A 230,686-nucleotide genomic window follows, 5' to 3' on the forward strand; every position below is an offset into this window, starting at 1 on the left:
GCGCGCTCGTCCCGGTCGTGGCCCGCTCGGTCGGTGAGGGTCGCCGGGGCACGGTGAACCGGCCCCGGCGCCTCCCTCCGAGCGCCGGGACCGGGCCGTCCCCCGTCCATCCGTGACGTTAGCCCCCGCGACTGACAACCGGTCAGCGACGGGGGCGCGGCAGGGAGCGGACGTCGGTGCGCCGGGCGGAAGCCGCCGCGACGGGCCGGCGCGGGCCGGTGCCGGCGTGCGAAGCATGAGACCCCGGGCGAGAGCGGGCTCCGCGGCTCCTTCGTCAACCGCTCCGAGGGCGAGGCCCGTCGGCCCGACCTGTCCCGGGGATGCGACCGACTCCCCCGGGGTGGGTGGGCTCGGCCCCGTCGGCCGGGGCCGGTGGGCCAGGGCGCACCCGGCCGCGCGCTACGACCGCCGCAGCTGGTCCAGTTCGCGGCGGTCCCGTTTGGTGGGGCGCCCGGCGCCCCGGTCCCGCACGCCGGCGGCCGGCGTCAGCTCGCGCGGCGGCCTCGGCGGGCTGTTGTCCACCAGGCACTCGGCGGCGACCCCGGCCCCGACCCGCTTGCGGATCAGCCGCTTCACCACGACGACCCGCTCGTAGCCCTCCTCGCGGACCCGGACCTCGTCCCCGGGCTTCAACGCCTGCGCGGGCTTGGCCCGCTCCCCGTTCACCCGAACGTGCCCGGCCCGGCAGGCGGCCGCGGCCAGTGCGCGCGTCTTGGTCAGCCGGACCGACCAGATCCAGCTGTCGACCCGGACGCTTCCCTCGTCTTCGACCATCCTCCGAGCCTACCGAGGCGGTGCCCGGCCCACCGAGCCCGGCGCGTACGGGCCACCCGGGCGCGCGTGCGACCCCGGCCCCCTAGCCGGGCGGCGACTCCTGGACCGCCCAGCCGTTGCCGTCCGGATCGTTGAAGAACACGAACGAGTTCCAGTCCCCGCCGCGCCCGTCCACCCGGGCGCCGGCCTCGAAGTGCTGCACCGGGCTCACCTCCACGCCCCGCGCGACCAGTTCGCCGTGTGCCTTGTCGATGTCCGGCACCACCAGCTGCAGCCCCTTCAGGGAGCCCGGCGGCGCCTCCGTGACCCCGGTCCCCACCACGATCGAGCACCCCGAGCCCGGCGGCGTCAGCTGCACCACCCGGACCCCGTCACGGATCCGGGTGTCGTGGTCCACCGTGAAACCGGCCTGTTCCTCGTAGAACAACTTGGCCCGCTCCACGTCCGAAACCGGCACCACCACGACTTCGAGCTTCCAGTCCATGCCCAAGCCCCTTCCGGTCGGTCCCTTCCGGTCGGGCCCCTCCAGTATCGGCCGCCCGGGCGGCCACCGCCCGGTGGTCGGCTAGCCTGAGACCACGATGAACCGCCTCAGCACGCCCGCCGACGCCACCCCCTTCACGACCCCGTGGGGCGTCTTCGACCTCACCCGCTACCCGGAGGACCCGCGCGAGCGGCTGCGCGCCTGGGACGCCGCAGACGAGTACCTGCTGCGCCACCTCGCCGGCGAGGCCGACAGCGCCGCGGGGTCCGCCACCGATCTCACCGGCCGTACCGTCGCCGTCCTCGGCGACCGCTGGGGCGCCCTCACCACGGCACTCGCCGCCCACGCGCCGATCCAGATCGGCGACTCGCACCTCGGCCGCCGGGCCACGCTGGCCAACCTGGCCCGGGCCGGCGCCGCCCCCGACGAGGCGCGGCTGCTCACCACCCGGGACACCCCGCCGGAGCGCATCGACGTCCTGCTGGTCCGGGTGCCCAAGAGCCTTGCCCTGCTGGAGGACCAGTTGCACCGGCTGGCCCCGGCGCTCCACCCGGGCGCCGTGGTGGTCGGCACCGGCATGGTCACCGAGATCCACACCTCCACGCTCCGGCTCTTCGAGCGCATCCTCGGACCGACCCGCACCTCACTCGCGGTCCGCAAGGCCCGGCTGATCTTCTGCACGCCCGACCCGGCGCTCGACCCCGGCCCCAACCCCTGGCCGCACACCTACGCCCTGCCCGGCGACATCGGCCCGGCCTCCGGGCGCACCGTGGTCAACCACGCCGGCACCTTCTGTGCCGAGCGCCTCGACATCGGCACCCGCTTCTTCCTCGGCCACCTGCCGACCGCCGCCCCCGGCGCCCGCGTGGTCGACCTCGGCTGCGGCAACGGCGTGGTCGGCACCGCCACGGCGCTGGCGAGCCCCGGCGCGGAGCTGGTCTTCGTCGACGAGTCCCACCAGGCGGTGGCCTCGGCCGAGGCCACCTTCCGGGCCAACCTCGGCCCGGACGCCCCGGCCGAGTTCCGCACCGCCGACGCGCTCGCCGAGGGCACCGTCGCCCCCGGCTCGGTGGACCTGGTGCTCAACAACCCGCCGTTCCACTCCCACCAGGCGACCACCGACGCCACGTCGTGGCGGATGTTCACCGGCGCCCGCCGCGCCCTGCGCCCCGGCGGAGAGCTCTGGGTGGTCGGCAACCGGCACCTCGGCTACCACGTCAAGCTGCGCCGGCTCTTCGGCAACTGCCAACTCGTGGCGGGCAACCCCAAGTTCGTCGTCCTCAAGGCCGTCAAGCGCTGAGGCCTCCTCCGGCGCCCCCGCTCGGGCGCCGGATCCCGTCCGGCCCGGGCCCGTGGGTTCGCCGCATACTCCTTGCATGAATGTTCCGTACTGCGTATATTCATGCCACGACCAAGGAGGAATGCCATGGCATTGCGAGTCGCCGTCGCCGGTGCGAGCGGTTACGCGGGCGGCGAGGTGCTGCGTCTGCTGCTCGGCCACCCGGAGGTGGAGATCGGGGCGCTCACGGGCGGCTCGAACGCGGGCACCAGGCTCGGTGCCCTGCAGCCGCACCTGATCCCGCTGGCCGACCGCGTCCTGGAGCCGACCACCCCCGAGGTGCTGGCCGACCACGACGTGGTGTTCCTCGCCCTGCCGCACGGCCAGTCCGCCGCAGTGGCCGAAGCCCTCGGCCAGAACGTGCTGATCGTCGACTGCGGTGCGGACTTCCGGCTCAGGGCCGCCGCCGACTGGGAGCAGTTCTACGGCTCGGCGCACGCCGGCACCTGGCCCTACGGTCTGCCCGAACTGCCCGGACACCGCAACGCGCTCAAGGGCGTCAACCGGATCGCCGTCCCCGGCTGCTACCCGACCGCCGTCTCGCTCGCCCTCTTCCCGGCCTACGCCGCGCAGCTCGCCGAGCCCGAGGCCGTGATCGTCGCCGCCTCCGGCACCTCCGGCGCCGGCAAGGCCGCCAAGACCCACCTGCTCGGCAGCGAGGTCATGGGCAGCGTCAGCGCGTACGGCGTCGGCGGCGTCCACCGGCACACCCCGGAGATGTCGCAGAACCTCACCCCGCTCGCCGGGGAGCCGGTCACCGTCTCCTTCACGCCGACCCTCGTCCCGATGCCGCGCGGCATCCTCGCCACGTGCTCCGCCAGGGCCCGGCCCGGCGTGACCGGCGAGAGCCTGCGCGCCGCCTACACCGAGGCGTTCGCCAACGAGCCCTTCGTCCACCTGCTGCCCGAGGGGCACTGGCCGCAGACCAGCAGTGTCTACGGCTCCAACGCCGCCCTCGTCCAGGTCGCCCTGGACGAGACCGCCGGGCGGATCGTCGCGATCAGCGCGATCGACAACCTGGTCAAGGGCACCGCCGGCGGCGCGGTGCAGAGCATGAACATCGCCCTCGGCCTCCCCGAGGAGATCGGCCTTCCCGTGAACGGAGTCGCACCGTGACCGACGATCAGAACCTCGGAGTGACGGCCGCCAAGGGCTTCCGCGCCGCCGGGATCACCGCAGGGATCAAGGCCTCCGGCACCCCGGACCTCGCGCTGGTCGTCAACGACGGCCCCTCGCTCGCCGCGGCCGGCGTCTTCACCGCCAACCGGGTCAAGGCCGCCCCCGTCCTCTGGTCCGAGCAGGTCCTCAAGGGCGGTCTGGTCTCCGCCGTCGTCCTCAACTCCGGTGGCGCCAACGCCTGCACCGGCCCGCTCGGGTTCCAGGACACCCACGCCACCGCCGAGAAGGTCGCCGAGGAGCTGAAGCTCAACGCCGGCGAGGTCGCCGTCGCCTCCACCGGCCTGATCGGCGTCCGCCTGCCGATGGACGTCCTCCTGCCCGGCGTCGCCACCGCCGCCGCCGAGCTCAGCAGCACCGGCGGCGAGGCCGCCGCGATCGCCATCAAGACCACCGACACCGTCCACAAGACCGCCCAGGTCACCAGCCCGGGCGGCTGGACGGTCGGCGGCATGGCCAAGGGCGCCGGCATGCTGGCGCCGAGTCTCGCCACCATGCTGGTCGTCCTCACCACCGACGCCGACCTCGACGCCGCGGCGCTGGACGAGGCGCTGCGCGGCGCCACCCGCACCACCTTCGACCGGATCGACTCCGACGGCTGCATGTCCACCAACGACACGGTGCTGCTGCTCGCCTCCGCCGCCTCCGGGATCGCCCCCGACCGGGCGGAGTTCGACGAGGCCGTCCGCACCGTCTGCGCCGACCTCGCCCGTCAGCTGATCGGCGACGCCGAGGGTGCGAGCAAGGAGATCCGGATCGACGTCACCGACGCCGCGACCGAGGAGGAGGCCGTCGACGTCGCCCGCGTCATCGGCCGCAACAACCTGCTCAAGTGCGCCCTCCACGGCGAGGACCCGAACTGGGGCCGGGTGCTGGCCGCCATCGGCACCACCGCCGCCGCGTTCGACCCGAACCGCCTCGACGTGGCCATCAACGGCGTCTGGGTCTGCCGGGACGGCGGCGTGGGGGAGGACCGCGACCTGGTGGACATGACCGGCCGCGAGATCGTCATCACCGCCCGGCTCAACGCCGGCGAGGCCACCGCCACGCTGTGGACCAACGACCTCACCGCCGACTACGTGCACGAGAACAGCGCCTACTCCACCTGAGCGCCCACTCCACCCGACCGTTCACTCCACCGAGCCGGATCCGACAAGGGACACCCGTGCAGATCGCACCCAAGGGCGAACAGGCCCGCAACAACACCGCGTTGCCCAAGGCCCTGACCCTCATCGAGGCGCTGCCCTGGCTGGAGCGCTTCCACGGCAAGACCGTCGTGATCAAGTTCGGCGGCAACGCCATGGTCGACGACAGCCTCAAGGCGGCCTTCGCCCAGGACGTGGTCTTCCTGCGCTACGCCGGCCTGCACCCCGTCGTCGTGCACGGCGGCGGCCCGCAGATCAGCGCCCAACTGGACAAGCTGGGCCTGGAGTCCAACTTCACCAACGGCCTGCGGGTCACCACGCCCGAGACCATGGACGTGGTCCGGATGGTGCTGGCCGGCCAGGTCCAGCGCGAGCTGGTCGGCCTGCTCAACGAGCACGGCCCGTTCGCCGTCGGCATGACCGGCGAGGACGCCCACACCATGACCGCGGTCAAGCGCTACGCAGTCGTCGACGGCGAACAGGTCGACATCGGCCTGGTCGGCGACATCGTCAACATCGAGGCCGGCGCGGTGAAGGCGCTCATCGCCGACGGCCGCATCCCGGTGATCTCCTCGATCGCCCGCGGCGCCGACGGCCACGTCTACAACATCAACGCCGACACCGCCGCCTCCGCCCTCGCGGTCGCGCTCGGCGCCGAGATGCTCGTGATCCTCACCGACGTCGAGGGCCTCTACAAGGACTGGCCGACCTCCGACGACGTGATCAGCCAGCTCAACGCAGGCGAGCTGGACGAACTGCTGCCGAGCCTCGCCAGCGGCATGCTCCCGAAGATGGAGGGCTGCCTGCGCGCCGTCCGCTCCGGCGTCGGCACCGCCCGCGTCCTGGACGGCCGGGTGCAGCACAGCCTCTTGCTGGAGATCTTCACCGACGAGGGCATCGGCACGATGGTCGTGCCGGACGACGAACCGACCGTGACCGGGGGACTCGCATGACGTCGAACGACCAGCTCACCGACCGGTGGCAGCACGCCTTCACCGACAACTACGGCACCCCGCGGATCCCGCTGGTCCGTGGTGAGGGCGCGAAGCTCTGGGACGCCGACGGCAGGGAGTACACCGACCTACTCGGCGGGATCGCCGTCAACGCCCTCGGCACGGCCCACCCGGCCGTCGTCGAGGCCGTCACCCGGCAGATCGCCAGCCTCGGCCACGTCTCCAACCTCTTCATGGCCGAGCCGACCATCGCGCTGGCCGAGCGGTTGATCGCGCTCTCCGGCCGCCCCGGCCGGGTGTTCTTCTGCAACTCCGGCGCCGAGGCCAACGAAGCCGCGTTCAAGATCAGCCGGCGGACCGGCCGCACCCACCTCGTGGCGCTGGAGGGCAGCTTCCACGGCAGGACCATGGGCGCCCTCGCGCTCACCGGCCAGCCCGCCAAGCAGGCCCCGTTCCTGCCGCTGCCCGGCGACGTCACGCACGTCCCCTTCGGCGACGTCGAGGCGCTGCGCGCCGCGGTCACCACCGAGACCGCGGCCGTCTTCCTGGAGCCGATCCAGGGCGAGAACGGCGCGGTCCCGCTGCCGGACGGGTACCTCCGGGCCGCCCGCGAGATCACCCGGGCCACCGGCACCCTGCTGATCCTGGACGAGATCCAGACCGGCATCGGCCGCACCGGCCACTGGTACGCCCACCAGGCCGTCGAGGGCGTCGACCCGGACGTGGTCACCCTCGCCAAGGCGCTCGGCGGCGGGCTGCCGATCGGCGCCGTCCTCGCCTTCGGCGAGGCGGCCGACCTGCTCACCCCGGGTCAGCACGGCACCACCTTCGGCGGCAACCCGGTCGTCGCCGCGGCGGCCCTGGCGGTGCTCGACACCATCGAGTCCGAGGGTCTGCTGGAGCACACCCGCAAGCTCGGCGAGCGGCTGCGCGAGGGCATCGAGTCGATCGGCGACCCGCTGGTCTCGCACGTGCGCGGCGCCGGGCTGCTGCTCGGCATCGTGCTCACCGAGCCGGTCTCGGCCGAGGTGCAGGCCGTCGCCCAGCAGGCCGGCTTCCTGGTGAACGCCGCCGTTCCGGACGCCGTGCGGCTGGCCCCGCCGCTGGTGCTCACCGAGCAGGAGGCGGACGCCTTCCTGGCCGCACTGCCGGAGATCCTCCGGACGGTGCGGGAGAACGCCCCGGCCGATGCGATTCGAGCGTAGTCCGGGAGAATAATCACATGACCGTTCCCAACTCCGGCCAGTCCTCCGCCGGCCCGACGCCGCAGGTCCCGCAGACCCGCACCGCGCGCCACCGGCGGATCGTGGACCTGCTCACCCGCCAGCCCGTGCGTTCGCAGAGCCAGCTCGCCAAGCTGCTCGCCGATGACGGACTGGTGGTCACCCAGGCCACCCTCTCCCGGGACCTGGACGAGCTGGGCGCGGTGAAGATCCGCAACCGGGACGGCGCACTGATCTACGCCGTCCCCGCCGAGGGCGGCGACCGCACGCCGCGGGCACCGATGGGGGAGTCGGCCACCGAGGGCCGGATGGCCCGGCTGGCCGGCGAGCTCATGGTCTCCGCCACCGCGTCCGGCAACCTCGTGGTGCTGCGCACCCCGCCGGGCGCGGCGCAGTTCCTCGCCTCGGCGATCGACCAGGCCGAGGTCTTCGAGATCATCGGCACCATCGCCGGCGACGACACCGTGCTGCTGATCAGCCGCGACCCGGTCGGCGGTCAGGCGCTCGCCGACCACCTGATGCAACTCGCCCAGGCGAAGGCGCAGTAGCGCCTTCGTCCCGGACGCTCGTGGCGCCGGGGCCGAAGGGTCAGCCCCGGCCGAGGCACAAGGAGCAGCAGACCGAACAGTCCGTCCCCGCGTGGGCCCGGAACCGGTCCCCTCGGGGGCCGGAGCCGGGCCCACGGCCGTTCCCGCGGCCGCGGCGGACCCGTTCCCGCGGCCGCCGCGGTTCGGGTTTTGAGATTCATACGGAGTAGTGCATACTTATGCCTATCGCCGTAAGCCTGTTCGCACAGTTGTGAAGGAGAAAGCCGTGACCGAGCGCGTCGTACTCGCCTACTCGGGCGGTCTGGACACGTCCGTCTGCATCGGCTGGATCGCCGAGGAGACGGGCGCCGAGGTCATCGCCGTCGCCGTCGACGTCGGCCAGGGCGGCGAGGACCTGGACGTCATCCGTCAGCGTGCGCTGGACTGCGGTGCCGTCGAGGCGGAGGTCGCGGACGCCCGCGAGGAGTTCGCCGACGAGTACTGCCTCCCGGCCCTCAAGGCCAACGCCCTCTACCAGGGCGAGTACCCCCTGGTGTCCGCCCTGTCCCGGCCGGTCATCGTGAAGCACCTGGTCGCCGCCGCGCAGAAGCACGGTGCCACCACGGTCGCCCACGGCTGCACCGGCAAGGGCAACGACCAGGTCCGCTTCGAGGTCGGCATCAACTCCCTCGCCCCCGGCCTGAAGTGCATCGCCCCGGTCCGCGACTACGCGATGACCCGGGACAAGGCGATCGCCTTCGCCGAGGCCAAGGGCCTGCCGATCGCCACCACCAAGAAGTCGCCGTACTCGATCGACCAGAACGTCTTCGGACGCGCCGTCGAGACCGGCTTCCTGGAGGACATCTGGAACGCCCCGATCGAGGACGTCTACGAGTACACCCAGGACCCGGCCGTCCCCCGCGAGGCCGACGAGGTGGTCATCACCTTCGAGGCCGGCGTCCCGGTCGCCGTCGACGGCCGCAAGGTCACCGTCCTGCAGGCCATCGAGGAGCTGAACCGGCGGGCCGGTGCCCAGGGCGTCGGCCGCCTCGACATGGTCGAGGACCGGCTGGTCGGCATCAAGTCCCGGGAGATCTACGAGGCCCCCGGCGCGATCGCCCTGATCACCGCCCACCAGGCCCTGGAGAACGTCACCGTCGAGCGCGAACTCGCCCGTTACAAGCGGCAGGTGGAGCAGCGCTGGGCCGAGCTGGTCTACGACGGCCTCTGGTTCTCCCCGCTCAAGCGCGCCCTGGACGGCTTCGTCGACGAGGCCAACCAGCACGTCTCCGGCGACATCCGGATGGTCCTGCACGGCGGCCGGGCCGTCGTCAACGGCCGCAAGTCGGACCGGTCGCTGTACGACTTCAACCTCGCCACCTACGACACGGGCGACACCTTCGACCAGTCGATGTCCAAGGGCTTCATCGAGATCTTCGGCCTCTCCTCGAAGATCGCCGCCCGGCGCGACCTGGCCTGATCGGTCCGTCCCGGGCCCCGGCCGAACCACCGAACGGCCGGGGCCCGCCCCCAACCAACCCCCTCACGTGCAAGGAGCCCCAGCGATGCCTGCCGACCGGACCGCCGCCAGTAACAGTCCTGAGCTGCGCCTCTGGGGCGCACGCTTCGCCGACGGCCCGTCCGAGGCGCTGGCCAGGCTCTCCGCGTCGGTGCACTTCGACTGGCGCCTGGCGCCGTACGACATCGCCGGCTCCAAGGCCCACGCCCGCGTCCTGCACCGGGCCGGCCTGCTCGGTGACGCCGAGCTCGACGCCATGCTCGCCGGGCTGGACCAGCTGCTCGCCGACGTCGAGGCCGGCACCTTCACCGGCACCGTCGCCGACGAGGACGTCCACACCGCGTTGGAGCGCGGCCTGCTGGAGCGGCTCGGCGCCGACCTCGGCGGCAAGCTCCGGGCCGGCCGCTCGCGCAACGACCAGATCGCCACCCTGTTCCGGATGTACCTGCGGGACCACGCCAGGATCATCGGCGCCCTGGTGCTCGACCTCCAGCACGCCCTGGTCGGCCTGGCCGAGGCGCACCCCGACACCGCCATGCCGGGTCGCACCCACCTCCAGCACGCCCAGCCGGTCCTGTTCGCCCACCACGTCCTCGCGCACGTGCAGGCCCTCGGCCGGGACGCCGAGCGGCTGCGCCAGTGGGACGCCCGCACCGCCGTCTCGCCGTACGGCTCCGGGGCCCTGGCCGGCTCCTCGCTCGGCCTCGACCCGCAGGCCGTCGCCGCCGACCTCGGCTTCGAGGGCGGTTCGGTCGGCAACTCGATCGACGGCACGGCCTCGCGCGACTTCGTCGCCGAGTTCGCCTTCGTCACCGCGATGATCGGGATCAACCTCTCCCGGATCGCGGAGGAGGTGATCATCTGGAACACCAAGGAGTTCGGCTTCATCACGCTGCACGACGCCTTCTCCACCGGCTCCTCGATCATGCCGCAGAAGAAGAACCCGGACATCGCCGAGCTGGCCCGGGGCAAGTCGGGCCGGCTGATCGGCAACCTGACCGGTCTGCTCGCCACCCTCAAGGCGCTGCCGCTCGCCTACAACCGGGACCTCCAGGAGGACAAGGAGCCGGTCTTCGACTCCTGCGACACGCTGGAGGTGCTGCTGCCCGCCTTCACCGGCATGATGGCCACCCTCACCGTGCACCGGGAGCGGCTGGAGGAGCTCGCCCCGGCCGGCTTCTCGCTCGCCACCGACATCGCCGAGTGGCTGGTCAAGCAGGGCGTCCCGTTCCGCGTCGCGCACGAGGTGGCCGGCGCCTGCGTCAAGGTCTGCGAACAGCAGGGCATCGAGCTGGGCGACCTGACGGACGAGCAGTTCGCCGCCATCTCCGAGCACCTCACGCCCGAGGTGCGCTCGGTGCTCAGCGTCCACGGCGCGATCGCCTCGCGCAACGGCCGCGGCGGCACCGCGCCCTCGGCGGTCGCCGTCCAGCTCGCCGAGGTCAAGGCCGACCTGGCCGTCCAGCAGGAGTGGGTCCGGGGCTGACCCGCCGGCGGCACCCGCGGAGGGGCGCGGCAGGCCGACCGCCGCGCCCCTCCCGCGTGCACGCCACCGCTCGTCCGTAACCGGTCCGGTCCGCGCCCGGTCATCCACGGTATGTGCACCAACGTTCCCTCCGTCCGCTCCGCCGAGGACGAGGTGTTCGCCGAGCTCCGGCGCCGCCTCGTCCGCGAGGCGGTGGCCGCGCTGCCCGGCCGCTGCCCCGAACTCGTCACGGCCCTCACCGAGGATCCGCCGCCCACCTACCGGGAGATCGCCGAACGCCTGGGCATGCCCCGCGGCTCCATCGGACCCACCCGCGCCCGTTGCCTCGCCTGTCTGAGGGTCCTCCTCCACGCCGAGCGCTACGCCTGATCCGCTGCACCGAAGGCCCCGCCGGCTTCCGGCCGGCAGGGCCGCGCCCCCGCCGCGCCCCCCTCCGGCCCGCCCGGCGAGGCGACGTGACTCCCGTCCGGCGGGGCGACGTGACCCTCGCCACGTCCGGCGGCCGGAAGGTTGAGAGCAGCTGACACGCGGGTAGAGCGCTGGCGAACGTAGCTCTTGACGGCGGGGCGAGCACTCGGATACCGAGCGTGAACGCGCTGTCGGCGCCGCCGGCCCCACCCGGGCCCCCGGCTGGTACGTTCGTGCGCCACCCCCGGCCAGGGCCGATCCCCGGCCGGGACACCTCCGGTAGGGCATCCGGTGCGACACCCTCACATCCGCGCGCCGGGCACGACGATGGGGAGGCCCCAGCACATGGGCATGAGCGTGATCATCTCGGCGGCCGCCGCCGAGGACGCCGAGCAGATCCTCAAGCTCCAGTACCTCGGCTACCAGGGCGAGGCCGAGCTGTACGGCGACTGGACCCTGGACCCGCTGACGCAGACGCTGGAGAGCCTGCGCGCCGAACTGGCCGACCAGCAGTTCCTCGTCGCCCGGCTCGGCGACGAGGTGGTCGGCACCGTCCGCGGCCGGATCGGCGCCGACGGCGTCGCCCGGATAGGGCGCCTGGTGGTCCACCCCCGGATGCAGCGGCACGGCCTCGGCGGCCGCCTGCTGGAGGCGCTGGAGCGCCGTCTCGCCGAGGACGGCCGCCCGGTGACCGCCTTCCACCTCTTCACCGGCCACCGCAGCCTCGGCAACCTGCGTCTCTACGCCCGCCAGGGCTACCGCCAGACCACTGTCGAGCAGATCAGCGGGCGGCTCACCCTGGTCCACCTGGAGAAGCCCGCCGCGGCCCCGCTCGCCGCCACCGCCTGACCCCCGCGCGGCCGTCCCACCCGGCCCGGCACCGCCACCATCCGGACGCTCCGGAGGCGGTGCCGGGCCATATCGTTGCAGGTGGTGGCACCGTGTGTCCGCATTTCGGACATCGGATGCCAAGAATTGGGCGCAAATCCGCCCATCTGATTTACTGGCTCACATGACTGCGACGACGAACTGCACCCCCACCGGCACCATGCCGGCAGGTGAGCGTGCCATGTGTCGTCGAATGTGTCACTGCTGAGGGCCACCGCCTCCCTCCTCGCGCCCCGAAGCGAGACCCCGCCGCCCGCGCCCCGCGTGAGCGCCGCGCCTGCCAGCAGCGCGACCCCCCTCCCCCCGCCTGCCCGCCCACGGGCCGGTGGCGCTCCCTGACGACCCGTCGGGGCCGCGCCGTCGCGCGGCCCGCCCGTCCGGCGGTGGCGAACGAGGGGTGGCAGGTCCGGATCCCCCCGGTACAACGCCGTCCTCCGGCACAACGCCGTCCCCGCCGTCGACCGCGACCCGGTCCGGCGACGGCACGCCGCCCGCCCCCGACCAACGGAAACAGCTGTGATCACCACCAAGGACCTCACCAAGGTCTACCGCTCCCGCGGCCGCGAGGTGACCGCCCTCGCCGGCGTCGACCTCCACGTCCGACCCGGCGAGGTCTACGGAGTCGTCGGCACCAGCGGTGCCGGCAAGTCCACCCTCATCCGCTGCGTCAACATGCTGGAGCGCCCCAGCTCCGGCACCGTCACGGTGGACGGCGTCGAACTCACCGCGCTCTCCGGCGGCGAGAACCGTGCCGGCCGCGAACTGCGCGAGGCCCGCCGCCGCATCGGCATGGTCTTCCAGCACTTCAACCTGCTGTCCTCCCGCACCGTGCAGGACAACGTCGAGCTCCCGCTGGAGATCATCGGCCTCGACCGCACCGAGCGCCGCCGCAAGGCAGCCGAACTGCTCGACCTGGTCGGCCTCGCCGACAAGGCGCGCAGCTACCCGAGCCAGCTCTCCGGTGGCCAGAAGCAGCGCGTCGGCATCGCCCGCGCCCTCGCCGGCGACCCCAAGGTGCTGCTCTCCGACGAGGCCACCTCCGCGCTCGACCCCGAGACCACCCGCTCCGTCCTGAAGCTGCTGCGCGACCTCAACCGCCAGCTCGGCCTCACCGTCCTGCTGATCACCCACGAGATGGACGTCATCAAGTCCGTCTGCGACTCCGCCGCACTGATGCGCGGCGGCAGGGTGGTCGAGTCCGGCGGGCTCACCGACCTGCTCACCAGGACCGACTCCGAACTGGCCCGCGAGCTCTTCCCGCTCGGCGAGTTCGGCACCGGCCACCCGGGCGCCACCGTGCTGGAGATCACCTTCCAGGGCGACACCTCCGCCCGGCCCTTCGTCTCCCAGCTCGCCCGCACCTACCAGATCGACATCAACATCCTCGGCGCAGCCGTCGAGACCATCGCCGGCCGGACGGTCGGCCGGATGCGGGTCGAACTGCCCGGCAGCCGCGCGGACAACGTGGTGCCGATCGGCTTCCTGCGAGAGCAGGGCCTTCAGGTGGACGTGATCGAGGCGAACGGAAACGACAAGGCGAGCGGAGCGGCGGCATGACCTGGGACCAGATGCAGGCACTGTTGTGGCCCGCCACCGGGGAGACCTTCCGGATGGTCGGCGTCTCCACCCTCGGCAGCGTGCTGTTCGGCCTCCCGCTCGGCATCCTGCTGGTGCTCACCGCGAAGGGCGGCGCACTGGAGAACGTCCTGGTCAACCGGGTGATCGGCGCCGTCGTGAACATCGCGCGCTCGCTGCCGTTCCTGGTCCTGATGGTCGCGCTGTTCTCCTTCACCAAGCTGATCGTCGGCACCTCGCTGGGCTGGCAGGCCGCCACCGTCCCGCTCACCATCGGCGCCATCCCGTTCTTCGCCCGCCTGGTCGAGACCTCCGTGCGCGAGGTGGACGGCGGCCTGGTCGAAGCGGTCCGCGCCATGGGCGGCAACACCTGGACCATCGTCCGCAAGACGATGATCCCGGAGGCCCTGCCCGGCCTCACCGCCTCGCTGACCACCACCGTCATCACGCTGGTCAGCTACTCCGCCATGGCCGGCACCGTCGGCGGCGGCGGCCTCGGCAACCTCGCCATCACCTACGGCTACCTGCGCTTCGAGACCACCTTCATGTGGGTCATCGTCGCCGAGCTGGCGATCATCGTCACCGCCGTCCAGCTGATCGGCGACTACGCCGTCCGCCGCCTCTCCCACCGCGGCCGCGGCGGCGGCCGCACCCGCCTGCTCCGCGGGCGCCGCACCCGCGCGACGGCGCCCGCCGAGGACCTGGTCACCCCCTAGGCCTCGGCACCCCAGACCTCCCGCGCCCGACCCGGGCCGCGGCTCCCCGCACCACGCAGAAAGGCACTTTTCGTGCGCAACGCCCTGAAGTTCACCAGCGTCCTCGCCACCGCCGGCATCGCCCTCTCCCTGGCCGCCTGCGGCAGCTCCGGCTCGTCCGGCTCCTCCGACCCGAACGCGCCGCTCACCGTCGCCGCCAGCCCCACCCCGCACGGCCAGATCCTCAAGTACGTCAAGGACAACCTGGCGGAGAAGGCCGGCCTCAAGCTCGACATCAAGGAGGTCACCGACTACGTGACCCCCAACACCGCGGTGCAGGACGGCTCGGCCGACGCCAACTACTTCCAGCACGTCCCGTACCTGGAGGACTTCAACAAGAAGCACGGCACCGACATCGTCTCCGTCGCGCCGGTGCACCTGGAGCCGCTGGGCGTCTACTCCAAGAAGGTCAAGTCCGTCACCGAGATCCCCGACGGCGCCACCATCGGCCTGCCCAACGACGCCACCAACGAGGGCCGCGCGCTCAAGCTGCTCGCCGACAACAACCTGATCACCCTCAAGGACGGCGCCGGCACCGCGGCCACCCCGGCCGACATCACCGCCAACCCGAAGAACCTCAAGTGGAAGGAGCTGGAGGCCGCCCAGCTGCCCCGCTCCGTCTCCGACCTCGACGCCGCGGTCGTCAACGGCAACTACGCGCTCGACTCCGGCCTCAAGCCGGCCACCGACGCGATCGTCCTGGAGAAGGCCGAGGGCAACCCGTACGCGAACATCCTCGCCGTCAAGAAGGGCAAGGAGAACGATCCGCGGGTCAAGAAGCTCGCCGAGCTGCTGCACTCCGCCGAGGTCAAGAAGTACATCGACGACACCTTCCAGGGCTCCGTCATCCCGGCCTTCTGACCGGACCCGCGGCCCCGAACCGCTCAGCCGCACCCCTCGACCGGGCCCCCCGCCGCACCTCGGCGGGGGCCCGGTCGGGCAGTATGCACGAGTGACGCCCTGACAGACCGCGTTCTGACGTACCGTCGTCCGGTCCGCGCACCGCGTGACACCGGGGGCACCGGCGAGGCGTACGGTGTGTCCACGACCCGGCGAGGAGAGACGGCATGGCAGCGAGCTTCCCCGAGACCGCCATCAGCACCGAGCGGCTGCTGCTGCGCCCCCTTGCGGAGCACGACGCCCCCGGCCTGGTCGCGATGATGGCCGACGACCTCGTCCTGGCCTGGACCGACCAGCCGGAGCCCTTCACCGAGGCGCACGCGCGCGAGCTCGCCCGCACCCTCGCCCCCGACCACCGCGCGGCCGGCCGCGGCATCGTCTTCGCCGTCGTCGAGCACCTGACCCAGCGTCTGGTCGGCCTCGTCGAACTGCGGAACACCGACTGGCGGCTGCGCTCCACCGAGATCGCCTACGTCACCGCAGCCTGGGCGCGTGGCGAGGGCTACGCACCGGAGGCCGTCCTCGGTGTCGCGCAGTGGCTCTTCGAGGACCGCGGCTTCCTGCGTCTGGAGATGCGCACCGCCGCCGGCAACACCGCGGCCCAGCAGGTCGCCCAGAAGATCGGCGGCATCAGCGAGGGCGTGCTGCGCAGCGCCTGGATAGTGCGCGGCGAGGCCGGGGAGGCGATGGGCGCACCGGCCGACCGCCGGGCCGTCGGAGAGAGCCGCAGCGACCTCATCCTGTGGAGCCTCCTGCCGGAGGACCTGGAGCAGCCGGCCGACCGGGCGGTCGGCTGGCGCGGCGACCACCACCGCTACGTCCTGCGCGACTGACCCGCCCGCCCCCGCGCGGCTGCGCCCGACGGGCCGCCGGTCCACCGCGCCACACCCGGGTCGCCGGCCCTGCGGAGCCGCCCGCACGCCGGCGTGCGCCGGACATGTGTGCGAGATGTCGGCGCAGCGGGGATCACACCCGGTAACCTCTCCACCGGCGCCGAACGCGGGCGCAGCATGTCGGCGCACCGAGGCGAGGGAGAACGGCCGCAGATGGCTGACCGGATCACGGTCATCGGGTGGGACGGCACCCCGCTGACCGAGGCCGCCGGCGCGGCCCTCGCCGCCGCGACCCTGGTGGCCGGCGCTCCCTACCAGCTCAACGCCCTGCCGGTCCCCGCGGCCGCCGAACGGCTCGTCCTCGGGAACGTCCAGCTCGCCGCCCGGCGGATCGCCGAACACCGCGGCGCCGCCGTCGTCGTCGCCGAGGGCGACCCCGGCTTCTTCGGCGTCGTCCGCACCCTGCGCCGCCCCGAGTACGGCCTCGAACTGGAGGTCCTGCCCGCGGTCTCCTCGGTCGCCGCCGCCTTCGCCCGTGCGGGCATGCCCTGGGAGGACGCCCAGGTGGTCAGCGCGCACGGCGGCCGGCTGCGCCGCGCGGCCAACATCTGCCGGGCCCACCAGAAGGTCGCCGTGCTCACCGCGCCCGGCGCCGGCCCGAGCGAGCTGGCGCTGATGCTCCGCGGGGTGCACCGCACGTTCGTGGTCTGCGAGGCGCTCGGCACCGACGACGAGGACGTCACCGTCCTCACCTCCGACCGGGTCGCCGACCACGACTGGCGCGACCCCAACGTGGTGCTGGTGATCGGCGGCAACAGCGGCGGCCCGCAGAACGGCGTGGTCTCCGAGGCGGCCGGCTGGCTGGCCGGGCGCCCGGTCGGGTACCCCGGTCCGGAGCGCGGTTGGGCGCTTCCGGCGGAGGCATACGCGGGCGCCGGGAGCACGGCGGACGCGCCGGGCGCATCCGACACGCTCCCGGCGCACGTCCGCGCCCTGGTGCTGGCCCGTCTGGGTGTCCGGCCCGGCGACCTGGTCTGGTCGGTCGGCGCCGGTAACGGGGCCCTCGCGGTCGAGGCGGCCCGGTTCGGCGCGGCCGTGGTCGCCGTCGAGGCCGACCGCTCGGCCTGCGCCCGGCTGGCCGTCAACGCCCGCCGCTACGGCGTCGAGGTGGAGACCGTCCACGGCGGCGGCCCCGAGGTGCTCGGCGGCCTGCCGGAGCCGGACGGCGTCGTCGTCGAGGCGGGCGGCCCGGCCGTGGTGCGTGCCGTCCTCGCCCGCCGCCCCGAGTGCTTCGTGGCGGTGGCCCGGACGTTCGCCGAGGCGGAGGACGTCCGCCGCGCCATCGCCGAGGCCGGCTACCGGGCGGACGGCGCGCTGCTGCAGTCCACGCCGCTGGAGCCCGTGCCGCCCGAGCAGGCGGGCGGCGCGGGCACGGGCGCGGGCCTGCGGCTCGGGGCGGGCGCAGGAGGCGTGCTGCTGCTCTGGGGTGAGCAGATCGTGTGAAGGCACGGTGCCGCAGGCGGTGGCCCGCTGGCGAATCCGGTGAGGGTTCCGCCGCCGGACCCGGGGGCGGCGAGGCGCTGGGCCCCGTCGGGCCGCGGGCACGCGCCGCCGCGAAGCGGTGATCCAGGTCGCATCCGGACACCGATTCGAGAGACGGCGCCGCCGGGCCGGTAGTGTGGCGTCCGGGACGCAGGCGGCGTCCGGCAGCCCGCCCGATCCGGTCGGTTTGTCGCCTTTCCTGACGCGACGCAACACCGGTCCGGCTCGGAGTGTGGGCGATTCGACGGGCCGCCCGCCGGACCGGGAGAATGCCGTAGGGTCCGGTGCGGTCGTGCCGGTTGCCCCGGCCTGTCGTTGTTTCAGTTGACGCGCCGCCCCCGTCGGGCGGTGTGCGGGCCGGGGTGCCGCAGCGCGCCGGAAGGACTTCGGCCGCAGCGCCTCGGCGCGGCGGCCGCGTGTGGTTGAGGGGCGGGCCGGTGCAGGCCCGGCCCGTGCGGATGGGCGCTGCGGTCGGTGATCGCGTCGCCGAGGGCGCGGCAGCGGCCTGGAAGGAGCTTTGACATGACCGATGGCGGCCACGTCCCGAACGAGGGACTCCCGGAGCACCTGCTCGCCGGGCCCGACCCGCTCGGCGGCCCCGGGGGCCTCGCGGCCGTCGCCCCCGCGCAGGGCGTCGTACCCGTACAGGGTGCCGCGGTGGACGGCGGCGTGGTCCCGAACCCGGCGATGCCCGATCCGGCGATGCAGAACCCCGTGATGCAGAACCCCGTGATGCAGAACCCGGGTGTGCCGGGCGGCGGCCTGATCGGCGGGGTGCCGCCGCAGGACTTCCAGAGCCACGGCCAGCCGATCGGCGTGCCCGGCCAGTTCGCCCCGGCCCCCGGCCTGCCCGGCGCGGGAGTGGCCGGCGTTCCCGGCGAGGGCTGGGCCGTCGACCCGGGTGCGTCTCGTCCCGCCTTCCACTTCCTCGACCAGCCCGACGACGACCAGCCGGACCCGCTGGACGACGAGGACGACGTCCTGCTGATGCCCGGCCCGCAGGGCTCCTGGGGCGAGCCCGCCGGAGCCCCCGCCGACCAGAGCGCCGAGCAGGGCCTGCCCGGCACCCCGGTCGAGCCGTCCTGGCCGCCGCTGGACCCGTCGGCGCTCGGCGCCGACCAGGCCGCCCAGCCGGTGCCGGGCCAGCCGATGCCCGGCCAGCCGGTGCCGGGCCAGCCGATGGTCCAGCCCCTCCAGACCCAGGGCCACGGCATCCAGGTCCCGGTCCAGCCGCAGGGCCAGGACCCGCTGACGGCGGCTCAGCCGCAGCGTCGCCCGCTGCACGCCGGTCCGCCGGTCCCCGACCCGTCGCTGATGACCGGCCAGGTCCCGGTCCGCTCGCTCGCCGACCGCGGTCCCTCGCTGGGCGGCACGCCGGCGCACGGCATCCCGGTCGTCGTCGGCCAGCCGGAGCAGCAGGCCGCTGTGCCCGTCCAGGCCCAGCCGGTCCCGGTCGCCCAGCCCGTCGCCGTCGAGCAGCCGGTCCAGGACGTTCCGCAGGCCCCCCAGCCTGTCGAGGGCGTGCAGGGTGTGCAGTCCGTGGCCACCGAGGCCGTGCCCGTCGCCGAGGCGCCGGTAACCGCGGAGGCCGTCGCCATGCAGGCCCAGCCGGTCCCGGTCGCCCAGCCCGTCGACGTCGAGCAGGTCGCGGTGGCCGCGGAGGCCGTCGCCATGCAGACCGAGCCGGTCGCCGTCGACGTGTCCGCCGCCCCCGTCGAGGCCGCCCCCGTCGAGGCCGTGCCGGTCGAGGCCGTGCCCGTCGACGTCCAGGGCGCCCCCGCCGCCGCGCAGGAGGCGCCGGCCGAGGCCGCCGCCCAGGCCGGCCAGCCCCGTCGGATCGCCGCCTTCCTGGCCGCGCCCACCCCGCACGGCCTCCCGCAGGTCGAGGCGACCGATCAGGTCAGGTCCGGTGAGGACGCGGTGGTGGAGCAGTCCGTCCCCATAGCGCCCGTCGCCCAGCCCGAGGGCGTGACCGCCGAGGCGGCCCAGCCGGCCGAGGCCGCACCGGACGATCCGTCCGCGCACCCGGCACCCGGCGCCGAGCCGGTGGACGCCGCGGTCGTGGAGCAGCCCGCGGGGCAGCCCGAGGCCCTTCCCGAGGCCGCCGCCGCGACGGCCGTCGGCACCGGCGAGATGCCGTCCGGCCAGGTCGTCGCCGGCGCGGAGGCGGAGCAGGCGCAGCCGGCTCCGGCCGACGCCGCCGTCCCGGCCCCGGTGACCGCGGAGACCGTCGAGACCACCGAGCCCGCGGGGCAGCCCGAGGCAGCAGCCGGCGATCCGGCCGTCGCGCCCGAGCCCGCGTCCGCCGCCGAGACCGGGGCCGAGCCCGCCGCCGAGACCGGGGCCGAGGCGCGGCCCGAGGCCGTCCCGGCGGACCAGGCCCCTGACACCGCCGCCCCCGTCGAGCCGTCCGCGACTGGGGCCGCCGCAGGCGAACCCGCGACCACCGTCGAGGAGGCCACCGCAGCCGAGGCCACCGCAGCCGAGGCCACCGGAGCCGAGGCCGGCTCCGACGCGCCCGCCGGGGAGCCCGCCGCCGAGGAGGCCCTGGCCGGGGACGCCGCGGCCGAGGAGCCCGCCGAGCCGCGCGGTCCCGCCGCCGTCGGCTTCGACGAGGCCGGCCGCGAGGCCGTCCACCAGGTCATCCGCGAGCGCCGCGACATCCGCAACGGCTTCCGCCCGGACCCGATCCCGCACGAGGTGCTGATCCGCGTCCTGGAGGCCGCCCACACCGCGCCCAGCGTCGGCTTCTCCCAGCCGTGGGACTTCGTGGTGATCCGCTCGGCCAAGACCCGCCGCAAGATGCACGAACTGGCCGAGCGCCAGCGCGAGGCGTACGCGGACACGCTCCCCAAGGGCCGGGCCAAGCAGTTCAAGGAAATCAAGATCGAGGCCATCCTTGAGACCCCGGTCAACATCGTGGTGACCGCCGACCGCACCCGCGGCGGCCGCCACACGCTGGGCCGCCACACCCAGCCCCAGATGGCCCCGTACTCGGCCGCCCTCGCGGTCGAGAACCTCTGGCTGGCCGCCCGCGCCGAGGGCCTCGGCGTCGGCTGGGTGAGCTTCTTCGACGAGGACGAGATGGTCCGCGAGCTCGGCCTGCCCGAGCACCTGGAGGTCGTCGCCTACCTGTGCGTCGGCTACGTCGACGCCTTCCCGGACGAGCCCGAGCTCCAGCAGCAGGGCTGGGCCAAGAAGCGCCCGCTCTCCTGGGTCGTCCACGAGGAGCAGTACGGCAACCGCGCGCTGCCCGGCGAGGAGCCGCACAGCCTGCTCGCCGAGACCCTGCGGGGCATCCGTCCGCTGGACGCCAAGGCGCTCGGCGAGGCCTGGGACCGCCAGAAGCGGATGACCAAGCCGGCCGGCTCGCTCGGCATGCTGGAGATCATCTCCGCCCAGCTGTCCGGCCTCTCCCGCAAGTGCCCGCCGCCGATCCCGGAGCCCGCCTGCGTCGCGATCTTCGCCGGCGACCACGGCGTGCACGCCCAGGGCGTCACGTCCTGGCCGCAGGAGGTCACCGCCCAGATGGTCGGCAACTTCCTGGCCGGGGGAGCGGTGGTCAACTCCTTCGCCAAGCAGATCGGCACCGAGGTCTGCGTCGTCGACGTCGGCGTGGCCGCCGAGCTGCCCGACGCGATCCAGCAGGGCCGCACCACCGGCCTGCTGCCCCGCAAGGTCCGCCCCGGCACCGGTGACATGACCCAGGGTCCGGCGATGACCCGCGAGGAGGCCCTCAAGGCCATCGAGGTCGGCATCGAGACCGCCCGCGACCTGGTCGCCGCCGGCAACAAGGCCCTGGTCACCGGCGACATGGGCATCGCCAACACCACCGCCTCCGCCGCGCTGATCTCCGTCTTCACCGGCCTGGACCCGGCCGAGGTCACCGGCCGCGGCACCGGCATCGACGACGAGACGCACGCCCGCAAGATCGAGGTGATCCGCGCCGCGCTCGCGCTGCACCAGCCGGACCCGGCCGACCCGATCGGCGTCCTCGCCGCCGTCGGCGGCCTGGAGCACGCCGCCATCGCCGGCTTCCTGCTCGGCGCCGCCTCGCTGCGCACCCCGGTCATCCTGGACGGCGTCATCGCCGGCTCGGCGGCCCTGGCCGCCAAGGCCATCGCCCCCGAGGTGCTGGCAGCCTGCATCGCCGGCCACCGCTCCGCCGAGCCCGGCCACCAGGCCGCGCTCGCCAAGCTCGGCCTGCGTCCGCTGATCGACCTCGACCTGCGGCTCGGCGAGGGCACCGGTGCCCTGCTGGCCCTGCCGCTGGTGCAGAGTGCGGCCCGCGCGATGCACGATGTAGCCACGTTCGACTCCGCCGGGGTCACCGAGAAGGCCTGACGCCCGCCCGCACCGCTCCGTGTACCGGCCCGAGGGCGCGCCGGCACGCGGAGCGGTGCCGCGCACCCCACCACCCTCACCCGACCCAGGAGCACCGCCCATGACCGCGCCCAACCCGCCCTCCGTGCCCGCCGACCGGCCGGACGGTCCCCACCCGCACCCCGGCACCGAGGGCCGCACGCCCTACCCGGTCGGGCTGCTGCTCGCCGGCCGCCGGGTGGTGGTGGTCGGCGGCGGCCAGGTCGCCCAGCGCCGGCTGCCCGCCCTGATCGCCACCGGTGCCGACCTGCACCTGATATCGCCGGCCACCACCCCCGCCGTCCAGGCCATGGCCGACGCCGGCGAGCTGACCTGGCACGAGCGCCGGTACCGGGACGGCGACCTCGCCGAGACCTGGTACGCCCTGGTCGCCACCGACGACCCGGCGGTCAACACCGCGGTCAGCGAGGAGGCCGAGCGCGAGCGGGTGTTCTGCGCCCGCAGCGACGACGCGGCCGCCGCCACCGCCTGGACCCCGGCCAGCGGGCGCGACGCCGGCGCCACCGTGGCGGTGCTCACCGGCGACCCGCGGTACTCGGCCGCGCTGCGCGACGCCATCGTGAACGGCCTGCGGGAAGGCTCGGTGGCGGCCCGCCGGCACCGAGCCGGAGACGCCTCCGGGGCGGCGGGCCCGGGGAGCGTCGCGCTGGTCGGCGGCGGTCCGGGGGATCCGGACCTGATCACCGTGCGGGGCCGCCGGCTGCTCGCCGACGCGGACGTCGTGGTCGCGGACCGGCTTGCCCCGCGGGAGCTGCTGGCCGAGCTGCCCGAGCACGTCGAGGTGATCGACGCGTCGAAGATCCCGTACGGGCGGTTCATGGCGCAGGAGGCGATCAACCGGACGCTGATCGAGCACGCCAAGGCCGGCAAGTTCGTGGTCCGGCTCAAGGGCGGCGACCCGTACGTGTTCGGGCGCGGCGGAGAGGAGCTGCTGGCCTGTGCCGAGGCCGGCCTGCCGGTGACCGTGGTTCCGGGGATCTCCAGCTCGATCAGCGTGCCGGCGGCGGTCGGCGTGCCGGTCACCCACCGGGGCATGACGCACGAGTTCACCGTGATCTCCGGCCACGTCGGGCCGGACGACGAGCGCTCGCTGACCAACTGGGAGGCCGCCGCCCGGATGAGCGGCACCCTGGTGCTGCTCATGGCCGTCGACAAGATCGGCGCGATCGCGGCGAAGCTGGTGGAGTGCGGTCGCCCGGCCGACACCCCGGTGGCGGTGGTCCAGGAGGGCACCACCGCGGCCCAGCGCCGGGTGGACGCCACCCTGGCGACCGTCGCGGCCACCGTCGAGGCCGAGCGGATCAAGCCCCCGGCCGTGATCGTCATCGGCGACGTCGTCAACGTGCTGGCCCCGGCCTTCAGCGGCTCCTGACCGGCCCGGGCCCCGAAGGCCCGGGAGTGGGAGGTCGGCCCGGCCGGCTTCCCACTCCCGCTGCCCGCTGCCGCGCTCACTCCAGCGGCTGCTCCGTCCAGATCACCTTCCCGGTCGCCGTGTACCGCGTCCCCCAGCGGTCCGCGAACTGCGCGACCAGGAAGAGCCCGCGTCCGCCCTCGTCCGTGGTGGCCGCGTACCTCAGGTGCGGCGAGGTACTGCTGGCATCGGACACCTCACAGATCAGCGCCCGGTCGCGGAGCAGCCGGACCCGGATCGGCTCCGACCCGTACCGGATCGCGTTGGTCACCAGCTCGCTCAGGATCAGCTCGGTGACGAACGCCGTCTCGTCCAGCCCCCACTGCGCCAGCCGCTGCGCCACCGCCGCCCGCACCGAACCCACCTCGGCCGGGTCGGACGGCACGGCCCATTCCGCCACCCGGTCCGGCGCGAGCACCCGGGTGCGCGCCACCAGCAGCGCGATGTCGTCCTGCGGATGCGCCGGCAGCATCGCGCCCAGGACGTCCGCGCAGGTCTGCTCCGGCGTCCGCGGCGGGCCGGTCAGCGCCGCCCGCAGCCGCTCCAGCCCCTCGTCGATGTCCCGCTCGCGGTCCTCCACCAGCCCGTCCGTGTAGAGCACCAGCTGGCTGTCCTCCGCCACCTCGAGCTCCACCGTCTCGAACGGCAGCACCGCCAGGCCCAGCGGCGGCCCCGTCGGCAGCTCCGGGAACACCACCTGCCCGTCCGGCGAGACCAGCGCCGGCGGCGGATGCCCCGCACTCGCCAGGGTGCAGCGCCGCGACACCGGGTCGTAGATCGCGTACAGGCAGGTCGCCCCGGTCACCGCCCCCGAGCCGCCGGTCGCGGACTCCTCCTGGTCGATCCGGTTCACCAGGTCGTCCAGGTGCCCGAGCAGCTCGTCCGGTGGCAGGTCCAGCGTCGAGAAGTTGTGGATCGCCGTCCGCAGCCGTCCCATGGTCGCCGCCGCGTGCAGCCCGTGACCGACCACGTCCCCGACCACCAGGGCCACCCGGGCACCCGGCAGCGGGATCACGTCGAACCAGTCCCCGCCGACCCCCGCCTGCGCCGGCAGGTACCGGTGCGCCACGTCCAGCGCGTTCTGCGCCGGCAGGTTCCGCGGCAGCAGGCTGTGCTGCAGCGTCACCGCCATCGCGTGCTCCCGGGTGTACCGGCGCGCGTTGTCGATGCAGACGGCCGCGTGCGAGACCAGTTCCTCGGCCAGCGCCAGGTCCTCGTCCTCGAACGGCTCCGCCCGGCCCGCCCGCCAGAACCGCGCCACCCCCAGCAGCACCCCGCGCGCCTTCAGCGGTACCCGCACCAGCGAGTGCACCCCGTACTCCAGCGCCTGCGCCGCCCCCTCCGGATCCTGGGCCCGCCACGCCGTGCTCTCCGCCAGCCGCGGCTCCACCCCGGGCAGCCCGGTGTCGAGCGCTCCCGCCAGCGGCGTCGACGGCACCACGTCCAGCACCGTGCCGACCGGATAGAACGGTGAGTCGTCCCGCACCCCGGCGAACGCCGCCCGGCGCACCCGGACCAGCGCCACGCCCGCCGGCGGCTCGTCGCCGTCCAGCACCTGCTCGGCCAGGTCGACGGTGACGAAGTCCGCGAACCGCGGCACCGCCACCTGGGCCAGCTCCTCCGCCGTGCGCGTCACGTCCAGGGTGCTGCCCACCGCGAGTCCCGCGTCGTAGAGCAGCCGCAGCCGCCGCTGCGCCACCTCGGCCCGGCCGGAGAGCGCCAGCAGCTCGGTGGAGTCACGCAGCGTGGCGACCAGGCCGGGTGGGCCGCCGTCGCGGTCGGTGAGCCGGATGTTCACCGCCAGCAGCCGCTCCCCGGACAGCACCACCTCGTCCGTGACCGGCCGGTCGGCCGTCAGCAGTTCCTCGGGCGCCTGGTCCAGGCCCAGCTCCGTCACCAGCCGGCCCTCGGCGTCGGCCGGCAGGTCCAGCAGCCGGCGGGCCTCGTCGTTGCAGAGCAGCAGCCGACCGTCGCCCTCGACGATCAGCACGCCCTCGCGCACGGCGTGCAGCACGGCCGCGTGGTGTTCGTACATCCGCGTCATCTCGGCCGGCCCGAGCCCGTGCGTCTGCCGCCGCAGCCGGCGGCTGATCAGCGCCGTCCCGCAGGTGGCCAGCCCCAGCGCCACCGCCGCGGCGCCGAGCACCACGGGCAGCTGCCGCTCGCTGGCGCTGCTCACGTTCTTGATCGTGATGCCGGACGACACCGCGCCGACCACCTGGCCGTCCGGCGCGCGCACCGGCACGGTCGCCTGGACCAACGGCCCGATTGTGCCGTTGATCTGCTCGGTCACCACCTGCCCGTCGAGGGCGGGCTCGTAGTTCCCTACGAACTTCTGGCCGATCCGGTCCGGATTGGGGTGGGTGTAGCGGATGCCGTCGGTGTTCAGGACCACGATGAAGTCCACGCCCGCGTTGATCCGTGCCGCCTGAGCCTTGGGCTGCAGGATCGCGGTCGGGTCGGGGGACTGCATGGCGGCGACGATGCCGGGCGAGTTGGCGAAGGTCTGCGCCACCGCCACCGACCGGTTGGTCGCCTCCTGCCGGGCGTCGTTGCGGGACTGCACCACCAGGGCCACCACGGCCGCGGCGACCAGGAGCAGCACCACCAGGACCTGGAGCGCGAAGAACTGACCAGCCACCGAGCGGCGCTTCACCGATTTCGGCCACGCCGCCCGCGGCTGCTGTAGCCGACCGCGTGGGCGCCCAACGGAGGAGCCGGCGGTTCCAGTGGCGATGGAGGAGGCGGTGGAGCCAGAAGCACCAGAGCCCGACGGAGCCCAGGATCGGCCCGGAAAACGGGCCATACGCCATATTTGCACTCTGCGTGCCGAGGGGCCAAGACCAGCCGCACCCGACAGTTCGGCCGTTTGGTCTTCTCCACCCCGACTTGGCAAGATCGCAGGGTGTCCGAGCCCAGCATCATCACCGATCCCGCCGACCCGCGCCTCGCCGACTACACCGGCCTGACCGACGTGGAACTGCGCCGCCGACGCGAGCCCGCGGAGGGCCTGTTCATCGCCGAGGGCGAGAAGGTGATCCGCCGCGCCCTCGCGGCCGGCTACCGCATGCGGTCGATGCTGCTGACGGCCAAGTGGCTCGATGTGATGGCCGACGTGATCGCCGGGGCCGAAGCCCCCGTCCACGTCGTGGAGCCCGCGCTGGCCGAGGCCGTCACCGGCTACCACGTCCACCGGGGCGCGCTGGCCTCGATGGAGCGCAAGCCGCTGCCGGACGCCGCCGAGGTGCTGGCCGGCGCCCGCCGGGTGGCCGTGCTGGAGGGCCTGGTCGACCACACGAACCTGGGTGCCATCTTCCGCAGTGCCGCCGCGCTCGGGATGGACGCCGTCCTGCTCTCGCCGGACTGCGCGGACCCGCTGTACCGGCGTGCGGTGAAGGTCTCGATGGGCGCCGTCTTCGCCGTCCCCTACGCCCGGCTGGACCCGTGGCCGGCCGCCCTGGACACGGTCCGCGAGGCGGGTTTCGGACTGCTCGCGCTCACCCCGTCCGAGGACGCCGTCGACCTGGCCGCCCTGGCCCCGCACCGGCTGCCCAAGGCCGCGCTCATGCTCGGCGCCGAGGGGGACGGCCTCACCCGGCGCGCCATCGACGCCGCCGATCACCCCGTGCGCATCCCCATGGCCCACGGCATCGACTCCCTGAACGTCGGCGCCGCCGCGGCCGTGGCCTTCTACGCCGTCACCGCCGCCACCTGAGCCGCCCCGAGGGGGCAGGAGGTCGGCCGGTCCGACTTCCCGCGCGGGCCGGTGAGGGCTGCCGGCGGCGTGTGCCGGGGCCTCCGGGCGAGGTGGGGGCGTGCGGAGTCGGCCGGTCCGACGTTCTGCACGGCGCGGCGTCCGGCGACTCCGGGGGGATCAGCCTGCCGGTGCCGCGGGTGGGGCGGGGGCCGCGGCGGCGGGCGGGGTCACGATCACCGTGGGGGCGCCGGGCCAGGACTCCTCGATGGTCCCGTCCGGTCGCACCGTGTAGCGGGTGGACGCGATCGCGCCCGTCCGGCTGCTGCGCTCCTCGCGGACCAACGCGCCGTTGTCCAGCCGCCAGGCGGCCGCCGCCTGCGGGTCCGCGGCCGAGGACCGCGACGCGAGCGGCACGGGCGTGTCCCCGTTGAAGCCGAAGAGCTGGACCAGGTCGGTCGGCACCGAGCCCTCCGTGCGGCGCAGCACCACCAGGCCGGCCGGTGCACCCTTGTAGCGGGCCGGGAGGACGGTGCTCAGTGCGACCTGCGGTCCCGCCCCGGCCGAGCGGCCGTCCCGCAGGGCGATCGGGGGGCCGCCGGCCGGGTCGGGGTAGCTGCGGTTGGGCCAGTCGACCGCCGGGTTCGCACCCTGGGCGGGCGCCAGCGCGCCCTCGCCGGCCGGGCCGCCCGCCCGGGCCGCCGCCGCGGGGGGTGCCGGGGACTGTGGCACGGCGGACGGCGGTGCGCCGTCCGCCGACTGCCCGTCCGCGCGGGGCGGCACGGCCGAGCCGTCCGTGCCCGGCCGGTCCGCGGACGTGGTGGTGACCGTCGTGGCGCTCACCGGGCCGAGGCCCTGGCTGCTCCGGTTCTCGCACCCCTGCGCGGCCGCGATCGCCAGGGCGACGCCGACCGTGACGGTGACGAAGACGATCAGGCGCTGCCGCAGCAGCCGCTGCCGGGCGCTGCCGGGACGGCCGCCGGGTGCGGGCGTGTGCTGCCGGTCCCGGCTCCGCCCGCGCGGGCGGACGGGCCGCTGCCCGCCCTCGCGCGGACCGGGCTGGGTCCCCGGCGCGCCGCCCCGGCCGGGGGCCGGCGTCTGCTGCCGCTCGCGCATCGGCCGGGTGGCCTGGGCGGCCTCGGCCCGGGGCATCGGTCTGGTGGTCGCTTGGGCACCCTGGTGCCCGCGCCGCTGAGCCGCACCGGCTCGGGCTCCGGGGTGTCCCGCCGGGTGGACGGCCGCGCGACCGCCCGCCGTCCCGTTCCCGGGGCCGTCCGCAGGGCCGCCCGGGACCCTGCCCGCAGCACCACTGCCGGGGGCGCCGTGCCCCACGGGAGGACCGCTGTGCTGCCCTGCGCCGGAACCGGCCGTGCCGGCGTGCCCACCTGCTCGGCCCGCGGCCGCCCGGGCCCGTGCCACGCCCGCCGGATCCGGCGCCCGCCCGGGCGCCGGGACCCCGCGGCCGGCGGCCGGTGGCACCGGCGCTGCCGCCGCACCGCGCCCGGGAACGCCCGGGCGCGCCCCGCCGGCCGGTCGTCGGCCCGCGGGACGGGCCGCGCGCTCCGCGGCCGCATCGTCGAACCCGACCCCGCCGGCGACGGCGCCGCCCGGTACTGCCTGACCGGACGCGGGACCGCCGGCCACCGCCCCGCCCGCACCGCGCGCCGCGAGCTCGCTGAGCCGCTCGTGCAGGGCGGCCGCGCCGGGCCGTTCGGCGGGTTCCTTCGCCAGGCAGGCCCGGATCAGCGGTGCCAGCTGCTGGGGCACCTCCGAGAGGTCGGGCTCCTCGTGCACGACCCGGTACAGCATCACCTCGGAGGAGGCCCCCGAGCCGAACGGCGTGTCCCCGGTGAGCGCGTACGCCAGCGTCGCCCCGAAGGCGAACACGTCCGTCGCGGGCGTCACGGCCACGCCGCGCACCTGCTCCGGCGCCAGGAACCCGGGCGAGCCGACGGCGGTGCCGACGTGGGTGAGCGTGCTGGCGCCGCGCGACCACGCGATGCCGAAGTCGATGATGCGCGGCCCGCGCGGCGACAACAGGATGTTGGAGGGCTTGAGGTCCCGGTGGACGACGCCCGCCTCGTGCACCTTGACCAGACCGTCGGCCAGCGCGGCACCGATCCGGGCGACCTCCGTCCATGCCAGCGGCCCCTCGTCGCCGACCCGCTTGTACAGCGAGGGCCCGGGGACGTACGCGGTGGCCAGCCAGGGACGGTCCGCCTCGATGTCGGAGCCCACCACTCGGGCCGTGCAGCCGCCGCGGATCCGGGAGGCGGCGGCGATCTCGCGGGCGAACCGGGTGCGGAACTCCACGTCCTCGGCCAGCTCGGCGCGGATCAGCTTGAGCGCCACCCGCTGCCCGCGGCGGTCGGAACCGAGGTAGACCACGCCCATGCCGCCCGCCCCCAGCCGCCGGTGCAGTCGGTACGGCCCGACGATGCGGGGGTCCTCACGCCTCAGCCGCATCATCGCCATGTCCGTTTCCCCGTCAGCCTGTGGGTGAGGCCCCGTCGGTTTGGGGCATCGTCAGTTCCTGTCCGGCACAGCTTACGGACTGGCCGCTGCGGTGTGCTGATACGCAACACCCGAACCCTCCGTGCGATTGTCCGATCTTGCGCTGACCTGCAGGTCACGGGGGGTGCCGAAGCGATTCTCGGGGTCGGCTCTCAGGGTTCCCCCGGGGACGCGGCGGAATCCGCCTCCCCCTCCGGTAGTACACCGCAAGTCGGAGGCTCATCCTCGCGGAGGCCCGCAGAACAGTACGACGGCATGACGTCCGTCCACCCCCTCCCGCCATAGCGTTGTCCTCGGCGGTGGACGGGGAGCTCGTCCCCCGAGGTAATCCGTCCACCGCGTCCGCGTCGACCGACCAGCAGGCACCGGCAGTACACGAATCAGGAGTAGGGGCATGGCACCGCAGCTCACGGGATCACCCCGCCGCCGTCGGCCGGCCTTCACCCAGCGCCACGCCGCCGAGCCGACCAGGCACCCGGCGGTCGCACTGGCCATGGCGCTGCCGTGCGCCGTGCTGCTGGTGGTGCTGTTCGGCGGCTGGGAGCAGATGGCGAACCAGGCCCAGGCCCTCGCCGAACTGATCAACCACTGACCCGAACGCCGGGCCCGGTCCTCCGGTCTCCGGCGCGGGGAGCGTTCCGGCTGACAGAGCCGGCCACTGAACGGGCACTGATCCCCTGGGGACGGGGAGCCGGTGCCGCCGGGGAAGCCGCGCCCGCGATGACACGCGGACGGGCGAGGAGCGGTGCGCAGGGCACCCCGGCAGGCGGAGACGCCGCGTGCGGACGTCGGTGAGGGCGACCGTACGCGGCTCTTCATCCTCCGTACGACCCCACGACCTTCCCGCGCAGTCCGAGCCGCTCCGCAGGACAGCGCAAAAGGCCGGGGACGTGACCCTCGCGGATCACGGCCCCGGCCGTCACTGTGCGCGATACTGGGATTGAACCAGTGACCCCTACCGTGTCAAGGTAGTGCTCTCCCGCTGAGCTAATCGCGCCTGGCGTGGCGTTCCTGCAGCAGACCCCGAAGGGCCCGACGTGCGCGATACTGGGATTGAACCAGTGACCCCTACCGTGTCAAGGTAGTGCTCTCCCGCTGAGCTAATCGCGCCTGGTGTGGCGTTCCTGCAGCAGACCCCGAAGGGCCCGACGTGCGCGATACTGGGATTGAACCAGTGACCCCTACCGTGTCAAGGTAGTGCTCTCCCGCTGAGCTAATCGCGCGGGGAGGTCTCCCGGTGGAACCGGGTGATCCTCTTGGAGGTGGAGACGGGATTTGAACCCGTGTACACGGCTTTGCAGGCCGTTGCCTCGCCTCTCGGCCACTCCACCAGGCAACACTCGAAGAACGATCTTACACTGTTCTCCATCGAGCGGACGACGAGATTCGAACTCGCGACCCTCACCTTGGCAAGGTGATGCTCTACCAACTGAGCCACGTCCGCCTGTCTCCCGGGATCTTCACCGCTTTTCTTCGGCTGCGCTCCCTGGCGACGTGTTGAACTCTAGCGGATTCCTGGGCCAGCTAAAAATCCGTTCCCGCAGCGTGCCGAGGGGATGGCCCCGGAGTGCCGTCCCGTCAGCGGTTCCGCGGGCCCACCGGCCCCCCACCAGCGGCGTCTCCGGATGATCATCCGCGGGCCGCCCCGTGCGCACCCGCCCGACGCTCCGGCGCCGCCAGGCCACCACCTGTGGACCGCTACCCGCGCGCCCCGCACGCCACCGCCGAGCCCCCTTCGCGCCCCCGACCTACACTTCAGGCACCGCAGCCCAGCCCCACCCCGTGCAGGAGAACCGTGTCCGGCCACCCCGACCCCCTCAGCCCGCTCGCCCGCTTCGGCGGCCGCGTCGCCACCGGGCTGCGCGACGTCACATCGGACCCGGCCGCACTCGACTCCTCCGGCTTCTGGGCCGTCGCCCACGACTTCGAGGGCCGGCTCACCTGCGCCCGCTTCGACGACGTCCGCCCCGCCCCGGCCGCCCCCTCCGGTGCCGGCTGGCTCGGACCGTCCCCCGACAGCTGGCACAGCTCCCTCGACCACGCCGCCTACACCGCCGGGGTCCGGCGGATCCGCGAGCACATCGCAGCCGGCGACGTCTACCAGGCCAACCTCTGCCGCGTCCTCAGCGCGCGGCTGCCCGACCCGGACCGCGCCGACGTCGACGCCCTCACCGGCCTGCTCGCCCACGGCAACCCCGCCCCCTACGCCGGCACCATCCGCCTGCCCGAGCACGGCGTCGAGATCGCCACCGCCTCGCCCGAGCTCTACCTGCGCCGCCACGGCCGCACCGTCTCCTCCGGCCCGATCAAGGGCACCGGCCGCACCGAGGCCGACCTGCTGGAGAAGGACTACGCGGAGAACGTGATGATCGTCGACCTGGTCCGCAACGACCTCGGTCGGGTCTGCGAGACCGGGACGGTCACCGTGCCCGACCTCTGCGCCGTCGAGAAGCACCCCGGCCTGGTCCACCTCGTCTCCACCGTCCAGGGCACCCTGCGCGCCGGGGCCGGCTGGCCCGAGCTGCTGGACGCCACCTTCCCGCCGGGCTCGGTCACCGGCGCCCCCAAGTCCAGTGCCCTGCGGATCATCGACGCCCTGGAGACCGCCCCGCGCGGCCCCTACTGCGGCGCCGTCGGCTGGGTCGACGCCGACCGCGGCGAGGGCGAACTCGCCGTCGGCATCCGCAGCTTCTGGATCGACCGGACGGCGCCCGGTGCGCCCGTGCTGCGCTTCGGCACCGGCGCCGGCATCACCTGGGGCTCCGACCCCGAAGGCGAATGGGCGGAAACCGAACTGAAGGCCGCCCGCCTGGTCGCGATAGCGTCGGGCGCCGAGACCGACTGACGGCCGGCACCGGCACCGGCACCGGCACCGGCACCGGCGCGAGGCCGGCCCGGCGGGCCACCCGCACCACGACCTCGCGGCCGTACGCCCGAGAGCCCGGCCGCCGGCCCGGCCGGCCACCCGCACCTTCTCACCGTCCGACCGTCCCCGCCCCAACGCCCAGAGGAGCAGCCCTCGATGCAGCACCCGACCAAGAGCTGGGTCAACGGCGCACTCGTCGACTCCGCCGACGCCGCGCTCTCCGTCCTCGACCACGGACTCACCACCGGCGACGGCGTCTTCGAGACCCTGAAGGCCGTCGACGGCAGGGCCTTCGCCGTCACCCGCCACCTCGACCGGCTCACCCGCTCCGCCCGTGGCCTCGGCCTGCCGGACCCCGACCACGACCTGGTCCGCGAGGCCTGCGCCCAGGTCCTCGCCGCCAACCCCATGCCGCTCGGCCGGCTGCGTCTCACCTACACCGGCGGCACCGCCCCGCTCGGCTCCGAGCGCGGCGACGGCTCCCCCACCCTGGTCGCCTCCATCGGCGCCGTGGCCCGCCGCCCCGACACCACCGCCGTCGCCACCGTCCCGTGGCGCCGCAACGAGCACAGCGCCGTCGCCGGCCTCAAGACCACCTCGTACGCCGAGAACGTGGTCGCCCTCGCCGCCGCGCACCGCGTCGGCGCGTCCGAGGCCCTGCTCGCCAACACCGCCGGACGGCTCTGCGAGGGCACCGGATCCAACGTCTTCGTCGTCCTCGGCGGCCGCCTGCTCACCCCCACCCTTGCTTCCGGCTGCCTGGCCGGCATCACCCGCCGACTGGTCCTCGACTGGTGCGACGCCGAGGAGGCCGACCTGCCGCTGGACGTGCTCGAGGAGGCCGACGAGCTCTTCCTGACCTCCACCCTGCGGGACGTCCAGGCCGTCACCCGTGTCGACGACCGCGAACTGCCCGGCCCCGGCCCGGTCACCGCCAAGGCGATGGCCGTCTTCGCCGAGCGCAGCGGGGACGACCTGGACCCGTGACCCCTCCGGCCGGGGGCGCCGGTGGCCGAACCAGGCCGGTGGACCGTCCGCACCGGTGCACCGGCGGATAGAACGCCCGCACGGAGGGGAAGGGACCTCGACATGACCACCACGCTGCGGCCCGAGGGCCCGGAGACACCCACCACCGCCGGCGGCCGCACCAGACGCTGGCAGATTCGCGCCAACGGCCGGCCGGTGGGCGCCCTGCGTACCACCAGTGTCCCGCGAGGAAGCCAAGTCTGGGGAGAGATCGCCGAGTTGGAGGTCCACGAGGGGCGCGGAAGGGGCCGCGGGACGATCGGCGCGCTGGCCGCCGAGGAGGTGCTGCGCGGCTGGGGATGCTCCCGGGTGGACGTGGACATCCCCGAAACGGCGCAGGCCGCCCGCGGCCTCGCCGCCGCCCTCGGCTACACCGAGCGGATGCGGAACATGGCCAAGCACCTCACGGCCCCGCCCGGGCTGCCCGCCGACGTGGCCGCCCGCCGGATCGGCCCGGAGGACTTCCCCGGCTGGCTCGCCCAGGCGAAGCAGGGCTACCTGCGGGACCTCTGCGCCTCGGGCCTGAGCGAGCAGCAGGCCCGCGCCAAGTCCGACGCGGACCACGTGCACCTGCTGCCGCAGGGCGCGGACACCCCCGGCGTCGCCCTGCGCCGGCTCTACGGGGACGGGCCGGACCCGCTGGGCGCCCTCTGGCTGGCCCTGCGGGTCCGGGACCTGCCCGACGGCTCCCCGCTCGCCTGGGTGATGGTCGTGGAGGTGGCCGAGGCCCACCGCGGCCGCGGCCACGGCCGCACCCTGATGCTGCTCGCCGAGCGCGAGTGCCTGGACGCCGGGGTGCGCGACCTCGGCCTGAACGTCTTCACCGGCAACGAGGTCGCGATCCGGCTCTACGACTCTCTCGGCTACCGCATCACCAACCGGGTCTACGGCAAGCCGTTGATCTGACAAGCATGCTGATGCTGCGTCAGGGGGTCTTGGCGGCCTCGATCAGCGCGGTGATCCGCTCCCGCAGCCCGTCCTGGCTCTGCCCGCCGTCCAGCCGCTGCCCGGCGATCACGTACGTCGGAGTGCCGGTGACCCCGATCGCCTTGCCCTCCGCCTGGTCGGCGTCCACGATCAGCGTGTGCCGGCCGTCGACCAGTGCGGTGTCGACCTCCTCGGCGTCCACGCCGACCTCGCGGGCGACCTCCAGCAGCACCGCCTCACCGCGCGCCTCCAGGTCCCCGACCCGGCCCAGCAGCGCCTCGACGTACGGCCACCCGAGGCCCTGCGCGAACGCCTCCTCGGTGGCCTGCGCCGCGGCGTACGCGTGCTTGTGCTTCTCCAGCGGGAAGTGCCGCAGCTCGATCGGGAGCGCATCGCCGTACTCGGCGCGCAGCGCCCGGACGTCGTCGAGTGCCGTGCGGCAGTCCGGGCACTGGAGCTCGCACCAGAACTCCAGGCGGGGGAGGGAACCTTCGATCATGCCCCCAGTGTTCCACTAGTGGGCGCCGCCCCGTCCCGGTGGTGCGCCCGACCGACGGCCGCAGCCACGGGAGGTCCGATGACCAGAGTGAGCACGAGCACCGGGCGCGGTACGCCGCGGCCCGCCGGGCCGGCCGGGGAGCGGCCGTGCTGACGGCGGCGGTCGCCTTCGCGCTCACCGCGGCCGGAGTGGCCGTGGCCGGTCTGCGCGCGTACCGTCGGCGGTTCCGCTCCGCGACCCGCTGGTTCGCCGCTGCGCTGCTCCCGGCCGGGCTCTACCTGTCCGGCCTGTTCCCGGTCGCGCGGACCATCGGCGACGAGCTGGCCGGCTGGGCGACCGACCTCGTCTTCAGCCCCCGGATCTGGACGGGCCTCGCGCTGCTCGCCGTCTCCGCCGCGCTGCTGGTCACCACCCGCGTGGTGGGTCGGCGCCGGGCCGTGGGCGGGTCCGGGTCAGGCCCGGCCGCAGCGGGTGCGGCCCCGGTCAGGCCCGCGGTGGCGGGCTCGCAGGCGGCACCGGCCGGCCTGACGAACGCCGCCGCCCCCGAGGCGGCCGCCCCGAAGGCGGCCTCCCCGAAGCGCGGCAAGGCGGGCAAGCGGGACGACGGCCTCGGCGACGAGTTCGACGACATCGAGGAGATCCTCCGCCGCCGCGGCATCTGACCCGAGGCGGGCGGGAAGCGGACCGCGGACGAAGCGGAGGCGGCGCCGAGCGGAGAAGCGCCGGCCGTCGCTCAGACGGAGGGCACGGCCTCCGCCGAACGCTGCCGCGCCCGGTAGGCGGCCACGTGCAGCCGGTTGCCGCAGGTTCGGCTGTCGCAGTAGCGCCGGGAGCGGTTGCGGGAGAGGTCCACGAAGACCCGCGCGCAGTCGGGCGCCTCGCACCGGCGCAGCCGGTCCCGCTCCGCGGCGGTCAGGATGAAGGCCAGCGCCATGCCCAGTTCCGCCGCCAGGTGGTCGTGCAGGGCGGCGTGCGGGGCGAAGTAGTGGATGTGCCACCCGTGGTGGTCGTGGTTGGTCAGGCGCGGCGTGGTGCCGGCGTCCGCGACCAGGGCGTTGATCAGCTCCGAGGCCTCCTCGGTGCCCTCGGTGACGAACACCTCCCGGAGCCGGGTGCGCAGCCGGTGCACGTTGCGCAGGTCGTCCTCGGTCAGCGAGTCGACCTCGCTGATCTCCTGGCGGACCACGAAGGCGTCGAGTGCGGCCACGTCGGGCAGCAGCTCGGTGCCGCACACCTCGGGTGCGGTGTTGAGCAGCTCGACGAGGATGCTCAGTGCGCACTCGGTGTCGTGGGTGATCAGCACGGTGGGGGCTCCTCGCCCGGAGGGGGCCGTCGGCACCCCGCGTCTACGGTCAACCTCAGACCTTACCGGGCCCCGTGGCGCACGGCGGTCGCTTCGCCCGAAGGGTTGTGCGGGAGCCCGGCGCCGGAAGGTGGCGGCGCTCCGCGGCGCGCGGAAAGACGACGGCGCCCGGCACCGAGGCCGGCCACCCGTGTGGGTGGCCGGCTCCGATGCCGGGCGCCTGCGGTGCTGGGGCCCGCTCCGGTGGGAGCGGACCGTGTCACCGGCCCCGAGACCGCGTCGTGCGCGGCTGAGTCTTGCTGCCGTGCCCCCGAGTAGGACGGCTGCGGTGACGGCAGGGGGTTCGGCCCCGCCGACTGCGGGGTGCGACCACCTCCCGGACGGGGTCAGCTTTCGGCGAGGATGTGGGACAGCTCCCGGTCGAGGTCGAAGTGACGGTGTTCGGTGCCGGGTGGCACGGCGGCGTCCGTCCGCTTGAGGAAAGACTCAAGCGCGCGGGCCGGGGCCTCCAGCAGGGCTTCTCCTTCCGGAGAGCTCAGCGCGATGCAGACCACCCCTTGCCCGTGGCTGCGCGAGGGCCACACCCGGACGTCGCCGGTGCCCGTGGGTCGGTGCAGCCCCTCCGCAAGGAGATCTCGGGCGAACACCCACTCCACGGTCTCGTCGGCGCCCGTGTGGAACGTCGCGTGCACGGCATAGGGGTCGGCGGTGTCGTAGCGCAGGCCCGCGGGGACGGGCAGTGAGGACTCGCTGGACACGATGAGGCGCAGGTGCAGCTCGCAGCTGACCGTGGTGTTCATAAGCGCCATGGCCTTTCGCTCAGTGTGCGCTCGGGGAATCGCACGTCGGCGAACGGACCATCCCACCTCCGCGACCGATGTAAACCCCTCTGTCCGGATTCGGGGCCGAGTCGTACCCCTTACGGCGCATTGCGGATTCGGCACGGAGTGCCCGGTGCCGCATTACCGGGCCACTTCTCGGTTAGTTTCCCGGCATGACTGTACGAAGCGACAAGGCGCGCGGGAACGCGGGCGGGAACACGAGAACGGGTGATGCGGCCGTGCCGGACGAATCGGGGGCCAGACCGGGCGACGGGAACGGCGGCGGGGCCGCCGGGCAGGGGCGGTCCGACGAGGTGACCGCGGACGGCGGGCGGGGGCTCGGCTCGCGGGCACCGCACTTCATCCGCCGCTCCCGGCCCCTGCACCTGAGCTGGCAGGTGGCGGTCTTCCTGGTCGGCCTGGCGGTGGTCGGGGCCGGCGTGATCATGCTGCCGTTGCCGGGGCCCGGCTGGGTGGTCATCTTCCTGGGCATGGGCATCTGGGCCACCGAGTTCGTCTGGGCCCAGCTGGCCCTGCGGTGGACCCGCCGCAAGGTGGCCGAGGCGGCCCAGAAGGCGCTGGACCCGAAGGTGCGGCGCCGCAACATCACCCTCACCGTGATCGGCCTGGTGGTGATCGCCGGCATCGGCGCCTGGTACCTGGCGAGGTACGGACTGGTCGTGCCGTGGAAGATCGGCGAGCGCTGACCCGCCCGGCCGCAACCGGTGGCGGCCCGTCCGTGGGAAGACGAACGAGGGCGGACCGGCGGGGGGCGGGTGCCGGGTGCGGGGGGCCCGAACGGGGGGTGTTCGGACCACCCCGACGGATGCGGTAATGTTTTCCCTGCACCCGGGCGATTAGCTCAGCGGGAGAGCACTTCGTTCACACCGAAGGGGTCACTGGTTCGATCCCAGTATCGCCCACCGGAATGCATTGTGATATGTGAGGCCCAGCCGATTATCGGCTGGGCCTCACATGTATTTCCGCAATGTGCTGAACGGCCGTCCGGAAGTTCCCGGGGAATCGGCTGAGGATCAGTCACCTTCCGCGCGGGGCGCGAGTTCTGCAGGTGCGCCAGGCGGTCCCGGCCGGTCCGGGTTGTACGACACCCCCCGAACGGTGCTACTGTTCTTCTCGTTGCCCGGGCGATTAGCTCAGCGGGAGAGCACTTCGTTCACACCGAAGGGGTCACTGGTTCGATCCCAGTATCGCCCACCGGACAGCACGCAGGCCCTGATCGGAAGACCGGTCAGGGCCTGTGGCGTTCGCGGGCCGACGGCTACGCCGCGACCTCGCAGCTGTGCTCCGGCGAGAGCCGCCGCCCGCAGCCGCACCGGGCCGGCCGCAGCGGCCAGGAGACGTCCACCCGCTCCGGAGTCCCCGAGCGGTCGAACCAGTTCTGCAGCCCCCGCGCCTGCGCCGCGTGCCAGACCGCCTGCCGCAGGTGCAGCTCCGCGACCGACAGCCCGCCCAGCGCCGCCGGGTAGCGCGAACCGATCGCCCGGACCAGCTCCAGCGAGGCCGTCGCGTCCGCCGTGGCGTCGTGCGCCCCGGCCAGCTCCACCCCGTAGTGCGCACAGAGGTCAGTCAGCGTGCGCCGGCCCTTCCGGTAGCGGTCCACGTGCTTGTCCAGCACCCGCGGGTCGAGTACCAGCAGCTCCTGCGGGCCGAGTGCCTCCGTCAGCGACACCGTCCGGTGCCGGCGCAGCTCCCGGTCCAGCAGCGTCAGGTCGTACGGGGCGTTCATCACCACCACCGGGCGCCCGGCCCGGGCCTGCTCGGCCAGCGCGCGGGCCAGCTCCGCCACCACCGTGCGGGCCGGGCGGCCGTGCGTGCGCACCCGCTCGTCGGAGATGCCGTGGATCGCACGGGCGCCCTCCGGTATCGGCACGCCCGGATCGGCCAGCCAGGTCGCGGTCCGCGCGGGTGCACCCGGGGTGAGCTGGACCACCAGGGCGGCGGAGACGATCCGGTCGGTCTCGACGTCCACGCCGGTGGTCTCGGTGTCGAAGGAGGCAAGCGGGCCGGTGTACCAGTGCTGCTGCATGACTGCCCCTCAGGTCCTGCGTTCACCGGAGGTGATACCGCTCCTGACGTCCGCTCAACCGTTTGGCCCCGGCCGGGTCGGGAACCCTGCGGTCAGGTGTCCTGTTCGAATCCGGACGGGCCCGGGGCCGGGGGAGGCAACGGGGCGATGGTGGTGACACAGCCGCAGCCCGAGGAGGCGGCGGAGGTCCTGCGGGGCGACCTGGCGGTGACGGCCTGCATGGAGACGCTGCAGGTCGGCTACCTGCACGCGGTCGCGGCCGCCGCCGGCTGCTCGCTCTCCCAGCCGTTCCCTGACAACGGCATCGACTGGCAGGTCAGCCACGGCTCCCGGGCGCACGAGGTGGACGACGAGGTCACCGTCAAGATCCAGCTCAAGGCCACCCAGCAGATCGCCCCCCGGCCGCGCGGTGCCCACTTCAGCTTCACCCTGGACAACGACCACCTGCGCAAGCTGGCCCGGGAACGGGTCGCGGTCCCGCGGATCCTGGTCGTGATGCTGCTGCCCAGCCGGGTCGACCGCTGGCTGGAGGCCCGGCCCGACGCGCTGGAGCTGCGGCACTGCTGCTACTGGGTCAACCTGGCCGGCCACCCGGTCACCGGGCAGCGTCGGACCAACGTCCGGGTGCCCACCGCGAAGGTCTTCGACGACCGTGCACTGTGCGACATCATGGCGCGGGTCGGCGCGGGCGGCAGCCCGTGACGGCGCCGCCCCCGGCGGGAGGAACAGGACCATGACGCTGCCACCCGGGCACCACGACGGCACCCGGCCCCTGCCCGATCCGGCCGCCGTCGACCCCGCCGTGCTCGCCACCCTCCTCGCCCGGCACGGCTGGACCCGCCGCGGCGGACCGACCGCCCGCTACGGGCGGTGGACGCCCCCGGACGACGCAGGCTCCGGCACCAGCCTGCTCGTCCCGGCCGACGACGGCTTCGACGACGCGGTCGAACTCCTCGCCGACGCCGTCACCGCGCTGTCGCAATCGCGCAGCCCCTCCGCCCGCGCCATCCTGCTGGCCCTCACCGTCCCCGGCGACGAGCTGCAGTGGCGGCGCGAGCTCCCCGGTCCGGCCGGCACCGCGCCGTGGGAGGACGCCGAGCGGCTCCGCCGCTCGGCCCGGGGGATGCTCGCGGCCGGTGCCAAGGCCGGCCGGACGAGGGCGGCCTACTTCGGCGCCCGGCTGGACGCCTGGGCCGGTGACTTCCTGGAGCGCGTCCTGGTGGTCGAGCACGGCCCGGCCGCTCAGGGCGGTGCCGGGCTCACCGCCCACACCCCGGCGCCCGAGGGCCGGGCGGCGGTCACCACCCTGGTCCGTGCCCTGGAGGCGCTGCGCGACGCGGTGGACTACCGGCGGGTCAGCGGCGGGCCGGAGGCCTTCGAGAACGCCGTCCAGGCCGGGGTCAGCCGCGAGCTGGTGGAGTCCGTCGCCGAGCTGGTGCGCGGCGCGACGGCGGCGCAGCTCTCGGTCGCCTGGTCCGCCGCCGTCGGGACCCCGGGCGGCTTCGGCGACCGGCGGATCGTGCTGGAGTTCTCCCCGGGGGACCTCCCGGCGCTGGCGGAGGCCGCCGCGCTGCTGGAGCGGATCGAGCCGGCCGTCGCCGTCACCGTGGTCGGTGTGGTCGTCCGGCTCAAGCGCACCGACCCCTCCGGGCCCGGCACCGTCCGGCTGCGGGTGCTCGGCGGTGCCGAGGTCGGCGAGGTGAAGCTGCGGCTCGCCGACCCGGCCTACCGGCTGGCCGCCGAGGCCCACCTGGCCGGCACGCCGGTACGGGTCAGCGGCAGGCTGGAGCGGCGCGGCGGCTTCCGCCGGCTCACCCACCCCCGCGGCCTGGAGCTGTGCGGAGTGGAGGACGGGGAGCACGAGCGGCTGCTGAAGAGCCTGGGCGAGCGGACCGAGCCGATCTAGGCGGGCGGCCGAGCGGATCCGGCCGGGAGGCCGAACGGATCTAGGTGACGGTGGGGCCACCGGTCTCGGTACCATCGGTCAGACGCAGCGCAGTGTTGCGTCCTCTGAATCCAGCACGTCAGGAGAGACCGGTGACGGACGTCCGGGTAATCATCAACCGCGAACCCGATCGGGAAGAGCGCGTGGTGACCACGGGCACTACGGCCGCCGAGCTCTTCGCCGACGACCGCTCGATCATCGCCGCCCGCGTCGGCGGCCAGCTCAAGGACCTCGCGTACGCCGTTCAGGACGGCGACGAGGTCGAGCCGGTCGCGATCGGCAGCAAGGACGGCCTGGACATCCTGCGCCACTCCACCGCGCACGTCATGGCGCAGGCCGTGCAGCAGCTCTTCCCGGAGGCCAAGCTCGGCATCGGCCCGCCGGTCAAGGACGGCTTCTACTACGACTTCGACGTCGAGAAGCCGTTCCACCCCGATGACCTCAAGGCCATCGAGAAGAAGATGCAGGAGATCATCAAGCGCGGGCAGAAGTTCTCCCGCCGGGTGGTCACCGACGAGTCCGCCCGCGAGGAGCTGGCCGCCGAGCCGTTCAAGCTGGAGCTGATCGGTCTCAAGGGCTCCGCCGCCACCGCAGGCGAGGGCGCGGACGTCGAGGTCGGCGCCGGCGAGCTGACCATCTACGACAACCTGGACGCCAAGACCGGCGAGCAGTGCTGGGGCGACCTCTGCCGTGGCCCGCACCTGCCCTCCACCCGGCACATCCCGGCGTTCAAGCTGATGCGCAACGCGGCCGCCTACTGGCGCGGCAGCGAGAAGAACCCCATGCTGCAGCGCATCTACGGCACCGCCTGGCCGAGCAAGGACGAGCTCAAGGCGCACCTCGACTTCCTGGTCGAGGCCGAGAAGCGCGACCACCGCAAGCTGGGCAACGAGCTCGACCTCTTCTCCATCCCGGAGGAGATCGGCTCCGGCCTCGCCGTCTTCCACCCCAAGGGCGGCATCATCCGTCGCGCCATGGAGGACTACTCGCGCCGCCGGCACGAGGAGGAGGGCTACGAGTTCGTCTACACCCCGCACGCCACCAAGGGGAAGCTCTTCGAGAAGAGCGGCCACCTGGACTGGTACGCCGACGGCATGTACCCGCCCATGCAGCTCGACGAGGGTGTGGACTACTACCTGAAGCCCATGAACTGCCCGATGCACAACCTGATCTTCGACGCGCGCGGCCGCTCGTACCGTGAACTGCCGCTGCGCCTCTTCGAGTTCGGGACGGTGTACCGGTACGAGAAGTCGGGTGTGGTGCACGGTCTGACCCGCGCCCGCGGCTTCACCCAGGACGACGCGCACATCTACTGCACCCGTGAGCAGATGGCGGACGAGCTCGACTCGACGCTGACCTTCGTGCTCGGCCTGCTGCGGGACTACGGCCTGACCGACTTCTACCTGGAGCTCTCCACCAAGGACCCGGAGAAGTACGTCGGCAGCGACGAGACCTGGGAGGAGGCCACCGCGGTCCTCGCCAAGGTGGCCGAGAAGCAGGGCCTGCCGCTGGTCCCGGACCCGGGCGGCGCGGCCTTCTACGGCCCGAAGATCTCGGTGCAGGCGAAGGACGCCATCGGCCGTACCTGGCAGATGAGCACCATCCAGCTCGACTTCAACCTGCCCGAGCGGTTCGACCTGGAGTACACCGGGGCGGACGGCTCGCGGCAGCGGCCGGTCATGATCCACCGCGCGCTGTTCGGCTCGATCGAGCGGTTCTTCGCGGTGCTGCTGGAGCACTACGCCGGCGCCATGCCGCCGTGGCTGGCCCCGGTCACCGTGACCGGCATCCCGATCACTGACGAGCACGTGCCCTACCTGCTGGAGGTCGCGGCCGAGCTGAAGAAGCGCGGGATCCGGGTCGAGGTGGACAGCTCGGACGACCGGATGCAGAAGAAGATCCGCAACGCCCAGAAGTCGAAGACCCCGTTCATGCTGATCGCGGGCAACGACGACGTCGAGGCGGGCGCGGTCTCCTTCCGCTACCGCAACGGCGAGCAGAAGAACGGCGTGCCGGTGGCCGACGCGATCGCCGAGATCGTCGACGCCGTGGAGCGCCGCATCCAGGTGTGACGCGGTAGCACGGTGTGCGGTGTGGGGCAGGCTCCGCAGGGAGTCTGCCCCACTCTGCTCTGCAAGCACCGCCGGGCGAATATGCTGATCAGCATGACGACTGAGCCGGAACTGCAGCGGGGCGTCGGCGAGCCGGACGGCTTCCGCCGCCTCTGGACCCCCCATCGGATGGCGTACATCCAGGGCGAGAACAAGCCCACCGGCCCGGCTCCGGACGACGGTTGCCCGTTCTGCTCGATCCCGTCGCTGAGCGACGAGGACGGGCTGGTCGTCGCGCGGGGGAGTGCCGTGTTCGCGGTGCTCAACCTGTACCCGTACAACGGCGGGCACCTGATGGTCGTCCCGTACCGGCACGTCGCCGACTACACCGAGCTGGACGAGGCGGAGACCGCCGAGCTGGCCGATTTCACCAAGAAGGCGATGACGGCACTGCGGGCGGCCTCGGGGGCGCACGGGTTCAACATCGGGATGAACCAGGGCGCAGCGGCCGGTGCCGGGATCGCGGCCCACCTGCACCAGCACGTGGTGCCGCGCTGGGGCGGGGACACCAACTTCATGCCGGTGGTCGGCCACACCAAGGTGCTGCCGCAGCTGCTGGCGGACACCCGCAAGATGCTGGCCGAGGCCTGGCCGCAGGACTGAGTGCCGGGCGGGCGGAAGGGCCCGCCGCCGAGAGGGCGGTCTCGGCGGCGGGCCCTTCCGTTGTGTCGGTGCCGGGCTCAGCCGGCGTCGTACTGGTCGACCCTGTACGGCCGGGTGCCCTGAGCCTCGGACTTGATGATCGACGCGCGGTTCTTGAAGAAGCGCTCGGCGTCGACGTCGTGCTCGGCCAGGAACTCCAGCGTGGCCTTGAGAACGGCCTGGGTCACCGGGTGGGAGACGTTCAGCGCGTTGTCCGCCATGGAGCGGGTGTTCCAGGGCGGTGCGGCCCAGGCGTGGCGCAGTCCGAACGGCTCGGGCAGGCCGAGCCCGCCGCCGAGCCAGCCGAGCAGGCCGGGGGCGCGGTAGAAGGGCGCGCGGACGGCCTGACGCACCACCTCGTCGTTGTCGATGAGGGGGAGCTTGAGGGTCTGTTCCTCCCAGAACTTCACCGTCTTCGCGACCGTCTTCTCCTTGTCCTTCGGCTTGTCGAAGAAGAGGCCGTTGACCGGTCCGAGGGCGAAGGCGGCCACCGTGACGTTGAGCGTGTTGGCCAGCAGGGTCACGGTGACGGTGAAGGTCAGGACCAGCTTGCCGTCGTGCGTGATGAACTGGGTGGCGAGGTAGTGCCGGGGGCCGCCGGAGAAGGTCTGCTTGTCGGCGATGGCCTGGACGGCGAAGTCGCGCATCCGGTCGCCGTCCATGTTGGCGTCGCCGGCGGGCGGGCGGCTGATCTCGTCGGCGCCCTCGCCGACCTCGAAGACGACCCACTGCTTGACGGCGACGTTCGGGATGCCGCTGTTGGCGACCTCGCTGATGCCGAGCGACTTGAGCTGGCTCGCGATCCGGCGGACGAGGTCCCAGGGGTGGAAGGCGCGGAAGTCGCCGTGGCCCTCGGCCGGGAGCAGCACGTCCGCCATCTTCCACTCGCCCCAGCGCCTCCCGGCGCCGAGGATGCCCTTGGCGCCGGCGTAGTGCTGGACGTTGGTCTCCTGCTCGGACTCCAGCCGGCCGAGTTTGGCCCGCAGGTCGGAGGCCTTCTTGTCCAGGTCGTCGCGGGGGACGGCCTTGGGGACGGTCGCGGCGACGGCGTTGCCCTCGACGAGGTCCTGCCAGCGGGCGCGCAGGTCGAGGGCGGAGCCGAGCACGATGCGCTTGGCGAGGTACCAGCCGACGACCGGGGCGAGCATCACCAGGCGGAGGTAGATGCCGAGCAGGCCGCCGGAGGGGGGCTTGATCGCCAGGAGCAGGGCGACGGCGGCCGCGGCGGCCAGCACGAGGGCACCGTAGAACGCGGCGTTCTTGGGGTTGTCGCGCTTGAGCCAGGCGCGGAGCTGGAAGGCGCCGAGCCAGAGCAGGGTGCCGGGGAGGAAGAGCACGCCGGTGACGACCGTGACGGTGGTGAGCCGGCGGTCGCGGGCGGTGCGGAGGTCCTCGGCGGCGAGGCAGTGCTCGACGATCTGGCGGGTGTCGACGCCGAAGGAGGGCACCAGCGGTTTGCGGTCGCCGCCGAGCGCACGGGAGATCACGGCGCGGCTGAACGCCTCGCCGAGGTTGGGGCGGAAGAGGGCGAAGCGGCCCTTCCTGGCGGTGGCGGCGGTGACGGCCGCGACGAAGTCGTGGACCTCGCTGTCGCGGTAGGCGGTCGAGGAGAGCGCCTGGGTGACGGCGGTCTGCGGGCCGGCGTCGGTCCGGGGTATCTGCGCACCCGGGGTCATGTCGAGTGTGGTCACGGTCGCGTCCCCTCCTCCCCTTGTCAGCGGCAGGTTACCGTGCCCCGGCACCGCTGCGCGGATGATCGTCTGAAGTACCGTCACGATCGGGCCACCCGGGGCCTGTGAGGCATGATGCCCACCTTCGGGGGCCGTGACGCACCTGGTGACGGGCGTGGGGGCGCAATGGTGCACGATGGGCGCAATGGGGTCGTGCCGAGGAGTCGGAGCGAGGGAGTCGCGGTGAAGGATCCGGTGCTGGTCTTCGACGGGGACTGTGCGTTCTGCTCGACCTGCGTGGTGTGGGCGGAGCGGTACCCGCGGCAGACGCTCGCCTCGGCGGGCTGGGCGGCGGTGCCGTTCCAGTTCGCGGACCTGGCCGGGCTGGACGCGCTGGCCGGGGGCCGCGGCGAGGTGTCGTGGGAGCGGGCCGAGCACGAGGTGCTCTGGGTGACGCCGGCCGGCCGGGTGTACGGAGGGGCGCAGGCGGTGGCGCGGCTGCTGATGCGCTCCGGCGGTGCCTGGGCGTACCTGGGCGGGGTGCTGGCGCTGCCGCCGGTGCGGCCGGTGGCGGGCGTCGTGTACCGGTGGGTGGCGAAGAACCGGCACCGGATGCCGGGCGGGACGCCGGCCTGTGCGCTGCGCCCGCGGACGGGTCCGGACCGGCCCTAGGCGGGTCCTGGTCCTAGGTGCGGTCCTCGGCGGTGTAGCGGTTGGCGAGGGCGGCGGGCATGGGTTCGTGGCGCAGGTAGGCGCGGGAGAACTCGGCGGTGCCGTGTGTGATCGAGCGCAGGTCGACGGGGTACCGGACGAGTTCGAGTTCGGGGACCTCGGCGCGCAGCAGGGTGAGGGCGGGGCCGCCGGTCTCGGTGCCGAGGACGCGGCCGCGGCGGGCGGAGAGGTCGGTCAGGACGGCGCCGAGGTAGTCGTCGGGCAGCAGCACGCTGACCGCGGCGACGGGTTCGAGGAGCCGGATGACCGCGTGCTCGGCGGCGTCGCGCAGGGCGAGGGCGGCGGCGGTCTGGAACGAGGAGTCGGAGGAGTCGACCGAGTGCGCCTTGCCGTCGGTGAGGGTGACGCGGACGTCGACGAGCGGGTATCCGGTGGAGACGCCCTTGGCGAGTTGGGCGCGCACGCCCTTCTCGACGGAGGGGATGAAGTGCTTGGGGACGGCGCCGCCGACGACGTGCTCGTCGAATTCGAAGCCGGCGCCGGCGGGGAGGGGTTCGACCTCCAGGTCGCAGATGGCGTACTGGCCGTGCCCGCCGGACTGCTTGACCAGGCGTCCGTGGCCGGCGGCCGCGGTGCCGAAGGTCTCGCGGAGGGCGACCCGGGGTTCGACGGTGTCGACGTGGACGCCGTGGCGGCTGCGGAGCCGGTCGAGGACGACGTCGGCGTGGGCCTCGCCGGTGCACCAGAGGACGAGCTGGTGGGTGTCGGGGTTCTGTTCGAGGCGCAGCGCCGGGTCCTCGGCGGCGAGCCGGGCCAGGGCCTGGGAGAGCTTGTCGTCGTCGGCCTTGCTGTGGGCCTCGATGGCGATCGGCAGGAGCGGCTCGGGCAGGGTCCAGGTGTCGAGTTTGACCGGGTGGCCGGGTTCGTGGGCGGTGTCGCCGGAGCGGGCGCCGGTGAGCTTGGCGGCGCAGACGAGGTCGCCGGCGACGGCGTGCGGGACGCTCCGCTGGAGCTTGCCGAACGGGCTGGTGAGGCCGGTGACGCGTTCGTCGCCGTCCTGGTCCCCGGGGTGTTCGGGGCCGGTGAGGTGGATGCGGGTGTCGGGGCGCAGTGTGCCGGCGTAGATGCGCAGCAGGCTGATCCGGCCGACGTAGGCGTCGCCGGTGACGCGGACGACCTGGGCGGCGAGGGGTGCGTCGGGGTCGCACTCGGGGGCGGGGCGGGTGCGTCGGGTGGGGTCGGGGAAGGCGGTGGTGATGAGGTCGAGGAGTTCGGCGGCGCCGAGACCGGCGTCGGTGGTGGGGATGGCGGGGTGGAGGGTGCAGGCGAGCACCTCGCGGCGCATGCCGTCTTCCAGCGATTCGGTGTCGAGGGTGTCGCCGGCGAGGTAGCGCTCCATGAGGGTGTCGTCCTGGCCGGAGATGGCCTCGACGAGGCTGTCGCGGGCGGGGGCGGTGTCGGGGAGCGGTTCGGTCTGCCCGTAGGTGTGGCCGGTGAGCAGGTCGACGCTGCCGTCGGGGTGGCCGTCGTGCTGCACGGGGAGGAAGAGCGGGCGCAGGGTGTCCGGGCCGAGGTTGAAGGCGTCGTGGCAGGCGGTGAGGATGTCGTCGAAGCTGCTGCGGGCGATGTCGAGCTTGGCGACGGCGATGGCGCGCGGGATGCCTTCGGCGGCGCACTCGCGCCAGAGCGCGCGGGTGGGGGCGGTGACCGGGTCGGTGGCGGAGACCACGAAGACGGCGGCGTCGGCGGCGTGCAGGGCGGCGCGCAGGTCGGCGGAGAAGTCGGGGTGGCCGGGCGGGTCGAGCAGGTTGACCTTGACACCGTTCCATTCGAGCGGGAGCAGCGAGAGCTGGACGGAGCGCTGCTGCTGGTGCTCGATCTCCTCGTGGTCGGAGACGGTGGTGCCGTCGGAGACGCGGCCGGTGCGGCCGATGGCGCCGGCGGCGAGGGCGAGGGACTCGGCGAGGGTGGTCTTCCCCGCGCCGCTGCAGCCGATGAGGACGACGTTGCGCAGGTGGGCAGGGTCGGTGACGGTGGGCGCCGCCTGGCCGGCTCGTGCGGTGCTGCGGTCGGGCATCGGGGTCTCCTCCCGTCGCGCCGAGGCTGTCGTGAAAAGTCTAGGGGTGATGCCTGCGGCACGGCGTCCCGTACGCGCGGGCGGTGACGGTGGGTGTGCGGACGTGTGCCGGGGGTGCGGGGCGGCGGGGTGCGGGGGCGGTGGGGCGGTGCGGTGCGCAGGAGCGTGTCGTCGGCGTGGCTACGATGGGTGCGCCGGACGGGCTGATCCGTTCGGCCGTCTGCCGCGTACGCCGCCGCAGGCGGGTACCAGGGAGATCGGAGCGGTCGGGAAGGCCATGCTGAACAAATACGCGCGTGCCTTCTTCACACGTGTCCTGACCCCGTTCGCCGCGTTCCTGATCCGGCTGGGTGTGAGCCCGGACGCCGTGACGCTGGTCGGTACGGCCGGTTCGGTGGCCGGCGCGCTGGTGTTCTTCCCGCGCGGGGAGTTCTTCTGGGGCACCGTCACGATCACGCTGTTCATCTTCTCGGACCTGGTGGACGGGAACATGGCGCGGCAGCTGGGCCGGTCCACGAAGTGGGGCGCGTTCCTGGACTCCACGCTCGACCGGGTGGCGGACGCGGCGATCTTCGGCGGCCTGGCCATGTGGTACGCGGGCAAGGGCGACAACAACCTGCTCTGCGCGGTGGCGATCTTCTGCCTGGCGAGCGGCCTGGTGGTGTCCTACACCAAGGCGCGGGCGGAGAGCCAGGGTCTGCCGTGCGACGTGTCGGGGCTGGTCGAGCGGGCCGAGCGGCTGGTGATCAGTCTGGTGGCGGCCGGCGTCGCGGGTCTGCACCAGTTCGGGGTTCCGTACGTGGAGTGGCTGCTGCCGGTCGCGCTGTGGCTGGTGGCCGCGGGCAGTCTGGTGACGGTGTTCCAGCGGATGCTGACGGTGCGCCGGGAGGCGTTCGAGGCCGATCGCGTGGCGGCCGGGAGCTGAAGGGGGCGGGCCTGCGGTGAAGGACCGATTGGTGTACTCGGCGTACGCGCTGGGCTGGGCGGTGCTGAAGCACCTGCCCGAGGCGGCCGCGCGGGGCCTGTTCGACGCGATCGCCGACTTCGCGTGGCGCAAGCGCGGCAAGCGGGTGCTGCAGCTGGAGGCCAATCTGCGGCGGGTGCGCCCGGAGGCGGACGAGGCCGCGCTGCGGGAGCTGTCGCGGGCCGGGATGCGCTCGTACATGCGGTACTGGATGGAGTCCTTCCGGCTGCCGGTGTGGAGCCGGAAGCGGGTGGCCCGGGACGTCCGGGTGGAGGGCTTCGAGGAGCTGCGGGCGGCGATGGAGTCGGGCCGTGGCGCGGTGATAGCGCTTCCGCACATGGGGAACTGGGACCTCGCGGGCGCCTGGGTGGCGCTGGAGGGGTACCCGTTCACCACGGTCGCTGAGCGGCTGAAGCCGGAGGAGCTGTTCGACCGGTTCGTGGCGTTCCGGGAGGGCCTGGGCATGGAGGTGCTGGCGCTCACGGGCGGCGGCGTCAACGTGGTCGGCACCCTGGCGCGGCGGCTGCGGGAGGGGCGGCTGGTCTGCCTGGTCGGCGACCGGGACCTCTCCGAGGCCGGCGTCGAGGTGTCGTTCTTCGGTGAGGCGACCAGGATGCCGGCCGGTCCGGCGGCGCTCTGCCAGCGGACCGGGGCGGCGCTGCTGCCGGTGACGCTCTGGTACGACGGCCCGGTGATGCGGGCGCGGATCCACCCGGAGGTGCCGGTACCGGCGGAGGGCGACCGCGCGGAGAAGACGCGGACGATGGTGCAGGCGATGGCGGAGGTCTGGCAGGCCGGGATCCGCGAGCACCCCGAGGACTGGCACATGCTGCAGCGGTTCTGGCTCGCCGACCTGCCGGCCCGTGCGACGGTGGAGGCACCGGCCGCGCCCCCGGCCGGCCGGCCGGCCGCGGAGACGGCGGGCGGGCCCGCGGTGGAGCCCGCCGCCGAGGCGTCCGGCTCCTGATCCCCGCCCGACCCCGCCCCCGACCTGTCCGAGAGGAACACGAGGAACCCGTGAAGATCGGCATCGTCTGCCCGTACGACTGGGACGTCCCCGGCGGGGTGCAGTTCCACATCCGGGACCTCGCCGAGCACCTGATCGGCCTCGGCCACGAGGTGTCGGTGCTGGCCCCCGCCGAGGACGACGAGGCGCTGCCGCCGTACGTGGTCTCGGCCGGGCGGGCGGTGGCGGTGCCGTACAACGGCTCGGTGGCGCGGCTGAGCTTCGGCATCCTGTCGGCGGCCCGGGTGCGGCGGTGGCTGAACGACGGGCGGTTCGACATCCTGCACGTGCACGAGCCGGCCTCGCCGAGCCTGTCGATGCTGGCGGCGTGGTCGGCGTCGGGACCGATGGTCGGCACCTTCCACACGTCCAACCCGCGCTCGCGGGCGATGATCGCGGCCTCGCCGATCCTCCAGCCCGGCCTGGAGAAGATGCGTGCGCGGATCGCGGTGAGCGAGTACGCGCGGCGGACCTTGGTGGAGCACCTGGGCGGGGACGCGGTGGTGATCCCCAACGGCGTGGACGTGGGCTTCTTCGCCGAGGCGGAGCCGGACGCGCGCTGGACCGGCGGCGCGGCCGCGGGCGAGCCCGGCACGATCGGCTTCATCGGGCGGATCAACGAGCCTCGCAAGGGCCTGCCGACGCTCCTGGCGGCGCTGCCGAGGATCCTGGCTGAGCGGCCGGGCGTGCGGCTGCTGGTGGCCGGCAAGGGCGACGAGGAGGAGGCGGTCGCCGGGCTGGCGCCGGAGGTGCGCCGGCAGGTGGAGTTCCTCGGCATGGTCAGCGACCGGGACAAGGCGCGGCTGCTGCGCAGCGTCGACCTCTACGTGGCGCCGAACACCGGCGGGGAGAGCTTCGGCATCATCCTGGTCGAGGCGATGTCGGCGGGCGCGCCGGTGCTGGCGAGCGACCTCGACGCGTTCAAGCAGGTGCTGGACGGCGGCGACGCCGGGGAGCTGTTCCCGGTGGAGGACGCGGACGCACTGGCGCGGTCGGCGCTGCGGTTGCTGGGGGATCCGGGGCGGCTGGAGGAGCTGCGCAAGGCGGCGTCCCGGCACGTGCGGCGGTTCGACTGGTCGACGGTCGGAGCGGACATCCTGGCGGTCTACGAGACGGTGACGGCGGGTGCGGCGGCGGTGGTCGAGGAGGACGAGCGGGGCAGCCGGCGCGGCCGGTTCGGGCTGGCCCGGGATTGACCGGCGGCCCGCGGCGGTTAGGGTCTCCCGGACCCGTTCCCGAGTGCTGGAGGCCCCGATGCCGCAGATCTCCGTCGACTACTCGCCCGAGCTGGCCGGCTCGTTCGACCGCCGTGAGCTGGGCCTGGCGATCAACCGGCTCGCGGTGAAGACGATCAACGCGAGCCCCGAGGCGTGCAAGACCGTCTTCCGCGAGGTGCAGGACTTCGTGGTGGGCGAGAGCGCGGGCCCGGACTCCCAGGTGTACGTGGAGTTCCAGATCTTCCCCGGCCGCACCGCGGAGGCGAAGGCGGCGCTCACCGAGGCGGTCATGGCGCTGCTGGCGGAGCGGGTCGTCCCCGCGCCCGGCACCCGGCTGTTCACCGCGGTGAACGTCCAGGACATCGACCGGGACAGCTACCGCAGCGCGACCCTCGGCGGCTGACCGGCGGGCACCCGGTAGCGTAGCGCCCCGTGACTACCTGGATCTGGGCCGGCGTGGCCGTGGTGCTGTTCGGCATGTACCTGAGTTGGACGGCCGGCCGGCTGGACCGGTTGCACGCCCGGATCGACGCCGCCCGCGCGGCGCTGGACGCGCAGCTGGTCCGTCGGGCCTCGGTGGCGATGGAGCTGGCGACCTCCTCGCTGCTGGACCCGGCGGCCTCGCTGCTGCTGCTGGACGCGGCGCACGCGGCCCGTCAGGCCGAGGACGACCAGCGCGAGGTGGCGGAGAGCCAGCTGAGCATGGCGCTGCGGGCGGTCTTCGCCGAGCCGGAGCAGGTGGCCGTGCTGACGGCCGAGCCGGGTGGCGAGGAGGCGGTGCGGGACCTCACGGCCGCGGTGCGGCGGGTGCCGATGGCACGCCGGTTCCACAACGACGCGGTGCGCGCGGCCCGGGCGGTGCGCGAGCACCGGCTGGTGCGGTACTTCCGGCTGGCGGGGCGGGCGCCGTTCCCGCTGGCGTTCGAGATGGACGACGCCCCGCCGCCGGCGCTCACGCCCGAGGGCGCCCCGGCCTGAGGCGGGCTTCCGGATGCGCCGGGACGTGTCGCGGCGCGAGTCGGGAAAGTGCGTCCGTATCCGGCCTGTTTGTCGTATCCCGTCGGTCAGCCTGGACTTGGTGGCGCATGGAACGGCCCTTTCTTCCGCCTACCATAGGGCGATAGCACTGGTTCATCTTCGAGTGAGGTCTCACGTGTCCACCACCCCCACCACCGCAGACCAGCCGCAGATCGGTACCGCCCGGGTGAAGCGCGGCATGGCCGAGCAGCTCAAGGGCGGTGTGATCATGGACGTGGTCAACGCCGAGCAGGCCAAGATCGCCGAGGACGCCGGCGCTGTGGCCGTCATGGCCCTGGAGCGGGTTCCGGCCGACATCCGCAAGGACGGCGGTGTCGCTCGCATGTCCGACCCGAACATGATCGAGGAGATCATCGCCGCGGTCTCGATCCCGGTCATGGCCAAGTCCCGGATCGGCCACTTCGTCGAGGCCCAGGTCCTCCAGTCGCTGGGTGTCGACTACATCGACGAGTCCGAGGTGCTGACCCCGGCCGACGAGGTCAACCACTCCGACAAGTGGGCGTTCACCACCCCCTTCGTCTGCGGCGCCACCAACCTGGGCGAGGCCCTGCGCCGCATCGCCGAGGGCGCGGCCATGATCCGCTCCAAGGGTGAGGCCGGCACCGGCAACGTCGTCGAGGCCGTCCGCCACCTGCGCCAGATCAAGAACGAGATCGGCCACCTGCGCGCGCTGGACCACAACGAGCTGTACGCCGCCGCCAAGGAGCTGCGTGCCCCGTACGAGCTGGTCAAGGAGGTAGCCGAGCTCGGCAAGCTGCCGGTCGTGCTGTTCTCCGCCGGTGGCGTGGCCACCCCGGCCGACGCCGCGCTGATGCGCCAGCTGGGTGCCGAGGGCGTCTTCGTCGGCTCCGGCATCTTCAAGTCGGGCGACCCGGCCAAGCGCGCCGCCGCGATCGTGAAGGCCACCACCTTCTTCGACGACCCGAAGATCATCGCGGACGCCTCCCGCAACCTGGGCGAGGCCATGGTCGGCATCAACTGCGACACCCTGCCGGAGACCGAGCGCTACGCCAACCGCGGCTGGTAGCCCCGGCCCGCGTCCGGCGTCGGCCCGCCGTAGCGCCTCGGCGCTCGGCGGGCCGCGCCGCGTACGCCCCCGGGCGGCGGTGCGCCGCCCGCGGCAACGATCACACGACGTACCGATCGAAGAAGGTTTGAGACCGTGAGCACTCCCGTCATCGGCGTTCTGGCCCTGCAGGGCGACGTCCGCGAGCACCTGGTCGCGCTGGCCGAGGCCGACGCGCTCGCCCGCCCGGTGCGCCGCGCCGAGGAACTGGCCGAGGTCGACGCGCTGGTGATCCCCGGCGGGGAGTCCACCACCATGTCCAAGCTGGCGCTGCTGTTCGGCGTGATGGACCCGCTGCGCGAGCGGGTCGCCGCCGGCATGCCGGTGTACGGCACCTGTGCGGGCATGATCATGCTGGCCGACAAGATCCTGGACGGCCGTGACGACCAGGAGACCGTCGGCGGCATCGACATGACCGTGCGCCGCAACGCGTTCGGCCGCCAGAACGAGTCCTTCGAGTCCGGGATCGCCTTCAAGGGCATGGACGACGCGCCGGTGCACGGCGTGTTCATCCGTGCGCCGTGGGTCGAGGCGGTCGGCGCCGGCGTCGAGGTGCTGGCCGAGCTGCCGGCCGCCGACGGTCCCGAGAGCCGGATCGTCGCGGTCCGCCAGGGCAACCTGCTGGCGACCTCGTTCCACCCCGAGCTGACCGGCGACCACCGGGTGCACGGCTACTTCGTGCGGATGGTGGAGGAGCACCTCGCGGCCGCCGCGCGGTAGCGCCTCGCCGCCGCACGCTGACCGTGTGCGCTCACCGGTGGCGACACCGGTAAGATCTCATCTGTTCATTTCCCTTTGGCGACGTAAAGGAGCTGGCGATGTCCGGCCACTCTAAGTGGGCTACCACCAAGCACAAGAAGGCCGTGATCGACGCCAAGCGCGGCAAGCTCTTCGCCAAGATGATCAAGAACATCGAGGTGGCGGCGCGGACCGGCGGACCCGACCCGGCCGGCAACCCGACGCTCTACGACGCCATCCAGAAGGCCAAGAAGAGCTCGGTCCCGATCGACAACATCAACCGCGCCGTCAAGCGCGGTGGCGGTCTGGAGGCCGGCGGCGCCGACTACCAGACCATCATGTACGAGGGCTACGGCCCGAACGGCGTCGCGGTGCTCATCGAGTGCCTCACCGACAACCGCAACCGCGCCGCCTCCGACGTGCGCGTCGCGATGACCCGCAACGGCGGCTCGATGGCCGACCCGGGCTCGGTGTCGTACCTGTTCACCCGCAAGGGTGTCGTGATCGTCCCCAAGGCCGACGGCGTGGACGAGGACAAGCTCTTCGAGGTCGTCCTCGACCAGGAGCCCGAGGAGATCAACGACCTCGGCGAGTCGTTCGAGATCGTCTCCGAGGCCTCCAAGATGGTCGCCGTGCGCACCGCCCTGGTGGACGCCGGCGTCGACTACGACTCGGCCGAGGCCAACTTCCTCCCGAGCATGCAGGTCGAGCTGGACGTCGACGGCGCCCGCAAGATCCTGAAGCTGATCGACGCCCTGGAGGACAGCGACGACGTGCAGAACGTCTTCGCCAACTTCGACATCAGCGACGAGGTCGGTGCCCAGCTCGACGCCGAGTGACCGTTCGCACTCCCCGGCCCGGTGGTCCCCTGGACCGCCGGGCCGGTGTCGTCGGCGGCCGTGTCGTACCCGGGGGGTAGCCTTCGCAGGTCGCCGGGCGTGCGGCGACCCGCCGCGAGCCGAAGGCGCCGGGAGCGGCCCGGGGGCGAGTGCGAGTGACAGAGAGGCGGGGCGTGACGTGCGGGTACTGGGCGTGGACCCGGGGCTGACCAGGTGCGGGGTCGGCGTCGTCGACGGTGCGCCGGGCCGGCCGCTGCGGATGGTCGGCGTCGGCGTGGTGCGCACCCCCGCCGGGGCGGAGATCGGGCAGCGGCTGCTCCTCGTCGAGCAGGGCATGGAGAGCTGGCTCGACGAGCACCGGCCGGACCTGGTCGCCGTCGAGCGGGTGTTCGCCCAGCACAACGTCCGCACCGTGATGGGCACCGCCCAGGCCAGCGCGGTGGCGATGCTCTGCGCCACCCGGCGCGGTATCCCGGTCACCCTGCACACCCCCAGCGAGGTCAAGGCCGCCGTCACCGGCTCGGGCCGGGCCGACAAGGCCCAGGTCACCGCCATGGTGCAGCGGCTGCTGCGGCTGGACGCGCCGCCCAAGCCGGCCGACGCCGCCGACGCGCTGGCGCTGGCCATCTGCCACATCTGGCGCGGGGGTGCGGCCGGCCGGATCGCCGCCGCGGTCGCGAAGGCCGCCCCCGCCGCCGGACCCGGCCGGGCCCCGGCCCGCGCCCCGTACTCCGCCCGAGCCCCCCGAGGAGCCGCCCGATGATCGCCTTCGTCCAGGGCCCGGTGGCCGCCATCGCCGCCGGCACCGTCGTCGTCGAGGTCGGCGGCGTCGGCATGGCCGTCCAGTGCACCCCGACCACCGCGGCCGGCCTGCGGCTCGGCGAGCCCGCCCGGCTGGCGACCTCGCTGGTCGTCCGGGAGGACTCGCTCACCCTGTACGGCTTCGCGGACGACGACGAGCGGGCCGTCTTCGAGATCCTGCAGGCCGCGCCCGGGGTCGGCCCCCGGCTCGCCCAGGCGATGCTCGGCGTGCACAGCCCGGACGAGCTGCGGGCGGCCGTGGCCGCGGGGAACGAGAAGGCCCTGATCGCCGTCCCCGGCATCGGCAAGGCGAAGGCCGCCAAGCTGCTGCTGGAGTACAAGGACAAGCTGGGCGCGCCGCACGGCGGCGTCCCCGCGCAGAAGCCGATCGCCGCCGGGCCCGCGCCGTGGAGCGAGCAGCTGCACTCCGCGCTGGTGGGCCTCGGCTACGCGCCGCGCGAGGCGGACGACGCCGTCGCGGCGGTGACGCCGGAGGCCGAGGCGCAGACCACGACCGACGTGGGCGCGCTGCTGCGGCTCGCCCTGCGCAGCCTCAACCGTTCCCGCTGAAGCCGTCTGGCGACCTGTCACTCTGCCGATATTGGAGCCCGAACCGATGAGCCCGTACGACTCCGACCCGGCCGACCGGCTGGTGACGGCCGCCGCCGACGGCGAGGACCAGGCGGTCGAAGCCGCGCTGCGCCCCAAGCTGCTGGACGAGTTCATCGGCCAGGAGCGGGTCCGCGAGCAGCTGTCCCTGGTGCTCCAGGCGGCCCGCAAGCGCGGCACAGCCCCCGACCACGTGCTGCTGAGCGGCCCGCCGGGGCTCGGCAAGACCACCCTCTCGATGATCATCGCGGCCGAGCTGAACGCGCCGATCCGGATCACCTCCGGCCCGGCGATCCAGCACGCGGGCGACCTCGCGGCGATCCTCTCCTCGCTCACCGAGGGCGAGGTGCTCTTCCTCGACGAGATCCACCGGATGTCCCGGCCCGCCGAGGAGATGCTCTACATGGCGATGGAGGACTTCCGGGTCGACGTGATCGTCGGCAAGGGCCCGGGTGCCACCGCCATCCCGCTGGAGCTGCCGCCGTTCACCCTGGTCGGCGCGACCACGCGGGCCGGCCTGCTGCCGCCGCCGCTGCGCGACCGCTTCGGCTTCACCGGCCACATGGAGTTCTACGCCCCCGCCGAGCTGAAGCGGGTCGTCCACCGCTCGGCCGCGCTGCTGGACGTCGAGATCGACCCGGCCGGGGCCGCGGAGATCGCCGGCCGCTCCCGGGGCACCCCGCGCATCGCCAACCGGCTGCTGCGCCGGGTTCGCGACTTCGCGCAGGTCCGGCACGACGGCGTGGTCACTCCGGAGATCGCCGCCCAGGCGCTGGACGTCTACGAGGTGGACGCGCGCGGGCTGGACCGGCTGGACCGCGCGGTGCTGGACGCGCTGCTGCGGCTGTTCGGCGGCGGCCCGGTCGGCTTGTCGACACTGGCGGTCGCGGTGGGGGAGGAGGCCGAGACCGTGGAGGAGGTCGCCGAGCCGTTCCTGGTCCGCGAGGGCCTGCTCGCCCGTACCCCGCGCGGCCGGATCGCCACCGCGGCGGCGTGGCGGCACCTCGGGCTCACTCCGCCGGTGCAGACCGCTCCGGTCCAGACCACGCGCGGTGCGGTGCCGGCCCAGCCCGACCTCTTCCAGGGCGGTGAGGGCTGAACGGGTGAGCCGGGGGTGAACCGGGCACCCGCCCGCCCCCGTGGAGCCCTCGCGGAGAAGCCGGGGGAGAAGTCCGTGGAGAAGTCCGTGGAGAAGTCCGGGAAAACCGTGCAGGCGGAGGGTCGCCACTTTCGGCGGCAGGATGCGATGCTTGGCGTTGTCCGATCAGTTCGGGGTCGCCTAGACTCCGCCGGACCGCCCCTCTCACCTGACGGGCCGACCAATACCACACAGGCCGCCGGCCCGGCGGCCCGTAAAGGACCCTGGCTGCAGTGAACCTCATCATCCTTCTCCTCCCGATCATCGCGATCGTGCTCATGTTCCGGTCGCAGAAGAAGCGCCAGCAGCAGATGCAGCAGATGCAGACGGCGCTGGAGCCCGGGGCGGGGGTGCGCACCATCGGCGGCCTGTACGCCCAGGTGAAGGCGGTCAACGAGGAGACCGTCGAGCTGGAGATCGCGCCGGGCGTGGTCTCCCACTTCACCAAGAGCGCGATCGCGGCGGTGCTGGACCCGCAGGAGTACGACGCGATCATCAACGGCCGCCCGGCCGACGACGAGCTGCCCGAGCCGGAGGCCGACGTCGAGGCCGAGCCGGCCGACGAGAAGCCGCTCTCGCTCGCCAAGGAAGGCGCCGAGAAGGGCGAGGCCGAGGGCGGCGCTCCCACGAGCAAGTAGTTACCGGCCGGGCACTCGCCCGGCTGCGCGGCGCAGTGCCGCGAGCCCACAGGATCTCATGGGCCCCAGATCCACCATGCCCCCGTCCAGCCACGAGCCGGACGGGGGTCCGGTAGGGGAGGTGGCATGGACAGGGAGAAACGAGCAAGGTGGCAACACCCAAGTCGCGCCCGCGCGACGGTTACCCAGGGCGGGCGCTGGCCCTCATCCTGGTGATCACCGTCGGACTGGTCGCCCTCATGTTCGGGACGGGCAACACCAAGCCCCGCCTCGGGATCGACCTCGCAGGCGGCACCAGTATCACGCTGAGTGCGAAGTCGACCGACCCCAAGGCGATCAACAAGTCCAACATGGACATCGCCACCGGGATCATCGAGCAGCGCGTCAACGGGATGGGTGTCTCCGAGGCGGAGGTCCAGACCCAGGGCGACCGGAACATCATCGTCAACATCCCCAAGGGTGGTGACAAGCAGAGCGCGGTCGACCAGGTCGGCACCACCGCGAAGCTGTACTTCCGCCCCGTCCTCGCCCTCGCCCCGAGTGGCATCCAGGCGCAGGCCCCGGCCCCCTCGGCGAGCGGCAGCGCCACCCCGGACGCGAGCCCCTCCGCGGGTGCCACCGGCTCGGCCTCCGCGAGCGCCTCGGCCCCGGCCGGTACGCCCAGCGCGAGCGCCACCAAGCAGGGCCGCGCGGTCGGCGAGGCCCTCGCCGCCACCCCGTCCGCCACCGCCACCGCCGCGGGCTCGGCCGCCGCCACCCCGTCCGCCACCGCCTCCGGCTCGGCCGCCGCCACCCCGAGTGCGGCCGCCACCCCGGGCGACGGCGCCACCGCGCCGACCGCGCCGGACGTGAGCGCCGCGATGACCTCCGGCACCGTGCCGCCGGAGCTGGCCGCCGCCTTCGCCGGTCTGGACTGCTCCAAGCCCGAGCAGCGCAACCAGAACTACCAGAAGGCCGAGGAGCAGCCGACCGTCGCCTGCACCCAGAAGGACGAGCGCGGCGTCTACTACAAGCTCGCCCTCGGCCCGGTCGCGGTGAAGGGCGCCGACGTCTCCAAGGCGCAGGCCAGCATCGACACCCAGCAGGGCGCCGGCTGGCAGGTCCAGCTCCAGTTCAACGGCAAGGGCACCGACGACTTCACCAAGGTCACCGGCCAGCTGGCCACCCAGGCGGACCCGACCAACCAGTTCGCCATCGTGCTGGACGGCAAGGTCGTCTCGCACCCGTACGTGCGCAGTGCCATCCCCGGCGGCTCGGCCGTGATCTCCGGCAGCTTCACCCAGACCGAGGCGCAGGACCTCGCCAACGTGCTGAGCTTCGGCGCCCTGCCGCTGGAGTTCACCACCGACGACGTCACCACGGTCTCCCCGCAGCTCGGCGGCGACCAGCTGGAGGCCGGTCTGATCGCGGGCGCCATCGGCATGCTGCTGGTGGTCCTCTACTCGCTGGTCTACTACCGCGGCCTCGGCCTGGTCTCGATCGCCGGTCTGATCGTTTCGGCGATCCTGACCTACTCGATCATGAGCCTGCTCGGCGCCGGCATCGGCTTCGCGCTGAACCTGCCGGCCGTCTGCGGCGCCATCGTTGCGATCGGTATCACCGCGGACTCCTTCATCGTGTACTTCGAGCGCATCCGCGACGAGGTCCGCGAGGGCGCTCCGCTGCGCCCGGCGGTCCAGCGGGCCTGGCCGCGGGCCCGGCGCACCATCCTGGTGTCGGACTTCGTGTCCTTCCTCTGTGCCGCGGTGCTCTACCTGGTCTCGGTCGGCAAGGTGCAGGGCTTCGCGTTCACGCTCGGTCTGACCACCGCGCTCGACGTCGTCGTGATCTTCCTGTTCACCAAGCCGCTGATCACGCTGCTGGCCCGGCGGAAGTTCTTCGCCGACGGCCACCCGTGGTCCGGCCTGGACCCGAAGCGCCTGGGCGCCCGCCCGCCGCTGCGCAGCAGCCGTCGCCGTCCCACCTCGTCCGCCGCCGCGAAGGGGGCCTGACACCGTGTCGCGCTTCTCCAATCTGGGCCACCGGCTCTACCAGGGCGAGGTCAGCTTCGACTTCGTCGGGCGCCGCAAGCTCTGGTACAGCATCTCCGGCGTGATCGTGCTGGTCGCGGCGATCGGCCTGGCCATGGGCCTGCACCTGGGCATCGAGTTCAAGGGCGGGCAGGTCTACACCGTCTCCAAGCCGGGGCTGTCCGTCTCCCAGGCACAGGACGCGGCCGACAAGATCGTCTCCTCGCACCCGCTGGTGCAGTCGGTGGACGACGGCAAGAAGATCCGCATCCAGGTCAGCTCCGAGGAGCAGGTCTCCTCCTCGACCTTCACCGACAAGCTGTCCAAGGAGATCGGCGTCCCGGTCGCCGAGATCGACACCCAGGTGATCGGTCCCAGCTGGGGTGAGCAGATCTCCAAGAAGGCACTCACCGGCCTGATCATCTTCATGGTCCTGGTGACGGCCTACCTGGCGATCGCCTTCGAGTGGCGGATGGCGGTGGCCGCCCTGGTCGCCCTCATCCACGACCTCCTGATCACCATCGGGGTCTACGCCCTGGTCGGATTCGAGGTCACCCCCGGTACGGTGATCGGCTTCCTGACCATCCTCGGGTACTCGCTCTACGACACGGTCGTCGTCTTCGACACCGTGAAGGAGAACACCAAGGGGCTCACCAAGCAGAACAAGCTCACCTACAGCGAGGCGGCCAACGCGGGCCTCAACCAGACCCTGGTGCGCTCGCTCAACACCACGGTGGTCGCCCTGCTCCCGGTGGCGGCGCTGCTGTTCATCGGTGGCGGCATCCTGGGTGCCGGCACCCTGAACGACATCTCGCTGGCGCTGTTCATCGGCCTCGCGGCCGGTGCCTACTCCTCGATCTGCGTCGCCACCCCTCTGCTGGCGCAGCTCAAGGAGGAGCAGCCGGACATGAAGGCCCTGGCCAAGCGGGTCGCCCAGCGGCGCGCCGCGGACGCCAAGGCGGCCGCCGAGGGCGGCTCCGGGGCTCCGGCGGGCGAGGAGTTCGCCGACGAGGACCTGCCGGCGGGTATGGTCGGTCAGCGCGGCCGGGCGTCCGGCGCCCGCGCCAAGGGCCGTCCGTCCACCAAGCGCTGAAGCGCGACCGACCCTAAGGACTCCTCGTGACCACCGCCGACATCGCACTGGCCGAGCTGTTGAACAGCCGCATCCGGGACGTCCCGGACTACCCGAAGCCGGGTGTGCTGTTCAAGGACATCGCGCCGCTGCTCGCCGACGCCGAGGCCTTCGCGGCGCTCACCCGGGCGCTCGCCGAGCGGGCGACGGCCCTCGGGGCGACCAAGGTGGTCGGCCTGGAGGCGCGCGGCTTCGTGCTGGCGGCCCCGGCGGCCTTCGCGGCCGGACTCGGCTTCGTGCCGATCCGCAAGCAGGGCAAGCTTCCCGGCGAGGTGTTCCGCCGCTCGTACGAGCTGGAGTACGGCGAGGCCGTGCTGGAGGTGCAGTGCGACGCCTTCGCGCCCGGTGAGCGGGTGCTGGTGGTGGACGACGTGCTGGCCACCGGCGGGACCATCGGGGCCTCGCTGGACCTGGTGAAGGAGGCCGGCGCCGAGCTGGCGGGCGTCGTGGTGCTGATGGAGCTGGGCTTCCTGGACGGGCGCACGCGGCTCTCCGAGCACCTGGGCGGCGCTCCGCTGGAGACGCTGGTCACCCTCTGAGGTCCGCGCAGGACCAGGGTCGAGGGCGGCGGTCGGATCATCCGACCGCCGCCCTCAGCGTGTCCGGGGCCGGGCGGCTGAACACCGGAGCGCCGGGCTCGGTACCATGAAGATTCATCCCCTCCCGGTCGTGCGAGGCAGAGCCGGCCGTGCGAGGGGCCCGGCCCAGGTGCCCCGAGGAGTGTCCTTGCCCGACGAGGTTGTGCCCACGGCCGCAGCGGCCGCCCCCGACAACCGTTCCACGCCCTCGGGGGCCACCCCGGCACGCCCGGCGCCGACCTCCTCGCGTCCGGCGGCTCCCGCGAGCCGGCCGTCCTCCTCCGGCGGTATGCGCGCCCGGCTGGCCCGCCTCGGCGGCCAGCGCTCCAGCGTGCTCAATCCGGTGCTGGAGCCGCTGTTCCGCTCCATCCGGGCCAACGACCCCAAGGCCGACCCGGCCCTGCTGCGGGACATCGAGCGGGCGTACGCGGTGGCCGAGAAGTGGCACCGCGGCCAGAAGCGCAAGAGCGGCGACCCGTACATCACCCACCCGCTGGCGGTCGCGACCATCCTGGCCGAGCTGGGCATGGACGCGCCGACCCTGATGGCCGGGCTGCTGCACGACACCGTCGAGGACACCGACTACGGCCTGGAGACCCTGCGCCGGGACTTCGGCGACTCGGTGGCCCTCCTGGTGGACGGCGTCACCAAGCTGGACCGGGTCAAGTTCGGCGAGGCCGCGCAGGCCGAGACCGTCCGCAAGATGGTCGTCGCGATGGCCAAGGACCCGCGGGTCCTGGTGATCAAGCTGGCCGACCGCCTGCACAACATGCGCACCATGCGCTACCTGAAGCGGGAGAAGCAGGAGAAGAAGGCCCGCGAGACGCTGGAGATCTACGCTCCGCTGGCGCACCGGCTGGGCATGAACACCATCAAGTGGGAGCTGGAGGACCTCGCCTTCGCGATCCTCTACCCCAAGATGTACGACGAGATCGTCCGGCTGGTCGCCGAGCGCGCCCCGAAGCGGGACGAGTACCTGGCGACCGTCATCGACCAGGTCCAGGGCGACCTGCGCGGCGCCCGGATCACGGCCTCCGTCACCGGCCGGCCGAAGCACTACTACTCGGTCTACCAGAAGATGATCGTCCGGGGCCGGGACTTCGCCGAGATCTACGACCTGGTGGGCATCCGGGTCCTGGTCGACACCGTCCGCGACTGCTACGCGGCGCTGGGCACCATCCACGCGCGGTGGAACCCGGTGCCGGGGCGGTTCAAGGACTACATCGCGATGCCCAAGTTCAACATGTACCAGTCGCTGCACACCACGGTGATCGGTCCCGGGGGCAAGCCCGTCGAGCTGCAGATCCGCACCTTCGACATGCACCGCCGTGCCGAGTACGGCATCGCCGCGCACTGGAAGTACAAGCAGCGCGCCGTCGCCGGCGCCTCCAAGGTCCGCACCGACACCCCGACCCAGACCCGCAAGGACGACAAGGCCGGCGCCGTCAACGAGATGGCCTGGCTGCGGCAACTGCTGGACTGGCAGAAGGAGACCGAGGACCCGAGCGAGTTCTTGGAGTCGCTGCGCTTCGACCTCTCCAACAACGAGGTCTTCGTCTTCACCCCCAAGGGTGACGTCATAGCGCTGCCGGCCGGCGCCACCCCGGTGGACTTCGCCTTCGCCGTCCACACCGAGGTCGGCTACCGCTGCATAGGGGCCCGGGTCAACGGGCGGCTGGTGCCGCTGGAGTCGACCCTGGAGAACGGCGACAGCGTCGAGGTCTTCACCTCCAAGGCGGAGAACGCCGGCCCGTCCCGGGACTGGCTGGGCTTCGTCAAGTCGCCGCGCGCCCGCAACAAGATCCGCGCCTGGTTCTCCAAGGAGCGCCGCGAGGAGGCCATCGAGCACGGCAAGGAGGCCATCGCGCGGGCGATGCGCAAGCAGGGCCTGCCGATCCAGCGGATCCTCACCGGCGACTCGCTGGTCACCCTGGCCCACGAGATGCGCTACCCGGACATCTCCTCGCTGTACGCCGCGATCGGCGAGGGCCACGTCGCCGCGCAGAACATCGTGCAGAAGCTGGTCCAGGCGCTCGGCGGCGAGGAGGGCGCCACCGAGGACCTCGCCGAGACCGCAACGCCGACCCACGACACCCGCCGGGCGGTCCGCCGCCGGGCCAAGGGCGATCCCGGCGTCATCGTCAAGGGCGTCGAGGACGTCTGGGTCAAGCTGTCCCGCTGCTGCACCCCGGTGCCGGGCGACCCGATCGTCGGTTTCATCACCCGCGGCAACGGCGTGTCGGTGCACCGCGCCGACTGCGTCAATGTCGAGGCGCTCAGCCAGCAGCCCGAGCGGATGATCGACGTCGAGTGGGCGGCCACCCAGTCCTCGGTCTTCCTGGTGGCCATCCAGGTCGAGGCGCTGGACCGCTCCCGGCTGCTCTCGGACGTCACCCGGGTCCTCTCCGACCAGCACGTCAACATCCTGTCGGCGGCGGTGCAGACCTCGCGCGACCGGGTGGCGATGAGCCGGTTCACCTTCGAGATGGGCGACCCGAAGCACCTCGGCCACGTGCTCAAGGCGGTCCGCGGCGTCGAGGGCGTCTACGACGTCTACCGCGTCACCTCGGCCCGCAAGTAACGGCGACGGCGAAAGGGCCCCGGGGAGATCCCCGGGGCCCTTTCGCCGTTCTGGTGCGGTTTCCCGCTCAGGCTCGGCGGCGGATCAGCCGCTGAACTCGTCCTGGCTCTTGTGTGCCTGCTCCAGCAGGGTCTGCACGCCGGCCAGCTCGGACTCCAGCTTGGCCACCTTGCCGGCGTTGCCGGCCGCACGGGCCTTGTCCAGGTCGGCCTGGAGCTTGTCCGCCTTGGCCTGGAAGAGGCCGACCATGCCGGCGGCGCGGGCCTTCGCCTCCGGGTTCGAGCGCTTCCACTCGGCGTCCTCGGCCTCGCGGATCGCCCGCTCGACCGCGTTCAGCCGGCCGTCCAGCTTCGGACGGGCGTCCCGCGGCACGTGCCCGATCGCCTCCCAGCGCTCGTTCACGTCGCGCAGCGCGGCCTTGGCGGCCTTCAGGTCGGTGATCGGCAGGATCGCCTCGGCCTCGGCCGCCAGTGCCTCCTTCAGCTTCTGGTTCGCCACCTGCTCGGCGTCCCGCTCGCTGAACACCGCGGACCGGGCCTGGAAGAAGACGTCCTGGGCGCCGCGGAACCGCGCCCACAGCTCGTCCTCGACGTCCCGCTGCGCGCGGCCCGCGGCCTTCCAGCGGGCCATGAGGTCGCGGTAGCGGGCCGCGGTGTCGCCCCACTCCGTGGAGGAGGAGAGCGCCTCCGCCTCGGAGACCAGGCGCTCCTTGGTCTGGCGGGCCTGCTCGCGCTCGGCGTCCAGGGTCGCGAAGTGCGCCTTGCGGTGCTTGGAGAAGACCGAGCGGGCGTGCGAGAAGCGGTGCCACAGCTCGTCGTCGCTCTTGCGGTCCAGCCGCGGCAGGCCCTTCCAGGTGTCCACCAGGGCGCGCAGCCGGTCGCCGGCCTCCCGCCACTGGGTCGACTCGGCGAGCTGCTCGGCCTCGGTGACCAGCGCCTCCTTGGCGGCCCGGGTCTCGTTCTGGGCCTTGGCACGAGCCGCCTTGCGCTCCTCGCGCCGGCTCTCGATCTCACCGGCGAGCGTGTCCAGCCGCTTGGCCAGTGCGTCCAGGTCGCCGACCGCGTGCCCCTCGGTGACCTGCGCGCGCAGGTGCTCCAGCGCGGTCAGGGCGTCCTTGGCGGCCAGGTCGGTGGTGCGCACCCGCTTCTCCAGCAGGCCGATCTCCACCTCGATGCCCTGGTACTTGCGCTCGAAGTAGGCGAGGGCCTCCTCGGGCGAGCCGGCCTGCCAGGAACCCACGACGCGTTCGCCGTCGGCCGTCCTGACGTAGACCGTGCCCTGTTCGTCGACACGGCCCCACGGGTCGCTGCTCATAGCGCGTCCTCCACATGACGTCGCGCCCGCGCCGGGGCGGCACGCGTCCGTCGTCCACAGTTGATGTGCGGCGGACCGATGAGTCCGCCGTCCCCGTCCGCCGTACTGGTGCTTGCCGAGGGTGACGGCTTGGCGGATCCGGGCACCCTATACAACGCCAACATAGGCGACCAGGCCCGGTGCTGTCCGCATCCGGGCCGGGCGATTTCGCTCCGGGGCCGGGCCGGGCCCGCTCGCGCGGCGGCCCGACCCGGCCCCGGCTCGGATCAACTCTTCGCGGTGGTCACCGAGTTGAAGGTGACGTCGGCCATCGGGTGGCCGTCCGTACCGCCTTCCAGGGTGCCCGCGGCGGCGATCTTCTGAACCACGTCCAGACCGCCGGTGATCTTCCCGAACGGGGTGTAGTTCGGGGGGAGCTGGGTGTCCTTGTAGACCAGGAAGAACTGGCTTCCGTTGGTGCCCGGACCGGCGTTGGCCATCGCCACGGTGCCGGCCGGGTAGGTGGCGCCGGTGAGGTTCTCGTCCGCGAACTTGTAGCCCGGGCCGCCGGTGCCGCCGGGGGCGGTCGCACTGGCGGTCGGGTCACCGCACTGCAGCACGTAGATGCCGCCCGTGGTCAGCCGGTGGCACTTGGTGTGGTCGAAGTAGTTCTCGCCGGCGAGGAAGGCGAAGGAGTTCACCGTGTGCGGAGCCTTGGCGGCGTCCAGCGACAGCGTCACCTTGCCGCAGTTGGTCTCCAGGGTCGCCGTGTAGGCGGCCGAGGTGTCGACGCTCATGGCCGGCTCGGCCTGCCACTGCTTGCCGTTGGGCGAGCCCGGCGCCGGGTCGCCGCAGCCCTCGACCGGCTTGCGGGTCGGGGCGGTCGGCTCGGCCGTCGGCTCGGCGGACGGCTGGGTGGGCGCGGCCTGCGCGCTCGACGAGGAGTCCTTCTTGTCGTCGGAGGCGAAGGCGCCGGTGCCGACCAGGACGCCGCCGCCGGCCAGCACCACGACGGCGAGCGACGCGCCGAGGATCGTGTTGCGCCGCTTGCGGGCGATCGCGGCCTCGGCCCGGCGCTGCGCCTGGCGCTCGTACTTCTCGCGGGCGAGCTGCCGCCGCCGCTGTTCGCTGCTGACCACCGGCCGTGTCTCCTGAGGATGTACTGGAAATGTGTGCGGATGCTGGAGCGGATCATCGCATCCATCGGCGGTCAAGTGTAGGTACCGCCGCCGTAAGAACGCGGTGAACCTGTCAGGGCGAAGTCGGCCCGTGCCCCCTATCTGGTTCGCAACCGGACCCGGACCGCCGGTAGGCTGCCCTTACATCACGTCTCGTAGCCGCATCTCGTAGCCGTCAGTGCCGACCGAACCACGAAGGACGCGCGTGTTCATCGCCGGATTCCCCGCTGGAGCCTGGGGCACCAACTGCTACCTGGTCGCGCCGGGGCCGGGCGAGGAGTGCGTGATCGTCGACCCCGGCCACCAGGCCGCCCGCGGCGTCGAGGAACTGGTCCGCGAGCACCGGCTGAAGCCCGTCGCCGTCGTGCTCACCCACGGCCACATCGACCACGTCGCCTCGGTCGTGCCGGTCTGCGGCGCCACGGGGATCCCGGCCTGGATCCACCCCGAGGACCGCTACATGATGGCGGACCCGGAGAAGGCGCTCGGCCGCTCGCTCGGCACCCAGCTGATGGGCGAACTGACCGTCGGCGAACCCGACGACGTGCGCGAGCTCACCGACGGCAGCGTGCTGGAGCTGGCCGGCCTCCGGCTCACCGTCGACCACGCGCCCGGCCATACCAAGGGGTCGGTGACGTTCCGGACGCCCGGTGCCGAGGACCTTCCCCCGGTGCTCTTCTCGGGCGACCTGCTCTTCGCCGGCTCCATCGGGCGCACGGACCTCCCGGGCGGCGACAGCGAGGCGATCATGAACTCGCTGGCCCGGGTGTGCCTGCCCCTCGACGACGCGACCGTGGTCCTCTCCGGCCACGGCGGACAGACCACCATCGGCCGTGAGCGCGCCACCAACCCCTACCTCCGGCAGGCGGCGGGAGCGCTCGGCGCTCCGGCCGTCCCGCGACGAGGAATGTGACGGAAGAGAAGTTGAGCACCTTCACCGCCCCCAAGGGCACCTACGACCTGCTGCCCCCCAGCTCCGCGACCTTCCTGGCGATCCGCGAGCGCATCGCCGCGCCCGCCCGCAGGGCCGGCTACGGCTACATCGAGACCCCGGTCTTCGAGGACGTGAAGCTGTTCTCCCGCGGTGTCGGCGAGTCCACCGACATCGTCACCAAGGAGATGTTCTCGCTCACCCAGCGGGGCAAGGAGGAGCTCGCGCTGCGCCCCGAGGGCACCGCCTCGGTGCTGCGCGCCGCCCTCCAGGCCAACCTGCACAAGCTGGGCAACCTGCCGGTCAAGCTCTGGTACTCGGGCTCCTACTACCGCTACGAGCGTCCGCAGGCCGGCCGCTACCGCCAGTTCTCCCAGGTCGGCGCCGAGGCGATCGGCGCCGAGGACCCGGCGCTGGACGCCGAGCTGATCATCCTGGCCGACGACGCCTTCCGCTCGCTGGGCCTGAGCGATTACACGCTGCTCCTCAACAGCCTCGGTGACAAGCAGTGCCGCCCGGTCTACCGCGCCGCGCTGATCGAGTTCCTCGCCGGCCTGGACCTGGACGAGGACACCCGCCGCCGCGCCGAGATCAACCCGCTGCGCGTCCTCGACGACAAGCGCGATTCGGTGCAGGCCCAGCTCACCGGCGCCCCGATGCTGCGCGACTTCCTGTGCGAGGCGTGCAAGGAGTACGACGAGAAGGTCCGCGAGCTGCTCACCGCCAACGGCGTGGCCTTCACCGACGACCCGAAGCTCGTCCGCGGCCTCGACTACTACACCCGCACCACCTTCGAGTTCGTGCACAACGGCCTCGGCGCGCAGTCCGCGATCGGCGGCGGCGGCCGCTACGACGGCCTCTCCGAGATGATCGGCGGCCCGGCGCTGCCGTCCGTCGGCTGGGCCCTCGGCGTGGACCGCACCTACCTGGCGCTGGAGGCCGAGGGCGTCGTCCTGGACCTGCCGGCCGCCACCTCCGTGTTCGCCGTCGCGCTCGGCGAGGAGGCCAAGAACGTCCTGTTCGCCAAGGTCGTCGAGCTGCGCCGGGCCGGCGTCGCCACCGACCTCACGTTCGGCGTCAAGACCATCAAGAACGCCATGAAGTCCGCGGACCGGTCCGGCGCCCGCTTCGCCCTGATCGCCGGGGACCGGGACCTCGCCGACGGCGTCGTCCAGCTCAAGGACATGACCACCGGCGAGCAGAACCCCGTCGCCCTCGACGCACTCGTCACCACCCTGAAGGAGAAGCAGCTGTGATCCGCACGCACGACGCGGGCACGCTCCGCCCGGAGCACGCAGGCACCACCGTCACCCTGGCCGGCTGGGTCGCCCGCCGCCGCGACCACGGCGGCGTCGCCTTCATCGACCTGCGCGACGCCTCCGGCACCGTGCAGATCGTGGTCCGCGACCTGGACTCGGTGCACGGCCTGCGCGCCGAGTACTGCGTCAAGGTCGTCGGTGACGTCCGCGTGCGCCCCGAGGGCAACGAGAACCCGGAGATCCCGACCGGCGCCGTCGAGGTCGTGGTCAGCGAGATCGAGGTGCTCTCCGAGGCCGCCCCGCTGCCGTTCCCGGTCGCCGAGTACGAGCCCGGCACGGTCAACGAGGAGGTCCGCCTCCGCTACCGCTACCTGGACCTGCGCCGCGAGGGCCCGGCCAAGGGCCTGCGCCTGCGCTCCAAGGTCAACAACATCATCCGCCGGGTGATGGAGGAGAACGACTACCTCGACATCGAGACGCCGTACCTCACCCGCTCCACCCCCGAGGGTGCCCGCGACTTCCTCGTCCCGGTCCGCCTGCAGCCCGGCCACTGGTACGCGCTGCCGCAGTCGCCCCAGCTGTTCAAGCAGCTGCTGATGGTGGCCGGCATGGAGCGCTACTACCAGATCGCCCGCTGCTTCCGCGACGAGGACTTCCGCGCCGACCGCCAGCCGGAGTTCACCCAGCTGGACATCGAGGCCTCCTTCGTCGACCAGGAGGACGTCCTGGCCCTCGGCGAGAAGATCATCGGTGCCGTCTGGCGCGACGTGCACGGCTACGAGATCCCCAGCCCGCTGCCGCGGATGAGCTACGCGGACGCCATGGGCCGCTACGGCTCCGACAAGCCGGACGTCCGCTTCGGTCAGGAACTCACCGACCTCACCGAGTACTTCAAGGGCACCTCGTTCCGCGTCTTCCAGGCCCCGTACGTCGGCGCCGTCGTGATGCCGGGCGGCGCCTCGCAGCCGCGCAAGCAGCTCGACGCCTGGCAGGACTGGGCCAAGGCCCGCGGCGCCAAGGGCCTCGCCTACGTCCTCATCGACGCCGAGACCGGCGAGCTGCGCGGCCCGGTCGCCAAGAACCTCTCCGAGGAGCACCTGGCCGGCCTCGCCGCCGCCGCGGGCGCCAAGAACGGCGACGCGATCTTCTTCGCGGCCGGCAAGGAGCGCCCCTCGCAGGAGCTGCTCGGCGCCGCCCGTCTGGAGATCGGCCGCCGCTGCGAGCTGATCGACGAGTCCCAGTGGGCCTTCCTCTGGGTCGTCGACTTCCCGATGTTCGAGCCGATCGAGGACGACAAGGGCGAGTTCCAGGGCTGGCACGCGGTGCACCACCCCTTCACCGCCCCGACCGCCGAGTCGCTCGCCACCTTCGACACCGACCCCGGCAGCGCGCTCTCCAACGCGTACGACCTGGTGCTCAACGGCTCGGAGCTGGGCGGCGGTTCGATCCGTATCCACCAGCGGGACGTGCAGAAGCGGGCGTTCGACGCGATCGGCCTCTCCGAGGAGGAGGCCGCCTCGCAGTTCGGCTTCCTGCTGGACGCCTTCAACTACGGCCCGCCGCCGCACGGTGGCGTCGCCTTCGGCCTGGACCGGATCGTCACCCTGCTCGGCGGATACGACACCATCCGGGACGTCATCGCCTTCCCGAAGACGTCCACCGGCGGCGACCCGCTGACCGGCGCCCCCACCCCGATCACCCCGGCGCAGCGACGTGAGGCCGGCGTCGACGCCCAGCCGAAGGTCCGCGAGGACGCGAAGCCCGAGGGTCAGCCCAAGGGCTGATCTCCCATCGGCTAGCCTTTCACGGCCCCGGACGGCCCACCGCCGTCCGGGGCCCGTCCACAACGGTGTGTGACAGAGGAGAGGGTTCCCCATGAAGGTGACCACCAGAGTCGAGTCTCCACAGGACGCCCCCGCCACCAGACGGGTCCACATGGCGGCCTTCCCCGGCCCCGACGAGGCCGACCTGGTGGACGCGCTGCGCCGCGACCCGGCCTGGCTGCCGGGCCTGTCGGTGGTCGCCGTGGACGAGTCCGGCCTGGTGGTCGGCCACGCGCTGCTCACCAGGCTGCGGATCGGCGACGGCGAGGGCCTCGCGCTCGCTCCGGTGGCGGTCGCCCCCGAGTGGCAGCGCAAGGGCGTCGGCGAGCTCGTCGTCCGGGCCGCGCTGTCCGCGGCCGAGGACGCGGGGGAGAAGCTCGTCGTGGTCCTCGGCGACCCGGGGTACTACGGCCGGTTCGGTTTCCTCCCGGCCCAGCGGCACGAGATCACCGGACCGTTCGAGGTGCCGGACGCGTACTTCCAGAGCCTGGCCCTGCCGGGCTACGACGGCGCCCCCCGCGGGGTCTGCCGCTACCCGGAGCCCTTCGAGGCCGTCTGAGACCCCGCGGGGACGCCCGGGTCCTCGCGACGGCCGACCCGCTCCGAACCCGCTCCGAACCCGTCCCGGGCCAGTTCCGAGCCTGCCCCGGCCCCACCGCTCGATCCACCCTAGACCGCCCGGACCGGTGGGAGGGCCCGGGCCGCGGGGGCGCTCTCCCGGGCCGTGACCTCCGGCTCGGCCCGGCCGGCGATCGTCGCCCGGCAGCTGCGCACGAACGCGGCCATGGCCGGCGTCAACTCCCGTCCCTTCAGCCAGTACAGCCCGACCTGGCTCGGGCTCAGCCCCCGCACCGGCCGGTACGCCACGTCCTCCCGCGGCGCCAGCCGGCTCATCGTCTCCGGGGCGAAGCCGATGCCCTGGCCGCACACCACCGCGGTCAGCCACTCGTCGGCGTTGTGCGCCACCGCGCCGATCCGCACCGGCCGCCCGCCCCGCTCGCGGACCGCCAACCAGTAGTCCCGCCAGTGCCCGGCCTCGTGCGGTATCGCCACGAACGGCTCGTCGAGAACGTCCGCGAAGTCGATCACCGACCGCCGGGCCAGCCGGTGCCCCGCGGGCAGCGCCGCGCAGCGCGGCTCCTCGCCCAGCACCGCGACGTTGTACTGCTCGGACAGCGACGGCGGGGCGTGCCAGAGCGTCAGGTCGATCTCGCCGGTGGCCAGGCCCGAGGTCGGGTCGAACCAGTTGTTCTGCCGCAGCTCCACCTGCCAGCCGGGCATCCGCCGGGTGAAGTCCGCCACGGTGCGGCGGCTCATCACGTTGATGATGCCGCCCTCGAATCCCACCCGCAGCGTCGAGACCTGCTCGGCCGCCGCCGCCCTGGTGGCCCGCAGCGCGTCCTCCCAGCCGGTCAGCAGCGCCCCGGTGTGCTCGGCCAGCGCCCGCCCGGCCGGAGTGGGCGACATGCCCTTGCGCGAGCGTTCGAACAGCTCCACCCCGAGCAGCGCCTCCAGCTGCCGGATCTGCTTGGTCAGGGTCGGCTGGGAGACGAACAGCCGCGCGGCGGCGGCCGTCAGCTGCCCCTCCTCGCAGACCGCGGCGAAGCTGCGCAGCAGCCGGGTGTCGACATCCATGCCCCAAGGTTATGGAACGGGATATTGGACCGGCCCGGCAGGTCTGGGCCAAGGTTGATCACTCGGCCTGCGGGCCGGTCCACGGGGGAGCCCGGCAGCGGCGGTTCAGGGGGCCGCCGCTGCCGCGCCGGACGTCCGCTGCCCGCGCGGGCCCGGTGCGGCGCCTACGGTGAGGGTTCGTCAGTTCCCCGCCGAACGGAGGCACCCGGTGGCAGCCAAGGAGAGCCGTGAGCGCGGCCGTCAGCACAGGCGCGAGCCCGACGGTGCGTCGGATCGGCTGGCGCGGAAGCCGTACGAGCGCGAGCTGCTGCGGCTCCAGCGCGAGCTCGTGGAGCTCCAGGAGTGGGTGCGTGCCGAGGGCGCCCGGCTGGTGGTCGTCTTCGAGGGGCGCGACGCGGCCGGCAAGGGCGGGGCGATCAAGCGGGTGACGGAGTTTCTGAACCCGCGCATCGCCCGGGTCGTCGCGCTCCCCAAGCCCACCGAACGCCAGCGCACCCAGTGGTACTTCCAGCGGTACGTGGAGCAGTTGCCGGCCGCCGGGGAGATCGTGCTGTTCGACCGCAGCTGGTACAACCGGGCCGGGGTCGAGAAGGTGATGGGCTTCTGCACCGACGAGGAGCACCGGCAGTTCCTGGACCAGTGCCCGACGTTCGAGCGGATGCTGATCGAGTCGGGCATCCTGCTGCGCAAGTACTGGTTCTCGGTCAGCGACACCGAGCAGCAGCGGCGGTTCCGTGACCGGTTGGAGGACCCGATGCGCCGGTGGAAGCTCTCGCCGATGGACCTGGAGTCGATCACCCGTTGGGAGGACTACTCGCGCGCCAAGGACGAGATGTTCGCCCGCACCGACACGCCGGAGTCGCCCTGGTACGTGGTGGAGAGCGACGACAAGCGGCGGGCCCGGATCAACATGATCGCCCACCTGCTGTCCGGCCTGCCGCACCGTGAGGTGGACCCGCCACGGATCGAGCTGCCGGAGCGCCCGCCCTCCCGGGGCTACCGGCGCCCGCCGCGGGAGGCGCAGACGTACGTGCCGGACCATGCGGCGCGGTTGGGCTGACGGCGAGTCGGAGGAGGGGCGCCGCCGGCGCCGGCGGCCCGGCTGCGGCTCCTCCGAACGGCTCCGTGGCGTTGCCGCGGCCGGTGCCAGGCCGTCGGATGGACGTGGCCCCGAAGGCAGCGGCGCCGCGGCGCCCGGACGACGTCAGGAGACCCGCCCCATGTACGTGCGCACCGGCTACTTCACAGGCGACCCCGGCCGCATCGACCGGACACTGGGGGCGCTGGACACCGAGTCCGTCGGGCTGCTCTCCGCCCAGCCCGGCTACCGCGGGTACGGGCTGTTCGCCAACCGTGAGCTCGGCGTGATCATGATGGGCTCCTGGTGGGACAGTGCGCAGCACGAGCGGGACAGCGCCGAGCGGCTGCGGCAGCGCCGCGACGAACTGCTGGCGCAGTTCGCGGGCTCTGCGGCCATCGAGGTGCTGGAGGCCGCGGCCGTCTCCCCGCCGGCCCCGGTCGCCCCGGGGGGCGGCTTCCGGCTGGTCCGGTTCGACTTCGACCCCGAGCGCGGTGACGAGCTGGTCGAGGGCTTCCGCGCCGGTGCGCTGCCCGCCCTGCAGCAGATGGACGGCTTCGTCAGCGCCGCCCTGCTGCTCAACCGGGCGGTGGCGCGGGGCTCGGTGGGTGCGGTCTTCGCCGACCGGGCGGCGCTCGCGGCCTCCCGGGCGCCGCAGGCCGCGGCCCGGGCGAAGGTGACCGCCGCGACCGGGGCGATCGTCCGGTCGCTGGAGGAGTTCGAGGTGGTCCGGCTGGAGCGCTCGTAGCCGCCGTCCGGCGAGCGCGGCAGGACCGGGCCCCCGTCGGACCGCGCGGGGGCTGTCGGCGCCCTCGCATAGGCTTCCGGTGTGGACGAACCGGACCTCTTCACCGCCGCCGCCGAGGAACGCCAGGCCAGGGAGCCCGGCCGGGCCCCACTCGCCGTGCGGATGCGCCCGCGGACCCTCGACGAGGTGGCCGGGCAGCGGCAGCTGCTGAAGCCGGGATCCCCGCTGCGCCGCCTGGTCGGCGGCTCTCGGGGCCCTGCGGCGACCAGTTCGGTGATCCTCTGGGGCCCGCCCGGCACCGGGAAGACCACGCTGGCCCACGTGATCAGCCAGGCGGTCGAGGGCCGGTTCGTCGAGCTGTCGGCCATCACCGCGGGCGTCAAGGAGGTCCGCGCGGTGATCGACGGGGCCCGCCGCGCGGTCGGCATGAGCGGCAAGGAGACGGTGCTCTTCCTGGACGAGATCCATCGCTTCTCCAAGGCCCAGCAGGACTCGCTGCTGCCCGCCGTGGAGAACCGCTGGGTCACCCTGATCGCCGCGACCACCGAGAACCCGTACTTCTCGGTGATCTCCCCGCTGCTGTCGCGCTCCCTGCTGCTCACCCTGGAGTCGCTGACCGACGAGGACGTCCGCGCGCTGCTGCGCCGTGCGGTGGCCGACGAACGCGGTCTGGAGGGCGCGCTGGAGCTGTCCGTGGACGCCGAGGACCACCTGGTCCGGCTGGCCGGCGGGGACGCCCGGCGGGCGCTCACCACGCTGGAGGCGGCGGCCGGAGCGGCGCTGGAGAAGGGCGAGGAGAGCATCACGCTGGCCACCACCGAGACGGCGGTGAACCACGCGGCGGTGCGCTACGACAAGGACGGGGACCAGCACTACGACGTCGCCAGCGCGTTGATCAAGTCGATCCGGGGCAGCGACGTGGACGCCACGCTGCACTACCTGGCCCGGATGATCGAGGCGGGGGAGGACCCGCGGTTCATCGCGCGCCGGCTGATGATCTCGGCCAGTGAGGACGTCGGCCTGGCCGATCCGACCGCGCTGCCCACGGCGGTGGCGGCGGCCCAGGCGGTGGCGCTGATCGGCTTCCCGGAGGCGCGGATCATCCTCTCCCAGGCGGCGATCGCGCTGGCCCTCGCACCCAAGTCCAACGCCGCCTACCTGGCGATCGACGCGGCGCTGGCGGACGTCCGGCAGGGTCTGGCGGGCGCGGTCCCGCCGCACCTGCGGGACGCGCACTACGGCGGCGCGGGCAAGCTGGGGCACGGGCAGGGCTACCAGTACCCGCACGACCTGCCGGAGGGCATCGCGGCGCAGCAGTACGCGCCGGACGCGGTGCACGGCAAGGAGTACTACCGGCCGACCCGGCGCGGCGGGGAGGCCCGTTACGCGGACGTCGTCGAGTGGACCAGGGGCCGGCTGAAGGGGGAGTGACCGCCCGGGCCGGTGCAAGGCGGGCGGTCCGAGCGGGCGAGCAGGAGCAGGTACACTGGCGGGAAGTGCCGTGTCCCGGGACGGCGGCAGGGGTGACCCTGACCGACCGGCCGCACCAGCGGGGCACCGGCGTCGGCCCCCTCGGGGGCCCAGGAGCGTCGCGCACCGGTTCGGTGTCGCGTGCAGCCCACCAGCCCAGGCTCGGTGGGCCACTCGTGTGCAAGCACTCATGTGCCCGGCTCCGGAGAGCGGCTGACCGCATCGCGCAGGCGACGTGGTTTTCTCCGGGTCGCGACGAGCGACCTCCGTCAACACCTGGTGAAGCCGTATTCGTAAGCAAGGAAGGTTTGGTTCATGGCGAACCAGAAGCGTCCCAAGGTCAAGATCGCGCGTGCGCTCGGCGTGCCGCTGACCCCGAAGTCCGTCAAGTACTTCGAGGCCCGCCCGTACCCGCCCGGCCAGCACGGCCGTGGCCGCAAGCAGAACTCGGACTACAAGGTCCGTCTGCTGGAGAAGCAGCGTCTTCGCGCCCAGTACGACCTGAGCGAGAAGCAGCTGTCGCGTGCGTTCGACCGCGCGAAGAAGGCCGAGGGCAAGACCGGTGAGGCGCTCGTCGCCGAGCTGGAGACCCGTCTGGACTCGCTGGTGCTGCGTTCGGGCATCGCCCGCACCATCTACCAGGCCCGCCAGATGGTCGTCCACGGCCACATCGAGGTCAACGGTGGCAAGGTCAACAAGCCGTCGTTCCAGATGAAGCCGGGCTACGTCGTGACCGTTCGCGACCGCAGCAAGGAGAAGGTCCCGTTCCAGGTCGCCCGTGAGGGTGGCTACGCGGGCGAGGGCCAGACCCCGAAGTACCTTGAGGTCAACCTGAAGGCCCTGGCCTTCCGCCTGGACCGCGCGCCGCAGCGCAAGGAGGTCCCGGTGATCTGCGACGAGCAGCTCGTCGTCGAGTACTACTCGCGCTGACCCGCGAGCGGTACGCCTGCCGTACCCAGTGAGCCCCGTCGCCTTCCCGGCGACGGGGCTCACGCCTTTCCGGCCGCGGACGGGGGTCCGCCCCGCTCGTGGTCAGAGCTCCCCGCCGGTCATCGCGGCGGCGAGCCGCAGGTGGGGGCGGGCCTCCTCGGCGCGGCCCTGGCGCTCGAGCGTCCGCCCCAGCATCAGGCGGGCGTAGTCCTCCGCCGGGTCGGCGTCCAGGATCCGGCGCAACTCGGCCTCGGCCCGGGAGAGCTGGGCCGAGTGGTAGTAGCTGCGCGCCAGGAGCATCCGGACCGAGAGGTTGGCAGGCTCCTCGGCGAGGACGCCCTCCAGCATGCGGGCCGCGTCGGCGAAGGCCTTGGACTCGAAGTGGAACTTCGCGAGGCGGTACTCGTCGGCGGTGGTGTGGACGGCCACGGCTGCTCCTTCCGGATCGGCCCGGCGCCGAGGGGGAGGGGTGGCGCCGGGTGGTGCTGCCCGCTCCAGCAACGGACAAGATTCAACTATTCCCGACCGGGGCCGGCTGCGGCGCCGGCGGGGCGGCCCGGGGCCCGGGCAGCGGCCCCGGCCCGTCCGGACGGCCGTCGCCGCCCAGCGCGCGGTGCACGGCCGCATCCAGGTCGAGCCGGGTGCCGAGGGCGAAGCAGTCGGCGAACTCCTGCTCGGTCAGCCCGATCCGGGCCCGCTCCTCGCAGTCCCGGTGCGGCCCGTTGAAGGTGCGCGAGCCGAAGAACGGCTTGCCCACCGCCTGCCAGATCCGGTGCGCCGCGCCCTGCAGGACCCGGGCCTCACGCAGGTCGCCCGGCGTGCCCGGTCCGGTCGGCTCGGTCTCCAGCAGGGCGAGCAGGTCGATCGCCAGCACGATGCCGAGCAGGTCGTGGAAGAGGTGGTTCAGCCGCACGCTCTCCCGGGCCTGCGCCCGCGCCAGCCGGACCTCGCCGTTCATCCAGTGCGAGTACGCCAGTGCGTAGAGCCCGTACGCGTACGCCCACTGCTCGCCGTGTTCCTCGCAGAGCTCGCGGACCCGGGCCAGCCAGAGCTCGCCGCTCTCCCGGTCGCCCTGGAAGAGGTAGGCGATGCCCAGCTCGAACATGGCCATCAGGACGTTGCTGTTGAGCTCGCCGATGGTCCGGTAGTGCCAGAGCGCCTCCTCGAACAGTTCGGCGGCCCGGACCGGCTCGTCACCGATCAGCGCCGCACAGCCCTGTCGGTGGACGGCGTAGGCGAGGGCCCGGTCGTCCCCGGTGTCCAGCGCCTGACGGCGGCACTCCTCCAGTGCCGGGCGGGCGGCCGGCAGGTCGCCCTGGAGGGTGGCCATGTACCCGGTGACCCAGAGCGCCTTGGCCCGCGCCTCGGTCGGCTCGGGGGCGAGCGCCAGCGCGCGGTCGAGCCAGTGCCGGCCCTCCCCGAGGTGGCCGCAGCCGACCCAGTAGAACCAGAGCGTGCCGGCCAGCAGCAGGGCCAGCTGCTCCTCGCCCGGTTCGGCGAGGCAGAACTCCAGCGCCGCCCGGAGGTTGGCGTGGGCCAGACCGGTGCGCTCGGCGGTCTCCGCCTGCCGGGGCCCGAACCACTCGACCTCGCCCCAGGTGGCCACCCCGAGGTACCAGTCCCGGTGGCGGCGCAGCAGCTGCCGCTCCTCGCCGGCGGCGCGCAGCCAGTGCAGGCCGTACTCGCGCAGCGTGTCGAGCAGCCGGAAGCGGACGCCGAAGGGGCTCTCCTCGCGCAGCACGACGGACTTGCCGACGAGTTCGGACACCAGGTCGAGCAGGTCGTCCGGCTCCAGGCCCCCGCCGGCGCAGACGTACTCGGCGGCCTCCAGGTCGAAGACGCCTGCGAAGACCGAGAGGCGCGCCCAGAGTAAACGTTCCTGCACCGTGCAGAGCTCGTGACTCCAGCCGATCGTCGTTCGAAGCGTCTGGTGGCGCGGCAGCGCCGTTCTGCTGCCACCGGTGAGAAGCCGGAACCGGTCGTCCAGCCGGGCGGTGATCTGCTCCACCGAGAGCGCGCGCAGCCGCCCGGCCGCCAGTTCCACCGCCAGCGGGATGCCGTCGAGCCGGCGGCAGAGCTGGGCGATCCCCCCTGCGTTCGCAGGGGTGACCTCGAAGCCCGGCACCGCCGCGCGCGCCCGGTCGGCGAACAGCCGCACCGCGTCCGGCAGCGGGCCCGGCAGCACCGGGCCGACCGGCAGCGGTGCCAGGGTGTACAGGTGCTCGCCCGCCGCCCGCAGCTCCGCCCGGCTGGTGGCCAGCACCCGCAGGCCCGGCAGCGCCCGCAGCAGCGCCTCGGTCAGCTCCGCGCAGGCCGGCACCAGGTGCTCGCAACCGTCCAGCACGATCAGCAGCCGCTGCCCGGCCAACTGCTCGGTGAGCACGTCCAGTGGCGGCCGGGCGGTGCCGTCGGTCAGTCGCAGTGCCTCCAGCACGGCGTGCCCGAGCAGCAGCGGGTCCTGCACCGCGGAGAGCTCGACCAGCCGGGTGCCGTCCGGGAAGGCGCCCGCCGCGCGGGCCGCGGCGCGCAGCGCCAGCCGGCTCTTGCCGACCCCGCCCGGGCCGGTCACCGTCACCAGCCGGGCCGCGGCGAGCAGCCCGGCCAGCTCGGTCAGCTCCCGGTGCCGCCCGACGAAGCTGGTCACCTCCGCCGGGAGGCCGGCCGGCGCCGGCCCCTGTGCCGACGCCCTTCTCGGATCCGCTGTCGAGTCGCCGGCCAAGCGCTGCTCCCCGGGTCAGGGCCCGGACCCCGCTGGTCCGGGCGCGCGGCGGACCGCATCGGCGGCGGTCCGCCCGGTGGAACGAGGTGACCGAGCGGTGGGTTACGCGCGCCGATCGCACATCCGACCGGACGGGCCGCGCGGACCGGGGAAGGACCGGGGCGGACCCGGGCGGCGCGGGCGGCACAACCCGGTCCGGAAACCGGTCATGGTCGCGATAGGGTTCCTTCCGGAGAACAGCAAGGCGAGGGAGCGCACAAGGTGTCCGTGGGAGAGCTGGCCGGCTTGCTCGTAGCCGTCTTCTGGGCGGTCCTGGTCACCCTGCTCGCCGTGGTGCTGGTCCGCCTCTCGCGGGTGCTCAAGGAGGCCACCGTCCTGGTCTCCGCCGTCACCGAGCAGGCCGTGCCGCTGCTGACCGAGGCGGGCGCCGCGGTGCGCAGCGCGAACCAGCAGCTGGAGCGGGTGGACGAGATCACCGCCAACGTCCAGGACGCGGCTGCCAACGCCAACGCGCTCTCCTCCACCGTCGCGGCCACCCTGGGCGGGCCGCTGGTCAAGGTCGCGGCCTTCAGCTACGGCGTCCGCAAGGCGGTCGCCAAGCAGAACGGCACCCTGACGCTGCCCTCCCAGCCGGGCGAGCGCGAGGAGCTGGCCCGGCTGATCCGGGCCGAGGTGCGTGCGGCGACCGCGCCCAGGAGCGGTCTGCTCGCCCGGGTCCGGCGCGCGGTGAGGGGCTGACGGCATGGTTCGACGCATCTTCTGGATGGCGGTCGGCGCCGGCGCCACCGTCTGGGCCATGAACAAGGCCAACGAGGCCGTCCACCGGCTCACCCCGGACAGCCTCTCCGGCACCGCCGCGCGCGGTGCGCTGCACCTGGGCGACCTCGCCAAGCAGTTCGCCCAGGACGTGAAGGCCGGCATGGCCGAGCGCGAGGACCAGCTGCGCGAGGACCTCGGACTGGACGGCACCGCCGTCGTCGAGCCCCGCCGCCGGCGGGTGCTGCGCGGCGAGCCGCAGTACCGAGCTATCTCGGCGGCGCCCGGTAGCCCGGCCGCCGCCCTGCCTCCGTCCAGCAGTGCCCGCGCATCGTCGAACGGTGCCCGCCCCACCCCAGCCATCGAAAAGACGCCCCGCCGCGCGCTGCCGCAGCAGGGCGGTACCCCGAACCGGAAGGACCACTAATGGAGTCGGCAGAGATCCGCCGCCGCTGGCTGCGCTTCTTCGAGGAGCGCGGCCACACCGTCGTTCCGTCGGCGTCCCTGGTCGCCGACGACCCCACCCTGCTGCTCGTCAACGCCGGCATGGTGCCCTTCAAGCCGTACTTCCTGGGCGAGGTCAAGCCGCAGTTCTCGCGCGCCACCAGCGTCCAGAAGTGCGTGCGCACCCTGGACATCGAGGAGGTCGGGAAGACCACCCGGCACGGCTCCTTCTTCCAGATGTGCGGCAACTTCTCCTTCGGCGACTACTTCAAGGAAGGCGCCATCAAGTTCGCCTGGGAGCTGCTCACCACTCCCGTCGCGGACGGCGGCTACGGCCTGGAGCCGGAGAAGCTCTGGATCACCGTCTACAAGGACGACGACGAGGCCGAGCAGATCTGGCGGGACGTCATCGGCGTGCCCGCCGAGCGCATCCAGCGCCTCGGTATGAAGGACAACTTCTGGTCGATGGGCGTCCCCGGCCCGTGCGGCCCGTGCTCGGAGATCAACTACGACCGCGGCCCCGCGTACGGCGAGGAGGGCGGCCCGGCCGTCAACGGCGAGCGCTACCTGGAGATCTGGAACCTGGTCTTCATGCAGTACGAGCGCGGCCACGGCGACGGCAAGGACGGGTTCGAGATCCTCGGCGACCTGCCGAGCAAGAACATCGACACCGGCCTCGGCCTGGAGCGCCTCGCCGCCATCCTGCAGGGCGTCGACAACCTCTTCGAGATCGACACCAGTCGGATGATCCTCGACCGCGCCGCCGAGCTGACCGGCCACACCTACGGCGCCGACCACAAGTCGGACGTCTCGCTGCGCGTGGTCACCGACCACATCCGCACCGCCCTGATGCTGGTCGGCGACGGCGTCACCCCCGGCAACGAGGGCCGCGGCTACGTGCTGCGCCGCATCCTGCGCCGCGCGATCCGCAACATGCGCCTGCTGGGCGCCACCGAGCCGGTGGCCAAGGAGCTCATCGACATCGCCGTCAAGGCGATGGCCCCGCAGTACCCCGAGCTGGAGACCGACCGCAAGCGCATCGAGACGGTCGTCGTCGGCGAGGAGAACACCTTCCTGCAGACGCTGAAGGCCGGCACCAATCTGCTGGACACCGCGGTCACCGAGACCAAGCAGGCCGGCGGCGCGGTGCTCTCGGGCGAGCAGGCGTTCAAGCTGCACGACACCTACGGCTTCCCGATCGACCTCACCCTGGAGATGGCCGAGGAGCAGGGCCTCCAGGTGGACGAGGCCGGCTTCCGCCGCCTGATGCAGGAGCAGCGCGACCGCGCCAAGGCGGACGCGAAGGCCAAGAAGATGGGCCACGCCGACGTCGCCGCGTACCGCGAGGTCGCCGACAAGTCCGGCGCCAGCGTCTTCACCGGCTACTCCCTCACCGAGGGCGAGGCCACCGTGGTCGGCCTGCTGGTGGACGGCGTCCCGGCGCCGGCCGCCTCCGAGGGCGACGAGGTCGAGATCATCCTCGACCGCACCCCGTTCTACGCCGAGGGCGGCGGCCAGCTCGCCGACCACGGCCGGATCCGGCTGGAGTCCGGCGCGGTCGTCGAGATCCGCGACGTGCAGCAGCCCGTCCCGGGTGTCATCGTGCACTCCGGCGGCGTGCTCTTCGGTGAGGTCGTGCTCGGCGCTTCGGCGTACGCCACGATCGACACCGACCGCCGGCGGGCGATCGCCCGCGCGCACTCGGCCACCCACCTGACCCACCAGGCGCTGCGCGACGCGCTCGGCCCGACGGCCGCCCAGGCCGGCTCCGAGAACGCCCCCGGCCGCTTCCGCTTCGACTTCGGCTCGCCCGCCGCGGTGCCGGGCACCGTGCTGGTCGACGTCGAGCAGAAGATCAACGATGTGCTGGGCCGCGAACTCGACGTCACCGCCGAGGTCATGACGATGGATCAGGCTCGCAAGGCCGGCGCCATCGCGATGTTCGGCGAGAAGTACGGCGACGAGGTGCGGGTCGTCACCATCGGCGACTTCTCCAAGGAGCTCTGCGGTGGCACCCACGTCGGCAACACCGCCCAGCTGGGCCTGGTGAAGCTGCTCGGCGAGTCCTCGATCGGCTCCGGCGTGCGCCGCGTCGAAGCGCTGGTCGGCGTCGACGCGTACAAGTTCCTGGCCCGCGAGCACACCGTGGTCTCCCAGCTCACCGAGCTGGTCAAGGGCCGCCCGGAGGAGCTGCCGGAGAAGATCTCGGGCATGCTCGCCAAGCTCAAGGACGCCGAGAAGGAGATCGAGCGCTTCCGCGCCGAGAAGGTGCTGGCCGCTGCGGCGGGCCTGGCCGACTCGGCCGAGGACGTCCACGGCATCGCCGTGGTCGCCGCCCAGGTCGCCGACGGCACCGGCGCGGACGAGCTGCGCAAGCTGGTCCTGGACGTGCGCGGCCGCCTCGGCTCGCGCGCGGCCGTGGTCGCCGCCTTCACCGTGGCCAACGACCGCCCGCTGACCGTGATCGCCACCACCGAGGACGCCCGCGGCCGTGGCATCAAGGCCGGCGAGCTGGTCCGGGTCGCCGCCAAGACCCTCGGCGGCGGAGGTGGCGGCAAGGACGACGTCGCCCAGGGCGGCGGCTCCAACCCGGCCGCGGTCGGTGAGGCCATCGCCGCGGTGCGCGGCCTGGTCGCGGAGCGCGCCTCCTGATGGACGAGCCCCAGGTCGAGGAGCGGCCCTTCCGGCGTGGGCGCCGGATCGCCGTCGACGTCGGTGACGCCCGGATCGGGGTCGCGTCCTGCGACCCCGACGGGGTGCTCGCCACGCCGGTGGAGACCGTCCCCGCCGGGGTGAAGTCCCAGGCCAGGATCGGCGCGATCGTCGACGAGTACGGCGCGATCGAGGTGATCGTCGGCCTGCCGCGCTCGCTCAGCGGCAAGGAGGGGCCGGCGGCGGAGAAGGTCCGCGCCTACGCGGCCCGGCTCGCCAACCGGGTCTACCCGGTGCCGGTGCGGCTGGTGGACGAGCGGATGTCCACCGTCACCGCGACCCACGGCCTGCGGGCCTCCGGGGTCAAGGCGAAGAAGGGCCGCTCGGTGGTCGACCAGGCCGCCGCGGTGGTGATCCTCCAGTCGGCACTTGAAGCCGAACGGGTGAGCGGACGGCCCCCCGGTGAGAGCGTCGAGGCGGCCGGCTGACCGGCCTGCTCTAACGTCCCGGTGAGGGGCCCGTGCGGACGCGTCCGCACGGGCCCCTCGCTTTCCGCTTCCGGGACCGCCGAGGGGGCGCAGTGACCGACCAGGACTTCACGCCCGGACTGACCCCCGGCCACCTCGGTGCGCCGGTGCTGGAACCGGAGGGCAGGCCTCCGGGCGTGCCCCGTCCGCACCACGACCCGCCGGATCCGCACCGACGGCGCAACAGCCTGGCCTGCGGTCTGACCGCGCTGGCCCTGATCGCCGTCTTCGGAGGGATCGGCCTGGCCGGGTACAGCTGGCTGGACGGCCAGCGCAGGCCCCCGGCGGCCGCCGACTACGCGGGGCCCGGAAACGGGGAGGTGCAGGTCTCGGTGCCCGAGGGCGCGGGCCTCACCCAGATCGCCTCGGCGCTGGTGCGCAACGGCGTGGTGGCCAGTTCGCTGGCGTTCACCCGGGCGGCCAAGGGCAGCGCGGCCGCAGCCGGGCGCATCCAGCCAGGCACCTACACGCTCAAGCGGCGGATGTCGGCCGCGGCGGCGCTGGCGATCCTGGTCGACCCGGCCAACGCCAACGGCCTGACCATCCCCGAGGGGTGGCGCGGCAGCCAGATCTTCGCCGCGATCGACAAGAAGCTGAACCTTCCCGAGGGCACCGCGCAGCGCACCGCGCAGGAGCAGGCCGCGGAGCTGGGTCTGCCGGAGTTCGCCAAGGGCAGCGCGGAGGGGTACCTCTTCCCCGCGACGTACAGCGTCACCGACGGCACCACGGCGGTGGACCTGCTGAAGCAGATGGTGGAACGGGCGGGCAAGGAGTTCGCCCGGGACGACGCGGACGTGGTCGCGCAGAACCTCGGCCAGAACCTCTACGGGCTGGTGACCATCGCGAGCATGGTCCAGGGCGAGGCCGACAACACCGAGGACATGGCCAAGGTGGCCCGGGTCATCTACAACCGGCTGGCGAAGAACATGCCGCTGCAACTGGACTCCACCATCAACTACGCGCTCGGGCGCTCGACCCTGAACACCACGGTGACCGACACCAGGCTGGACTCCCCCTACAACACCTACCTGCACGCGGGGCTGCCGCCCACGCCGATCTCCAACCCGGGGCGCCAGGCGATCATGGCGGCCGTGGACCCGGCGCAGGGGGACTGGCTCTACTTCGTCACCGTGAAGCCGGGGGACACCCGCTTCACCGACAGCTTCGAGGTGCAGCAGCGCAACGTGGCGGAGTTCAACGCCAACCGGTCGGCATCGGCGCAGCCGAGCGCTTCGGCCGGGGCGTCGGCCGGGACGCCGTCGGGGTCGGGCGGGCACTGACGGCCGTCGGCTCGGCCCGGCGGCGGGTCTGCGGTACGGTAACGTCTCCCTCCAGGCGTGGCAGTAGCACGCCGGTTCGAGAAACAACCGGGACGCCGTCCCGGGACGGCCGGTCCGATCCTCCGGCCGTCTCCGTCGGTGTAAGGGGATCAATGACCGATCTGGGTCGGGGCTACGGCCCCCAGGGCTCCGAGCCGTGGCACCCCGGTGATCCCGGGTACGGCGGCCAGCAGCCGGTCCCCGGACAGCAGGACGGGCAGTGGCAGCAGCAGTCCCAGCAGCCGCAGCAGTACGGCGGCGGTCAGCAGGGGTACGCGCAGCAGGGCTACCAGCAGCCGCAGGGCTATCCCCAGCAGGGCTACCAGCAGCAGGGGTACCCGGGCGGCCAGCCTCAGCAGCCGCAGCAGTACGGCGGGCAGCAGTTCCCGCAGGGCCAGCAGCCGTACGGCGCCGGCCAGCAGGGCTACCCGCAGCAGGATCAGGGCTTCCCCGGCCAGCAGGGGTACCAGGGCCAGCAGCAGGGCTACGGTCAGCAGGGGTTCCAGCAGCCGGGCTACCAGCAGCCGGGCCAGCAGGGCTTCCAGCAGCAGGGGCAGGTCCAGCAAGGGCAGCCCCAGGCCCAGCCGGGCCAGCAGGGCTTCCAGCAGCAGGCGCCGCAGGAGGCGCCGCCGGCCGGTGCGCCGCAGCCGCGCGGGCGGCGGGCCGCGTCCGAGCCTGCGGCCGGGCCCGGTTCGGACGGGATCGACTGGGAGGCCGAGGCCGCGGCACTGGAGGCCGGGGCCGCCCCGGCCGAGGCGGCCGCCGAGGCCGAGGACGACTGGGACGGCCAGGAGGACGGCTACGGCGAGGACGAGCGGGGCGGCTTCCTCGGCGAGGAGGACGAGTCCCGCGAGGGCAAGAAGAAGCGCAAGGAGAAGGGCAAGAAGGCCGGCCGCCGCAACGGCGGCGCCTGCCTGCTGGTCGCGCTGGTCCTGACGGGCGCTGTGGCCGGCGCCGGCTGGTGGGGCTACGGCTTCTACCAGGACCACTTCGGCCCGCCGCCGGACTTCGTCGGCCAGGGCAGCGGCACGGTCAAGGTCGAGATCAAGCAGGGCGCCGTGGGCAGCCAGATGGGTGCGACGCTCAAGCAGGCCGGCGTGGTCAAGAGCGTCGAGGCCTTCACCCAGGCGTGCGACAAGAACCCGAAGTGCATCACCATCCAGTGGGGCACCTACACCATGCCCCGGGAGATGTCGGCCGAGGCCGCCGTGCAGAACCTGGTGGAGGCCAACGGCGGCGACAAGCTGATCCTCCAGGAGGGGCTGACCGCCGCCGCGACCTACGCCAAGATCGACGACAAGCTGAAGCTGCAGAAGGGCACCACGGCGGGCGTCGCCAAGGCCCAGGTCGGCAGCCTCGGCCTGCCCGCGTACGCCAACGGCAACATCGAGGGCTTCCTCTGGCCGACCCGCTACTCCATCTCGGAGGGCATGAAGCCCGAGGAGCTGCTCAAGGAGATGGTCAAGAACGCCACCGAGCGCTACGCGAACCTGGACGGCGAGGCCTCGAAGATCGGCCTGAAGAACGGCTACGAGGTGGTCATCGAGGCCAGCATCCTGCAGGCCGAGGGCAACAACTCGGCGGACTTCGCCAAGATGGCCCGGACCATCCAGAACCGTCTGGCGGACGACGGCATCGTCAAGCACCGGCTCGGCATGGACACCACGCTGCAGTACTCGCTCGGCCGCAAGCAGCTGGACAAGAAGGACATCGACGACGGGTCGAACAAGTACAACACCTACATCAACCAGGGCCTGCCGCCCGGGCCGATCTCCAACCCGGGCGAGGACGCCCTCAAGGCGGTGCTCAACCCCGCGGACGGCAAGTGGCTGTACTTCATCGCCATGTCCCCGACCGAGACCCGTTTCGCGGAGACGGACAAGGAGCACGCGGCCAACGTCGAGGAGTACTGCAAGGCGGCGGGCCAGGCCTACGACAAGGCACGCGGTCACTGCACCAGCGCCAAGTAGCCCTCGCGGCGAGTCGTTCACGGAGAACCAGCGTTGACCAGCAAGCACCGCGCGGCCGTCCTCGGCTCGCCGATCACCCACTCGCTCTCGCCGGACCTGCACCGGGCCGCCTTCGCGGCGCTCGGGCTGGACGGCTGGCGCTACGACCGCTTCGAGGTGGACGAGGCCGGGCTGCCCGGCTTCGTCGCCGGGCTGGACGAGGCACAGTGGGCCGGGCTCTCGCTCACCATGCCGCTCAAGCGGGCGGTGATCCCGCTGCTCGACGAGGTGAGCTCCACCGCGCGCGCGGTCGAGGCGGTGAACACGGTGGTGTTCACCGCCGACGGGCGGCGGGTCGGCGACAACACCGACGTCCCCGGGCTGGTGAACGCGCTGCGCGAGCGCGGGATCACCGAGGTCGGGGGCGCGGCGGTGCTCGGGGCCGGGGCCACCGCCTCCTCGGCGCTGGCGGCGCTGGCCCAGGTCTGCACCGGCGAGGTGACCGTCTACGTCCGCAGCCCGGAGCGGGCCCGCGAGATGGTCGAGCTGGGCGAACGGCTGGGCGTGGCCGTCCGTACCGCCGACTGGGAGCGCGGCGCCGAGGCGCTCGGCCGGCCGCTCACCGTCTCCACCACGCCGGCCGGCGCGACCGACGCCTTCGCCGAGCGGCTGCCGGCCGCCCCCGGCGCGCTGTTCGACGTGCTGTACCACCCGTGGCCGACGGCGCTGGCCACCGCCTGCTCGGAGCGCGGCGCCACCGTGCTGGGCGGGCTCGACCTGCTGGTGCACCAGGCCGTGTTGCAGAACGAGCTCTTCACCGGCCGGACGCCGGGCCCGCTGGCGGCGATCCGGGCCGCCGGTGAGGCCGCACTGGCCGCGCGCTGACCCGTTCCCCGGGCGGCCCGTGGGGCGCCCCGGCGCGCCGCGGCGGCTTGTCGTGACCGCCCCGGTGCGCGCCCGGGCGGCCCGGACCGCCCGGCGGCGGTGTCCGCAGGTCGGCAGGTTGCTGTCCGTCACCCGGACTGGGCGGCCCGGGGCGCCCGGAGCATGAAAGGATTCGGGGGACGACATGGCACGCCCGGGCGGGTCGCGGCTCCGGCCGCGCCGGTCCGCTGATGAAGGAGCTCCGTTGGGTACGTTGCGCTGGCTGACGGCGGGGGAGTCGCACGGCCCCGCACTCGTCGCGACGCTGGAGGGCCTGCCGGCCGGTGTCCCGGTCACCACCGCCGCGGTGGCGGACGCCCTGGCGCGCCGTCGGCTCGGCTACGGTCGCGGCGCGCGGATGAAGTTCGAACAGGACGAGGTCACCTTCCTCGGCGGTGTCCGGCACGGTGAGACCATGGGCAGCCCGGTGGCGATCATGGTCGGCAACACCGAGTGGCCGAAGTGGGAGCAGGTCATGTCGGCCGACCCGGTCGACCCCGAGGTGCTGGCCGGCCTGGCCCGCAACGAGGCGCTGACCCGTCCGCGCCCCGGCCACGCCGACCTGGCCGGCATGCAGAAGTACTCGATCGACGAGGCCCGCCCGATCCTGGAGCGCGCCAGCGCCCGCGAGACGGCCGCCCGGGTGGCGCTCGGCGCCGTCGCCCGCGCGTACCTCAAGGAGACCTGCGGCATCGAGATCGTCAGCCACGTGGTCGAGCTGGCCGCGGCCAAGGCCCCGGCCGGCGTGCTCCCGCTGCCCTCCGACGAGGCCCGGCTGGACGAGGACCCGGTGCGCTGCCTGGACGCCGACGCCTCGAAGGCGATGGTCGCCGAGATCGACCAGGCGCACAAGGACGGCGACACCCTCGGCGGCGTGGTCGAGGTGCTCGCCTACAACGTGCCGGTGGGCCTCGGCTCGCACGTCCACTGGGACCGCCGGCTTGACGCCCGCCTCGCCGCGGCGCTGATGGGCATCCAGGCGATCAAGGGCGTCGAGGTCGGCGACGGCTTCGAGCTGGCCCGCGTCCCCGGTTCCAAGGCCCACGACGAGATCGTCCCGACCCCCGAGGGCGTCAAGCGCACCTCCGGCCGCTCCGGCGGCACCGAGGGCGGCCTGTCCACCGGCGAGCTGCTGCGCGTGCGCGCCGCGATGAAGCCGATCGCGACCGTCCCGCGCGCCCTGCAGACCCTGGACGTGCGCACCGGCGAGCCCGCCAAGGCCCACCACCAGCGCTCCGACGTCTGCGCGGTGCCGGCGGCGGGCATCGTCGCGGAGGCGATGGTGGCCCTGGTGCTGGCCGACGCGGTGAGCGAGAAGTTCGGCGGCGACCACGTCTCCGAGACCCGCCGCAACGTCCAGGGCTACCTGGACAACCTGATCGTCCGATGACCGCACCCCTGGTCGTCCTGGTCGGCCCGCCCGGCAGTGGCAAGTCCACCGTCGGGCGGGCGCTGGCCGACCGCCTGGGCGTCGGCTTCCGGGACACCGACGCGGACATCGAGGAGACGGCGGGCAAGCCCATCCCCGACATCTTCGTGGACGAGGGCGAACCGCACTTCCGCGAGCTGGAGGTGCGGGCCGTCAGCGCCGCCGCCGCGGGCCACGCCGGGGTGCTCGCCCTCGGCGGCGGCGCGGTGATGGCCGAGGCCACCCGGGAACTGCTGCGCGAGCTGCCGGTGGTCTTCCTGGAGGTCCCGCTGGCCGACGCCGTCAAGCGGGTCGGTCTGGACGCGCCGCGCCCGCTGCTGGCCGTCAACCCCCGGGCCCGCTGGCGCGAGCTGATGGAGGCCCGCCGCCCCCTCTACCTGGAGGTGGCCACCGCCGTCGTCGACACCGCCGGCCGCACCCCCGAGCAGGTGGCGGACGCCGTACTGGAAGCACTGGAGCTGAAGACCCCCCATGACTGACATCGTCAGGATTCACGTCGGCGGCAGCGCCGGCCACGACCCGTACGACGTGCTGATCGGGCACCAGCTGCTCGGCGAGCTGGCGCCGATGATCGGCACCCGGGCCAAGCGGGTCGCCCTGATCCACCCGGAGGCGCTGGCCGCCACCGCCGACGCCGTCCGCGAGGACCTGCTCGGCGAGGGCTACGAGGCGATCGCCCTCCAGGTGCCCAACGCCGAGGACGCGAAGAGCGCCGAGGTCGCCGCGTACTGCTGGTCGGTGCTCGGCCAGACCGGCTTCACCCGCAGCGACGTGATCGTCGGCATCGGAGGCGGCGCCACCACCGACCTGGCCGGCTTCGTCGCCGCGACCTGGCTGCGCGGGGTCCGCTGGATCTCGATGCCCACCACGCTGCTCGGCATGGTCGACGCGGCCGTCGGCGGCAAGACCGGCATCAACATCGCCGAGGGCAAGAACATGGTCGGCGCCTTCCACCCGCCGGTGGGCGTGCTGGCGGACCTCGGCACCCTGGAGACCGTGCCCAGGCACGACTACGTGTCCGGACTCGCCGAGGTGATCAAGTGCGGCTTCATCGCCGACCCGGTCATTCTCGACCTGATCGAGACCGACCCGGAGGGCGCCAAGACCCCGGCCGGCCCGCACACCGTGGAGCTGATCCGGCGGGCCGTCCAGGTCAAGGCCGACGTGGTCTCCGGGGACCTCAAGGAGTCCGGACAGCGCGAGATCCTCAACTACGGCCACACCCTCGGCCACGCCATCGAGCGCAACGAGCGGTACAAGTGGCGGCACGGCGCCGCGATCTCGATCGGCATGGTCTTCGCCGCAGAGCTGGGCCGGCTGGCCGGCCGGCTGGACGACGAGACGGCCGACCGGCACCGCAGCGTGCTGGCCTCGGTCGGCCTGCCGCTGACCTACCGTGCGGACGCCTGGCCGAAGCTGATGGACGCCATGAAGATCGACAAGAAGTCGCGCGGCGACCTGATCCGCTTCATCGTGCTGGACGGTCTCGGCAAGACCTCCGTGCTGGAGGGCCCGGACCCGTCGCTGCTGGTCGCCGCCTACGCGGAGGTCTCCGCATGACCCGGGTGATGGTGCTCAACGGCCCCAACCTCGGCCGGCTCGGCAGCCGGGAGCCGGACGTCTACGGCGCCACCTCGTACGCCGGGCTGGTCGAGCGCTGCACCGCACTCGGCAAGGAGTTCGGCTTCGAGGTCGAGGTCCACGAGACCAACTCCGAGCAGCGGATGGTGGAGTGGCTGCACGAGGCGGCCGACGGCCGGGTGCCCGTGGTGATCAACCCGGGAGCCTTCACCCACTACTCGTACGCGATGCGGGACGCCGCGGCCCAGCGGACCGCCCCGCTGATCGAGGTGCACATCTCCAACCCGTACGCCCGGGAGACCTTCCGGCACACCTCGGTGATCGCCGCGGTGGCCTCCGGCACGATCGCCGGATTCGGGCTCGGTTCGTACGAACTGGCCCTGCGCGCCCTCGCCGAGCAGCTCACCACGCGCTGACGCCTGCTCGGACGGCCCGGCGGCGGACTGTGCCCGCCGCCGGGCCGGCGTGTAGTGTCCCCGCTGAAAGAAGTCGGGAGGTGACCGTGGCGCAGTACACCGAGGGTGGACAGGTCCCCCCTCGTCCCGTCGCTCCGCCGGCCCCGCCGTATCCGGGCAGCGCGACCGCCGCTCCTCCGCCTCCGCCTCCGCCTCCGCCCTCGTCGGCGGCCGGGGTGCCGCAGACCGGACCGGTCGCGGTCCGGTCCGCACAGTCCCAGTCCGGGCAGTCCTCGTCCGCACAGTCCCAGTCCGGGCAGTCCTCGTCCGGGCAGTCCCCGTCGGGCCAGTCCTCGTCCGGGCAGTCCCCGTACGGCGGCCACCCGGCCGGACCCCGGCCGGTGCCCGCGCCCACGTCGGCCTCCGCTCCCGGGCACTCGCACGCCACCGCGGCATCCGTGCCGGCCGGTGGCACCGGGCACTTCCTGCTGCCCTCCGGCGCGCCCGTGCAGCTCCCCGCCCACCCGCCGCAGCCGCACGCGCCGACCGGACCACTGGCCGTGCTGCTGATCGGCCCGGCCGGCGCGGGCAAGACCACGGTCGCCCGGCACTGGGCCGAGCGGCGCCGGACGCCCACCGCGCACATCAGCCTGGACGACGTCCGGGAGTGGGTGCAGTCGGGTTTCGCCAACCCGCAGTCCGGCTGGAACAGCGCCTCCGAGGCGCAGTACCGGCTGGCCCGCCGCACCTGCGGCTTCGCCTGCCGCAACTACCTCGCCAACGGCATCTCCTGCATCATCGACGACGCCGTCTTCCCCGACCGCCCGGCCATCGGCCTCGGCGGCTGGAAGCGCCACATCGGGCCCGGCATGATCCCGGTCGTGCTGCTGCCCAGCCTGGACTCGGTGCTCAGCCGCAACGCCCGGCGCAGCGGCAACCGCCGGCTCGGCGACGAGGAGGTGGCCCGGATCCACGGGCGGATGGCCGGCTGGTACAACTCCGGGCTGCCGATCATCGACAACTCCCACCTGGACGTCGCCGCCACCGCGGCCGAGCTGGACCGGGCGATCCTGGCCCGACTGATGGGCATCCCGGTCCGCTGAGGCCTCCTGTGCGGGGCTGTCTCGGCGCCGGGGCCGTCCCGGGGCCGCGGCGGTGTCGGTGCCGGCTGCGATGATGGACGCGTCCTCATCGACCACCCCGGGGAGCTGACGCCCGTGCCGGAAGGCCACATCATCCACCGCCTCGCCGCCGAGAGCAGCACGGCCTTCGGCGGCCGCCCTGTCCGCGCCTCCAGCCCCCAGGGTCGGTTCGCCGACGGCGCCGCGCTGGTCGACGGGCAGGTGCTGACCGGGGCCGAGGCCACCGGCAAGCACCTCTTCCTCGGCTTCGAGGGCGGTGCCTGGGTGCACATCCACCTCGGCCTCTACGGCGGCCTCACCTTCGGCGAGGGCGCCGCGCCCGAGCCGGTCGGCCTGGTCCGGCTGCGGCTGGCGAACGGCGACGCCTACGCCGACCTGCGCGGCCCCAACACCTGCGCGTTGATCACCGGCGCCGAGAAGGCCGCCGTCGCCGCCCGGCTCGGGCCGGACCCGCTGCGCACCGACGCGGACCCGGACGCCGCCTGGCGGCGGATATCGGGTAGCCGGACGACGGTCGCGGCGCTGCTGATGGACCAGAAGGTGCTGGCCGGTGTCGGCAACGTCTACCGGGCCGAGGTGCTGTTCCGCCACGGCATCAACCCGCACCGGGCCGGCCGCGACCTCACCCGCGCCGAGTGGGACGCGGTCTGGGCCGACCTGGTCGCCCTGATGCACGAGGGCGTCGGTGCGGGCCGGATCGACACCGTCCGCCCCGAGCACACCCCCGAGGCGATGGGCCGCCCCCCGCGGGTGGACGACCACGGCGGCGAGGTCTACGTCTACCGCCGGGCCGCCATGCCCTGCCTGATCTGCGGCACCGACGTCCGCACCGAGGAACACGCGTCCCGCAACCTCTTCTGGTGCCCCCGCTGCCAGCAGACGTAGCAGGGCGTTCCCCGTTGTCATGATGCCGGCCCAGGATCCGCCGTACGCTGGGGGACGGCGTGGAGGGAGCAGCGGGGCGGATGGACGCGTACGAGACGGCCAACACCATGTCAGGCACGGTGCACGGATACGTGGTGCAGGGGCACAACGTCGAGCTGCACGTGCCGTCCGGCGCGCAGCCCGCGACGCCGCACCAGGTGCGCAAGCCACGCCCGGTCTTCGTCAACCGGGAAGGCGAGCTTTCCGCGCTCGTGGCGGCGCTGGGCAGGGCCGCGGACGGCGGGCCGGCCGTGGTGGCCTTCACCGGGCTCGGCGGCGTCGGGAAGACGGAGCTGATCGCCCAGTTCGTCCATCGGTACGGCGTGCACTTCCCGGACGGTGACCTCTACGCCGACCTCGCGGCCCACCGCCACGACGGCGAGGTCGATCTCGGGGCTGTGCTGGGCGGGTTCCTGCGGGCGTTCGCGGTGGAGCGGGTGCCGGACACCCTTGAGGAGCGGGCCGCGCTGTACCGGACGGTCACGGCCGAGCGTCACGTCCTGCTCTTCCTGGACAACGTCGAGCGGGCCGCCGAGGTACGGACCCTCTTCCCGTCCGCCGGGTTGGTGGTGGTCGCCGGCCGCCGGCGCCTCCCGGGTCTGCGCCTGGACGGGGCCGAGGTGCTGGATCTGGCGCCGCTGGGTACCACGGCCGGCGCCGCGTTGGTTCGGCGCTGGCTCGGGCCTGAGCGGGGCAGCGAGCAGGAGCTCAGGGAACTGGTCGAGCAGTGCGGCGGTCTGCCGCTGGCGCTTAACGCGGTCGGGTTCCAGCTACTCGACCGCGGCCGTCTGGGTGTGGGCCAGGTGTTGGCCGAACTGTCCGACCGGGAGCGTGGGTTGTCATCGTTCAGTAATGAGGAGGGCGGTGTCGACGGCGTCCTGGACTCGGTCTACCGGCGGCTGCCCCGGACCACCCGGGAGCTCTACCACCTGATCGGGGTGAATCCCGGCCCGCTGGTCTCGGCCGAACTTGCCGCAGCCGCGGGGATCGAGCAGGTGGACCAAGGCCTGGCCGAGCTGCGCTCCGCGCACCTCCTGGACGATGTGGTGGACGAGGGCCCGGACGAGCACTACCGCGCCCACGACCTGGTCCGGCGCCACGCGTATGAGCGGGTCCGAGAGCTTCCGGAGCGTTCCGGGTTGTTCGCCCGCGTGGTCGAGTACTACCGGGGCCGGGCGTTCCTGGCGGACGTCGCGGTACTCGGATCGCGGCTGCGGCTGCAGGAGCCGGCCGGGGAAGGGCTGCCGGCGTTCACGTCCGGCGCGGCGGCGCTGGACTGGCTGCGAACCGAGCGGGCCAACCTGCGTGAGGTGGTCCGGGCGGCCGGTGAGCAGGGCAGGCACGGCGACGTCTGGCGGCTCTGCGAGTCGCTCTGGCCGCTCTACCACGGTGGTAAGCACTACGACGACTGGGTCGAGACCCACCGGCTCGGCGTCGACTCGGCCCAGCGGGACGAACGTCCGGACGCCGTGGTCCGGATGCGCAACCAGCTCGCTCGGGCCCACTACGAGCTTCGGGACTTCCCGCGGGCGATCGAGCAGCTGGTGGCCGCGTCGGAGCTGGTGCCGCTGGTGGTCGACCCCCGCCTGGTGGGCGTGCTTCACGAGACGGAGGGCCTGCTCTGCCTGGCCGACGGGCGCCCGGAGCGGGCCGTCGAGCTGTTCACCCTGGCCCGGGCGGAGAACGAGGGCGACGCGCACGGTGTGGTCGTACAGGGCTACAACCTCGCACAGGCGTTGATCGCGGTCGGCCGCCCTGAGCAGGCGGTGGCCGTCCTGGACGAGGCGACCGAGCTGGCCGAGGCGGAGGACGACGGCCCGATGCTGATGCGGCTCGCGCTGGTGGGGGCGTGTGCCCGCCGGGCGCTGGGGCTGCTGGACGAGGCCGCCGCCCTGGCGGCGGAGGCCGGTCGGCGGGCGCTTGCCCTCGGCCAGCGACTGAAGGAGGCCGAGGCGTTGAGGCTGCTCGTGACCCTGGCCGAGGAATCGGGCGACAGCGGCCTGGCCGAGCGCAGCCGCTCCCGACTCGGCGAGCTCGGAGACGAGGAAGCGCATATCGGGAGGGGCGGAACGTGATGAGGGTGGTGTTCGCCGGTGCGGACGGGGGAGTGTGCGCTGAGGCCGACCGCACGACGCCCTCGGTGGGTCTGCGCTCAGTTCGCTGGTCGACCTGGTCGGCGCGGTAGCGGGTCGCCGAGCTCACGGGCGCGCGACGGCGCCCGGGGAAACCCTCAGCCGGCTGCGGTGGCGGTGGGGGTGTCGTGGGCGGCGGCGCAGGTGTTGAGGAGGGGGCGCATGGCGTCGTCCACGAGCCGGTAGCGCACGACGCGTCCGTCCTTGTCTCCGGTGACGACGCCGGCCGTCCTCAGGAGCCGCAGTGCCTGGGAGACGGCGGGGTCGCGCATGCCGGTGGCAACCGCGAGGTCGGTGACGGCGAGTGGCCCGGCGCGGTGGAGAGCGAGCAGCAGGGCGAGCCGTCCGGGGTCGGCGAGCAGCGAGAACCGCTCGGCCCAGGACCGGACGTGCCCGGTGTCGCCGATCGCGGCGATGGCCTCGCAGACCCGGTGTCCGTCGATGGTGCGGTGGCCCGCGCGGTCGGCCGGTACGAGATGCATACGGACATTCTTGCAGCCCCGGCCCTGTGATCCTTGACACCTGCGCAGGTGCGCAGCCTTGCAAGGATGTGCGCGGGCCCCCTACGGTGTTGCCCGCCGTGGTGCTCGGGAAGACCGGTGACGGACCCTCAGGGGTCCGGAGTCCGGAGCGGCCCTCGCCACTGTGATCGGGGGGAATCGTCCGTACCCCATGACGCCACTGGGTGCCTCGCGCGCCTGGGAAGGCGGGTACGGAAGCCCCGTCAGCCAGGAGACCGGCCACGGCATCTCACGAACGTCATTCCACGAGGTGCTGGAGCGTGATCCCAGGATGACCCTGCCCGAAACCGCCGCTGCTCCGGCGGCGCCGTCCGTCCTGCCGACCTTCCGGTGGCGCCGCGAGGACACCGTCCGCACGGCCGGGCTGATGGGGGTGATCCTGGCCATGCACGTGGTGGCCTTCGGGACGCTCGTCTTCCTGGTCGCCCCCGAGAAGTACGAGGTCGGCACCCAGGTCTTCGGGGTGGGCCTGGGCATCACCGCCTACACCCTCGGCATGCGGCACGCCTTCGACGCCGACCACATCGCGGTCATCGACAACACCACCCGCAAGCTGATGGCGGACGGCAAGCGGCCGGTCTCGGTCGGCTTCTGGTTCGCCCTCGGGCACTCCTCGATGGTGGTCCTGATGGCCGCCCTGGTGGCGGGCGGCGCGCAGCTGGCCGACACGCTGATGGACGACGATTCCACCACCCACCAGTGGCTGGGCATGGTCGGCACCTCCGCCTCCGGCGCCTTCCTCTACCTGATCGGTGCGCTCAACCTGGTCGCGCTGTTCGGCATCCTCAAGGTGTTCCGCTCGATGCGGGCCGGTCGGTTCGACGAGGCGGAGCTGGAGGAGCACCTCAACGCGCGTGGCTTCCTGGCCCGCATCCTGAACCGCGCGACCCGCTCGATCACCCGGCCGGGCCAGATGTTCCCGGTCGGCATGGTGCTCGGTCTCGGCTTCGACACCGCGACCGAGGTGACCCTGATGGTGATGGCCGGCTCGGGTGCGGCCTCCGGGCTTCCCTGGTACGCGATCGCCTGTCTGCCACTGCTCTTCGCGGCGGGGATGAGCCTGTTCGACACGCTGGACGGGACGTTCATGAACTTCGCGTACCAGTGGGCGTTCTCCAACCCGGTGCGCAAGGTGTACTACAACCTGACCATCACCGGCCTGTCGATCGCGGTCGCCTTCATCATCGGCACCATCGAGCTGGTCGGGGTGCTCCACGAGAAGCTGGACCTCACAGACCCGGTGAGCGGCTGGATCGCGGACATCTCGCTGGACAACGTCGGCTACGCGATCGTCGGGCTGTTCGTGGTGGTCTGGGCGGCGGCGATCGGGTACTGGCGGATCGCCGGGGTCGAGCAGAAGTGGAGCCCGCAGCCGGTGAAGCCGGGTGCCGGGCCGGCCGAGGACGCCCCCGCCGCCCCGGAGGCGGCGCGGTAGGCGGCCGGCGCCCGAATGTGACGGAGCCTCCCCGGGACCCCGGGGAGGCTCCGTCACGCTCAGCGGGTCAGCGCTCCTCGCGGAAGTCGACGTGCCGGCGCACGACGGGGTCGTACTTGCGCAGCACCAGCCGGTCCGGGTCGTTGCGGCTGCTCTTGCGGGCCACGTAGGTGTAGCCGGTCCCGGCCGTGGACCTGAGCTTGATGATCGGGCGCAGTTCGCTGCGGGCCATGGGTGGTCCTCCTGGGGTCGGCCGGTTCGGCGGGTCGCCGCTCCGGGGTGGCCGCTTCGGCGCCGGCCGGAGGCCGCACACCGAAATGGGAGTCGTTTTCATGCGTCGCATCACAACGCGAGCTCCGGCCCGCCCATTCCCGGGAGCGAGGTGGGAGCGCGGTGGGGGAGCGCCGCGGGCCGGGCCTCGGGTGGGGGCGCTCGGCGGGCGGATCGGGGTGGGCCTCCGTAGGCTCGACCCATGTCTGATGCGTACGCGGGCCGGCGGGAGCGGCTGAGGGAGCACTGCAGTGCGACCGGGGCCGACGCGGCGCTGATCACCCGCGCGGCGAACGTGCGGTACCTGACCGGGTGCCCGCCGTGCGGCGCGACGCTGCTGCTCACCCGGGAGCGGGCGCTGCTGGCGCTGCCGGACGACCTGCCGCCCGACGACGCCGGTGAGCACCTGATCGTGGAGGACGTGACCCGGATGCCGGTGGCGGCCGGGGCGGACACCGTGCTGGCGGCCGCCGCCGCCGCGGCGAAGCTGCGGGTGACGGACCTCGCGGTGGAGGAGCACGACCTCACCGTCAGCCGGCACCGCGCGGTGGCCGGACTGGCCGAGGGGGTCCGGCTGGCCGACCTCGCGCAGGCGGTCGAACGGCTGCGGGTGGTGAAGGACGAGCACGAGATCGCCGACCTGCGGATCGCGGCCGAGATCGCCGACCAGGCGCTCGGCGAGCTGCTGGAGTCGATCCTGGTCGGCCGCACCGAGCGGCACCTGGCGATGGAGCTGGAGCGCCGGATGATCGACCACGGTGCGGACCGCGCGGCCTTCCCGGTGTCGGTCGGCACCGGCAGCCACTCCGGGCAGCAGGCCCACCAGCCCACCGACCGGCGGGTGGAGGAGGGTGACTTCCTGACCGTGGTGCTGGGCGCGCGGTACCGCGGGTACGGTGTCTCCACCGCCCGGACCTTCGTGATCGGCGCCGCCCCCGCACCCTGGCAGGTGGAGCTGCACCGGCTGGTGTTCCGCGCCCAGCGGGCCGGGCGGGAGGCGCTCGGGCCGGGCGTCGAGCAGTACGTACCCGACCAGGCCGCACGGGAGATCCTGCAGGCCGCCGGGCACACCGAGGGCTCGCCGCACCCCGTCGGCCACGGCATCGGGCTGGAGATCCGGGAGGCGCCGCGCCTCGGTCCCTCGGACATGGGTAAACTGGACAGCCGCGTACCGGTCACCGTCGGCCCGGGGGTCCATCTCCCAGGCAGGGGCGGCGTCCGGATCGAGGACACGCTCGTCGTCCGTCCCCTCGAAGAGGGCGGGCCCGAGCTGCTCACCATCACCACCAAGGAGCTCCTCGCCCTGTGACCCGCGGCAGCCCGGGAGGCTGCCGCAGGCGGCAGGACGCACCCCTTGGTTCCTTGACAGCTATATCCAGGAGTAAGTGCGCCCGTGGCTTCCACGAACGATCTCAAGAACGGCATGGTCCTCAAGCTGGAGGGCGGCAAGCTCTGGTCCGTCGTCGAGTTCCAGCACGTGAAGCCCGGCAAGGGCCCGGCCTTCGTGCGTACCAAGCTCAAGGAGGTCCTGACCGGCAAGGTCGTCGACAAGACCTTCAACGCGGGCACCAAGGTCGAGACCGCCAACGTCGACAAGCGCGGCATGCAGTTCTCGTACAAGGACGGCGAGAACTTCGTGTTCATGGACATGGACACCTACGACCAGCTGACCATCGAGCCGGCCGTCGTGGGTGACGCGGCCAAGTACCTCCTGGAGGGCTTCGAGGCCCTGGTCGCCACCAACGAGGGCGCGGTCCTGTACATCGAGCTCCCGGCCGCGGTCGAGCTGGTCATCGCCGAGACCGAGCCGGGCGTCCAGGGCGACCGCTCGACCGGTGGCACCAAGCCGGCCACCCTGGAGACCGGCGCCGAGATCCAGGTGCCGCTCTTCATCACCACCGGTGAGAAGGTCAAGGTCGACACCCGCGACGGCGGCTACCTCGGCCGGGTGAAGTAAGTCAGTGTCGGCCGCACGCAGCAAGGCCCGTACCCGGGCCTTCCAGATTCTCTTCGAGGCCGACCACCGCAACGTCGACCCGCTGACGGTGCTCGCCGACTGGGTGGCCCGCGCGCGGGAGCCCAAGCCGGACGAGGGTACGCCGCAGGTGGGTGAGTACACGATGGAGCTCGTCGAGGGCTACGTCGAGCACGCCCGCCGGATCGACGACCTGATCTCGCAGTACGCGGTGGGCTGGACCCTCGACCGGATGCCGATCGTGGACCGCAACGTCCTGCGGCTCGGTGCGTACGAGCTGATCTGGGAGGACGGCGTCCCGGACGCGGTCGTCCTGGACGAGGCCGTCGAGATCGCCAAGGAGTTCTCCACGGACGACTCGCCGGCCTTCGTGAACGGCCTGCTCGCCCGTTTCCTGGAGCTGAAGCCGAGCATCCGCCGGTAGCCGCTCCGCCGGCCACGGCCGCCGGATCCCGTCAGGGGTCCGGCGGCCGTCGCGCGTTCACCCGGGTGGATTAAGGTGGTCCCTACTCGCCAGTAACCCGGCGCGCCGACGGCCCAGCCCGTCGGCGATCCCGCAGCGAAGGGCAGGCCACCCCCCATGACCACGGCGATCCGCAGCGAGTTCGACCAGGGCATCGCCCTGACCCGCCACCTCGACGAGCCCGGCCGCTACGACGGCGAGCTCGGTGCCGGCTGGCAGATCGGCGGCGGCGTCAACGGCGGGCTGCTGCTCGCGATGGCCGGCCACGCGCTCTCGCTGGAGCACGGCGTGGCCGGCGGCGGCCACGCCGACCCGGTCTCGATCAGCGGCTACTACCTCTCGGCCTCCGCGCCCGGCCCGGCCACCGTCCGCACCGAGGTGCTCAGGGCCGGCCGCTCGCTCTCCACCGGCACCGCCTCGCTCAGTCAGGACGGCGTCGAGCGGCTGCGCGTGGTGGCGAGCCACGGCGACCTCGCCGCCGACGACGGGGAGGTCCGCACCACCGCGCAGGCTCCGCAGCTGCCCCCGCCGGACCAGTGCATCGGTGTCGAGCACGCCCCCAAGGAGCTGATCGCGCAGGCCGCCCTGCTGGAGCGGTTCGACCTGCGGCTCGACCCGGCCACCATCGGCTGGGCGCTCGGGCAGCCCTCCGGCAACGGCCGGATCCAGGGCTGGTTCCGGCTCGCCGACGGTCGCGAGCCCGACCCGCTGCTGCTCCTGCTGGTCGCCGACGCCCTGCCGCCGGTCACCTTCGACCTCGGCATGCCCGGCTGGGCGCCCACCATCGAGCTGACCGTCCACCTGCGGGCCCGGCCGGTGCCCGGCTGGTTGCGCGTCACCCATGCCACCCGCAACGTGGCGGGCGGCTACTTCGAGGAGGACGCCGAGGTCTGGGACGAGGCCGGCCGCCTGGTCGCGCAGTCCCGCCAGCTGGCCCGGGTGCCGCGCCGGGCGTGACGGCGCCCGCCGGCGGCGCCGCCGCACGACCGGGCGCCTCACGTTCGGTTACATTCCTGTGACACGCCGTACGTGTGCGCCGCGCGGGGCTGGGGAGGAGAACGGTCAGCGGCACCCCCGCCGCTGACCGCGACCCGCCCCAGGAGCCCCCGATGACCCGCAACGGCCGCGCCCGCCGGACCCCCGACTGCACCGCCGCCGGCTTCCGCCCCCGGGTGCGCACGCGGCACGAGCGGCGCCGGCCCGACGGCGGGCAGGCCTTCGTCATCGGCGTGCTGACCAGCGAGGCCGACTTCGAGCGGGCCCGCGCCTGGCACCTTTCCGACGCCCCCGACCACGAGACCTACCTGCGGGAGACCGCCGAGCTGCTCACCGAGGCGCGGCGCCGCTTCGACACCGTCCGGGCCCGGATGTTCCACCCGCAGGACTTCGAGGAGTTCTGCCTGCTGCACGGCCTCGACCCGGCCGAGCCCGCCGCCCGCGACCGTTACCTGGTCAACCCGCCGCTGCAGACCCAGCTGCTCGCCTACCAGGGCGAGGAGCTGGCCGGCGACTTCGCGCCCCGGCTGGTCCGGGCCCGGGACAACGGCCTGACGCTGCGCCACGCCGACCTGCTGCTGGACGGGGGGCTCACCGAGGAGGGGGGCCGGGAAGTCCGAGGGGCCTACCGGCGCGGGGCCGAGGTGTTCAGCCGGATGCTGGTCGGGGCCGGTGCGGGGGTGTACGAGCTGCGGCTCGCGGTCGACGCGCCGGGCGGGCGGCTGACGGCGGCGGCCCGTGTGCTGCAGTGGGAGGACGGAGTCGTCCGGATCAACGACGAGGACCTCGAACTCGTCTGCGCGGTGCTGTGTGCCGGGCTCGCCCGGGAGCTGCCGGGCCTGGCCGTGCTGCACGGGGCCCAGGGGGCGGCCGAGGACCGCGAGGCCCGCGGCGGGGGCGCCGACGGCGCCTTCCGGCAGGCGGCGTGGGCCTGGGCCAGCGCCGGTCAGGACTGGGCGCCGGCCGCGGGGCCGGTGCGGCTGGACGGTGTGGCGGCGCAGCCGGGCTACCCGCTGGGCACGGCGTCCTGAGCCCAGGGCCGGCCGGGGGCCGGGACGCCGCCGTTCGGCCGCGCCCGGTGTGCCGGGTCTCCGGCCTGCTCGGCCGTGGGCGCGCCCGCAGCCCGCGGAAGCGCCGCGGCGCGGCCCCCGGTCGGGATGCCGCGCCGTGACGTTTCTGCTCGAACCTGCAGTCGACGCAGGTGGGAGCCGCTGGAGCGAGCGGTCAGCTCGCCTCCTCCTCGCGCACCGCGCGGCGCGCGTCGGGGTTCAGCACGCCCCAGGAGATCAGCTGCTCGGTGAGGATCGACGGCGACTGGTCGTAGATCACGGCCAGCGTGCGCAGGTCGTCCTGGCGGATCGAGAGCACCTTGCCGTTGTAGTCGCCGCGCTGGCTCTGGATGGTGGCCGCGTAGCGCTGCAGCGGACCGGCCTTCTCGGACGGCACCTGGGTCAGTCTCTCCAGGTCCAGTACCAGGCGCGGCGGCGGCTCGGCCGCACCACCGGGCGTACCGCCGGGCAGCAGCTCCTGCACCGGGACGCCGTAGAACTCCGCCAGCTCGGCCAGCCGCTGCACGGTGACCGCACGGTCGCCGCGCTCGTACGAGCCGACGACGACTGCCTTCCAGCGCCCCTGGGACTTCTCCTCGACACCGTGCAGGGAGAGCCCCTGCTGAGTGCGGATCGCTCGGAGCTTGCCTCCGAGTTGCTTCGCGTAGTCGCTGGACATTGATCTCCCCGGACGAGATTGCTTCGCGTTCAGTGGTGGGTCACGGGCGATTGCCGACGCCGTTACCGGTGGGTTCGACGTCCGTCTCGTAACTCACTGTGAGGTTACGTAGAGTGAGGTAGTTGCGTCAAGCCGAATGGGGCACTCGTGCGAATGGTCCGCATCGGTGACGCGTCGAAGGCGTGAACCCGGCGAAGCGGAACGGTGGCGGTCCATTTGCGTGAACCCGCGCTGGTACGATGACCGCAAGCCCGCGCCCCGTCGGCGGGGCCGTCAATTCAGACATCCTTTAAGGCCCGTCCAGTGAGGCGGGGAAGGAGGTCCGCTTCGGCATGACCGCACACCTCGAAACCACGCCGCGGCCGCCGCACCAGGTGCTGGACGGCGCGGACATCGCCCGGGTCGTCACCCGGATAGCGCACGAGATCGTCGAGCGCGCCAAGGGCGCGGAGGACGTCGTGCTGCTCGGCATCCACACCAGGGGCGTCCACCTCGCCCGCCGGCTGCAGGCCCGACTGGGCCAGATCACCGGCCGCGAGATCCCGCTCGGCACCCTGGACATCACCATGTACCGGGACGACCTGCGGCTGAAGCCCGCCCGCGCCCTGGAGCACACCGAGATCCCGGCCGACGGCGTCGACGGCCGCCTGGTGATCCTCGTCGACGACGTGCTGTTCTCCGGCCGCACCATCCGGGCCGCGCTGGACGCCCTCAGCGACATCGGCCGCCCGCGCGCCGTCCAGCTGGCCGTCCTGGTCGACCGCGGCCACCGCGAGCTGCCGATCCGCGCGGACTACGTGGGCAAGAACCTCCCCACCTCCCTGCGTGAGGCCGTGCAGGTGCGCCTCTCCGACACCGACGGCGTGGACGCCGTCCTGGTCGGCGACCGCGACTACACCGCGCGCTCGTCGCAGGCCCTGGCCACGAAGCCTTCCGAACCGCACCTCCCGGAGTAACCCGCGTGAAGCGCCACCTCGTCTCCGCCGCCGACCTCACCCGCGACGATGCGCTGCTGATCCTGGACACCGCCGAGGAGCTGGCCCAGCTCTCCGGACGGGCCGTCAAGAAGCTGCCCACGCTCCGTGGGCGAACGGTCGTCAACCTCTTCTTCGAGGACTCCACCCGCACCAAGACCTCCTTCGAGGTCGCCGAGAAGCGGCTCTCCGCCGACGTCATCAACTTCTCCGCCAAGGGCTCCTCGGTCTCCAAGGGCGAGAGCCTCAAGGACACCGCCCTCACCCTGCAGGCCATGGGGGCCGACGCGGTCGTCATCCGGCACCACGCCTCCGGCGCGCCGGCCCGGCTGGCCCAGTCCGACTGGCTGCACGGCAGCGTCATCAACGCCGGTGACGGCACCCACGAGCACCCCACCCAGGCCCTGCTCGACGCCTTCACCATGCGCCGCCACCTCAATCCCGGTGCAGGGCACGACCTGGCCGGCCGCCGGGTGGCCATCGTCGGCGACATCCTGCACAGCCGTGTCGCCCGTTCCAACGTGCACCTGCTCACCACCCTCGGCGCCCAGGTCACCTTCGTCGCCCCGCCGACGCTGCTGCCCATCGGCATCGAGAACTGGCCCTGCGAGGTCAGCTACGACCTGGAGCGCGTGCTCCCCAAGACCGACGCGCTGATGATGCTCCGGGTGCAGCGCGAGCGGATGAACGCCGCCTTCTTCCCGACCGAGCGCGAGTACAGCCGCCGCTACGGACTGGACGGCAAGCGGATGGCGCAACTGCCCGAGCACGCCATCGTGATGCACCCCGGCCCGATGGTCCGCGGCATGGAGATCACCGCCGAGGTCGCCGACTCGCCGCGCTGCACCGTGGTCGAGCAGGTCGCCAACGGCGTCTCCATCCGGATGGCCGTCCTCTACCTCCTGCTCGGCGGAGCCACCCTCGCCGACGCCCGCACCGAATCCGTGGAGACCGCCCAGTGACCACCTACCTGATCCGCAACGCCCAGATCCTCGGCGGCGACCCGCAGGACCTCCACATCGCCGACGGCGTCATCAAGGAGATCGGCACCGGCCTGCAGGCCGAGGCGGACATCGACATCGACGCCACCGGCCTGGTGGTGCTGCCCGGCCTGGTCGACCTGCACACCCACCTGCGCGAGCCCGGCCGCGAGGACGCCGAGACCGTGCTGACCGGCACCCAGGCCGCCGCCAAGGGCGGCTTCACCGCCGTCCACGCGATGGCCAACACCTTCCCGGTGGCCGACACCGCCGGCGTGGTCGAGCAGGTCTGGCGGCTCGGCCAGGAGTCCGGCTACTGCGACGTGCAGCCGGTCGGCGCCGTCACGGTCGGCCTGGAGGGCAAGAAGCTCGCCGAACTGGGCGCCATGCACGAGTCCGCGGCCGGCGTCCGGGTCTTCTCCGACGACGGCAAGTGCGTCGACGACGCCGTCATCATGCGCCGCGCGCTGGAGTACGTGAAGGCCTTCGACGGCGTCGTCGCCCAGCACGCGCAGGAGCCGCGGCTCACCGAGTCCGCCCAGATGAACGAGGGCCAGGTCTCCGGCGAGCTCGGCCTCGGTGGCTGGCCGGCCGTCGCGGAGGAGGCGATCATCGCCCGTGACGTCCTGCTCGCCGCGCACGTCGGCTCCCGCCTGCACGTCTGCCACGTCTCCACGGCCGGCTCGGTGGAGATCATCCGCTGGGCCAAGGCCAAGGGCTGGGACGTCACCGCCGAGGTGACCCCGCACCACCTGCTGCTCACCGACGAGCTGGTCCGCAGCTACGACCCGGTGTACAAGGTGAACCCGCCGCTGCGCACCGCCGAGGACGTCCAGGCGCTGCGCAAGGCGCTGGCCGACGGCACGATCGACGCCGTCGCCACCGACCACGCGCCGCACCCGGCCGAGGACAAGGACTGCGAGTGGGCCGTGGCCGCGATGGGCATGGTCGGACTGGAGACCGCGCTGTCGGTGGTCCAGCAGACCATGGTCGAGACCGGCCTGCTGAACTGGGAGGGCGTCGCCGACCGGATGTCGCACCGCCCGGCGCGGATCGGCCGTCTCGCCGGCCACGGACGGCCGATCTCGGTGGGTGAGCCGGCGAACCTGGTGCTCTTCGATCCCGCGTACCGTGGTGCCGTGAACCCCGAGAGCTTCGCCACCCGCAGCCGCAACACCCCCTACAAGGGTCTCGACCTGCCCGGACGGGTGCACGCCACCTTCCTCCGCGGCACCGCCACCGTGCTCGCCGGCGAGCTGGTCGAGCAGGGCGGGCTGGCGTGACCGGGCTCGCCCGGCTCGCCCAGGAACAGGCCAGGGTCACCAACTGGCCCGGGTACATCGGCTGGGCCGTCGGCCTGCTGATCGTGATCGGCCTCGTCTACTGGCTGATGCGGCAGGGCTGGAACTGGCGGCGCACGCTGCAGTCCGGCATTCCGCCGCTGCCCGCCGTGCCGGAGCGCGCAGGCCGGACCATCCTGGAGACCAGCGGGCGGTACCACGGCAGCACCACGGCCGGGAACTGGCTGGACCGGGTCGTCGCGCACGGCCTGGGCACCCGCAGCCGCGCCGACCTGACCCTCGGCGAGGACGGCCTGCTGGTGCGGCGCCCCGGTGACGTCGACTTCTGGATCCCGGCGGATCACCTGACCGGTGCCCGGACGGACTCCGGGATCGCCGGCAAGGTCGTCCCGTCCGGACTGCTCGTCGTCACCTGGACGCACGAGGGCACCGCGCTGGACTCCGGTTTCCGGGCCGACCACCCCGATGAGCACGCCGCCTGGGTCGAGGCGGTCGCTCAGCTCGCAACACGTACGAAGACGAAGACGGAAGAGGCCACTCGATGACCGCACCTGCCCCCACCACGCAGCGCTTGAGGCGGGAGCGCGTGCCTGCCGTGCTCGTCCTGGAGGACGGCCGGACCTTCCGCGGCCAGGCCTACGGCGCGACCGGCGAGACCTTCGGCGAGGCGGTCTTCAACACCGGGATGTCCGGCTACCAGGAGACCCTCACCGACCCGTCGTACCACCGCCAGGTGGTCGTGATGACCGCCCCGCAGATCGGCAACACCGGCTGGAACGACGAGGACGACGAGTCCAAGCAGATCTGGGTCGCCGGCTACGTCGTCCGCGACCCCGCCCGCGTCCCGTCCAACTGGCGCTCGCGCCGGTCGCTGGACGAGGAGCTGGCCAACCAGGGCATCGTCGGCATCAGCGGCATCGACACCCGCGCGCTCACCCGGCACCTGCGTGAGCGCGGCGCCATGCGCTGCGGCATCTTCTCGGGCGGGGCGGTGGCGGACGACGCCGCGCTGCTGGCCCGGGTGCAGCAGTCGCCGGAGATGAAGGGCGCCGACCTCTGCGCCGAGGTCGCCACCACCGAGCCCTACGTCGTGCCCGCGATCGGTGAGAAGAGGTTCACCGTCGCCGCCCTCGACCTCGGCATCAAGGCGATGACCCCGCAGCGGATGGCCGAGCGCGGCATCGAGGTGCACGTGCTGCCGGCCGACGCCACCGTCGAGGACGTCTACGCGGTCAACCCGGACGGCGTCTTCTTCTCGAACGGCCCGGGCGACCCGGCCACCGCCGACCACCAGGTCGAGGTGGCGAAGGGCGTCCTGGGGCGCGGGACCCCGTTCTTCGGCATCTGCTTCGGCAACCAGATCCTCGGCCGTGCGCTGGGCTTCGGCACCTACAAGCTCAAGTACGGCCACCGCGGCATCAACCAGCCGGTGCAGGACCGCACCACCGGCAAGGTCGAGGTCACCGCGCACAATCACGGCTTCGCCGTGAACGCACCGCTGGACAAGGTGAGCGACACCCCGTTCGGGCGCGTCGAGGTCTCCCACGTCTGCCTCAACGACGACGTGGTCGAGGGCCTGCAGGCGCTCGACGTCCCCGCCTTCAGCGTGCAATACCACCCCGAAGCGGCCGCCGGCCCGCACGACGCCGCGTACCTGTTCGACCGCTTCGTGAAGCTCATGGAGGGCCAGCGTGCCTAAGCGCACTGACATCAAGTCCGTCCTGGTGATCGGCTCGGGCCCGATCGTCATCGGCCAGGCCGCCGAGTTCGACTACTCGGGCACGCAGGCCTGCCGGGTGCTCAAGGCCGAGGGCCTGCGGGTCATCCTGGTGAACTCCAACCCGGCCACGATCATGACCGACCCGGAGATCGCCGACGCCACCTACGTCGAGCCGATCACCCCGGAGTTCGTCGAGAAGATCATCGCCAAGGAGCGCCCGGACGCCCTGCTGCCGACCCTCGGCGGGCAGACCGCGCTCAACACCGCGATCTCCCTGCACAAGGCCGGGACGCTGGAGAAGTACGGCGTCGAGCTGATCGGCGCCGACGTCGTGGCGATCAACAAGGGCGAGGACCGCGACCTCTTCAAGGGCGTCGTCGAGGCCGTGAACGACAAGATCGGCCACGGCGAGTCCGCCCGCTCGGTGATCTGCCACACCATGGACGAGGTGCTGGCCGGCGTCGACACCCTCGGCGGCTACCCGGTCGTGGTCCGCCCCTCCTTCACCATGGGCGGTGCCGGCTCCGGCTTCGCCCACAACGAGGAGGACCTGCGCCGGATCGCCGGCCAGGGCCTGACCCTCTCGCCGACCACCGAGGTGCTCCTGGAGGAGTCCATCCTCGGCTGGAAGGAGTACGAGCTGGAGCTGATGCGCGACAAGAACGACAACGTCGTGGTCGTCTGCTCCATCGAGAACTTCGACCCGATGGGCGTGCACACCGGTGACTCGATCACCGTCGCCCCGGCGATGACGCTCACCGACCGCGAGTACCAGATCCTGCGCGACATCGGCATCGCCGTCATCCGCGAGGTCGGCGTCGACACCGGCGGCTGCAACATCCAGTTCGCCGTCAACCCGGCGGACGGCCGGGTCATCGTCATCGAGATGAACCCGCGCGTCTCCCGCTCCTCGGCGCTGGCGTCCAAGGCGACCGGCTTCCCGATCGCCAAGATCGCCGCGAAGCTCGCCGTCGGCTACACCCTGGACGAGATCCCCAACGACATCACCGAGGAGACCCCGGCCTCCTTCGAGCCGACCCTCGACTACGTCGTGGTGAAGGTGCCGCGGTTCGCGTTCGAGAAGTTCCCGAGCGCCGACGCGACGCTGACCACCACCATGAAGTCGGTCGGCGAGGCCATGGCGCTCGGCCGCAACTTCCCCGAGGCGCTCAACAAGGCGCTGCGCTCGCTGGAGAAGAAGGGCTCCCAGTTCACCTGGACCGGCCCGGTCGGCGACAAGGCCGCACTGCTGGAGAAGGCCGTCGTCCCGACCGACGGCCGGATCAACACCGTCATGGAGGCCATCCGGGCCGGCGCCACCCCGGAGGAGGTGTTCGAGGCCACCAAGATCGACCCGTGGTTCGTCGACCAGCTCTTCCTGCTGGACGAGATCGCCGGCGAGCTGGCCGTCGCCTCCGAGCTCACCCCCGAGCTGCTGCGCCACGCCAAGCGGCACGGCTTCTCCGACCAGCAGATCGGCGAGATCCGCGGCCTGCGGCCCGACGTGGTCCGCGAGGTCCGGCACGCTCTCGGCATCCGCCCGGTCTTCAAGACCGTCGACACCTGCGCCGCCGAGTTCGCCGCCAAGACCCCGTACTTCTACTCGTCCTACGACGAGGAGAGCGAGGTCGCCCCGCGCACCAAGCCCGCGGTGATCATCCTCGGCTCCGGCCCGAACCGCATCGGCCAGGGCATCGAGTTCGACTACTCCTGCGTGCACGCCTCCTTCGCGCTGGCCGACGCCGGGTACGAGACGGTGATGGTCAACTGCAACCCCGAGACCGTCTCCACCGACTACGACACCTCCGACCGGCTCTACTTCGAGCCGCTCACCCTGGAGGACGTGCTGGAGGTCGTCCACGCCGAGCAGCAGGCCGGACCGCTGGCCGGCGTCATCGTCCAGCTCGGCGGCCAGACCCCGCTCGGCCTGGCCCAGGCGCTCAAGGACAACGGAGTGCCGATCGTCGGCACCCAGCCCGAGGCGATCGACCTCGCCGAGGAGCGCGGCGCCTTCGGCCGCGTGCTGCGCGAGGCCGGCCTGCCCGCCCCCAAGCACGGCACCGCCTTCTCCTTCGAGGAGGCCAAGTCGATCGCCGACGAGATCGGCTACCCCGTCCTGGCCCGCCCGTCGTACGTACTGGGCGGCCGCGGCATGGAGATCGTCTACGACGAGGCCTCGCTCGCCTCCTACCTGGAGCGGCACGCCGGTCTGATCTCCGAGCACCCGGTGCTGATCGACCGCTTCCTCGACGACGCGGTGGAGATCGACGTCGACGCGCTCTACGACGGCACCGAGCTCTACCTCGGCGGCGTCATGGAGCACATCGAGGAGGCCGGCATCCACTCCGGCGACTCCGCCTGCGCCCTGCCCCCGATCACCCTCGGCGGCTACGACATCAAGCGGCTGCGCGCCTCCACCGAGGCGATCGCCCGCGGCGTCGGCGTCCGCGGCCTGATCAACATCCAGTTCGCCCTCTCCGGCGACATCCTCTACGTGCTGGAGGCCAACCCGCGCGCCTCCCGCACCGTGCCGTTCACCTCCAAGGCCACCGCGGTGCCGCTGGCCAAGGCGGCGGCCCGGGTCTCGCTCGGTACCACCATCGCCGAGCTGCGCGCCGAGGGCCTGCTCCCGGCCGAGGGCGACGGCGGCACGCTGCCCGCGGACTGCCCGATCTCCGTCAAGGAGGCCGTGATGCCGTGGAGCCGCTTCCGCGACGTCCACGGCCGCGGTGTGGACACCGTGCTCGGCCCGGAGATGCGCTCCACCGGCGAGGTCATGGGCATCGACAAGGTCTTCGGCACGGCGTACGCCAAGTCGCAGTCCGGTGCCTACGGTGCGCTGCCGACCAAGGGCAAGGTCTTCGTCTCGGTCGCCAACCGGGACAAGCGCAACCTGGTGTTCCCGGCCCGTGCGCTGGTCAGCCTCGGCTTCGAGCTGCTCGCCACCGCCGGCACCGCCGAGGTGCTGCAGCGCGGCGGCATCCCCGCCACCGTGGTGCGCAAGCACAGCGAGGGCGAGGGCCCGAACGGCGAGCGGACCATCGTCCAGCTGATCCACGACGGCGAGGTCGACCTGATCATCAACACGCCGTACGGCACCGGCGGCCGTCTCGACGGCTACGAGATCCGCACCGCCGCCGTCGCGCGCGCCGTGCCCTGCCTGACCACCGTCCAGGCCATGGGCGCCGCCGTCCAGGGCATCGACGCGCTGCTGCGCGACGAGGTCGGGGTGATGTCGCTCCAGGAGCACGCCGAGCTGATCAACGCCGGCCGCAAGTAGGACCGCCGCAGTGGGGGGCACCGAACCGCCGGGTGCCCCCCACTTCCATGCCCAGGGAGCAAAGCCTTGTACAAGCTGCTGTTCGACCTCGTCTTCAAGAAGATGGACCCCGAGAAGGCCCACCACCTGGCCTTCTTCTGGATCCGGCTGGCCTCCTCGGTGCCCGGCCTGCGCACCCTGGTCCGGCTGGTGCTCGCCCCGCGCGACCGCGCGCTGCGCACCAGCGCGCTCGGCCTCGACCTGCCCGGCCCGTTCGGCCTGGCGGCCGGCTTCGACAAGAACGGCGTCGGCATCGACGGCCTGGCGATGATCGGTTTCGACTACGTCGAGATCGGCACCATCACCGGCGAGCCCCAGCCGGGCAACCCGGCCCCGCGCCTCTTCCGGCTGGTCGAGGACCGCGCCCTGGTCAACCGGATGGGCTTCAACAACCAGGGCTCGGCCCGGGTGGCCGCCCGTCTCGCCCAGCGCCCGCACACCAGCTCCACCCCGGTGGTCGGCGTCAACATCGGCAAGACCAAGGTGGTCGAGGAGGCCGACGCGATCGGCGACTACGTGAAGTCCACCGAGCGGCTGGCCAAGTACGCCGACTACCTGGTGGTCAACGTCAGCTCGCCGAACACCCCCGGCCTGCGCAACCTCCAGGCCGTCTCGCACCTGGGCCCGCTGCTGGGCGCCGTCCGCGAGGCCGCCGACCGCTCCACCGCGCACCACGTGCCGCTGCTGGTCAAGATCGCTCCCGACCTGGCCGACGAGGACGTCGACGCGGTCGCCGACCTCGCCCTGGAGCTGGGCCTGGACGGCATCATCGCCACCAACACCACGATCGGCCGCGAAGGCCTGCGCACCTCCGCCGCCCGGATCGAGGAGATCGGCATGGGCGGTCTCTCGGGCGCCCCGCTCAAGGCCCGCGCCCTGGAGGTGCTGCAGCGCCTGCGCGCCCGCACCGAGGGCCGGCTGGTGCTGGTCTCGGTCGGCGGCATCGAGACGGCCGAGGACGCCTGGCAGCGGATCATCCACGGCGCCGACCTGGTCCAGGGCTACAGCGCCTTCATCTACCAGGGCCCGTTCTGGTGCCGCCGCATCCACAAGGGCCTCTCCGCGAAGGTCCGGGCCGGCGGCTTCCGCGACCTGGCGGCCGCCGTCGGCAGCGCCAAGGCCTCCTCCTGAACCCCCGCCCGACCCCCGGAAAGGACGTCATGACCCTCGCCCCCTTCGGCGCCAGGCTGCGCCAGGCCCTCGACACCCGCGGCCAGCTCTGCGTCGGCATCGACCCGCACGCCTCCCTGCTCGCCGCCTGGGGTCTGGAGGACTCCGTCGCGGGCCTGGAGTCCTTCAGCCGCACCGTGGTCGAGGCGCTGGCCGACCGGGTGGCCGTGCTCAAGCCGCAGGCCGCCTTCTTCGAGCGCTTCGGCTCCAAGGGCGTCGCGGTGCTGGAGAGGTCCGTCGAGGAGGCCCGTGCGGCCGGCGCGCTGGTCCTGATGGACGCCAAGCGCGGCGACATCGGCTCCACCATGGCCGCCTACGCCGAGGCCTTCCTGGCCCAGGGCAGCCCGCTGTTCTCCGACGCCGTCACCGTGAGCCCCTACCTCGGCTTCGGCTCGCTGCGCCCGGCGCTCGACCTTGCCACGGCCAACGGCGCGGGGGTCTTCGCGCTTGCGCTCACCTCCAACCCGGAGGGCGCCGAGGTGCAGCGCGCCGTCGGTGCGGACGGCGAGCCGGTGGCGGCCTCGGTGCTGCGCCAGCTGGCGGCCGAGAACGCCGGCGCCGAGCCGCTCGGCTCGTTCGGCGCGGTGGTCGGCGCGACCCTGGCGGACGCCGGGGTGGACCTGGCCATCAACGGCCCGCTGCTGGCCCCCGGGATCGGCGCCCAGGGCGCCACGATGGCGGACCTGCCGCGGGTCTTCGGCGCCTCGGTGCGCAACGTGGTGCCGAGCGTCAGCCGGGACGTGCTCAAGCACGGCCCCTCGGTGCCGGCCCTGCGGGCGGCGGCCGACCGGTTCGTCCAGGAGTACGCGGACGCGGTGAAGTGAGCCGGTGACCCTCCGGAGTGGCGTGACGGGGCGGCGCAGGTCGGGAAGCCCGACGTGAGCGCCGTCACACCACCCCCGCGAAAGGCCCCGAAACGGGGTCGTTTTGCCCGGTAAAGTCCTGGTCGGCCTTGGCTGACCAGGACTTTTCGTGTTCTTTTCCTGACGTGGCGCCGCAATCCGGGTAGTGTCCGGCGATAGGTCATCGAAGAGCGGCGATTCCCGCTGCTCTCGCAGGTCAGAGCCGTCGGCATCCCCTGCGACCGGTGGCCGAGGAACCAAACCAGTCATAGCTCAATCCCTTCCTTCCACACCCTGAGGTGAACGGCGTGGCTCTTCCGCCCCTTACCCCTGAACAGCGCACCGCCGCGCTGGCCAAGGCCGCCGAGGCTCGCCGGGAGCGCGCCGAGGTCAAGAACCGGCTCAAGCACTCCGGCGCCTCCCTGCACGAGGTGATCAAGGCCGGCAAGGCCGACAACGACGTCATCGGCAAGATGAAGGTCTCGGCCCTGCTGGAGTCCCTGCCCGGCGTCGGCAAGGTCCGGGCCAAGCAGATCATGGAGCGCCTCGGCATCAGCGAGAGCCGCCGCGTCCGTGGTCTCGGCACGAACCAGATCGCCTCCCTGGAGCGGGAGTTCGGCGGCGGTGCCGCCTGACCGTGCCCCCGTGGTCCCGGGATCGTCCGCGATCCGGGATAATCGGTGCATGAGTGAGCGTCCGCGGCTGACCGTGCTCTCCGGCCCCTCGGGGGTCGGCAAGAGCACGGTCGTCGCTCATATGAGGAAGAAGCACCCCGAAGTCTGGCTCTCGGTGTCGGCGACGACCCGCCACCCGAGGCCCGGCGAGCAGAACGGGGTCCAGTACCACTTCGTCGACAACGACGAGTTCGACAAGCTGATCGCCAACGGCGAACTGCTGGAGTGGGCCGTATTCGCCGGCAACCGCTACGGAACCCCCCGCTCGGCCGTGCTGGAGAAGCTGGAGCGCGGCGAGCCGGTCCTGCTGGAGATCGACCTGCAGGGTGCCCGCCAGGTGCGCGAGTCGATGCCCGACGCCCAGCTGGTCTTCCTGGCCCCGCCGAGCTGGGACGAGCTGGTCCGCCGGCTGACCGGCCGCGGCACCGAGCCGCAGGACGTGATCGAGAAGCGGCTGGAGGCGGCCAAGGTCGAGCTGGCCGCCGAGCCGGAGTTCGACACGACCCTGGTCAACACCTCCGTCGAGCAGGTGGCGGCCGAACTGCTAGCCTTGCTCGGTGTAGGCTGACCTGTCTGTGTTTTCCACCCTTTCGGAAGGTTTTCGCGTGTCCTCTTCCATGACCGCGCCCGAGGGCATCATCAACCCGCCGATCGACGAGCTGCTGGAGGCCACCGACTCCAAGTACAGCCTCGTGATCTACGCCGCCAAGCGCGCGCGTCAGATCAACGCCTACTACTCGCAGCTCGGTGAGGGTCTGCTGGAGTACGTCGGCCCGCTGGTCGACACCCACGTGCACGAGAAGCCGCTGTCGATCGCGCTGCGCGAGATCAACGCGGGCATGCTGACCGCCGAGGCGATCGAGGCGGCCTGAGCCGGTGCCTTCTGCGAAGGGCCCGTCGGACGTGTTCCGACGGGCCCTTCGGCGTTCCCGGGCCCGTTCGCGCGGGGGCTCCGGCGGGTGTGCGGGGCACCACGGTGCGGGCGCTCGCCGGGGGGCCGTAGGGTGAGCACGTCCCGAGCGAGGAGAGATGGGGAGCATGAGCGCGAGCACGGACTCGAGCCCTGACCGGGCGGACGCCCCGCGCGTCGTCCTCGGCGTCAGCGGCGGCATCGCCGCGTACAAGGCGTGCGAGGTGCTGCGGCGCTTCACCGAGTCCGGCCACCAGGTCACCGTGGTGCCCACCGATGCCGCGCTGCACTTCGTCGGCGAGGCCACCTGGGCCGCGCTGTCCGGCCGCCCGGCCGCCACCGAGACCTGGGACCGGGTGCACGAGGTGCCGCACGTGCGGATCGGGCAGAACGCCGACCTGGTCGTGGTCGCCCCCGCCACCGCCGACCTGATGGCCAAGGCCGCCCACGGGCTCGCCGACGACCTGCTCACCAACACCCTGCTCACCGCGCGCTGCCCGGTCGTCCTCGCGCCCGCGATGCACACCGAGATGTGGGAGCACCCGGCCACCCGGGAGAACGTCGCCACCCTGCGCCGCCGGGGCGTGATCGTGCTGGAGCCCGCCGTCGGCCGGCTGACCGGCAAGGACACCGGCAAGGGACGGCTGCCCGAGCCGTCCGCGATCTTCGACGCCTGCCGGGCGGTGCTGCGCCGCGGCGGGCCGGTGCCCACCGACCTGGCCGGCCGGAACGTCGTCGTCTCGGCGGGCGGCACCCGGGAGCCGCTGGACCCGGTGCGCTTCCTCGGCAACCGCTCCTCCGGAAAGCAGGGCTACGCGCTCGCCACGACCGCCGCCGCGCGCGGCGCCCGCGTGACGTTGATCTCGGCCAACGCCGAGCTGCCCGACCCGGCCGGGGTCGACGTGGTGCACGTCTCGACCGCGCTGGAGCTGCGCGAGGCGGCGCTGGAGGCCGCCGCGGGCGCGGACGCCGTGGTCATGGCCGCGGCGGTCGCCGACTTCCGGCCTGCCGAGTACGCCACCGGCAAGATCAAGAAGGTCGAGGGGGTCGAGCCGGCGCCGGTCGCGCTGGTGCGCAACCCCGACGTCCTGGCCGAGATCTCCGCCCACCGCCCCCGTTCGGCCCAACTCGTCGTCGGTTTCGCGGCGGAGACCGACGACGTGCTCGCCAACGGCCGCGCCAAGCTCGCCCGCAAGGGCTGCGACCTGCTGGTCGTCAACGAGGTCGGCAACGGCAAGGCGTTCGGCCGGGACGTCAACGAGGCCGTCGTGCTGGGTGCGGACGGCAGTGAGACGCCCGTTCCGGTGGGGCCCAAGGAGGCCCTCGCGGACGTCGTCTGGGACCTGGTCGCCGAACGGCTGAATCCGGTCGCGGACTGATCTCGTAGGGTGGATGTTCGGTCTCCAATTCCGGAATCGCGTGCCGATTGTCGGTAGCTGACCGTTACACTCCAGGAATCAAGTCTTTCCGGATGTCCCCGGTTCGCCGGGGGCCTTCAGTCAGCAGCCGCTGCAACCCCAGGGAGCGCTGTGTCTCGCCGCCTGTTCACCTCGGAGTCCGTGACCGAGGGACACCCCGACAAGATCGCTGACCAGATCAGCGACACCATCCTTGACGCGCTTCTGCGTGAGGACCCGACCTCCCGGGTCGCCGTGGAGACGCTCATCACCACCGGCCAGGTGCACGTGGCCGGCGAGGTGACCACCAAGGCGTACGCGCCGATCGCCCAGCTCGTCCGGGACAAGATCCTGGAGATCGGCTACGACAGCTCCAAGAAGGGCTTCGACGGCGCCTCCTGCGGCGTTTCGGTGTCCATCGGCGCGCAGTCGCCCGACATCGCCCAGGGCGTCGACACCGCGTACGAGGCGCGCGTCGAGGGCGACGAGGACCACCTGGATAAGCAGGGCGCCGGCGACCAGGGCCTGATGTTCGGCTACGCCTCGGACGAGACCCCCGAGCTAATGCCGCTGCCGATCACCCTGGCGCACCGGCTCTCGCACCGCCTCTCCGAGGTCCGCAAGAACGGGACCATCCCGTACCTGCGCCCCGACGGCAAGACCCAGGTCACCATCGAGTACGACGGCGACAAGGCCGTCCGTCTCGACACCGTGGTCGTGTCCTCGCAGCACGCCAGTGACATCGACCTGGACTCGCTGCTCACCCCGGACATCCGCGAGTTCGTCGTGGAGCCGGAGCTGAAGGCGCTCGCCGACCAGGGCATCAAGCTGGTGACCGAGGGCTACCGCCTGCTGGTCAACCCGACCGGCCGCTTCGAGATCGGCGGCCCGATGGGCGACGCCGGCCTCACCGGCCGCAAGATCATCATCGACACCTACGGCGGCATGGCCCGCCACGGCGGCGGCGCCTTCTCCGGCAAGGACCCGTCCAAGGTGGACCGCTCGGCCGCGTACGCGATGCGCTGGGTGGCGAAGAACATCGTCGCCGCCGGCCTCGCCCGCCGCGCCGAGGTCCAGGTCGCGTACGCGATCGGCAAGGCCGAGCCGGTCGGCCTCTTCGTGGAGACCTTCGGCACCGAGACCGTGCCGGTCCTCGCGATCCAGAAGGCCGTCTCCGAGGTGTTCGACCTCCGCCCGGCCGCGATCATCCGCGACCTCGACCTGCTGCGGCCGATCTACGCCCAGACCGCCGCGTACGGCCACTTCGGTCGTGAGCTGCCGGACTTCACCTGGGAGCGGACCGACCGCGTCGAGCAGCTGAAGAAGGCTGCGCAGGACTGATCACCCGGTCCGCCCGTCCGCAGGCGGCGGCCACCGCACCCGGTGGCCGCCGCCTGCGGCGTCTGCGCACGGTGTCGGTCCGACCTGGTAGTACTTGGGAACGATGAGCAGCACAGGGGAGAACGGGGCGGCCGAGCCGGAGCAGCTCGCGTTCATCCGGGAGACGGTCAAGCGCGCCAAGCCGCGGACGTGGCGCGGGGCCAAGCGGGCCGAGTACCTGCCGGTCGCCCGGGTCGTGGTCGACAAGGGCGTGCTGACCATCGACAAGTTCTTCGACTACGAGGTGCCCGCCGCGATGGCGGAGGAGGCGCAGCCCGGCGCCCGGGTCCGGGTCCGATTCGGCGCCCGCGTGGTGAAGGGCCAGCGCGAGGGCGGTGAGCTGCACGACGGCTTCATCGTCGCGAGGCTGGAGAAGAGCGACTTCCCCGGCCCGCTGGCGCCGCTGGCCCAGGTGCTCTCGCCCGAGCCGGTGCTCACCCCGCCGCTGCTGCGGCTCTGCCGCACCGTCGCCGACCGGTACGCCGGCACCCTCGCGGACGTGCTGCAGCTCGCCGTCCCGCCCCGGCACGCCAAGGCCGAGGCCGAGCCCTCTCCGCCGCCCCGGCCCCGGCCGCCGGAGCCGGCGCCCGGCGGCTGGTCGCGCTACCCGGCCGGCCCGGACTTCCTCGCCTCGCTCGCCGGCGGCGGCTCTCCGCGTGCGGTCTGGACGGCGCTGCCCGGGCCCGGCTGGCCGTACGAGATCGCACGTGCCGTCGCGGCCGCCCTGGCGGGCGGGCGCGGCGCGCTGGTGGTCCTGCCGGACGGCCGGTCGGTGGCCCGGGTCGACCGGGCGCTGACCGAGCTGCTGGGGGAGGGCATGCACGCCACCCTGGCGGCGGACCTCGGACCGCGGGAGCGCTACCGGCGCTGGCTGGCGGTCAGTCGAGGCTCGGTGCACGCCGCCGTCGGCACCCGGGCGGCGATGTTCGCGCCGGTGCGCGACCTCGGCCTGGTGGTGGTCTGGTCCGACGGCGACGGCAGCCACAGCGATCCGCGCGCCCCGCACCCGCACGTGCGCGAGGTGGCGCTGCTGCGTGCCGCCGAGGAGGGCGCCGGCGTCCTGCTGGGCGGGCACGCGGTGACGGTCGAGGGCGCGCAGCTGATCCGCACCGGGTGGGCGCGGCCGCTGGCCGCCGACCGGGAGACCGTGCGGCAGGTGGCGCCGCGGGTTCGCACCGTGACCGACCAGGACCAGCACCGGGACGCCGCGGCGCAGGCCGCCCGGCTGCCCTCGGTGGCCTGGGAGGCGGCTCGGGAGGCCCTGGCGGGCGGCGGCCCGGTGCTGATCCAGGTGCCGCGGCGCGGCTACGTGCCCAGGCTGGCCTGCGGGCGCTGCCGTACGCCGGCCCGCTGCCGGCGGTGCGAGGGCCCGCTGGAGGCGGCCGCCGCGGACGCGCCGCTGCACTGCGGGTGGTGCGGCGCGGCGGAGCCGGACTGGCACTGCCCGGAGTGCGGCTCGTTCCGGCTGCGGGCCCAGGTGATCGGCGCCCGGCGGACGGCGGAGGAGCTGGGCAAGGCGTTCCCGCGCGTGCCGGTCCGTACCTCGGGGCGGGACGCGGTGCTGGCGACCGTACCCGCGGAACCGGCGCTGGTGATCTCCACGCCGGGCGCGGAGCCGGTCGTCGAGGGCGGCGGCGGGTACGCGGCCGCCCTGCTGCTGGACGGCTGGGCGCTGCTGAGCCGCCCCGACCTGCGGGCCGGGGAGGAGACGCTGCGGCTGTGGCTGGCCGCCGCCGCGCTGGTGAAGCCGGCGACCGAGGGCGGCACCGTGGTGGTGGTCGCCGAGCCCACCGCGCGCCCGGTGCAGGCGCTGGTGCGGTGGGACCCGCTCGGCCACGCCGGGCTGGAGCTGGACGAACGGGCGCAGCTGCACTTCCCGCCGGTGTCGCGGATGGCCTCGGTCACCGGCAGTCCGGCGGCGGTGGCGGACCTGCTCGGGCTGATCCGGCTGCCCTCGGACGCGGACGTGCTGGGGCCGGTGCCGGCTCCGGCGCTGCGCGGGGAGGAGCAGGAGCGGGCGCTGCTGCGGGTGCCGCCCGGGCAGGGCGCCGCGCTGGCAGCGGCGCTCAAGGCGGCGCAGATCGCGCGGATCGCACTGCGGACGCCCGAGACCGTCCGGGTGCGGATCGACCCCACGGACATCGGGTGAGCCGACTGCGGACCTCGGGGCGGATCGGTGCGGCGGGCCGGAGCGAGGAGGGCGGACGGCGGGTGAGGAGCGGTCGGCTGCCCCGCTCCTCACCCGCCGTCCGCCGCAGCTGGGAGCCCGCCCTCACCCGCGCAGCGGGACGCTGGGGCGGTCGTGGGGAGCGCGGTCGTGGGGGGCGCGCTCCAAGGCGGCACGGTTCAGGCCGCCCTGCCGGGCCGCCGGGACGGTCGCGGCCAGCCCGGTCGGGGCGGGCGGTGCGGCTTCCAGCTCCTCGGAGCGGTCCGGCCGGCTCGGCCCCGGAACCCCCGGGACGGCCGTGCCGGCCGAGGCCGGAACCCCGCCCGCCGCCAGCAGCTCGCTGGTCGGCCGGCGCATCCCGTACCGGCGGTGCACCGCCTGCTTGGTGACGCCGAGCGCCGAGCCCACCGAGTCCCAGGAGAAGCCCAGCGCCCGGTCGAACTCGACCGCCGCCGCCACCAGCGTCTCCACGCTCTCGCGCAGCTCCTGCGCCAGGCGCACGGTCGGCGCCGGCGCCCGTCCGTACACCACGAACCCGGCCGAGGTACTCGGCCGGCGCGGTCGGTAGACGTTGCCCAGTTGGGCGGTGAGCGTCCGCAGCGCGTCGACCTGCCGCCTCACCCGCTCGATGTCCCGCACCAGCAGGTGCAGGCTCGCCCGCGCCCGGGCGTCGTGATTGATCTGCTCGGCCATGGCCTACGTGCCACCTTCCGTACGGTCAGCTCGGCCGGAACGCGGTGTCCCGCGCGCCCCGGCCCCGGTCAATCCCACTTGACCAACGCCGGACCGGGGGCCGGGGTCACGCAGCCGGGGCGGTCGGGATTCGCCAACTGCCCGGGCACGGCCGCAGCGGGCCGGGCACGATTGCATAGACTTGCCGGTGGCCGACCCGACGACCGGCGCAGCCACCCGGCCGACCGACCCCCCCCGACGACCCCGACGGACAGGAGCCCGACCCCCGTGGCGATCCAGCCGATCCGCATCTTCGGAGACCCGGTCCTGCGGGCCACCGCCCGACCGGTGACCACGTTCGACAAGGAGCTGCGCAACCTCGTCCGGGACCTCACCGACACCATGCTCGACGCCCCTGGTGCCGGCCTGGCTGCGCCCCAACTCGGCGTCTCCCTCAGGGTGTTCACCTACCACGTGGACGGCGTCACCGGGCACCTGATCAACCCCGACCTGTCGCTCACCGAGGAGGAGCAGGACGGCCCCGAGGGCTGCCTCTCACTGCCCGGGCTGCGCTACGACACCAAGCGGGCCCACGGCGTGGTCGCCAAGGGCTTCAACGTGTACGGCGACCCGGTCACCGTCGAGGGCACCCGACTGCTGGCCCGCTGCATCCAGCACGAGACCGACCACCTCGACGGCATCATCTTCATCGACCGCCTCGACCGCGAGCAGCGCAAGGCCGCACTGAGGGCGATCCGGGAGACCGACTGGGGCGGCGGGCCCGCGCCCGTGGTCAAGGTGTCGCCGCACAGCACCTTCGGCTCCGCCCGCTGATTCCACGCCAGTTCGCTGGCTGTTCTCCGAAGTCCCGTAACCTGAAAGGTACTTGATGCGCCTCGTGTTCGCCGGCACCCCCGAGGTCGCCGTTCCCGCCCTGGACGCCCTGCTCGCCTCCGACCGGCACGAGGTCGTCGCGGTGGTCACCCGCCCCGACGCCCCCGCCGGCCGCGGCCGCAAGCTGGTCGCCAGCCCCGTCGCCCAGCGCGCCGAGGAGGCCGGGATCGAGGTCCTCAAGCCGGCGAAGCCCAGCGACCCGGACTTCGTCGCCCGCCTCACCGAACTCGCCCCCGACTGCTGCCCCGTGGTCGCCTACGGCGCGCTGCTGCGCCCCGGCACCCTGGAGATCCCCAAGCACGGCTGGGTCAACCTGCACTTCTCGCTGCTCCCCGCCTGGCGCGGCGCCGCCCCGGTGCAGCACGCGGTGCTGGCCGGCGACGAGGTCACCGGGGCGTCCACCTTCCTGATCGAGCAGGGGCTGGACTCCGGCCCGGTCTACGGCGTCATCACCGAGGAGGTCCGCCCCGCTGACACCAGCGGCGAGCTCCTGGACCGTCTCGCGCACTCCGGCGCCCGCCTGCTCGCCGCCACCATGGACGGCATCGCCGACGGCTCCCTTCACGCCGTGCCGCAGCCCGCCGAGGGCGTCACCCTCGCGCCGAAGATCGCCGTCGAGGACGCCCGGATCGACTGGACCCACCCGGCCCTGCGGGTCGACCGCGTGGTGCGCGGCTGCGCCCCGGCGCCCGGCGCGTGGACGGTGTTCCGCGGTGAGCGGCTGAAGGTCACCGGCCCGGTGAAGCTGCTGCCGGACGCGGCCGAGCTCGCCCCCGGGGAGCTGGCCGTCGGCAAGAACAGCGTCCGCGTCGGCACCGGCAGCCACGAGGTCGAGCTGGGTGAGGTGCGACCGCAGGGCAAGAAGGCGATGCGTGCCGCGGACTGGGCGCGCGGGGCGCGGATCGAGTCCGGCGAGCTGTTCGGCGAGGGCTGACCGGCCACGGGCAGTCGGCCCGGCCGGGCCGGCTGCGGCATCCCCGGGCCGACCCGGGCCCGGGACGCCAGGGGCGACCGGCCGGGGGCCGGGTTTCGCGTTACTGTTCCCTTGATAACCACCGCAGCACTTTGAGGCACACAGGTATGAGCACGTCCGGCAGCACCACCGGCGCCAAGCGCGCACCCCGGCCGCACCGCCGTCCGAAGAAGGACCCGGCCCGGATCGTCGCGTTCCGCGCCCTGCGCGCCGTCGACGAGCGCGACGCCTACGCCAACCTCATCCTCCCCTCGCTGCTGCGTGAGGCCGAGCAGAAGGGCATGGACCGGCGCGACGCGGCCCTCGCCACCGAGCTGGTCTACGGCACCCTGCGCCTCCAGGGCACCTACGACGCGATCATCGCGGCCTGCATCGACCGCCCGCTCGGCAAGGTCGACCCGCCGGTGCTCGACGTGCTCTCGCTCGGCGCCCACCAGCTGCTCACCACCCGCATCCCCAGCCACGCCGCCGTCTCGGCCACCGTCGAGCTGGCCCGGGTGGTGCTCGGCGACGGCAAGGCCAAGTTCGTCAACGCCGTGCTGCGCCGGATCAGCGCCCACGACCTGGACGAGTGGATCGAGCGGGTCGCCCCGCCGTACGACCGGGATGCCGAGGACCACCTCGCCGTCGTCCACTCCCACCCCCGCTGGGTCGTCTCCGCGCTCTGGGACTCGCTCGGCCGCTGGCAGCCCGACGCCTCCGGCCGCACCGCGATGGAGGAGCTGCTGCGCGCCGACAACGAGCGGCCCGAGGTCACCCTCGTCGCCCGCCCCGGCCGGGCCACCGTCGGCGAGCTGGCCGACGCGCTGCCCGAGGCCGAGCCCGGCCGCTGGTCCCCGTACGCGCTCCGGCTCGCCGAGGGCGGCGACCCGGCCGGGGTGGAGGCGGTGCGGGAGAACCGGGCCGGCGTCCAGGACGAGGGCAGCCAGCTGGTCGCGCTCGCCCTCGCCGCGGCGCCGCTGGACGGGCCGGACCGGCTCTGGCTGGACGGCTGCGCCGGACCGGGCGGCAAGGCCGCCCTGCTCGGCGCCCTGGCCGCCGAGCGCGGCGCCGCACTGGTCGCCAGTGAGAGGCAGCCGCACCGGGCCCGGCTCGTCGCCCGCGCACTGCAGGGCAACCCCGGCCCCTACACCGTGATCGCCGCCGACGGCACCCGACCGGCATGGCGCTCCGGCGGCTTCGACCGGGTGCTGGTGGACGTCCCCTGCTCCGGCCTCGGCGCGCTGCGCCGCCGCCCGGAGGCGCGGTGGCGGCGCCGGCCGGCGGACATCGCGGCGTTCGGCCCGCTTCAGCGGGACCTGCTGCGCTCGGCCGTCGAGGCCACCCGGGTCGGCGGCGTCGTCGGCTACGCGACCTGCTCGCCGCACCTGGCCGAGACGCGCGCCGTCGTGGACGACGTCCTGCGCGCCGAGGGCGGCCGGGTCGAGTGGATCGACGCCCGCCCGCTGCTGCCGGGCGTCCCGGCCCTCGGCGACGGTCCGGACGTGCAGCTCTGGCCGCACCTGCACGGCACGGACGCGATGTACCTGGCCCTGCTTCGCCGGACGGCGTAGCGGCGGTCCGCGGGGTCTGTGCCGTGGGCGGTGCCGGGACCGGTGGTCAGCCGGTGCCGGCGGCGGCTGCGCGCCGCCGGCGCTTGCCGAGGGCGGCCTGGGAGAGGTCCTCGGCCTGGGACCGGAGGTTGCGGTAGCCGTAACCGCGCTCGGTCAGCCACGCGGAGGCGGCCGTCTCGGCGCGTTCGGTCGCCTCCAGGAGGTCCTCCTCCGCCTCGCCCGAGTCGAGGTAGCGGAAGGTGAAGGCGGCGCGCGCGGCGAGGTCGTAGCTGAGGTGGCCCTCGGGGGTGAACGCGGCGCTCAGGATGTCGTGTTCGCCGGCGCGGGCGAGGAGCTCGGCGCGCTGCTCGTCGGTGAGGCCGTCGAAGACGCCGCGGACCATGATGCGGAAGGTACGGGTGGACATCCTTCGACCCTAGCCGGGGGTTCGGGGCGGTTCCACCGGGTTTCGTGGGGCCGGCGCGGCCCCACGGGCCCCCGCCGCCGGTGTGGTTCGGTGGGGGCCCGGCCGTGTCCGGCCGTGCTCAGGCGTCGGTGGGGACGGCATCGGCCGCGGGGGCCGGGGCCGTGGGCCCGTCCGTCAGGGACGGCCAGCGGATCCGCGTCGCGCAGAGTGAGACGATCGCCGCCGAGGCCGCCACCGCACCCATGCCCCAGGTCAGGCCGCTGCCGTTGGCGATGAACCCGATCACCGCCGGGCCGGCCAGCAGACCCGTGGTGCCCGTCGCCGCGACCAGCGAGAGCGCCTCGGCCCCCTGCCGGGCCGCCGCCACGTAGACGCACGGGGTCACGGCCGCCACGCCCACGCCGACGCAGGCGAACCCGAGCAGCGTCGGCACCAGGCCGCCGGCCAGCAGGGCCAGCGCCAGCCCAGCCCCGGCCAGCAGGCTTCCGGCCCGGACGATCCGGCCGTCGCCGAAGCGGGTGCGCCAGCCGTCGGCGAAGAGCCGGGCCAGCACCATCATGACCGAGACGACCGCGATGCCCAGTGGTGCGAGCGAAGGCGCCGCGTGGACGACGTCCTTGAGGTAGAGCGCCGACCAGTCGTTCATCGCACCCTCGGTCACGGTGCCGAACACCATGGCGAGGCCCATCCAGACGGTCACCCGGGACGGCAGGGTGAGGCCTCGCCGCTTCTGCCCGGCGGGGCCGTCCGCGGGGGCGTCCGCCGGAGTGTCCGCGGCCGCCGGCTGCCGGTCGTCCGTCAGCAGCCCCGGCCGGGCGAGGCCGAGGACCAGCAGGAGCAGCGCGGCCGCCGCCCCGAAGTGGACCGGCAGGGACGTGGTGAACGCGTTGACGACCGAGGCGAGCAGCGCGGCCAGCAGCGAGCCGCCGCTGAACGTGGCGTGGAGTCTGGACATCGCGGTCCGCCCGTGGGCGACCTCCAGCGCGGCGCCCTGCGCGTTCATCGCGACGTTGAGGCAACCGACCGCGACGCCGTCGCAGAAGACCACCAGCAGGGTGACGGGGTAGGAGGGCGCCACCGAGAGCGCCACCAGCACTGCGGCCAGGGCGAGCGCGGAGAGCACCGACAGCAGCCGCGAGCCCAGCCGTTTCATCAGTACGGCGACCAACGGGAAGGAGACCGCGGCCCCGATCCCGCAGACCATCAGCAGCACGCCGATCTCGGCCTCGCCCAGGTCGAGCCTCGTCCGCAGCGCGGGCAGGCGCGAGACCCAGGTCGCGTACTGGAAGCCCAGGAAGAGGAAGAGTGCCGCGATGGCCAGGTGGGCCCGGCGGTAGTCGTCGCGAACGCGGAACATCTGCATCAGCCCACCTCGACTCTGGGCGCCGACCCGGCCAGCAGGCCGGAGGTGCGCGGGGTGGCGGTCGGGAGCGCCGAGGAGGCGGGGACCGCCGGACCGGCCGGGAGCGCCGGACCGGTGGCCAGGGACATCGACATGTAGACGGCGCGGTCGCCGTAGCTCGCCGGCAGCGCCACCGAGGGGTCGGCCCGGTAGCCCAGCGGCGCCCAGAGGACGTCGCTGCCCCGGACCGCGACCAGGGAGACGGTGGCGAAGCCGCGCGCCCGCGCCGTCGCGGCGAGGTGGTCGAGCATCAGGGGGGCCAGACCGCGGCCGCGCAGCTCCTCGGCGACGACCAGGTCGTGCGCGTGCATGTTGCTCGGCGGAGCCGCGGGGTCGCCGGGGCCGGTGGCCTCGGCCCGGCTCAGGTCCGGGCACCGGTGCAGCCGGTAGGGCAGCGCCAGCAGGTAGCCGCCGAACCGCCCCCGGTACTCCAGCGCGAAGCAGGTGTCGGGCGAGGCCCGGCCGCGGGACTCCAGCGCGGCCCGGCCTTCGGAGAGGCCGCTCGCGGCGTAGGCGCGCTCCTCCAGCGCCACCACGCCGTCCCAGTCGCCGGGGGCCAGCGGGCGGATGCGGATGCCGTCGGGTGTCTCGGCCATCTAGGAGGAACCTCCGGGGGAAGCGGCGCCGGCACGGACGCAGGTGTACGGGAGCGGCTGGAAGCCGTTGAAGCCCTGGGTCGTGTACGCAGTGGCGTACGCGCCGCAGGAGAAGACCCAGACCGGGTCGCCCGAGGCGGCGGCGGCCGGCACCCGGACCAGTCCGTCCTCGTGGGCGTAGGCGTCGTCGCTGTCGCAGGTGGGGCCGGCGACCACCGCCGGGACGGTCGCGGTGGGCGTGCCGGACGGTCGGGCGTCGGTGTGGGTGGGGAACTCCAGCCGGTACTGCAGTTCGTCCATCTCGTACAGGCCGTTGAACTTCCCGCAGCTCAGGTAGAGCCAGTGCCGGTGCTCCCCGGACGGTTCCCGGCGCGCCGTCAGCCGGGACACGTGGGCGCGGATGGCCCCGTGGTCGGCGACGAGGTGGCGCCCCGGCTCCAGCAGGAAGTCCAGCGGGGACGACGACACCTCGCGGAGCCGCTGCACGCCCTCCCGGATCACCGCGAACATCTTGTCCACCGGCGGGTCGAGCGGCCGGCCCCGCTTGTCGAGGACCCCGAGCGCCGGCAGACCGCCGCCGAGGTTGACGTGGTCCAGCAGGATGCCGCGCCCGTTCAGCGTCCCGACCACGGCGGCCAGCAGTTCCAGCGCGCTCCGCCAGGCCTCGGAGGTCATCTGCTGCGAGCCGACGTGGACCGAGAGCCCGGCCGGGGTCAGCCCCGCGGTCCGCGCCGCCTCCAGGACCAGGACGGCGTCCTCGGGCGAGCAGCCGAACTTCCGGCTGAGCCCCCAGAGCGCGCCCTCGCCGCTGGTGGCGAGCCGGCAGAAGACCCGGGAGCCCGGGGCGTGGACGGCGATCGCCGCCACGTCCGCCAGACTGTCGGTGGCGAAGTCCCGCACGCCGAGCCGGTACGCCTCGGCGATGTTCCGGTCGGACTTGACGGTGTTGCCGTAGTGGATCCGCCCGACCGGGACGCCGGCCCGCAGGGCCTGCTCGATCTCGTGCGGGCTGGCCGCGTCGCAGCCGGCGCCGAGCTGTGCCAGGCAGGCGAGCACCTCGTCCACCGGGCACGCCTTCAGGGCGAAGCGCACGCCGACCTCGGGAAGTTCGCGGCGCAGGGCCGCGTACTGGGCCTCGATGCCGTCCAGGTCGTAGATGATCCGGTCGTCGGTGGCGGCCGCCAGGGCGGCGCGCAGGGTGCTGTCCTGAGGAGACGTCGGCGGCCGCGTCGTCGGCGCCGGCGGCTGTCGGGGTGTCTCGTCGGCTACCTGGTCGGGCGTCTGGTCGGCCGTCTGGTCGGGTCCCTGCCGGGGCGGCCGGTCGGCCGTCTGCCGACAGGTGCGCAGTGCCGTCCCCGCGCGGCCCGTTCTCGTCCCGCTCATCGGGCCGTCCGGTCGAGTCCGGTGGCCCGGGCGGCCGCCACCAAGGGGGCCCAGGACTCGATCAGCCGCGCGAAGTCCTCGGTGTCCGCCTGCGCCTCGTCCAGCAGGCGCTGCCGCCGCGGCGCCAGGTGGTCGGCGAACTCGGCGTACTTGCCGCCCAGCCGGCGGTAGCGCCGGTCGAGGACGGCCAGCCGGCGGACGTTCTCGGCGCGGTCGGCGCCGGTGCTGCGCCGCACCGCGTCCGCGACGGCGTGCGCGCGGACGCGGTGCTCCTCGTCGAGGAGGGCCTCCGCCGCGTCCTCCATGAAGGAGTAGACGGGGTGGAGGTAGAGCATCGACAGCAGGAACTTGGTGAACCGCAGCTGGTAGGCGGTGAACCCGGGCCCGGTGCGGCGCTCGGGAGTGTAGTAGTTCACGATGTTGCGGTTGTGCACCACGCCGGGCAGCGTCGCGTCGCGGACCACGTGGAGCAGGAAGTAGTCGCTGCCGATGGTGTCGGTCGCCGGCGGCAGCGGGACGCGCTCGTACACCTGGTGGTCGAGGGCGATGTTGCACATGTCCACCCGCCAGATGTCCGGCAGGTCCAGGACCGACCGGTCCGCGCGGAAGGGCTCGGTGCCGGCACCGACGAAGGAGTCCTCCACCAGCTCCCGCCGCTCGTCGTCCGTCGCGCCCGCCGGGGCCCAGAGGCCCACCACCTCGTAGTAGGCGGCCTCGTCCAGGTCGCGGATCTCGCCGATGTCGACCGAGAGTTCACCCACGAAGGAGCTGCCGACCATGGCGACAGGCTTGTCGGCGTGCACCCGGGCCAGGGTGGTCTCGGTGACCGCGCCGGCGGCGTCGGCGGCGCGCCGGCCGATCGAGAGCAGCTCGTGGTGGATCGGGAACACCGGCCGGTGGCCGAGGAGCTGGTAGGCGCTGTCGGAGTCGCGGCGGTGCACGGAGGTGCAGCCGAGGGCGGCGGCGAACAGGAACGCCCGGTTGGTGCAGGCCCCGTAGGAGACGGCGTCCGGGAGCATGAGGTCCAGCAGCGCGTCCGGCTCGGCGGCGGCCGCGCGGTGGACCACCTCGCGCAGGAAGGCGCGTTGGCGGGCCTCGTCGAAGTGGTGCACGACCACGCCCGGTACGTCGGGCAGCGCGGCAACGGCCTTGGCGTGCACGGCGTACGTCGGCTCGTCGGAGGAGTCGAGGATCAGCAGGTGCACCTCGGCGCCGAAGTGTCCGGCGGCGTGCGCGGCCTCCTCGCCGATCGCCGCGACGGTGTCGGCGCAGGGTCGGTTGGTGGGCAGGGTGAGGCAGATCCGCGGTCCGGCGGTGGGGCTGGTGGTCACTGGTCGGCGTCCTGCGGTGCGGTGGCGGGCTCGGTACGGGGCTCGGTACGGGGCACGGTGGAGCTCACGGCCGGGATCGCGGTGGCGGCCGGGGCCGGGGCCGGTTCGGCGGCGACCTTCGGGTCCGGGCCGTGCCAGGAGCGGAGGCCGAGCAGCCTCTCGCCCAGCTCGTCCAGCTCCGCGCGGCCGTACCGCAGCGACTCGTGGCGGCGCGCGTCGCCGACCAGCGTCCGGTTCCAGGTCGGGGTGGAGAGGTCGCGCCAGGACGCGACCCGCGAGCGCCGGAGCTCCTCGTGCTCCTCCAGCGCCGGCATCATCGAGAGGTACTGCACGGCGCGGACGCCGTCCGCCGAGGTGTTGCGGGCGACCCCGTGGGCCAGCATGCCGTTCCAGATCAGCAGGTCACCGGCCTGCAACTCCGGCCGGACGACCGGGAATTCGGACCGGTCGATGGCCGGCCTGATCGGGTCGCGGTCGGTCGGCTGGGTGGCCTGCCATTGGTTGAAGCGCCGGAACAGCTCGGGGTTGCACTGGAAGCCGCCCTGGTCCGGGCGGGTGTCGTCGAGCGCGATGATGCCCTGGACGCGCTGCGGCAGCATGCCCTGGGTGGTGTCGACGTCCCAGTGCAGCTCGATGTCGAAGCCCGTGTCGGTCGGCTCGATCAGCGCGCGGTCGCGGGTGCGGACGTTCGGCGGGTTGAGGTTGAGCCGGTCCAGCGTCACCCACAGCTCCTCGCAGTCCCAGACGTCGACGAACGCGTCGTAGACGCGCTGCGACTGCCGGCTGTCCCAGAGCAGTTGGTGCTGGTAGGCCTCGACGAAGCCGTACACGTGCAGGTGGAGGTCCAGCTCGTCGCGGAACTCCTTCTCCTCGTACCAGGTTTCCGGATCGTGCCGGTCGAGTCCCTGGAACTCCCAGGCGAAGTCGAGGAGTTTGCGGGCCGCCTCGGCCGGGATCGCCTCCTTCACCACGACGTAGCCGAAGGTCTGCCAGAACGCGTAGTCCTCCGCGGAGAGGACGCGCAGCGGGTGCGTCTTCGCGATGTCCTTCAGCTGGGTGCGGGCGAGGTAGGACTCGCCGTCGTTGCTGAAGTACGGGCGGTCCGACGCGGCGCGATAGAGGTATCCGTCGGGGGCGGGCATGCGATCACTCCAAGGGCGTGCGGGATCCGCCCGCGTGCGGGCGTGGCGGCGTCGGGGCGGCGGCGTGCGGCGACGGGCACGGCGGTGCCGCGTGCGCGCCGGGGGCCGGCGTGAAGCGGTGGGCGGGTGAAGATGGTGCTGAAGGTGGTGCGTGAAGGTGGTGCGTGAAGGGGCGGGTCCGCCGCGGCGGACGGCTCGGGGTGTGGGCCGGTGCCGTCGGTCGAGGGCGCGGCGGGTGCGGTCGGCGCGGCCGTCCGTGCGGACGGGGCCGGGCCGGGGTTCCTTCCTCCTTCTGCACTGCTCCGGTCTGCACCGATCGGCGTGCTCGCCACGGGGCGTCGACGCCTCGGCGGACATGCGGCGGGGTCGGCCAACTCGCATGTCCGGCATGGCGTCCCGCCGGGGCTCTGCGCCGTGTCGAACGTTCTTGCCCCTACGTTGGACTAGACCAACTTGCGGTGTCAACCCTTGTCCGGAGGCGGCCGGATGACGGTGGCTCCGCCGCCCGCACCGGCGGTGACCTGCGGCGGTCCGGTGGTGCGGGATCGGCCGGCCGGGCGGCGGGCGGATTGCCCGAAGGGGCACCGCGCGGTGCCCCTTCGGGCTCGGCGGGGGTGCGGTGTGCGGCTCCTGTGGTGTGCGGGAGGGTGAACACGCGGGCGCCCCGGGTCGGCCGTGGATTCGGCCGGCCCGGGGCGCCCGGTGTGCGGTCCTTCGGCGCCCCAGGTGGATCCGGTGGATCCGGCGGGGCGGTGGCTCAGTAGCCCTGGACGGTCACCCAGTCGCCGGACTGGGACCTGGGCACGTTCACGGTGGTGTACCAGAGCCGAGTGTTGGACGAGCAGTCGGTCGAGGAGTAGGACTGCAGGTTGACGTCGTACTTCCACCACCAGCCGGCAGCCGCCTTGCTGGTCTCGTTGAAGTAGTAGAGGCGGAAGCAGCCCTCGTTCCACTCGTTGTCGTTGTTGTACCCGGAGATCTTGAACGACCGGGCGATGTTCGAGTTGTTGTGCCAGGCGATCTGCTGCCCGTTGGTGCCGGTGGTGCGGGCCGAGGCCGGGGTTGCGGTCGCGACCAGGGTGGCGGTGGCCATGGCGGCGACGGCCAGGGCGCCGACGCGCGCCGAGACGGACTTGCGCATGCTGAAGATCCCCCCGTGGAGATTGACGTGCTCGCCGCAAGATCGTGGCGGCCGCGGACGATGCTAGCCCGCGACGCGGTGCCCGGTCGGGATTTCCGGAACATCTGATCGGATCGCCGGCTGCCCCGCAGGTCAGGCCGGTGCCGGGCGGCCGGACGGGTCCTGGTCGGCGGGTGGCCGCGCCCCGCGGGGGCCGTTCGTCCGCCACCGGCGCGTCTCCGGCCCCGGTCCGCCGATCCGACCGGCGCCGAGCGGGTGTGTCAGGCTGGTGGGGGTGGGCTGGAGCGCGACCGAGGTCGGGAGGCTCGCGATGGCCGAGATCAGGGTGAACGGGGTGTCGCTGTACTACGAGGCCCGGGGTTCCGGGCCGGGCGTGGTGCTGGTCCACGGGTCCTGGAGCGACGCCGACAGCTGGGCCCGGGTGGTGCCCGGGCTGGCCGAACAGGCCGGTGTCGTCGCCTACGACCGGCGCGGGCACAGTCGCAGCGAGGACCTGCTCACCCAGGGGTCGGTGCACGAGGACGCCGCCGACCTGGCCGGGCTGATCGAGGGGCTGGGCCTCGCGCCCGCCTTCGTCTGCGGGGACTCCTACGGCTCGCTGATCACGCTCCGGCTGGCCGCCGCCCGGCCCGACCTGCTGCGGGGGATCGCCGTTCACGAGCCGCCCGGGACGTCCATGCTGCTCGCCGACCCGGACCTGCGGCCGATCGGTACCGCCTTCGCCGGCCGGATCGCCGCCGTGCGGGAGCTGTTGGAGCAGGCCGAGTCCGCCGCGGCGGCCGAGCTGTTCGTGGAGACATTGGCCTTCGGCCCGGGCGCGTGGGCCCAGCTGCCCGCTCCGATCCGGCACACGTACGTTCGCAACGCGCCGACCTACCTGGACGAGCTGCGCGACCCGGACGCGCTGGACCTCGACCTCGCCGCGCTGGCCCGCTACCCGGAGCCCGCGCTGCTCACGCAGAGCGACGACAGCGCGCCGATGTACGGGGAGGTGCTGGACCTGATCGACCTCGCACTGCCGAAGCCCGAGCGGCACCTGTACGAGGCCGCCGGTCACGCTCCGCACCTGTCGCAGCCGGAGGAGTGGGTGCGGGTCACCCTGCCGCGCATCCTGGGGTGAGGCGGGAGCCGGGGCGCGCGCCGGGGTACGCGCGCCCCGGCTCCGTGGGGCCCGTCAGGCGCCCGCCGGTGTCCGCGGGTACCGCGGTTGCCGTGCTCGGGCGGTTGCCGTGCTCGGGCGGTGCCCGGGGTCAGGCGGTGCCAGGGGTCTTGCGGGTGGTCACGTTCATCCGGTTCCAGGCGTTGGCGGTGAACACGAGCGCGATCAGCCTGGCCAGCTGCTGGTCGTCGAAGTGCTGCGCCGCCTCCGCGTACACCGCGTCCGAGACGCCCTGCGGCAGCAGCGTCACCGCCTCGGCCAGCGCGAGCGCCGCGCGCTCCCGGGCGGTGTAGAGGGAGGACTCCTCCCAGGCGCTCAGCTGGTGGACGCGCTCCTCGCTCTCGCCGGCCTTGCGGGCGTCGGCGACGTGGTAGTCGATGCAGTAGGCGCAGCGGTTGATCTGCGCGACGCGGATCTGCACCAGCTCGACGAGCACGGGGTCGAGGCCCTGCCGGGCGGCCGCGTCCAGGGCCAGGACGGCGCGGAAGACCTCGGGGGCGGCGGTGGCGAAGTTCATGCGCTGAGGGATCTGAACCGTTGTCATGTGAACGAGCCTAGGCGGGTCAGTGGCCCTCACCATGGTGCACTCCCGGTAGAGGTTCGTGGGTCAATCCGGCGCTGCCGCGGCAGCGGCCGTCAGGCGCCCAGGGCCTTCCGCACCGCGTCGACCAGACGGTCGGCGCGGGCGTCGCCGTGGCCGATCATGCGGTTGGCGACGTAGGCGAAGCCGACGCCGAACTCGTCGTCCCCGAAGGCGAACTGGCCGCCCGCGCCGTCGTTGCCGAAGCTGCGCGCGCCGAGCATAGGGCGGAAGGACGGGGAGCCGAGCAGCACGCCGGAGCCCCAGCGGGCGCCCATGTCGAAGCCCAGGAAGCCTGCGCCGGAGGAGAGTTCGCGCAGCGCGTCGGTCACCGTCTCGGCTGAGAGCAGGCGCTCCCGGCCGTCGACCCCGGTGACCGCCGCCGCGTACACGCCGGCCAGACCGGTGGCGGATGCGACGGCACCCGCGCCCGGCAGCTCGATCGCGTGCAGCGCCGGATCGTTCCAGCCGTGCGGCTGGTCCAGGCCGGGGAAGGCCAACGCGCCGTTCATCGTCACGATCCGGGTGAGCAGGTGCTCGGGGCCGGGCATCGGGCGGCGCCCATCGGCCTCCACCAGCCTTGCCAGGCGGCCGAGTTCGACCTCCGGTAGGCCGATCCAGGCATCCAGGCCGAGCGGCTCGCCGATCGCGGTGCGGAAGTACGCGCCCGGCGTCTGCCCGGTGATCCGGCGGACCACCTCACCGATCAGGAAGCCGAGCACGTGGCCGTGGTACTCGTAGGCGGTGCCGGGCTCCCAGAGCGGTCGCTGCTCCTCGATGGCGCGGACGACCGGCGTCCAGGCGGCGATCTCGTCGAAGGCGGGGGAGGCGTCCAGCGCGGGCAGGCCGGCCCGGTGGCCGAGGACCGTCCGGCAGGTGATCGCCTCCTTGCCGCCCTGCGCGAACTCGGGCCAGTAGCGGGCCACCGGGGCGTCGAGGTCGAGCCGGCCCTGCTGGGCGAGCAGGTGGGCGGTGACGGCGACCAGGCCCTTGGCGCAGGAGAACACGGGGACGAGCGTGTCCGCCGTCCACGGGCGCCCGGCCCGCTCGTCGGCGGTGCCGGCCCAGAGCTCGACCACCTTGCGACCGCCGGCGAACACCGTGACCGCGGAGCCGAGTTCGGGGAAGTCGGCCCAGTTGCGGGCGAAGGCGTCGGCCACCCCGCCGTAACCCTCGTCGGCCCAACCGTGCTGCTGCCGTTCCATTGCTGCCGTCCTGTTCCCGTTGGTCCGGTCGCTGCCGATCGGCAGCCTCTCCTGCGTCGTCCGAGGTGGTCGCGGTGGGACTCGGAGGTGACGAGTCCGACGGTGCGACCACGATCGAGGACCGGGACACGGTACGGGAACGGGCCAGGCGGACGGAACCGATTTCCGGCGGGGCGGCGGTGTGCCCGCGGCGCCGCAGGGCTGCGCGTCCGGCCCGTCGGTGGAGGGGCGTCGACTCCACCGTGTGGGAACCGCACGGGAGGTGACGCTAAGGTGCCAGGCGTGACAGCAGTGAGCGGGGCACTGATCGGGGGCCGGTACCAGCTTCTGGAGCTGATCGGCCGGGGCGGCATGGGTCGTGTGTGGCGGGGGCGGGACACGAGGCTCGGACGGGACGTCGCGGTCAAGGAGGTAATGCTTCCGCCCGGCGTCGGCGAGCGCGAGCGGGACGAGTCGGTCCAGCGCGTGCTGCGCGAGGCCAGGGCGGCGGCACGGCTCAACCATCCCGGCATCGTCACCGTGCACGACGTCGTCGAGTACGAGGGTGCCCCGGTGATCGTGATGGAGTACGTCACCGGCAGGTCGCTCGCCGCCGAGCTCGCCCGGGGCGGTGCACTGCCGGTGGAGCGGGTCGCCGAGCTCGGCGTGGCGATGGTGAAGGCCCTCCAGCGCGCCCACGCGGCCGGGATCGTCCACCGCGACCTCAAGCCGGACAACGTCCTGCTGACGGACGATCGGGTCGTCATCACGGACTTCGGCATCGCGCACGTGGCCGACGCGACCACGGCGCTCACCCGCACCGGTGCGGTCATCGGCACGCCCGCCTTCATGGCCCCCGAGCAGTTGGAGGGGCGGCCGCCCACCCCGGCCAACGACCTGTGGTCGCTGGGCGCGACGCTCTACGCGGCGGTCGAGGGGGAGGCGCTGTTCAGCGGCACGACCTTCGGCGCCCTCTGCGTCGCCGTGGTGACCAAGGAGCCGCGGCCGGCGGTCCGGGCGGGTGTCCTGGCGCCGGTGCTGGCCGCGCTGCTCGCCAAGGACCCGGCTCGCCGGGCCACGGCGGAGCAGGTGCGAGCGGCGCTGGAGACGGTGACGCGGACGGGTGCGCTGCCCGACGGTCTGCCGGTCGGGCCGGTGCCGACGCCCACGGCGCCGGGGACCGGGCCGGTGCCGGGCGGAGCGGTTCACGGTGGCGCGGCGTCGGGTGGCGCGGCTCGGGGCGGTGCGGTGCCGGGTGGGGCCGGGGCGGCCGAGCCGTTCCGGACGGGGCGGGTGCAGGCCGGGCCGACGGTCGGGAGCCCGGGCTTCGCCGGACCGGGCGCCCCCTCGGCGGACGCCGTGAACGCCGCGCCCCCCGTGCCGCCGTACCCGGGGGTGGCGTCCCCGTCGACGGCGCCCCCCGTGACGTGGCCCATCGCGCCCGTCCCCGCCGCGTCCGTGCCCGGGGCGCCCGTCCCCGCCACGTCCGTGCCCGGGGCTCGTCCCGGGCCGACCGCGGTCGGGGCTGCGGTGGTGCGGTTCCTCGGCTGCCTGGGCCTGCTCTGGGCCATCGGCTCCCTGATGCCCTGGAACAACCTGGGGGACGTGCCGGACGGCTACGTCTTCATCGCCCTCACGGTCACCGCGGTGCTCGCCCTCCTGCACGCCCTGCCCCGGCCCCGGTGGCACCCCGCCGCGGTGTGGGCGGCCACGGTCGCGGCCGACGTGGGCCTGTTCTTCCTCACCAAGGCCGTGCTCCTCGCCTGGCTCGGTGCGCGGAAGATCGGCTTCGGCGAGCTGCCGTGGCAGATCGTGGTGAACATGCTGATCCTGGGCACCGGCGCCTGGCTGCTCTGGATGGTCGTCCCAGGCAGTCGCCAACGCTTCTGAGATGACGGGAAGTTCGCCGTCGGGCAGGGTGGTTCGCGCTGCCCCACGGGCGACTTGGTCCGCCTGCTGGACCGCCGGCGGAATGTGCTGGACAGCGGAGCCGATGCGTCCGATGGTGGGCGGCATGGAGTTCACCCATCTCGGCCGCACCGGCCTGACCGTCTCCCGGCTCTGCCTGGGCACCATGAACTTCGGCCCGCACACCGAGGAGTCCGACGCCCACCTGATCATGGACACCGCCCACGAGCGGGGCATCAACTTCTTCGACACCGCGAACGCGTACGGGCGGGACGGCGAGGGTAACCTCAAAGGCCGCACCGAGGAGATCATCGGCAGATGGTTCGCCCGGGGCGGCGGCCGCCGCGAGCGGACCGTGCTGGCCACCAAGGCGTACGCGCCGATGGGGGAGTGGCCCAACCAGGGGCGCCTCTCCGCACTCGCGATCCGCCGCGCCGTGGAGGACAGCCTGCGCCGGCTGAACACCGACCACATCGACCTCTACCAGATGCACCACATCGACCGGGACACGCCCTGGGAGGAGATCTGGCAGGCGATGGAGGTCCTGGTCGCCCAGGGAAAGATCATCTACGTCGGCTCCAGCAACTTCGCCGGCTGGCACCTCGCCCAGGCGCAGGAGTCCGCCCGCGCTCGGCACTTCCTCGGCCTGGTCAGTGAGCAGTCCCTCTACAACCTGCTCGACCGCGCCATCGAGCTGGAGGTGATCCCCGCGCTCCAGCACTACGGCCTCGGGCTGCTGCCGTGGTCCCCGCTCCGCAGCGGCCTGCTCGGCGGCGTCCTGCGCAAGGAGCGGGAGGGTGCCGCCGTCCGCGGCGTCACGGGCCACGCCGCCGAGATCCTCGCCGCCAACCGCGACCGCATCCAGGCCTACGAGGAGTTCGCCGCCGGGCTTGGCGCCGACCCCGCCCACCTCGCGCTCGCCTGGCTCCTCGCCCGTCCGGCCGTCACCGCCCCGATCATCGGCCCGCGCACCCCGGACCACCTCGACGCCGCGATCGCCGCGCTCGACCTGAAGCTCGACCAGAAGACCCTCGACCGTCTCGACGAGATCTTCCCCGGTCACCGGCCCGCCCCGGAGGACTACGCCTGGTAGCCGGTGCCGGGGGCTGCATACCCGCCGGTGACCGGGGTCCGCTGTGGTAGCACTGCTGCCATGACGGAGAGGCCTGCCCGGCGTGGCAGTTATCACCATGGGGACCTGGCAGAGGCGCTGGTGACGGCGGCGTTCGAGCTGTTGGACGAGCAGGGGCAGGCCGGGGTCAGCGTCCGGGAGGTGGCGCGGCGGGCCGGTGTGTCGGCCGGGGCGCCGTTCCGCCACTTCGCCGACCGGCAGGCGCTGTTGACGGCGCTGGCGGACCGGGTGCTGGCGGACTTCGAGGCGTGGCAGCGGGACGCGGTCGCGGGCGACGAGGGGTCCGCGCTGCGCGCGACCGGGCTGGGCTTCGTCCGGTACGCGATCCGGTACCCGCACCGGTTCGAGCTGGTGCGGTCGCGGGTGTTCGCGCCATCCCGGCAGCCGGAACTGGAGCGCCGGCTGGAGGGGATCGACGAGGCCTACACCGAACTCATCGTCGCGGACCAGGAGTCGGGCCGGCTCCGGCCGGGGGACCCGGCGCTGGTGGGGCTGGCCGCCCAGGCGCTGGTCTGCGGGCTGGCGCAACTGATCATCGACGGGTACCTGCCGATCGGGGAGGCGGAGGAGCGGGCCGCGCAGGTGCTGGACACCTTCGGCCAAGGGATCGCCAATCCCCGGTGAGGGGAGGGGATTTGGGCTTGCGCGAAGCCTTGACCGGGTGGTCGGCCGCTGATGTAATCACCGCTTACATGGGTGGATGGAGACAGCTGGAGGCCGATGTGTCCGCCAAACCGAATCCCGGATACACCACCGCAGGCGCCACCGGGGACACGGTCGTGCTGCTGATCGGCATGCGCATCAACCGCTTCTGGGCCGTCCACCACTGGGTGCCGGTGATGACGGCGATGTTCCGGATGCTGTACGAGCTGGCCAGGGCCCCCGAGCGCGGGCTGCGCGGACGGATCCTGCTGACGGCCTCGCCGCGGACGTACTACGTCGTCCAGTACTGGGAGTCGAAGGAGAAGCTCTACCGGTACGCCGCCGCTCCGGACGCCTTCCACCGGAAGGCCTGGGGCATCGCCAACCGCAAGGTGAAGGCGGGGAGGACCCGGCAGCACGTCGGGCTCTGGCACGAGACCTACATCGTGCCGGAGGGGTCCTACGAGGCGATCTACTTCGACATGCCGCCGTTCGGCCTGGCGGCGGCCCACGGCGTGCTGCCGGTGGAGCGGCGCGGGCGCCGGGCGGCGGATCGCCTCGCGTACCGGAACAAGGCCGCGGAGGGCGCGGAGGCCGGGGTGGGCGCGGAGGTGACGGGGGAGGCGGAGAAGCCGCCCGCCGGGGGCCGTGCCGCTGAACGGGCCGCGGCGGACGGTGGTCGGGCGGCCAGCGGCGTGGCGGACACCGGCAGGGTGGAGGACGGCACCGCCGTCGCCGGGGGTGCCGGCGAGGCGCGCGGGGGTGCTGCGGCTCAGTAGAGCAGGCCGCCCATGTGGTCGTCGTCGGCGAGGAGCTGCCAGGAGTGGACCGGGGTCGCGAAGGCCTCGGGGTCGACGGCGGCCACCACGTGCTCGGCCACGTGGCCCAGCAGCGCCTGCGGGTCGAAGACCGCCCAGGCCGCGCCGGCCCGTCCGTCCTCCCAGCGCCGCCACTCTGCGCGCAGCCGCTCGCGCGTCCAGAGTGCGAACAGAAGTGCGGAGAGGTCCCGGTTGAGGTAGGCCGCGGGAACGCCGGGGTCGTGCCAGGCGGGCAGCTCCAGCCGGCCGGTGGCGCCGTCGAGGGCGATCACGAGGTCGTGCGGCCAGTGCGCGAGGGCGAGGTGGTCACGCTGGTACTCGCGCTCGGCGGCCGGTTCCGCCTCGCCGGCGGAGGCGAAGTCCTCCGGGTGCGCCTCGGCCATCGTGCGCAGCGGCCCGGTGGCGGCGACGTCGAGCACGGTGCCGCCGACCGGCAGACCGAGCTCGGTGAGCAGCCGGCGGGTGGGGCCGTGGGTGAGCACGTCCGGCAGCTCGTCGGGGTGGAAGCGGCGGATGCCCGCGACGGCGGTGCCGGTAGCGGTCGTATCTGTAGCGGACGTGCCGGTAGCGGCGGTGTCGGTCGTGGCGGTGTCGGTGCGGGCGCTGAGCTCGGCGAGGTCCGCGACGAGCTCGGGGGTTATCCCGTACGCGAGGGAGCCGGTCCCGTCCGGCGCGCCGGACAGGGCACCCCAGGCGAGGGAGCGGACCAGCAGGGCCGTGTCCCAGTGCGCGGGCGGGGCTCCGTCGTCCCGGAAGAGCGCCGGGTCGACCGTCCGCATCCGCTGCCGGACGACGTCGACCACCCCGGCGACGACCGCCGGTCCGCGCTGGCCGTCGATCGCCTCGGGCTCCTCGGCGGCGAGGGCCGCTGCGTCGACCTCGCGCAGCAGCTCGACCAGCTGCGGCAGGCCGGTCGCGAGCAGGTCGCGGCGGAGCGCGCCGCCGCGCCGGCCGGCCAGGAAGACCTCGCCGGTCACGCCGTCGAGGAGGACGGCGTCGCCCTCGTGGGCGGTGTGGGCGGTGTAGGTGGTCTCGCCGAGGACGAAGAGGTGCTCCTTGTCGCCCTCGTCCGCCGTGTCGCCGAAGGCCTCCAGCGGTGGCCCGCCGAGGGGGTGGAAGTCCAGGAAGGCGGCCGTCTCCGGCAGGCCCTCCGTGGTCAGGAAGTCCCGGCTGGGCTGGTGCGCGAGCCCGTCCGGAAGCTCCGCGGACTCCAGCCGCAGGCGCCCGCCCCAATCCTGCTCGATGCCCACGCCTGGCCACCCCCGGGTTGATGATCGTTGATCACTGCCGACCCTAGCGGGCCTCACCGACAGCGCCGCGGCCAGGGCGGCCCACGGCGTTCCGCGGTGGGTGGCCGGTGGCCGGTGGGCGGTGGCGGGTGCGGTCGGTGGCGCGGCTCGCGGGTGTCGTACGGCGGCGGAGCCCGTCCGCCGTGAGAGCGTCGGTGCATGGTGGTGGCGGAGGAAGGCGGACGCGGGGCGGCCGTGGTGCACGAGGTGCCGTACTACGCACAGTGGGAGTCGCCCGAGCTGGTGCGGGGGATCATCGCCGGCTCGGTGAGCGCGGCGGACGACCCGCGCTGGGGCGCGTCGGGGGCCGCCACGCCGGAGGAGTACGAGTACTGGTCCTGGCGGCTCTGCGGCGTCGCCTGCCTGCGGATGGCGCTCGACCACTGGTGGGGCGTCGCGCCGTCGGCGATGACACTGGCCGGCGAGTGCCTGACGGCCGGCGCCTACGAGCGTGACGGCGACCGGCTGCGCGGGCTGATCCACACGCCGTTCGCCGCCTACGTCCACGAGCGCTGGGGACTGACAGCGCAGGCAAGGGAGTTGACGCCCGAGGAGGTGTCGGCGGAGGTGGCCGCCGGGCGGCTGGTCATGCTGTCGGTGCACCCGGCGGTCCGCCACCCGGACGGCCCCGAGCCGCAGCGGCGCGGCGGGCACCTGGTGCTCGCCGTGGGTACGACGGGGACGGCGCTGGTGATCCACAACCCGTCCGGGTTCGCGGGCGAGTCGCAGGCGTACGCACACGTCCCGTGGCGGCACTTCGAGCGCTTCTACTCCGGTCGGGGGATCGTCCTCGGCCCGCCGGAGACCGTCGACGGCTGAGGCGGGCGTGCGGGCGTGCGGGAGTGCGGACGGGTGCGGGCGGGGTCCTCAGCCGTCGACGGTCTCCGGGGCGGCGTGCGGGTGGGCGGGGCGCGGGTGGGCGGCCGGTGGACGTCCGGCCGAGCTGGGCGTGACCCGTTCGGGTGACCCGCGCCGGGCGTGGCCCGCCTCGGCGGCGGTCGCGCGCGGCGCAGGGCACCGGCTCGGACGCGGGTCAGGCCGTGGTCTTCGGCAGGCCTATCGGATTGACCGGGGGCAGGGCGGCGCGGCAGAGCGCCGCGATCGGCTTGAGCGCGGCGGCGAGCCGGTCCGGCTCGGCGCTCGGCTGGTCCTGCCAGACCCGGGCGGCGGCCAGGTCGGTGGCCGCCTCCAGCGCCTGGTGGCGGAGCCGCCCGGACTCGGTGATCGTCCCGCGCTCGGTGAGCCAGCCGCGTTCCGCCAGCCGGGCGGTGGCCGCGTCCCATTCCTCGTCCGCCCAGCCGCGCATCGGCTGGATCGCCTCGCGCCGGGCGTCCAGGGCGCAGCGCACCACCAGCGCCTCGCAGCCGTCCAGCCCGGCCGCGACCAGGGCGCCGACGTGCCCGTCGCCCCGGTGCTCGCGCAGCACCGTGGCCGCCTGCCAGAGCCGCCCGTGCAGGCCCGTCGGGCGGGGTAGGGCGGCGTTCGCGGCGGCCAGCACCCGGCCCGCGCAGTCCAGCCGGGAGGCGGCCTGCTCCAGCCGGTCGGTGACCAGCTCGATCCGCTCCCGCTCGACGTGCTCCAGCAGCCGTTCGAGCGTCGCCGAGGCCCCCTCGACCCGGGCCGCCAGCGTGGTCGCCGGATCGGCGCGCTTCCAGACGTCCGGGAGCGCCCGCTCCACCATCCCCGGTGCGAAGCCGAAGAACGCGGCCACCACCGGCGGGGCGTCCACCGGGCCCAGCGGCGCCGCGCGGCCGGCGAAGTAGCCGCGCCAGCCGCCGCGCAGTCCGGCGGCCTCGAAGGCGGCGCGCGCCTCGGGCGCGAAGTAGGTGATGGCGTGCACCGGCTCGAAGAGCCACCAGAGAGCGCGGGCGGGGTGGACGGGACCGGTCAACGGAGGGCCTTCCTCTGCGGGGAGCGCCGGGGCGCGCGGACGGGGGGAGGTGCCGCACAGGGCTGATGGCCGGCCGCACAAGGCTGATGACCGTGGCGGTGGCCGCGATAACCCCGCGCGCGGTGTGACGAGGGTCACGGCGAGGTCTCGCGCCTCGGAACCCGCCCCCTTTCGGTCCCTCCGGCCCGCCGAGAGATGATGGGCCGAGGTGTCCACTCCCGGCACCGGAACCCTCGCACGAAGGCATTCGGTAATGGCGCAGATCAACCCCAGCATCCTGTCCGCGGACTTCGCGCGGCTCGCCGAGGAGGCCGAGGCCGTCAGGGGCTCGGACTGGCTGCACGTCGACGTGATGGACAACCACTTCGTGCCCAACCTGACGCTGGGCGTCCCGATCGTGGAGTCGCTGGCCCGGGCCACCGACACTCCGCTCGACTGCCACCTGATGATCGAGGACCCGGACCGCTGGGCCCCGCAGTACGTCGAGGCCGGCGCAGGATCGGTCACCTTCCACGTCGAGGCCGCGGCCGCGCCCGTCCGCCTCGCCCGCGAGATCCGGGCCAAGGGCGCCCGCGCGTCCATGGCGCTCAAGCCCGGCACGCCGATCGAGCCGTTCGAGGATCTGCTGCCCGAGCTGGACATGCTGCTGATCATGACCGTCGAGCCCGGCTTCGGAGGCCAGGCGTTCCTCGACATCATGCTGCCCAAGATCCGCCGCACCCGGGAGCTGATCGACAAGCACGGCCTGGAGCTGTGGCTGCAGGTCGACGGCGGGGTCTCGGCCGGCACCATCGAGCGCTGCGCCGAGGCGGGCGCGGACGTCTTCGTGGCCGGCTCCGCCGTCTACGGTGCGGAGGACCCGGCCGAGGCGGTCGCCAAGCTGCGCGCGCTCGCGGACGCGGCGACGGCCGACGCCTGGTGGGCCTGCGGGCACTGAGGCCGAGAGGCTCGGGCGCCGGTCGCGCCGCGTCCGCTCAGCGTTCTGCGCGCCGACCGGTCGCGATCGGTCGGCGAGCGCGCGGCGAGCGGAGGGTGAGCGGACGGCGCCCGGTTCGCCGGGTGGAGGAACCCGCCGGGGTGCTGGATGATCGTGCTCGACACCCCGGCCCCGGCCGGTCCCGACCGTACGGTGGAGGACCCGCGACATGAGCAACCTCGACCTCAAGCCCGCGCCGACCAGCTGCGGCGGCGAGGCCGGCGCAGGCCCGGTGACGGAATTGCTGACTGGCCGTCAGGTGCCGCTCGGCGAGAGCACGGTGGTGCGCCGCCTGCTGCCCAACCTCGGGCGCCGGATGGTCGGCGCCTGGTGCTTCGTCGACCACTACGGCCCGGACGACATCTCCGACGAACCCGGTATGCAGGTCCCGCCGCACCCGCACATGGGCCTGCAGACCGTGAGCTGGCTCCACCAGGGCGAGGTCCTGCACCGCGACAGCCTCGGCAGTCTGCAGACCGTCCGCCCCTACGAGCTGGGCCTGATGACCTCCGGCCGGGCGATCTCGCACTCCGAGGAGTCCCCGCGCCCGCATGTCCGCTACCTGCACGGCGCCCAGCTCTGGGTGGCCCTCCCGGACGCCCACCGGCACACGGACCCGGCCTTCGAGCACCACGCCGACCTGCCCGTCGTCACCGCCCCCGGCCTGCGCGCGACCGTCATCCTCGGCACCCTCGACTCGGCGGCCTCACCCGGTACCACCTACACCCCTCTGGTCGGCGCCGACCTCGCCCTCACCGCGGGCGCCGACCTCAAGCTCCCCGTCGAACCCGGCTTCGAGTACGCCGTCCTCTCGATGACCGGCAGCGTCGACGTCGACGGCGTCCGGGTAGAGCCGGGCTCCATGCTCTACCTCGGCACCGACCGCCGCGAACTCCCGCTCCTCGCCCGCACCGACGCCGCCGTCCTCCTCCTCGGCGGCCGGCCCTTCGAGGAGCGTCTCGTCATGTGGTGGAACTTCATCGGCCGATCCGGTGCTGAGATCGCACAGGCACGAAACGACTGGGAACAGGGCACACGGTTCGGCGAAGTTCACGGCTACGACGGTGCCCGCCTGCGGGCTCCGGAGATGCCGGCGACGCCACTGAAGGCGCGGGGTCGGGTGCGCTGACCTGCGCAGATGTCCTCGAAGTCATGCCTGCACACTCCGCTGCTCACCGGACTGCTGGCGAGTCTGGGGGCCTTACTGGAGGACGCGCGCTCCTAGGTTTCGACGCCTGACGGAGGCGAGGTCCCCGCTCCTCCTGATTCTCAGGTCTGGGTGTCTGTAGCAGGGTTCAGTCGACTCGATGCTGACCTTTTGCTGACCTTCCTGATGGAAAGTCAGATAGCGTGATCAGGCGAAAGCCCCTTGAGCAGTCGAGTCCGAGCGCCGCATGGAAGGTCCTCCGTGCCGCTCGTTCGCGGCCTGCCGGTCCGGGAGGTTCTGGATGGCGGCGCGTCTGCGATCCGTCGTCAGGCTGGTTAGGTCGGCGCCAGACGGGGGCCGTTCTTGCGATTCGTGAACGAGTAGCCGCGAAGGCGCGTCGGCGAGCGCTGGAGCTGCGGGCCGATCCGGTCGGTCGGCCATTGCCTGGGCGGACTCTGCTGGGACGCACTATCGGGGCGGGGCTTTCCATGGCCCGCTCATTCGCATTTCTGCTGATTTATGCCGTGAGGTGGATCACTCATTGATCAATAGATCTTTGTCGACCTACCGACAGTCAGATATACCTACCCACACTTTCTTTGCTGGGTCCTGACTGTCTGGTGGTTTCCCGCGTGCTCCGCCGTTTGCTGGCAATCGTCTTGTCCATGGCCATGGTCGTCCTCGGGGCGGCGGAGGGGGCGACGGCTGCCGAAGAGCTTGCCCGTCAGGCCTCCGACACCGCGCCTACCGACCCCGGGCCGCTTCCCAAGCAGCGGCAGGGAAGCGCGGACGGTCATGGCCACGACGCCACCGCGGACTCGACCAGTGCCGAGGCGGATGGCGGGAAGCCGGGTGCCGAGCCTGCGCCCGGCGAGCTGCCGGAGGCGAAGCCGTCGGCTCCCGTACCGAGTTCGGGCGTCATACCGCCGCCGGCCACGCTCCCCGCGACGGATGCCAAAACGGTCGATGCCCCGGCAAAGCCGCAAGGCAAGGCGGCCGAAACCCCCGGCCATGCCAAGGGCTTCGATCCGCAGAAGAGCAAGGAGTTGCCGCAGCAGCGTACTGCGCAGCAGCGGACCTTCCAGAACCCCGACGGCACCTTCACCTCTCGCAATTACCCCACGCCGGTGAACTTCCGTCACGCTGACGGATCGTGGGCGGCCGTTGACACCACCCTGATTCCCTCCGGCAAGGCCACGGCCGGGCGCGCGGCACCTGTACAGGACGGATGGACCACCACCTCGGGAGAACGCGAGCTCAGGCTCGCACTCGCCGCGAATGCCGACCCGCTGGTCCGACTCCAGCTCGGTGACGGCGTGTCGGTCGGCTACGCGCTCCAGGGCGCCAGCTCTTCGCAGGGCACGGCCCAGGGCTCCACGATCACGTACTGGGACGCGCGCCCCCAGGCTGACGTCACGTTCCTCGCGGGCAGTTCCTCGTTCAAGGAAACCCTCGTTCTCAAGGCTGCGACCGCGCCGACCGAGTGGGTGTTCCCGCTCCGCCTGCAGGGCGTGACGGCATCGCTGGACGCCAACGGCGCAGTGCTGTTCACCGATTCCGTAGGCGGGGTGCGTGGCCGGATGCCGGCCGGGTGGATGCAGGACTCGGCCTTCGCGCCGAACACCGAGGAGGGTGTGATCTCCGGCGGTGTCGGCTACGAGCTGGTCCAGCTCGACGGTGGTCAGGCACTCAAGGTCAAGCTGGACGAGGCTTGGTTGCACGCACCCGAGCGCGTCTACCCGATCAAGGTGGACCCGTCGCTCTCGTCGATCAAGGCCGTCGACGGCACCTACATCGAGTCCCCGTACAACCAGGACTTCTCCGGTGACACCGTGCTCAAGGTCGGCACGTATGACGGCGGCGGTCACCAGGCCGAGTCCTACGTCCGCTTCAACGGCATCGAGAACACGCTCAGCAACGCCAATGTGCTCGGTGTGAGCCTCTCCCTGTTCAACGGCTGGTCCAATAGCTGCCGGTCGCGAACGGTGAGCATCCACCAGATCACGTCCGACTGGTGGGAGGGGTCGCTTCGGTCGTTCCCCGGCCCCTCCACCGGCCCGGCCCTCGCGGCTCCTGCCTTCGCGCACGGCTGGCGGCCGAGCGCGTCGAGCGATTGGGTCTGCGGCCAGGCCTGGGAGGCGATCGACCTGGGCGCCGAGGGGCGGAACCTGGTCAACTCCTGGACACACCACTGGACGCCCAACTACGGTCTGGCGGTCAAGGCCGACATGTGGGACTCCGACGGCTGGAAGCAGTTCGGCAGCGATGACAACAACGGCGGCCAGCCGGTGCTGGACGTCACCTGGTCCAAGTACGGTGCGGACTACGAGCTCTGGGGTCTCCAGCAGCCGGTGACGATGACCCAGGAAGGCATCGTCCGCCTGCGGGCCTGGAACCGGGGGATGGACACCTGGACCCCGGGCAGCAACTACAAGATGTCGTACCTGCTGTTCGACCAGTGGGGCAACAACATCACCAATTACGGCACCAACATCGCGTGGACGTCGATGCCGAACGACGTTCCTCCCGGCGGCGGAGTGGTGATCGACGCGCACATCCGCACCCTCCCGCAGGGGCGGTACACCGTCGCGTTCACCATGGACGACTTCCAGACCAGCAACTTCTGGGCCGACGCGGGCGTTCAGCCGGTCGCGATCGAGATCTCGTCCGTCAACGTGCCGCCGCACCTCACCCGCCTCGCCCCGCCCTCGGGGACCGTGGTCTATCAGCTCCAGCCGACGCTGACCGCCGAGGGCCAGGACCCTGACCGCGCTCCGGCGAGCAACGTGGACTACCGGTTCGAGGTCTGCCGGGTGGTGGGCGGGGATGCCCGCGTGGACTGCAAGCAGAGCTCCTGGCACCAGCCTTCGCGCTTCGTCGTGCCCGCCGGATGGCTGACCTGGAACGAGCAGTACGCCTGGTACGCCGAGGTCGGCGACGGAGACCTCCCCAGTCCGAAGTCGGCGCCCTCGTACATCAGGACGGTGTTGCCGCAGCCCAACCAGTACACGGCGGGCCCGGACGCCGGGCGCAGCTTCAACACCGCCGTGGGCAACTACACCACCGCGGCCACCGACGCCGCCATGCCGACGGTGGGCCCCGAGCTGTCCGTGACCCGCAGCTACAACTCGCTCGACCCCCGCACCGACGGCGCGTTCGGCGCCGGCTGGACGACGCCGTGGGACATGCGCATCCAGGTCGAGACGAGCAGTTGGCTCTCCCTGCCCGGCAATGTGCTGCTCACCGCGGGCAACGGCTCGCGGGCCCGGTTCGGCTGGGACGCGGGGAAGAACGCCTACGTGGCCGGCAGCGGTATGGCGGCCGACCTGCGCAAGACGGATGACGGCGGCTGGACGCTGACCGAGCGGGGCGGCAAGGTGCACACCTTCGGACCCGACGGGAGGCTGACGAGGATCACGGACGTCGCGGGCCACTCCCAGGAACTGGTCTACTCCGGTGGCATCCTGGTCCAGGTCAAGGACACCGCTTCCGGCCGCTACCTCAACCTGGGGTGGACCGGCCGTCACGTCACCACGGTCACAGGCTCGGGCTCCACCGGCGGCTGGTCGTACCAGTACAGCGGAGACCAGCTCACGAAGGTGTGCCCGCCCGGCGTGACGCCTGCGGCGGACCAGGGCTGCACCGTGTACGAGTACGGCACCGGCTCGCGTTACCGCACGGCCGTCCAGGACGCCGGTGCGAGCGGCTACTGGCGCTTGGGCGACTCCGACGGCAGCACCGTCGCCAACGACGCCCGGGTGAGCGACCGGGCGCCGGGTGACGGCAAGGACGTCGTACGGAGCGCTCCGGGGGCACTGGGAGGCAGCGCGGACCATGCGATGACCTTCAAGGGCCAGTCCAGCTCCTACATCGAGCTGCCGAACCGGACCATCAGCGCCTCGACCAACCGCACGGTCGAACTGTGGTTCCGCACCAGCACGGCCGGTGTGATCCTCACGTACCAGAACCGTGCCATGAACGAGGACCCGTACAACGTCGTCCCGGCGCTCTACGTCGGCGAGGACGGCAAGCTGCGCGGCAAGTTCAACAGCCCCGGCGCGCCGGTCACCACGAGCGGCTCGGTTGCGGACAACGCCTGGCACCACGTGGTCCTCTCCGCAGCCAGGGACAACACGGCGCTCTTCCTGGACGGCGTGAAGGTGGGTACCACCGCGGGGGACATCGACCACCTGAACATGGACCGCGCCTACCTCGGCGGCGGCTACACCGGCAACTGGCAGGGCAACTGGCCCGGCAGTAACGGGGGCTGGTCGTGGTTCAACGGCCAGCTCGACGAGGTCGCGGTCTACGACTACCCGCTCACCGACCAGACCGTCGCAGACCACTACGCCCTGCGCAACGGCAGCTCGCAGCTCACCAAGACGGTGCTGCCCACCGGACGCACCAGCGCCCGGGTCGCCTACGACCAGACCACGGAGCGGGTCACCACGGTGACGGACTCCGCCGGCAGCGACTGGAAGATCTCCGAACCGACCTTCACCGGTGGCTCGTTCCTCTACAGCAATGCCGTCAAGGCCTCCGACCCGGCCGGCTACTGGCGCCTCGGCGAGCGCGACGGCGCGCTGGCTGCCAGCGAGGTGGGCACCGGGCTGGCCGGCACCTACGGTGACGGCGTCACCAAGAAGGCACCGGGCGTCTTCGCACCGACCGACGACACCGCCGCCCGTTACGACGGCGGCTCCTCCGCCCAGATGGAGGTCCCGCAGGACGTGCTCCACGCCAAGACCGACCTGGCCGTGGAACTCTGGTTCAACACCACCAAGCCCGGCGTGCTGGTCGGCGACCAGAGCCGGAAGATCGACGACCCCGCCGGCGTCGGCGGCACCTGGACCCCGGTCATGTACGTCGGCACGGACGGCAAGCTGCGCGGGCGCTTCTGCTGCACCGCACCGGAAGGCGTCACCTCCCCGACGAGCGTGACGGACGGCGCCTGGCACCACGCGGTGCTCTCGGTCCAGGGCACCGCGCAGACCCTCTACCTCGACGGCAAGGTCCTCGGCACCCAGACGGGCGCCATCGACTTCCAGTCGAACAGCCACACCTACATCGGCGCGGGCTTCGCCAAGATGTGGCCTGCCGGACCCGGCGACATCAGCCACTTCGACGGCACCGTCGACGAGGTCGCCCTCTATCAGCATCCGCTCACCGACACCGACGTCGTCGCCCACTACCGCGCCCGCAGCGCCCAGGTGGCCGGCCAAGGCGTCGGCTACCGCGGTGCCGTCGTGGCCGACTCGCCCGGGGGCTACTGGCGCCTGGACGAGACCAGCGGCACCACCGCCGCCAGCGAGGTCGGCGCGATCAAGGGCAACGGCACCTACACCTCCGGAGCCAAGCCCGGCACCACCGGCGTGTTCGGCCCGGGTGACGGTCGCGCCGTCGAGTTCAACGGCACCAACAGCTCCTACGTCGACCTGCCCGCGCAGATCCTCCAGGCCCAGACGGACCTCGCAGCCGAATCGTGGTTCCGTACCACCGGGCCGGGCGTGCTTCTGAACGAGAGCAACGCGACGAGCGGCAACACTGTGCCGGTGCTCTACGTCGGCACCGACGGACGCCTGCGCGGAGTGTTCTCGGGCATCAGCGGTGCCCCCGTCACCTCAGGCGGCGCCGTCACCGACGGCTCCTGGCACCACGCCGTGGTCAGCGCGGACCACGGCACGCAGTCGCTCTACCTGGACGGGACGCTCGTCGGCTCCGCCGCCGGCACCGTCAACCACCTCGACATGAACCGCATCACGCTCGGTGGCGGCTGGCTCGGCAACTGGCCCGGTGGCACCGGTGGCTGGTCCTGGCTGAACGGGCAGCTCGACGAGGTCGCGTTCTATCAGCATCCGCTCAGCGCCGAACGCGTCGCCGCGCACTACCAGGCCCGGTCGACCTCTTCGGCCACGGAGCTGGCCTCCCGGGTCACGCTCACCGACCCGGCCGGGAACGTCTCCACGGACATCCACGACGCGACCCGGGCCAACCGCCTGATCTCCCGCACCGACGAGGCGGGCGGCACCACCAGCTACTCCTACGACACGGGCGGCTTCGTCCACACCGTCACCGACCCCAACGGTCACTCCACCGTCAGCGGCCAGGACGGGCGCGGCAACACGGTCTCGCTCACCACCTGCCGTGACGTCAACTCCTGCTGGACGTCCTACACCAGCTACTTCTACGACAAGGACAACCCGCGCGATCCGCGCAACGACAAGCCGGTCGAGACCCGCGACGCGCGTTCCTCGGGACCGTCCGACAACACCTACCGCACCACCGTCTCCTACAACGCGCTCGGCCTGCCGGAGTCCACGACCCGGCCCGACGGCCGCACCACGCGCACCAGCTACACCACCGGCAGCGAAGCGGCCGTCGGCGGCGGCACCGTGCCGGCGGGGCTGCTCGCCAGCGAAACCACGGCCGGGGGCGCCGTCACCACCTACGCCTACCGAGCCTCCGGTGACCTCGCGGCCTCGACCATGCCCAGCGGTCTCACGTTCACCTACGGCTACGACAACGCCGGCCGCAAGACCTCGGCGACCGAGACCTCGGACTCCCAGCCGGCTGGGGTGACCACCACGTACGAGTACGACGATTTCGGCCATCTGGTGGCACAGACGGGCCCGAAGGTGGCGGACGCCGTCTCCGGGGCCGAGCACCAGACGAAGACCACCGTGGTCTTCGACGCAGACGGCCGCCTCACCAGCTCGACCACTGCCGACATCGTCGGCACCGACGGGTCCCGTACGGCCTCCACCACCTACGACGACGCAGGCCGCGTGGAGACCGACACCGATGCGCTCGGCGGAGTCACCCGCTACGGCTACGACGCCCTGAGTCGGCGCACCAGCGTCACCGACCCGCTCGGCCAGGTCACCCGCTACACGTACACCCCCCGCAGTCAGCTCGCGACGACTGTGGCCGAGGGCTGGAACGGGGACGGTAAGGGCACCCGCGACCTCACCCTCGATTCCCGCGCCTACGACCCGGCCGGTCGACTGGCCTCGATCGCTGACGCCATGGGTTCCGTGACCAGCTACACCTACTTCGACGACGGCCTCCCCGCCACGACGAAGGCCGAGAACGTCACGCAGGCCGACGGCACCAGCCACTCGATCGTCCTCTCGGCCAGCGAGTACGACGGCGCCGGCTACCTCGTCAAGCAGACAACGGGCGGCGGCCGCACCACCGTCGTCAGCACCATCGACGCCTCGGGCCGGGTCACCGGCAGCGTCGTCGACCCGGCGGGGCTCAAGCGCACCGCCAGCACCACTTACGACGCCGACGACCGTGTCACCTCCACGACACTGAAGATCAGCGACACCGAGAACAGCGTCCAGACCAACACCTACGACACCGCCGGCCGCCTCACCCGCAGCCAGCTCTCCTCCTCCACCGGCGGTCCGACCGCCGTGAGCACGTTCGGCTACGATCAGCGCGGCCTGCTCATCAGCAGCACCCCGCCCAACGGCAACGCGTCCGGTGCCGACCCCGCTGCCTACACCACCACCTACCAGTACGACGCGCTCGGCCGGAGCACCGCCACCGCAGCGCCGCAGGTCGCCGTGGAGAGCGCGGGCGGTACGGCCACCACGACCCGACCGACCAGCACCCTCGGGTACAACGCCTTCGGCGAGACCGTTTCGGCGAAGGATCCGCTCGGCAACACCATCCGCACCACAGTCGACAAGCTCGGCCGGACCACCGAGGTCCGCCTGCCCGACTACACCCCGCCGGGCGCCACCACACCGCTCACCCCTGTCAGCCGGGCCGAATACGACAAGCTCTCCCGCATCGTCGCCAGCACCGACCCGGCCGGCCGCAGGACCACCTTCGGCTACGACCGCCTCGACCACCAGATCCTGCGCGTCGAGCCGAACTCGCTCGGCGGCCTCCAGCCCCCGGTCGACGACAACCCGCCCACCTGGACGGCCACCTGGACGCCCACCGGCCTGCAACTCTCGGCCACCGACCCGATCGGTGCCCGCACCGAGGCCACCTACGACCAACTCGGCCGCACCCTCACCGCCACCCTGGTGGAACGCCAGCCGAGCGCGCAGAACCTGACCACCAAGTTCACCTGGGACGATGCCGGCAACCGTACCGCCGTCACCACCCCGGCCGGCAGCACCAGCACGGCCACGTTCAACGTCGCCGGGCAGCCCGTCACCGCCACTGACCCGCTCGGCCGGGTCAGCAAGGTCGAGTACGACGGCATCGGGCGTACCGTGCGGGCCGTCGCCCCGCTCGGCGAGTCCACCCGCACCCGCTACGACGGCCTCGGCAACGCCACCGCGACTGACGACCTCGACCCGGCCGGCACCGTGCTGCGCACCGTCACGGCCGGCTACGACCTCGAAGGGCGACTGCTCACCAGCACCAGCCCCACCACCGGAGCCGTCACCAGCACCGAGTACGACCCGCTCGGCCGTGCCGCGAAGCTGACCGAGCCGGTGGCTTCCGGGCAGTCGATCACCACCACGTTCGGCTACGACGCCGCCGGCAACCGGACCAGGCTGACCGACGGCAAGGGCAACCGCACCACCTACACCTTCACCCCGTGGGGCCTGCCCGAGTCCACCGTCGAGCCGGCCACCGCGGCACACCCCGCAGCCGCCGATCGCACGTGGACCACCGTGTACGACGTGGCCGGCCAGGCCGTGAAGGTCACCGAGCCGGGTGGCGTCACCCGTACCCGGTCCTTCGACCCGGCCGGTCGCCTGGTCCGCGAGACCGGCGCAGGGGCCGAAGCGGCCACCACCGACCGCGAGCTGACGTACGACAAGGCCGGCCGCCTGGTCAAGCACAACTCGACCGGCCTCAACGGTCAGTCGTACGCCTACAACGACCGTGGCCAGCTGATAGCGGCCGGCAGTGACCTGGCAGTCCCGAGCCAGACCTGGGAGTACGACGGCGACGGCCGCCTCACCAAGCGCCAAGACAAGGACACCGGCCTGACCGTCATGGGCTACAAGGCCGACGGCCAGCTGGACTGGGCACACAACCCCCAGACCCAGACCCAGAACTGGTACGGCTACGACGGCGACGGCCGCCTCAGCCGGCAGTGGTACGCCGCGCCCGACCCGGCCGACCCCACCACGTTCAAGTCGATGTCCGAGCGCCGCCTCGGCTACGACCCGCTCGGTCGGCTCGCGAGCGACCAGGTCCTTGTCGGCGGCAACACGAGCAACCAGCTCACCGGCACCTCTTACGAGTACGACCTCGACGACCAGCTGACCCGCAAGACCGTCAGCGGCGGTGCCACCGACCCGGTCAAGGACAACACCTACGGCTACGACCAGGCCGGACGCCTGACCTCCTGGACCGCCGGCGGCGTCACCACCCCCTACACCTGGGACGCGGCCGGCAACCGCACGGGCAACGGCACCGCCACCGCCGCCTACGACGAGCGCAACCGCCTGCTCTCCGACGGCACCAGCAGCTACCGCTACACCGCCCGCGGAACCCTGGCAGGGGTCACCACGGGGGGCACCGAGGACACCCTCAAGTACGACGCCTTCGGCCGCCTGATCGGCGAAGGCACCACCGCCTACACCTACGACGGCCTGGACCGGGTCACCACCCGTAACGCGGCCAAGTTCAGCTACGACGGAGGCTCCAACAACCTCACCAGCGACGGCACCTGGAGCTACGCCCGCGACGCCGCCGGCAACCTCCTCGGAGCCACCAACGGTGCGTCCAACGTGCGCATCCGCACGGACCAGCACACCGACGCCACCGCAACCCTCGACACCAATGGCACCGCCCTGGTCGGTGCCACCACCTACGACCCCTTCGGCAACCCCACCGCCACCAGCGGCACCCGCGCCAGCCTCGGCTACCAGAGCGGCTGGACCGACCCCACCACGGGCGACGTCAACATGCACGCCCGCTGGTACCGCCCCGGCACCGGCGGCTTCACGAGCCGCGACAGCTGGCAGCTCACCCCGTCCCCGTCCATCCAGGCCAACCGCTACACCTACGCCAACGGCAACCCGCTGGGCGGCACGGACCCGACTGGACACCATGCCATCATCGGCAATGACAACCCTGCCAACGGCCCGGTTGTCGTGCAGCCGCAAGGTGGGCCCGGTGGCGGCATCTCGTTCGGTGGTGGCGGCGGCAGGTTCAGTGGCTCCATCACGATTAAGCCAGGAGCCAATCCGGCGCCGGCAGCCAAGCCCGCCGCACCCGCCGAACCGTACGTCCCCAATGTCCAGGGCTACCGCGCGCCGGGTTCGTCGAGCGGCTTCACTAGGCCGGGCTTCTCCCTCGGCGGTGCAAACGCCGTGGGCTGGGGCGGATACGGCTACGGCTCCGTGCCGAGCGACTACGCAGGCAGCGACATCTACCAGGAGAAGAGGGAAGCCCGGGACCGGTGGAGGTCCAACTCCCCCACTTCCGCGCCCCAGAGCCCGACAGGCCTGCCCGCTGGGAGCCCCACCGGAACTCCCAACCGAGGCTCCGGACCCCAGCAGCCTCAGGCCTGCAAGTCCTGCTACCGGGCCAAGACATCGCCCCGCCCTGCCCCGCCCAAGGGCAAGGCACCCGCGCGCCCGGCTGCTCCCAAGGCCGAGCCCCCCAAGCCCCTGTGGGATCCGACCAAGACCTCGGTCGAGCGCCCGGTTCCCCAGCTCGATTGGTCTCCCAGGAACCCCCACGACATCCTCAACGTCATCTCCGCCTCCTACAACAGCGTCGACCTGTTGGCCATGGTGCTGCTCGTCCCGAACGTCACTCCCACCGCGGCCACCTCTGGTCCTCAGCCGGACCAGAGCGGACCCGACAAGGCTCCCAGCTGCCTGGACCGTCGCCCGGCAGGTGCGGAGACCGACAACGGTGGCAAGGGCGGCTGGATCGACTACTGGGACCTGGAGGATGTGGCCGACCCCAACGCGACTCCGGGTGCACCAGTCACGAAGCGCCCGACTGGCGCTCATGCATGCCTGGCGGGGGCTCCGAACGGCCGGCGGGGAACCCGTGCGACCACCAATATCATTACTGGCTGGCGGGAGGCTCAGACCATCGCGGCCAACGGTGGTTTTTCGCTGAATAAGGACCCATTGGCCCGCTGCCATTTCATTGCTCGGGAGTTGGGCGGAAGCGGGACGAACAGGAAGAACCTTGCGCCTTGCTTCCAGCAAGGTACGAACACGGGCGAAATGGATAGCTTCCGGGAGTTCGAGAAGCACGTGGGCGACGTCATGAGGGAGGGGCAAATCGTTGACTACACGGTCATCCCGCTCTATAACGCTCCCACCAGTACCATCCCCTTCGGCTTCTCCTTGGCGGCCTACAGTCAGCATCGGAACGGAGTACCTGACATGATGGAGTACACCTATGTGGACAATGCGCGCCTGAATGATGCGAATCAGGCGATATCTCTCGGCAACTGATAGGTTTAGATCACTGGATTAAGGATGAGTATGGAGCTCGAGCGCCTGGTTCGAATCCTCGGCGAGCCCTTGCGGTGGCCCACGGCTACACCCTGGGAGCACTCCCTCGCGGAGGTCGGGTTTGTCTTCCCTGCGGACTACAGGGAGTTCGTTGATCGGTACGGGTCGATCCGGGTCAACGGAGAACTATCTGTCTGGGTGCCGACCCTGCGACCAGACGGAGGTGGGGTAATCGCCGGGTTCCCAGGGTTCGTGCGCGCGACCACAGGCGGCATCGCCGCCGAGCTGGCTTCCGACTCGGACTGCCCGTATCCCGTACACCCTGAGCCTGGTGGGCTCCTCTCCTGGGGCTCCAATCTCAATGCGGACCAGTTCTTTTGGTTGACTGAGGGCAAGGATCCTGACGCTTGGCCGGTGGTCGCGTTCTATCGGAGCCTGGAGGAGTGGGACCGGTTCGACGGCGGGTTCGCTGCCTTCCTTCTTGCCGTCCTCGACGGCACGTACGCGTATGCCGATGAAGTGGCGCCGGCCAATCCCGACGAGCCGCTGTGTCGGTACCAGGGCGACTGGACCTGGGTGGAATAGCTGCGCTGCCGGGGCGCTGAGACCCTCCACCACTGGGGCTTAACCGGCGCCCCCACCAGAGCCGTTGGCAGGCGGCCGGGCAGGTAGGACTGATGATTTCTGCCGGAGCGCGGCGGTCCTAAGTTTTACTGAAGGTCGGCTTCAGGTAGGTCGGTGTGTGTCGCGACCTGCTGGTTCATGCGGTTCGGGCAAGGTGCGCATGTGGGCGACGGCCTGCATCGCGTGGTGCAGGCCGTCGCCCCTCTGCCGACCGTCCTGGAGGATCTAGCCTCGCGCTTTCATGAGGTGGGCTGTCCGGCAGGTGATCGGCAAAGCAGAAAGTGCCTCTGACCTGCAATGCCGGTGAGTTAGCCTCGATCTTTCGTGACGGTCCGTCGGTTCATCCGCCGGGCCGTTTCGGCTTCTCGGGCTGGTGATGGGCAGGGCGGTGGCCCGACTGTCGCGTCGGGTGGGCGCCGGGTTCCACGACTCCGGGGGTGTGGTTCTCGCTGGGACAGAGGCGTTGTCGCTGGTCAGCCCGGCTGCGGCAGAGCTTGGAGGCGGTCGAACGCGGTGGTGATCACGTCGGTCCAGGGCCAGTGGCGGGCGAGGCGGAGCCAGCGGCGGCGGCCGGTGGCGACGAGCTGGGCGGCGGCGGAGAACAGGCGAAGCCGCAGGCGCTTGGGCTCCCAGCGTCGGGTGTCGCCGGTCAGGGCGAGCATGGGCATCCAGGCGAGCAGGTCCAGGGCGATCTGAACGATCTCCAGCCAGACCTGGTTCTGGGCGGCGTCGTGCAGAGGCAGGTTGCGCAGGCCGGTGTCGCGGGCGGCGCGGATGCGGTCCTCGGCCCGGGCGCGCCGTCGGTGCCGCAGTTCCAGGACGGCGATCGGGGTGTGGGTGGTGTTGGTGGCGAAGCAGGTCAGCCGCATGCCGTCGGCGTCGGTGAAGCGCAACTGGGCGCCGGGGTGCGGGCGTTCTTTGCGGACGATCAGCCGCATGCCCTTCGGCCAGCCCTTGAGGACGTCGCCGGCGAGTTCGGCGACCCAGGCGCCGTCGCGGATCTTCCCGTCCGGCTCGACGGCCGCCGTCCAGGCAGAGGCGGGAACCAGCAGCACGGCCTGGTGGATCGCTTCCGTAATGGTCATCCCGATGGAGTAGGACAGCCATCGGCCGCGTGCGGTGAGCCAGTTGAGGAATTCGTGGGTGCCGCCGCCGGAGTCGGTGCGGATGAGGGTCCGCCGTCCGCGTCGGTGCTTCTTCGGCAACTGGGCCAGAGCCAGGCGGGTGGCGGCGATGTGGTCGGCTGCGGTGTTGCTGCCCGCGTTCCCCGGCCGCAGCAGGCCCGCGACCGGCTCGCCGGACCCTTCACAGCCGTGGTCGACGAACGCGAACAGCGGGTGGTGGCCGAAGGTCTTCTTCCAGGTCGCAGCCGCGTGCTCCTTCTCGGAGTGCGCCAGAACCAGCACTCCGTCGATGTCCACGATCACCTCGCTGCCGGTGTCCGGCGCGGCCTGACCGGCCAACTTCCATACCCGTTGCCGGACTTCGGACCGTGCCCGCCGGACGGCCGCGAGCGCGCGGGGACCGGCGGCGGCAAGGGCGTCGACCAGCCGGGACACCGTCGGATCCGAGGCCACCGGGCCGAACACGGCAGGCTCGGCCCGCAGCACGCCGATGTCGGACAGGCAGTCCCCGCCGAGTGCGACGGCCAGGGCGAGGTCGAGCAGGACCTTGCCGGGATCGTGTACCGCCCGGGGCTTGCGCCACGGCTCCAGCGCCGCCGACAACGCGGTGTCCAGGCCGATCCGGCGGGCGGTCTCCACCAGCAGAACCCCGCCGGCCTGTGAGACCGCCCCCTCACCGTCGCCCCGGACACGGACACGCGGATACAACCCACTACGCTTGTTCACCTGAGGAGTGCAGCTCTCTTGAGGATGATCAGGACCCTAGACAAGTCCCATCGTCCCAGGTCAGTGGCACTCCTCGTTCTCTTGATCAAGCCTCGGACAGCGCCGCTCGTGAAAGCGCGAGGCTAGACAAGTCCCATCGTCCCAGGTCAGTGGCACTCCTCGTTCTCTTGATCAAGCCTCGGACAGCGCCGCTCGTGAAAGCGCGAGGTTAGTCCGTTTCCGCAGGTGAGGGCGGGTGTCGGGGTTTCCATGTGACCCTGAGTAAGTAGCTGACGTTGCTCGGCGGGCGGGGCTGATCTCGTCGTTTGGCCTCGAAGGTGTTCCTCGGCGGCTTCTTCATTCGTTGGCAGCGGCGGTCCCGCCGGGAGGGCAGGAGGTCGTGCAGGAGTTCCTGGACCACCTCAGCCCGGGCCGTGCGCAGTTCGGTTGGGCTCGCCGCTGCCTGTCCGGTGGCCTTGAGCCGGGCGAGCTGCACGGTGGCGGTGAACGAGATGCGGTCGGGGTCGATCTCGCCCTGTTCTGCCGCGTGAGCCTTGAGCGCGCACAGGGACTGGTAGACGGTGAGGAGTGCGTAGACTTCCTGGCAGATGAGCTCGGGGGTCTTGGAGCGGAGGATGAAGCCGGCTCCCCGCAGGCGGTTCTTGAACTCGGCGAAGCCGTTCTCGATCTCCCAGCGCTGATGGTAGAGCTCGGCCAACTGCCGTGCGGGAGCGAGCCGGTGGTCCAGCAGGCTGGTCGTCAGGCGGAACTTCTCGACCTGGGCCGGGCCGCCGGCGGGCCGGACGGTGACGGTGTAGTCGATGACGCGCACGAGGTGTCCTTCGGGCACTCCCTTCAGGGTTCGGCCGTGGAAGCGGGCGTTGCCCAGGCGCTGGCCCTCGGCCGGGGTGGGCATGACGGACACGTAGGAGCCGTCGGGCAGGACCCACAGCGGCGGGAGGACGAGGTTCTTCTTGATCCGCCAGAGGAGGTGGCAGCCGGTGGCCTCGACCAGGCCCCACAGCTCGTGTCCCGCGAAGTTGCGGTCCGCCAGCAGCAGCATGCCCGGCCGCAGGGAGGCGAGCAGGCGGCGGGCGAGCTTGTGCTCGCTGAACCTGGCCACGGAGTCGAAGGCCGCGTCGATGACGGCGTGAGTGCCGCACTCGATCAAGGACATCAGCCGGACCTGGGGATTCCCGCTCTTGTTGGTGCCCTCTCGGCCTGTGAATCCGAACTCTGCGGCGTTCTCGGGCGTGTCCGGCACGTCGAGGGCACTGCCGTCCCAGGCCACGAGCCGCAGGCCGAAGGCGAACGCGCCCGGGCAGGCAGCCGTCGCCAGCACGCCGCACCGGCGCTCGAACAGTGCCTGGAGGGGCTTGGCGCCCAGCCGCTGGCGGGCCCTGGTGAGCGCCGAGCTGGTTGGCAGGTGCTGCACACGTCCGCCCGGCAGGTGCCGCAGCTTCTCGGTCAAGGCTCGCAAGACCAGCCGATAGCCCGGCGGGCCGGTGCTGTCCGAGCTGCTGAACAAGCACAGAGCCAGAACGAAGTACACCACCGCCCGGGCCGGCAGCAGTCGGCGCCGACGCTCGGCGCGTCCGGTCAACTCCAGTACTTCATCCACTACCTCAGGAGTGATCTCCTCGGTCAGCACCCCGAGCCGGATCCTGTCCGCGAACAGTGGTTCCGCCCGCCTCTCGGGACCTTGCCCGGGATCCGGACGCGCCGTCGTCGTGGCAGGCGTGGTGCAGGCAATGGCAGACTGAGCACCCAACGGAGCTCCCAAGCGGACACTCGGATCTTGGTCGATCTCATGTCCTACCGGGAGCTCCGTTGTCACGTCCCGAGATCAACTGGCGAATCATCAGATCGTGGCAGAACACCCGACCACGCCGAGGGACTTATCCGCCCGGAACGGGCATCAACATGCCACCTACCTGCGGAAACGGACTAACTCACCGGCATTGCTCTGACCTGCGAGAATGAGGATTGTCTAGGCCCTTGTTCCCACGCCCGTCGGAGGCACTTCCCAGGTGAGTAAGCGTATCGGGTCCTACCCACGTGTGCGGGTATCGGGTGGCGGCAGCGGGGTCGTCTCGCAGGCCGGCGGGGTCCTGCTGGTCGAGACGGCCCGAAGGGCAGGGCTGGCCGATGCACTGTCGGCGGCGCTCGCGCCATGGCGCAAGCCCAGGGCAGTGCACGACCCCGGCAAGATCCTGCTGGATCTCGCACTGACGGTGGCGCTGGGCGGTGACTGCCTGGCGGACGTGGCGATGCTGCGGTCGGAGCCCGGCGTGTTCGGGGCGGTGGCCTCGGACCCGACGGTCTCCCGGCTGGTCGACACCCTCGCCGCAGCCGGACCACGGGCACTGGCAGCCGTCCGGCGGGCACGGGCCGACGTCCGCGAGCGAGTCTGGCGGCTGGCCGGCCAGGCCGCACCGGATGCGAACGGCGACGTGGTCGTGGACATCGACGGCGTACTGGTCCTGGCCCACTCCGAGAAGCAGGACGCGGCCTCGACCTGGAAGAAGACCTTCGGCCACCACCCGCTGTTCGCGTTCGTCGACCACGGTCAGGAGGGCTCCGGTGAGCCGGTCGCGGGCCTGCTGCGGCCGGGCAACGCGGGCAGCAACACCGCCGCCGACCACATCGCCGCCGCCCATGTGGCCCTGGCCCAGCTGCCGAAGAAGTACCGGCGCGGACGGCGCACCCTGATCCGCACCGACTCCGCCGGTGGCACCCACGACTTCCTCAACTGGCTCGCCGCACGCGGCCGGTGGCTCTCGTATTCGGTGGGGATGACCATCACCGACGCCATCCACCAGGCTGTGCTGAAGATCCCGGCCTGGGCCTGGACGCCGGCCGTCGAACCCGGCGGAGAGATCCGTGACGGAGCCTGGGTCGCCGAACTCGCCGGCGATGTCCTCACCGGCTGGCCGAAGGGGATGCGGCTGATCGTCTGCAAGGAACGGCCCCACCCCGGAGCCCAGTTGCGCTTCACCGACGCCGACGGGATGCGGCTGACCTGCTTCGCCACCAACACCACCGACGTTCCGATCGCGGCCCTGGAGCTGCGGCACCGCCGGCGGGCCCGCGCCGAGGACCGCATCCGCGCCGCCCGCGACACCGGCCTGCGCAACCTGCCCCTGCGCGACGCCGCCCAGAACCAGGTCTGGCTGGAGATCGTCCAGATCGCGCTCGACCTACTGGCCTGGATGCCGATGCTCGCCCTGACCGGTACCGCTCGCCGGTGGGAGCCCAAGCGCATGCGGCTGCGGCTGTTCTCCGCCGCCGCCCAGCTCGTCACCACTGGCCGCCGCCGCTACCTCCGCCTCGCCGGCCACTGGCCCTGGACAGACGTGATCACCAGCGCACTCGAACGCCTCCACGCCCTGCCAAACCCAGGCTGACCAGCAACAACACCCCTGTCCCGACGAGCACTTCACCACCGGAACCGTGGAACCCGGCGCCCACCCGACGCGACAGCCGGGCCCTCGCCATACCCGCATGGCGCAAACACAGACCCCGCAAAGCAAGAACGGCCCGCCAGCCAAGCTGACGAACCGTCATGCAAGATCGAGGTTAGGCTTCAGTGAGGGGGGTCGATTGTGCGCGAGTTTGAGATCGGAAGACTCCTGGAACTCATGCCTCCGCATGTGGGGGCCGGTGAGTCCGGTGACTGGGCGGCTGTAGAGTCGGCGTGGGGGTTCCGGTTCCCGCGCGACTACGTTGAGTTCATCACGCGATACGGGGAAGGAAGTATCGAGGCGTGCATCTTCGTGGGGGCCCCCGACGAGCTGATGCCGCCGGACGCCCCGAAGCCGGGATTGCGCGATCTGACAGAGGAAGCGCGCTGGCTGTTCGAGGAGGACGGCGAGCCGACCGACGAGGTGCGCTCCGCCGATCAGATCGTCGCATGGGGCGGCTCCTCCACTGCTGACACCCTCGCCTGGCTGACGGTGGGTGACAATCCTGATGCATGGCCAGTCCTCGTTCTGAGCAGGAATGGCGGCGCGCCCCAGGTCTACGGCATGGGCATGGCTGAGTTCCTCCACGGCATGCTCACTGCCGAGATCAGCCCATGTCCTGTCGGCATCACCCTTGCTTGGGGCTGCGAGTCTCCCCGCTTTGTCCACTGGCGGCTCCGGCGGCAGAGGTCTCGCGAGAGGCTCGATCCGCTGACAGGTGGGCCGAGGAGCTGACGCGCCACCTTGTTTGGCGGCGGGCCTGCCCGGTCTCCGCAGCCGAGGGCCGCGGCCCTCGGCTACATCGGACTCGGTTCCGTCTGCTTCCACTGCCACCTTGCCAAGGACAACTGTTGGCGGCATGGCTGGGCGCTTCACGCCGTTCGTCGCACTGTCCAATGGACAATCCAGCGACGCCATGACGGCGGCCGACAGCGCCGGCCTGTCCATCCAGTCGGGTCCGACTGGAGCTGATCGCGTCGGGGGCTGATCGTTGGCGTCCTAGTGTCCTGAGTCTCGGAAGAGGTGCATATCTAGGGTTTGGGGTTCGGCAGGCGGTTCAGGTAGCCGGCGAGGCGTTCGAAGATCTCGTCGGCGGACTTGGTCCAGGTGAACGGCTTGGGGTCCTCGTTCCAGTGGGCGATCCAGTCGCGGATGTCCTTCTCGAGTGCCTGGACGTTCTTGTGGACCCCACGCCGTATCTGCTTGTCCGTCAGCAGGCCGAACCAGCGCTCGACCTGATTGAGCCAGGACGAGCTGGTCGGCGTGAAGTGCATATGGAAGCGCGGGTGCGCGAGCAGCCACTTCTGGATGGCAGGAGTCTTGTGGGTGGCGTAGTTGTCGCAGATCAGGTGGACGTCGAGCTCGGCGGGGACTTCCTTGTCCAGCTTCGCGAGGAACTTCTTGAACTCGGCGGCGCGGTGGCGGCGGTGCAGGGAGCCGATGACCTCGCCGGTGGCAGTGTTGAGCGCCGCGAACAAGGTGGTGACGCCTCCACGCAGGTAATCGTGGGTGCGGCGCTCGGGCATACCGGGCATCATCGGCAGCACCGGGGCCGATCGGTCCAGCGCCTGAATCTGCGACTTCTCATCGACGCAGAGCACAATGGCGCGCTCGGGCGGATCAAGGTAAAGACCCACCACGTCGCGGACCTTCTCGACGAACTGCGGGTCCTTGCTCAGCTTGAAGGTGTCGACCTGGTGCGGCTTGAGGCCGAAGGTGCGCCAGATCCGCGAGACCGTCGACTGGCTCAGCCCGCTCTGCTTTGCCATCTCACGAGTGGACCAGTGCGTGGCGCCCTTCGGCGTTGTCTCCAGAGTCCGCACGATCACGTCCTCGACCTGCTCGTCCGTCACCGTGCGGGCAGGACCCGGCCGCTTCTCGTCGGCCAGGCCCTCCAGCCGCTGGGCCGCGAACCGCTTGCGCCAAGTGGCCACCGTGGTCGGATGAATCCCAAGTTCCTTACCCACCTGCGTGTTCGACAGCCCGTCAGCACACGCCAGGACGATCCGACAACGCAGCGCCAGAGCCTGCGCGGACGTCGCCCGCCGCGACCAGCGCAGCAACGTCTCACGCTCGTCATCCGTCAGAACCACGTCGACCGTCGGTCGACCCATGCGTGCCATGAGCCCAGCATACTTCTATAGCTTTTCTAAGACTCAGGACACTAGGGACGTTCACAACGCTGTCCGTGGCTGTCTCGGCGGCCGCGGGTATTGGACTCGGTGGCTCGGGCTCGGGTTCCGGTCCCGGCGATTGGGGTTCGACCAGGTCGCGCAGCAGGGCGCGATGGCGCGAGACGAGGCGTTCGACGGCCTTGGCGAGGTTGCGCCAGGCGTGCCATTTGTCCGCGCAGTGCTGGGCGTTCGGGGCGCCTTCGCGGGCGCCGTCGGCGAAGACCGTCGCGCGGCCTCTGCAGATGATCTCGATGCCGGGGTGCTCGCGCAGCCATGCGGCGACACTGTCGGCATCCCGGTCGGGCAGCAGGTCAAGCAGCTGGTGCGTCTCGCAGTCGACCAGGATGGTGCCGTAGCGGCGGCCCTTCCTGGTCGCGAACTCGTCGACGCCCAGCACCCGAGGGGCCTCCCAGATCGGGTCCGGCAGTGCCATGGCCAGGCGTAGGACCGTCATCCGGCTGACGACGACACCGAGCAGGAGCATCAGACGCGCCATCGCACGGGTCGCCAGGACCACGCCCAGCGCCGCGAGCATCCGCTGCAGGACCGGCGTGCGCCGACCGTAGCGGCAGGTCAGTCCCTCAACCTGCTCGGCGAAGGTCACCCGGCGGCAGCCCGTGTTGTCGCAGAACCACCGGCGCCACTGACAGCTCGATCACCACGCCCCGCCCACCGCACGGTGCGTCCGCCAGGTGCCGGCCGCGTCGGCTGTGACCCGCTCGGACGGCACCCCGCAGTCAGGACACGGCACGAACCCGTCCTCCGGCGTGGAGGCTTCGATCACCACGAGGCCGTTCCGTACCACTATGCACTCGACCCGTACCCGTGCGAGATGCGGAAGCAGAAGGAAAGTGGGCCACACGCGGTCAGTATCCAAACGAAGTTGACAGATCGTCACCCGGCGCGCGGTAGCACGATCGTCCTCACGAAATCCGTGTCTGACCCGAATCCGCAGGTAGTGGCCGACGGTCCGTCAGTTGATCTCTGTGCTGGCCGTTGGCCCGGGTTCAGGGTTTCCGGGTAGGCCGACGGTCCGGCTGTCGTGCCGGGTGGACGGCTTTCCAGGGCGGGGATGGGTGGTTCGGGCCGGTAGGGGCGGTAGGTCAGGTGGCCGTCAGGTGCCGGTGGGCTCGAATCCGGGCCAGCGTGTTGGCGATCAGCTCGCGGGCTTCGGCGGTGAAGTGGAGTTCGTGGCGGCGGGCGGTCGTGGTCCAGCGGGCGGCGCGGCGGATCAGCAGCCGTCGCACGGTGGCGATGCGGCGGCGGGCCCGGCCGATCGGGGCGAGCGTCTGCAGCCAGGCGGTGAGGTTGTAGGCCAGCAGCGCGCCCCACATCCACATGCTGTTGACGGCGTGGGAGCCGGACGGCAGGTGGTTGAGTCCGGCTCCGTGCGCGGTGTCGCGGAACAGTTCCTCGATCCTGGTGCGGCGGCGGAACTCCCACTCCGCCACCGCGACCTCCTCGTCCAGGTCCAACGGCTCGTTGGTGGCGATGAACGAGTAGGCGTATGCCTGTTCCTCCAGGCCTTCCAGGACCAGGGCGAGCTGGTCCTTGCCGACGGTGCGCGAGCGGCGCGAGCGCGGGTCGGCGGACAGTTCGGCGGCGTCGTAGCGCACCCGTCGCGCGATCACCCGGGTGCCTTCGGGCCAGCCGGGTGGCGCGTAGTCCAACAGTGCGACCTGCGCGGCCGGGTAGTCCAGGGCGTCGATCCAGTCGTCGACGTGCACGGCGGCCACCGCCCGCCACAGCGGTCGGCTTCGCGGTACGGCAAGCCTGAACAGCGCCCGGCGGGCGACGATCTTCTCGGCGACCCTCCCCGCGTAGTAGCCCGTATCGCCCTGGATCAGGATCTGCCCGGTGGCTCCGGCCGTGCGCACGGCGTCCACGGCCCGGTCGATCTGGGCAGGGGCGACGGTGCGGCCGTCCGAGCGGCCGTCGAGGAGATCGGCGGCCAGGACGGTGCCGGCCTGGGCCCAGTGCGCGGCGTGCACCCGCCCCGAGACCTCGCCCTTGTAGGAGCGGACGACCCGTTCCTTGCGGGTGGAGAACACCTCGACGTCCTTGGCGTCCAGGTCGATAGTGACCGACCCGGACAGGATCGGGGCCCGATCCCTGGCCGGCAGCGCGGCGAGCGCGCGGGCGGTGACCTTGGCGCACGCGGTCTCGATGCCCTCGCGCTGCACCTGGCCGAAGCGTGCCGCCAAGGTGGCGGCGGTGGTCGCGGCCGGGAGTGGCGCGGGCAGCAGCCCCTCGCCCACCACGTCCGCGCGCAGCCGGTCGAAGCCGACCAGGTGGTCCTCGCCGGTCAGCTGAACCACCGCCGTTGCCAGCGCAAACTCCCCACCCGACAGGCCCCGATCACGTACCTTGACCGGCCCGATCCCGGCGTCAAGAGCGGCCGTGACCCCCAGCACCCGGTCCAGCTCGGCCACCAGCACCAGGCCGCCGTTCTCGGTCAGCGACCCGTCCACCCCACCCACCCGAGCGTCCAACCTGGTCCAGCGCCCGCCGGAGGTGCGGGAGGCGGTACGACGACGCGATATCTTCTTCACCAGACAGGTGTCCTTGCAGGTTGAGTGGTTAGGCGTAGAGAACCTCGATCATCTCAAACCAGCACGGGCACCTGTCGCCGTATCAGCCCGACGTACGCCGCACTACCTGCGGATTCGGGTCTGAACCAAATCCAGCCGCTGCCGACATGGGTGCTGATCAAGGACGTCGAGGCGGTGGCTGAGGCCATGAGCTCCGAACGTCGACCGGCCCAAGGCCCATCTGTCTCTGGGACAGTTGGCGTTCACGACACTGGAAGGCGCGGAAGTCACGGGTCGATGCCCGGCGCCCCGTCTATCGGACCCGGGGCCGTGATCGCTGCTCGTCGGCAGCCATCGCGGGAAAGCTTCGGTACCGCATGAGCCCTTTGAGTCGTAGCGCTGACTGAAATCGCCTGGCAGACGGAAGCTGCCGAGCTTCGCCCGGCGGCGGTGTCGGGGCCGGGACAGTTCGCGCAGTCTGCGCAGAACCTCCTCCGTCGGTTCGGCCTGTTGTGTCTGCACCTGGTCGGTCACCAAGTCGCCGGCCATGGCGCCGACCGGCAATCGGTGGCGCGGCGTGGACTTCTCCGGCCGTGTGGCACGGGCGGTCCGGGCACGTGGCGCCCGCTCGGGGCCGCGGCCGGGGCCCTCCGTGGTAGGGGAAACCCGACCGGAGGACTCGACTTGGCCGTCATGACCTCGCCGACCTGCGCCGCTGCAATGGACAGGTGCTGATTCCCCACCCCCGTCAGGGCCTGCCCCGCTCCTTCGATCGCCGCCGTCTCCCGGGCCGTCGCCACTTCCACGGCCGTCGCGGCCGGGGCCTTCCCGGCGGACCGCGCCTGTGGTGGGCCGGCGGGTGGCTGGCCGCGGCCGCTTGGGCGGGGGCGTCGGCGCTGTTCTCCTCGCTCGGGCCGCACCGGAGCTGGGGATCGATCGCGTGTGCGGCCTACCTGGCGGCGGCGGTCGCGCTCGTCCTGCCGGAGCGCCGGGCGAGCGCGCGGGCGGCAGCCGTGGCCCTGGGCGGAGCGGTCGTCCTGCCGCTGTTCGTCCTGATCGCGGCGGGACAGGGGCAGAGCGAGGTCGACGTCATCGAACGGTCCGGTGACCTGCTGCTCCGGCACGGCACCCCCTACCTTGCCGATCCGCAGAGCGTTGCCGAGTACAACCCCTACCTTCCGGGCATGGCGCTGTTCGGCCTGCCGCACGCACTCCTCGGGACGGACGGCTGGCCGGCCCGGCTGCTGGGCGACTCGCGGCTGTGGTGTGCGGCCGTGTTCCTCGGCTGTCTCCGCGCGGCGGCCGCCCGCACGACCCGGCCCCTCAGCAGCGGGTCGCGGCCCGGTGCACCACTGCTGATGGCCGCACTGGTCGCCTCGCCGCTGTTGCGCTGCCGCTGTGCGTCAGCGGGGTCGACCTGCCGATGACCGGTCTGTGCTGCCTGGCGCTCGTCCGGGCCGACCGGGGCCGGCCGTTCAGCGCCGGGCTGGCCCTCGCGCTGGCCTGCGCGTTCAAGTGGACGGCCTGGCCCGCGGTCGCGGTGACCGCCGCGCTGCTGGGGGCCACCTCGGGACGACGGGCCGCGGTGCGTGCCTCCGTCACCGCCGCGGCCGGTGCGGCCCTGCTCGTCCTGCCCGCCGCGCTGCGGTCACCGGAGGCGGTGTTCCAGCAGGTGTTCGCCTTCCCCGCCGGCCGCGCAGAACTCCCGAGCCCGGCGCGAAGTCCGTTGCCCGGGCGGCTGCTGGCGGAACTCGGCCCGACGGGCTGGCACCTCGCGTCCGCCCTGCTGCTCCTCGCAGGGCTCGCCGTCGGAGCCTCGCTCCGCCTTCGCCCGCCCCGCCACGCGGTCGCCGCCGCCGATCGCCTCGCGCTCGGACTCTCCCTGGCCTTCCTCCTCGCGCCGGCCTCACGGTTCGGCTACCTCGCGCTGCCCGTTCTCCTCGCCGTCCTCGCCCGGCTCAGGGCCCCGGTCTCCCGGCCCGCGCCTCCGGTCCCGGAGCAGGACCGCCCCGTCGGCGACCACCACCGCCCGTGCGTCCCGCCCACGGAGCCCGGCACAGCGGAGCCACCTGCCAGCCGTTCCTCGGCAACCGAGTCACCGCCACCGCCGCCACCGCCCGCCGCCCCGCCCGAGCCTGCACACGCCCACCGATTCGAGGTCGTACCCGCCCCATGACCGGCACGCTCATCATCACCAACGACTTCCCGCCCCGACAGGGCGGAATCGAGACCTTCGTCCAGGCCGTGGCCGCCCGGCTGCCGCTCCTGACCGGTGCAGAGGTCGTCGTCTACACCTCCCACGAGCCGGACGCCGCCCGCCACGACGCCGCCCAACCCTTCCGTGTGGTCCGCGACCCGGCCCGGATGCTGCTGCCCGCCGGAAGGGTCACCCGCCGGGCCGCCGAACTCGCCGAGGCGCACGGCTTGGACCGGGTCTGGTTCGGTGCCGCCGCGCCGCTCGCCGCGATGACTCCCCGGCTGCGCCGCCTCGCCCCCGGCGTCCGGCGGACCGTCGCCACCACGCACGGCCACGAGATCTGGTGGGCCCGCACCCCCGGTGCCCGCCGGCTGCTGCGGAGGATCGGCGACAGCGTCGACGTCGTCACGTACCTGGGCCCCTACACCCGCGACCGGATCGCTCCCGCACTCGGGCCCTCGGCCCGGCTGGAACGGTTGGTCCCCGGCGTCGACGCCGAACTCTTCCGGCCCGGGCCGCACGACAGCCCCCGCAGCGGCGGGTCCTGCGCCACCAGTCCGGTGATCCTCTGCGTCGCGCGACTGGTTCCGCGCAAGGGCCAGGACATCCTGATCCGCGCGCTCCCCCTGGTCCGGCGATCGGTGCCCGACGCGGTGCTCGTCCTGATCGGCCGGGGACCGGACGAAGGCCGGCTGCGCGCGCTGGCCCGACGGCACACGGAGCCTGACACAGTGGTGTTCGCCGGCGGACACGAGCACCTGCAGACGCCCGCCGCCTACGCCGCGGCCGACGTCTTCGCGATGCCCTGCCGCACCCGGCGGGCCGGCCTGGAAGCGGAAGGCCTCGGCATCGTCTTCCTGGAAGCCGCGGCCGCCGGCCTGCCCGTTGTCGCCGGCCGCTCCGGCGGCGCGCCGGACGCCGTCCTCGACACCGTGAACGGTTCCGTCGTCGACGGCCGCGACCCGGCCGCCGTCGCCGCGGCGATCACCCGCATACTCCGGCTCCCCGCGGCCGAGCGGGCACGGATGGGAGCGGCCGGCCGCCGGTGGGTACGCGACCGGTGGTCGTGGGACGCCACCGCGGACCGCCTCGCCCGCTTCCTCGACCCCGCCTCCGCGGAGCCGGCGGCCACCCGGCCGCCCGGCCCTCGCACCTGAACGGCGCGACCACGGAAGACGGCATCCTGACGACGCCCAGCCCGCAGGAACCGGGACCGGGCCGCCGTCTCGACGGCCTCCCGGCGGACCGGGCGCCTCCGGGAGCGGCTACTCGCCACGCAGGTGGGCGAGGACGGCGAGAACCCGCCGATTGCCCTCGGCCGGGTCGAGGTCCAGCTTCATGAAGATGTTCCCGCAATGCTTGACCACCGAGGCCTCGGTGATGCTCAGGCGGGCACCGATGGCCTGGTTGTTGAGACCCTCCGCCATCAGCCCCAGCACCTCCCGCTCGCGCGGGGTGAGACGGGCGAGCGGGCGATCGGGGGCCTGCTGATGGAGCAGGACCCGGACGACCTGCGGGTCGATCACGGTCTCCCCGGCCGCCACCCTGCGCAGTGCGTCCAGGAAATCGCCCACCTCGCCGACCCGGTCCTTCAGCAGGTAGCCGAGACCGGCCCGCTGCGCCCCGGCCGCACCGAGCAGCCTCGTCGCATAGGGGGTGGCCACGTACTGGGAGAGGACGAGCACGGGGAGGCCGGTGTGGCGCTCGCGGAGGTCGAGGGCGGCGTGCAGGCCCTCGTCGCGGAAGCCGGGCGGCATCCTCACGTCGGTGACGACGACGTCCGGCCGGTGAGCGTCGACGGCGGCGGTGAGCGCGGTTGCGTCACCGACGGCGGCGACCACCTGGTGGCCGCCGCGGGTGAGGAGTTCGACCAACCCGGCCCGCAGGAGCACGGCGTCCTCGGCGATGACTAGCCGGAGCACGGCACCTCCAGCCGGAGCTTGGTCGGCCCGCCGATCGGGCTGGTCAGCATCAGTCGTCCTCTCAGGATCGCCGCCCGGTCGGCCAGTCCCTGCAGCCCGGCCCCGGCAGCCGGGTCGGCCCCGCCGCGGCCGTCGTCGGTCACCTGGAGCTCCAGCCGGCCGCCCACGACCCGGCCGTGGACGGTGACAGTGCCGGCGCCGCTGTGCTTGGCGGTGTTGGTGAGCGCCTCGGTGACGGTGAAGTAGGCGGTGGTCTCGACCGGACCGGGCAGCCGGCCGGGCAGGTCGAGGTCGACCTCGACCGGGATGGGATGGCGCAACGCGACCTCGGCAACGGCAGCGGCCAGTCCGTGGTCGGTGAGCACCTGGGGATGGATCCCGCGGACCAGGTCGCGCAGCTGCTCCAGTGCGTGTCGGGCTTCCGCGCGTGCGCGCTCCACCAGTGCCGCCGCGGCCGGGACGCCGACCGTGCCGGCCGCGGGGATTCCGTCCGCCGCGGTCCCGCCCCGGCCGGCGCCGGCCGGGGCGGTGGTGGACTCGCGCAGCTCGTGGGCGGCGAGGCCGAGGGTCATGGTGAGCGCGACGAGCTGCTGCTGGGCGCCGTCGTGCAGGTCGCGTTCGATCCGGCGGCGCTCGGCCTCGAAGGCGTCGGCCAACCGGGCACGGGAGCGGGTCAGCTCAAGGACCTGCCGACCGAGGTCCTGCTCGCGGGGACCGAGCAGCAGCCGGGCAGCCCGTACGTGCAACGTGCTGAGCAACGCGCCCGCGTAGCAGGCGAGCAGGAGCCCGGCCAGGCCGACGGCGGTGGCCGGGAGCGCGTGGAACGGCCCGGGGACCGCGTGGCCGGGGATCAGCATCACGGTCTCGGGGGCGAGCAACCAGACGATCACCGGGCTGACCACCAGGGCGCCCGAGAACAGCAGCAGGGCGGTGAGGCCGAGCCCGGCGGCCGTGAGCGCGGGGACGACCAGAGCGGTGTGGGCGAGCTCGCGCCAGGTCGCACGTTCGCGCAACCGGGTCCGCAGCCAGGCCCGGCGGCCTGCCCCGGGCAGCGCGCGGTGCGGGTCGGGTACGGGACCGGGCTCGACCAGGCGCAGCCGACGGCGCTCCAGGGCGCCGGCCGGCACTCCGGCGAGAGCGGCCGCGAGCAGCATGGGCAGCCCGACACCGACCACGCAGAGTCCGAGGCCGACGAAGGCGAGCGCGACCAGCAGGACCGTCACCAGCAGGCCGAGCGCGGCGCCGCTCACCAGGTAGGCCCAGCAGTTCAGCGGATGGCGGGTGAACGGGAAGCGCAGCGGTCGGTCCCGCAGTGCGGCCCAGACCGCGACCGGCTGGTCCGCGGCCTCGGCCGAGGCCGGAAGACCGAGGCAGGCGTCCGCCCCGGCGCCCCGCCCCACCAGCCCCCCAGTCCATCCGTCCACGCACCCATCATAGGAGGTTCGCTGACGACCGATCAGGACGGGTGAGGTCCGGAGGGCTGCGTGATCCGTCACCGCGAACGGCGGCGCGGCTCGTTCGCCCGGTACGGCCCGGGCCGGGGCGCACCGGACCGGATCCAGCGGTGTTCGGTCTCGTGGCCGATCCGCTCCAGCGGGTGACGGGGCATCTCCGGTAGGCGGTCCCGAGCGTGACCTTCCGGACGGCCCTGGGACCGTGCTCTCCGGCTGCTTTCCGCGCCGTTTCCCGGCCGACGCTCCCGGCGGGTGCCGGGAGCGTCGGGGTGACCGTCGTGACGGGCGGACCTGCGCCTACGGGCAGTGCTCCTCGAAGGCGGCGGTGAGCTCGGCGGCCACCTGGAGGGCGTCGCGGCCCTCGATCCGGTGGCGCGGGATGAAGTAGACGATCTCGCCGTCCTTGAACAGGGCGAACGACGGGTGGGACGGCGGGATGTCGGGGAAGTAGCTGCGCATCTGCGAGGTGGCCTCCAGGTCCTGGTCGTCGAAGACGGTGAGCAGCCGGTCCGGGTGCTTCCCGTCGCCCTCCAGGGCGATTCGGACGCCGGGGCGGGCCATGCCCGCCGCGGCGCCGGTCACGCTGTTGACGGCCACCAGGGTCACGCCGGTGTCCGCCTCCCTCATGGCGGCGTCGACCTCGGCGGCGGTCAGCAGGTCCTTGAACCCGATCGACGTCAGTTCTTCCTTCATGGGCTTGATCAGCAGCGGCGAGTACGGCATCACGGCACCTCACTGAACGGAACGGTTCGGGTGCCAAACGTATCCGTCGTGGTGCGGTCGCCGCCGCATCCGCGGCCGGGGCGCGCCGGACCCGAGCACGGTCGTACCGGAGCATTCCCGGGAGGGGAGCCTCCGGGAGCTGGAGCGTCCGGCGCTCGTTCCCGCACCGCTTCCGACCTCCGGCCCCGACCCGGGCCCGGCGCGGGCCTGCGTGGGCCCGGTGGAGGCCTGGGCCTTTCCCGTACCCGTGTTCCCCACCCCGTCGGGCGACTTCGCGGTCGGCTCCCCGGGGCACACCGAGAGCCCGCGCATCGTGGCCGCAGCCACCCTGGCCTTCCCGGACGCGGTGCTGCGCGACGAGCCCGGCGACCCGGCCGGCGTGCTGCCGGCCTACGGCGACCTCAGCGTCCACCACCCGGACCGCAACCGCCGATCCGCCGGGGAGTGACGAGAACGCGGCCGGCCGGTGCGGCCGCACCGACCGGGCGGGCGGTACCGGGAGCCGGCCCGGGTCAGGCCTTCCGGAGGGTCCGGCGTGACGAGCGGGTCAGGCCGGAACGTCCTCCCTCTTCCAGGCGCCGACGCCGAGGCGTCCGGTGGTGCCGAGGTCGAGTTCCGGAGTGACCATGACGGGGGCCGCGTCCGGGAAGGCCCGGATCCGTACGTAGGGGGCGTTCACCGGGGTGCCGTCCTGCGTGGTGTTGCGCCACACGATGGCGGAACGGGCGCCCTCTCCCGGACGCAGCGCGATCTCCTGCGGCAGGTCGTCCGCGCCGGTGCCGGTGGCGATCTCGGCGCCACCCGGCAGGATGCGCACGCCGTCGATCGGCCGGTGCTCCAGGTCGAGCAGTTGCAGTTCCGGGTAGCCGTTGACGGTCACCGTGGTGCTGCCGCAGTTGCGCAGGTGGAGGCCGACCACGCGCAGCCCCATGGCGGCGTCGCCTCTGTCGGCGTACAGGCGAAGACCTGACGCCGGGCACGGGCCGGCGGGCTGCGGCGCCTCGGCGCTGGGCACCCGGCGGACCTGGAGGATCCTCACCCGCGGCCCGGCGCCGGCCTGCGGGGCCGCCCACCCGCCCAGGTCGACCCGTGCCGGCACGGTGGCGCCGGGAGCGATCGCCGGCACGGTCCGCGTCACGCTGTCCAGCGCGCCGCCGTCCGCGGAGAGCAGGCTGAAGACCACCGTGACGTCGGACGGCTCGCTGCCCGGATTGGTCACCTCGTACTCCGCGCAGCTCGGGCCGGCGGCGGTGATCCGCACGTCGCTCCGCCCGGCGGGCGCCGCCGACGCCGACCGAGTCCCGCACGGCCCGGCGCTCCCGGAAGCCCCCGGTGCCGCGGTCGTCGCCGCCACGGACCCGCAGCCCGCGACCAGGGCGACGGCGACCGCGGCCGCTGCGGCCGCCACGGGCCGGTGGATCGTCAGCATGCCGGTGATCTCTGGGAGTCGACGCATCCTCCGATGCGACCACGCGACGCGCCGAACGGCTGTGAGGGGCGCCACTTCCCGTGCAACAGTCCTGCAACGCGCGGCCGACCACCGTCGCGACCGTCCTGACCGCGCGCGGGGCGGCGCGCACCGGCGGGGTGCCGGTGCGCGCCGCCCCGCGGGTGGGGACGGGCGGACTACGGGTCGGGCCGCAGTCCGCGAGGTCACTTCGGGCCGCGGTCGAAGACGGTCTTCGACCAGTGACGGCCGAGGACGATGAGGCCGAGGCACCAGGCCAGGGCGATCCACCAGTTGTCGCCGATCCCGGTGCCGAGCAGCAGTCCGCGCAGGGTCTCGATGGCGGGGGTGAACGGCTGGTACTCGGCGATCGGCTGGAACCACCCCGGCATCGCGTCGACCGGGACGAAGGCGCTGGAGATCAGCGGCAGGAAGATCAGCGGCATCGCGTTGTTGCTCGCCGCCTCGGCGTTCGGGCTGACCAGGCCCATGCCGACCGCGATCCAGGTGAGCGCCAGGGCGAACAGCACCAGCAGGCCGAAGGCCGCGAGCCACTCCAACGGCGTGGCGTCCGTGGTGCGGAAGCCGATGGCCACGCCGACGGCGCCGACGAGGAGCACGCTCACGACCGCCTGCAGCACGCTGCCGACGACGTGTCCGACGAGCACGGAGCCGCGGTGGATCGCCATCGTGCGGAAGCGGGCGATGATGCCCTCGGTCATGTCGTTGGAGACGGAGACCGCCGTCCCGATCGTGGTGCTGCCGATGGTCATCAGCAGGAGGCCGGGGACGAGGTAGGCGATGTACCGGGAGCGGTCGGCGCCGCCGCCGATGCCCGCGCTCATCGTGTCGCCGAAGACGTAGACGAAGAGCAGCAGCAGCATGACCGGGGTCAGCAGCAGGTTCAGGGTCAGGGACGGGTAGCGCCGCGCGTGCAGCAGGTTGCGCCGCAGCATCGTGGACGAGTCCCGGACGGCGAGGGGGAGCGAGCTCATCGGACGTTCTCCTTGGGCTGGTCCGGAGGGGTGGAGCCGCCGGTCAGGGCGAAGAACACGTCGTCGAGGTCTGGCGTGTGCACGGTGAGCTCGTCCGCCTCGATCCCGGCGGAGTCCAACCGGTCGAGGACGGCGCGCAGTTCGCGCTGGCTGCCGTCGCTGGGGATCTGCAGCGCCAGCGCCTCGTCGTCGGCGGTGGCCTCCGGCAGGGCGGTGGCGGCCGACCGGTAGGCGGCCGGATCGGTGAAGCGGAGGCGGACGTGCCCGCCCGGGACCAGTCGCTTCAGCTCGTCGGCGGTGCCCTCGGCGACGATCCTGCCGTCGTTGAGGACGGCGATGCGGTCGGCGAGCTCGTCGGCCTCCTCCAGGTACTGGGTGGTGAGGAGGACGGTGACGCCACCGGCGACCAGCTCTCGGATGATCCGCCACATGTTGTGCCGGGAGCGGGGGTCGAGGCCGGTGGTCGGCTCGTCGAGGTAGATGATCCGCGGGTCGCCGATCAGGGTCATGGCGATGTCCAGGCGGCGTTTCATGCCGCCGGAGTAAGTCGAGGCGGGCTTCTTCGCGGCGTCGGTGAGGTCGAAGCGCTCCAGCAGTTCGGCGGCCGCCCGGCGCCCCTCGCGCCGGGGCAGGTGGTGCAGGTCCGCCATGAGGAGCATGTTCTCCTCGCCGGTGATCAGGCCGTCGACGGCGGAGAACTGCCCGGTGACGCCGATCGCGGCGCGCACGGCCTGGGGGGCGGCGGTGAGGTCGTGGCCCGCGACCTGGGCGTGCCCGCCGTCGGCGGTGATGAGGGTGGAGAGGATCTGCACCGTGGTGGTCTTGCCGGCGCCGTTCGGCCCGAGCAGTGCGAACACCGAGCCGGCGGGGATGCGCAGGTCGATCCCGTCGAGGACGGTCTTCTCCCCGTACGACTTGCGCAGGCCGACGGCGGAGACGGCGGCGGGCGACCGCGCCTCGCCGGGCTTCCTGGGCGTGGGCATGACAGGTGGGGCCATGGAACCCTCCGGTTCGAAGGCTGAAGTGGCGGGGGTGGCGGGGGCGGCGGTGCGGGAGCGGTCGATCCGCGGGTCCGGGCCTGGGTTCGGGTCCGGCTGTGGCTGTGGCTGTGGCCGTGGGCGCGGGTGCCGGGCCGGGCGCGGACCGTGGTGGGTGCGGCTCAGAGGCTGTGAGCGGTGATGTCGCCGTGAGAGGTGGTGGCGCGGATACCGAGTTCGGTGCTGCCGTTGTTCTTGAGGGCGTTGCTGATGCGGCCGTGGCCGGTGCCGGCGTCCAGGGTGGCGGAGACGCCGGCGGCGGCGCCGACGGTGATGTCGCCGGACCGGGTGGTGAGGACGACCGTGCCGCGGACGGCCTCGGCGATCCGGATGTCGCCCCGCTGGGTGCTGATCTCGGCGGGGCCGTTGAGCCGGCCGATCGCGACGTCGCCGTCGGTCGCGGTGAGGCGGACGCTCGCGGCTTCGTCGATCTTGATCTGGCGGTACGCGCTCTCGAAGACGACGTCGCCGAGGCGGCCGACGCCGCGGAGTTCGGAGGCGGCGCTCCTGGCCTCGACGCGGGAGTCGGAGGGCAGCCTGACGGTGATCTCCACGGATCCTGAAGGCCCGAACAACTGGTTCCCGGAGCCGGACGTGTGGATCCGCAGGACGCCGTCGGCGTAGGCGGCGGTGGTCTGCTCGGCCGCGCGGACGTCGCGCCGCTTGGCGGGGTCGGCGGGCAGGACCTCGACGACGGTGTCGGCGCGATCGGCGGCGATCAGCTGAATGCGCCCGGCCGGGACGTCCAGGACGGCCGCGATCGGTGCGGGGGTGTCGAACTTCTGCATCGTGCCCTCCTGGGCTCGCTCTTTCTTGTGCCGGAAACGCTACGTTGCTTTCTGTGTTGTGGCAACAAGCTCGTTGCGAGTAATCCACATAACTCCAGTTCGTTGACGGTAAATCGTTGCAACTGGTGGGAAGGTAACGCAATGGCGGGAGTCTGAATCATTGCAATGAGTGAGGAGTGAACGCTATGCTCTGCGAGCAGGGACCACCGATGGACGACCCACCGAGGAGATCGCGATGCCGGGAGGCAGGCTCACCCAGCAGGAACGCCAGCAGATCGCGCTGGGGCTGGCCGACAGCCTCCCCTACGCCGAGATCGGGCGTCGCCTCGAGCGTCCGACCTCGACGATCACGCGTGAGGTGATGCGCAACGGCGGACCCACCGCCTACCGCGCCGACCTGGCCCACCGCGCCACCGAACGCCGTGCCCACCGGCGCAGGCCCGCCTCCTCACGGGGGCCGGAGTCGGCCCCCCAGCTGAACGGGCGCGACGCCGACGCCGTGCGCGACTTCGAGGAGATGCTCACCACCATCCTCATGCAGTCGGGCCTGCCCAGGATGACGGCGCGGGTGATGGCCAGCCTCTACGCCACCGACGCCGGCAGCCTCACCGCGTCCGAACTCGCCCAGCACCTCCAGGTCAGCCCGGCGTCCGTCTCCAAGGCGATCACGTTCCTGGAGAGCCTGGACCTCGTCCGGAGGGAACGCGACGAGCGCCGCCGGGAGCGCTACATCGTCGATGACGACCTCTGGTACCAGTCGATGATCCGCAGCGCCCGGGACAACGCCAAGTTCGTCGAGGCCGCACGGCAGGGCGTCACCATCCTCGGCCCCGGCACCCCGGCCGCCACCCGCCTGGAGAACGTCGCCCGCTTCCTCGACTTCGTCTCCGAGGGCATCGTGCGCGCCGCGGAGCAGGCCCGCGAAGTCCTCTACACCCGAGCCGAACCGACCGCGTCCCCCACCGCCCCCCCACCTCCGGACCGCGGCTAGGCATCGCCGCGCCACCCCCTCCGCCCACCGGCCGGGGTGCCCAGGGGGTGGGGTCCGCTGCCTGTGGGGTCCGAGCGCCGCGCCGCGCCGCTCACGGCGCGGGGCGGGGGACCAGGCGGGGCGCGGCGGCCTTGCGGGCGTGCAGGACGCTGGCGTCCAGGGGCAGCGGCGAGCGGTCCACGAGGGTGAGCCCCGCGTCGGCGAGGAGCCGGGCGTAGTGGTCCTCGCGGCGTTCCCGGCCGCCGACGTTGCACATCATGTGCAGGTCCCAGGCGGTGGCCAGGGAGGCCGAGCCGTCGGCGGGCAGGATGCGCTCGACGACGAGCAGGTCGGCGTGGGCGGGCATCGCGCGGGCACAGTGGCGCAGGATCTCGCGGCAGCGTTCGTCGTCCCAGTCGTGCAGCACCCGGGAGAGGAGGTAGACGTCGCCGCCCGCGGGGACGTCCGCGAAGTCACCCGCCCGGTAGCCGCATCGGTCGCCGCAGCCGGCCGCGTCGAGCCGGCGGCGGGCGGCCTCGACGACGTGCGGGCGTTCGAGGAGGACGCCGCGCAGGCGGGGGTGCGCGTCGAGGATGCGGCCGAGCAGCTCGCCGTTGCCTCCGGCGACGTCGACGACGGTCGCGGGGGCCGGTGCCCGGCCCGCGGCCGTGAGGACGGGGTGGGCGGGCAACTGCTCGAACATGTGGGAGCTCGCGGCCATGGACCGGTCGAACAGCTCGGCGAGCTCGGGGTCGCGGGCGAAGTGGTCGAAGTGGTTCTCGCCGAAGAGGTGGTCGAAGGCGGTCTCCCCGGTCCGCACGGTGTGCGCGAGGCCGGCGAAGGAGCGGTAGAACGGGCCTCCGTACAGCAGGGCCAACGGGCGCAGCGACCCCGGGGTGTCGGTGCGCAGCAGGGCGCCGAGGCCGGTGAGCCGGAAGGCGGCCTCGCCCTCCCGGGCCACCACGCCGAGCATCGCGAGGTAGCGCAGCAGCGTGGCGAGGCTGCCCGGGTGGGCGCCGAGCCGCCGGGCCAGCGCCTCTCCGTCGGTGGCCACCTCGGTGTCCATGGCGTCGGGCACGCCGAGCTGGGCGCAGGCCGCGAGGGCCTGGGTCGTCCACGCGCCGGTGAGCCGGCGCAGGAGGGCCTCGGCGGGCCGCTGTGCGCGCTGCTCGTCCAGGTGGGCGGCGAGCACGTCGCGATGGTCGCCGTGCGCGTAGAGCTCCACCCGCCGGTAGCCCGTCCGGGAGCCGGCGGGCGCGGTGAAGTAGAGGACCGTGCCGTCCTCGTGGGGGTTGTACCCGCCGCCGTCGGCGGTCGCGCCGTGGCGCGTGAGGATCGCGCACAGGCCGCGCAGCACCAGCGGGTCCGGGTCGGCCACCTCGAAGGCGAGGTGCGCCTCGTGCTGGTGGGCCCGCTCGTGCTCGGCGAGGCCGTCCAGGTCCGAGCCCGGCGGCACGGTCAGGGCGAACACCTCGACCGTGCGGTGCGTCCCGTCGCTGCCGCGGACGGCGGGGCGCAGGATCCCGACGTCCAGCTCGCCCGGGTCGCGCCGGTGCCGCAGGGCGAGCCGCTGCCGGACGATGACGCTCGGGTGGGCCGGCGTGTCGGCGGCCAGCCCGCAGGCGGCCAGGTCCGCGCGCAGGGCCTGCGGCCCCGGCGGGAAGACGAGCAGCGCGGCGTGCGCGAACCGGGTGTGGCGTGCCAGGGCCCGCAGTTCGGGGCCGTCGAGGCCGGGCAGCAGGAGCGGGAGCAGGGCGGCGGTGTCCTGGCGCCGGACGAAGTCGGCCGTCGTGCGCAGCCGGGTCGCGTCGTCCGGGGAGGTCGCGGCGGCGGGCTCCGCAGGGGCGGGCGCGGCCGGGGGAGTGGTGGCGGTCGTGGTCATGGCGGGGCGTCCTCGTTCCGGTGCTCGGGGGTGGCGCTCAGACGCCGACGTAGTTCTCGGCGAACCAGTCCTGGTGGGTGCGCGAGGTGCGCAGCGACTCCAGGCGCGCGCGGCGCAGGGAGTCCTCGAACGGCGACCGGCCGTACGGGCCGGGCACGGCGTGCAGCAGGCGGACCATCCAGTGCGAGAACTCCTGGGCGCGCCAGATGTGGGCCAGGCAGCGGCGCGAGTACTGGTCCAGGGCCCGCGGGTAGCCGTGCGCGAGGTCGTCGACGAGGGCCTCGGCGAGGAGCTCCGCCTCCAGCACCGCGAGGTTGGCGCCCTTGGCGGCGGAGGGGCTGAGCACGCTCGCGGCGTCGCCGGCGAGCAGGAGGGCGCCGTGGCGCAGCGGCTCGACGACGTCGGAGTCGAGGTCGACGACGGTGCGGTGGATGACCGGGCCCCGGTGCAGCGGGCCGTGGTCGGCGGCGCGCATCCGCAGGTCCAGCTCGTGCCAGATGCGCTCCTCGGGCCAGGCGTCGGCCGGGGTGCCGCGGTCGCACTGCAGGTAGTAGCGGGTGACCTCGGCGGTGCGGGCCATGTGGCCGGCGAAGCCGCGCCGGTGCACGGCGTAACCGACGGCGTCGAGGCTGGGCGGGGCCTGGACCAGCAGGCCGAGCCAGGTGGCGCCGTGGTCGTGGTGGTGGCGCAGGGCGCCCGGGGGCAGCGACCGCCGCGCGGCGCCGTGGCGGCCGTCGCAGCCGGCGACGTACCGGCCCCGCCAGCGGGTGGGGCGCCCGTCCGGCTCGCGCGCCGTGACGGTCGGGTGCGGGCCGTCCGCGTCGTGCACGGCCAGGGCCTCGGTCTCGAACCGGATCCGCCCGCCGGCGTCGACGAACCGGTTCAGCAGGTCGGTGACCAGCTCCTGCTGGGGGTAGACGGTGTGCCGCTCGCCGCGGCCGAGGCGGCCGTAGTCCAGCCGGAAGCGGCCGTCCTCGGTGCGGAACTCGCAGGTGCCGTGGGTCCGGCCGGCCCGGTGCAGGCCGTCGGCGAGGCCGTGGCGCTCCAGGATCCGCACGGTGTCGGCGGCGAGGTAGCCGGCGCGGGCCCTGCTCCGGAGGTGTTCGCGGTCGGCGCGTTCGAGGACGACGCAGTCGATGCCGCTGTCGCGCAGGAGGTTGCCGAGGACCAGCCCGGCCGGCCCGGCACCGAGGATGACCACGTCGGCCGCTTCGTCGGCCGGTCGATTGTTCTGACGTTCCGTCACGAGAAGTGGATCATAGCCACCGGTAGATACACGGATCGGCCGAAATCACCCGGGGGTGTGAATAGCGTGATGATCTCCGTGTCGTCGGGCGGCCGGGCCCCCGTCGGGACGGCCGGACCCGCCCCGCGCGCGTGTCCACTGGCTGTCATAGCCGTCCGGGCAGGTCATCGCCATTTCCCCGAGGCGAGTTGGCAGGTTTCTGCAGCGGCCGTTGCCGGGCCGCTCGGGGGTGCCCTAGAAAGATCTCCGGAAGAAAACCGGGCAGTGGCCGCGAGGAGCCGCACCGAATAGGAAGGGTCCCCATTATGGCTTCGTACGACGAGAACGTGCAGAAGATCAAGGAGATCGTCTGCGACATTCTGGAGATCGAGGAGGACGAGGTCACCGAGACCAGCCTCTTCAAGGAGGACCACCAGGCGGACTCGCTGCGTTCCATCGAGATTCTCGCGGGTCTTGAGAAGGAATTCAGCGTGACCATCGACCAGTCCGAGCTCGCCCGCATGGTGAACCTCAAGGGCGTCTACGAGGTGGTCGCGGAGGCCGCCGGCTGGTAGTCGGCGGGTTCGTTCGGACAGGGCACGGGCCGGAACAGTGGACGGAGAGGTCGGGATGGCAGAGTCGGGGCAGGCTGGCCCGCGCAGGGTCGTGATCACCGGGCTGGGGGTGGTCTCCAGCATCGGGATGGGAGCCGGTGAGTTCCTGCGCGGCCTGCGCAGCGGGAGCAGCGGCGCCAAGCCGATCACCGTGTTCGACGTCGAGGGGTTCGACCACGCCAACGGGTGCGAGGTGGTCGGGTTCGAACCCGGGCGGTGGATCCGCCACCTGCCGGTCGAGACCCTCGGCCGTGCCACCCAGTACTCCGTCGCGGCCGCCCGGATGGCGATCGACGACGCCGGGCTGGACCTGGAGGTCTGGCGCTCGCGCCCCGGCGTCGTCACCGTCGGTACCACCGACGGCGAGTCCCGCGACCTCGACCACATGGTCGAGGCCGAGGTCCTGCACGGCCCCGAGCACATGGCGCCCGAGTCCGCGCGCCGGGTCGCGGCCGGCCGGCTCTCCGCGGCCATCGCCCAGGAACTGGAGCTGGCCGACGTCGAGGCGGTGACGATCCCGACCGCCTGCGCCGCCGGCAACTACGCGATCGGCTACGGTTTCGACGCGGTCCGCTCCGGCGAGGCCGAGTTCGCCCTGTGCGGCGGCGCGGACGCGATGTGCCGCAAGACCTTCTCCGGCTTCTACCGCCTGGGCACCATCGCCCCCGACCGCTGCCGGCCCTTCGACGTGGACCGCAAGGGCATCCTGACCGGTGAGGGCGCCGGCATCCTGGTGCTGGAGAGCCTGGACTCGGCGCTCGCCCGCGGCGCCCGGATCTACGCCGAGGTGCTCGGCTACGGCCTCAACTGCGACGCCTACCACCAGGTGGCGCCGAACCAGGACAGCGTGGGCCGCTGCATGGAGCTCGCGCTGGAGAACGCCGGGATCAAGCCGGAGCAGGTGGACCTGATCTCCGCGCACGGCACCGGCACCAAGGCCAACGACGTCACCGAGGCGCGGGCGATCCGCGAGGTGTTCGGAACGCAGCCGCCGAAGGTCATCTCGATGAAGTCGATGATCGGCCACACCATGGGCGCGGCGAGTGCGCTTTCCGCGATCGGCTGCGCCCTGGCCATCACCAACAATTTCATTCCGCCGACCATCAACCACACCACCACCGACCCCGAATGCGACGTCGACTGCGTGCCGAACACGGCCGTGGAAGCCGATTTGCGGATCGTCCAGAACAACGGCCTGGCATTCGGCGGGAACAATGCCGTGGTGCTGCTCGGGAAATACGGCGAGGTGGCCGCGTGAACTGGGCCATGACCGGCATGGGCGCGGTGGCCAGTGTCGGCCGCGACCCGGCCGAGCTGTTCGCCAACCTGTGCGCCGGCGTCTCCGGGGTGGGCGAGCTCAAGGGCTTCGACCTCACCCGCCACGACGCCCGCTTCGCCTACGAGGTGGACGACCGCCCCGAGCCCGGGGCCGACGTCCCGCGCCGGGCGACCGCCCTCCTGCTGGACGCCGTCCGCCAGGCCGCCCGCGACGCGGGCCTCGACGAGCACGACCTGAGCGGTGTGCCGATCCTGATCGGCACCGGTCTGCGCGAGCTGCGCTCGGTCGAGCTCTGGCAGCGCGACGGCATCGAGTTCCCCCCGCAGGACCTGCACTTCGGCACCGCGCTGCGCCGGGAATGCAACGCCGACGACACCCACACCTTCTCCAACGCGTGCTCGGCCGGGCTCTACGCGCTCGGCCTGGCCACCGACCTACTGGCGGCCGGCACGGCGGAGACCGTGATCGTGGCCGGCGTCGACGTGCTCACCGAGACCATGTACGGCCTGCTGGAGCGCGTCCAGCCGGTCCCGCCGGAGCGCGTGCGCCCGTTCGACCGCAACCGCGCGGGCGTCCTGATGGGCGAGGGCGCGGCGGCGGTCGTGCTGACCCGCACCCCGGCCGCCGGCCGGAAGGTGCACGGCCTGGTGCGCGGCGTCGCCGTCAACTGCGACGCGCACCACGTCACCGCGCCCGACCCGGTCGGCATCGCCGAGGCGATCCGGGAGGCCCACGCCCGGGCCGGCCTCGGGCCCGCCGACATCGACCTGGTGATGGTGCACGGCACCGGGACGCTGCTCAACGACGAGACCGAGGCGATCGCGCTCGGCGAGGCCTTCGGCGACGCCGCGGGCGGGCCGGTCATGACGGCCATCAAGTCCATGACGGGCCACACCTCCGGGGCGTCCGGCCTGCTGAACCTGGTGGTGACGCTGATCGCCCTGGCGGAGGGCCGAGTGCCCCCGACCATCGGCCTGGACGACCCGGTGAAGGAGGCCTCCGGCTTCCGGATCGTCACCGAAGAGGCCGCCGAACTACCGATGTCAGTGGCCCAGTTGAACGCATTCGGCTTCGGCGGCGTGAACGCCGTGGCGATCGTGGAGGCGGCCCGATGAACGTGCTGGTGAGCGGCGTCGGCGTGGTGCTGCCGCGGGCGGCCTCGGCCGCCGAGCTGATCGAGCCGGGGCCCGCCGACGCCCCGCCGGTCGAGCCGAAGGACCTGGTCGGCAAGAAGGGCCTGCGCTACAAGGACCGCGCGACCCAGCTGGCCTACTGCGCGGCCCGGGCGGCCCTGCAGGACGCCGCGCTGGTGGACGAGGAGGGCCCGACGGTCGCCGCCGGCAGCGTGGCGGTGGTGGTCAGCTCCAACTACGGCAACCTCGACACCGTCACCCGGGCGATGGACACCATCACCCGGGAGACCGCGGCCGCCGGCAGCCCGATGGACCTGCCGAACGCCTCCAGCAACGTGGTCGCCTCCTCGGTGGCCATCCGCTTCGGCCTGCGCGGCCCGAACCTGATGCTCTGCAACGGTGCCACCTCCGGGCTGGACGCGCTCCGTTGGGGCGCCGGCCTGATCCGGGCCGGCCGGGTCTCCCGCGCGCTGGTCCTCGGCGTCGAGCCGGACAACGCGGCGGTGCGCGCCTTCACCGGCGCCGACCGGCTGCTCGACGGCGCGGTGGGCGTGGTGCTGGAGAGCGAGGAGTCGGCGGCCGGGCGCGGCGTGCCCGGTCTGGCGGTCCTCGGCGCCGAGGTGCGCGGCGCCGGCCTGGCGGCCTCGCTGGCGCGGCTGGCGGGCCCGGCCGGGGAGCGGCCGGCCCTCTGGCAGGTGCCCGAGACGGACGCGGGGGCGGACGCCCTGCCCGCGGACCTGCTCGACGGTGTGCCCCGGGACGACCTCGGCGAGCGCTTCGGCACCGCCTCCGGCGCGCTCGGCGTGCTCCAGTGCGCCGCGGCCGTCGGCTGGTTCGGCCGCGGCGGCGCCGGGCCGGTGGTCGCCAGCGCCGGTACCGACGCCGACGACGCCAGCGCCGGTCTCGTCCTGCTCCGGCCGGCGGCCGTCTGATGTCCGGCGGCGGCACCGTGGTCGTCGAGGGCGCGGCGCAGACGGACCGGCCCGGCGCACTGCCGCCGGTGGCCGTGCACCGCCGCGCGGCCGGCGCCGCCGGAGGGGGCCGGATGCTGCTGCTCCACGGTCTGGCCAACAGCGCGAGCGTCTGGGACGCCTTCCTCGCCCACCGCGGGCACGGTGACGGCCCCGAGGTCTGGGCCGCCGACCTGCCCTGGCGCGGTGACTGCGTGGCCCACTGGAGCTCGCGGGGCGACGTCGTGCCGTACGTGGCCGAGGCGCTGCGCGGGGTGCCCGGCGGCGCCGGCGTGGTGGTCGGCCACTCGATGGGGGCCAACAGCCTGCTGGAGTTCCTCCACCGGCAACTGGAGTGCGGCGCCGACCCGTTCACCGAGTACGGCATCCGCGCCCTCGTCCTGGTGTCGCCGTTCTACCGCCGCGCGGCCGAGGACTTCGGCTGGCAGTCGGTGGAGACCGCCGTCCAGAACTTCGTCCGGACCATGACCGAGGGGGTGCGGGTGCACGCCGCCGGCCGGGTCCCGGACGACCTGGTCGAGGAGCTCGGCAGCCGGGTCCGCGACCGGGTCGGCGCCTACGGCTGGATCCGGTTCTTCGAGACATACCTGGCCACCCCGTGGCTGCGCACCGAACGCTTCCCCGTGCCCTGCCTCGTGATCGCGGGCGAGCACGACTCCATCGCGCTCCCGGAGGAGGGCCGCCTGCTGGCGGCCGACCTGCCGCAGGGGCGGTTCCACCTGCTGCCCGGCAGCGGGCACTTCCTGATGATCGAGCAGGCGGGCGACCTCGCCGCCGCGGTCGATCGCTTCGTCAGCACCTTGCCGGCCGCGTGACCGACAGGCGGCCCCGGACCCACACCTTCAGGGGAGCACCTCCGATGACCACCGTGACCGACAGCGCAGTCAAGGCGCTCCTCACCAGCGAGACGACGGTGCCGCTGCGCACACGCTTCGAGGGCGCCAACATCTGCACCTGGATCGGATTCAAGCACATCAACTACCTCGTCGAGGAAGCCATCCTGCTCCACTTCGCCGAAGCCGGCCTGGAGGCCCGCGCGCTCTACACGGAGCACGGCCTGGGCGTGGACCTCGTCGAGCTCGACACCCGCATCCTGAGCGCCCTCTTCATGGACGAGACGGTCGAGGCCCGGGTCGTCCCCAAGGCCGGGGACGAGGACACCGCCGTCTCCTTCACCGTCACCCTGAACGGCGATCGCGACGGCGAGGACACCAAGCTGGTCGCCGCCCGGGCCAAGGCCGTGCTGCGGCGCGAGAGCTACATCGAGGAGGCGAGCGAGCCGCCGGCCCCGATCGCCCGCTTCGTCACGGACCGCCTCGGCACGCCGGTGCGCGGCCTGCAGACGCCGCCCGACATCTCCGGGCTCGACCTCGCCGCGGCCACCACCTCGCTGTCCGCCGGCCGCGGCACCACCGGTCCCGACCCGGTGCTCGACCTGCTCACCGCCGGCACCAACTCCTTCGGCTGGAAGTGGCGCATCCCGTACCCGTACTGCCACTTCTCCGAGCGCCTGCAGATGTCCAGCTACCTGCGCCAGATGGAGGAGGTCGTCGACCTGTTCCTGGCCGACCGGGGCATCTCGGTGCGGACCCTGATGGACGAGCGCCGCTGGATCCCCGCCTGCCCGCACTCGAAGATCCAGATCGTCGACGAGGCGCTGATGGAGGAGGAGCTCTACACCGTCTACACGGTGGAGGACATCTTCAAGGACTTCACCTACACCTCGCGGATGGACTGCTACGTGGTCCGCGACGGCAAGCTCGTCCAGACCGCCACCGGCAAGGTCACCCACGGCTACGCCGTCGTCGACAACCGGCGCGAGTGGAACCTGGTCACCTTCGACGAGCGCGTCGCCAAGGCGCTCCGGGGCGAGGCCTGAGGGCCGTGCCGGATCCGGCAGGCGAAACCGCGGAGAGCAACGGAGCAGATATGAGTACCACCTCAACCCCTGTGAATCGCATGGTCATCACGGCCTGGTCGGCGGTGTCGCCGTTCGGCACCGGCCGCGAGGCGTTCGCCGAGGGGCTGCGCGAGCGCCGGTCGGCCGAGGCGCCGCTGGCCCGCGAGCCCTGGCAGGCGGCGGCCGAAACGGCCTGCCTGGTACCGGACTTCGACATCCGCGCGGTACTCGGCAAGAAGGGCACCCGGTCGATGGACCGGGCCACCGGCCTCGCCGTCACCACCGTGGGCCGGCTGCTCGACGACGCGCCGCGCAACCGGCGGGTCGCCACCGGCGAGAACTCCGCCCTCGTGCTCGGCACGACCACCGGCAGCGTGCAGAGCCAGATGGACTTCACCCGGGACTCGTTCACCGGCGAGAAGCCCTACTTCGTCGACCCGGCGCGGTTCCCGAACGCCGTGATGAACTGCGCCGCCGGGCAGAGCGCCATCTGGCACCAGCTCAAGGGCCCCAACACGACCATCGCCGGCGGCCACGCGGCCGGGCTCTACGCCCTCAACTACGCGCGCCGGCTGCTCAACTTCGGCCGCGCCCGGACCGTCCTCTGCGGCGCGGTCGAGGAGTTCTCGCACGCCCGCTCCTGGCTGGACCGGCACTCCCACGACCCGCAGGCCGACGGCGCGGCGCAGCCGGCCGGCGAGGGCTGCGGCCTGCTGCTGATCGAGCGCGCCGACCCGGACGACCCGGACCAGCCGGTGCTGGCCGAGGTCCTCGCCGTCCAGATGGGCATCGCCCTCGGCGGCGACGTCCGCACCGCCCTGGCCTCCTGCGTGGAGCGCGCCCTGCGCCGCGCAGAGGTGCGGCCGGAGGAGCTGTGGGCGGTCTCCACCAGCGAGGTGCCCGGCCCGATGGGCGAGCAGGAGCGGGCCGTGATCGAGGCCGCCACGGCCGGCGGGAGCCCCCGCCACCTGACCCAGACCGCGCTGCTCGGCGACACCGTGGCCGCCTCGGCCGCCTTCCAGGTGGCCGGCGTCCTGGTGCACGCCGAGGACGACCCCTCGGCCGCCGGCCGGGTCGCCCTGGTCACCTCGGTCGACCGCGACGGCGCGGTCGGCTGCGCCCTGCTGCGCCTGCGCTGACCCCCCCGACCCTGACGAAAGGACACCGCCGTGACGACCCAGGAGGTCTCTGCCGTGGCCGTGCTGGACAAGGAGGACCTGCGCGCGACGATCGCCCAGGTCCTGGACGTGGACGTCGACGAGCTGGCCGACGACACCGGCTTCATCGCCGACCTCGGCGTCGACTCCCTGCTGGCCCTGGAGGTGGTGGTCGTGCTGGAGAAGAAGTACGGCGTCCGGCTGGAGGAGAACCAGTTCCCCCGGATCACGTCGCTGGCCGGCACCTACGAGGTGCTCGGCGAGAAGCTTCGGTCGGCATGAGCCGGCCGGGTCCGATCAGCCCGGTCGTCGCGGGGGTCGAGGTGGTCCGGCCCCCGGCGACCGGTGCCGAGGGCCGGACGTCCGCCGCGACGGCGGTCGCCGTCACGGCGGACGAGCCGGTCCTGCCCGGCCACTACCCGGGGTTCCCGATCTTCCCCGGGGTCTGCGTGATCGAGTCGGTCCGCCTCAGCGCCCTGGCGGCCCCGCCGCCCGGCGTCGGGGCCCTGGCCCTGGCCGGGGTGGAGACGGCACGGTTCCTCAGCCCGGTCTTCCCCGGCGACGAACTGGCCGTGGAGCTGGAGTGGCGCGAGGTCGCCGAGGGCTGGCGGTGCACGGCCGAGGTGGCCACCGGCCGCGCGGTCGCGGCCCGGACCAGGCTCCGCTTCACCGACGCCCGACCGCCGGCCGCCGAAGTGCAGGCCGCCGAGCCGCACGTCACCGAAGGGGAGGGAGCCCGATGACCGCCGAGCGGAGGACCACCGCCGGCCAGGCGGCGATCCGCCGGGCCCTGCCGCACCGCTTCCCGATGTTGCTGGTGGACCGGGTGCTCGACGTCGTCCCCGGCGAGCGCATCACCGCCGTGAAGGCCGTGAGCTGCAATGAGCCCTGGTACCAGGACGTCCCCGAGGGCGTCGAGGACTTCGCCTATCCGCAGGTCCTGCTGATGGAGTCCTGGTGCCAGGCGGCCGGCCTGCTGGCCACCTGGGAGGACCCCAACCCGGACGTCCTCACCGGCCGGGTCATGCTGTTCGGCGCCGTCACCGGGCTCGCGTACCACGGACCGGTCCTGCCCGGCGACGTCCTGGAGCACCGGGCGACCATCACCCGGACTCTGGGCGACACGCTGATCATCGCTGGCGAGAGCCTGGTGGACGGCGAACCCGTCCTCACCGTGGAGAGCGCCGTGCTGGCCTTCCGGCCCGCCGAGGAGCTGCGGCCGGCCGCCGCCACCGCCACCGCCTGACGCGGGGCATCCGAGCCACCGGCCGACCGGCCGGCGGCGCACACCGAAGCACTCTTGGGGGAGACCCATGGCTGACAACGAATCCCGGGTGGCGCTGGTCACCGGCGGCTCGCGCGGCATCGGCCGCGCCACCGTGCTGCGACTGGCCCAGGACGGCTTCGACGTCGCCTTCTGCTACCAGTCCAACGAGCAGGCCGCGCTCGAACTGGAGAAGGAGGTCCAGGAGTTCGGCGTGCGGGTGCTCAGCCGCCGGACCGACGTGCGCGAGCTCGCCTCGGTGCGCACCCTGGTCGAGGAGACCGAGCGGGAGCTGGGCCCGATCGACGTGGCCGTGACCGCCGCCGGCATCACCCGCGACAACCCGCTCGTCCTGATGAAGGACGAGGAGTGGCACGACGTGCTAGACACCAACCTCGACGGCGTCTACAACACCTGCCGCTCGGTCGCCTTCGGCATGATGAAGCGCAAGGGCGGGTCGATCGTCAACATCTCCTCGGTGGCGGGCGTCTACGGCAACGCCACCCAGAGCAACTACTCGGCCTCCAAGGCCGGCATCATCGGCTTCTCCCGGGCGCTGGCCAAGGAGGTCGGCCGCTACGGCATCCGCGCCAACGTGGTGGCCCCCGGCTTCATCGACACCGACATGACCTCCGTGCTCAGCGGCAAGGTCAAGGACAAGGCCCTGGAGTCGGTGCCACTGGGTCGACTCGGCACCGCGGACGAAGTCGCCGACCTGGTCGCCTACCTGGTCTCGCCGCGCGCGGGCTACATCACCGGCGCCGTCCTGCAGATCGACGGCGGAATCACCATCTAGAGCCCCTGGAGCCGAAGTTGGCGGTCGAACCGACGCGCTGGTACTTCTCCCTGCGCAGCCCGTACTCGTGGCTCGCCTACCGGGAGCTGACCGAGAACGCCCCCGACGTGGCGGAACGGATCGAGTGGCGCCCCTACTGGGAGCCGGGCGCGGCGAGCGCCCGGCTCCTGGCCGGGACGGACATCCGGCTGCCCTACGTCCCGATGTCGAAGGAGAAGCACCTCTACATCCTGCAGGACGTCAAGCGGCTCGCCGCCGAGCGCGGCCTCGCCGTCGCCTGGCCGGTGGACACCGAACCCGACTGGGACGTCTCCCATCTCGGCTACCTGGTGGCCGAGGACGCCGGGCTGGGCCGCGAGTTCATCGGTCTGGCCTACCGGGCCCGCTTCGAGCGCGGCCTCGACCTCTCCGAGCGGGCCGTGGTCGCCGCGATCGGCGCGGAGCTCGGCCTCGACCCGGACACCCTCGGCAACGCCGCCGACGACCCGGCGGTCCTGGCCCGCGGCGTCGAGGCGCTGCGCACGATCGGCCGGGACGGCGTCTTCGGCGTGCCGTTCTTCGTCCACGGCCCGGACCGCTACTGGGGCTCGGACCGCCTGAACGGCTTCCTCGCGGGAGTGCGCGCGGCGGCGTGACGGCCGGCCGGGCCCGCCCGCCGCGGGATGCGGCATGAAGCTGACAATCCCATGCCGGTCCCGGTCGTCCGCGGTCTAACGTGGCTCCGGTGATGGCCCTGACGGTGTTACTGGTAGCGGCGGCGTCCCTGGCCGTCCTCGTCCTCGGTGTGTCGGCGATCTCCCGGCGGCTGCTCGGGATCCGGGTGGGGCCGCTGCGCGCCCTCGCCGCCGGGCTGGTCGCGCTCGGCATCATGGTGAGCCTCGAACCCCTCTCCCGGGAGCACGGCAGTATCGGGGCGGTGTTCGGCGTCAAGTTCGCGCTCGCCGTGCTCGCCGCGATGGTGACCCTGGTGCTCACCGAGGTCTTCCTGCCGTACGGCAGTTGGACCCTGCCGCTGCAGCTGTGGCGTGCGGTCGGCAGCCGGCTCAGCCGCACCCGCCGCTACTCGCAGATCAGCCGGATCTTCATCCGACACGGTCTCGGCCGGCTGTTCAGCGGCCGGGGGAGGCTCGAACGAGCCCTCCAGCCGGGCGAGTTCGGTGAGCGCTCGGCCGCCTCCCTGCGGCTGGCGCTGCAGGAGTGCGGCGGGGCGTTCATCAAGCTGGGACAGGTGCTGTCCACCCGGCGCGACCTCCTGCCCCCGCACTTCATCGACGAGTTGAGCCGGCTGCAGAGCGCCGTGCCGGCCGCGCCGTGGCCGGAGGTCGAGGCCGTGCTCAGGGCCGAGCTGGGCCGGCCGGTCGCGGACGTCTTCGAGTGGATCGAGCACGCGCCGATGGCGGCCGCGTCCATCGCGCAGGTGCACCGGGCGAAGCTGCGGGACGGGCCCACGGTGGTGGTCAAGGTGCAGCGCCCCGGGGTGGGCGCGCTGGTCGAGCGTGACCTCGGGATCGTCGTCGCCGTGACCCGGAGCCTGCAGGAGCGGGCCCGGTTCGCGCCGGCGCTCGGGCTGAAGGACCTCGGCGAGGGCTTCGCCCGGTCGGTGCGCGAGGAGTTGGACTTCCGTATCGAGGCCCGCAACGCGACCGCGGTTGCGGCGTCCTGCGGCGGGCTGGAGCCGGACGCCCCGGTGCGCATCCCGGACATCCACTACGAGTACTCCTCGGCCCGGGTCCTGGTCCAGGAGCAGTTGGACGGGGTCACCCTGGACAAGGCCGGCCCGGTCGCCGACGCGAAGGGCCTGGACCGCCGGGCGCTCGCCCGCACCACCTTCACCGCGGTCATCCACCAGATCCTGCGCGCCGGCGTGTTCCACGCCGACCCCCACCCCGGCAACATCCTGCTGCTGGAGGACGGGCGGATCGGCCTGCTGGACTTCGGGTCGGTCGGCCGGCTGGACCCGGCCACCCAGCTTGCCATCGGCGAGCTGCTGCTCGCCGTCAACCGCGGGGACCCGTCGGCCATGCACGACGCGCTGCTCGCCCTGCTCGGCACCCGGGCCACCAACAGCGAGGACCTGATACCCGACACGCTCGTCCTGGAGCGCGAGCTCGCCCAGTTCATGGCGCACCACCTGGGCGTCACGGCCCGGCCGGACACCGACATGTTCGCCGCGCTGTTCCAGATCCTGGCCCGTTTCGGCCTCTCCGTGCCGCCGCAGGTGGCCGCCGCCTTCCGGGCCCTGGCCACCCTGGAGGGCACGCTGGGCGCCCTCTCGGCGGACTTCAACCTCCTGGACGAGGGGCGGGCGATCGCCGGGGAGCTGGTCGCCGACCAGCTGAGGTTCCGCAACCACGGAGGACCGCCCCGGGAGGAGGGGCTGGGCGCCGAGCTCTCCTCGATGGCGCGCGGCGCCGTCCAGGAGGTGCTGTCCGTCCTGCCGATGCTGCGCCGGCTGCCGCGGCGGGCCGACCGGATCAGCGCCTCATTGGAGGAGGGCCGGCTCGCCGTGCGGGTCCGCGTCTTCGCGGACGAGCGCGAGCGGCGGTTCGTCTCGGGGCTCATCCACCAGATGACGGTCACCCTGCTGGCGGCCTGCACCGGGCTGATGGGCGTGCTGCTGATGGTGTTCGGCACCGGCCGCGGGCCTCACGTGACGGCGCACCTGGAGCTGTTTCCGCTGCTCGGCTACCAGTCGATCGCGGTCAGCGGCATCCTGATGCTCCGGGCGCTCTACACGGCGATCCGCCGGCCCTCGCCGTGAAGCCGGGCGCGGCCCGGCGGGGCTTGCAGCTTCCTGTAACGGCCATTGCCCCGCTGATTCGAATGAGCTGTCATGGAGTCGAAATCAACGGGAACAGCTGCTTCGGCGCAGGAGTTCGGCCGGTCGCCGAAATGACAGGGGGAACAATGCACGAGCGGGAGTTTCGCGCCTTCGTATCGGTCGCCGAGATCGGCCGCATGGATCACGCGGCGAAAGAGCTGGGATATTCCCAGCCGGCCATCAGCTACCAGATCAAGTGCCTGGAGCAGATGCTCGGGACCAAACTCTTCACCCGCGATTCCACCGGGGCCCACCTCACCCGGGAGGGCCGCATGATCCTGCCGTCGGCGAAGGCGGTGCTGACCCTGATCGACAGTATGAAAGGGGTCTGCGCGGTGTGAGCGCGACGGGCTCGGGACCGGCTGTGCGGAACCGGTCCGGAGCCCGTCGCGCCCGCCCGGACGGGCGCCTCAGGCGGCCTGCTCCCGGGCGCGCTCGACGGCCTCGTAGAGCGCGCGGATGTTGGAGCTGCCGAAGCCCTGGGCGCCGTGGCGCTGGATGAGCTCGAAGAAGAGCGTCCGGCGCTCGAACGGCGAGCGGGAGAACAGCTGGAGCAGGAAGCCCCACTCGTCGCGGTCGGCCAGCACGTTGGTCTTGCGCAGGTCGGGGATGGTCTCGTCGAGGTCGGCGATCCGCTCGGCCAGGGCGTCGTAGTAGGTGCCCGGGGTCTGCAGGAACTCGATACCGCGGGACTCGAAGTCCAGCACCGCCGGCACGATCTCGTCGACCAGGAAGGCCAGGTGCTGCACGCCCGCACCGCCGTTGCGCTGCAGGAACTCGTTGATCTGGCCGGGCTTCTTGGCCGGGTCGGGCTCCAGGATGGTGAAGGTGATGCCGGTGGAGGGGCTGCGGACCACGATCGAGTCCATTGCCTGGTCGCCGACCGCGACGTACTCGCTGTAGAAGCGCTCGAAGCCGAACCCGTCGAGGTAGTAGTCGACGGTGCCGTGCAGCGTGCCGGCCTCCAGGCAGACCGCGATGTGGTCGAGCAGGCGCAGCTCGGCGGCCCCGTCGGCGTCGTCCGCGACCGCGTCGGCGGCTGCGTCCGCGGCTGCCGGGGCCGGCGTCCAGGCCCGGCCGGCCGGCAGCCGGTGCTCCGCGCCGGGGGCGCGGTGCACCAGGGTGTGCCGGACGGCCCCGAAGCCGGAGACCACGGGGTCGGCCGCTCCCGGGGCGGTGAGGTCGCGCCCGCCGGCCGCGACCGCGCCGGCCAGCACGGCCTCCGGGTCGGTGCAGGAGAACGCGATGTCGGCGATGCCGTCGCCGTGCACCGCGAGGTGCTCCGCGGTGGCGGGGCCGGAGGTGACCACGAGCCGGATGCCGTTGTGGCGGAGCAGGACCGAGCGGAGCTCGTCGGTCCGGGACGTCGCCTGCTTGCGGAATCCCCACTTGGACACGAAGTAATCGGTGGTCCGGTGCCAGTCGTTGGTGTAGATCTCGATGTAGTCGACGTCATGTGCGGTCACGTTCTTGTTCCCCATCCGACGATTCCTCGGCCGGGCACAGCGGTTTGCCGCCGATGCGGTCCCGGCCACTGCCAACCATGGAACGGAGGATGCCCCGGACGGCCGCCGCGGCGATACTCCGGGTCAAATAGTTGAAAACAGACGCGGTCACCCCGCGGGGGCACATGGAAATTCTTGATGTGCGGATCTGCGGGACCGCCCGGTGCTGATATCAACGGGGGCGATGACATCGTCACGTCCGTGCACTGCGGGGACGGACCGACCGGGAGGAACCGACGGCATGTCCGAGGAGACGGCGCAGGAGCTGGAGCAGCTCGGCGAGGAGTTCGTCCGAGACCCGTACCCCGTGTACGCGCGGCTGCGCGAGCGCGGCCCGGTCGCCCATGTCGCACTCGCAGGCACGCCGATGTGGCTGGTCCTCGGCCACGAGGAGGCGCGCGCGGCGCTGACCGACGCGCGGCTGGTGAAGGACCCGGACCGGGCCACCCGGGTCGCCGCCGCCCGGGCCGGCGTCGAGGCGCCCGAGGAGCCGGCCGAGAAGACGCTCGGTCAGCGGATGCTCGTGGAGCACATGCTGAACACGGACCCGCCGCACCACACCCGGCTGCGCAAGCTGGTCACCAAGGCCTTCACGGTCCGTCAGATCCAGGCGCTGCGGCCGCGGATCGAGCGGACGGTCACCCGGCTGCTCGACGACCTCGCCGACCAGGGTGAGGTGGACGTGCTCAAGGCGTTCGCGTTCCCGCTGCCGCTCACGGTGATCTCCGAGATGATCGGTGTCCCCGAGGCCGACCAGGCGGAGTTCGGCGGCTGGTCGAACGCGCTGACCGTCGCGGTGCAGCCGGAGGAGATGCACCGGATCGCCGAGGAGATGGCCGCGTACCTCACCGGCCTGATCGCGCGGAAGCGGGCCGAGCCGGCCGACGACCTGATCACCGGCCTGATCCAGGCCCGGGACGAGGAGGACCGGCTCACCGAGCACGAGCTGGTGTCGATGGTCTTCCAGCTGCTGGTCGCCGGCTACGAGACGACGGCGCACCTCATCGGCAACGGCCTGCTGGCCCTGCTCCGCCACCCCGAGCAGCTGGCCGCCCTCCGGGCCGACCGCTCCCTGCTGGCCGGCGCGGTCGAGGAGTTCAGCCGGTACGACAACTCCCTGCACCTGTCGACGCTCTCGGTCACCGCCGAGCCGGTCGAGGTGGGCGGGGCGGTGATCCCGGCCGACGAGTTCGTCCTGGTGGCGCTCGGCGCGGCCAACCGCGACCCGGGGCGCTTCACCGACCCGGACCGCTTCGACATCCGCCGCCGGCCGGGCGGGCACCTGGCGTTCGGCCACGGCATCCACCACTGCATGGGCGCGCCGCTGTCCCGGATGCAGACCGAGCTCGCGGTCGGCGCGCTGCTCGACCGCTTCGACCGGATCGAGCTCGCCGTGGCGCCGGAGGAGCTGCGCTACGAGATGAACCTGACCCGCGGACTGGAGTCGCTGCCGCTGCGGCTCGGCTGATCCGCGGCAGGTCGAAACCGAAGGAACAGGAAGCCGGTCGGAGCCCGTCCCCCGCGGGCCCCGCCGGTCCGGCGCTGACCGGACGGGTCCGCCGCCGCCGTGATGAGGAGTCAGATGGATATCGCAATCTCCGTAGCGGGTCTGCGGAAGCGCTACGGCGACACCGAGGTGCTCAAGGGCGTCGACCTCTCCGTGGAGGCGGGTACGGTCTTCGGCCTGCTCGGCCCCAACGGGGCCGGCAAGACGACCATCGTGCGCACCTTGGCGACCCTGCTCAAGCCGGACGGCGGCACCGCCACTGTCGCGGGCTACGACGTGGTGCGCCAGGCCGACGAGGTGCGTCGCAACATCGGTCTGACCGGCCAGTACGCCGCGCTGGACGCGGAGCTGACCGGCCGGGAGAACCTGGTGCTGATCGGCACGCTGTTGCACATGGGACGCCGGCAGGCGCGCGCCCGGGCGGTCGAGGTACTGGAGATGTTCGGCCTCACCCACGCCGCCGACCGGCCGGTGCGGACCTACTCGGGCGGCATGCGCCGCCGGCTGGACCTCGGCGCGAGCCTGATCGCCAGCCCGCCGGTGATCTTCCTGGACGAGCCGACCACCGGGCTGGACCCGGCCAGCCGGATCGCGCTCTGGGAGCTGGTGCGCAAGCAGGTGGCCGAGGGCGTGACCGTGCTGCTGACCACGCAGTACCTGGAGGAGGCGGACCAGCTGGCCGGCCGCATCGCGGTGATCAACAAGGGCGAGCTGGCCGCGGAGGGCGCACCCGAGGAGCTGAAGCGCCGGGTCGGCGGGGAGCGGTTGGAGATCACGGTGCGCTCGCCCGGGATGGCCCAGGCCGCCCAGGCGGCCCTGGCCAGGATCTCCTCGGCGGAGTGCGCGCCGCCGGTGATCGACCCGGACGGCCTGCGGGTGTCGGTGGCCCTGGAGACCGGCATCGCCGGCGTCTCGTCGGCGGCGACGGAGCTGCAGCACGCCTCGGTCGAGGTGGTCGACTTCCTGGTCCGCCGGCCCTCGTTGGACGACGTGTTCCTGGAGCTGACCGGGAACGGTCCGGAGCCGGTCGAGGAGACCACCCGGGCGAAGAAGCTGGAGGCCTCGCACCGATGAAGTCCTACATCCTGGGTGACTCCATCGCCCTGTTCGGCCGGCACATGACGCACCTGCGGCGGACGCCGCAGAAGATCCTGCACGTCACCCTGATGCCGATCATGTTCGTGATCCTCTTCGGGTACCTGTTCGGCAGCTCGATGTCGGTCCCCGACGGCGACTACCACGAGTACATCATGGCGGGCATCTTCATCCAGATCATGCTCGCGAGCGTCGTCACCACCGGCGTCGGCGTGGCGGAAGACCTCAAGAACGGCCTGGTGGACCGGTTCCGCTCGATGCCGATGGCGCAGGTCTCGGTGCTGCTCGGCCGGACCTTCGCCGACGTGCTGCTGAACGCGACCTCCTGCATCGCGATGGCCTCGGTGGGCCTGCTGATCGGCTGGCGCACCCACACCAACGTGTTCGAGCTGCTGGAGGGCTTCCTCCTGATCTTCCTGCTCGGCTTCGTGATGACCTGGCTGGGCTCGCTGATCGGCCTGATCGTGCGCGAGCCGCAGGGCGTCAACGCGGTGGCGATGTTCGTCACCATGCCGTCCTCGTTCCTGTCCGCGACCTTCTACCCGCTCGACAACCTGCCGGGCTGGCTGCAGACCATCGCCCAGTGGAACCCGATGACCACGATGGCCACCGCCCTGCGCGAGCTGTGGGGGAACCCGACCGCCAACGGGACCGATCTGGCGTTCCCGCTGCGGTACCCGGTGGCGTCCTCGCTGATCATGCTGAGCCTGCTCCTGGTGGTGCTGATCCCGCTGACCACCCGGGCCTACGACCGCGCCGCACGGAAGGGCTGACCGCGGCGTCGAGCGGTGCCGCCCGGAGGCGGGCGGGCGAAGACACAGCGTGGCCGGGGCCGGTGCCCCGGGCGGACCCCCGTGGTCCCCCGGAGCGCCGGCCCTCCGGCGTGCGGCAAACCGGTGCCGCCCGGTGCCGCAGACGCCGCGACCCGGCGGGCGCGGGGCCCGCCGGGTCGCGGTTCGAACGGTCGGTCCCGGGGCGGTCCGACCCGGGACGGCTGCGGTCAGCGGCCCTCGTGCGCCCGCCAGGCGTCGTGCAGCCGGGCGAGGTGGTCGAAGCCGGCGACCACCTGGTCGGTCGCCACCCCGAAGTCGACCAGGCAGGCGACCTCGTCGACCCCGGCGTCCGCCAGCTGCTTCAGCATCACCATGCACTCGTCGACGGTGCCGAACATCCCGCTGGTCTCGAAGTACCGGTCGAAGGCCTGGGCCACCAGGAACCGGCGGTCCTCCTCGTCCATGCTGCGCAGCTCGCGCGACATCGCGGCGCCGTCGGCGCCGGCCGCCTCGGCCGCCTTCACCAGGAGGTCGAAGGAGCTGGCCAGGTAGCGGGAGAACGGCTCGCGAACGGTCTCCCGGACGGTCTCGCGGTCGGTGCCGACGAAGGTGTGCAGCATCAGCGCCACGTGCCCGGGGCCGTCCCGGTGCTCGCGGTGGGCGGCCCGGTACTCGGCGATCCGCTGGGCGAGCACCTCCACCTCCTGGCCGAGCAGGTGGGTGAGGACGCCCATGCCGTGCCGGCCGGCCAGCTCGAAGGTCGCCGGGGTGCCGCCGGTGGTCAGCCAGACCGGCAGCTCGGGCTGGACCGGCGGCGGGAACATCGTCAGCGAGACCGACTCGCCCGCGCCGTCGACGAGTTCGACCGCCTCGCGGCGCCAGAGCCGGCGGATGGTGTCCACGGTGTCGATCAGCGCGCTCTTGCGGGTCTCGTAGTTCTCCGGCCGCAGCGCGAAGTCGGCGGCGTGCCAGCCGGAGGCGAACGCCACGCCGGCCCGGCCGTTGGAGAGGTTGTCGACGACCGACCACTCCTCGGCGACGCGCATCGGGTGGTGCAGGGGCGCCACCACGCTGCCCGCCCGGACGGCCACGTGCTCGGTGACGGCGGCCACCGCGGCGCCGGTCACCGACGGGTTGGGGTAGAGGCCCCCGAAGGGGTGGAAGTGCCGCTCCGGGGTCCAGACGGCGGTGAAGCCGTTCCGGTCGGCGAAGCGCGCGCCGTCGAGCAGCAGCCGGTAGCGGTCCCGCTCCTCGGTGTCGTTGTTGGCGAAGTAGAAGAGACTGAAGTCCATCGGGTCTCCGGAATCTGGGAAGGGGAGGCGGGCTGGGGCGCGGGCGGAGGGCCCGGAACCCGCCGTGACGGGTTCCGGGCCCTGTGGCGGGCTCACGCGCCCGGGGTGAACACCACCGGCAGGTCGATCATCGGACGGACCATCAGGCCCGGTCGGTAGCGGACCTCCGACGGGTGGACGGCCAGCTTCACGTCGGGGAAGCGCTCGTACACCCGCTGGACGGCGATCTCGGTGAGGGCCTTGGACATGTGGCTGCCGAGGCAGTAATGGATGCCGTGGCCGAAGCTGACGTGGGCCGGGCGGGCCCGGGTGACGTCCAGCCGGTCCGGGCGGTCGGGGAAGGCCTCGGGGTCGCGGTTGGCCGCGGCGAGCGAGATGATGATGATCTCGTCCGCCGGGATCGTCACCCCGCACAGCTCCACCGGCTCCAGGGTCACCCGCTGCAGGGAGTTGATCAACGGGCTGGTGTAGCGCAGCAGTTCCTCCACCGCGGCGGGCAGCAGAGCCGGGTCCTCGGTGATCAGCCGGGCCTGGTCGGTGTGGGTGAGGAGGGCCGCGAACGAGCCGTTCAGCAGGCTGGTGGTGGTGTCGTTGCCGCCGGTCATCAGGGCGAACGCGGTGGACAGCGCCTCCTTGGCGTCCAGCCGCTTGTCCTCGTCCGCGTGGACGAGGGCGGAGAGCAGGTCGTCCTGCGGGCTCTCCTGCTTGTGCGCGATGAGCTCCTTCAGGTAGTCCGACAGCTGCCGGGTGTGCTCGGCGATGATGCCGGTCGGGTCGGCGGCGTCCACCCGGCGCAGGGTGTTGGTCCACACCAGGAACCGGGGCCAGTCGGCGTCCGGCACGCCCATCAGCTGCGCGATGGTAATGATCGGCAGCGGCTCGTTGAGGCCGGAGACGAGGTCCCGGTTGCCGGTGCGGACCATCTCGTCGAGCAGGTCGTCGACCACCTTCACCCAGCCCGTCCGCAGGTCGCGCACCCGCTTCGGAGTGAAGGCGAAGGTCAGCGCCTTGCGCAGCGGCGTGTGCCGGGGCGGGTCGGAGTTGGCGAGGTGGTTGCTGATCTCGTCGGCCGGTTTGATCTCCTGGCCGAGCTGCCGGCCCAGGGCCTGGTACAGCTTGCCGATGTCCCGGCCGAGCCGCGGGTCCGAGAGCGCGGCACGCACGTCCTCGTACCGGCTCACCACCCAGGCCCGTACACCGTCCGGGGTTTCGACCTTGCACACCGGCTGCTCCTTGCGCAGCTCGGCGAGGAAGGGATATGGGTCCTGCGTGTACTCGTCGCTGAACATCCAGTAGCGGCTCAGCAGTCCGGAGCCCGTCACCGTGCTCCCCTTTCACCATGTGCCGACAGCGGGTCCGCGCGTGCTCGTCGGCGCGCACGGGAACCCGAGGCAACCACGGGCCGCGGGGCCGGGGCAGCACCAGTGCGAAGACTTCGATACGTCGGCCAGCCCGTGCCGCGTGCCCGGCCGACCCGCAGAACGAAGATTTTGCAGCGCCGTTGTCCGGCTCTCCGGGCCGGAACCAGACTGACCGCTCGCGGCCGGTGGCGGGCCCGAAGGCCCCGCCGGCACGCCCTGGTTCGGTTCCGGAATGACGAGTGGAGAGTTCCTCAATGACGCGTGCAGCCATCGACGATGTCCTCCCGCTGTCGCCGCTGCAGGAGGGGATGCTGTTCCATGTCCTCTACGGGGAACAGGATCTCGACGTCTACGTCGCCCAGCTCGTCGTCGACCTCGACGGGGTGCTGAACGCCGGGGCGATGCGCGAGGCGGTCTCCGCGCTGCTGCGCCGGCACGCCAACCTGCGCGCCAGCTTCCGCTACGAGAAGCTGAGCCGCCCGGTGCAGGTGATCCCGCGCGAAGTGGACCTCCCCTGGCGCGAGTTCGACCTCACCGGGCTGGACGGTCCGGCCCAGGAGCGGGAGTTGGAGCGGCTCGCCGCCGAGGACGCCGCCCACCGCTTCGACCTGACCGCCGGTCCGCTGCTGCGCTTCACGCTGATCCGGCGGGGCGAGCGGCTGACCCGGCTGATGTTCAACTCCCACCACATCCTCCTGGACGGCTGGTCCACCGCCCAGCTGATGCACGAGCTGTTCGAGATCTACGAGCGCGGCGGCGACGCGTCCGCGCTGCCGCCCGTCACCCCGTACCGCGACTACCTGGGCTGGCTGGCCGGGCGCGACCGCGCGGCCGCCGAGGCCGCCTGGCGCGAGCAGCTCGGGGACGTCGAGGAGCCGACGCTGCTCGCCCCCGACGACCCCGGTGCGTCGACCGTGCCGGGCAGCCTGCTGGTCACCATGCCCGAAGAGCTGACCGCGCGGGTCCGGGAGACCGCCCGGCGCAGCGAACTGACGCTCAACAGCGTGGTCCAGGGCTGCTGGGGCCTGCTGCTGGCCCGGCTGACCGGCCGCGACGACGTGGTGTTCGGCACCACCGTCTCCGGCCGGCCGGCCGAGCTGCCCGGCATGGAGACCATGGTCGGCCTGTTCATCAACACCGTGCCGCTGCGCCTGCGGGTGCGCCCGGAGCAGAGCCTGCTGGCCACCCTGGCCGAGGTGCAGCGCCAGGTCGGCGGGATGATGCCGCACCACCACCTCAGTCTGCCGGACGTCCAGCGGGCCGCCGGGCTGTCCACGCTCTTCGACACCCTAACCGTCACCGAGAACTACCCGCTGGGCGGCGAGGACCTGCGGGAGCTGCCCGGGGACCTCCGCCTCGCCGGCGCCGTCGGAACCGACGCCAACCACTACCCGCTGAGCATCGCGGCGATGCCCGGCGACGCGCTGCGGCTGAGCTTCGGCTATCGCCCGGAGCTCTTCGACCGGTCGGACATCGAGGCGATCGGCCAGCAGTTCCGGCTGCTGCTGGCGGCCTTCGCCGACGACCCCGCCCAGCTGGTCGGCCGTCTGCCGATGGCCACCGCCGCCGAGCGCGAACGGCTGCTCGCCCTCGGCCGGCCCGAGCGGCCGCGGCCGGCCGGCGACTCGATCCCCGCGCTCTTCGCCGAGCAGGTCCGCCGCCACCCGGAGACCGCCGCGCTCGCCCACGAGGGCACCGAGCTCTCCTACGCCGAGCTGGACCGCCGGGCCAACCGGCTGGCCCGGGCACTGATCGAGCGCGGCGCGGGCCCCGAGCGGGTGGTCGCGCTGGCCCTGCCCCGCTCGCCGGAGCTGGTCGTCGCCATGCTGGCCGTGCTCAAGGCCGGCGCCGCGTACCTGCCGGTGGACATCGGCTACCCCGCCGATCGGATCGCCTACCTGCTGACCGACTCCGACCCGGCCCTGGTGCTGACCGACCGGGACGCGGCCGCCGTGGTGCCCGCCGACTGCCGGGCGCCGAGGCTGCTGCTGGACGACCCGGCCGTCCTGCGCGAGGTCGCGGACCGGCCGGACACCGAGGTCGAGGACGCCGAACGCACCGCCGCGCTGCGCCCCGCCCACCCCGCGTACGTCATCTACACCTCCGGCTCGACCGGGCGCCCCAAGGGCGTCGTGGTCAGCCACACCGGCCTGGCCGGCCTGGTCGCCACCCACATCGAGCGCTTCGACGTCGGCCCCGGGAGCCGGGTCCTGCAGTTCGCCTCGCCCAGCTTCGACGCCGCGGTCTGGGAGACCTACATGGGGCTGCTCACCGGGGCGACCCTGGTGATCGCCCCGGCGGAGCGGCTGCAGCCCGGTGCCGCCCTGAAGGAGCTGGCCGCCGAGCAGCGCGTCACGCACGCGACCATCCCGCCCGCCGCACTCGCCGTGCTCGACCGTGGCGACCTGCCCACCGTGCGGCTGCTGGTGGTCGCCGGCGAGGCCTCCTCGCCCGAGCTGGTCGAGGCCTGGTCCACCGGCCGGCGCATGATCAACGCCTACGGTCCGACCGAGACCACGGTCTGCGCCTCGATGAGCGAGCCGCTCTCCGGCGCGGTGGCGCCGCCGATCGGCACCGCAATCGCCACCGCCGAGCTGCGGGTCCTGGACGGCGCGCTGCGGCCGGTGCCGGTCGGGGTCACCGGCGAGCTGTACGTCTCCGGCCCCAGCGTCGCCCGCGGCTACCTGAACCGGCCCGGGCTGAGCGCCGAGCGCTTCGTCGCCGACCCCTTCGCCGGCGACGGGCGGCGGATGTACCGCACCGGGGATCTCGTGCGCTGGGCCGCCGACGGCGACCGCGCCGTCCTGGAGTTCGCCGGTCGTGCCGACGACCAGGTGAAGATCCGCGGTTTCCGGATCGAGCTCGGCGAGATCGAGTCCGCGCTCGCGGCGCACGAGCAGGTCGACCGCGCCGTGGTCGTGGTGCGCGAGCCCGCCCCCGGCGACAAGCGGCTGGTCGCCTACCTCGTCCCGGCCGCCGGGGCGGAGGTGCCCCGGCCCGCCGTGCTGCGCGAGTTCGCGGGCGGCGCGCTGCCCGAGTACATGGTCCCCTCGGCCTTCGTCGCCCTGGACGAGCTCCCGCTCACCCCCAACGGAAAGCTCGACCGCAAGGCCCTGCCCGAGCCGGACGGCGCCGCCGACCTCGCCGGTCGTGCCCCGCGCACCCCGCAGGAGGAGATCCTCTGCGCGCTCTTCGCCGAACTCCTCGGCGTGGCCGCGGTCGGCGTCGACGACGCCTTCTTCGACCTCGGCGGCCACTCGCTGCTGGCCACCCGGCTGGTCACCCGGATCCGCGCCGTCTTCGGCGTCGACCTCTCGCTGCGCGCGGTGTTCGAGACCCCGACCCCCGCCGCGATCGCCGCCCAGCTGGGCCGCGCCGCCGACGGCCGGCCCGCCCTGACGGCCGGTGAGCGCCCCGCCCGGGTGCCGCTCTCCTTCGCCCAGCGCCGGCTCTGGTTCCTGGACCGCTTCGAGGGCGCCCGGTCGATCTACAACGTGCCGCTCACCGCCCGGCTGACCGGCGCCCTGGACCTGGACGCGCTCCGGCAGGCCTTCCAGGACGTCCTGGGTCGGCACGAGAGCCTGCGCACGGTCTTCCCCGACACCGCCGGCGACCCCTACCAGCACGTGCTGACGCCGGAGGAGGCCGTGCTCGACCTGGCCGTCGTCGACCTCTCCGGCGCCCCGGACGAGCGGCTGGAGGCGGCGGTGGCCGAGGAGTCCGCGGTCGGCTTCCGCCTCGCCGAGGAACTCCCGCTGCGCGTCCGGCTCTTCCGCACCGGCCCCGACACCGCCGTACTGCTCGTGGTGCTCCACCACATCGCGGGCGACGCCTGGTCGCTCGGCGTCTTCGGCCACGACCTCTCGGCCGCCTACGCGGCCCGGCTCGGCGGCGCCGCGCCGCAGTGGGAGCCGCTGCCGGTGCAGTACGCCGACTACACGCTCTGGCAGCAGCGCGCGATGGGCGAGGAGAGCGACGAGAACAGCGCCGTCGCCCGGCAGCTGGCCCACTGGTCGGCCGCCCTGGAAGGGATCCCCGACGAGCTCAACCTGCCGGTGGACCGCCCCCGTCCGGCGGTGGCGAGCTACGCCGGCGACACCGTCCGCTTCCACCTCGACGAGGAGCTGCACCGCAGGCTGCAGGCCCTCGCCCGCACCTCCCAGGCCAGCCTCTTCATGGTGCTCCAGGCCGGCCTGGCCGTCCTGCTCAACCGCTCCGGCGCCGGCGACGACCTCCCGATCGGCACCCCGATCGCCGGGCGCAACGACGACGCCGTCGACGGGCTGGTGGGCTTCTTCCTGAACACGCTGGTGCTGCGCACCGACACCTCCGGCAACCCGTCCTTCCGCGACCTCGTGCAGCGGGTGCGGGAGACCGACCTGGCCGCCTACACCAACCAGGACGTGCCGTTCGAGCGGCTGGTCGAGGAGCTCAACCCCGGGCGCTCGCTCGCCCGGCACCCGCTGTTCCAGGTGATGTTCACCCTGCAGAACGGCCGGCCGGCCGAACTCGCCCTGTCCGGCCTGCGGGTGGCGCCGTACGACCACGCCGCGGGCTCGGCGAAGTTCGACCTGTTCGTCGGGCTGATCGAGCAGCGCGCCGCGGACGGCGCCGGCGACGGCCTCGCCGGCTGGATCGAGTACAGCACCGACCTGTTCGACCGGGAGACCGCCCAGGCGCTCGCCGACCGCTTCGTCCGGGTGCTGGCGGCCGTGGCCGACGACCCGAAGCTGCCCATCGGTGCGGTCGACGTCCTCGACCCGATCGAGCGCCACCGCCTGCTGACCCGGGACAACGAGACCGGGCACGACGTCGACGGCGCCTCGCTGCCCGAGCTGTTCGAGCGCCAGGTGCAGGCCCGGCCGGCCGCCCCGGCCGTGGTCCACGGCGGCACCGAGCTCTCCTACGCGGAGCTCAACGCGCGGGCCAACCGGCTGGCCCGGCTGCTGGCCGGACGGGGGATCGGGCCCGAGTCCACCGTCGCCGTCGCCCTGCCCCGGTCGGTGGACCTGCTGGTCGCCGTCGTCGCCGTGCTCAAGGCCGGCGCGGCCTACCTGCCGGTCGACCCGGCCTACCCGGCCGACCGGATCGACTTCATGCTCGCCGACGCCGCCCCCGCCGCGGTGCTGACCCGGGGCGGCGTCCTGACCGGGCGGCCGTCGGCGCCCGTGCTCGACCTGGCCGATCCGGCGACCGCCGAAGCCCTGGCCGCCACCGCGGACACCGACCTGACGGACACCGGGCGGACCGCGCCGCTGCGCCCGGACCACCCGGTCTACGTCATCTACACCTCCGGCTCCACCGGCCGCCCCAAGGGCGTGCTGATGCCGGCCGGGGCGATGGCCAACCTGACCGCCTGGCACCACGCCGAGATCGGCGGAGCCCCCGGGGACCGGGTCGCCCAGTTCACCGCGATCAGCTTCGACGTCTCCGCGCAGGAGATCCTCGCCACCCTGCTCACCGGCAAGACCCTGGTCGTCCCCGACGAGGACGTGCGGCGGGACGCGGCCGCCCTCGCCCGCTGGCTGGACGAGCAGCGGATCAACGAGCTCTACGCCCCGAACCTGGTGGTGGACGCCGTCGTGGAGGCCGCGCTGGAGGGCGGGACCGCCCTCGCGGAGCTGCACACCGTCGCCCAGGCCGGCGAGGCACTGGTGCTCACCCCGCGGCTGCGCGCGTTCTGCGCGGCCCGGCCCCGGCTGCGGCTGCACAACCACTACGGCCCGACCGAGACCCACGTGGTCACCGCCACCACCCTGGCCGCCGACCCCGGGCAGTGGCCCGCCACCGCGCCGATCGGCCGGCCGGTCTGGAACGACCGGGTCCACCTGCTCGACGAGCGGCTGTCGCCAGTTCCGGAGGGCGTGGTCGGCGAGCTGTACCTGGCCGGCGCGGGCCTCGCCCGCGGCTACCTGAACCGCCCGGGGCTGACCGCCGAGCGCTTCGTCGCCGACCCGTTCGGCCCGGTGGGCTCGCGCCTGTACCGGACCGGTGACCTGGTCCGCCGGACCAGGGACGGGCGGCTGGAGTACGTCGGCCGGATCGACCACCAGGTCAAGGTCCGCGGCTTCCGGATCGAGCTGGCCGAGATCGAGTCGGTCCTGCTCGCCCACCCCGGCGTCGCCTCGGCGGCGGTGCTCGCCCGGGCGGACCGCCCCGGGGTGCAGCAGCTGGTCGCCTACGTCGTCCCCGCCGGGCCGGCGGCCCCGGACGCGGCGGAGCTGCGCCGGCACGTCGGTGCGTCGCTGCCCGACTACATGGTGCCCTCGGCGGTCGTCCCGCTGGACGCGCTGCCGCTGACGCCGAACGGCAAGCTCGACCGCCGGGCGCTGCCCTCCCCCGCGCCGGACGCCGCCGCCCGGCGGGCTCCGGCCACGCCGCAGGAGGCGGCGCTGTGCGGGCTGTTCGCCGAGGTGCTCGGCTTGCCCGAGGTGGGCGTCGACGACAGCTTCTTCGACCTCGGCGGCCACTCGCTGCTGGCCACCCGGCTGGTCAGCCGGATCCGCACCGCCCTGGCCGTCGAGCTGAGCGTCCGCGACCTCTTCGAGTCGCCGACGCCGGCCGGCCTGGCCGCCGCGGCGGGCGCGGCCGAGCGGGCGCGGCGTGCGGTGACCGTGCGCGAGCGGCCGGAGGAGGTGCCGCTCTCCTTCGCCCAGCGCCGCCAGTGGTTCCTCGAACGGCTGGTCGGGCGCAGCTCCGTCTACAACCTCCCGGTCGCCGTCCGGCTGGCCGGGCCGCTGGACCGCGGCGCGATGGCGGCGGCCTTCGCCGACCTGGTCGCCCGGCACGAGAGCCTGCGGACGGTCTTCCCCGAGGTCGAGGGCCGCCCCCGGCAGGTGGTGCTCGACCTTGTCCCCGGCCTGCCGGTGGTCGAGGCGGCCGAGGACGGGCTGGAGGCGGCGCTCACCGCGGCCGCCGGCGAGGGCTTCGACCTCGGCACCGAGATCCCGGTCCGGGGCACGCTCTTCGCCCTCGGCGAGGAGGACCACGTCCTGCTCGTGGTGGTGCACCACATCGCGGGTGACGGCTGGTCGATGGCGCCGCTCAGCCGGGACCTCTCGGCCGCCTACGCGGCCCGCCGTGAGGGCCGCGCACCGGCGTTCACGCCGCTGCCGGTGCAGTACACCGACTACACGCTCTGGCAGCACGACGTGCTGGGCCGCGAGGACGACCCGGACAGCGTGATCACCCGGCAGGCCGCGTTCTGGCGCGGGGCGCTGGACGGCGCGCCCAAGGAGCTGGTGCTGCCGGTGGACCGCCGCCGTCCGCCGGTGCCTAGCAACCGGGGCGAGGTGGTGGACTTCCGGCTGGACGCCGCGGTCCACCGCGGCCTGGCCGAGCTCGCCCGGGCCAACCGCGCCAGCCTCTTCATGACCGTCCAGGCCGGCCTGGCCACGCTGCTCTCGGGCCTCGGCGCGGGCACCGACATCCCGATCGGCACCGCCGTGGCCGGGCGTACCGACCACGCCCTGGAGGAGCTGGTCGGCTACTTCGTCAACACCCTCGTACTGCGGACCGACGTCTCCGGCTCGCCGAGCTTCCGTCACCTGCTGGAGCGGGTGCGGGCGACCGACCTCGCCGCGTACGCGCACCAGGACCTGCCGTTCGAGCGGCTGGTCGAGCTGCTCAACCCGGAGCGCTCGCTCGCCCACAACCCGCTGTTCCAGGTCGCGCTCAACCTGCTGAACAGCGCCCCCGCGCTCGACCTGCCCGGACTGACCGCCACCAACCCGTCGTTCGGCATCAACGCGGCCCGGGTCGACCTGACCTTCGACCTCGCCGAGGACCACGACGCCGACGGCGCTCCGGCGGGCATCGGCGGGCGGGTCCTCTACAACACGGACCTGTTCGACCGGGAGAGCGTCGAGCGGCTGGTCGAGCGGTTCACCACCGTGCTGGCGGCGGCCGTCGCCGACCCCGAGCAGCCGGTCGACCGGATCGACCTGCTGCTCCCCGGCGAGCGCGAGCGGCTGCTGGAGGAGTGGAACGACTCGACCCGGGTGGTGACCGCGGCCACCGTGCCGGAGCTGTTCGCCCGCTGGGTGCAGCAGACCCCGGACGCCCCGGCGCTGCGGTTCGAGGGCCGCGAGCTCTCCTACGCCGAGCTGGACGCACGGGCGGCCCGGCTGGCCGCCCGGCTGGCCGCGCGGGGCATCGGCACCGAGGCGATCGTGGCCGTGGCGCTGCCCCGCTCGCCCGAGCTGGTGGTGGCCCTGCTCGCGGTGCTGCGTGCGGGGGCCGCCTACCTGCCGGTCGACCCGGAGTACCCGGCCGAGCGGATCGCCTACCTGCTCCAGGACAGCCGGCCGGCCCTGCTGCTGACGGACGGCGAGGTCGCGGACCGGCTGCCCGCCACGGACGTGCCCCGGCTGCTGCTCGACACCGGGGCGGAGGCCGGGGCGGACGTCGGGGCGGACGCCGTCGAGGATGCGGCCGCCCGGCCGGCCCTGGACCACCCGGCGTACGTCATCTACACCTCCGGCTCCACGGGCCGCCCGAAGGGCGTCGTGGTCACCCACCGCGGGGTCGCCGGCCTGCTGGCGAGCCAGCTGGAGCGGTGCGCGGTCGCACCGGGGAGCCGGGTGCTGCAGTTCGCCTCGCCGAGCTTCGACGCCGCGTTCTGGGACCTCTCGATGGGTCTGCTCACCGGCGCCACCCTGGTGCTCGCCCCGGCCGAGCGGCTGGCGCCCGGTCCCGGCCTGGTCGAGCTGCTGGCCCGGGAGCGGATCACGCACGCGCTGATCCCGCCGGTGGCCGTGGCCGCGCTGCCCGACGACGGCATCCCGGCGGGCATGACACTGGTGGTCGGCGGCGAGGCGACCTCGCCCGAGCTGGTGGCACGGTTCGCGCCGGGGCGGCGGATGGTCAACGCCTACGGGCCGACCGAGAGCACCGTCGCCGCGACGCTGAGCACGCCGCTGACCGCCGACGGCACGGTGCCGCCGATCGGCCGCCCGGTCGCCGGCACCCGGGTGTACGTGCTGGACGCCGCGCTGCGGCCGGTGCCGGCGGGCGTGGTCGGCGAGCTGTACATCGGCGGCGCGGGCCTGGCCCGCGGCTACCTGAACCGTCCGGGCCTGACCGCCGAGCGCTTCGTCGCGGACCCGTTCGGCCCGGCCGGCTCCCGGCTCTACCGCACCGGCGACCTCGCCCACCTGGGCCCGGACGGCGACGTCCACTACGACGGCCGCGCCGACGCCCAGGTGAAGATCCGCGGCTTCCGGATCGAGCTGGGCGAGATCGAGGCCGGCCTGCTGGCCCTGCCCGAGGTCGCCCAGGCCGTGGTGCGGGTCCGCGAGGACCGGCCGGGCCGCCGGCAGCTGGTGGCCTACGTGGTCCCGGCGGCCGGCGCCGAGGCCGAGCCCGGGGCGCTGCGCAAGCACCTCGGCCAGTCGCTCCCCGACTACATGGTGCCGGCGGCCTTCGTGGCGCTCCCGGCGCTGCCGCTCACCGCCAACAGCAAGCTGGACGAACGGGCTCTGCCCGCGCCCGAGTTCGGCGAGGCGGCGAAGGGCCCCGAGCCGCGCACCGAGGCGGAGCGGATCCTGGCCGGGCTGTTCGCCGAGGTCCTCGGGCTCGCCGAGGTCGGGCTGGAGGACAACTTCTTCCACATCGGCGGCGACAGCATCGTCTCGATCCAGCTCGTCACCAAGGCGCACCGGGCCGGCCTGGTGCTGACGCCGCGCGACGTGTTCCGGCACCAGACGGTGGCCGCCCTCGCGGCGGTCGCCGGCACGGCGGCGGCCGCACCGGTGGCGCAGGACGACGGCGTCGGCGAGCTGCCGGCCACGCCGATCATGCACTGGCTGCGCGACCGGGGCGGGCCGATCGACCGGTTCCACCAGTCGATGGTGCTCCAGACCCCGGCCGCCCTGGACGAGCGGCGGCTCGCCGACACGCTCCAGGCGCTGCTGGACCACCACGACGCCCTCCGCGCCCGGCTGCGGCGGACCGCGCCGCAGTGGGCGCTGGAGGTGCCGCCCGCCGGGGCGGTCCGCGCGGACGAGCTGATCCGCCGGGTCGACATCGCCGGGCTGGACGAGGCCGCCCGCCTGGCCGCCCTGGCCGAGCACGGGGACGCGGCGCTGGGCCGGCTCGCCCCGGACGACGGCGTGCTGCTCCAGTTCGTCTGGTTCGACGCCGGGCCCGGGGAGCGCGGCCGGCTGCTGTTCGCGGCGCACCACCTCGTGGTCGACGGCGTGTCCTGGCGGATCCTGCTGCCCGATCTCGCCCAGGCCTGGGCGGCGGTGAGCGCCGGACGGGAACCGGAACTCCAGCCGGTCGGCACCCCGCTGCGGCACTGGGCGCGGGCGCTCGGTGCGGAGGCGGCCCGGCCGGAGCGGATCGCCGAGCTGTCCGGCTGGCGGCACCGGCTCGCCGGGGCGCCCGCCCCGCTGGCCGAGCTGGCCGTGGACCCGGCCCGGGACCTCACCGCGACCGTCCGGACGATCAGCCGCTCGGTGCCCGCGGACGTCACCTCGGCCCTGCTCACCCGGCTGCCGGCGATGTTCAACGCGAGCGTCAACGACGTGCTGCTGACCGGGCTGGCGCTCGCCGTCGCCGACTGGCGCCGGCGCCGCTTCGGCGGTGCCACCCAGGGGCTCCTGGTGGCGCTGGAGGGCCACGGCCGGGAGGAGATCGTCGAGCACGCCGAACTCTCCCGCACGGTCGGCTGGTTCACCAGCATGTACCCGGTGGTGCTCGATCCGGGCCGGGTCGACTGGGCCGAGGTCGGGGCCGGGGGGCCGGCCCTGGGCGACATCCTCGCCCGGGTCAAGGAGCAGCTGCGGGCGATCCCCGACCACGGGATCGGCTACGGCCTGCTGCGCCACCTCAACCCGGACACCGCGCCGTCCCTGCGCGGCCTGGCCGAGCCGCAGATCGGCTTCAACTACCTGGGCCGCTTCGACACCACGGCCGCGCCCGAGGCCGCCGACTGGGCGCTGGCCCCCGAGGCCGGCGCGATCGGCGGCGAGGACCCGGGGATGCCGGTCGCCCACGCGCTGGAGGTGACCGCCGCCACCCAGGACCGGGCGGACGGCCCGGAGCTGTCGGTGGTCTGGCAGTGGCCGGCGGCGCTGCTCGACCAGGAGGTGGTGGAGGAGCTCGCCGACGCCTGGGCGCGGATGCTGCAGGCGCTGGCCCGGCACGCCGAGAGCCCCCAGGCGGTCCGCCACACCCCGTCCGACATGGATCTGATCGAGGTCAGCCAGGACGAACTGGACGACCTGCTCGCCGAGTTGGACGACTGATGACCGTCGCCGCCCGCTAGGCCGGACAGGGCCTAGTCGCCGGAGCCGGGGCGAGCCCTCCGCACGGGCCCGTCCCGGCTCCGGTCCGCGCGCCGGCGGCAGGGCCATATCCGAGTTGTTGATGCACATCCGGCGCGGCGGAGTTTCGCCGGTACGGTCGAGATCCACGTCGCAGTTCCTCAATTCCCGTTCGCCGACGCGGAATTCCCCGTCCGCCGAAGCGGACCCCACATTCTCCGAACCACGAAGACGCCAGGGAGCACGTGTCGTGAAGCAGTCACGCATCGAGGACCTTCTGCCTTTGTCCCCGCTTCAGGAGGGGCTGCTGTTTCACGCGCAATTCGCCGAGGACGGCCTCGATGTCTACCTCTCCCAGTTGGCCGTCCGGATCGAGGGCCCGGTCGACGTGCCGGCCATGCGCGCGGCCGCGAACAGCCTGGTCCGCCGCCATGCCGGCCTGCGCGCCTCGTTCCGCCGCCGCAAGAGCGGCGAGCCGATGCAGGTGATCCAGCGCGGAGTCGAACTCCCGCTGGACGTCGTGGACTTCCGTGACGTGCCGGCGGACGAGCAGCCGGCGCGGGTCCGCGCGTTCGCGGCCGAGGACCGTACCCGGGGCTTCGACATGGAGCGTCCGCCGCTGCTGCGTCTGACCATGGTCCGGGTCGCCGAGGACGCCTTCTGGCTGATCCTCACCTCGCACCACATCCTGCTGGACGGGTGGTCCTCGCCGCTGGTCGTCCAGGAGCTCTTCCAGCACTACCGCGCGGGCGGGGAGGACACCACCCTGCCGCCGGTCACCCCGTACCGCAGCTACCTGGCCTGGCTCGCCAAGCAGGACCGGGGCGCGGCCGAGGAGGCCTGGCGCGGCGCGCTGGCCGGCGTCGACGCGCCGACCCTCCTGGTCCCGGAGGGCGACCGCAGCACCTCCGTCCCGCCCGAGGACCTGGTCGGCGAGCTGCCCGAGGACCTCACCCGCCGGCTCACCGAGCTGGCCCGGCGTACCGGCGTCACGCTCAACACGGTGGTGCAGAGCGCCTGGGCCGTCCTGCTGGGCCGGCTGACCGGCCGCACCGACGTGGTCTTCGGCGCGACCGTCTCCGGCCGCCCCGCGGACCTGCCCGGGGTGGAGTCCATGGTCGGCCTGTTCATCAACACCCTGCCGGTGCGGGTGGAGATCGACCCCACCAGCTCCTGGACCGAGCTCCTGACCGAGGTCCAGCGGCGGCAGACCGCGCTGCTGGACCACCACCACCTCCCGCTCTCGGCGATCCAGGCGCTGACCCCGGTCACCGGCGAACTCTTCGACACCCTCGTCGTCTTCGAGAACTACCCGCTCACCGAGGGCGCCGGGGAGGAGCCCGCCGCCGAGGGGCCCCGGATCACCGACCTCACCGGCCAGGACGCCACCCACTACCCGCTCACGCTCTTCCCGACGCCCGGCCCCACGCTGCGGATGCGCCTCGGGTACCGGCCGGACCTGTACGACCGGGCCGGCGCCCAGCAGGTGCTGGACGCCGTCCACCGCCTGCTGGAGCAGATCGAGGCGGACCCGGCACTGCCGGTGAGCCGCGCCGAGGTGCTCGCCCCCGAACAGCGCCGCCGCGTTCTGGAGGATTGGAACGAGGCCGGCGGACCGCCGCCGGCGACGTCGGTGCACGAGCTGTTCGAGGCCGCGGTCGCCGCCGACCCCGCGGCGGTCGCGCTAGTCGCCGGCGGTGCCGAGCTCTCCTACCGCGAGCTGGACGCGCGCGCCGACCGGATCGCCCACCTGCTGGCCGGCCTCGGGGTCGGCCCGGAGACGCCGGTCGCGGTGGCCCTGCCGCGCGGCGCGGACCTGGTGGCCACCCTGCTCGCCGTCCAGAAGAGCGGCGGCGCCTACATCCCGCTCGACCCGGAGTACCCGGCGGAGCGGATCGACCACATCCTGGCCGACGCCGCGCCCGCGGTCGTGCTGACCGACTCGACGGTGGCGTCGGTGCCCGAGCGGGCGGGCGTCGAGCGCGTCCTGCTGGACGACCCCGCGGTCCGCGAGCGGCTGGCCGCCCTGCCGGGCGACGCCTTCGCCACCGCCACCCCGGCCACCGGGGCCAACCCGGCGTACGCCATCTACACCTCGGGCTCCACCGGCCGCCCCAAGGGCGTCGTCGTCACCCGCGACAACCTGGCCAACTTCGTGGTCGACATGCGGGAGCGCTTCGCCCTGCGGCCGGGGGACCGGCTGGCCGCGGTGACGACGATCTCGTTCGACATCGCCGGCCTGGAGCTGTACGTCCCGCTGGTCTCCGGCGCCACGGTGGTCCTGGCCGACCGCGACGAGGTGCGCGACGTCGACCGGCTGGCCGAGCTGTTGCGGGAGTCCGGAGCCTCCGTCATGCAGGCCACCCCCACCCTCTGGCAGGCGCTGGTCGCGCAGCGGCCGGAGGCCCTGGCCGGGCTGCGCGTGCTGGCCGGCGGAGAGGCGCTGCCCGCCGGGCTGGCCGACCGGCTGGTCGAGCTGTCCGCCGGGGTGACCAACCTGTACGGCCCGACCGAGACCACCGTCTGGTCGACCGCCGCCGAGCTCGACGCCTCCGGCCGAACCCCGGTGATCGGCCGCCCGATCGCCAACACCCAGGTCTACGTGCTCGACGCAGGCCTGTCGCTGCTGCCGCCCGGCGTTCCCGGCGACCTCTACATCGCCGGCGAGGGCGTGGTCCGCGGCTACCTCGGCCGCCCCGACCTGACCGCCGAGCGCTTCGTCGCCAGCCCGTACGGCCCGGCCGGCAGCCGGATGTACCGCACCGGCGACGTGGCCCGCTGGACCGCCGACGGGCAGCTGGAGTTCGCCGGCCGCACCGACGACCAGGTGAAGGTGCGCGGGTTCCGGATCGAGCTCGGCGAGATCGAGACGGCTCTCTGCGCGCTGCCGGAGGTCGCCCGGGCCGCCGTGGTCGCCCGCGAGGACGCCTCGGGCGAGAAGCGTCTGGCGGCCTACGTGGTGCCCGCCCCGGGGGCGGCCGTGGCCGTCCCCGCCCTGCGCCGTGGCCTCGCCGAGCGGCTGCCCGAGTACATGGTGCCCGCGGCCTTCACCGTCCTGGACGCCCTGCCGCTGACCCCGAACGGCAAGACCGACCGCAAGGCGCTGCCCGCGCCCGACTTCACCGCCGCCGCGGCGGCCGTCGCGCCGCGGACGCCGCAGGAGGAGATCCTCTGCGGCCTCTTCATGGAGACCCTGGACCTGCCGTCGGTCGGCGTCCACGACAACTTCTTCGACCTCGGCGGCCACTCGCTGCACGCGACCAGGGTGGTCAGCCGCACCCGCACCGCCTTCTCGGTCGAGCTGCCGCTGCGGGTGCTCTGGGAGGCGCCGACCGTCGCCGAGCTCGCCGCCCGGCTGCGCGAGGCCGACAGCGCCCGGCCGCCGGTGGTGGCCGTGGAGCGCCCCGAGCGCATCCCGCTGTCCTACGCGCAGCGCCGGCTCTGGTTCCTCAACCGGTTCGAGAACGGCGCCGCCGCGCACAACATCAGCATCGGCCTGCGGATGACCGGCGAGCTCGACCACGAGGCACTGCGGGCGGCCGTCCGGGACGTCACGGCCCGGCACGAGATCCTGCGCACCCTCTTCCCCGAGACCGACGGCGCCGCCCGGCAGCTGATCCTCTCCCCGGAGCAGGGCGCGGCCGAGCTGGTCGTCCGCGACCTCGCCGAGGAGGAGCTGGAGGCGGCGATCGCCGAGCAGGCGGCCCGCGACTTCGACCTGGCGACCGAGACCCCGCTGCGGGTCACGCTGCTGCGCCTCGCCCCGGCCGACCACGTGCTGCTGATCATCATCCACCACATCGCCGGTGACGGCTGGTCGGTCGGCCCGTTCGCCCACGACCTCACCTCGGCCTACCTGGCCCGGGCCGCCGGCGACGCCCCCGCGTGGGAGCCGCTGCCCGTCCAGTACGCGGACTTCACCATGTGGAGCCACGAGGTCCTGGGCGACGAGGGCGACCCGCGGAGCGTGGTCGGGCGCCAGCTCGACTTCTGGCGCGGCCGCCTCGCCGGCGCCCCCGACGTGCTGGCCCTGCCGACCGACCGGCCCCGCCCGCCGGAGGCCGACTACACCGCCGAGACCGTCGAGCTGGAGGTCTCCCCGGAGCTGCACCGCGCCCTGGCCGGCGTCGCCCGCAAGACCCAGAGCAGCCTCTTCATGGTGCTCCAGGCCGGCCTCTCCTCGCTCTTCACCGCCCTCGGCGCCGGCGAGGACATCCCGATCGGCTCGCCGATCGCCGGGCGCAACGACAAGGCGCTCGAAGGGATGATCGGCTTCTTCGTCAACACACTGGTGCTGCGCACCGACACCTCCGGCGCCCCGACCTTCCGCGAACTGCTGGACCGGGTCCGGGAGTACGACCTCGCCGCGTACGCCAACCAGGACGTGCCGTTCGAGCGCCTGGTGGAACTGCTCAATCCGGAGCGCTCGCTCGCCTGGCACCCGCTCTTCCAGATCTGGCTCAACGTCCAGAACCTGGAGGCCGCCTCCAGCACACCGGTCGGCCTGCCCGGCGTCGAGGCCGCGGCCCACCCGGTGCCGGTCAACGCGACCCAGTTCGACCTGGCGTTCACCTTCAACGAGAGCACCGCGCCCGACGGCACCCCGGCCGGCATGCAGGCGCTGATCGACTTCCGGCTCGACCTCTTCGACCGCGCCACCGTGGAGGACCTCTTCCGCCGGCTGGTACGGCTGCTGGAGCGGGTCGCCGCCGACCCGGAACTGCGGGTCGCCGACCTCCCGCTGCTGACCGACACCGAGCAGGCGGTACTCGCGACCGCAAACGACACGGCGCGCGACCTCCCGCCGGCGACCTTCCCCGAGCTGTACGCCCGCCGGGTCGCGGCGGCCCCCGACGACGTCGCGGTGGCCTTCGAGGGTGAGGAGCTGACCTTCGCCGAACTCGACCGCCGCGCCAACCGCCTGGCCCACGTGCTCCGCGCCGAGGGCGCCGCACCCGAGCGGTTCGTCGGCCTGGCCCTGCCCCGCTCGCCGCTCTGGCCGACTGCGGTGCTCGCGGCGCACAAGGCCGGCGCGGCCTACCTGCCGCTCGACCCGGCCTACCCGGCCGACCGGCTCGCCCACATGCTCGGCGACGCCCGCCCGGAGGTCGTCGTCACCACCCGCGAGATCGCGGCGGGCCTGCCGCTCTCCGCCGGGACGGCGGTGCTCCTGCTCGACGACGAGGCGACCGCCGCCCAGGTCGACGCCGCCCCGGACACCGCGCCCGAGGTGCGGCTGACGGTCCAGCACCCGGCGTACGTCATCTACACCTCCGGCTCCACCGGCCGGCCCAAGGGCGTGGTCGTCCCGCACGCGGGCTTCGCCAGCCTGCTCGCCGGCTACGTCGAGGCGCTCGGCCTCGGCCCGGGCAGCCGGGTCCTGCAGTTCGCCTCGCCGAGCTTCGACGCGGCCTTCGCCGAGCTGTGCAAGGCCCTGCTCTCCGGCTCGACGCTCGTCCTGGCGCCGCCCGCGCGGCTGGACCCGGGCGCCCCGCTGGCCGGCCTGCTGGCCGAGCAGCGGGTCACCCAGGCGACCATCCCGCCCGCCGCGCTCGGCGTGATGGCCGACGACGAGATCCCGGCCGGTCTCACCCTGCTGGTCGCCGGCGAGGCGACGCCGCCGGAGCTGGCCGGCCGCTGGTCGGCGGGCCGCCGGATGGTCAACGCCTACGGCCCGACCGAGACCACCGTCTGCGCCACCATCAGCGCCCCGCTCGCGGGCGCCGTCGAACCGCCCATCGGCACGCCCGTCCCGAACACCCGGGTGCACGTGCTGGACCGCGCCCTGCGGCAGGTCCCGCCGGGCGTGCCCGGCGAGGTCTACATCGCCGGCGCCGGGCTCGCCCGCGGCTACCTCGGCCGGCCCGGCCAGAGCGCCGAGCGCTTCCTGGCCGACCCGTTCGGCCCGGCCGGCAGTCGGATGTACCGCACCGGCGACCTCGCCAGGTGGACCAGGGACGGCGTGCTGATGTTCCTCGGCCGCGCCGACGAGCAGGTCAAGCTGCACGGCTTCCGGATCGAGCTCGGCGAGATCCGCTCGGCGCTGCTGCGCCGGGAGTCGGTCGCCCAGGCCGAGGTGCTGGTCCGCACCGACCGGCCGGGCGAGCAGCGACTGGTCGCCTACGCCGTCGCGGAGAGCGGCGCCGCGCCGCTCGACGGCGCCGCGCTGCGCACCGCCGTCGCCGCCGAGCTGCCCGAGTACATGGTGCCCGCGGCGGTCGTGGTGCTCGACGCCCTGCCGCTGACGCCGAACGGCAAGACCGACCGGAAGGCCCTTCCGGCCCCCGACTTCGCCCCGGCCGCGGGGGCCGTGGCCGCCCGCACACCCGAGGAGGAGCTGCTCGCCTCGCTGTTCGCCGAGATCCTCGGGGTGGCGGAGGTCGGGGTCCACGACAACTTCTTCGACACCGGCGGCGACAGCATCATGTCGATCCAGCTGGTGCGCCGCGCCCGCAACGCGGGCCTCACGCTGAGCCCGCGGGACGTCTTCGAGCACAAGACGGTCGCCGCCCTCGCCCGGGCGGTCGCGGCCCAGGCCCCGGCCGGGGAGGCCGCGCAGCCGGCCGCCGCGGCCCCCGTCCCGGCCGGTGCCGGCGTCGGCCCGGTGCCGCTGACGCCGATCATCCACTGGATGCGCGAGCGCGGCGGGCGCCCGGACCGGTTCAGCCAGACCAACCTGCTGGTCGTCCCGGCCGACCTCGGGCAGCAGCGGCTGGAGACCGCCCTGCAGTCCGTGCTCGACCACCACGACGCGCTGCGGATGCGCCTCGGCCGCACCGGCGGGGTGGTGTGGAACCTGGAGGTGCCCGAGCGCGGCACCGTCCGCGCCGCCGACCTGCTGCGCCGGACCGACGTCGCCGGCCTCTCCGCCGAGCAGACCCAGGCCCGCATCCTCGACGAGGCCAAGGCCGCCTGGGACCGTCTCGACCCGGAGGCCGGGGTGATGCTCCAGGCCGTCTGGTTCGACGCCGGCGCGCACGCCCCGGGCCGGCTGCTGCTGACCGTCCACCACCTCGCCGTCGACGGCGTCTCCTGGCGCATCCTGCTGCCCGACCTGGCCCAGGCCTGGTCGGCGGCGGCCGGCGGCGCGTCCGCCGAGCTCGACCCGGTCGGCACGTCCTTCCGCGAGTGGGCGCAGCTGCTCACCGACGCGGCCCAGGCGCCGGAGCGGGTCGAGGAGCTGCCGCACTGGCTGGAGACCCTCGCCGAGCCGGAGCCGGAACTGGCCGACCGGCCGCTGGACCCGCGGCGGGACGTCACCTCGACCACCCGCCGGATGGTCCTGGAGCTGCCGGTCGCGGAGACCGCCGCCCTGCTCACCACCGTGCCCGCGGCCTTCCACGCCCGGGTCAACGACGTGCTGCTCTCCGCCTTCGCCGCCGCGGTCGCCGAGTGGCGCCGTACCCGGGACCGCGGCGAGGGCCCGATCCTGGTCAACCTGGAGGGCCACGGCCGCGAGGAGATCGCCGAGCAGGTCGAGCTCTCCCGCACGGTCGGCTGGTTCACCAGCCTCTTCCCGGTCCGGCTGGACCCGGGCCCGCACGACTGGGCGGACTTCACCGCCGGCGGCGGCTCAGCCGGCCGGGTGCTGAAGCGGATCAAGGAGCAGCTGCGCGCCCTGCCGGACAACGGCATCGGGTACGGCCTGCTGCGCTACCTCAACCCGCAGACCGCGCCGGTGCTGTCGCGACTGCCGGAACCCCGGATCAGCTTCAACTACCTCGGGCGCTTCGGCGGGGCCGGCGCCGCCGGCGACGAGGTGCTGACCGACTGGGCGACCGCCCCGGAGGGCTTCGACGCCGACGGGGGCAGCGACCCGGACCGTCCGCTGGCGCACGTCGTCGACATCAACGCCCTGACCCAGGACCTGCCGGACGGGCCGCGCCTGGTCGCCGACCTCGCGTGGGCGGGCGAGCTGCTGAGCGAGGAGGACGCCCGCGCGCTGGGCGAGAACTGGATCCGTGCCCTGACCGCCCTGGTGCGCCACGCCGAGCGGTCCGAGGCGGGCGGCTACAGCCCGTCCGACCTCACCCTCGTCCCGCTCTCCCAGGAGGAGATCGACGCGGTGGAGTCGGCCGGCCACGAGCGGCTGGAGGACGTCCTTCCGCTCACCCCGATGCAGGAGGGCCTGCTCTTCCACAGCCAGCTGGCCGAGGAGGGGCCGGACATCTACACCATCCAGCTCGGCATCGACATCGCCGGACCGCTGGACGCCGGCCGGCTCCACGAGGCGGCGGCCGCCCTGCTGCGCCGGCACCCGAACCTGCGGGCGGGCTTCCGCCAGCAGGGGCTGAGCCGGCCGGTCCAGGTGGTCCTCGGCGACCTCGAACTGCCGTGGACCGAGCTGGACTTCACCGACCTTCCGGAGGACGGCCGGGCGGCCCGGCTGGACGCGCTGATGGACGAGGACCGGCTGCGCCGGTTCGACCCCGAGCGCCCCCCCTTGCTGCGGTTCACCCTGATCCGGATGGGCGAGCGGATCTCGCGCTTCCTGATGACCAACCACCACCTGCTGCTGGACGGCTGGTCGGGCCCGCTGCTGGTGCGCGAGCTCTTCGCGCTCTACGAGTCGGGCGGCGACGAGTCCGTGCTGCCCGAGGTCACCCCCTACCGGGACTACCTGGCCTGGCTCGGGCGGCAGGACAAGCAGGCGGCCCGCGCCGCCTGGGGCGAGGTGCTCGCCGGGGTGGACGGTGCGACGCTGATCGCACCCGAGGCCGGCGACGCCGCGGACGCCGTGCCGGGCGACGTCCTGGTCGAGCTGGACGAGGCCGCCACGGCCGCGGTGACGGCGCTCTCCCGACGCTTCGGGGTCACCCTGAACACGGTGGTGCAGACGGCCTGGGCGGTGGTGTTGGGCCGGTTGACCGGCCGCTCCGACGTGGTGTTCGGCAGCACCGTCTCCGGGCGGCCCGCCGAGCTGCCGGGCGTGGAGCACATGGTCGGCCTGTTCATCAACACCGTGCCGGTGCGGATCGCGCTCCCGGCCGGCCGGACGTGGGCCGGCCTGCTGGACGACGTCCAGCGCGGGCAGACGGCGGTGATGGACCACCACCACCTGGGCCTGCAGGACATCCTGCGGCTGGTCGACTCCGACCGGCTGTTCGACACCATCGTGGTCACCGAGAACTTCCCGTTCGAGGGCGACGGCGACGGCGCCCCGGACGACGGTGAGGGCCTGCGGATCGTCGGCGGCTACGGGTCGGACGGCAACCACTACCCGGTGAGCCTGGTCGCGATGCCCGGCCGCCGGCTGCGGCTGCGCCTGGGCTACCGGCCGGACGCGCTCGCCCGCGAGGCCGTGGAGGCGGTCGGCGCCCGCCTGGTCCGGGCGATCGGCGCCATGACGGCTGCGCCGGAGCAGCCGGTGGACCGCACCGACCTGCTCGCCGACGACGAACGCCGCACCCTGCTGGAGGAGTTCAACGACACCGCGCGGCCCGCCCCGGCCCTGGTGCCGGAGCGCTTCGAGGCGCAGGCCGCCCGCACCCCGGACGCACCGGCGGTGCTGCTCGCGGACGGCTCCGGGCTGAGCTACGCCGAGCTGGACGCGGCGGCCGACGACCTGGCCGCGGAGCTGGTCGAGGCGGGCGTCGGGCCGGAGCGGCTGGTCGCGCTGGCGCTGCCCCGCTCGGCGGAGCTGCTGGTCGCCGCGCTCGCGGTGCTCAAGGCGGGCGGCGGCTACCTGCCCGTCGACCCGGGCGACCCGGCCGACCGGCTGGCGTACGTGCTCTCCGACGCGCGGCCGGTGCTGGTGCTGAGCCGGTCGGACGTCGCCGCCGGACTGCCGGCGGTGGACGCCCCGGTCCGGCTGCTGGACCGGCGGAGCCCGGGCGACCGGACGGCACGGGCCGCTGGCGTCGACCCGCGGTGGCGCGAGCAGGCCCCGGCCTACGTGATCTACACCTCCGGCTCCACCGGGCGCCCGAAGGGCGTGGTCATCGAGCACCGCTCGTTCGCCCAGTACCTGGACTACGCGACCGAGGCCTACCCCTCGGTGCGGGAGCGGGCGCTGCTGCACTCGCCGGCCTCCTTCGACATGGCGGTGACCACCCTGTTCGCCCCGCTGGTGAGCGGCGGCTGCGTCCACGTGGCGGAGCTGGAGCAGGCCGAGGGCGAGCGGCGGCAGCCGGCCTTCCTCAAGGCCACCCCCTCGCACCTGGCGCTGCTCGCTGGCCTGGACCGGGAGTGCTCCCCGGCGGCCGAACTGGTGGTCGGCGGTGAGCAGTTGCTCGGCGAACCGCTGCAGGAGTGGCGCGCCGCCCACCCGGGCGTGGCCGTGGTCAACGAGTACGGGCCCACCGAGGCGACCGTCGGCTGCGCCGTGCTGAGGCTGGAGCCGGGCGACCCGGTGGCCGCCGGTGCCGTGCCGATCGGCCGGCCGACGCCGAACACCCGGCTGTACGTCCTGGACGCCGGGCTGCGCCCGGTGCCGCACGGCAGCGCGGGCGAACTGTACATCGGCGGAGCGCAGTTGGCCCGCGGCTACCTGGGCCGGCCGGACCTCACCGCGGCCCGCTTCGTGGCCGACCCGTTCGGCGCGCCCGGCGGGCGGCTCTACCGCACCGGCGACCTCGCCCGGTGGGACGCGGCCGGGCGGCTGGAGTACCTGGGCCGGATCGACGACCAGGTCAAGGTCCGCGGCTACCGGGTCGAACTCGGCGAGATCGAGGCCGCGTTGACCGCCGACCCGGAGGTCGGCCAGGCCGTGGTGGTGCTGCGGGAGGACGCGGGCCGGAGCCCGCGGCTGGTCGGCTACCTGGTCCCCGCCGCGGGCGGGCCGGAGGTCGCCGCCGTGCGCGAGCGGCTGGCGGCCCGGGTGCCCGAGTACATGGTCCCGGCGGCCTTCGTCGTGCTCGACGAGCTGCCGCTGAACGCCAACGGCAAGGTGGACCGCCGGGCGCTGCCGGCGCCCGAGTACCGCGCCGCGCAGTGGAGCGGCCCGAGCACCCCGCAGGAGGAGATCCTGTGTGGGCTGTTCCGGGAGGTGCTGGGGGCCGAGGTGGTCGGCGTCCACGACAGCTTCTTCGACCTCGGCGGCGACAGCATCCTGGCGATGGGCCTGGTCAACCGGATCCGCTCGGCCTTCGGCGTCAAGCCGAGCATCCGTACCGTGCTCGCCGCGCCGACTGTCGCGGAGCTGGCCGGCCGGCTCGGCGGCGAGGCCGACCAGAACGCGCTCGACGTCCTGCTCCCGCTGCGCGAGAACGGCAGCCGCGCGCCGCTGTTCTGCGTGCACCCCGCGGGCGGGCTGAGCTGGTCGTACGCGGCCCTGCTCCGGCACGTGGACGCCGAGCACCCGGTCTACGGCCTGCAGGCCCGCGGGCTGGTCGGCGGCGACCCGCTGCCGGAGTCGATCGAGGAGATGGCGGCGGACTACGTCGAGCAGGTCCGCAAGGTCCAGCCGGCCGGTCCGTACCACCTGCTGGGCTGGTCGCTCGGTGGCACCGTGATCCACGAGATGGCCGCCCAGCTCCGCGCCGCCGGCGAGGAGGTGGCGCTGCTGGCCAACCTCGACGAGTACCCGCTGGACCGCTCGCAGCCGCTGCCCGACCGGGTGCCGGACGAGCAGGACGCGCTGCGGACGATGCTCGACTTCGCGGGCCACGACGTGGACACCCTCGGGGACGCCCGGCTGGAGCACGCCCAGGTGGTGGCCGTGCTGCAGGAGCGGCAGAGCGTGCTCGCCAGCCTGGACGAGGCCGCCGTGGCCGCGCTGGCGCGGGTGTACGCCAACAACCGACGGCTGTTCCTGACCTACCGGCCGCCCAGGTACGACGGCGACCTGCTGGTGCTGGTCGCCGAGCCGGACCGCTCCCGCCCCGGCTCCGACCTCGCCGACCGGGTCGGCGCCTGGAAGGAATTCGTCGGCGGCCGGATCGAATTCCGGGTGATCGGCTGCGACCACCCGTACCTGCTGCAGCCGGAATGGGCCGCGGAGGTCGGCCGGGTGGTCAACGAGAGGCTCCGGGAACTCAGGTGACGCGCACCCCCCGGCCGGTCCGCCGGCCGGCCGGGGTGCGCGAGAAGGCTCGTGAGAAGGCCGCCGCGAAGGCGCGCGAGAAATGGTGGAGAAATGACCGTGCAGACGACCGGAAGCAGGACCGCGGTGCCCGAGGGGATCTCGGCGGTGAACCTGGCGGACCCGAAGTCCTTCCTCGAGAACGACATGGACGCGTACTGGCGGCGGCTGCGCGCCGACCACCCCGCGTACCGGCACGGCCGGGACGGTGAGTATCCCGAGTTCTGGGTGGTCAGCCGCTACGCCGACGTCATGGCCCTGTACCGGGACGACCGGCGGCTCACCTCGGAGAAGGGCAACGTCCTGGTGACGCTGCTGGCCGGCGGCGACTCGGCGGCCGGCCAGATGCTGGCGGTGACCGACGGCCGGCGCCACAAGGACCTGCGCAACGTGATGCTGCGGGCGTTCTCGCCGCGGGCGCTGGCCCACGTGACCGACCTGGTGCGCACCAACACCCGGGCGCTGGTCTCCGACTTCGTGCGCCGCGGCTCGGGCGACTTCGCCGCCGAAGTCGCCTCGGTGATCCCGATGACCACGGTGGGCGGGCTGCTCGGCGTCCCGCAGCGGGACCACCCCTACCTGCTCGGCCTGACCAAGTCGTCGCTCAGCTCCGACGAGGCCGACCAGGCCCCCGAGGAGGCCTTCCTGGCCCGCAACGAGATCCTGCTCTACTTCAGCGACCTGGTCGCCGAGCGGCGGGCCGACCCGCAGGACGACGTCATCACCACCCTGACGCAGAGCGACATCGACGGGGTGCCGCTCACCGACCAGGACATCGTCTTCAACTGCTACAGCCTGATCCTGGGCGGCGACGAGACCAGCCGGCTCAGCATGATCGAGGCCGTCCACGCCCTCAGCCGCGAGCCGGAGCAGTGGCGGCGGCTCAAGCAGGGCGAGGTCACCCTGGATTCGGCCGTCGAGGAGATCCTGCGCTGGGCCTCCCCGGCGATGAACTTCGGCCGCCGCGCCCTGGTCGACATCGAGTTGCACGGCGAGACGATCAAGGCCGGCGACGTGGTCACGCTCTGGAACATCTCGGCCAACCGGGACGACGCCGTCTTCGACGACCCGTTCACGCTGGACCTCGGGCGCACCCCGAACAAGCACATCACCTTCGGCTACGGCCCGCACTTCTGCCTGGGCGCCTATCTGGCCCGGGTCGAGGTGAAGGAGATGCTCGACGCGCTGCGCACCTTCACCACCGGCTTCGAGCTGACCGGCGAGCCGCGCCGGATCCACTCCAATCTGATGACCGGTATGTCCTACCTGCCGGTGGGCTTCACCGCGGACGAGGCGGGGCTGGCCACCGCCGGCTCCTGACCCCGCCGCACCGCACCGGCCCGGCGCCGCCCCTGGGGAGGCGCCGGGCCGGATTCCGTGCGGCGTACTCAATTACTTGCAGTGCCGTTGTCGGTGTCGTCGCGCGGCCGGAAGGCTGGCACGTGAGATTTCTGCCTGGCCGACGGTGCCGCATTTCCTTCCCCGACCAACCGAATTCACGCGGGCCGCACTGTCCGGGGCACCCGGGTTGATCGATCGAATGTGGAGTGAGTGAATGTCTGACCCGCAGGGTGTTCGTTACCGCTTGACCGAAGGGCAGCGGGGGATCTGGTACGCGGCGCAGAACGATCCGGCGAATCCGGTGTTCTGCCTGGCGGAGCGAGTGGACATCGACGGCCCGGTCGACGCGGAGCTGTTGGAGGCGGCCGTCCGGCAGGTGGTCGACGAGACCGAGGCCCTGCGGGCGCACTTCGGCGAGGACGCCGAGGGCCCGTACCAGGTGGTCGGCCCCGCACCCGCCTGGACCTTCCCGGTGGTCGACCTCTCCGCCGAGGACGACCCGGAGGCCGCGCTGCTGCGCTGGGTGGCGGCCGACCACGAGCGGCCGGTCGACCTCGGCTCCGGGCCGCTGTTCACCTTCGCACTGTTCCGGCTCGCCGAGCACCGGCACGTCTGGTACCAGCGGCACCACCACATCGTGCTGGACGGCCTGAGCATCGCCGTGGTCGCGCGCCGGGTGGCCGCCGTCTACTCCGCCGCCGCGGCCGGGCAGCCGTGCCCGCCGGCCGCCGCCGGCAGCCTGGGTGACCTCGTCGAGGCCGACGCCGCCTACCAGGACTCGGACGCCTTCGCGGCGGACCGCCGCTTCTGGGCCGAGCAGCTGGCCGACCGCACCGAGGTGTCCGGTCTCGCCGAGCAGCCCGCCGGCTACCCGGACCGCCCGCTGCTGCGGGCCGTCGCCGAACTCGGCGCCGGGACCGTCGAGTCGGTCCGCTCCCTGGCCCGCGAGACCGGTCTGGCCTGGCCGGCCGTGTTCGCCGCCGCGCAGGCCCTCTACGTCCACCGGGCCACCGGCCGCACCGACGTGGTGCTGGCCCTCCCGGTCGCGGCCCGCCCCACCGGGCCGGCCGGCGGGGTGCCCGGCATGGTGTCGAACGTCGTGCCGCTGCGGCTCTCCGTCCACCCCGGGGCCACCGTCGGTGAGCTGCTCCGGGACGTCTCCCGGCGGATGCGCGCCGTGGTCCGCCACCAGCGCTACCGGTACGAGGCGATGCGCCGCGACGCCGGTGCGCTGGTCGACGGCCGGCGCCTGGTCGGCCCGCGCGTCAACCTCGTCATGTTCGAGTACAACCTGGACTTCGCCGGCGCCCCGGGTACCGTGCGGAACCTGACCATCGGCCAGGACGACGACCTCACCGTCGTCGTCGACGCCCGCGCCGGCGGCGGCGCCCTGCGCCTCGAACTCAACGCCAACCCCGACCTCTACACCGCCGAGGACGTCGAGCGGCACTGCGAGCGGCTGGTCGCGCTGGTCGGCGCCCTCGCCGCGGGCGGCCCGGAGCAGATCGTCGGGCGCCTCGACACCGCCACCGACCGGGAACTGCGGCAGGTGCTGACGGAGTGGAACGGCTCCGCCGCTCCCGGTGGCGCCGCCACCCTGCCCGAGCGGTTCGAGGCGCGCGTCCGGGCCTGCCCGGACGCGACCGCCGTCACCCTCGGCGCCGAGGCGCTGACCTACCGGGAGCTGAACGCCCGGGCCAACGCCCTGGCCCGGCTGCTCGTCGCGCACGGCGCCGGCCCGGGGCGGTTCGTCGGGTTGGTGCTGCCCCGCTCGGTCGACCTGGTCGTCGCCCTGCTCGCGGTGGTGAAGACCGGTGCCGCCTACGTGCCCATCGACCCCACCTACCCGGCGGACCGGATCGCCTACACCGTGGCGGACGTCGAGCTCTCGGTGGCCGTCACGCACACCGGCGGGGGAGTGGTGCTGCCGGAAGGCGTGCGGCGGATCGCCCTCGGAGACGCGGAGACCGCCGCCGACCTCCGGGCCCGGCCCGGCACCGACCTCGCCGACACCGACCGGCTCGGCCCGCTCGTCCCGGACGCACCCGCCTACGTCATCTACACCTCGGGCTCCACCGGGCGCCCCAAGGGCGTCGTGGTCTCGCACCGCAACGTGGTGCGGCTGTTCTCCGCGACCGACCACTGGTTCGGCTTCGGCCCCGACGACGTGTGGACGCTCTTCCACTCCTACGCCTTCGACTTCTCCGTCTGGGAGCTCTGGGGGCCGCTGCTGCACGGCGGCCGGCTGGTCGTCGTCCCGCACGACGTCTCGCGCTCCCCGGAGGCCTTCCTGCGGCTGCTGGCCGACGAGCGGGTCACCGTCCTCAACCAGACGCCCTCGGCCTTCTACCAGCTGGTGCACGCCGACCGGGCCGATCCGGAGACCGGCGACCGGCTGGCGCTGCGCCACGTCGTCTTCGGCGGCGAGGCGCTGGACCTGGGCCGGCTCGCCGCCTGGTACGACCGCCACCCCGACGGCTCCCCGCTGCTCGTCAACATGTACGGCATCACCGAGACCACCGTCCACGTCAGCCACCTGCCGCTCGACCGCGAGCTCGCCGCCGCGGGCACCGGCAGCCTGATCGGCCGGGCCATCCCCGACCTGCGGACCTACCTCCTGGACGGCGCGCTGCGCCCGGTGCCGCCGGGCGTCGGCGGCGAGCTGTACGTGGCCGGCGGCGGCGTTGCCCAGGGCTACCTCAGGCGCCCCGAGCTCACCTCCACCCGCTTCGTCGCCGACCCGTTCGCGGGCGACGGCACCCGGATGTACCGCACCGGCGACCTCGCACGCTGGACCCCGGAGGGCCGGCTGGAGTACCTCACCCGGGCCGACCACCAGGTGAAGATCCGCGGCTTCCGGATCGAGACCGGCGAGATCGCCGCCGCGCTCGTCGCCTGCCCCGGTGTCGCCAACTGCGCGGTGGTGGCCCGCGACGACCGGCAGGGCGAGAAGCGGCTGGTCGCCTACGTCGTGCCGCAGGACGCCGCCGACGCCCCCGACCCGGCGCTGCTGCGCAAGAAGCTCGGCGAGACCCTGCCGGACTACATGCTCCCCGCCGTCTTCGTCGCCCTGGAGACACTGCCGCTGACGCCCAGCGGCAAGCTCGACGAGCGGGCCCTGCCGGAGCCCGAGGCGGCCGCGGCCACCGGTGGGCGCGCCGCCCGGACCCCCAACGAGCAGGTGCTCGCCGCCCTGTTCGCCGAGGTCCTGGACACCCCGTCGGTCGGCGCGGACGACAACTTCTTCACCCTCGGCGGGCACTCGCTGTCCGCCACCCGGCTGGCCGGCCGGGCCCGCGCCGTGCTCGGCGTCGAGCTGGCCGTCCGCGACGTGTTCGAGCGGCCCACCGTGGCCGCGCTCGCCACGCTGCTGGACACCGCCGCGGCGGCCCGCACCGCGCTCGTCCCCGGCCCGCGGCCCGACCCGATGCCGCTCTCCTTCGCCCAGCAGCGGCTCTGGTTCCTCGACCGCCTCGACGGCCCGAGCCCGACCTACAACATCCCGTTCGTGCTGCGGCTGACCGGGGAGCTCGACACCGCGGCCCTGCACGCCGCCCTGCGCGACGTACTGCTGCGCCACGAGAGCCTGCGCACGGTGTTCCCGGCCGCCGCCGGCGTCCCGCGCCAGCGCGTCCTCACCGCCGACGAACTGCCCCCACTGCTCACGGTGACCCGCACCGACGCCGGCCGGCTGCCGGCCGCGCTCGCCGCCGCGGCCGCGCACACCTTCGCGCTCGAATCCGAACTCCCGCTGCGTGCCGAGCTGTTCAGTACCGGCGAGGGCGAGTACGCGCTCTCCGTGGTGGTCCACCACATCGCCGGCGACGGCTGGTCCCTGGCCCCGCTCGTGCGGGACCTCGCCACCGCCTACACCGCCCGCCACGGCGGCGCCGCGCCCGACTGGGCGCCGCTGCCGGTCCAGTACGCCGACTACACCCTCTGGCAGCGCGCGCTGCTCGGCGACGAGTCGCACGACCGCAGCCCGCTGGAGCAGCAACTCGCCTACTGGAAGCAGGCCCTGGCCGGACTGCCGGAGGAGCTGGAGCTGCCCGCCGACCGCCCCCGGCCGGCCGTGGCGGGACACCGCGGCGCGGTGCTGGCCTGCGACTTCGACGCCGAGCTGCACCGGGCCGTCGTCGCCGTCGCGCGCTCCGGCGGCGCGAGCGTCTTCATGGTCCTCCAGGCCGCCCTCGCCACCCTGCTGTCCGCGCTCGGCGCCGGGGACGACATCCCGGTCGGCAGCCCGATCGCCGGCCGCACCGACGAGGCGCTGGACGACCTGGTCGGCTTCTTCGTCAACACCCTGGTGCTGCGCACCGACACCTCCGGCCGCCCGGCCTTCACCGAGCTGGTCGAGCGGGTGCGGCAGAGCTCGCTCGCCGCCTACGCCCACCAGGACGTGCCGTTCGAGCGGCTGGTCGAGGTGCTCAACCCGGACCGCTCGCTGGCCCGGCACCCGCTGTTCCAGATCCTGCTGAGCATGCAGGACCACCCCGACCGCGCGCTCGACCTGCCCGGCGTCGAGGCCTCGGTGGCCCCGGGCGACCTGGCGATCGCCAAGTTCGACCTGCAGTTCGACTTCAGCGAGCGGTTCGACGCGGACGGCGCCCCCGCCGGCATCGCCGGCCAGGTGCTGTACAGCACCGACCTGTACGACGCCGAAACGGTCCGGCTGATGGTGTGGCGGCTGGTCCGGGTCCTGGAACAGGCCACCGCGCGGCCGACCGCGAGCATCGCCGGGATCGACCTCCTCCGGCCGGCCGAGGCCGAGCGGCTGGACGTCGGCTGGGCGGGCGCCGTCCGCGACGTCCCCGCGCTCACCGGCACCGTCGGCGGGCTCTTCGCCGCCCGGGCAGCCGAGATCCCGACGGCGACCGCCCTGGTGGCCGCCGACGGCACCGAGGTCTCCTACCGCGAGCTGGACGAGCGGGCCAACCGGCTGGCGCACCGGCTGCTCGCCGTCGGCGTCGGCCCGGAGTCCCGGGTGGCCGTCCTGCAGCAGCGCTCGGTGGACCTCGTCGTCTCGCTGCTCGCCGTGCTCAAGGCGGGCGGCAGCTACGTGCCGCTCGACGCCCGTGCCCCGCAGACCCGCTGGCAGCTGGTCGTCGAGCAGACCGAGGCCTCGGTGTTGCTGCTCGACCGGGCCCAGCCCGCCCGGGAGTTCACCCACGGCGCGGTGGAGCTCCTGGCCGACGAGGGCCTGGACGCCTTCCCGGCGACCGCGCCCGCCGTCGCGGGCCACCCCGAGCAGCTCGCGTACGTGATGTTCACCTCCGGCTCCACCGGCCGGCCCAAGGGCGTCGCCGTCACCCACCGCGACCTGCTGGCCTTCGCGCTCGACGGCTGCTTCGCCGCCGATGCGCACCGCCGGGTCCTCTGGCACGCGCCGCACGCCTTCGACGCCGCCAACTACGAGATCTGGGTCCCGCTGCTGAGCGGCGGCATGGTGGTCGTCGCCCCGGCGCACGACATGGACGTCGCCACCCTGCGGCGCGCCGTCGCCGAGCACGGCATCACCGGCCTGCACCTGACCGCCGGGCTGTTCCGCGTGGTCGCCGAGAACGACCTCGACTGCCTCGCCGGCGTGCGCGAGCTGCTGGCCGGCGGCGACGTCGTCCCGGGCACCGCCGTGCGCGAACTGCTGGAGCGCTTCCCCGGCCTGGTCTTCAAGGACACCTACGGCCCCACCGAGACCACCTCCTTCGCGACCCACCACCGCGTCACCGACCCGGGCGCCGTGCCCGACGCGGTGC

General features: G+C 73.2%; 173 protein-coding genes, 7 tRNA genes, 2 pseudogenes and 1 riboswitch (1 of these 183 running past the window's edge). Of the genes and pseudogenes, 130 read left to right on the forward strand and 52 right to left on the reverse strand.

Annotation, left to right across the window (positions count from 1 at the left end):
* Positions 1 to 399: 399 nt before the first annotated feature.
* Both ACF9IK_RS28230 and ACF9IK_RS28235 read right to left on the reverse strand, forming a co-directional pair.
* The gene (locus tag ACF9IK_RS28230) at positions 400 to 774 is read right to left on the reverse strand and encodes an RNA-binding S4 domain-containing protein (RefSeq protein ID WP_395296898.1); all 375 of its coding nucleotides are present in this window, start codon (positions 772 to 774) and stop codon (positions 400 to 402) included.
* Positions 775 to 856: 82 nt separating this feature from the next.
* A complete protein-coding gene (locus tag ACF9IK_RS28235) occupies positions 857 to 1,258 on the reverse strand; it encodes a VOC family protein (RefSeq protein ID WP_395296899.1) in 402 nt (133 codons plus the stop codon).
* Positions 1,259 to 1,355: 97 nt separating this feature from the next.
* Here ACF9IK_RS28235 and ACF9IK_RS28240 point away from each other — a divergent pair, with 97 nt between their 5' ends.
* From ACF9IK_RS28240 to cobA, 17 genes are all read left to right on the forward strand, one after another.
* Entirely contained in the window at positions 1,356 to 2,558 is a 1,203-nt protein-coding gene (locus ACF9IK_RS28240) for a methyltransferase (protein WP_395296900.1), read from the forward strand.
* Between the two features lie 126 nt (positions 2,559 to 2,684).
* Positions 2,685 to 3,713 carry an N-acetyl-gamma-glutamyl-phosphate reductase gene (gene argC / locus ACF9IK_RS28245; protein WP_395296901.1) on the forward strand — a complete coding sequence of 343 codons (1,029 nt, stop codon included), beginning with the start codon at positions 2,685 to 2,687 and terminating at the stop codon, positions 3,711 to 3,713.
* Entirely contained in the window at positions 3,710 to 4,882 is a 1,173-nt protein-coding gene (gene argJ, locus ACF9IK_RS28250) for a bifunctional glutamate N-acetyltransferase/amino-acid acetyltransferase ArgJ (protein ID WP_395296902.1), read from the forward strand. Before argC ends, argJ begins: the two co-directional genes overlap by 4 nt.
* A gap of 56 nt (positions 4,883 to 4,938) precedes the next feature.
* Positions 4,939 to 5,871, forward strand: a complete 933-nt coding sequence (argB, locus tag ACF9IK_RS28255) for an acetylglutamate kinase (protein WP_395296903.1) — start codon at positions 4,939 to 4,941, stop codon at positions 5,869 to 5,871.
* A complete protein-coding gene (locus ACF9IK_RS28260; protein ID WP_395296904.1) occupies positions 5,868 to 7,076 on the forward strand; it encodes an acetylornithine transaminase in 1,209 nt (402 codons plus the stop codon). Before argB ends, ACF9IK_RS28260 begins: the two co-directional genes overlap by 4 nt.
* 17 nt (positions 7,077 to 7,093) lie before the next feature.
* Complete coding sequence (locus ACF9IK_RS28265; protein ID WP_238739850.1) at positions 7,094 to 7,642, forward strand: arginine repressor; 549 nt, start codon at positions 7,094 to 7,096, stop codon at positions 7,640 to 7,642.
* 265 nt (positions 7,643 to 7,907) lie between these two features.
* Entirely contained in the window at positions 7,908 to 9,101 is a 1,194-nt protein-coding gene (locus tag ACF9IK_RS28270) for an argininosuccinate synthase (protein ID WP_395296905.1), read from the forward strand.
* A gap of 85 nt (positions 9,102 to 9,186) precedes the next feature.
* The gene (argH, locus tag ACF9IK_RS28275; protein ID WP_395296906.1) at positions 9,187 to 10,626 is read left to right on the forward strand and encodes an argininosuccinate lyase; all 1,440 of its coding nucleotides are present in this window, start codon (positions 9,187 to 9,189) and stop codon (positions 10,624 to 10,626) included.
* A gap of 111 nt (positions 10,627 to 10,737) precedes the next feature.
* Positions 10,738 to 10,995: a hypothetical protein gene (locus ACF9IK_RS28280; RefSeq protein WP_395296907.1), complete on the forward strand. Its 258-nt coding sequence runs from the start codon at positions 10,738 to 10,740 to the stop codon at positions 10,993 to 10,995.
* Positions 10,996 to 11,379: 384 nt separating this feature from the next.
* A complete protein-coding gene (locus ACF9IK_RS28285) occupies positions 11,380 to 11,883 on the forward strand; it encodes a GNAT family N-acetyltransferase (protein WP_395296908.1) in 504 nt (167 codons plus the stop codon).
* Positions 11,884 to 12,438: 555 nt separating this feature from the next.
* Positions 12,439 to 13,479, forward strand: coding sequence for a methionine ABC transporter ATP-binding protein (locus tag ACF9IK_RS28290; RefSeq protein ID WP_395296909.1), 1,041 nt, complete (start codon positions 12,439 to 12,441; stop codon positions 13,477 to 13,479).
* Positions 13,476 to 14,213, forward strand: coding sequence for a methionine ABC transporter permease (locus tag ACF9IK_RS28295; RefSeq protein WP_395296910.1), 738 nt, complete (start codon positions 13,476 to 13,478; stop codon positions 14,211 to 14,213). The genes ACF9IK_RS28290 and ACF9IK_RS28295 overlap by 4 nt, the downstream gene beginning before the upstream one ends.
* Positions 14,214 to 14,285: 72 nt before the next feature.
* The gene (locus ACF9IK_RS28300) at positions 14,286 to 15,113 is read left to right on the forward strand and encodes a MetQ/NlpA family ABC transporter substrate-binding protein (protein ID WP_395296911.1); all 828 of its coding nucleotides are present in this window, start codon (positions 14,286 to 14,288) and stop codon (positions 15,111 to 15,113) included.
* 206 nt (positions 15,114 to 15,319) lie between these two features.
* Positions 15,320 to 15,985, forward strand: a complete 666-nt coding sequence (locus tag ACF9IK_RS28305) for a GNAT family N-acetyltransferase (protein ID WP_395296912.1) — start codon at positions 15,320 to 15,322, stop codon at positions 15,983 to 15,985.
* Positions 15,986 to 16,198: 213 nt separating this feature from the next.
* Entirely contained in the window at positions 16,199 to 17,488 is a 1,290-nt protein-coding gene (gene cbiE / locus ACF9IK_RS28310; RefSeq protein ID WP_395296913.1) for a precorrin-6y C5,15-methyltransferase (decarboxylating) subunit CbiE, read from the forward strand.
* 561 nt (positions 17,489 to 18,049) lie between these two features.
* On the forward strand, positions 18,050 to 21,871 hold the full coding sequence (cobT, locus tag ACF9IK_RS28315) for a nicotinate-nucleotide--dimethylbenzimidazole phosphoribosyltransferase (protein ID WP_395296914.1): 3,822 nt from the start codon (positions 18,050 to 18,052) through the stop codon (positions 21,869 to 21,871).
* A gap of 100 nt (positions 21,872 to 21,971) precedes the next feature.
* A complete protein-coding gene (gene cobA / locus ACF9IK_RS28320) occupies positions 21,972 to 23,282 on the forward strand; it encodes a uroporphyrinogen-III C-methyltransferase (protein WP_395296915.1) in 1,311 nt (436 codons plus the stop codon).
* Positions 23,283 to 23,358: 76 nt separating this feature from the next.
* Here cobA and ACF9IK_RS28325 read toward each other — a convergent pair whose 3' ends face one another.
* The gene (locus ACF9IK_RS28325; protein ID WP_395296916.1) at positions 23,359 to 26,127 is read right to left on the reverse strand and encodes a SpoIIE family protein phosphatase; all 2,769 of its coding nucleotides are present in this window, start codon (positions 26,125 to 26,127) and stop codon (positions 23,359 to 23,361) included.
* 99 nt (positions 26,128 to 26,226) lie between these two features.
* Here ACF9IK_RS28325 and ACF9IK_RS28330 point away from each other — a divergent pair, with 99 nt between their 5' ends.
* On the forward strand, positions 26,227 to 27,036 hold the full coding sequence (locus tag ACF9IK_RS28330; RefSeq protein WP_395296917.1) for a TrmH family RNA methyltransferase: 810 nt from the start codon (positions 26,227 to 26,229) through the stop codon (positions 27,034 to 27,036).
* Between the two features lie 1,221 nt (positions 27,037 to 28,257).
* On the opposite strand, the pseudogene ACF9IK_RS37085 reads toward ACF9IK_RS28330, so the two are convergent.
* Positions 28,258 to 29,490, reverse strand: a pseudogene (locus ACF9IK_RS37085) (serine/threonine-protein kinase); the annotation flags it as partial.
* 433 nt (positions 29,491 to 29,923) lie between these two features.
* On the opposite strand from ACF9IK_RS37085, the gene ACF9IK_RS28340 reads away from it, so the two are divergent.
* Entirely contained in the window at positions 29,924 to 30,121 is a 198-nt protein-coding gene (locus ACF9IK_RS28340) for a hypothetical protein (RefSeq protein ID WP_238861524.1), read from the forward strand.
* Positions 30,122 to 30,454: 333 nt separating this feature from the next.
* Here the strand turns inward: ACF9IK_RS28340 and ACF9IK_RS28345 are convergent.
* From ACF9IK_RS28345 to ACF9IK_RS28365, 5 genes are all read right to left on the reverse strand, one after another.
* Positions 30,455 to 30,526: transfer RNA gene (locus ACF9IK_RS28345), tRNA-Val, on the reverse strand.
* Between the two features lie 41 nt (positions 30,527 to 30,567).
* Positions 30,568 to 30,639, reverse strand: a tRNA-Val gene (locus ACF9IK_RS28350).
* 41 nt (positions 30,640 to 30,680) lie between these two features.
* A tRNA-Val gene (locus ACF9IK_RS28355) sits at positions 30,681 to 30,752 on the reverse strand.
* 34 nt (positions 30,753 to 30,786) lie between these two features.
* Positions 30,787 to 30,860 (reverse strand) — tRNA-Cys (locus ACF9IK_RS28360).
* Positions 30,861 to 30,900: 40 nt separating this feature from the next.
* Positions 30,901 to 30,973, reverse strand: a tRNA-Gly gene (locus tag ACF9IK_RS28365).
* Positions 30,974 to 31,324: 351 nt separating this feature from the next.
* Here ACF9IK_RS28365 and ACF9IK_RS28370 point away from each other — a divergent pair.
* The 3 genes from ACF9IK_RS28370 to ACF9IK_RS28380 all read left to right on the forward strand — a co-directional run bounded on the left by ACF9IK_RS28370 (position 31,325) and on the right by ACF9IK_RS28380 (position 34,327).
* A complete protein-coding gene (locus ACF9IK_RS28370; RefSeq protein ID WP_395296919.1) occupies positions 31,325 to 32,374 on the forward strand; it encodes a chorismate-binding protein in 1,050 nt (349 codons plus the stop codon).
* 177 nt (positions 32,375 to 32,551) lie between these two features.
* A complete protein-coding gene (locus tag ACF9IK_RS28375; RefSeq protein ID WP_395296920.1) occupies positions 32,552 to 33,382 on the forward strand; it encodes an aminotransferase class IV in 831 nt (276 codons plus the stop codon).
* 102 nt (positions 33,383 to 33,484) lie between these two features.
* A complete protein-coding gene (locus tag ACF9IK_RS28380) occupies positions 33,485 to 34,327 on the forward strand; it encodes a GNAT family N-acetyltransferase (protein WP_395296921.1) in 843 nt (280 codons plus the stop codon).
* A 19-nt stretch (positions 34,328 to 34,346) separates the two neighbouring features.
* Here ACF9IK_RS28380 and ACF9IK_RS28385 read toward each other — a convergent pair whose 3' ends face one another.
* Entirely contained in the window at positions 34,347 to 34,847 is a 501-nt protein-coding gene (locus ACF9IK_RS28385; RefSeq protein WP_395296922.1) for a DsbA family protein, read from the reverse strand.
* Between the two features lie 146 nt (positions 34,848 to 34,993).
* Here ACF9IK_RS28385 and ACF9IK_RS28390 point away from each other — a divergent pair, with 146 nt between their 5' ends.
* Positions 34,994 to 35,509: a hypothetical protein gene (locus tag ACF9IK_RS28390; RefSeq protein WP_395296923.1), complete on the forward strand. Its 516-nt coding sequence runs from the start codon at positions 34,994 to 34,996 to the stop codon at positions 35,507 to 35,509.
* A 71-nt stretch (positions 35,510 to 35,580) separates the two neighbouring features.
* On the opposite strand, the gene ACF9IK_RS28395 is transcribed toward ACF9IK_RS28390, so the two are convergent.
* Both ACF9IK_RS28395 and ACF9IK_RS28400 read right to left on the reverse strand, forming a co-directional pair.
* The gene (locus tag ACF9IK_RS28395; RefSeq protein ID WP_395296924.1) at positions 35,581 to 36,150 is read right to left on the reverse strand and encodes a CGNR zinc finger domain-containing protein; all 570 of its coding nucleotides are present in this window, start codon (positions 36,148 to 36,150) and stop codon (positions 35,581 to 35,583) included.
* A gap of 386 nt (positions 36,151 to 36,536) precedes the next feature.
* Complete coding sequence (locus ACF9IK_RS28400; protein ID WP_030056266.1) at positions 36,537 to 36,950, reverse strand: SsgA family sporulation/cell division regulator; 414 nt, start codon at positions 36,948 to 36,950, stop codon at positions 36,537 to 36,539.
* A 194-nt stretch (positions 36,951 to 37,144) separates the two neighbouring features.
* On the opposite strand from ACF9IK_RS28400, the gene ACF9IK_RS28405 reads away from it, so the two are divergent.
* The 3 genes from ACF9IK_RS28405 (at position 37,145) to ACF9IK_RS28415 (ending at position 38,186) form a co-directional block, all read left to right on the forward strand.
* Positions 37,145 to 37,678 carry a TIGR02611 family protein gene (locus ACF9IK_RS28405; protein ID WP_395296925.1) on the forward strand — a complete coding sequence of 178 codons (534 nt, stop codon included), beginning with the start codon at positions 37,145 to 37,147 and terminating at the stop codon, positions 37,676 to 37,678.
* A 144-nt stretch (positions 37,679 to 37,822) separates the two neighbouring features.
* Positions 37,823 to 37,894: transfer RNA gene (locus tag ACF9IK_RS28410), tRNA-Val, on the forward strand.
* Positions 37,895 to 38,114: 220 nt separating this feature from the next.
* Positions 38,115 to 38,186 (forward strand) — tRNA-Val (locus ACF9IK_RS28415).
* Between the two features lie 64 nt (positions 38,187 to 38,250).
* On the opposite strand, the gene ACF9IK_RS28420 is transcribed toward ACF9IK_RS28415, so the two are convergent.
* Positions 38,251 to 39,018 (reverse strand): 3'-5' exonuclease, encoded by a 768-nt coding sequence (locus ACF9IK_RS28420; protein ID WP_395296926.1) that lies wholly within the window; start codon positions 39,016 to 39,018, stop codon positions 38,251 to 38,253.
* Positions 39,019 to 39,165: 147 nt separating this feature from the next.
* Between ACF9IK_RS28420 and ACF9IK_RS28425 the strand changes: the two genes are divergently transcribed.
* The 4 genes from ACF9IK_RS28425 (at position 39,166) to ACF9IK_RS28440 (ending at position 43,677) form a co-directional block, all read left to right on the forward strand.
* On the forward strand, positions 39,166 to 39,720 hold the full coding sequence (locus ACF9IK_RS28425) for a DUF4365 domain-containing protein (protein ID WP_395296927.1): 555 nt from the start codon (positions 39,166 to 39,168) through the stop codon (positions 39,718 to 39,720).
* A gap of 31 nt (positions 39,721 to 39,751) precedes the next feature.
* A complete protein-coding gene (locus tag ACF9IK_RS28430) occupies positions 39,752 to 40,924 on the forward strand; it encodes a hypothetical protein (protein WP_395296928.1) in 1,173 nt (390 codons plus the stop codon).
* A gap of 131 nt (positions 40,925 to 41,055) precedes the next feature.
* On the forward strand, positions 41,056 to 43,035 hold the full coding sequence (thrS, locus tag ACF9IK_RS28435; RefSeq protein WP_395296929.1) for a threonine--tRNA ligase: 1,980 nt from the start codon (positions 41,056 to 41,058) through the stop codon (positions 43,033 to 43,035).
* 81 nt (positions 43,036 to 43,116) lie between these two features.
* On the forward strand, positions 43,117 to 43,677 hold the full coding sequence (locus tag ACF9IK_RS28440; protein WP_395296930.1) for an HIT family protein: 561 nt from the start codon (positions 43,117 to 43,119) through the stop codon (positions 43,675 to 43,677).
* Between the two features lie 77 nt (positions 43,678 to 43,754).
* Here the strand turns inward: ACF9IK_RS28440 and ACF9IK_RS28445 are convergent, their stop codons facing one another.
* On the reverse strand, positions 43,755 to 45,407 hold the full coding sequence (locus ACF9IK_RS28445) for a hypothetical protein (protein ID WP_395296931.1): 1,653 nt from the start codon (positions 45,405 to 45,407) through the stop codon (positions 43,755 to 43,757).
* A 222-nt stretch (positions 45,408 to 45,629) separates the two neighbouring features.
* Between ACF9IK_RS28445 and ACF9IK_RS28450 the strand changes: the two genes are divergently transcribed.
* Positions 45,630 to 46,058: a thiol-disulfide oxidoreductase DCC family protein gene (locus ACF9IK_RS28450; RefSeq protein WP_395296932.1), complete on the forward strand. Its 429-nt coding sequence runs from the start codon at positions 45,630 to 45,632 to the stop codon at positions 46,056 to 46,058.
* 13 nt (positions 46,059 to 46,071) lie between these two features.
* On the opposite strand, the gene ACF9IK_RS28455 is transcribed toward ACF9IK_RS28450, so the two are convergent.
* Positions 46,072 to 48,135: an elongation factor G-like protein EF-G2 gene (locus ACF9IK_RS28455; RefSeq protein ID WP_395296933.1), complete on the reverse strand. Its 2,064-nt coding sequence runs from the start codon at positions 48,133 to 48,135 to the stop codon at positions 46,072 to 46,074.
* 277 nt (positions 48,136 to 48,412) lie between these two features.
* Here ACF9IK_RS28455 and pgsA point away from each other — a divergent pair, with 277 nt between their 5' ends.
* From pgsA to ACF9IK_RS28535, 16 genes are all read left to right on the forward strand, one after another.
* Positions 48,413 to 49,060: a phosphatidylinositol phosphate synthase gene (pgsA, locus tag ACF9IK_RS28460; protein ID WP_395296934.1), complete on the forward strand. Its 648-nt coding sequence runs from the start codon at positions 48,413 to 48,415 to the stop codon at positions 49,058 to 49,060.
* 16 nt (positions 49,061 to 49,076) lie between these two features.
* Positions 49,077 to 50,066 carry a phosphatidylinositol mannoside acyltransferase gene (locus ACF9IK_RS28465; RefSeq protein WP_395296935.1) on the forward strand — a complete coding sequence of 330 codons (990 nt, stop codon included), beginning with the start codon at positions 49,077 to 49,079 and terminating at the stop codon, positions 50,064 to 50,066.
* Between the two features lie 50 nt (positions 50,067 to 50,116).
* Positions 50,117 to 51,301, forward strand: a complete 1,185-nt coding sequence (locus ACF9IK_RS28470; protein ID WP_395296936.1) for a glycosyltransferase family 4 protein — start codon at positions 50,117 to 50,119, stop codon at positions 51,299 to 51,301.
* Between the two features lie 58 nt (positions 51,302 to 51,359).
* Entirely contained in the window at positions 51,360 to 51,725 is a 366-nt protein-coding gene (locus ACF9IK_RS28475; protein ID WP_395296937.1) for a 5-carboxymethyl-2-hydroxymuconate Delta-isomerase, read from the forward strand.
* Positions 51,726 to 51,754: 29 nt separating this feature from the next.
* The gene (locus ACF9IK_RS28480) at positions 51,755 to 52,300 is read left to right on the forward strand and encodes a hypothetical protein (RefSeq protein ID WP_380234149.1); all 546 of its coding nucleotides are present in this window, start codon (positions 51,755 to 51,757) and stop codon (positions 52,298 to 52,300) included.
* Between the two features lie 175 nt (positions 52,301 to 52,475).
* Complete coding sequence (gene pdxS / locus ACF9IK_RS28485; RefSeq protein WP_031072591.1) at positions 52,476 to 53,387, forward strand: pyridoxal 5'-phosphate synthase lyase subunit PdxS; 912 nt, start codon at positions 52,476 to 52,478, stop codon at positions 53,385 to 53,387.
* A gap of 135 nt (positions 53,388 to 53,522) precedes the next feature.
* Positions 53,523 to 54,146 (forward strand): pyridoxal 5'-phosphate synthase glutaminase subunit PdxT, encoded by a 624-nt coding sequence (gene pdxT / locus ACF9IK_RS28490; protein WP_395296938.1) that lies wholly within the window; start codon positions 53,523 to 53,525, stop codon positions 54,144 to 54,146.
* Positions 54,147 to 54,244: 98 nt separating this feature from the next.
* On the forward strand, positions 54,245 to 55,003 hold the full coding sequence (locus tag ACF9IK_RS28495) for a YebC/PmpR family DNA-binding transcriptional regulator (RefSeq protein WP_313762932.1): 759 nt from the start codon (positions 54,245 to 54,247) through the stop codon (positions 55,001 to 55,003).
* A 178-nt stretch (positions 55,004 to 55,181) separates the two neighbouring features.
* Positions 55,182 to 55,766, forward strand: a complete 585-nt coding sequence (gene ruvC / locus ACF9IK_RS28500; protein WP_395296939.1) for a crossover junction endodeoxyribonuclease RuvC — start codon at positions 55,182 to 55,184, stop codon at positions 55,764 to 55,766.
* Positions 55,763 to 56,374, forward strand: coding sequence for a Holliday junction branch migration protein RuvA (gene ruvA / locus ACF9IK_RS28505; protein ID WP_395296940.1), 612 nt, complete (start codon positions 55,763 to 55,765; stop codon positions 56,372 to 56,374). The genes ruvC and ruvA overlap by 4 nt, the downstream gene beginning before the upstream one ends.
* Positions 56,375 to 56,420: 46 nt before the next feature.
* Positions 56,421 to 57,512, forward strand: a complete 1,092-nt coding sequence (gene ruvB, locus ACF9IK_RS28510) for a Holliday junction branch migration DNA helicase RuvB (protein WP_395296941.1) — start codon at positions 56,421 to 56,423, stop codon at positions 57,510 to 57,512.
* A gap of 272 nt (positions 57,513 to 57,784) precedes the next feature.
* Positions 57,785 to 58,189 (forward strand): preprotein translocase subunit YajC, encoded by a 405-nt coding sequence (yajC, locus tag ACF9IK_RS28515; RefSeq protein WP_395296942.1) that lies wholly within the window; start codon positions 57,785 to 57,787, stop codon positions 58,187 to 58,189.
* Between the two features lie 149 nt (positions 58,190 to 58,338).
* Complete coding sequence (secD, locus tag ACF9IK_RS28520) at positions 58,339 to 60,180, forward strand: protein translocase subunit SecD (RefSeq protein WP_395296943.1); 1,842 nt, start codon at positions 58,339 to 58,341, stop codon at positions 60,178 to 60,180.
* A gap of 4 nt (positions 60,181 to 60,184) precedes the next feature.
* Positions 60,185 to 61,291, forward strand: a complete 1,107-nt coding sequence (gene secF / locus ACF9IK_RS28525) for a protein translocase subunit SecF (RefSeq protein WP_395296944.1) — start codon at positions 60,185 to 60,187, stop codon at positions 61,289 to 61,291.
* Positions 61,292 to 61,317: 26 nt separating this feature from the next.
* On the forward strand, positions 61,318 to 61,869 hold the full coding sequence (locus ACF9IK_RS28530) for an adenine phosphoribosyltransferase (RefSeq protein ID WP_395296945.1): 552 nt from the start codon (positions 61,318 to 61,320) through the stop codon (positions 61,867 to 61,869).
* A gap of 106 nt (positions 61,870 to 61,975) precedes the next feature.
* Positions 61,976 to 64,489, forward strand: a complete 2,514-nt coding sequence (locus tag ACF9IK_RS28535; protein ID WP_380234135.1) for a RelA/SpoT family protein — start codon at positions 61,976 to 61,978, stop codon at positions 64,487 to 64,489.
* A gap of 84 nt (positions 64,490 to 64,573) precedes the next feature.
* Here ACF9IK_RS28535 and ACF9IK_RS28540 read toward each other — a convergent pair whose 3' ends face one another.
* Both ACF9IK_RS28540 and ACF9IK_RS28545 read right to left on the reverse strand, forming a co-directional pair.
* On the reverse strand, positions 64,574 to 65,803 hold the full coding sequence (locus tag ACF9IK_RS28540) for a DUF349 domain-containing protein (protein ID WP_395296946.1): 1,230 nt from the start codon (positions 65,801 to 65,803) through the stop codon (positions 64,574 to 64,576).
* Positions 65,804 to 66,069: 266 nt separating this feature from the next.
* Complete coding sequence (locus tag ACF9IK_RS28545) at positions 66,070 to 66,921, reverse strand: peptidylprolyl isomerase (protein ID WP_395296947.1); 852 nt, start codon at positions 66,919 to 66,921, stop codon at positions 66,070 to 66,072.
* 244 nt (positions 66,922 to 67,165) lie between these two features.
* Between ACF9IK_RS28545 and ACF9IK_RS28550 the strand changes: the two genes are divergently transcribed.
* From ACF9IK_RS28550 to ACF9IK_RS28565, 4 genes are all read left to right on the forward strand, one after another.
* Entirely contained in the window at positions 67,166 to 67,873 is a 708-nt protein-coding gene (locus tag ACF9IK_RS28550) for an MBL fold metallo-hydrolase (protein ID WP_395296948.1), read from the forward strand.
* A gap of 11 nt (positions 67,874 to 67,884) precedes the next feature.
* Positions 67,885 to 69,147 (forward strand): histidine--tRNA ligase, encoded by a 1,263-nt coding sequence (gene hisS, locus ACF9IK_RS28555; RefSeq protein WP_395296949.1) that lies wholly within the window; start codon positions 67,885 to 67,887, stop codon positions 69,145 to 69,147.
* On the forward strand, positions 69,144 to 70,934 hold the full coding sequence (gene aspS, locus ACF9IK_RS28560) for an aspartate--tRNA ligase (RefSeq protein ID WP_395296950.1): 1,791 nt from the start codon (positions 69,144 to 69,146) through the stop codon (positions 70,932 to 70,934). The genes hisS and aspS overlap by 4 nt, the downstream gene beginning before the upstream one ends.
* 91 nt (positions 70,935 to 71,025) lie before the next feature.
* Positions 71,026 to 71,532 (forward strand): GNAT family N-acetyltransferase, encoded by a 507-nt coding sequence (locus tag ACF9IK_RS28565; RefSeq protein WP_395296951.1) that lies wholly within the window; start codon positions 71,026 to 71,028, stop codon positions 71,530 to 71,532.
* 110 nt (positions 71,533 to 71,642) lie between these two features.
* Here the strand turns inward: ACF9IK_RS28565 and ACF9IK_RS28570 are convergent, their stop codons facing one another.
* On the reverse strand, positions 71,643 to 72,608 hold the full coding sequence (locus ACF9IK_RS28570) for a LysR family transcriptional regulator (RefSeq protein WP_395296952.1): 966 nt from the start codon (positions 72,606 to 72,608) through the stop codon (positions 71,643 to 71,645).
* Between the two features lie 277 nt (positions 72,609 to 72,885).
* Between ACF9IK_RS28570 and ppk2 the strand changes: the two genes are divergently transcribed.
* From ppk2 to rpsD, 4 genes are all read left to right on the forward strand, one after another.
* Positions 72,886 to 73,668, forward strand: a complete 783-nt coding sequence (ppk2, locus tag ACF9IK_RS28575) for a polyphosphate kinase 2 (protein ID WP_395298710.1) — start codon at positions 72,886 to 72,888, stop codon at positions 73,666 to 73,668.
* Between the two features lie 160 nt (positions 73,669 to 73,828).
* Positions 73,829 to 74,434 carry a hypothetical protein gene (locus ACF9IK_RS28580; protein WP_395296953.1) on the forward strand — a complete coding sequence of 202 codons (606 nt, stop codon included), beginning with the start codon at positions 73,829 to 73,831 and terminating at the stop codon, positions 74,432 to 74,434.
* An 81-nt stretch (positions 74,435 to 74,515) separates the two neighbouring features.
* Positions 74,516 to 75,865, forward strand: coding sequence for a replication-associated recombination protein A (locus ACF9IK_RS28585; protein ID WP_395296954.1), 1,350 nt, complete (start codon positions 74,516 to 74,518; stop codon positions 75,863 to 75,865).
* A 354-nt stretch (positions 75,866 to 76,219) separates the two neighbouring features.
* Entirely contained in the window at positions 76,220 to 76,834 is a 615-nt protein-coding gene (gene rpsD / locus ACF9IK_RS28590) for a 30S ribosomal protein S4 (protein WP_395296955.1), read from the forward strand.
* Between the two features lie 102 nt (positions 76,835 to 76,936).
* Here rpsD and ACF9IK_RS28595 read toward each other — a convergent pair whose 3' ends face one another.
* Both ACF9IK_RS28595 and ACF9IK_RS28600 read right to left on the reverse strand, forming a co-directional pair.
* Complete coding sequence (locus ACF9IK_RS28595; RefSeq protein ID WP_395296956.1) at positions 76,937 to 77,263, reverse strand: tetratricopeptide repeat protein; 327 nt, start codon at positions 77,261 to 77,263, stop codon at positions 76,937 to 76,939.
* 82 nt (positions 77,264 to 77,345) lie between these two features.
* Positions 77,346 to 79,478 (reverse strand): ATP-binding protein, encoded by a 2,133-nt coding sequence (locus tag ACF9IK_RS28600; protein WP_395296957.1) that lies wholly within the window; start codon positions 79,476 to 79,478, stop codon positions 77,346 to 77,348.
* A 336-nt stretch (positions 79,479 to 79,814) separates the two neighbouring features.
* Between ACF9IK_RS28600 and ACF9IK_RS28605 the strand changes: the two genes are divergently transcribed.
* The 14 genes from ACF9IK_RS28605 to ACF9IK_RS28670 all read left to right on the forward strand — a co-directional run bounded on the left by ACF9IK_RS28605 (position 79,815) and on the right by ACF9IK_RS28670 (position 95,670).
* The gene (locus ACF9IK_RS28605) at positions 79,815 to 80,291 is read left to right on the forward strand and encodes a DUF948 domain-containing protein (protein WP_395296958.1); all 477 of its coding nucleotides are present in this window, start codon (positions 79,815 to 79,817) and stop codon (positions 80,289 to 80,291) included.
* A gap of 4 nt (positions 80,292 to 80,295) precedes the next feature.
* The gene (locus ACF9IK_RS28610) at positions 80,296 to 80,736 is read left to right on the forward strand and encodes a DUF6167 family protein (RefSeq protein ID WP_238861621.1); all 441 of its coding nucleotides are present in this window, start codon (positions 80,296 to 80,298) and stop codon (positions 80,734 to 80,736) included.
* Entirely contained in the window at positions 80,736 to 83,405 is a 2,670-nt protein-coding gene (alaS, locus tag ACF9IK_RS28615) for an alanine--tRNA ligase (protein ID WP_395296959.1), read from the forward strand. Before ACF9IK_RS28610 ends, alaS begins: the two co-directional genes overlap by 1 nt.
* Positions 83,405 to 83,893 carry a Holliday junction resolvase RuvX gene (gene ruvX, locus ACF9IK_RS28620; protein WP_395296960.1) on the forward strand — a complete coding sequence of 163 codons (489 nt, stop codon included), beginning with the start codon at positions 83,405 to 83,407 and terminating at the stop codon, positions 83,891 to 83,893. Before alaS ends, ruvX begins: the two co-directional genes overlap by 1 nt.
* Positions 83,894 to 83,985: 92 nt before the next feature.
* On the forward strand, positions 83,986 to 85,212 hold the full coding sequence (gene mltG / locus ACF9IK_RS28625) for an endolytic transglycosylase MltG (RefSeq protein ID WP_395296961.1): 1,227 nt from the start codon (positions 83,986 to 83,988) through the stop codon (positions 85,210 to 85,212).
* Between the two features lie 152 nt (positions 85,213 to 85,364).
* A complete protein-coding gene (gene mltG, locus ACF9IK_RS28630) occupies positions 85,365 to 87,221 on the forward strand; it encodes an endolytic transglycosylase MltG (protein WP_395296962.1) in 1,857 nt (618 codons plus the stop codon).
* A gap of 33 nt (positions 87,222 to 87,254) precedes the next feature.
* Positions 87,255 to 88,085, forward strand: coding sequence for a shikimate dehydrogenase (locus ACF9IK_RS28635; RefSeq protein WP_395296963.1), 831 nt, complete (start codon positions 87,255 to 87,257; stop codon positions 88,083 to 88,085).
* A 244-nt stretch (positions 88,086 to 88,329) separates the two neighbouring features.
* On the forward strand, positions 88,330 to 89,514 hold the full coding sequence (aroC, locus tag ACF9IK_RS28640; protein ID WP_238861634.1) for a chorismate synthase: 1,185 nt from the start codon (positions 88,330 to 88,332) through the stop codon (positions 89,512 to 89,514).
* The gene (locus ACF9IK_RS28645; protein WP_395296964.1) at positions 89,511 to 90,032 is read left to right on the forward strand and encodes a shikimate kinase; all 522 of its coding nucleotides are present in this window, start codon (positions 89,511 to 89,513) and stop codon (positions 90,030 to 90,032) included. The genes aroC and ACF9IK_RS28645 overlap by 4 nt, the downstream gene beginning before the upstream one ends.
* Positions 90,025 to 91,113 (forward strand): 3-dehydroquinate synthase, encoded by a 1,089-nt coding sequence (gene aroB / locus ACF9IK_RS28650; protein WP_395296965.1) that lies wholly within the window; start codon positions 90,025 to 90,027, stop codon positions 91,111 to 91,113. The genes ACF9IK_RS28645 and aroB overlap by 8 nt, the downstream gene beginning before the upstream one ends.
* Complete coding sequence (aroQ, locus tag ACF9IK_RS28655; protein ID WP_395296966.1) at positions 91,110 to 91,550, forward strand: type II 3-dehydroquinate dehydratase; 441 nt, start codon at positions 91,110 to 91,112, stop codon at positions 91,548 to 91,550. Before aroB ends, aroQ begins: the two co-directional genes overlap by 4 nt.
* Before the next feature lie 380 nt (positions 91,551 to 91,930).
* Entirely contained in the window at positions 91,931 to 92,632 is a 702-nt protein-coding gene (locus ACF9IK_RS28660; protein ID WP_395296967.1) for an AAA family ATPase, read from the forward strand.
* A 114-nt stretch (positions 92,633 to 92,746) separates the two neighbouring features.
* On the forward strand, positions 92,747 to 93,556 hold the full coding sequence (locus tag ACF9IK_RS28665) for an Fpg/Nei family DNA glycosylase (RefSeq protein ID WP_395296968.1): 810 nt from the start codon (positions 92,747 to 92,749) through the stop codon (positions 93,554 to 93,556).
* 59 nt (positions 93,557 to 93,615) lie between these two features.
* On the forward strand, positions 93,616 to 95,670 hold the full coding sequence (locus ACF9IK_RS28670; RefSeq protein ID WP_395296969.1) for a regulator: 2,055 nt from the start codon (positions 93,616 to 93,618) through the stop codon (positions 95,668 to 95,670).
* 155 nt (positions 95,671 to 95,825) lie between these two features.
* Here the strand turns inward: ACF9IK_RS28670 and ACF9IK_RS28675 are convergent, their stop codons facing one another.
* Positions 95,826 to 96,209 carry an ArsR/SmtB family transcription factor gene (locus tag ACF9IK_RS28675; RefSeq protein WP_395296970.1) on the reverse strand — a complete coding sequence of 128 codons (384 nt, stop codon included), beginning with the start codon at positions 96,207 to 96,209 and terminating at the stop codon, positions 95,826 to 95,828.
* A gap of 82 nt (positions 96,210 to 96,291) precedes the next feature.
* A riboswitch (cobalamin riboswitch) is annotated at positions 96,292 to 96,486 on the forward strand.
* A gap of 33 nt (positions 96,487 to 96,519) precedes the next feature.
* On the opposite strand from ACF9IK_RS28675, the gene ACF9IK_RS28680 reads away from it, so the two are divergent.
* Positions 96,520 to 97,683 carry a HoxN/HupN/NixA family nickel/cobalt transporter gene (locus ACF9IK_RS28680; protein WP_395296971.1) on the forward strand — a complete coding sequence of 388 codons (1,164 nt, stop codon included), beginning with the start codon at positions 96,520 to 96,522 and terminating at the stop codon, positions 97,681 to 97,683.
* Between the two features lie 67 nt (positions 97,684 to 97,750).
* Here the strand turns inward: ACF9IK_RS28680 and rpmG are convergent, their stop codons facing one another.
* The gene (gene rpmG / locus ACF9IK_RS28685; protein WP_395296972.1) at positions 97,751 to 97,915 is read right to left on the reverse strand and encodes a 50S ribosomal protein L33; all 165 of its coding nucleotides are present in this window, start codon (positions 97,913 to 97,915) and stop codon (positions 97,751 to 97,753) included.
* Between the two features lie 240 nt (positions 97,916 to 98,155).
* On the opposite strand from rpmG, the gene ACF9IK_RS28690 reads away from it, so the two are divergent.
* The 5 genes from ACF9IK_RS28690 to ACF9IK_RS28710 all read left to right on the forward strand — a co-directional run bounded on the left by ACF9IK_RS28690 (position 98,156) and on the right by ACF9IK_RS28710 (position 102,418).
* Positions 98,156 to 99,262: a M24 family metallopeptidase gene (locus tag ACF9IK_RS28690; RefSeq protein ID WP_395296973.1), complete on the forward strand. Its 1,107-nt coding sequence runs from the start codon at positions 98,156 to 98,158 to the stop codon at positions 99,260 to 99,262.
* 84 nt (positions 99,263 to 99,346) lie between these two features.
* Positions 99,347 to 99,910 carry an elongation factor P gene (gene efp / locus ACF9IK_RS28695; RefSeq protein WP_395296974.1) on the forward strand — a complete coding sequence of 188 codons (564 nt, stop codon included), beginning with the start codon at positions 99,347 to 99,349 and terminating at the stop codon, positions 99,908 to 99,910.
* A gap of 4 nt (positions 99,911 to 99,914) precedes the next feature.
* The gene (nusB, locus tag ACF9IK_RS28700; RefSeq protein ID WP_395296975.1) at positions 99,915 to 100,352 is read left to right on the forward strand and encodes a transcription antitermination factor NusB; all 438 of its coding nucleotides are present in this window, start codon (positions 99,915 to 99,917) and stop codon (positions 100,350 to 100,352) included.
* Positions 100,353 to 100,508: 156 nt separating this feature from the next.
* The gene (locus ACF9IK_RS28705) at positions 100,509 to 101,348 is read left to right on the forward strand and encodes a thioesterase family protein (protein ID WP_395296976.1); all 840 of its coding nucleotides are present in this window, start codon (positions 100,509 to 100,511) and stop codon (positions 101,346 to 101,348) included.
* 152 nt (positions 101,349 to 101,500) lie between these two features.
* Positions 101,501 to 102,418, forward strand: a complete 918-nt coding sequence (locus tag ACF9IK_RS28710; protein WP_395296977.1) for a hypothetical protein — start codon at positions 101,501 to 101,503, stop codon at positions 102,416 to 102,418.
* A gap of 193 nt (positions 102,419 to 102,611) precedes the next feature.
* Here ACF9IK_RS28710 and ACF9IK_RS28715 read toward each other — a convergent pair whose 3' ends face one another.
* Positions 102,612 to 103,115 carry a transcriptional regulator BldD gene (locus ACF9IK_RS28715; protein ID WP_031072501.1) on the reverse strand — a complete coding sequence of 168 codons (504 nt, stop codon included), beginning with the start codon at positions 103,113 to 103,115 and terminating at the stop codon, positions 102,612 to 102,614.
* 332 nt (positions 103,116 to 103,447) lie between these two features.
* Here ACF9IK_RS28715 and pyrR point away from each other — a divergent pair, with 332 nt between their 5' ends.
* From pyrR to ACF9IK_RS28785, 14 genes are all read left to right on the forward strand, one after another.
* The gene (gene pyrR, locus ACF9IK_RS28720; RefSeq protein ID WP_395296978.1) at positions 103,448 to 104,071 is read left to right on the forward strand and encodes a bifunctional pyr operon transcriptional regulator/uracil phosphoribosyltransferase PyrR; all 624 of its coding nucleotides are present in this window, start codon (positions 103,448 to 103,450) and stop codon (positions 104,069 to 104,071) included.
* A gap of 5 nt (positions 104,072 to 104,076) precedes the next feature.
* Complete coding sequence (locus ACF9IK_RS28725; RefSeq protein ID WP_395296979.1) at positions 104,077 to 105,051, forward strand: aspartate carbamoyltransferase catalytic subunit; 975 nt, start codon at positions 104,077 to 104,079, stop codon at positions 105,049 to 105,051.
* Complete coding sequence (locus ACF9IK_RS28730; protein ID WP_395296980.1) at positions 105,048 to 106,352, forward strand: dihydroorotase; 1,305 nt, start codon at positions 105,048 to 105,050, stop codon at positions 106,350 to 106,352. The genes ACF9IK_RS28725 and ACF9IK_RS28730 overlap by 4 nt, the downstream gene beginning before the upstream one ends.
* Complete coding sequence (locus ACF9IK_RS28735) at positions 106,349 to 106,915, forward strand: hypothetical protein (RefSeq protein ID WP_395296981.1); 567 nt, start codon at positions 106,349 to 106,351, stop codon at positions 106,913 to 106,915. Before ACF9IK_RS28730 ends, ACF9IK_RS28735 begins: the two co-directional genes overlap by 4 nt.
* Positions 106,912 to 108,069 (forward strand): glutamine-hydrolyzing carbamoyl-phosphate synthase small subunit, encoded by a 1,158-nt coding sequence (gene carA / locus ACF9IK_RS28740; RefSeq protein ID WP_395296982.1) that lies wholly within the window; start codon positions 106,912 to 106,914, stop codon positions 108,067 to 108,069. Before ACF9IK_RS28735 ends, carA begins: the two co-directional genes overlap by 4 nt.
* Positions 108,062 to 111,370: a carbamoyl-phosphate synthase large subunit gene (carB, locus tag ACF9IK_RS28745; protein WP_395296983.1), complete on the forward strand. Its 3,309-nt coding sequence runs from the start codon at positions 108,062 to 108,064 to the stop codon at positions 111,368 to 111,370. Before carA ends, carB begins: the two co-directional genes overlap by 8 nt.
* 66 nt (positions 111,371 to 111,436) lie before the next feature.
* A complete protein-coding gene (locus ACF9IK_RS28750) occupies positions 111,437 to 112,540 on the forward strand; it encodes a quinone-dependent dihydroorotate dehydrogenase (protein ID WP_395296984.1) in 1,104 nt (367 codons plus the stop codon).
* A 29-nt stretch (positions 112,541 to 112,569) separates the two neighbouring features.
* Positions 112,570 to 113,403 (forward strand): orotidine-5'-phosphate decarboxylase, encoded by an 834-nt coding sequence (gene pyrF, locus ACF9IK_RS28755; RefSeq protein ID WP_395296985.1) that lies wholly within the window; start codon positions 112,570 to 112,572, stop codon positions 113,401 to 113,403.
* Between the two features lie 326 nt (positions 113,404 to 113,729).
* The gene (gene mihF, locus ACF9IK_RS28760; protein WP_030056187.1) at positions 113,730 to 114,056 is read left to right on the forward strand and encodes an integration host factor, actinobacterial type; all 327 of its coding nucleotides are present in this window, start codon (positions 113,730 to 113,732) and stop codon (positions 114,054 to 114,056) included.
* A 49-nt stretch (positions 114,057 to 114,105) separates the two neighbouring features.
* A complete protein-coding gene (gene gmk, locus ACF9IK_RS28765) occupies positions 114,106 to 114,663 on the forward strand; it encodes a guanylate kinase (RefSeq protein WP_313762886.1) in 558 nt (185 codons plus the stop codon).
* 37 nt (positions 114,664 to 114,700) lie between these two features.
* The gene (rpoZ, locus tag ACF9IK_RS28770) at positions 114,701 to 114,967 is read left to right on the forward strand and encodes a DNA-directed RNA polymerase subunit omega (protein ID WP_030240625.1); all 267 of its coding nucleotides are present in this window, start codon (positions 114,701 to 114,703) and stop codon (positions 114,965 to 114,967) included.
* Positions 114,968 to 115,133: 166 nt separating this feature from the next.
* Positions 115,134 to 116,384 (forward strand): bifunctional phosphopantothenoylcysteine decarboxylase/phosphopantothenate--cysteine ligase CoaBC, encoded by a 1,251-nt coding sequence (gene coaBC, locus ACF9IK_RS28775; RefSeq protein WP_395296986.1) that lies wholly within the window; start codon positions 115,134 to 115,136, stop codon positions 116,382 to 116,384.
* A 150-nt stretch (positions 116,385 to 116,534) separates the two neighbouring features.
* A complete protein-coding gene (gene metK / locus ACF9IK_RS28780) occupies positions 116,535 to 117,743 on the forward strand; it encodes a methionine adenosyltransferase (RefSeq protein ID WP_395296987.1) in 1,209 nt (402 codons plus the stop codon).
* A 103-nt stretch (positions 117,744 to 117,846) separates the two neighbouring features.
* On the forward strand, positions 117,847 to 119,931 hold the full coding sequence (locus ACF9IK_RS28785; RefSeq protein WP_395296988.1) for a primosomal protein N': 2,085 nt from the start codon (positions 117,847 to 117,849) through the stop codon (positions 119,929 to 119,931).
* A 123-nt stretch (positions 119,932 to 120,054) separates the two neighbouring features.
* Here ACF9IK_RS28785 and ACF9IK_RS28790 read toward each other — a convergent pair whose 3' ends face one another.
* The gene (locus ACF9IK_RS28790; protein WP_395296989.1) at positions 120,055 to 120,642 is read right to left on the reverse strand and encodes a hypothetical protein; all 588 of its coding nucleotides are present in this window, start codon (positions 120,640 to 120,642) and stop codon (positions 120,055 to 120,057) included.
* A 267-nt stretch (positions 120,643 to 120,909) separates the two neighbouring features.
* On the opposite strand from ACF9IK_RS28790, the gene def reads away from it, so the two are divergent.
* From def to ACF9IK_RS28805, 3 genes are all read left to right on the forward strand, one after another.
* Entirely contained in the window at positions 120,910 to 121,455 is a 546-nt protein-coding gene (gene def, locus ACF9IK_RS28795) for a peptide deformylase (protein ID WP_395296990.1), read from the forward strand.
* A 55-nt stretch (positions 121,456 to 121,510) separates the two neighbouring features.
* Positions 121,511 to 122,449 carry a methionyl-tRNA formyltransferase gene (fmt, locus tag ACF9IK_RS28800; RefSeq protein ID WP_395296991.1) on the forward strand — a complete coding sequence of 313 codons (939 nt, stop codon included), beginning with the start codon at positions 121,511 to 121,513 and terminating at the stop codon, positions 122,447 to 122,449.
* Between the two features lie 146 nt (positions 122,450 to 122,595).
* Positions 122,596 to 124,041 (forward strand): RsmB/NOP family class I SAM-dependent RNA methyltransferase, encoded by a 1,446-nt coding sequence (locus ACF9IK_RS28805; protein ID WP_395296992.1) that lies wholly within the window; start codon positions 122,596 to 122,598, stop codon positions 124,039 to 124,041.
* Positions 124,042 to 124,087: 46 nt separating this feature from the next.
* Here ACF9IK_RS28805 and ACF9IK_RS28810 read toward each other — a convergent pair whose 3' ends face one another.
* The 7 genes from ACF9IK_RS28810 to ACF9IK_RS28840 all read right to left on the reverse strand — a co-directional run bounded on the left by ACF9IK_RS28810 (position 124,088) and on the right by ACF9IK_RS28840 (position 131,442).
* Positions 124,088 to 124,447, reverse strand: coding sequence for a DUF6204 family protein (locus tag ACF9IK_RS28810; protein ID WP_395296993.1), 360 nt, complete (start codon positions 124,445 to 124,447; stop codon positions 124,088 to 124,090).
* A gap of 118 nt (positions 124,448 to 124,565) precedes the next feature.
* Complete coding sequence (locus ACF9IK_RS28815; RefSeq protein WP_395298711.1) at positions 124,566 to 125,804, reverse strand: MFS transporter; 1,239 nt, start codon at positions 125,802 to 125,804, stop codon at positions 124,566 to 124,568.
* Between the two features lie 5 nt (positions 125,805 to 125,809).
* Positions 125,810 to 126,445: a GNAT family N-acetyltransferase gene (locus ACF9IK_RS28820; RefSeq protein WP_395296994.1), complete on the reverse strand. Its 636-nt coding sequence runs from the start codon at positions 126,443 to 126,445 to the stop codon at positions 125,810 to 125,812.
* Complete coding sequence (locus ACF9IK_RS28825; protein ID WP_395296995.1) at positions 126,446 to 127,828, reverse strand: type III PLP-dependent enzyme; 1,383 nt, start codon at positions 127,826 to 127,828, stop codon at positions 126,446 to 126,448. It lies immediately after the preceding gene.
* Positions 127,825 to 129,159, reverse strand: a complete 1,335-nt coding sequence (locus ACF9IK_RS28830; protein ID WP_395296996.1) for a DUF6271 family protein — start codon at positions 129,157 to 129,159, stop codon at positions 127,825 to 127,827. The genes ACF9IK_RS28825 and ACF9IK_RS28830 overlap by 4 nt, the downstream gene beginning before the upstream one ends.
* The gene (locus ACF9IK_RS28835) at positions 129,156 to 130,301 is read right to left on the reverse strand and encodes a phytanoyl-CoA dioxygenase family protein (protein ID WP_395296997.1); all 1,146 of its coding nucleotides are present in this window, start codon (positions 130,299 to 130,301) and stop codon (positions 129,156 to 129,158) included. The genes ACF9IK_RS28830 and ACF9IK_RS28835 overlap by 4 nt, the downstream gene beginning before the upstream one ends.
* Positions 130,302 to 131,058: 757 nt before the next feature.
* Positions 131,059 to 131,442 (reverse strand): hypothetical protein, encoded by a 384-nt coding sequence (locus tag ACF9IK_RS28840; protein WP_395296998.1) that lies wholly within the window; start codon positions 131,440 to 131,442, stop codon positions 131,059 to 131,061.
* Between the two features lie 310 nt (positions 131,443 to 131,752).
* Between ACF9IK_RS28840 and ACF9IK_RS28845 the strand changes: the two genes are divergently transcribed.
* Positions 131,753 to 132,562 carry an alpha/beta fold hydrolase gene (locus ACF9IK_RS28845; protein ID WP_395296999.1) on the forward strand — a complete coding sequence of 270 codons (810 nt, stop codon included), beginning with the start codon at positions 131,753 to 131,755 and terminating at the stop codon, positions 132,560 to 132,562.
* 130 nt (positions 132,563 to 132,692) lie between these two features.
* On the opposite strand, the gene ACF9IK_RS28850 is transcribed toward ACF9IK_RS28845, so the two are convergent.
* Both ACF9IK_RS28850 and ACF9IK_RS28855 read right to left on the reverse strand, forming a co-directional pair.
* Positions 132,693 to 133,145: a carboxymuconolactone decarboxylase family protein gene (locus tag ACF9IK_RS28850; RefSeq protein ID WP_395297000.1), complete on the reverse strand. Its 453-nt coding sequence runs from the start codon at positions 133,143 to 133,145 to the stop codon at positions 132,693 to 132,695.
* Between the two features lie 92 nt (positions 133,146 to 133,237).
* Complete coding sequence (locus ACF9IK_RS28855; RefSeq protein WP_395297001.1) at positions 133,238 to 134,386, reverse strand: serine hydrolase domain-containing protein; 1,149 nt, start codon at positions 134,384 to 134,386, stop codon at positions 133,238 to 133,240.
* A gap of 282 nt (positions 134,387 to 134,668) precedes the next feature.
* On the opposite strand from ACF9IK_RS28855, the gene ACF9IK_RS28860 reads away from it, so the two are divergent.
* From ACF9IK_RS28860 to ACF9IK_RS28875, 4 genes and pseudogenes are all read left to right on the forward strand, one after another.
* Entirely contained in the window at positions 134,669 to 136,255 is a 1,587-nt protein-coding gene (locus ACF9IK_RS28860) for a serine/threonine-protein kinase (RefSeq protein WP_395297002.1), read from the forward strand.
* Between the two features lie 124 nt (positions 136,256 to 136,379).
* Entirely contained in the window at positions 136,380 to 137,366 is a 987-nt protein-coding gene (locus tag ACF9IK_RS28865) for an aldo/keto reductase (protein ID WP_395297003.1), read from the forward strand.
* Positions 137,367 to 137,426: 60 nt separating this feature from the next.
* On the forward strand, positions 137,427 to 138,029 hold the full coding sequence (locus ACF9IK_RS28870; protein ID WP_395297004.1) for a TetR/AcrR family transcriptional regulator: 603 nt from the start codon (positions 137,427 to 137,429) through the stop codon (positions 138,027 to 138,029).
* 68 nt (positions 138,030 to 138,097) lie between these two features.
* Positions 138,098 to 138,625: pseudogene (locus ACF9IK_RS28875) on the forward strand (DUF4188 domain-containing protein); the annotation flags it as partial.
* 194 nt (positions 138,626 to 138,819) lie between these two features.
* Here the strand turns inward: ACF9IK_RS28875 and ACF9IK_RS28880 are convergent.
* Positions 138,820 to 140,115 carry an SUKH-4 family immunity protein gene (locus tag ACF9IK_RS28880; RefSeq protein ID WP_395297005.1) on the reverse strand — a complete coding sequence of 432 codons (1,296 nt, stop codon included), beginning with the start codon at positions 140,113 to 140,115 and terminating at the stop codon, positions 138,820 to 138,822.
* A gap of 198 nt (positions 140,116 to 140,313) precedes the next feature.
* Between ACF9IK_RS28880 and ACF9IK_RS28885 the strand changes: the two genes are divergently transcribed.
* Positions 140,314 to 140,973, forward strand: coding sequence for a C39 family peptidase (locus ACF9IK_RS28885; RefSeq protein WP_395297006.1), 660 nt, complete (start codon positions 140,314 to 140,316; stop codon positions 140,971 to 140,973).
* 214 nt (positions 140,974 to 141,187) lie between these two features.
* Here the strand turns inward: ACF9IK_RS28885 and ACF9IK_RS28890 are convergent, their stop codons facing one another.
* Positions 141,188 to 142,045, reverse strand: a complete 858-nt coding sequence (locus ACF9IK_RS28890; RefSeq protein WP_395297007.1) for an SCO6745 family protein — start codon at positions 142,043 to 142,045, stop codon at positions 141,188 to 141,190.
* A 253-nt stretch (positions 142,046 to 142,298) separates the two neighbouring features.
* On the opposite strand from ACF9IK_RS28890, the gene rpe reads away from it, so the two are divergent.
* From rpe to ACF9IK_RS28910, 4 genes are all read left to right on the forward strand, one after another.
* Positions 142,299 to 142,982, forward strand: coding sequence for a ribulose-phosphate 3-epimerase (gene rpe / locus ACF9IK_RS28895; protein ID WP_395297008.1), 684 nt, complete (start codon positions 142,299 to 142,301; stop codon positions 142,980 to 142,982).
* A gap of 208 nt (positions 142,983 to 143,190) precedes the next feature.
* Positions 143,191 to 144,150, forward strand: coding sequence for a pirin family protein (locus ACF9IK_RS28900; protein WP_395297009.1), 960 nt, complete (start codon positions 143,191 to 143,193; stop codon positions 144,148 to 144,150).
* A 683-nt stretch (positions 144,151 to 144,833) separates the two neighbouring features.
* Positions 144,834 to 155,570, forward strand: a complete 10,737-nt coding sequence (locus tag ACF9IK_RS28905; protein WP_395297010.1) for a LamG-like jellyroll fold domain-containing protein — start codon at positions 144,834 to 144,836, stop codon at positions 155,568 to 155,570.
* Positions 155,571 to 155,600: 30 nt separating this feature from the next.
* Positions 155,601 to 156,155, forward strand: coding sequence for a hypothetical protein (locus ACF9IK_RS28910; protein WP_395297011.1), 555 nt, complete (start codon positions 155,601 to 155,603; stop codon positions 156,153 to 156,155).
* Between the two features lie 512 nt (positions 156,156 to 156,667).
* Here the strand turns inward: ACF9IK_RS28910 and ACF9IK_RS28915 are convergent.
* Both ACF9IK_RS28915 and ACF9IK_RS28920 read right to left on the reverse strand, forming a co-directional pair.
* Complete coding sequence (locus tag ACF9IK_RS28915; RefSeq protein WP_395292246.1) at positions 156,668 to 158,044, reverse strand: IS1380 family transposase; 1,377 nt, start codon at positions 158,042 to 158,044, stop codon at positions 156,668 to 156,670.
* 208 nt (positions 158,045 to 158,252) lie between these two features.
* Positions 158,253 to 159,860 (reverse strand): IS4 family transposase, encoded by a 1,608-nt coding sequence (locus tag ACF9IK_RS28920; RefSeq protein ID WP_395297012.1) that lies wholly within the window; start codon positions 159,858 to 159,860, stop codon positions 158,253 to 158,255.
* A 193-nt stretch (positions 159,861 to 160,053) separates the two neighbouring features.
* On the opposite strand from ACF9IK_RS28920, the gene ACF9IK_RS28925 reads away from it, so the two are divergent.
* Positions 160,054 to 161,430: an IS1380 family transposase gene (locus tag ACF9IK_RS28925; RefSeq protein WP_395297013.1), complete on the forward strand. Its 1,377-nt coding sequence runs from the start codon at positions 160,054 to 160,056 to the stop codon at positions 161,428 to 161,430.
* A 198-nt stretch (positions 161,431 to 161,628) separates the two neighbouring features.
* A complete protein-coding gene (locus ACF9IK_RS28930) occupies positions 161,629 to 162,222 on the forward strand; it encodes an SMI1/KNR4 family protein (RefSeq protein WP_395297014.1) in 594 nt (197 codons plus the stop codon).
* A gap of 296 nt (positions 162,223 to 162,518) precedes the next feature.
* Here the strand turns inward: ACF9IK_RS28930 and ACF9IK_RS28935 are convergent, their stop codons facing one another.
* The 3 genes from ACF9IK_RS28935 to ACF9IK_RS28945 all read right to left on the reverse strand — a co-directional run bounded on the left by ACF9IK_RS28935 (position 162,519) and on the right by ACF9IK_RS28945 (position 166,213).
* Positions 162,519 to 163,610 (reverse strand): IS630 family transposase, encoded by a 1,092-nt coding sequence (locus tag ACF9IK_RS28935; protein ID WP_395292467.1) that lies wholly within the window; start codon positions 163,608 to 163,610, stop codon positions 162,519 to 162,521.
* The gene (locus ACF9IK_RS28940) at positions 163,564 to 164,265 is read right to left on the reverse strand and encodes a transposase (protein WP_395297015.1); all 702 of its coding nucleotides are present in this window, start codon (positions 164,263 to 164,265) and stop codon (positions 163,564 to 163,566) included. The genes ACF9IK_RS28935 and ACF9IK_RS28940 overlap by 47 nt, the downstream gene beginning before the upstream one ends.
* Positions 164,266 to 164,764: 499 nt before the next feature.
* The gene (locus tag ACF9IK_RS28945) at positions 164,765 to 166,213 is read right to left on the reverse strand and encodes an IS1380 family transposase (RefSeq protein WP_395292754.1); all 1,449 of its coding nucleotides are present in this window, start codon (positions 166,211 to 166,213) and stop codon (positions 164,765 to 164,767) included.
* 707 nt (positions 166,214 to 166,920) lie between these two features.
* On the opposite strand from ACF9IK_RS28945, the gene ACF9IK_RS28950 reads away from it, so the two are divergent.
* From ACF9IK_RS28950 to ACF9IK_RS28960, 3 genes are read left to right on the forward strand one after another with little or no spacing between them, the layout of a single operon-like run.
* The gene (locus tag ACF9IK_RS28950) at positions 166,921 to 167,619 is read left to right on the forward strand and encodes a hypothetical protein (RefSeq protein WP_395297016.1); all 699 of its coding nucleotides are present in this window, start codon (positions 166,921 to 166,923) and stop codon (positions 167,617 to 167,619) included.
* Positions 167,616 to 168,368: a hypothetical protein gene (locus tag ACF9IK_RS28955; RefSeq protein WP_395297017.1), complete on the forward strand. Its 753-nt coding sequence runs from the start codon at positions 167,616 to 167,618 to the stop codon at positions 168,366 to 168,368. Before ACF9IK_RS28950 ends, ACF9IK_RS28955 begins: the two co-directional genes overlap by 4 nt.
* On the forward strand, positions 168,365 to 169,546 hold the full coding sequence (locus ACF9IK_RS28960) for a glycosyltransferase family 4 protein (protein ID WP_395297018.1): 1,182 nt from the start codon (positions 168,365 to 168,367) through the stop codon (positions 169,544 to 169,546). The genes ACF9IK_RS28955 and ACF9IK_RS28960 overlap by 4 nt, the downstream gene beginning before the upstream one ends.
* 108 nt (positions 169,547 to 169,654) lie before the next feature.
* Here ACF9IK_RS28960 and ACF9IK_RS28965 read toward each other — a convergent pair whose 3' ends face one another.
* The 3 genes from ACF9IK_RS28965 to ACF9IK_RS28975 form a co-directional block, all read right to left on the reverse strand.
* Positions 169,655 to 170,311, reverse strand: a complete 657-nt coding sequence (locus ACF9IK_RS28965; RefSeq protein WP_395297019.1) for a response regulator — start codon at positions 170,309 to 170,311, stop codon at positions 169,655 to 169,657.
* Positions 170,299 to 171,624 carry a sensor histidine kinase gene (locus tag ACF9IK_RS28970; RefSeq protein WP_395298712.1) on the reverse strand — a complete coding sequence of 442 codons (1,326 nt, stop codon included), beginning with the start codon at positions 171,622 to 171,624 and terminating at the stop codon, positions 170,299 to 170,301. The genes ACF9IK_RS28965 and ACF9IK_RS28970 overlap by 13 nt, the downstream gene beginning before the upstream one ends.
* Before the next feature lie 438 nt (positions 171,625 to 172,062).
* Positions 172,063 to 172,488, reverse strand: coding sequence for a BrxA/BrxB family bacilliredoxin (locus tag ACF9IK_RS28975; protein WP_395297020.1), 426 nt, complete (start codon positions 172,486 to 172,488; stop codon positions 172,063 to 172,065).
* Between the two features lie 247 nt (positions 172,489 to 172,735).
* Here ACF9IK_RS28975 and ACF9IK_RS28980 point away from each other — a divergent pair, with 247 nt between their 5' ends.
* Positions 172,736 to 172,936, forward strand: a complete 201-nt coding sequence (locus ACF9IK_RS28980) for a hypothetical protein (protein ID WP_395297021.1) — start codon at positions 172,736 to 172,738, stop codon at positions 172,934 to 172,936.
* 99 nt (positions 172,937 to 173,035) lie between these two features.
* On the opposite strand, the gene ACF9IK_RS28985 is transcribed toward ACF9IK_RS28980, so the two are convergent.
* The 4 genes from ACF9IK_RS28985 to ACF9IK_RS29000 form a co-directional block, all read right to left on the reverse strand.
* Positions 173,036 to 173,944 (reverse strand): DUF4232 domain-containing protein, encoded by a 909-nt coding sequence (locus tag ACF9IK_RS28985; RefSeq protein WP_395297022.1) that lies wholly within the window; start codon positions 173,942 to 173,944, stop codon positions 173,036 to 173,038.
* Positions 173,945 to 174,141: 197 nt separating this feature from the next.
* The gene (locus tag ACF9IK_RS28990; protein ID WP_395297023.1) at positions 174,142 to 174,930 is read right to left on the reverse strand and encodes an ABC transporter permease; all 789 of its coding nucleotides are present in this window, start codon (positions 174,928 to 174,930) and stop codon (positions 174,142 to 174,144) included.
* Entirely contained in the window at positions 174,927 to 175,928 is a 1,002-nt protein-coding gene (locus ACF9IK_RS28995) for an ATP-binding cassette domain-containing protein (protein WP_395297024.1), read from the reverse strand. The genes ACF9IK_RS28990 and ACF9IK_RS28995 overlap by 4 nt, the downstream gene beginning before the upstream one ends.
* Before the next feature lie 161 nt (positions 175,929 to 176,089).
* The gene (locus ACF9IK_RS29000) at positions 176,090 to 176,755 is read right to left on the reverse strand and encodes a DUF4097 family beta strand repeat-containing protein (protein ID WP_395297025.1); all 666 of its coding nucleotides are present in this window, start codon (positions 176,753 to 176,755) and stop codon (positions 176,090 to 176,092) included.
* 235 nt (positions 176,756 to 176,990) lie between these two features.
* On the opposite strand from ACF9IK_RS29000, the gene ACF9IK_RS29005 reads away from it, so the two are divergent.
* A complete protein-coding gene (locus ACF9IK_RS29005) occupies positions 176,991 to 177,746 on the forward strand; it encodes a helix-turn-helix domain-containing protein (RefSeq protein WP_395297026.1) in 756 nt (251 codons plus the stop codon).
* Positions 177,747 to 177,837: 91 nt separating this feature from the next.
* On the opposite strand, the gene ACF9IK_RS29010 is transcribed toward ACF9IK_RS29005, so the two are convergent.
* Complete coding sequence (locus ACF9IK_RS29010; RefSeq protein WP_395297027.1) at positions 177,838 to 179,607, reverse strand: methyltransferase; 1,770 nt, start codon at positions 179,605 to 179,607, stop codon at positions 177,838 to 177,840.
* A 37-nt stretch (positions 179,608 to 179,644) separates the two neighbouring features.
* A complete protein-coding gene (locus tag ACF9IK_RS29015) occupies positions 179,645 to 180,808 on the reverse strand; it encodes a 4-hydroxybenzoate 3-monooxygenase (RefSeq protein WP_395298713.1) in 1,164 nt (387 codons plus the stop codon).
* Between the two features lie 350 nt (positions 180,809 to 181,158).
* Between ACF9IK_RS29015 and ACF9IK_RS29020 the strand changes: the two genes are divergently transcribed.
* From ACF9IK_RS29020 to ACF9IK_RS29085, 14 genes are all read left to right on the forward strand, one after another.
* Positions 181,159 to 181,407: an acyl carrier protein gene (locus ACF9IK_RS29020; RefSeq protein ID WP_313762829.1), complete on the forward strand. Its 249-nt coding sequence runs from the start codon at positions 181,159 to 181,161 to the stop codon at positions 181,405 to 181,407.
* Between the two features lie 55 nt (positions 181,408 to 181,462).
* Entirely contained in the window at positions 181,463 to 182,704 is a 1,242-nt protein-coding gene (locus tag ACF9IK_RS29025; RefSeq protein ID WP_395297028.1) for a beta-ketoacyl-[acyl-carrier-protein] synthase family protein, read from the forward strand.
* A complete protein-coding gene (locus ACF9IK_RS29030; protein ID WP_395297029.1) occupies positions 182,701 to 183,840 on the forward strand; it encodes a beta-ketoacyl-[acyl-carrier-protein] synthase family protein in 1,140 nt (379 codons plus the stop codon). Before ACF9IK_RS29025 ends, ACF9IK_RS29030 begins: the two co-directional genes overlap by 4 nt.
* Entirely contained in the window at positions 183,837 to 184,790 is a 954-nt protein-coding gene (locus tag ACF9IK_RS29035; protein ID WP_395297030.1) for a beta-ketoacyl synthase N-terminal-like domain-containing protein, read from the forward strand. The genes ACF9IK_RS29030 and ACF9IK_RS29035 overlap by 4 nt, the downstream gene beginning before the upstream one ends.
* Positions 184,790 to 185,644, forward strand: coding sequence for an alpha/beta fold hydrolase (locus ACF9IK_RS29040; RefSeq protein WP_395297031.1), 855 nt, complete (start codon positions 184,790 to 184,792; stop codon positions 185,642 to 185,644). Before ACF9IK_RS29035 ends, ACF9IK_RS29040 begins: the two co-directional genes overlap by 1 nt.
* 44 nt (positions 185,645 to 185,688) lie before the next feature.
* A complete protein-coding gene (locus tag ACF9IK_RS29045) occupies positions 185,689 to 186,708 on the forward strand; it encodes a hypothetical protein (RefSeq protein WP_395297032.1) in 1,020 nt (339 codons plus the stop codon).
* A gap of 50 nt (positions 186,709 to 186,758) precedes the next feature.
* On the forward strand, positions 186,759 to 187,868 hold the full coding sequence (locus ACF9IK_RS29050; RefSeq protein ID WP_395297033.1) for a beta-ketoacyl synthase N-terminal-like domain-containing protein: 1,110 nt from the start codon (positions 186,759 to 186,761) through the stop codon (positions 187,866 to 187,868).
* A 30-nt stretch (positions 187,869 to 187,898) separates the two neighbouring features.
* Positions 187,899 to 188,168: an acyl carrier protein gene (locus ACF9IK_RS29055; protein WP_395297034.1), complete on the forward strand. Its 270-nt coding sequence runs from the start codon at positions 187,899 to 187,901 to the stop codon at positions 188,166 to 188,168.
* Positions 188,165 to 188,629 (forward strand): 3-hydroxyacyl-ACP dehydratase FabZ family protein, encoded by a 465-nt coding sequence (locus tag ACF9IK_RS29060; RefSeq protein ID WP_395297035.1) that lies wholly within the window; start codon positions 188,165 to 188,167, stop codon positions 188,627 to 188,629. Before ACF9IK_RS29055 ends, ACF9IK_RS29060 begins: the two co-directional genes overlap by 4 nt.
* Positions 188,626 to 189,132 (forward strand): 3-hydroxyacyl-ACP dehydratase FabZ family protein, encoded by a 507-nt coding sequence (locus ACF9IK_RS29065; RefSeq protein ID WP_395297036.1) that lies wholly within the window; start codon positions 188,626 to 188,628, stop codon positions 189,130 to 189,132. Before ACF9IK_RS29060 ends, ACF9IK_RS29065 begins: the two co-directional genes overlap by 4 nt.
* A gap of 67 nt (positions 189,133 to 189,199) precedes the next feature.
* Positions 189,200 to 189,946, forward strand: a complete 747-nt coding sequence (gene fabG / locus ACF9IK_RS29070; RefSeq protein ID WP_395297037.1) for a 3-oxoacyl-[acyl-carrier-protein] reductase — start codon at positions 189,200 to 189,202, stop codon at positions 189,944 to 189,946.
* A 17-nt stretch (positions 189,947 to 189,963) separates the two neighbouring features.
* Complete coding sequence (locus ACF9IK_RS29075; RefSeq protein ID WP_395297038.1) at positions 189,964 to 190,581, forward strand: 2-hydroxychromene-2-carboxylate isomerase; 618 nt, start codon at positions 189,964 to 189,966, stop codon at positions 190,579 to 190,581.
* Between the two features lie 92 nt (positions 190,582 to 190,673).
* Positions 190,674 to 192,707, forward strand: coding sequence for an ABC1 kinase family protein (locus tag ACF9IK_RS29080; protein ID WP_395298714.1), 2,034 nt, complete (start codon positions 190,674 to 190,676; stop codon positions 192,705 to 192,707).
* A gap of 146 nt (positions 192,708 to 192,853) precedes the next feature.
* Entirely contained in the window at positions 192,854 to 193,108 is a 255-nt protein-coding gene (locus ACF9IK_RS29085; protein WP_313762817.1) for a LysR family transcriptional regulator, read from the forward strand.
* A gap of 69 nt (positions 193,109 to 193,177) precedes the next feature.
* On the opposite strand, the gene hppD is transcribed toward ACF9IK_RS29085, so the two are convergent.
* A complete protein-coding gene (gene hppD, locus ACF9IK_RS29090) occupies positions 193,178 to 194,248 on the reverse strand; it encodes a 4-hydroxyphenylpyruvate dioxygenase (protein ID WP_395297039.1) in 1,071 nt (356 codons plus the stop codon).
* 265 nt (positions 194,249 to 194,513) lie between these two features.
* On the opposite strand from hppD, the gene ACF9IK_RS29095 reads away from it, so the two are divergent.
* From ACF9IK_RS29095 to ACF9IK_RS29105, 3 genes are all read left to right on the forward strand, one after another.
* The gene (locus tag ACF9IK_RS29095) at positions 194,514 to 195,740 is read left to right on the forward strand and encodes a cytochrome P450 family protein (RefSeq protein ID WP_395297040.1); all 1,227 of its coding nucleotides are present in this window, start codon (positions 194,514 to 194,516) and stop codon (positions 195,738 to 195,740) included.
* Positions 195,741 to 195,854: 114 nt separating this feature from the next.
* On the forward strand, positions 195,855 to 196,853 hold the full coding sequence (locus ACF9IK_RS29100; RefSeq protein ID WP_395297041.1) for an ATP-binding cassette domain-containing protein: 999 nt from the start codon (positions 195,855 to 195,857) through the stop codon (positions 196,851 to 196,853).
* Positions 196,850 to 197,647, forward strand: coding sequence for an ABC transporter permease (locus tag ACF9IK_RS29105; protein ID WP_395297042.1), 798 nt, complete (start codon positions 196,850 to 196,852; stop codon positions 197,645 to 197,647). The genes ACF9IK_RS29100 and ACF9IK_RS29105 overlap by 4 nt, the downstream gene beginning before the upstream one ends.
* Positions 197,648 to 197,874: 227 nt before the next feature.
* Here the strand turns inward: ACF9IK_RS29105 and ACF9IK_RS29110 are convergent, their stop codons facing one another.
* Together ACF9IK_RS29110 and ACF9IK_RS29115 are read right to left on the reverse strand one after the other, a co-directional pair.
* Complete coding sequence (locus ACF9IK_RS29110; RefSeq protein ID WP_395297043.1) at positions 197,875 to 198,939, reverse strand: MupA/Atu3671 family FMN-dependent luciferase-like monooxygenase; 1,065 nt, start codon at positions 198,937 to 198,939, stop codon at positions 197,875 to 197,877.
* A gap of 92 nt (positions 198,940 to 199,031) precedes the next feature.
* Entirely contained in the window at positions 199,032 to 200,261 is a 1,230-nt protein-coding gene (locus ACF9IK_RS29115; protein WP_395297044.1) for a cytochrome P450 family protein, read from the reverse strand.
* A gap of 293 nt (positions 200,262 to 200,554) precedes the next feature.
* Between ACF9IK_RS29115 and ACF9IK_RS29120 the strand changes: the two genes are divergently transcribed.
* From ACF9IK_RS29120 to ACF9IK_RS29135, 4 genes are all read left to right on the forward strand, one after another.
* Positions 200,555 to 211,552, forward strand: coding sequence for an amino acid adenylation domain-containing protein (locus tag ACF9IK_RS29120; RefSeq protein ID WP_395297045.1), 10,998 nt, complete (start codon positions 200,555 to 200,557; stop codon positions 211,550 to 211,552).
* Positions 211,553 to 211,820: 268 nt separating this feature from the next.
* Positions 211,821 to 223,553 (forward strand): amino acid adenylation domain-containing protein, encoded by an 11,733-nt coding sequence (locus tag ACF9IK_RS29125; protein ID WP_395297046.1) that lies wholly within the window; start codon positions 211,821 to 211,823, stop codon positions 223,551 to 223,553.
* Positions 223,554 to 223,646: 93 nt separating this feature from the next.
* Entirely contained in the window at positions 223,647 to 224,912 is a 1,266-nt protein-coding gene (locus ACF9IK_RS29130) for a cytochrome P450 (RefSeq protein ID WP_395297047.1), read from the forward strand.
* A 265-nt stretch (positions 224,913 to 225,177) separates the two neighbouring features.
* Positions 225,178 to 230,686 carry the 5' portion of an amino acid adenylation domain-containing protein gene (locus tag ACF9IK_RS29135; protein ID WP_395297048.1) on the forward strand. 8,699 nt of this gene lie beyond the right edge of the window, so the window shows 5,509 of its 14,208 coding nt (coding positions 1-5,509); its start codon is at positions 225,178 to 225,180; its stop codon lies off the right edge, out of view.

The sequence above is a fragment of the Kitasatospora hibisci genome, assembly GCF_043950205.1.
Taxonomy (GTDB): Bacteria; Actinomycetota; Actinomycetes; order Streptomycetales; family Streptomycetaceae; genus Kitasatospora; species Kitasatospora hibisci.

Excerpts from the sequence above, each read along its gene's own strand:
- ACF9IK_RS28230 (WP_395296898.1), bottom strand. The coding sequence starts at position 774 with ATGGTCGAAGACGAGGGAAGCGTCCGGGTCGACAGCTGGATCTGGTCG.
- ACF9IK_RS28235 (WP_395296899.1), bottom strand. The coding sequence starts at position 1,258 with ATGGACTGGAAGCTCGAAGTCGTGGTGGTGCCGGTTTCGGACGTGGAG.
- ACF9IK_RS28240 (WP_395296900.1), top strand. The coding sequence starts at position 1,356 with ATGAACCGCCTCAGCACGCCCGCCGACGCCACCCCCTTCACGACCCCG.
- argC (WP_395296901.1), top strand. The coding sequence starts at position 2,685 with ATGGCATTGCGAGTCGCCGTCGCCGGTGCGAGCGGTTACGCGGGCGGC.
- ACF9IK_RS28260 (WP_395296904.1), top strand. The coding sequence starts at position 5,868 with ATGACGTCGAACGACCAGCTCACCGACCGGTGGCAGCACGCCTTCACC.
- ACF9IK_RS28265 (WP_238739850.1), top strand. The coding sequence starts at position 7,094 with ATGACCGTTCCCAACTCCGGCCAGTCCTCCGCCGGCCCGACGCCGCAG.
- argH (WP_395296906.1), top strand. The coding sequence starts at position 9,187 with ATGCCTGCCGACCGGACCGCCGCCAGTAACAGTCCTGAGCTGCGCCTC.
- ACF9IK_RS28280 (WP_395296907.1), top strand. The coding sequence starts at position 10,738 with ATGTGCACCAACGTTCCCTCCGTCCGCTCCGCCGAGGACGAGGTGTTC.
- ACF9IK_RS28285 (WP_395296908.1), top strand. The coding sequence starts at position 11,380 with ATGGGCATGAGCGTGATCATCTCGGCGGCCGCCGCCGAGGACGCCGAG.
- ACF9IK_RS28295 (WP_395296910.1), top strand. The coding sequence starts at position 13,476 with ATGACCTGGGACCAGATGCAGGCACTGTTGTGGCCCGCCACCGGGGAG.
- ACF9IK_RS28305 (WP_395296912.1), top strand. The coding sequence starts at position 15,320 with ATGGCAGCGAGCTTCCCCGAGACCGCCATCAGCACCGAGCGGCTGCTG.
- cbiE (WP_395296913.1), top strand. The coding sequence starts at position 16,199 with ATGGCTGACCGGATCACGGTCATCGGGTGGGACGGCACCCCGCTGACC.
- cobT (WP_395296914.1), top strand. The coding sequence starts at position 18,050 with ATGACCGATGGCGGCCACGTCCCGAACGAGGGACTCCCGGAGCACCTG.
- cobA (WP_395296915.1), top strand. The coding sequence starts at position 21,972 with ATGACCGCGCCCAACCCGCCCTCCGTGCCCGCCGACCGGCCGGACGGT.
- ACF9IK_RS28325 (WP_395296916.1), bottom strand. The coding sequence starts at position 26,127 with ATGGCCCGTTTTCCGGGCCGATCCTGGGCTCCGTCGGGCTCTGGTGCT.
- ACF9IK_RS28340 (WP_238861524.1), top strand. The coding sequence starts at position 29,924 with ATGGCACCGCAGCTCACGGGATCACCCCGCCGCCGTCGGCCGGCCTTC.
- ACF9IK_RS28375 (WP_395296920.1), top strand. The coding sequence starts at position 32,552 with ATGCAGCACCCGACCAAGAGCTGGGTCAACGGCGCACTCGTCGACTCC.
- ACF9IK_RS28380 (WP_395296921.1), top strand. The coding sequence starts at position 33,485 with ATGACCACCACGCTGCGGCCCGAGGGCCCGGAGACACCCACCACCGCC.
- ACF9IK_RS28385 (WP_395296922.1), bottom strand. The coding sequence starts at position 34,847 with ATGATCGAAGGTTCCCTCCCCCGCCTGGAGTTCTGGTGCGAGCTCCAG.
- ACF9IK_RS28400 (WP_030056266.1), bottom strand. The coding sequence starts at position 36,950 with ATGAACACCACGGTCAGCTGCGAGCTGCACCTGCGCCTCATCGTGTCC.
- ACF9IK_RS28405 (WP_395296925.1), top strand. The coding sequence starts at position 37,145 with ATGACTGTACGAAGCGACAAGGCGCGCGGGAACGCGGGCGGGAACACG.
- ACF9IK_RS28420 (WP_395296926.1), bottom strand. The coding sequence starts at position 39,018 with ATGCAGCAGCACTGGTACACCGGCCCGCTTGCCTCCTTCGACACCGAG.
- ACF9IK_RS28425 (WP_395296927.1), top strand. The coding sequence starts at position 39,166 with ATGGTGGTGACACAGCCGCAGCCCGAGGAGGCGGCGGAGGTCCTGCGG.
- ACF9IK_RS28430 (WP_395296928.1), top strand. The coding sequence starts at position 39,752 with ATGACGCTGCCACCCGGGCACCACGACGGCACCCGGCCCCTGCCCGAT.
- ACF9IK_RS28440 (WP_395296930.1), top strand. The coding sequence starts at position 43,117 with ATGCTGATCAGCATGACGACTGAGCCGGAACTGCAGCGGGGCGTCGGC.
- ACF9IK_RS28455 (WP_395296933.1), bottom strand. The coding sequence starts at position 48,135 with ATGCCCGACCGCAGCACCGCACGAGCCGGCCAGGCGGCGCCCACCGTC.
- pgsA (WP_395296934.1), top strand. The coding sequence starts at position 48,413 with ATGCTGAACAAATACGCGCGTGCCTTCTTCACACGTGTCCTGACCCCG.
- ACF9IK_RS28475 (WP_395296937.1), top strand. The coding sequence starts at position 51,360 with ATGCCGCAGATCTCCGTCGACTACTCGCCCGAGCTGGCCGGCTCGTTC.
- ACF9IK_RS28495 (WP_313762932.1), top strand. The coding sequence starts at position 54,245 with ATGTCCGGCCACTCTAAGTGGGCTACCACCAAGCACAAGAAGGCCGTG.
- ruvA (WP_395296940.1), top strand. The coding sequence starts at position 55,763 with ATGATCGCCTTCGTCCAGGGCCCGGTGGCCGCCATCGCCGCCGGCACC.
- ruvB (WP_395296941.1), top strand. The coding sequence starts at position 56,421 with ATGAGCCCGTACGACTCCGACCCGGCCGACCGGCTGGTGACGGCCGCC.
- ACF9IK_RS28535 (WP_380234135.1), top strand. The coding sequence starts at position 61,976 with ATGAAGATTCATCCCCTCCCGGTCGTGCGAGGCAGAGCCGGCCGTGCG.
- ACF9IK_RS28540 (WP_395296946.1), bottom strand. The coding sequence starts at position 65,803 with ATGAGCAGCGACCCGTGGGGCCGTGTCGACGAACAGGGCACGGTCTAC.
- ACF9IK_RS28565 (WP_395296951.1), top strand. The coding sequence starts at position 71,026 with ATGAAGGTGACCACCAGAGTCGAGTCTCCACAGGACGCCCCCGCCACC.
- ACF9IK_RS28570 (WP_395296952.1), bottom strand. The coding sequence starts at position 72,608 with ATGGATGTCGACACCCGGCTGCTGCGCAGCTTCGCCGCGGTCTGCGAG.
- ACF9IK_RS28580 (WP_395296953.1), top strand. The coding sequence starts at position 73,829 with ATGTACGTGCGCACCGGCTACTTCACAGGCGACCCCGGCCGCATCGAC.
- rpsD (WP_395296955.1), top strand. The coding sequence starts at position 76,220 with ATGGCGAACCAGAAGCGTCCCAAGGTCAAGATCGCGCGTGCGCTCGGC.
- ACF9IK_RS28610 (WP_238861621.1), top strand. The coding sequence starts at position 80,296 with ATGGTTCGACGCATCTTCTGGATGGCGGTCGGCGCCGGCGCCACCGTC.
- alaS (WP_395296959.1), top strand. The coding sequence starts at position 80,736 with ATGGAGTCGGCAGAGATCCGCCGCCGCTGGCTGCGCTTCTTCGAGGAG.
- ruvX (WP_395296960.1), top strand. The coding sequence starts at position 83,405 with ATGGACGAGCCCCAGGTCGAGGAGCGGCCCTTCCGGCGTGGGCGCCGG.
- mltG (WP_395296962.1), top strand. The coding sequence starts at position 85,365 with ATGACCGATCTGGGTCGGGGCTACGGCCCCCAGGGCTCCGAGCCGTGG.
- ACF9IK_RS28645 (WP_395296964.1), top strand. The coding sequence starts at position 89,511 with ATGACCGCACCCCTGGTCGTCCTGGTCGGCCCGCCCGGCAGTGGCAAG.
- aroB (WP_395296965.1), top strand. The coding sequence starts at position 90,025 with ATGACTGACATCGTCAGGATTCACGTCGGCGGCAGCGCCGGCCACGAC.
- aroQ (WP_395296966.1), top strand. The coding sequence starts at position 91,110 with ATGACCCGGGTGATGGTGCTCAACGGCCCCAACCTCGGCCGGCTCGGC.
- ACF9IK_RS28675 (WP_395296970.1), bottom strand. The coding sequence starts at position 96,209 with ATGCATCTCGTACCGGCCGACCGCGCGGGCCACCGCACCATCGACGGA.
- ACF9IK_RS28680 (WP_395296971.1), top strand. The coding sequence starts at position 96,520 with ATGACCCTGCCCGAAACCGCCGCTGCTCCGGCGGCGCCGTCCGTCCTG.
- rpmG (WP_395296972.1), bottom strand. The coding sequence starts at position 97,915 with ATGGCCCGCAGCGAACTGCGCCCGATCATCAAGCTCAGGTCCACGGCC.
- ACF9IK_RS28690 (WP_395296973.1), top strand. The coding sequence starts at position 98,156 with ATGTCTGATGCGTACGCGGGCCGGCGGGAGCGGCTGAGGGAGCACTGC.
- ACF9IK_RS28705 (WP_395296976.1), top strand. The coding sequence starts at position 100,509 with ATGACCACGGCGATCCGCAGCGAGTTCGACCAGGGCATCGCCCTGACC.
- ACF9IK_RS28710 (WP_395296977.1), top strand. The coding sequence starts at position 101,501 with ATGACCCGCAACGGCCGCGCCCGCCGGACCCCCGACTGCACCGCCGCC.
- ACF9IK_RS28715 (WP_031072501.1), bottom strand. The coding sequence starts at position 103,115 with ATGTCCAGCGACTACGCGAAGCAACTCGGAGGCAAGCTCCGAGCGATC.
- pyrR (WP_395296978.1), top strand. The coding sequence starts at position 103,448 with ATGACCGCACACCTCGAAACCACGCCGCGGCCGCCGCACCAGGTGCTG.
- carA (WP_395296982.1), top strand. The coding sequence starts at position 106,912 with ATGACCGCACCTGCCCCCACCACGCAGCGCTTGAGGCGGGAGCGCGTG.
- pyrF (WP_395296985.1), top strand. The coding sequence starts at position 112,570 with ATGACCCTCGCCCCCTTCGGCGCCAGGCTGCGCCAGGCCCTCGACACC.
- gmk (WP_313762886.1), top strand. The coding sequence starts at position 114,106 with ATGAGTGAGCGTCCGCGGCTGACCGTGCTCTCCGGCCCCTCGGGGGTC.
- coaBC (WP_395296986.1), top strand. The coding sequence starts at position 115,134 with ATGAGCGCGAGCACGGACTCGAGCCCTGACCGGGCGGACGCCCCGCGC.
- ACF9IK_RS28785 (WP_395296988.1), top strand. The coding sequence starts at position 117,847 with ATGAGCAGCACAGGGGAGAACGGGGCGGCCGAGCCGGAGCAGCTCGCG.
- ACF9IK_RS28790 (WP_395296989.1), bottom strand. The coding sequence starts at position 120,642 with ATGGCCGAGCAGATCAATCACGACGCCCGGGCGCGGGCGAGCCTGCAC.
- fmt (WP_395296991.1), top strand. The coding sequence starts at position 121,511 with ATGCGCCTCGTGTTCGCCGGCACCCCCGAGGTCGCCGTTCCCGCCCTG.
- ACF9IK_RS28805 (WP_395296992.1), top strand. The coding sequence starts at position 122,596 with ATGAGCACGTCCGGCAGCACCACCGGCGCCAAGCGCGCACCCCGGCCG.
- ACF9IK_RS28810 (WP_395296993.1), bottom strand. The coding sequence starts at position 124,447 with ATGTCCACCCGTACCTTCCGCATCATGGTCCGCGGCGTCTTCGACGGC.
- ACF9IK_RS28815 (WP_395298711.1), bottom strand. The coding sequence starts at position 125,804 with ATGTTCCGCGTTCGCGACGACTACCGCCGGGCCCACCTGGCCATCGCG.
- ACF9IK_RS28820 (WP_395296994.1), bottom strand. The coding sequence starts at position 126,445 with ATGGCCGAGACACCCGACGGCATCCGCATCCGCCCGCTGGCCCCCGGC.
- ACF9IK_RS28825 (WP_395296995.1), bottom strand. The coding sequence starts at position 127,828 with ATGAGCGGGACGAGAACGGGCCGCGCGGGGACGGCACTGCGCACCTGT.
- ACF9IK_RS28835 (WP_395296997.1), bottom strand. The coding sequence starts at position 130,301 with ATGCCCGCCCCCGACGGATACCTCTATCGCGCCGCGTCGGACCGCCCG.
- ACF9IK_RS28840 (WP_395296998.1), bottom strand. The coding sequence starts at position 131,442 with ATGCGCAAGTCCGTCTCGGCGCGCGTCGGCGCCCTGGCCGTCGCCGCC.
- ACF9IK_RS28845 (WP_395296999.1), top strand. The coding sequence starts at position 131,753 with ATGGCCGAGATCAGGGTGAACGGGGTGTCGCTGTACTACGAGGCCCGG.
- ACF9IK_RS28850 (WP_395297000.1), bottom strand. The coding sequence starts at position 133,145 with ATGACAACGGTTCAGATCCCTCAGCGCATGAACTTCGCCACCGCCGCC.
- ACF9IK_RS28855 (WP_395297001.1), bottom strand. The coding sequence starts at position 134,386 with ATGGAACGGCAGCAGCACGGTTGGGCCGACGAGGGTTACGGCGGGGTG.
- ACF9IK_RS28865 (WP_395297003.1), top strand. The coding sequence starts at position 136,380 with ATGGAGTTCACCCATCTCGGCCGCACCGGCCTGACCGTCTCCCGGCTC.
- ACF9IK_RS28870 (WP_395297004.1), top strand. The coding sequence starts at position 137,427 with ATGACGGAGAGGCCTGCCCGGCGTGGCAGTTATCACCATGGGGACCTG.
- ACF9IK_RS28885 (WP_395297006.1), top strand. The coding sequence starts at position 140,314 with ATGGTGGTGGCGGAGGAAGGCGGACGCGGGGCGGCCGTGGTGCACGAG.
- rpe (WP_395297008.1), top strand. The coding sequence starts at position 142,299 with ATGGCGCAGATCAACCCCAGCATCCTGTCCGCGGACTTCGCGCGGCTC.
- ACF9IK_RS28900 (WP_395297009.1), top strand. The coding sequence starts at position 143,191 with ATGAGCAACCTCGACCTCAAGCCCGCGCCGACCAGCTGCGGCGGCGAG.
- ACF9IK_RS28905 (WP_395297010.1), top strand. The coding sequence starts at position 144,834 with ATGGCCATGGTCGTCCTCGGGGCGGCGGAGGGGGCGACGGCTGCCGAA.
- ACF9IK_RS28910 (WP_395297011.1), top strand. The coding sequence starts at position 155,601 with ATGGAGCTCGAGCGCCTGGTTCGAATCCTCGGCGAGCCCTTGCGGTGG.
- ACF9IK_RS28935 (WP_395292467.1), bottom strand. The coding sequence starts at position 163,610 with ATGGCACGCATGGGTCGACCGACGGTCGACGTGGTTCTGACGGATGAC.
- ACF9IK_RS28955 (WP_395297017.1), top strand. The coding sequence starts at position 167,616 with ATGACCGGTCTGTGCTGCCTGGCGCTCGTCCGGGCCGACCGGGGCCGG.
- ACF9IK_RS28960 (WP_395297018.1), top strand. The coding sequence starts at position 168,365 with ATGACCGGCACGCTCATCATCACCAACGACTTCCCGCCCCGACAGGGC.
- ACF9IK_RS28975 (WP_395297020.1), bottom strand. The coding sequence starts at position 172,488 with ATGCCGTACTCGCCGCTGCTGATCAAGCCCATGAAGGAAGAACTGACG.
- ACF9IK_RS28985 (WP_395297022.1), bottom strand. The coding sequence starts at position 173,944 with ATGCGTCGACTCCCAGAGATCACCGGCATGCTGACGATCCACCGGCCC.
- ACF9IK_RS28990 (WP_395297023.1), bottom strand. The coding sequence starts at position 174,930 with ATGAGCTCGCTCCCCCTCGCCGTCCGGGACTCGTCCACGATGCTGCGG.
- ACF9IK_RS28995 (WP_395297024.1), bottom strand. The coding sequence starts at position 175,928 with ATGGCCCCACCTGTCATGCCCACGCCCAGGAAGCCCGGCGAGGCGCGG.
- ACF9IK_RS29000 (WP_395297025.1), bottom strand. The coding sequence starts at position 176,755 with ATGCAGAAGTTCGACACCCCCGCACCGATCGCGGCCGTCCTGGACGTC.
- ACF9IK_RS29005 (WP_395297026.1), top strand. The coding sequence starts at position 176,991 with ATGCCGGGAGGCAGGCTCACCCAGCAGGAACGCCAGCAGATCGCGCTG.
- ACF9IK_RS29010 (WP_395297027.1), bottom strand. The coding sequence starts at position 179,607 with ATGACCACGACCGCCACCACTCCCCCGGCCGCGCCCGCCCCTGCGGAG.
- ACF9IK_RS29020 (WP_313762829.1), top strand. The coding sequence starts at position 181,159 with ATGGCTTCGTACGACGAGAACGTGCAGAAGATCAAGGAGATCGTCTGC.
- ACF9IK_RS29025 (WP_395297028.1), top strand. The coding sequence starts at position 181,463 with ATGGCAGAGTCGGGGCAGGCTGGCCCGCGCAGGGTCGTGATCACCGGG.
- ACF9IK_RS29035 (WP_395297030.1), top strand. The coding sequence starts at position 183,837 with ATGAACGTGCTGGTGAGCGGCGTCGGCGTGGTGCTGCCGCGGGCGGCC.
- ACF9IK_RS29040 (WP_395297031.1), top strand. The coding sequence starts at position 184,790 with ATGTCCGGCGGCGGCACCGTGGTCGTCGAGGGCGCGGCGCAGACGGAC.
- ACF9IK_RS29045 (WP_395297032.1), top strand. The coding sequence starts at position 185,689 with ATGACCACCGTGACCGACAGCGCAGTCAAGGCGCTCCTCACCAGCGAG.
- ACF9IK_RS29050 (WP_395297033.1), top strand. The coding sequence starts at position 186,759 with ATGAGTACCACCTCAACCCCTGTGAATCGCATGGTCATCACGGCCTGG.
- ACF9IK_RS29060 (WP_395297035.1), top strand. The coding sequence starts at position 188,165 with ATGAGCCGGCCGGGTCCGATCAGCCCGGTCGTCGCGGGGGTCGAGGTG.
- ACF9IK_RS29065 (WP_395297036.1), top strand. The coding sequence starts at position 188,626 with ATGACCGCCGAGCGGAGGACCACCGCCGGCCAGGCGGCGATCCGCCGG.
- fabG (WP_395297037.1), top strand. The coding sequence starts at position 189,200 with ATGGCTGACAACGAATCCCGGGTGGCGCTGGTCACCGGCGGCTCGCGC.
- ACF9IK_RS29080 (WP_395298714.1), top strand. The coding sequence starts at position 190,674 with ATGGCCCTGACGGTGTTACTGGTAGCGGCGGCGTCCCTGGCCGTCCTC.
- ACF9IK_RS29085 (WP_313762817.1), top strand. The coding sequence starts at position 192,854 with ATGCACGAGCGGGAGTTTCGCGCCTTCGTATCGGTCGCCGAGATCGGC.
- hppD (WP_395297039.1), bottom strand. The coding sequence starts at position 194,248 with ATGGGGAACAAGAACGTGACCGCACATGACGTCGACTACATCGAGATC.
- ACF9IK_RS29095 (WP_395297040.1), top strand. The coding sequence starts at position 194,514 with ATGTCCGAGGAGACGGCGCAGGAGCTGGAGCAGCTCGGCGAGGAGTTC.
- ACF9IK_RS29100 (WP_395297041.1), top strand. The coding sequence starts at position 195,855 with ATGGATATCGCAATCTCCGTAGCGGGTCTGCGGAAGCGCTACGGCGAC.
- ACF9IK_RS29105 (WP_395297042.1), top strand. The coding sequence starts at position 196,850 with ATGAAGTCCTACATCCTGGGTGACTCCATCGCCCTGTTCGGCCGGCAC.
- ACF9IK_RS29110 (WP_395297043.1), bottom strand. The coding sequence starts at position 198,939 with ATGGACTTCAGTCTCTTCTACTTCGCCAACAACGACACCGAGGAGCGG.
- ACF9IK_RS29120 (WP_395297045.1), top strand. The coding sequence starts at position 200,555 with ATGACGCGTGCAGCCATCGACGATGTCCTCCCGCTGTCGCCGCTGCAG.
- ACF9IK_RS29130 (WP_395297047.1), top strand. The coding sequence starts at position 223,647 with ATGACCGTGCAGACGACCGGAAGCAGGACCGCGGTGCCCGAGGGGATC.